220 protein-coding genes and 8 pseudogenes (1 of these 228 cut by a window edge) are annotated in these 222,631 nt (G+C 71.5%); 123 read left to right on the forward strand and 105 right to left on the reverse strand.

Features of this window, described 5'->3' with window-relative positions; genetic code table 11:
• Positions 1-558: 558 nt before the first annotated feature.
• From ACH34R_RS19795 to ACH34R_RS19810, 4 genes are all read right to left on the reverse strand, one after another.
• Positions 559-2,292, reverse strand: coding sequence for a hypothetical protein (locus tag ACH34R_RS19795; RefSeq protein WP_397562929.1), 1,734 nt, complete (start codon positions 2,290-2,292; stop codon positions 559-561).
• 156 nt (positions 2,293-2,448) lie between these two features.
• Positions 2,449-4,995 carry an NB-ARC domain-containing protein gene (locus tag ACH34R_RS19800; protein WP_397562930.1) on the reverse strand — a complete coding sequence of 849 codons (2,547 nt, stop codon included), beginning with the start codon at positions 4,993-4,995 and terminating at the stop codon, positions 2,449-2,451.
• Positions 4,996-5,436: 441 nt separating this feature from the next.
• Positions 5,437-5,592: a hypothetical protein gene (locus ACH34R_RS19805; protein WP_397562931.1), complete on the reverse strand. Its 156-nt coding sequence runs from the start codon at positions 5,590-5,592 to the stop codon at positions 5,437-5,439.
• The gene (locus ACH34R_RS19810) at positions 5,593-5,715 is read right to left on the reverse strand and encodes a hypothetical protein (protein WP_397562932.1); all 123 of its coding nucleotides are present in this window, start codon (positions 5,713-5,715) and stop codon (positions 5,593-5,595) included.
• A gap of 435 nt (positions 5,716-6,150) precedes the next feature.
• On the opposite strand from ACH34R_RS19810, the gene ACH34R_RS19815 reads away from it, so the two are divergent.
• The 20 genes from ACH34R_RS19815 to ACH34R_RS19910 all read left to right on the forward strand — a co-directional run bounded on the left by ACH34R_RS19815 (position 6,151) and on the right by ACH34R_RS19910 (position 28,647).
• Entirely contained in the window at positions 6,151-7,647 is a 1,497-nt protein-coding gene (locus tag ACH34R_RS19815) for an ABC transporter substrate-binding protein (protein WP_397562933.1), read from the forward strand.
• A 5-nt stretch (positions 7,648-7,652) separates the two neighbouring features.
• Positions 7,653-8,585 (forward strand): ABC transporter permease, encoded by a 933-nt coding sequence (locus tag ACH34R_RS19820; RefSeq protein ID WP_397562934.1) that lies wholly within the window; start codon positions 7,653-7,655, stop codon positions 8,583-8,585.
• Positions 8,582-10,429 (forward strand): dipeptide/oligopeptide/nickel ABC transporter permease/ATP-binding protein, encoded by a 1,848-nt coding sequence (locus ACH34R_RS19825; protein ID WP_397562935.1) that lies wholly within the window; start codon positions 8,582-8,584, stop codon positions 10,427-10,429. Before ACH34R_RS19820 ends, ACH34R_RS19825 begins: the two co-directional genes overlap by 4 nt.
• Positions 10,426-11,154 carry an ABC transporter ATP-binding protein gene (locus tag ACH34R_RS19830; protein ID WP_397562936.1) on the forward strand — a complete coding sequence of 243 codons (729 nt, stop codon included), beginning with the start codon at positions 10,426-10,428 and terminating at the stop codon, positions 11,152-11,154. The genes ACH34R_RS19825 and ACH34R_RS19830 overlap by 4 nt, the downstream gene beginning before the upstream one ends.
• Positions 11,151-12,365, forward strand: coding sequence for an acetyl-CoA C-acetyltransferase (locus ACH34R_RS19835; RefSeq protein WP_397562937.1), 1,215 nt, complete (start codon positions 11,151-11,153; stop codon positions 12,363-12,365). The genes ACH34R_RS19830 and ACH34R_RS19835 overlap by 4 nt, the downstream gene beginning before the upstream one ends.
• 85 nt (positions 12,366-12,450) lie before the next feature.
• A complete protein-coding gene (locus ACH34R_RS19840; RefSeq protein ID WP_397562938.1) occupies positions 12,451-13,116 on the forward strand; it encodes a TetR/AcrR family transcriptional regulator in 666 nt (221 codons plus the stop codon).
• 132 nt (positions 13,117-13,248) lie between these two features.
• A complete protein-coding gene (locus ACH34R_RS19845) occupies positions 13,249-15,345 on the forward strand; it encodes a hydantoinase/oxoprolinase family protein (protein WP_397562939.1) in 2,097 nt (698 codons plus the stop codon).
• Positions 15,346-15,359: 14 nt separating this feature from the next.
• Positions 15,360-17,636 (forward strand): hydantoinase B/oxoprolinase family protein, encoded by a 2,277-nt coding sequence (locus ACH34R_RS19850; protein ID WP_397562940.1) that lies wholly within the window; start codon positions 15,360-15,362, stop codon positions 17,634-17,636.
• A complete protein-coding gene (locus tag ACH34R_RS19855; RefSeq protein ID WP_397562941.1) occupies positions 17,633-19,291 on the forward strand; it encodes a (2,3-dihydroxybenzoyl)adenylate synthase in 1,659 nt (552 codons plus the stop codon). The genes ACH34R_RS19850 and ACH34R_RS19855 overlap by 4 nt, the downstream gene beginning before the upstream one ends.
• Positions 19,284-20,765: an AMP-binding protein gene (locus ACH34R_RS19860; protein ID WP_397562942.1), complete on the forward strand. Its 1,482-nt coding sequence runs from the start codon at positions 19,284-19,286 to the stop codon at positions 20,763-20,765. The genes ACH34R_RS19855 and ACH34R_RS19860 overlap by 8 nt, the downstream gene beginning before the upstream one ends.
• 5 nt (positions 20,766-20,770) lie before the next feature.
• Entirely contained in the window at positions 20,771-21,508 is a 738-nt protein-coding gene (locus tag ACH34R_RS19865) for a 3-hydroxyacyl-CoA dehydrogenase family protein (RefSeq protein WP_397562943.1), read from the forward strand.
• A gap of 22 nt (positions 21,509-21,530) precedes the next feature.
• On the forward strand, positions 21,531-22,100 hold the full coding sequence (locus ACH34R_RS19870) for a VOC family protein (protein ID WP_397562944.1): 570 nt from the start codon (positions 21,531-21,533) through the stop codon (positions 22,098-22,100).
• 1 nt (position 22,101) lies between these two features.
• Positions 22,102-22,350, forward strand: a complete 249-nt coding sequence (locus ACH34R_RS19875; RefSeq protein WP_397562945.1) for a hypothetical protein — start codon at positions 22,102-22,104, stop codon at positions 22,348-22,350.
• Positions 22,351-22,356: 6 nt separating this feature from the next.
• Complete coding sequence (locus ACH34R_RS19880) at positions 22,357-23,583, forward strand: hypothetical protein (protein ID WP_397562946.1); 1,227 nt, start codon at positions 22,357-22,359, stop codon at positions 23,581-23,583.
• Positions 23,584-23,594: 11 nt separating this feature from the next.
• Positions 23,595-24,494, forward strand: coding sequence for an SDR family NAD(P)-dependent oxidoreductase (locus tag ACH34R_RS19885; protein ID WP_397562947.1), 900 nt, complete (start codon positions 23,595-23,597; stop codon positions 24,492-24,494).
• A complete protein-coding gene (locus tag ACH34R_RS19890) occupies positions 24,491-25,723 on the forward strand; it encodes an amidohydrolase family protein (protein WP_397562948.1) in 1,233 nt (410 codons plus the stop codon). Before ACH34R_RS19885 ends, ACH34R_RS19890 begins: the two co-directional genes overlap by 4 nt.
• The gene (locus ACH34R_RS19895; protein ID WP_397562949.1) at positions 25,720-26,883 is read left to right on the forward strand and encodes an acetyl-CoA acetyltransferase; all 1,164 of its coding nucleotides are present in this window, start codon (positions 25,720-25,722) and stop codon (positions 26,881-26,883) included. The genes ACH34R_RS19890 and ACH34R_RS19895 overlap by 4 nt, the downstream gene beginning before the upstream one ends.
• On the forward strand, positions 26,880-27,299 hold the full coding sequence (locus ACH34R_RS19900) for a Zn-ribbon domain-containing OB-fold protein (RefSeq protein ID WP_397562950.1): 420 nt from the start codon (positions 26,880-26,882) through the stop codon (positions 27,297-27,299). Before ACH34R_RS19895 ends, ACH34R_RS19900 begins: the two co-directional genes overlap by 4 nt.
• Positions 27,296-27,901, forward strand: coding sequence for a GNAT family N-acetyltransferase (locus ACH34R_RS19905; RefSeq protein WP_397562951.1), 606 nt, complete (start codon positions 27,296-27,298; stop codon positions 27,899-27,901). The genes ACH34R_RS19900 and ACH34R_RS19905 overlap by 4 nt, the downstream gene beginning before the upstream one ends.
• A complete protein-coding gene (locus ACH34R_RS19910; protein WP_397562952.1) occupies positions 27,898-28,647 on the forward strand; it encodes an Asp/Glu racemase in 750 nt (249 codons plus the stop codon). Before ACH34R_RS19905 ends, ACH34R_RS19910 begins: the two co-directional genes overlap by 4 nt.
• A 46-nt stretch (positions 28,648-28,693) precedes the next feature.
• Here the strand turns inward: ACH34R_RS19910 and ACH34R_RS19915 are convergent, their stop codons facing one another.
• Both ACH34R_RS19915 and ACH34R_RS19920 read right to left on the reverse strand, forming a co-directional pair.
• Positions 28,694-30,499 (reverse strand): FAD-dependent monooxygenase, encoded by a 1,806-nt coding sequence (locus ACH34R_RS19915; protein ID WP_397562953.1) that lies wholly within the window; start codon positions 30,497-30,499, stop codon positions 28,694-28,696.
• Between the two features lie 203 nt (positions 30,500-30,702).
• A complete protein-coding gene (locus ACH34R_RS19920; RefSeq protein ID WP_397562954.1) occupies positions 30,703-30,975 on the reverse strand; it encodes a hypothetical protein in 273 nt (90 codons plus the stop codon).
• Between the two features lie 832 nt (positions 30,976-31,807).
• Here ACH34R_RS19920 and ACH34R_RS19925 point away from each other — a divergent pair.
• Complete coding sequence (locus ACH34R_RS19925; protein WP_397562955.1) at positions 31,808-32,572, forward strand: lysostaphin resistance A-like protein; 765 nt, start codon at positions 31,808-31,810, stop codon at positions 32,570-32,572.
• A 28-nt stretch (positions 32,573-32,600) separates the two neighbouring features.
• On the opposite strand, the gene ACH34R_RS19930 is transcribed toward ACH34R_RS19925, so the two are convergent.
• The 5 genes and pseudogenes from ACH34R_RS19930 to ACH34R_RS19950 form a co-directional block, all read right to left on the reverse strand.
• The gene (locus tag ACH34R_RS19930; protein WP_397562956.1) at positions 32,601-33,005 is read right to left on the reverse strand and encodes a hypothetical protein; all 405 of its coding nucleotides are present in this window, start codon (positions 33,003-33,005) and stop codon (positions 32,601-32,603) included.
• Between the two features lie 67 nt (positions 33,006-33,072).
• Positions 33,073-33,228, reverse strand: a pseudogene (locus ACH34R_RS19935) (IS5/IS1182 family transposase); the annotation flags it as partial.
• A gap of 127 nt (positions 33,229-33,355) precedes the next feature.
• Complete coding sequence (locus tag ACH34R_RS19940) at positions 33,356-33,964, reverse strand: hypothetical protein (RefSeq protein WP_397562957.1); 609 nt, start codon at positions 33,962-33,964, stop codon at positions 33,356-33,358.
• A gap of 764 nt (positions 33,965-34,728) precedes the next feature.
• The gene (locus ACH34R_RS19945) at positions 34,729-35,424 is read right to left on the reverse strand and encodes a hypothetical protein (RefSeq protein WP_397562958.1); all 696 of its coding nucleotides are present in this window, start codon (positions 35,422-35,424) and stop codon (positions 34,729-34,731) included.
• Positions 35,425-36,408: 984 nt separating this feature from the next.
• Positions 36,409-36,960, reverse strand: a complete 552-nt coding sequence (locus tag ACH34R_RS19950) for a TetR/AcrR family transcriptional regulator (protein WP_397562959.1) — start codon at positions 36,958-36,960, stop codon at positions 36,409-36,411.
• Between ACH34R_RS19950 and ACH34R_RS19955 the strand changes: the two genes are divergently transcribed.
• Positions 36,954-37,844 (forward strand): helix-turn-helix domain-containing protein, encoded by an 891-nt coding sequence (locus ACH34R_RS19955; protein ID WP_397562960.1) that lies wholly within the window; start codon positions 36,954-36,956, stop codon positions 37,842-37,844. The genes ACH34R_RS19950 and ACH34R_RS19955 overlap by 7 nt on opposite strands.
• Positions 37,845-37,987: 143 nt before the next feature.
• On the opposite strand, the gene ACH34R_RS19960 is transcribed toward ACH34R_RS19955, so the two are convergent.
• On the reverse strand, positions 37,988-38,236 hold the full coding sequence (locus tag ACH34R_RS19960; RefSeq protein WP_397562961.1) for a DUF397 domain-containing protein: 249 nt from the start codon (positions 38,234-38,236) through the stop codon (positions 37,988-37,990).
• 232 nt (positions 38,237-38,468) lie between these two features.
• Here ACH34R_RS19960 and ACH34R_RS19965 point away from each other — a divergent pair, with 232 nt between their 5' ends.
• The 7 genes and pseudogenes from ACH34R_RS19965 to ACH34R_RS19995 form a co-directional block, all read left to right on the forward strand.
• Positions 38,469-39,512, forward strand: coding sequence for a BTAD domain-containing putative transcriptional regulator (locus ACH34R_RS19965; RefSeq protein WP_397562962.1), 1,044 nt, complete (start codon positions 38,469-38,471; stop codon positions 39,510-39,512).
• 474 nt (positions 39,513-39,986) lie between these two features.
• A pseudogene (locus ACH34R_RS19970) lies at positions 39,987-40,862 on the forward strand (IS3 family transposase); the annotation flags it as partial.
• 234 nt (positions 40,863-41,096) lie between these two features.
• Positions 41,097-41,729: a TetR/AcrR family transcriptional regulator gene (locus tag ACH34R_RS19975; protein ID WP_397562963.1), complete on the forward strand. Its 633-nt coding sequence runs from the start codon at positions 41,097-41,099 to the stop codon at positions 41,727-41,729.
• Between the two features lie 59 nt (positions 41,730-41,788).
• Positions 41,789-43,255, forward strand: a complete 1,467-nt coding sequence (locus tag ACH34R_RS19980; RefSeq protein ID WP_397562964.1) for an MFS transporter — start codon at positions 41,789-41,791, stop codon at positions 43,253-43,255.
• Positions 43,256-43,592: 337 nt separating this feature from the next.
• Positions 43,593-44,084 carry an ABC transporter substrate-binding protein gene (locus ACH34R_RS19985; protein ID WP_397562965.1) on the forward strand — a complete coding sequence of 164 codons (492 nt, stop codon included), beginning with the start codon at positions 43,593-43,595 and terminating at the stop codon, positions 44,082-44,084.
• A gap of 74 nt (positions 44,085-44,158) precedes the next feature.
• A pseudogene (locus tag ACH34R_RS19990) lies at positions 44,159-44,740 on the forward strand (ATP-binding cassette domain-containing protein); the annotation flags it as partial.
• A gap of 14 nt (positions 44,741-44,754) precedes the next feature.
• Positions 44,755-44,994: pseudogene (locus ACH34R_RS19995) on the forward strand (siderophore-interacting protein); the annotation flags it as partial.
• 73 nt (positions 44,995-45,067) lie between these two features.
• Here the strand turns inward: ACH34R_RS19995 and ACH34R_RS20000 are convergent.
• Positions 45,068-45,874, reverse strand: a complete 807-nt coding sequence (locus ACH34R_RS20000; RefSeq protein ID WP_397563393.1) for a hypothetical protein — start codon at positions 45,872-45,874, stop codon at positions 45,068-45,070.
• A 405-nt stretch (positions 45,875-46,279) separates the two neighbouring features.
• Complete coding sequence (locus ACH34R_RS20005) at positions 46,280-46,528, reverse strand: helix-turn-helix domain-containing protein (protein WP_397563377.1); 249 nt, start codon at positions 46,526-46,528, stop codon at positions 46,280-46,282.
• Positions 46,529-46,856: 328 nt separating this feature from the next.
• On the opposite strand from ACH34R_RS20005, the gene ACH34R_RS20010 reads away from it, so the two are divergent.
• Positions 46,857-47,207 carry a hypothetical protein gene (locus ACH34R_RS20010; RefSeq protein WP_397562966.1) on the forward strand — a complete coding sequence of 117 codons (351 nt, stop codon included), beginning with the start codon at positions 46,857-46,859 and terminating at the stop codon, positions 47,205-47,207.
• Between the two features lie 115 nt (positions 47,208-47,322).
• Positions 47,323-47,448, forward strand: coding sequence for a hypothetical protein (locus ACH34R_RS20015; protein ID WP_397562967.1), 126 nt, complete (start codon positions 47,323-47,325; stop codon positions 47,446-47,448).
• Between the two features lie 334 nt (positions 47,449-47,782).
• Here ACH34R_RS20015 and ACH34R_RS20020 read toward each other — a convergent pair whose 3' ends face one another.
• Positions 47,783-48,721: a bacteriocin fulvocin C-related protein gene (locus ACH34R_RS20020; RefSeq protein ID WP_397562968.1), complete on the reverse strand. Its 939-nt coding sequence runs from the start codon at positions 48,719-48,721 to the stop codon at positions 47,783-47,785.
• Positions 48,722-49,201: 480 nt separating this feature from the next.
• Between ACH34R_RS20020 and ACH34R_RS20025 the strand changes: the two genes are divergently transcribed.
• The 6 genes from ACH34R_RS20025 to ACH34R_RS20050 all read left to right on the forward strand — a co-directional run bounded on the left by ACH34R_RS20025 (position 49,202) and on the right by ACH34R_RS20050 (position 54,350).
• A complete protein-coding gene (locus tag ACH34R_RS20025; RefSeq protein ID WP_397562969.1) occupies positions 49,202-49,846 on the forward strand; it encodes an RNA polymerase sigma factor in 645 nt (214 codons plus the stop codon).
• Positions 49,843-50,751, forward strand: coding sequence for a hypothetical protein (locus ACH34R_RS20030; protein ID WP_397562970.1), 909 nt, complete (start codon positions 49,843-49,845; stop codon positions 50,749-50,751). The genes ACH34R_RS20025 and ACH34R_RS20030 overlap by 4 nt, the downstream gene beginning before the upstream one ends.
• On the forward strand, positions 50,748-51,437 hold the full coding sequence (locus ACH34R_RS20035; RefSeq protein ID WP_397562971.1) for a hypothetical protein: 690 nt from the start codon (positions 50,748-50,750) through the stop codon (positions 51,435-51,437). The genes ACH34R_RS20030 and ACH34R_RS20035 overlap by 4 nt, the downstream gene beginning before the upstream one ends.
• The gene (locus ACH34R_RS20040) at positions 51,434-52,210 is read left to right on the forward strand and encodes a hypothetical protein (RefSeq protein WP_397562972.1); all 777 of its coding nucleotides are present in this window, start codon (positions 51,434-51,436) and stop codon (positions 52,208-52,210) included. Before ACH34R_RS20035 ends, ACH34R_RS20040 begins: the two co-directional genes overlap by 4 nt.
• 1 nt (position 52,211) lies before the next feature.
• Entirely contained in the window at positions 52,212-53,081 is an 870-nt protein-coding gene (locus tag ACH34R_RS20045; RefSeq protein ID WP_397562973.1) for an ABC transporter ATP-binding protein, read from the forward strand.
• 84 nt (positions 53,082-53,165) lie between these two features.
• Complete coding sequence (locus ACH34R_RS20050) at positions 53,166-54,350, forward strand: cytochrome P450 (RefSeq protein ID WP_397562974.1); 1,185 nt, start codon at positions 53,166-53,168, stop codon at positions 54,348-54,350.
• A gap of 18 nt (positions 54,351-54,368) precedes the next feature.
• Here the strand turns inward: ACH34R_RS20050 and ACH34R_RS20055 are convergent, their stop codons facing one another.
• The 11 genes from ACH34R_RS20055 to ACH34R_RS20105 form a co-directional block, all read right to left on the reverse strand.
• Positions 54,369-55,289: an HPP family protein gene (locus ACH34R_RS20055; RefSeq protein ID WP_397562975.1), complete on the reverse strand. Its 921-nt coding sequence runs from the start codon at positions 55,287-55,289 to the stop codon at positions 54,369-54,371.
• A gap of 4 nt (positions 55,290-55,293) precedes the next feature.
• Positions 55,294-56,007: a respiratory nitrate reductase subunit gamma gene (narI, locus tag ACH34R_RS20060; protein ID WP_397562976.1), complete on the reverse strand. Its 714-nt coding sequence runs from the start codon at positions 56,005-56,007 to the stop codon at positions 55,294-55,296.
• Entirely contained in the window at positions 56,004-56,621 is a 618-nt protein-coding gene (narJ, locus tag ACH34R_RS20065) for a nitrate reductase molybdenum cofactor assembly chaperone (RefSeq protein ID WP_397562977.1), read from the reverse strand. Before narJ ends, narI begins: the two co-directional genes overlap by 4 nt.
• Positions 56,621-58,222: a nitrate reductase subunit beta gene (gene narH / locus ACH34R_RS20070; RefSeq protein ID WP_397562978.1), complete on the reverse strand. Its 1,602-nt coding sequence runs from the start codon at positions 58,220-58,222 to the stop codon at positions 56,621-56,623. The genes narJ and narH overlap by 1 nt, the downstream gene beginning before the upstream one ends.
• Positions 58,222-61,926 carry a nitrate reductase subunit alpha gene (locus ACH34R_RS20075; protein WP_397562979.1) on the reverse strand — a complete coding sequence of 1,235 codons (3,705 nt, stop codon included), beginning with the start codon at positions 61,924-61,926 and terminating at the stop codon, positions 58,222-58,224. Before ACH34R_RS20075 ends, narH begins: the two co-directional genes overlap by 1 nt.
• Before the next feature lie 368 nt (positions 61,927-62,294).
• Positions 62,295-62,777: a MarR family winged helix-turn-helix transcriptional regulator gene (locus ACH34R_RS20080; RefSeq protein ID WP_397562980.1), complete on the reverse strand. Its 483-nt coding sequence runs from the start codon at positions 62,775-62,777 to the stop codon at positions 62,295-62,297.
• Positions 62,778-62,996: 219 nt separating this feature from the next.
• Positions 62,997-63,896, reverse strand: a complete 900-nt coding sequence (locus ACH34R_RS20085) for an ADP-ribosylglycohydrolase family protein (protein WP_397562981.1) — start codon at positions 63,894-63,896, stop codon at positions 62,997-62,999.
• A gap of 64 nt (positions 63,897-63,960) precedes the next feature.
• On the reverse strand, positions 63,961-64,335 hold the full coding sequence (locus ACH34R_RS20090) for a YciI family protein (protein ID WP_397562982.1): 375 nt from the start codon (positions 64,333-64,335) through the stop codon (positions 63,961-63,963).
• Positions 64,336-64,377: 42 nt separating this feature from the next.
• Complete coding sequence (locus tag ACH34R_RS20095; protein WP_397562983.1) at positions 64,378-65,337, reverse strand: N-acetylglucosamine kinase; 960 nt, start codon at positions 65,335-65,337, stop codon at positions 64,378-64,380.
• Positions 65,334-66,608, reverse strand: a complete 1,275-nt coding sequence (locus ACH34R_RS20100; RefSeq protein WP_397562984.1) for a 6-phospho-beta-glucosidase — start codon at positions 66,606-66,608, stop codon at positions 65,334-65,336. Before ACH34R_RS20100 ends, ACH34R_RS20095 begins: the two co-directional genes overlap by 4 nt.
• A 158-nt stretch (positions 66,609-66,766) precedes the next feature.
• A complete protein-coding gene (locus ACH34R_RS20105) occupies positions 66,767-67,966 on the reverse strand; it encodes an ROK family protein (protein WP_397562985.1) in 1,200 nt (399 codons plus the stop codon).
• 58 nt (positions 67,967-68,024) lie between these two features.
• Between ACH34R_RS20105 and ACH34R_RS20110 the strand changes: the two genes are divergently transcribed.
• The 8 genes from ACH34R_RS20110 (at position 68,025) to ACH34R_RS20145 (ending at position 78,140) form a co-directional block, all read left to right on the forward strand.
• The gene (locus ACH34R_RS20110; RefSeq protein WP_397562986.1) at positions 68,025-70,400 is read left to right on the forward strand and encodes a HelD family protein; all 2,376 of its coding nucleotides are present in this window, start codon (positions 68,025-68,027) and stop codon (positions 70,398-70,400) included.
• 1,037 nt (positions 70,401-71,437) lie between these two features.
• Positions 71,438-72,955: an apolipoprotein N-acyltransferase gene (gene lnt, locus ACH34R_RS20115; protein WP_397562987.1), complete on the forward strand. Its 1,518-nt coding sequence runs from the start codon at positions 71,438-71,440 to the stop codon at positions 72,953-72,955.
• Positions 72,955-73,698: a polyprenol monophosphomannose synthase gene (locus tag ACH34R_RS20120; RefSeq protein WP_397563378.1), complete on the forward strand. Its 744-nt coding sequence runs from the start codon at positions 72,955-72,957 to the stop codon at positions 73,696-73,698. The genes lnt and ACH34R_RS20120 overlap by 1 nt, the downstream gene beginning before the upstream one ends.
• A gap of 79 nt (positions 73,699-73,777) precedes the next feature.
• Positions 73,778-74,443, forward strand: a complete 666-nt coding sequence (locus ACH34R_RS20125; protein ID WP_397562988.1) for a HEAT repeat domain-containing protein — start codon at positions 73,778-73,780, stop codon at positions 74,441-74,443.
• Between the two features lie 6 nt (positions 74,444-74,449).
• Positions 74,450-75,475, forward strand: a complete 1,026-nt coding sequence (locus ACH34R_RS20130) for a MerR family transcriptional regulator (RefSeq protein ID WP_397562989.1) — start codon at positions 74,450-74,452, stop codon at positions 75,473-75,475.
• A gap of 323 nt (positions 75,476-75,798) precedes the next feature.
• Complete coding sequence (locus ACH34R_RS20135) at positions 75,799-76,392, forward strand: FxsA family protein (protein ID WP_397562990.1); 594 nt, start codon at positions 75,799-75,801, stop codon at positions 76,390-76,392.
• A 160-nt stretch (positions 76,393-76,552) separates the two neighbouring features.
• The gene (locus ACH34R_RS20140) at positions 76,553-77,263 is read left to right on the forward strand and encodes a TetR/AcrR family transcriptional regulator (RefSeq protein ID WP_397562991.1); all 711 of its coding nucleotides are present in this window, start codon (positions 76,553-76,555) and stop codon (positions 77,261-77,263) included.
• Between the two features lie 58 nt (positions 77,264-77,321).
• The gene (locus ACH34R_RS20145) at positions 77,322-78,140 is read left to right on the forward strand and encodes a MerR family transcriptional regulator (RefSeq protein WP_397562992.1); all 819 of its coding nucleotides are present in this window, start codon (positions 77,322-77,324) and stop codon (positions 78,138-78,140) included.
• A 109-nt stretch (positions 78,141-78,249) separates the two neighbouring features.
• Here ACH34R_RS20145 and ACH34R_RS20150 read toward each other — a convergent pair whose 3' ends face one another.
• The 8 genes from ACH34R_RS20150 to ACH34R_RS20185 form a co-directional block, all read right to left on the reverse strand.
• Positions 78,250-78,594 carry an RNA polymerase-binding protein RbpA gene (locus ACH34R_RS20150; protein ID WP_111171841.1) on the reverse strand — a complete coding sequence of 115 codons (345 nt, stop codon included), beginning with the start codon at positions 78,592-78,594 and terminating at the stop codon, positions 78,250-78,252.
• A 163-nt stretch (positions 78,595-78,757) separates the two neighbouring features.
• The gene (locus tag ACH34R_RS20155; protein ID WP_397562993.1) at positions 78,758-80,113 is read right to left on the reverse strand and encodes an MFS transporter; all 1,356 of its coding nucleotides are present in this window, start codon (positions 80,111-80,113) and stop codon (positions 78,758-78,760) included.
• Positions 80,114-80,191: 78 nt separating this feature from the next.
• Positions 80,192-80,992, reverse strand: coding sequence for a glycerophosphodiester phosphodiesterase (locus ACH34R_RS20160; protein ID WP_397562994.1), 801 nt, complete (start codon positions 80,990-80,992; stop codon positions 80,192-80,194).
• A 59-nt stretch (positions 80,993-81,051) separates the two neighbouring features.
• Positions 81,052-81,624 carry a TrmH family RNA methyltransferase gene (locus ACH34R_RS20165; protein WP_397562995.1) on the reverse strand — a complete coding sequence of 191 codons (573 nt, stop codon included), beginning with the start codon at positions 81,622-81,624 and terminating at the stop codon, positions 81,052-81,054.
• Complete coding sequence (locus ACH34R_RS20170) at positions 81,621-82,241, reverse strand: class I SAM-dependent methyltransferase (protein ID WP_397562996.1); 621 nt, start codon at positions 82,239-82,241, stop codon at positions 81,621-81,623. The genes ACH34R_RS20165 and ACH34R_RS20170 overlap by 4 nt, the downstream gene beginning before the upstream one ends.
• Positions 82,242-82,282: 41 nt before the next feature.
• Positions 82,283-83,230: a VWA domain-containing protein gene (locus tag ACH34R_RS20175; RefSeq protein ID WP_111171942.1), complete on the reverse strand. Its 948-nt coding sequence runs from the start codon at positions 83,228-83,230 to the stop codon at positions 82,283-82,285.
• Positions 83,227-84,192, reverse strand: a complete 966-nt coding sequence (locus tag ACH34R_RS20180; RefSeq protein WP_397562997.1) for a DUF58 domain-containing protein — start codon at positions 84,190-84,192, stop codon at positions 83,227-83,229. The genes ACH34R_RS20175 and ACH34R_RS20180 overlap by 4 nt, the downstream gene beginning before the upstream one ends.
• Positions 84,189-85,193: an AAA family ATPase gene (locus tag ACH34R_RS20185; RefSeq protein ID WP_397562998.1), complete on the reverse strand. Its 1,005-nt coding sequence runs from the start codon at positions 85,191-85,193 to the stop codon at positions 84,189-84,191. Before ACH34R_RS20185 ends, ACH34R_RS20180 begins: the two co-directional genes overlap by 4 nt.
• A 140-nt stretch (positions 85,194-85,333) precedes the next feature.
• Between ACH34R_RS20185 and ACH34R_RS20190 the strand changes: the two genes are divergently transcribed.
• Positions 85,334-86,098: a hypothetical protein gene (locus tag ACH34R_RS20190; protein ID WP_397562999.1), complete on the forward strand. Its 765-nt coding sequence runs from the start codon at positions 85,334-85,336 to the stop codon at positions 86,096-86,098.
• Positions 86,099-86,129: 31 nt separating this feature from the next.
• Here the strand turns inward: ACH34R_RS20190 and ACH34R_RS20195 are convergent, their stop codons facing one another.
• The gene (locus ACH34R_RS20195) at positions 86,130-86,870 is read right to left on the reverse strand and encodes a DeoR/GlpR family DNA-binding transcription regulator (protein ID WP_397563000.1); all 741 of its coding nucleotides are present in this window, start codon (positions 86,868-86,870) and stop codon (positions 86,130-86,132) included.
• A gap of 106 nt (positions 86,871-86,976) precedes the next feature.
• Between ACH34R_RS20195 and ACH34R_RS20200 the strand changes: the two genes are divergently transcribed.
• The 3 genes from ACH34R_RS20200 to ACH34R_RS20210 are packed head-to-tail and all read left to right on the forward strand — an operon-like array spanning position 86,977 to position 89,214.
• Positions 86,977-87,966: a helix-turn-helix transcriptional regulator gene (locus tag ACH34R_RS20200; RefSeq protein ID WP_397563001.1), complete on the forward strand. Its 990-nt coding sequence runs from the start codon at positions 86,977-86,979 to the stop codon at positions 87,964-87,966.
• A 40-nt stretch (positions 87,967-88,006) separates the two neighbouring features.
• Positions 88,007-88,642: a LysE family translocator gene (locus tag ACH34R_RS20205; RefSeq protein ID WP_397563002.1), complete on the forward strand. Its 636-nt coding sequence runs from the start codon at positions 88,007-88,009 to the stop codon at positions 88,640-88,642.
• Between the two features lie 35 nt (positions 88,643-88,677).
• Positions 88,678-89,214 carry an alpha/beta fold hydrolase gene (locus ACH34R_RS20210; RefSeq protein WP_397563003.1) on the forward strand — a complete coding sequence of 179 codons (537 nt, stop codon included), beginning with the start codon at positions 88,678-88,680 and terminating at the stop codon, positions 89,212-89,214.
• Positions 89,215-89,236: 22 nt separating this feature from the next.
• Here ACH34R_RS20210 and ACH34R_RS20215 read toward each other — a convergent pair whose 3' ends face one another.
• On the reverse strand, positions 89,237-89,725 hold the full coding sequence (locus ACH34R_RS20215; RefSeq protein WP_397563004.1) for a MarR family winged helix-turn-helix transcriptional regulator: 489 nt from the start codon (positions 89,723-89,725) through the stop codon (positions 89,237-89,239).
• Positions 89,726-89,876: 151 nt separating this feature from the next.
• Here ACH34R_RS20215 and ACH34R_RS20220 point away from each other — a divergent pair, with 151 nt between their 5' ends.
• From ACH34R_RS20220 to ACH34R_RS20230, 3 genes are all read left to right on the forward strand, one after another.
• Positions 89,877-93,122, forward strand: a complete 3,246-nt coding sequence (locus ACH34R_RS20220) for an efflux RND transporter permease subunit (protein WP_397563005.1) — start codon at positions 89,877-89,879, stop codon at positions 93,120-93,122.
• Between the two features lie 78 nt (positions 93,123-93,200).
• Positions 93,201-94,631: an adenylosuccinate lyase gene (purB, locus tag ACH34R_RS20225; protein WP_397563006.1), complete on the forward strand. Its 1,431-nt coding sequence runs from the start codon at positions 93,201-93,203 to the stop codon at positions 94,629-94,631.
• Positions 94,632-94,639: 8 nt separating this feature from the next.
• On the forward strand, positions 94,640-95,374 hold the full coding sequence (locus ACH34R_RS20230) for a GNAT family N-acetyltransferase (protein WP_397563007.1): 735 nt from the start codon (positions 94,640-94,642) through the stop codon (positions 95,372-95,374).
• Between the two features lie 13 nt (positions 95,375-95,387).
• Here ACH34R_RS20230 and ACH34R_RS20235 read toward each other — a convergent pair whose 3' ends face one another.
• Positions 95,388-96,149, reverse strand: a complete 762-nt coding sequence (locus ACH34R_RS20235; RefSeq protein ID WP_397563008.1) for a MerR family transcriptional regulator — start codon at positions 96,147-96,149, stop codon at positions 95,388-95,390.
• Between the two features lie 117 nt (positions 96,150-96,266).
• Between ACH34R_RS20235 and ACH34R_RS20240 the strand changes: the two genes are divergently transcribed.
• Together ACH34R_RS20240 and erm are read left to right on the forward strand one after the other, a co-directional pair.
• Positions 96,267-96,521 (forward strand): helix-turn-helix domain-containing protein, encoded by a 255-nt coding sequence (locus ACH34R_RS20240; RefSeq protein ID WP_397563009.1) that lies wholly within the window; start codon positions 96,267-96,269, stop codon positions 96,519-96,521.
• A gap of 325 nt (positions 96,522-96,846) precedes the next feature.
• Positions 96,847-97,643 (forward strand): annotated as a pseudogene (gene erm, locus ACH34R_RS20245) (ErmE/ErmH/ErmO/ErmR family 23S rRNA (adenine(2058)-N(6))-methyltransferase).
• A gap of 55 nt (positions 97,644-97,698) precedes the next feature.
• Here the strand turns inward: erm and ACH34R_RS20250 are convergent.
• Positions 97,699-100,266 carry an FG-GAP-like repeat-containing protein gene (locus ACH34R_RS20250; RefSeq protein WP_397563010.1) on the reverse strand — a complete coding sequence of 856 codons (2,568 nt, stop codon included), beginning with the start codon at positions 100,264-100,266 and terminating at the stop codon, positions 97,699-97,701.
• A gap of 453 nt (positions 100,267-100,719) precedes the next feature.
• Here ACH34R_RS20250 and ACH34R_RS20255 point away from each other — a divergent pair, with 453 nt between their 5' ends.
• Positions 100,720-101,190, forward strand: coding sequence for a hypothetical protein (locus ACH34R_RS20255; protein WP_397563011.1), 471 nt, complete (start codon positions 100,720-100,722; stop codon positions 101,188-101,190).
• A gap of 284 nt (positions 101,191-101,474) precedes the next feature.
• On the opposite strand, the gene ACH34R_RS20260 is transcribed toward ACH34R_RS20255, so the two are convergent.
• Together ACH34R_RS20260 and ACH34R_RS20265 are read right to left on the reverse strand one after the other, a co-directional pair.
• Positions 101,475-102,392: a cupin domain-containing protein gene (locus tag ACH34R_RS20260; protein ID WP_397563012.1), complete on the reverse strand. Its 918-nt coding sequence runs from the start codon at positions 102,390-102,392 to the stop codon at positions 101,475-101,477.
• Positions 102,393-102,415: 23 nt separating this feature from the next.
• Positions 102,416-103,354, reverse strand: a complete 939-nt coding sequence (locus ACH34R_RS20265; RefSeq protein WP_397563013.1) for a zinc-binding dehydrogenase — start codon at positions 103,352-103,354, stop codon at positions 102,416-102,418.
• 391 nt (positions 103,355-103,745) lie between these two features.
• Between ACH34R_RS20265 and ACH34R_RS20270 the strand changes: the two genes are divergently transcribed.
• Positions 103,746-104,828: a tyrosine-type recombinase/integrase gene (locus ACH34R_RS20270; protein ID WP_397563014.1), complete on the forward strand. Its 1,083-nt coding sequence runs from the start codon at positions 103,746-103,748 to the stop codon at positions 104,826-104,828.
• A 5-nt stretch (positions 104,829-104,833) separates the two neighbouring features.
• On the opposite strand, the gene ACH34R_RS20275 is transcribed toward ACH34R_RS20270, so the two are convergent.
• Both ACH34R_RS20275 and ACH34R_RS20280 read right to left on the reverse strand, forming a co-directional pair.
• Positions 104,834-105,184 (reverse strand): ArsR/SmtB family transcription factor, encoded by a 351-nt coding sequence (locus ACH34R_RS20275; protein ID WP_397563015.1) that lies wholly within the window; start codon positions 105,182-105,184, stop codon positions 104,834-104,836.
• 43 nt (positions 105,185-105,227) lie between these two features.
• The gene (locus ACH34R_RS20280; protein WP_397563016.1) at positions 105,228-106,292 is read right to left on the reverse strand and encodes an aminotransferase class V-fold PLP-dependent enzyme; all 1,065 of its coding nucleotides are present in this window, start codon (positions 106,290-106,292) and stop codon (positions 105,228-105,230) included.
• 122 nt (positions 106,293-106,414) lie between these two features.
• On the opposite strand from ACH34R_RS20280, the gene ACH34R_RS20285 reads away from it, so the two are divergent.
• On the forward strand, positions 106,415-107,428 hold the full coding sequence (locus tag ACH34R_RS20285) for a radical SAM protein (RefSeq protein WP_397563017.1): 1,014 nt from the start codon (positions 106,415-106,417) through the stop codon (positions 107,426-107,428).
• A gap of 49 nt (positions 107,429-107,477) precedes the next feature.
• Complete coding sequence (locus ACH34R_RS20290; protein WP_397563018.1) at positions 107,478-108,005, forward strand: GNAT family N-acetyltransferase; 528 nt, start codon at positions 107,478-107,480, stop codon at positions 108,003-108,005.
• A 21-nt stretch (positions 108,006-108,026) separates the two neighbouring features.
• Here ACH34R_RS20290 and ACH34R_RS20295 read toward each other — a convergent pair whose 3' ends face one another.
• The 3 genes from ACH34R_RS20295 to ACH34R_RS20305 all read right to left on the reverse strand — a co-directional run bounded on the left by ACH34R_RS20295 (position 108,027) and on the right by ACH34R_RS20305 (position 113,031).
• Positions 108,027-109,226 (reverse strand): Ig-like domain-containing protein, encoded by a 1,200-nt coding sequence (locus tag ACH34R_RS20295; protein ID WP_397563019.1) that lies wholly within the window; start codon positions 109,224-109,226, stop codon positions 108,027-108,029.
• A gap of 312 nt (positions 109,227-109,538) precedes the next feature.
• Entirely contained in the window at positions 109,539-111,761 is a 2,223-nt protein-coding gene (locus ACH34R_RS20300; protein ID WP_397563020.1) for an ATP-dependent RecD-like DNA helicase, read from the reverse strand.
• A gap of 79 nt (positions 111,762-111,840) precedes the next feature.
• Entirely contained in the window at positions 111,841-113,031 is a 1,191-nt protein-coding gene (locus ACH34R_RS20305) for an aminotransferase class V-fold PLP-dependent enzyme (RefSeq protein WP_397563021.1), read from the reverse strand.
• A 91-nt stretch (positions 113,032-113,122) separates the two neighbouring features.
• Here ACH34R_RS20305 and ACH34R_RS20310 point away from each other — a divergent pair, with 91 nt between their 5' ends.
• From ACH34R_RS20310 to ACH34R_RS20320, 3 genes are read left to right on the forward strand one after another with little or no spacing between them, the layout of a single operon-like run.
• Positions 113,123-113,458 (forward strand): ArsR/SmtB family transcription factor, encoded by a 336-nt coding sequence (locus ACH34R_RS20310; protein ID WP_397563022.1) that lies wholly within the window; start codon positions 113,123-113,125, stop codon positions 113,456-113,458.
• Positions 113,455-114,333: an SRPBCC family protein gene (locus ACH34R_RS20315; RefSeq protein ID WP_397563023.1), complete on the forward strand. Its 879-nt coding sequence runs from the start codon at positions 113,455-113,457 to the stop codon at positions 114,331-114,333. The genes ACH34R_RS20310 and ACH34R_RS20315 overlap by 4 nt, the downstream gene beginning before the upstream one ends.
• Positions 114,334-114,368: 35 nt before the next feature.
• Positions 114,369-115,109, forward strand: coding sequence for a PIG-L deacetylase family protein (locus ACH34R_RS20320; RefSeq protein WP_397563024.1), 741 nt, complete (start codon positions 114,369-114,371; stop codon positions 115,107-115,109).
• Between the two features lie 43 nt (positions 115,110-115,152).
• Here ACH34R_RS20320 and ACH34R_RS20325 read toward each other — a convergent pair whose 3' ends face one another.
• The 3 genes from ACH34R_RS20325 to ACH34R_RS20335 all read right to left on the reverse strand — a co-directional run bounded on the left by ACH34R_RS20325 (position 115,153) and on the right by ACH34R_RS20335 (position 117,777).
• Positions 115,153-115,533: a winged helix-turn-helix transcriptional regulator gene (locus ACH34R_RS20325; RefSeq protein ID WP_397563025.1), complete on the reverse strand. Its 381-nt coding sequence runs from the start codon at positions 115,531-115,533 to the stop codon at positions 115,153-115,155.
• Between the two features lie 277 nt (positions 115,534-115,810).
• Positions 115,811-117,013 (reverse strand): cytochrome P450, encoded by a 1,203-nt coding sequence (locus ACH34R_RS20330; RefSeq protein WP_397563026.1) that lies wholly within the window; start codon positions 117,011-117,013, stop codon positions 115,811-115,813.
• Positions 117,014-117,195: 182 nt separating this feature from the next.
• Positions 117,196-117,777: a TetR/AcrR family transcriptional regulator gene (locus ACH34R_RS20335; RefSeq protein WP_397563027.1), complete on the reverse strand. Its 582-nt coding sequence runs from the start codon at positions 117,775-117,777 to the stop codon at positions 117,196-117,198.
• 237 nt (positions 117,778-118,014) lie between these two features.
• Here ACH34R_RS20335 and ACH34R_RS20340 point away from each other — a divergent pair, with 237 nt between their 5' ends.
• The gene (locus ACH34R_RS20340) at positions 118,015-118,620 is read left to right on the forward strand and encodes a flavodoxin family protein (RefSeq protein ID WP_397563028.1); all 606 of its coding nucleotides are present in this window, start codon (positions 118,015-118,017) and stop codon (positions 118,618-118,620) included.
• 323 nt (positions 118,621-118,943) lie between these two features.
• On the opposite strand, the gene ACH34R_RS20345 is transcribed toward ACH34R_RS20340, so the two are convergent.
• Positions 118,944-120,050: a serine hydrolase domain-containing protein gene (locus tag ACH34R_RS20345; protein WP_397563029.1), complete on the reverse strand. Its 1,107-nt coding sequence runs from the start codon at positions 120,048-120,050 to the stop codon at positions 118,944-118,946.
• Positions 120,051-120,155: 105 nt separating this feature from the next.
• Here ACH34R_RS20345 and ACH34R_RS20350 point away from each other — a divergent pair, with 105 nt between their 5' ends.
• From ACH34R_RS20350 to ACH34R_RS20360, 3 genes are all read left to right on the forward strand, one after another.
• Positions 120,156-120,815, forward strand: a complete 660-nt coding sequence (locus ACH34R_RS20350) for a TetR/AcrR family transcriptional regulator (RefSeq protein WP_397563030.1) — start codon at positions 120,156-120,158, stop codon at positions 120,813-120,815.
• Positions 120,816-121,063: 248 nt separating this feature from the next.
• Positions 121,064-122,599: an MFS transporter gene (locus ACH34R_RS20355; RefSeq protein ID WP_397563031.1), complete on the forward strand. Its 1,536-nt coding sequence runs from the start codon at positions 121,064-121,066 to the stop codon at positions 122,597-122,599.
• A gap of 27 nt (positions 122,600-122,626) precedes the next feature.
• Entirely contained in the window at positions 122,627-123,232 is a 606-nt protein-coding gene (locus ACH34R_RS20360; protein WP_397563032.1) for a TetR/AcrR family transcriptional regulator, read from the forward strand.
• Positions 123,233-123,488: 256 nt separating this feature from the next.
• Here the strand turns inward: ACH34R_RS20360 and ACH34R_RS20365 are convergent, their stop codons facing one another.
• Positions 123,489-123,746: a hypothetical protein gene (locus ACH34R_RS20365; protein ID WP_397563033.1), complete on the reverse strand. Its 258-nt coding sequence runs from the start codon at positions 123,744-123,746 to the stop codon at positions 123,489-123,491.
• A gap of 116 nt (positions 123,747-123,862) precedes the next feature.
• Positions 123,863-125,095, reverse strand: coding sequence for a cytochrome P450 (locus tag ACH34R_RS20370; RefSeq protein ID WP_397563034.1), 1,233 nt, complete (start codon positions 125,093-125,095; stop codon positions 123,863-123,865).
• Positions 125,096-125,368: 273 nt separating this feature from the next.
• On the opposite strand from ACH34R_RS20370, the gene ACH34R_RS20375 reads away from it, so the two are divergent.
• From ACH34R_RS20375 to ACH34R_RS20390, 4 genes are all read left to right on the forward strand, one after another.
• The gene (locus tag ACH34R_RS20375; RefSeq protein ID WP_397563379.1) at positions 125,369-125,449 is read left to right on the forward strand and encodes a hypothetical protein; all 81 of its coding nucleotides are present in this window, start codon (positions 125,369-125,371) and stop codon (positions 125,447-125,449) included.
• Positions 125,443-125,595 carry a hypothetical protein gene (locus tag ACH34R_RS20380; RefSeq protein WP_397563035.1) on the forward strand — a complete coding sequence of 51 codons (153 nt, stop codon included), beginning with the start codon at positions 125,443-125,445 and terminating at the stop codon, positions 125,593-125,595. Before ACH34R_RS20375 ends, ACH34R_RS20380 begins: the two co-directional genes overlap by 7 nt.
• Before the next feature lie 493 nt (positions 125,596-126,088).
• On the forward strand, positions 126,089-126,772 hold the full coding sequence (locus tag ACH34R_RS20385) for a DsbA family protein (RefSeq protein WP_397563036.1): 684 nt from the start codon (positions 126,089-126,091) through the stop codon (positions 126,770-126,772).
• Complete coding sequence (locus ACH34R_RS20390; RefSeq protein ID WP_397563037.1) at positions 126,769-126,951, forward strand: hypothetical protein; 183 nt, start codon at positions 126,769-126,771, stop codon at positions 126,949-126,951. Before ACH34R_RS20385 ends, ACH34R_RS20390 begins: the two co-directional genes overlap by 4 nt.
• Before the next feature lie 17 nt (positions 126,952-126,968).
• Here ACH34R_RS20390 and ACH34R_RS20395 read toward each other — a convergent pair whose 3' ends face one another.
• Complete coding sequence (locus ACH34R_RS20395) at positions 126,969-127,391, reverse strand: winged helix-turn-helix transcriptional regulator (protein ID WP_397563038.1); 423 nt, start codon at positions 127,389-127,391, stop codon at positions 126,969-126,971.
• Positions 127,392-127,796: 405 nt separating this feature from the next.
• On the opposite strand from ACH34R_RS20395, the pseudogene ACH34R_RS20400 reads away from it, so the two are divergent.
• Positions 127,797-128,120 (forward strand): annotated as a pseudogene (locus ACH34R_RS20400) (FAD-dependent monooxygenase); the annotation flags it as partial.
• 180 nt (positions 128,121-128,300) lie between these two features.
• Here ACH34R_RS20400 and ACH34R_RS20405 read toward each other — a convergent pair.
• Positions 128,301-129,155: an alpha/beta fold hydrolase gene (locus tag ACH34R_RS20405; RefSeq protein WP_397563039.1), complete on the reverse strand. Its 855-nt coding sequence runs from the start codon at positions 129,153-129,155 to the stop codon at positions 128,301-128,303.
• Positions 129,148-129,741, reverse strand: coding sequence for a GNAT family N-acetyltransferase (locus ACH34R_RS20410; protein WP_397563040.1), 594 nt, complete (start codon positions 129,739-129,741; stop codon positions 129,148-129,150). Before ACH34R_RS20410 ends, ACH34R_RS20405 begins: the two co-directional genes overlap by 8 nt.
• Positions 129,742-129,838: 97 nt before the next feature.
• Here ACH34R_RS20410 and ACH34R_RS20415 point away from each other — a divergent pair, with 97 nt between their 5' ends.
• A complete protein-coding gene (locus tag ACH34R_RS20415; protein ID WP_397563041.1) occupies positions 129,839-130,723 on the forward strand; it encodes a TetR/AcrR family transcriptional regulator C-terminal domain-containing protein in 885 nt (294 codons plus the stop codon).
• A gap of 106 nt (positions 130,724-130,829) precedes the next feature.
• Here ACH34R_RS20415 and ACH34R_RS20420 read toward each other — a convergent pair whose 3' ends face one another.
• Genes ACH34R_RS20420 through ACH34R_RS20430 form a run of 3 tightly spaced genes read right to left on the reverse strand, consistent with a single transcriptional unit; the run spans position 130,830 to position 132,315 of the window.
• Positions 130,830-131,276, reverse strand: a complete 447-nt coding sequence (locus tag ACH34R_RS20420) for a nitroreductase family deazaflavin-dependent oxidoreductase (RefSeq protein ID WP_397563042.1) — start codon at positions 131,274-131,276, stop codon at positions 130,830-130,832.
• A complete protein-coding gene (locus ACH34R_RS20425; RefSeq protein ID WP_397563043.1) occupies positions 131,273-131,959 on the reverse strand; it encodes an alpha/beta fold hydrolase in 687 nt (228 codons plus the stop codon). Before ACH34R_RS20425 ends, ACH34R_RS20420 begins: the two co-directional genes overlap by 4 nt.
• Positions 131,959-132,315, reverse strand: a complete 357-nt coding sequence (locus ACH34R_RS20430) for a DUF4158 domain-containing protein (protein ID WP_397563044.1) — start codon at positions 132,313-132,315, stop codon at positions 131,959-131,961. Before ACH34R_RS20430 ends, ACH34R_RS20425 begins: the two co-directional genes overlap by 1 nt.
• Positions 132,316-132,575: 260 nt before the next feature.
• Between ACH34R_RS20430 and ACH34R_RS20435 the strand changes: the two genes are divergently transcribed.
• The 3 genes from ACH34R_RS20435 (at position 132,576) to ACH34R_RS20445 (ending at position 135,159) form a co-directional block, all read left to right on the forward strand.
• Positions 132,576-133,133 (forward strand): TetR/AcrR family transcriptional regulator, encoded by a 558-nt coding sequence (locus ACH34R_RS20435; RefSeq protein ID WP_397563045.1) that lies wholly within the window; start codon positions 132,576-132,578, stop codon positions 133,131-133,133.
• 68 nt (positions 133,134-133,201) lie between these two features.
• Complete coding sequence (locus ACH34R_RS20440) at positions 133,202-134,959, forward strand: alpha/beta fold hydrolase (RefSeq protein WP_397563046.1); 1,758 nt, start codon at positions 133,202-133,204, stop codon at positions 134,957-134,959.
• On the forward strand, positions 134,956-135,159 hold the full coding sequence (locus ACH34R_RS20445) for a hypothetical protein (RefSeq protein WP_397563047.1): 204 nt from the start codon (positions 134,956-134,958) through the stop codon (positions 135,157-135,159). Before ACH34R_RS20440 ends, ACH34R_RS20445 begins: the two co-directional genes overlap by 4 nt.
• Before the next feature lie 25 nt (positions 135,160-135,184).
• On the opposite strand, the gene ACH34R_RS20450 is transcribed toward ACH34R_RS20445, so the two are convergent.
• Positions 135,185-135,649, reverse strand: coding sequence for a tetratricopeptide repeat protein (locus tag ACH34R_RS20450; protein WP_397563048.1), 465 nt, complete (start codon positions 135,647-135,649; stop codon positions 135,185-135,187).
• 93 nt (positions 135,650-135,742) lie between these two features.
• Positions 135,743-136,093: a VOC family protein gene (locus ACH34R_RS20455; RefSeq protein WP_397563049.1), complete on the reverse strand. Its 351-nt coding sequence runs from the start codon at positions 136,091-136,093 to the stop codon at positions 135,743-135,745.
• 59 nt (positions 136,094-136,152) lie between these two features.
• On the opposite strand from ACH34R_RS20455, the gene ACH34R_RS20460 reads away from it, so the two are divergent.
• Complete coding sequence (locus tag ACH34R_RS20460; RefSeq protein WP_397563050.1) at positions 136,153-136,695, forward strand: TetR family transcriptional regulator; 543 nt, start codon at positions 136,153-136,155, stop codon at positions 136,693-136,695.
• A 19-nt stretch (positions 136,696-136,714) separates the two neighbouring features.
• On the opposite strand, the gene ACH34R_RS20465 is transcribed toward ACH34R_RS20460, so the two are convergent.
• From ACH34R_RS20465 to ACH34R_RS20490, 6 genes are all read right to left on the reverse strand, one after another.
• Entirely contained in the window at positions 136,715-137,623 is a 909-nt protein-coding gene (locus tag ACH34R_RS20465; RefSeq protein WP_397563051.1) for a 2-hydroxyacid dehydrogenase, read from the reverse strand.
• A gap of 5 nt (positions 137,624-137,628) precedes the next feature.
• Complete coding sequence (locus ACH34R_RS20470; protein ID WP_397563052.1) at positions 137,629-138,042, reverse strand: VOC family protein; 414 nt, start codon at positions 138,040-138,042, stop codon at positions 137,629-137,631.
• A gap of 114 nt (positions 138,043-138,156) precedes the next feature.
• Entirely contained in the window at positions 138,157-139,332 is a 1,176-nt protein-coding gene (locus ACH34R_RS20475; protein ID WP_397563380.1) for an ABC transporter permease, read from the reverse strand.
• Positions 139,333-139,355: 23 nt separating this feature from the next.
• Positions 139,356-140,078 (reverse strand): ABC transporter ATP-binding protein, encoded by a 723-nt coding sequence (locus ACH34R_RS20480; protein WP_397563053.1) that lies wholly within the window; start codon positions 140,076-140,078, stop codon positions 139,356-139,358.
• Complete coding sequence (locus tag ACH34R_RS20485; RefSeq protein ID WP_397563054.1) at positions 140,075-141,220, reverse strand: peptidoglycan-binding protein; 1,146 nt, start codon at positions 141,218-141,220, stop codon at positions 140,075-140,077. The genes ACH34R_RS20480 and ACH34R_RS20485 overlap by 4 nt, the downstream gene beginning before the upstream one ends.
• A complete protein-coding gene (locus ACH34R_RS20490; RefSeq protein ID WP_397563055.1) occupies positions 141,220-141,765 on the reverse strand; it encodes a hypothetical protein in 546 nt (181 codons plus the stop codon). Before ACH34R_RS20490 ends, ACH34R_RS20485 begins: the two co-directional genes overlap by 1 nt.
• Positions 141,766-141,958: 193 nt before the next feature.
• Between ACH34R_RS20490 and ACH34R_RS20495 the strand changes: the two genes are divergently transcribed.
• Both ACH34R_RS20495 and ACH34R_RS20500 read left to right on the forward strand, forming a co-directional pair.
• The gene (locus tag ACH34R_RS20495; RefSeq protein WP_111170948.1) at positions 141,959-142,615 is read left to right on the forward strand and encodes a response regulator transcription factor; all 657 of its coding nucleotides are present in this window, start codon (positions 141,959-141,961) and stop codon (positions 142,613-142,615) included.
• Complete coding sequence (locus ACH34R_RS20500) at positions 142,612-143,886, forward strand: sensor histidine kinase (RefSeq protein WP_397563056.1); 1,275 nt, start codon at positions 142,612-142,614, stop codon at positions 143,884-143,886. Before ACH34R_RS20495 ends, ACH34R_RS20500 begins: the two co-directional genes overlap by 4 nt.
• A gap of 13 nt (positions 143,887-143,899) precedes the next feature.
• Here ACH34R_RS20500 and ACH34R_RS20505 read toward each other — a convergent pair whose 3' ends face one another.
• Complete coding sequence (locus ACH34R_RS20505) at positions 143,900-144,394, reverse strand: DinB family protein (protein ID WP_397563057.1); 495 nt, start codon at positions 144,392-144,394, stop codon at positions 143,900-143,902.
• Between the two features lie 107 nt (positions 144,395-144,501).
• On the opposite strand from ACH34R_RS20505, the gene ACH34R_RS20510 reads away from it, so the two are divergent.
• Positions 144,502-145,308 (forward strand): SAM-dependent methyltransferase, encoded by an 807-nt coding sequence (locus ACH34R_RS20510; RefSeq protein ID WP_397563058.1) that lies wholly within the window; start codon positions 144,502-144,504, stop codon positions 145,306-145,308.
• On the opposite strand, the gene ACH34R_RS20515 is transcribed toward ACH34R_RS20510, so the two are convergent.
• Positions 145,305-145,877 carry a hypothetical protein gene (locus ACH34R_RS20515; protein ID WP_397563059.1) on the reverse strand — a complete coding sequence of 191 codons (573 nt, stop codon included), beginning with the start codon at positions 145,875-145,877 and terminating at the stop codon, positions 145,305-145,307. The two genes, ACH34R_RS20510 and ACH34R_RS20515, sit on opposite strands and share 4 nt — an antisense overlap.
• Positions 145,878-146,189: 312 nt before the next feature.
• On the opposite strand from ACH34R_RS20515, the gene ACH34R_RS20520 reads away from it, so the two are divergent.
• Complete coding sequence (locus tag ACH34R_RS20520) at positions 146,190-147,131, forward strand: Ppx/GppA phosphatase family protein (protein WP_397563060.1); 942 nt, start codon at positions 146,190-146,192, stop codon at positions 147,129-147,131.
• Between the two features lie 508 nt (positions 147,132-147,639).
• On the opposite strand, the gene ACH34R_RS20525 is transcribed toward ACH34R_RS20520, so the two are convergent.
• Both ACH34R_RS20525 and ACH34R_RS20530 read right to left on the reverse strand, forming a co-directional pair.
• Positions 147,640-148,332, reverse strand: coding sequence for a response regulator (locus tag ACH34R_RS20525; RefSeq protein WP_397563061.1), 693 nt, complete (start codon positions 148,330-148,332; stop codon positions 147,640-147,642).
• Positions 148,329-149,285, reverse strand: coding sequence for a sensor histidine kinase (locus ACH34R_RS20530; protein WP_397563062.1), 957 nt, complete (start codon positions 149,283-149,285; stop codon positions 148,329-148,331). The genes ACH34R_RS20525 and ACH34R_RS20530 overlap by 4 nt, the downstream gene beginning before the upstream one ends.
• Before the next feature lie 28 nt (positions 149,286-149,313).
• On the opposite strand from ACH34R_RS20530, the gene ACH34R_RS20535 reads away from it, so the two are divergent.
• Together ACH34R_RS20535 and ACH34R_RS20540 are read left to right on the forward strand one after the other, a co-directional pair.
• Entirely contained in the window at positions 149,314-150,021 is a 708-nt protein-coding gene (locus ACH34R_RS20535) for an ABC transporter ATP-binding protein (protein ID WP_397563063.1), read from the forward strand.
• Positions 150,018-152,327 carry an FtsX-like permease family protein gene (locus ACH34R_RS20540; protein ID WP_397563064.1) on the forward strand — a complete coding sequence of 770 codons (2,310 nt, stop codon included), beginning with the start codon at positions 150,018-150,020 and terminating at the stop codon, positions 152,325-152,327. The genes ACH34R_RS20535 and ACH34R_RS20540 overlap by 4 nt, the downstream gene beginning before the upstream one ends.
• A 10-nt stretch (positions 152,328-152,337) precedes the next feature.
• Here ACH34R_RS20540 and ACH34R_RS20545 read toward each other — a convergent pair whose 3' ends face one another.
• On the reverse strand, positions 152,338-153,717 hold the full coding sequence (locus ACH34R_RS20545; protein ID WP_397563065.1) for a carotenoid oxygenase family protein: 1,380 nt from the start codon (positions 153,715-153,717) through the stop codon (positions 152,338-152,340).
• Positions 153,718-153,945: 228 nt separating this feature from the next.
• Here ACH34R_RS20545 and ACH34R_RS20550 point away from each other — a divergent pair, with 228 nt between their 5' ends.
• From ACH34R_RS20550 to ACH34R_RS20560, 3 genes are all read left to right on the forward strand, one after another.
• Complete coding sequence (locus ACH34R_RS20550; protein WP_397563066.1) at positions 153,946-154,896, forward strand: TetR/AcrR family transcriptional regulator C-terminal domain-containing protein; 951 nt, start codon at positions 153,946-153,948, stop codon at positions 154,894-154,896.
• 104 nt (positions 154,897-155,000) lie between these two features.
• Entirely contained in the window at positions 155,001-156,191 is a 1,191-nt protein-coding gene (locus ACH34R_RS20555) for a 4-hydroxybenzoate 3-monooxygenase (protein WP_397563067.1), read from the forward strand.
• A gap of 94 nt (positions 156,192-156,285) precedes the next feature.
• Positions 156,286-156,903, forward strand: coding sequence for a dihydrofolate reductase family protein (locus ACH34R_RS20560; RefSeq protein ID WP_397563068.1), 618 nt, complete (start codon positions 156,286-156,288; stop codon positions 156,901-156,903).
• A gap of 16 nt (positions 156,904-156,919) precedes the next feature.
• Here the strand turns inward: ACH34R_RS20560 and ACH34R_RS20565 are convergent, their stop codons facing one another.
• The gene (locus tag ACH34R_RS20565; protein ID WP_397563069.1) at positions 156,920-157,357 is read right to left on the reverse strand and encodes a hypothetical protein; all 438 of its coding nucleotides are present in this window, start codon (positions 157,355-157,357) and stop codon (positions 156,920-156,922) included.
• A 387-nt stretch (positions 157,358-157,744) separates the two neighbouring features.
• On the opposite strand from ACH34R_RS20565, the gene ACH34R_RS20570 reads away from it, so the two are divergent.
• A complete protein-coding gene (locus ACH34R_RS20570; protein WP_397563070.1) occupies positions 157,745-159,160 on the forward strand; it encodes a ricin-type beta-trefoil lectin domain protein in 1,416 nt (471 codons plus the stop codon).
• A gap of 111 nt (positions 159,161-159,271) precedes the next feature.
• Here ACH34R_RS20570 and ACH34R_RS20575 read toward each other — a convergent pair whose 3' ends face one another.
• Positions 159,272-159,871: a TetR/AcrR family transcriptional regulator gene (locus ACH34R_RS20575; protein ID WP_397563071.1), complete on the reverse strand. Its 600-nt coding sequence runs from the start codon at positions 159,869-159,871 to the stop codon at positions 159,272-159,274.
• 71 nt (positions 159,872-159,942) lie between these two features.
• Between ACH34R_RS20575 and ACH34R_RS20580 the strand changes: the two genes are divergently transcribed.
• Positions 159,943-160,782 (forward strand): class I SAM-dependent methyltransferase, encoded by an 840-nt coding sequence (locus tag ACH34R_RS20580; protein ID WP_397563072.1) that lies wholly within the window; start codon positions 159,943-159,945, stop codon positions 160,780-160,782.
• 10 nt (positions 160,783-160,792) lie between these two features.
• Here ACH34R_RS20580 and ACH34R_RS20585 read toward each other — a convergent pair whose 3' ends face one another.
• A complete protein-coding gene (locus ACH34R_RS20585; RefSeq protein WP_397563073.1) occupies positions 160,793-161,473 on the reverse strand; it encodes a nuclear transport factor 2 family protein in 681 nt (226 codons plus the stop codon).
• Positions 161,474-161,603: 130 nt separating this feature from the next.
• Entirely contained in the window at positions 161,604-161,987 is a 384-nt protein-coding gene (locus tag ACH34R_RS20590) for a class I SAM-dependent methyltransferase (RefSeq protein ID WP_397563074.1), read from the reverse strand.
• Between the two features lie 273 nt (positions 161,988-162,260).
• Here ACH34R_RS20590 and ACH34R_RS20595 point away from each other — a divergent pair, with 273 nt between their 5' ends.
• Entirely contained in the window at positions 162,261-162,755 is a 495-nt protein-coding gene (locus ACH34R_RS20595) for a TetR/AcrR family transcriptional regulator (protein ID WP_397563075.1), read from the forward strand.
• Positions 162,756-162,790: 35 nt separating this feature from the next.
• Positions 162,791-163,534, forward strand: coding sequence for a DUF2306 domain-containing protein (locus ACH34R_RS20600; protein WP_397563076.1), 744 nt, complete (start codon positions 162,791-162,793; stop codon positions 163,532-163,534).
• A 294-nt stretch (positions 163,535-163,828) separates the two neighbouring features.
• Here ACH34R_RS20600 and ACH34R_RS20605 read toward each other — a convergent pair whose 3' ends face one another.
• Complete coding sequence (locus ACH34R_RS20605) at positions 163,829-164,485, reverse strand: TetR/AcrR family transcriptional regulator (RefSeq protein ID WP_397563077.1); 657 nt, start codon at positions 164,483-164,485, stop codon at positions 163,829-163,831.
• Positions 164,486-164,547: 62 nt separating this feature from the next.
• On the opposite strand from ACH34R_RS20605, the gene ACH34R_RS20610 reads away from it, so the two are divergent.
• Positions 164,548-165,165 carry a class I SAM-dependent methyltransferase gene (locus tag ACH34R_RS20610; RefSeq protein ID WP_397563078.1) on the forward strand — a complete coding sequence of 206 codons (618 nt, stop codon included), beginning with the start codon at positions 164,548-164,550 and terminating at the stop codon, positions 165,163-165,165.
• Here ACH34R_RS20610 and ACH34R_RS20615 read toward each other — a convergent pair.
• Positions 165,143-166,018: an alpha/beta fold hydrolase gene (locus ACH34R_RS20615; RefSeq protein WP_397563079.1), complete on the reverse strand. Its 876-nt coding sequence runs from the start codon at positions 166,016-166,018 to the stop codon at positions 165,143-165,145. The genes ACH34R_RS20610 and ACH34R_RS20615 overlap by 23 nt on opposite strands.
• A gap of 219 nt (positions 166,019-166,237) precedes the next feature.
• Here ACH34R_RS20615 and ACH34R_RS20620 point away from each other — a divergent pair, with 219 nt between their 5' ends.
• Positions 166,238-166,738, forward strand: coding sequence for a universal stress protein (locus ACH34R_RS20620; protein ID WP_397563080.1), 501 nt, complete (start codon positions 166,238-166,240; stop codon positions 166,736-166,738).
• Here the strand turns inward: ACH34R_RS20620 and ACH34R_RS20625 are convergent.
• The 3 genes from ACH34R_RS20625 to ACH34R_RS20635 all read right to left on the reverse strand — a co-directional run bounded on the left by ACH34R_RS20625 (position 166,711) and on the right by ACH34R_RS20635 (position 169,702).
• Entirely contained in the window at positions 166,711-168,540 is a 1,830-nt protein-coding gene (locus tag ACH34R_RS20625) for a trypsin-like peptidase domain-containing protein (protein ID WP_397563081.1), read from the reverse strand. The genes ACH34R_RS20620 and ACH34R_RS20625 overlap by 28 nt on opposite strands.
• Before the next feature lie 295 nt (positions 168,541-168,835).
• Positions 168,836-169,090 carry a TetR/AcrR family transcriptional regulator C-terminal domain-containing protein gene (locus ACH34R_RS20630; RefSeq protein WP_397563381.1) on the reverse strand — a complete coding sequence of 85 codons (255 nt, stop codon included), beginning with the start codon at positions 169,088-169,090 and terminating at the stop codon, positions 168,836-168,838.
• A gap of 36 nt (positions 169,091-169,126) precedes the next feature.
• Positions 169,127-169,702, reverse strand: coding sequence for a TetR/AcrR family transcriptional regulator (locus tag ACH34R_RS20635; protein ID WP_397563082.1), 576 nt, complete (start codon positions 169,700-169,702; stop codon positions 169,127-169,129).
• 71 nt (positions 169,703-169,773) lie between these two features.
• Here ACH34R_RS20635 and ACH34R_RS20640 point away from each other — a divergent pair, with 71 nt between their 5' ends.
• The 5 genes from ACH34R_RS20640 (at position 169,774) to ACH34R_RS20660 (ending at position 173,368) form a co-directional block, all read left to right on the forward strand.
• The gene (locus tag ACH34R_RS20640; protein ID WP_397563083.1) at positions 169,774-170,271 is read left to right on the forward strand and encodes an FBP domain-containing protein; all 498 of its coding nucleotides are present in this window, start codon (positions 169,774-169,776) and stop codon (positions 170,269-170,271) included.
• 105 nt (positions 170,272-170,376) lie between these two features.
• A complete protein-coding gene (locus ACH34R_RS20645) occupies positions 170,377-171,555 on the forward strand; it encodes a S1 family peptidase (protein ID WP_397563084.1) in 1,179 nt (392 codons plus the stop codon).
• A 71-nt stretch (positions 171,556-171,626) separates the two neighbouring features.
• A complete protein-coding gene (locus ACH34R_RS20650; protein WP_397563085.1) occupies positions 171,627-171,887 on the forward strand; it encodes an AbrB/MazE/SpoVT family DNA-binding domain-containing protein in 261 nt (86 codons plus the stop codon).
• Positions 171,884-172,933, forward strand: coding sequence for an alpha/beta fold hydrolase (locus ACH34R_RS20655; RefSeq protein WP_397563086.1), 1,050 nt, complete (start codon positions 171,884-171,886; stop codon positions 172,931-172,933). Before ACH34R_RS20650 ends, ACH34R_RS20655 begins: the two co-directional genes overlap by 4 nt.
• Positions 172,934-173,065: 132 nt before the next feature.
• Positions 173,066-173,368, forward strand: a complete 303-nt coding sequence (locus ACH34R_RS20660) for a hypothetical protein (protein ID WP_397563087.1) — start codon at positions 173,066-173,068, stop codon at positions 173,366-173,368.
• Between the two features lie 43 nt (positions 173,369-173,411).
• Here the strand turns inward: ACH34R_RS20660 and ACH34R_RS20665 are convergent, their stop codons facing one another.
• Positions 173,412-173,810 (reverse strand): hypothetical protein, encoded by a 399-nt coding sequence (locus tag ACH34R_RS20665; RefSeq protein WP_397563088.1) that lies wholly within the window; start codon positions 173,808-173,810, stop codon positions 173,412-173,414.
• Positions 173,807-174,187, reverse strand: a complete 381-nt coding sequence (locus ACH34R_RS20670; protein ID WP_397563089.1) for an SgcJ/EcaC family oxidoreductase — start codon at positions 174,185-174,187, stop codon at positions 173,807-173,809. The genes ACH34R_RS20665 and ACH34R_RS20670 overlap by 4 nt, the downstream gene beginning before the upstream one ends.
• 200 nt (positions 174,188-174,387) lie before the next feature.
• Between ACH34R_RS20670 and ACH34R_RS20675 the strand changes: the two genes are divergently transcribed.
• From ACH34R_RS20675 to ACH34R_RS20685, 3 genes are read left to right on the forward strand one after another with little or no spacing between them, the layout of a single operon-like run.
• Positions 174,388-175,923, forward strand: coding sequence for a DUF4158 domain-containing protein (locus tag ACH34R_RS20675; RefSeq protein WP_397563090.1), 1,536 nt, complete (start codon positions 174,388-174,390; stop codon positions 175,921-175,923).
• Positions 175,920-176,651: a Tn3 family transposase gene (locus tag ACH34R_RS20680; protein WP_397563091.1), complete on the forward strand. Its 732-nt coding sequence runs from the start codon at positions 175,920-175,922 to the stop codon at positions 176,649-176,651. The genes ACH34R_RS20675 and ACH34R_RS20680 overlap by 4 nt, the downstream gene beginning before the upstream one ends.
• Positions 176,608-177,162, forward strand: coding sequence for a Tn3 family transposase (locus ACH34R_RS20685; RefSeq protein WP_397563092.1), 555 nt, complete (start codon positions 176,608-176,610; stop codon positions 177,160-177,162). The genes ACH34R_RS20680 and ACH34R_RS20685 overlap by 44 nt, the downstream gene beginning before the upstream one ends.
• Positions 177,163-177,658: 496 nt before the next feature.
• On the opposite strand, the gene ACH34R_RS20690 is transcribed toward ACH34R_RS20685, so the two are convergent.
• Both ACH34R_RS20690 and ACH34R_RS20695 read right to left on the reverse strand, forming a co-directional pair.
• A complete protein-coding gene (locus ACH34R_RS20690; RefSeq protein ID WP_397563093.1) occupies positions 177,659-178,810 on the reverse strand; it encodes a nucleotide disphospho-sugar-binding domain-containing protein in 1,152 nt (383 codons plus the stop codon).
• Positions 178,811-178,922: 112 nt separating this feature from the next.
• Positions 178,923-179,861, reverse strand: coding sequence for an NAD-dependent epimerase/dehydratase family protein (locus tag ACH34R_RS20695; RefSeq protein WP_397563094.1), 939 nt, complete (start codon positions 179,859-179,861; stop codon positions 178,923-178,925).
• Between the two features lie 435 nt (positions 179,862-180,296).
• On the opposite strand from ACH34R_RS20695, the gene ACH34R_RS20700 reads away from it, so the two are divergent.
• Positions 180,297-180,863, forward strand: coding sequence for a recombinase family protein (locus tag ACH34R_RS20700; RefSeq protein ID WP_397563095.1), 567 nt, complete (start codon positions 180,297-180,299; stop codon positions 180,861-180,863).
• A gap of 58 nt (positions 180,864-180,921) precedes the next feature.
• Positions 180,922-181,509, forward strand: a complete 588-nt coding sequence (locus ACH34R_RS20705; RefSeq protein ID WP_397563096.1) for an NAD(P)-dependent oxidoreductase — start codon at positions 180,922-180,924, stop codon at positions 181,507-181,509.
• Between the two features lie 24 nt (positions 181,510-181,533).
• On the opposite strand, the gene ACH34R_RS20710 is transcribed toward ACH34R_RS20705, so the two are convergent.
• Genes ACH34R_RS20710 through ACH34R_RS20720 form a run of 3 tightly spaced genes read right to left on the reverse strand, consistent with a single transcriptional unit; the run spans position 181,534 to position 184,452 of the window.
• Positions 181,534-181,992 (reverse strand): DUF5990 family protein, encoded by a 459-nt coding sequence (locus ACH34R_RS20710; RefSeq protein WP_397563097.1) that lies wholly within the window; start codon positions 181,990-181,992, stop codon positions 181,534-181,536.
• A 35-nt stretch (positions 181,993-182,027) separates the two neighbouring features.
• Positions 182,028-183,470, reverse strand: a complete 1,443-nt coding sequence (gene proS, locus ACH34R_RS20715; protein WP_397563098.1) for a proline--tRNA ligase — start codon at positions 183,468-183,470, stop codon at positions 182,028-182,030.
• A gap of 55 nt (positions 183,471-183,525) precedes the next feature.
• Positions 183,526-184,452, reverse strand: a complete 927-nt coding sequence (locus ACH34R_RS20720; protein ID WP_397563099.1) for a LysR family transcriptional regulator — start codon at positions 184,450-184,452, stop codon at positions 183,526-183,528.
• Positions 184,453-184,590: 138 nt separating this feature from the next.
• Here ACH34R_RS20720 and ACH34R_RS20725 point away from each other — a divergent pair, with 138 nt between their 5' ends.
• Positions 184,591-185,334, forward strand: coding sequence for an SDR family oxidoreductase (locus ACH34R_RS20725; protein ID WP_397563100.1), 744 nt, complete (start codon positions 184,591-184,593; stop codon positions 185,332-185,334).
• On the opposite strand, the gene ACH34R_RS20730 is transcribed toward ACH34R_RS20725, so the two are convergent.
• Complete coding sequence (locus tag ACH34R_RS20730; RefSeq protein WP_397563101.1) at positions 185,283-185,909, reverse strand: TetR/AcrR family transcriptional regulator; 627 nt, start codon at positions 185,907-185,909, stop codon at positions 185,283-185,285. The genes ACH34R_RS20725 and ACH34R_RS20730 overlap by 52 nt on opposite strands.
• A gap of 119 nt (positions 185,910-186,028) precedes the next feature.
• Between ACH34R_RS20730 and ACH34R_RS20735 the strand changes: the two genes are divergently transcribed.
• Complete coding sequence (locus ACH34R_RS20735; RefSeq protein WP_397563102.1) at positions 186,029-187,066, forward strand: aldo/keto reductase; 1,038 nt, start codon at positions 186,029-186,031, stop codon at positions 187,064-187,066.
• A 7-nt stretch (positions 187,067-187,073) separates the two neighbouring features.
• On the opposite strand, the gene ACH34R_RS20740 is transcribed toward ACH34R_RS20735, so the two are convergent.
• Positions 187,074-188,444, reverse strand: a complete 1,371-nt coding sequence (locus ACH34R_RS20740) for an alpha/beta hydrolase domain-containing protein (RefSeq protein ID WP_397563103.1) — start codon at positions 188,442-188,444, stop codon at positions 187,074-187,076.
• A 96-nt stretch (positions 188,445-188,540) separates the two neighbouring features.
• Between ACH34R_RS20740 and ACH34R_RS20745 the strand changes: the two genes are divergently transcribed.
• The gene (locus ACH34R_RS20745) at positions 188,541-188,996 is read left to right on the forward strand and encodes a ClpX C4-type zinc finger protein (protein WP_397563104.1); all 456 of its coding nucleotides are present in this window, start codon (positions 188,541-188,543) and stop codon (positions 188,994-188,996) included.
• 10 nt (positions 188,997-189,006) lie between these two features.
• On the opposite strand, the gene ACH34R_RS20750 is transcribed toward ACH34R_RS20745, so the two are convergent.
• The 3 genes from ACH34R_RS20750 to ACH34R_RS20760 all read right to left on the reverse strand — a co-directional run bounded on the left by ACH34R_RS20750 (position 189,007) and on the right by ACH34R_RS20760 (position 192,153).
• Positions 189,007-190,224, reverse strand: coding sequence for a CynX/NimT family MFS transporter (locus tag ACH34R_RS20750; RefSeq protein WP_397563105.1), 1,218 nt, complete (start codon positions 190,222-190,224; stop codon positions 189,007-189,009).
• Positions 190,221-190,928: a FadR/GntR family transcriptional regulator gene (locus tag ACH34R_RS20755; RefSeq protein WP_397563106.1), complete on the reverse strand. Its 708-nt coding sequence runs from the start codon at positions 190,926-190,928 to the stop codon at positions 190,221-190,223. The genes ACH34R_RS20750 and ACH34R_RS20755 overlap by 4 nt, the downstream gene beginning before the upstream one ends.
• 67 nt (positions 190,929-190,995) lie before the next feature.
• A complete protein-coding gene (locus ACH34R_RS20760; protein ID WP_397563107.1) occupies positions 190,996-192,153 on the reverse strand; it encodes an erythromycin esterase family protein in 1,158 nt (385 codons plus the stop codon).
• A 90-nt stretch (positions 192,154-192,243) separates the two neighbouring features.
• On the opposite strand from ACH34R_RS20760, the gene ACH34R_RS20765 reads away from it, so the two are divergent.
• Entirely contained in the window at positions 192,244-192,927 is a 684-nt protein-coding gene (locus ACH34R_RS20765; protein ID WP_397563108.1) for a TioE family transcriptional regulator, read from the forward strand.
• 224 nt (positions 192,928-193,151) lie between these two features.
• Here ACH34R_RS20765 and ACH34R_RS20770 read toward each other — a convergent pair whose 3' ends face one another.
• On the reverse strand, positions 193,152-193,526 hold the full coding sequence (locus tag ACH34R_RS20770) for a nitroreductase family deazaflavin-dependent oxidoreductase (RefSeq protein WP_397563109.1): 375 nt from the start codon (positions 193,524-193,526) through the stop codon (positions 193,152-193,154).
• A gap of 98 nt (positions 193,527-193,624) precedes the next feature.
• Here ACH34R_RS20770 and ACH34R_RS20775 point away from each other — a divergent pair, with 98 nt between their 5' ends.
• Together ACH34R_RS20775 and ACH34R_RS20780 are read left to right on the forward strand one after the other, a co-directional pair.
• The gene (locus tag ACH34R_RS20775) at positions 193,625-194,302 is read left to right on the forward strand and encodes a TetR/AcrR family transcriptional regulator (RefSeq protein ID WP_397563110.1); all 678 of its coding nucleotides are present in this window, start codon (positions 193,625-193,627) and stop codon (positions 194,300-194,302) included.
• 124 nt (positions 194,303-194,426) lie between these two features.
• Positions 194,427-194,807, forward strand: a complete 381-nt coding sequence (locus ACH34R_RS20780; protein ID WP_397563111.1) for a hypothetical protein — start codon at positions 194,427-194,429, stop codon at positions 194,805-194,807.
• Positions 194,808-194,872: 65 nt separating this feature from the next.
• Here ACH34R_RS20780 and ACH34R_RS20785 read toward each other — a convergent pair whose 3' ends face one another.
• Complete coding sequence (locus tag ACH34R_RS20785) at positions 194,873-195,316, reverse strand: MarR family winged helix-turn-helix transcriptional regulator (protein WP_397563112.1); 444 nt, start codon at positions 195,314-195,316, stop codon at positions 194,873-194,875.
• Positions 195,317-195,403: 87 nt separating this feature from the next.
• Between ACH34R_RS20785 and ACH34R_RS20790 the strand changes: the two genes are divergently transcribed.
• From ACH34R_RS20790 to ACH34R_RS20800, 3 genes are read left to right on the forward strand one after another with little or no spacing between them, the layout of a single operon-like run.
• Positions 195,404-196,774: an MFS transporter gene (locus ACH34R_RS20790; protein ID WP_397563113.1), complete on the forward strand. Its 1,371-nt coding sequence runs from the start codon at positions 195,404-195,406 to the stop codon at positions 196,772-196,774.
• Positions 196,746-197,099: a PPOX class F420-dependent oxidoreductase gene (locus ACH34R_RS20795; protein ID WP_397563114.1), complete on the forward strand. Its 354-nt coding sequence runs from the start codon at positions 196,746-196,748 to the stop codon at positions 197,097-197,099. The genes ACH34R_RS20790 and ACH34R_RS20795 overlap by 29 nt, the downstream gene beginning before the upstream one ends.
• Complete coding sequence (locus ACH34R_RS20800) at positions 197,092-198,042, forward strand: LLM class flavin-dependent oxidoreductase (RefSeq protein ID WP_397563115.1); 951 nt, start codon at positions 197,092-197,094, stop codon at positions 198,040-198,042. Before ACH34R_RS20795 ends, ACH34R_RS20800 begins: the two co-directional genes overlap by 8 nt.
• A 62-nt stretch (positions 198,043-198,104) precedes the next feature.
• Here the strand turns inward: ACH34R_RS20800 and ACH34R_RS20805 are convergent, their stop codons facing one another.
• Together ACH34R_RS20805 and ACH34R_RS20810 are read right to left on the reverse strand one after the other, a co-directional pair.
• Positions 198,105-198,665 carry an AAA family ATPase gene (locus ACH34R_RS20805; protein ID WP_397563116.1) on the reverse strand — a complete coding sequence of 187 codons (561 nt, stop codon included), beginning with the start codon at positions 198,663-198,665 and terminating at the stop codon, positions 198,105-198,107.
• 157 nt (positions 198,666-198,822) lie between these two features.
• Positions 198,823-199,197: a 3-keto-5-aminohexanoate cleavage protein gene (locus tag ACH34R_RS20810; protein ID WP_397563117.1), complete on the reverse strand. Its 375-nt coding sequence runs from the start codon at positions 199,195-199,197 to the stop codon at positions 198,823-198,825.
• A gap of 227 nt (positions 199,198-199,424) precedes the next feature.
• Here ACH34R_RS20810 and ACH34R_RS20815 point away from each other — a divergent pair, with 227 nt between their 5' ends.
• Both ACH34R_RS20815 and ACH34R_RS20820 read left to right on the forward strand, forming a co-directional pair.
• Positions 199,425-201,044 (forward strand): SulP family inorganic anion transporter, encoded by a 1,620-nt coding sequence (locus tag ACH34R_RS20815; protein ID WP_397563118.1) that lies wholly within the window; start codon positions 199,425-199,427, stop codon positions 201,042-201,044.
• Entirely contained in the window at positions 201,037-201,711 is a 675-nt protein-coding gene (locus ACH34R_RS20820) for a GAP family protein (protein WP_397563119.1), read from the forward strand. The genes ACH34R_RS20815 and ACH34R_RS20820 overlap by 8 nt, the downstream gene beginning before the upstream one ends.
• 2 nt (positions 201,712-201,713) lie before the next feature.
• Here ACH34R_RS20820 and ACH34R_RS20825 read toward each other — a convergent pair whose 3' ends face one another.
• Positions 201,714-203,510, reverse strand: a complete 1,797-nt coding sequence (locus ACH34R_RS20825; RefSeq protein ID WP_397563120.1) for an alkyl/aryl-sulfatase — start codon at positions 203,508-203,510, stop codon at positions 201,714-201,716.
• Between the two features lie 287 nt (positions 203,511-203,797).
• Here ACH34R_RS20825 and ACH34R_RS20830 point away from each other — a divergent pair, with 287 nt between their 5' ends.
• The 3 genes from ACH34R_RS20830 to ACH34R_RS20840 all read left to right on the forward strand — a co-directional run bounded on the left by ACH34R_RS20830 (position 203,798) and on the right by ACH34R_RS20840 (position 206,261).
• Positions 203,798-203,971, forward strand: a complete 174-nt coding sequence (locus ACH34R_RS20830; RefSeq protein ID WP_397563121.1) for a hypothetical protein — start codon at positions 203,798-203,800, stop codon at positions 203,969-203,971.
• A 626-nt stretch (positions 203,972-204,597) separates the two neighbouring features.
• Positions 204,598-205,935 carry a hypothetical protein gene (locus ACH34R_RS20835; protein WP_397563122.1) on the forward strand — a complete coding sequence of 446 codons (1,338 nt, stop codon included), beginning with the start codon at positions 204,598-204,600 and terminating at the stop codon, positions 205,933-205,935.
• 23 nt (positions 205,936-205,958) lie between these two features.
• Positions 205,959-206,261, forward strand: coding sequence for a hypothetical protein (locus ACH34R_RS20840; protein ID WP_397563123.1), 303 nt, complete (start codon positions 205,959-205,961; stop codon positions 206,259-206,261).
• A 6-nt stretch (positions 206,262-206,267) separates the two neighbouring features.
• On the opposite strand, the gene ACH34R_RS20845 is transcribed toward ACH34R_RS20840, so the two are convergent.
• A complete protein-coding gene (locus ACH34R_RS20845; RefSeq protein ID WP_397563124.1) occupies positions 206,268-206,624 on the reverse strand; it encodes a hypothetical protein in 357 nt (118 codons plus the stop codon).
• Positions 206,625-207,011: 387 nt separating this feature from the next.
• Between ACH34R_RS20845 and ACH34R_RS20850 the strand changes: the two genes are divergently transcribed.
• From ACH34R_RS20850 to ACH34R_RS20860, 3 genes are all read left to right on the forward strand, one after another.
• On the forward strand, positions 207,012-207,638 hold the full coding sequence (locus ACH34R_RS20850) for a dihydrofolate reductase family protein (RefSeq protein WP_397563125.1): 627 nt from the start codon (positions 207,012-207,014) through the stop codon (positions 207,636-207,638).
• Positions 207,639-207,969: 331 nt separating this feature from the next.
• The gene (locus ACH34R_RS20855; protein ID WP_397563126.1) at positions 207,970-208,299 is read left to right on the forward strand and encodes a YciI family protein; all 330 of its coding nucleotides are present in this window, start codon (positions 207,970-207,972) and stop codon (positions 208,297-208,299) included.
• Positions 208,296-209,537 (forward strand): RNA polymerase sigma factor, encoded by a 1,242-nt coding sequence (locus tag ACH34R_RS20860; RefSeq protein WP_397563127.1) that lies wholly within the window; start codon positions 208,296-208,298, stop codon positions 209,535-209,537. Before ACH34R_RS20855 ends, ACH34R_RS20860 begins: the two co-directional genes overlap by 4 nt.
• Positions 209,538-209,607: 70 nt before the next feature.
• Here the strand turns inward: ACH34R_RS20860 and ACH34R_RS20865 are convergent, their stop codons facing one another.
• Positions 209,608-210,174: a recombinase family protein gene (locus ACH34R_RS20865; RefSeq protein ID WP_397563382.1), complete on the reverse strand. Its 567-nt coding sequence runs from the start codon at positions 210,172-210,174 to the stop codon at positions 209,608-209,610.
• 446 nt (positions 210,175-210,620) lie between these two features.
• Here ACH34R_RS20865 and ACH34R_RS20870 point away from each other — a divergent pair, with 446 nt between their 5' ends.
• Positions 210,621-210,863 (forward strand): hypothetical protein, encoded by a 243-nt coding sequence (locus ACH34R_RS20870; RefSeq protein ID WP_397563128.1) that lies wholly within the window; start codon positions 210,621-210,623, stop codon positions 210,861-210,863.
• A 139-nt stretch (positions 210,864-211,002) separates the two neighbouring features.
• Here the strand turns inward: ACH34R_RS20870 and ACH34R_RS20875 are convergent, their stop codons facing one another.
• From ACH34R_RS20875 to ACH34R_RS20885, 3 genes and pseudogenes are all read right to left on the reverse strand, one after another.
• A complete protein-coding gene (locus tag ACH34R_RS20875) occupies positions 211,003-211,212 on the reverse strand; it encodes a hypothetical protein (protein ID WP_397563129.1) in 210 nt (69 codons plus the stop codon).
• Positions 211,213-211,229: 17 nt separating this feature from the next.
• A complete protein-coding gene (locus tag ACH34R_RS20880) occupies positions 211,230-211,751 on the reverse strand; it encodes a VOC family protein (RefSeq protein WP_397563383.1) in 522 nt (173 codons plus the stop codon).
• 75 nt (positions 211,752-211,826) lie between these two features.
• Positions 211,827-211,949, reverse strand: a pseudogene (locus tag ACH34R_RS20885) (Tn3 family transposase); the annotation flags it as partial.
• Between the two features lie 361 nt (positions 211,950-212,310).
• Here ACH34R_RS20885 and ACH34R_RS20890 point away from each other — a divergent pair.
• The 3 genes from ACH34R_RS20890 to ACH34R_RS20900 all read left to right on the forward strand — a co-directional run bounded on the left by ACH34R_RS20890 (position 212,311) and on the right by ACH34R_RS20900 (position 215,162).
• Positions 212,311-213,390 carry a hypothetical protein gene (locus ACH34R_RS20890; RefSeq protein WP_397563130.1) on the forward strand — a complete coding sequence of 360 codons (1,080 nt, stop codon included), beginning with the start codon at positions 212,311-212,313 and terminating at the stop codon, positions 213,388-213,390.
• Between the two features lie 168 nt (positions 213,391-213,558).
• Positions 213,559-214,377: an alpha/beta fold hydrolase gene (locus tag ACH34R_RS20895; protein ID WP_397563131.1), complete on the forward strand. Its 819-nt coding sequence runs from the start codon at positions 213,559-213,561 to the stop codon at positions 214,375-214,377.
• Positions 214,374-215,162, forward strand: coding sequence for a MerR family transcriptional regulator (locus tag ACH34R_RS20900; RefSeq protein ID WP_397563132.1), 789 nt, complete (start codon positions 214,374-214,376; stop codon positions 215,160-215,162). Before ACH34R_RS20895 ends, ACH34R_RS20900 begins: the two co-directional genes overlap by 4 nt.
• On the opposite strand, the gene ACH34R_RS20905 is transcribed toward ACH34R_RS20900, so the two are convergent.
• Positions 215,115-216,116, reverse strand: a complete 1,002-nt coding sequence (locus ACH34R_RS20905; RefSeq protein ID WP_397563133.1) for a VOC family protein — start codon at positions 216,114-216,116, stop codon at positions 215,115-215,117. The two genes, ACH34R_RS20900 and ACH34R_RS20905, sit on opposite strands and share 48 nt — an antisense overlap.
• 82 nt (positions 216,117-216,198) lie before the next feature.
• On the opposite strand from ACH34R_RS20905, the gene ACH34R_RS20910 reads away from it, so the two are divergent.
• Together ACH34R_RS20910 and ACH34R_RS20915 are read left to right on the forward strand one after the other, a co-directional pair.
• Positions 216,199-216,777, forward strand: coding sequence for a TetR family transcriptional regulator (locus ACH34R_RS20910; RefSeq protein WP_397563134.1), 579 nt, complete (start codon positions 216,199-216,201; stop codon positions 216,775-216,777).
• 308 nt (positions 216,778-217,085) lie between these two features.
• Positions 217,086-220,211, forward strand: a pseudogene (locus tag ACH34R_RS20915) (Tn3 family transposase).
• Between the two features lie 135 nt (positions 220,212-220,346).
• Here ACH34R_RS20915 and ACH34R_RS20920 read toward each other — a convergent pair.
• The 3 genes from ACH34R_RS20920 to ACH34R_RS20930 all read right to left on the reverse strand — a co-directional run.
• Complete coding sequence (locus ACH34R_RS20920; RefSeq protein ID WP_397563135.1) at positions 220,347-221,063, reverse strand: tyrosine-type recombinase/integrase; 717 nt, start codon at positions 221,061-221,063, stop codon at positions 220,347-220,349.
• A gap of 3 nt (positions 221,064-221,066) precedes the next feature.
• Positions 221,067-221,282: a hypothetical protein gene (locus ACH34R_RS20925; protein WP_397563136.1), complete on the reverse strand. Its 216-nt coding sequence runs from the start codon at positions 221,280-221,282 to the stop codon at positions 221,067-221,069.
• Between the two features lie 165 nt (positions 221,283-221,447).
• Positions 221,448-222,631, reverse strand: the 3' portion of a protein-coding gene (locus ACH34R_RS20930) for an alpha/beta hydrolase family protein (protein WP_397563137.1). 4 nt of this gene lie beyond the right edge of the window; the window shows 1,184 of its 1,188 coding nt (coding positions 5-1,188); its start codon lies beyond the right edge, outside the window; its stop codon occupies positions 221,448-221,450.

Raw genomic sequence — 222,631 nt, forward strand, 5'->3', positions numbered from 1 at the left:
GTCTGGTACGCGGGGGCCGCCGCCTGCACCTGCGCATCCCCGCGCAATGGCCCTGGGCCCGCCCGATCATCACCGCCCTGGCACGCCTGCACGCCCTGCCGACGCCGATCTGACCACCACCCAACCGTCCCCGCGACGAGGAAAGGAAACCGCGGGCCTGTGGAACCCGCCCACCCGGCGCGACAGCCGGGCATCCACGCTGACCGCAGCGGGGCAATCGACCTCCAGCCGAATCCCTCAGCCGGCCAGCTCAAGGTCGAGAAAGATCGAGGTTAGAGGCGGACGATGAGTGCATGGGTACATTCGCGTTCGCAGGTCGGGTGTCCACGGCGACGATGCGGCAGAAGACGCAGTTCATGGCGAGCATGATCACAGCACGCCTGGCTTGCCTACGATTGCATCTGGGTTGTCGGTGAACCTGCTGGTCGGCAGGTTGAAGGTCGTTATGCCACGTAAGGCAAGTTCGCCCCTGCGGCGTCCGCACATGCCGGAGGCCTGGCGGCCGGCGGGATCCTTTTCTACCTGACCTGGAACCGCATGGTTATGCACTAGGTGCGATCATTCGTCGCCGCTGAGAAGCCCGGCAGTGTGCAGCAGAACAGTGAGTTGCCCTTCTGCGAGGGGTATCGATTCTGGCGCCCTCAAGGCTCCGTCGGCATGTGGGTGTAGCCCGAGCAGGGTCCCCTGGACAGGGAGAGATGGTTGCTGTAGCTCATTGATACGTCCGCGTAGTAAATCCTCCGCCGCGGTCAGGAGTTCGTTCCCCCACTCCTGTGCCGCGCGCTCGCCGGTTTCGACGGTCAGGTGGTCGTCGTTGCCTATGAGTACGCCGTCATCGGACAGCAGTTGGAGCATGTTCTCGAGTTCAGGCTGGCCATCGATCAATCGGAGCTGACGGGTGACCGGATCGTATAAGGCGGTCAGGCAATGTTCGCCCCGGCGCAGCAACGACTCCTCCATTCCGCCCTCCCATATCGATCGAATCAACTCGACCCAGCCAGCACCCGACAGCTTCACCGCCAGGTAATCCAGGACATCCTCTGAATGGTTATCGACGCCGTCGGCACCGTACATCTGCCGGTAGGTCTCCCCGGCCCAAGTACCGTCCCGGTCGGCCACGTCGGCAATGTCACCGGTGGTGGCGATCGACGTGAGCAGTTCGGCCGCTTCCAGAAAACCCCCCTCGGGGCAGCCGCCTCGGTGGCACCAGTCCTCCCCTGGACAGGAAAGGATCACTCGACGCACCGCGTCCACCGTGTCTGTACCGTCGGCGGCTCGGCGCGCCCAAAGCAGGTAACTATGCAGTGGGCTGGGGACACCGATCAGACCTTCCGTACTGTGCAGGGCTCCGCCGTACACGTACACGATCAGTCCGCTTCGGTCCTCGCTCGTCCAGCCGGCGACGGCCGCGCGGGCGACGGCCAGCGTACTCGAACCATCGCCGGGCTCCCATGCATCAAGCAGCCAACGGACGCTGTGCCGCCAGTCGCCGGCGGAAACGAGTGCGATATCCAGCATCTCGCTGTCGTGCTGGGTGTTGTCGGTGACCGGCAGCCCTCCTAGAGTCGCCGAGGTGGCAAGCAGTTCGCTCGCCACTCCCGGATCCTGTGCCGCCGCCCGCGACTGCGGTGGCTCGGTGGTCCACCAGCGGGTGTCCTCGGGAACCAGCGCCTCGTTGGCCTTCGCGTCGATCGGGACGGTGGTGGCGGGCCCGCGCTCACTGGTGACGCCCAGGACCGTGCACAGGGCCGCTTCCCATTCTCCGATCCCGCCGGGCATCATGGTCAAATCTGGCCGTTCCTCGTCCAGAGCCGGCAGCAGGACGGTCACGTCGCCAAGTTCAGCAAGGGCGGTGACCATCAGAGGCCGTGCGGGGCGGGTCTCCGTGTCGAACGAGTCGGTGCGTTGCCTCGGTATGGGTTTGCCGTTTCGGTCCACGCGCGGAATCCATGGTGGGCGGCGGTTCTGCCGCCGCCTGATCCGCTCTGCCTGGGCCAGCAATTCGCCCTTGGTCGGATATGAGCGGAGGGAGCCGTCGGCAGCCGGCCGGACGAGCCTTTCCAGCTCGGTTTTGCGAAGTTCCTCCGGATGCTCGGGTACGTTGATGAACAGCTCCGGTACGACCATCTGAGCGAATCGCGCATGCACCGCAGCAGCGAACTTCGCTGCGAAGTCCCCCTTGGTGGACTCGAATGCCTTCTTGACCGGTTCCAGATCAACCTCGTCCCCGAGCAGACTTTTCATCATCGAGAGCAGTATGTCGTTCTGGCTATACGCGCTGAACACGTCCACGACAATAGCGGTCTGAATCTAACGGGCAGGGCGGTTCCAGCGATCGAGCCGAGCTCCGTCGAGGCTCATGACGTCCCCCGGTTCGGCGAGTGGCGTCGATCACAGGTTCAGCCCGAGTCCCTCGTTGTGGGGCTCACTTGCCTGCCGAGGTCGCTTTCACGTTGCCCGACGTTCGCGGGACGGACCCGGCAGTTGCTGTACATCACCGCGGCTACTGTGCGTCTCCACTGGATCATCGATTGAAACCGCCTCGCTTCGCCAGTACGCGAGGTTGTCGCGGGTGGTCAGGGTGTGGGGGTGGTCGGGTCCCAGTACTCGAAGGCGATCGGTCAGCAGTTCGGCGGTGGCGATGGCGGCTCCGGTCGCACCTCCCGCCAAGCCCTGCCAGTGCGCTAGGTCGCTGCAGGTGGACAGGGTCTGGGGGTGGTCGGGTCCCAGTAGCCGAAGGCGATCGGCTAGCAGTTCGGTGAACGCGGCGGCGGCTCCGGTCGCATCTCCTGCCTCGCCTTGCCAGCGTGCGAGGTTGCTGCGGGTGCACAGGGTGTCGGGGTGGTCGGGTCCCAGTACCCGAAGGCAGTCCTCTAACAGTTCGGCGGTGGCGACGGCGGCTCCGGCCGCATCCCCCGCCCGGCCCCGCCAGTACTCCATGCTGCCGTGGGTCGACAGGGTGTCGATGTGATCGGGGCCGAACAGGTGGAGGGCGGTGGTGTGCAGGCGGGTGTATTCGTCGATGGCGGCCTGAACCTGTCCGGCTTCACCGAGACTGCGGGCGGCACGGTACAGGATCGGATGGGCCTCATTGTGCCACTGCCACAGGGCGGTACCGGTAGCGGAGGCCAGCGCTATGGTGTTGGCGCGGAGAACCGGCCCGGCTTGGTCGCGTTCGACCTGCGGCCATATATGATCAAGGGCGTTAGCGACGGCGTGCGCGGCCCCTACCATGGCAGTGGGGGTAAAGGATTCGCAGGTGGCGCGCTGGATGAGCTGGTGGACGCGTACCTCTTGCCAAGGCGAGGTGGGGTCATGGTCGATGAGACTGAACCGGTGCAACACCCGCAGTCCGTCCCGGGCGTCCTGCTCGACCACTGCCTCCCGCTTCCGGGCCTGGTATCGGGCGATGCCGCTGGAAGCGGTGGAGATCACGCCGGCGCGGCACTCGGCCAGATAATCCAGCGCGGGCCGGCTCACCAACGCGGTCTGCGGAATGCTGTTGGAATCCAGCAGGCTAGCGAGTTGCAGCAGCGGGCGGGCCAGCCCGGCAGGGTGCGCGGCATCGGCGCGCTGGATCGACAGCGACCAAGTCGCCGCAACGATGAGCTGATGGTCATCGGGCAGGCTGCTGGGTTCGGGCACCAGTTCGGCCAGTGTACGTCGGCGATCGGCCAGCCGGGCCCGATAGGTGGCCACCTCCAGGCCGGCGTCGATCAGGTAGGCCACCGCCTGGGCTAGCGCTAGTGGCAGATGCCCCAGATCGGCTGCGAGTCTATCGATCTGTTCGGCGTCGTCGATGCGGTGGTGGGCGGCGAGCTTGCCGGTCAGGTACGCCCGCGCCTCGGCGGGGGTGAACACGTCCACCTCGATCACTTGGCCGCGCCCGGCCAAAGCGGCATCCCGACGCCGGGTGGTCACCACAACCCGTCCCATCCCCCCGTCGTCGTGTCCAGCGGGAGGCCACAGGCCCTGCACATCGCCGGGGTCCTGCACATCGTCGAGCACCACCAGCCACGGCACGCTGGCATCGGGCAGCCAGGCCAGGAACCGCTCGGCTGCCACTGGCGCGCCCGCCGTCCCGTCGATCAGGCCGAGTTCGGCGGCGGCCTGGGCATAGGCAGCCACGATCTGGTCACGGGAGGAAGCGGCCACCCACACCAGTACCCGCACGTGTCCCTGCTGCCAGGCTGAGCGGGCATAGGCAGCGGCGAGCTGAGTCTTCCCGATCCCGCCCATCCCAATCAGCACCGCCACCTCCGCCCGGACCACGGATCCCGTCGAGACTTCCCGGGGGGATGCCGGGGTGTGGGTGTGCACCACCGTCCCCCCGCCGCCGATCTGGTTTGCCAACCGATCGGCGACCGCCCGTGACTGGAAGGAGCTCGCCGCCGATGGGATTACCCCCACCCGGCACCGTGCCTTCCGCCCGCTGGTGGGTGCGCCGAATTGAGCCAAGATCTCCTGGCTCTGGGCGATCAGCCTCGTCAGCTTGGCATCAAGCCCCCGATCTCGGTTGATGGAGGCCCGGTCGCGGCGGGAGGCGGCCAGCTCCGTCCACAGCGGCGTCAGCGGCCCACCCTCCATCGCATCCTGCATGACGCGGCGTAGGATCTGCTCGACCAGCCGGTCGGCCAGCACATCTGCATCGATGTGGTGGTAGGCCAAGAAGCCGCATCCGTCCAAGGCCTCGACCGGCTCGGCCAGCGGCGCCAGCCACGCCGCCACCATCGTCGCCGGATCGGCCATCGTCGCCGGATCGACGTCTAGCCGGTTTTCGAGCCGGTCAGCAACCGCGGCCCGAACCAGTTCACCCGTCGCCCCCTTAGAAGTGAGCAATGGGGTGAGGGCGGGCTCGACCGCGGCCCAGACTGCTTTGTTCAGTGCCGCCTGAACGGCCGATCCCGAGGTCGTCCGCATTAATCGGCGGCCTGCGCTTGCCCCGACTGTCTGCACCAGCGCGCCCAGTACGGCGTTGGCCAGGTCCAGCTCCATCCGCCCCATCCCCGGTGCGATCTCACCGCGAATCACTGAATCACCACCCAGCCTGGCACCCGGGCCGCCCTTGTGAGCGCAACTCTCTGAATAATGTCGAGTTTTGTGGAGACCGTTATACGCTTTGTTCATGGACGGTTTCGATCACGGATGCGCCTGAGAACCCCTTCTGTGAGGTGCGCTTTCGTGCTATGGCGGCGGTGGGCACACCGGTGACACATGGTGCGCTCATCATATGCGCGTATATCAGGCACCGATGTGGCACACGACGGCATGGCCTGCCAGGAAAACCGGATTAATCATGGATAGAACAGCATAAAATGATGCCCATATGGGCGGGCTCGGGACGGGCTGTCATGTGGGGCCGCTGGCTCTTACAGAAGCGGCACTGTCGCTGAGGTTCTGTGGGCTGCGGCGGTGAAACACCGCGGCCCGCGCTCGTCAAAGGGGCAGGGCCCGGCGGATGTCGGTGGTGTCGGCGTCGTCGTACCGCCACTCCAGGAGGCGGGTGACGTCGAACAGCCGCCTGTCGAGGACCCCAGAGGCGATCAGGGGCCGCGCGTCGGACGGGATCACGTACAGGTGGCCCTCGCGCACCTACTTCATGAAGCCCACCTGCCTGCTGGGGCCGGGCTCCACGCGGTACCCCTTGCCGACGACCACGACCACGACCACGACCACGACCACGACCACGACGCGGTCGCCGGTCATCAGGGTCACGCTGCTCGCCTTCCCGGCCGCCTCCCGCTGGGCGAGTGCGGGGGCGATGCCGATCGTTCCGGCGAGGAGGACGGCGACGAGTCCGGCGCCTGCGGTCGTGTACCGCCTCTTCGGCGCCGGCGGTGGATCACATTCGGGTCTTCGTGGGCTCGGGGCCGGTGGCCGAGGTGGCCCGAAGGCGCAGATGATCTTTTGCGTATGCAGATGATCTTTTGGGTATGCGGAGGGTCATACTTCGTTTAGCGAAGTATGGTCAAGATCGCCCGCCCTCGACTCGGTTGCGCGGACGAGGCTAGTGGGGGGTCGAAGCATTCACTCGCAGGTGGAGGTCGCGGGCTCGTCGGCGAAGCGGTTCCCGGTGCTGGGCGTTGACCGGTCTGACGTAGGCGTGCATTATTTGACGCATCTGTCGAGAAAAGGCGGTAGCCCATGACGATGGCTCGCAGTTCTCTCCATCCGCTCGGCATCCTGCTCGCCGTGGCGATCGCGCTCACGGCCTGCGCCGGACCCGGCGGCGGCATGCAGTCCAGCCGGGACCTGGTGGTGAGACTCAACTCCGACTGGGACTCCCTGGATCCCGCCAAGACCCGCACCACGTACGGCTACCAGCTCGTCACGACCCTCTACGACAGGCTCGTCACGGTCGCCGACGGCAAGGTGGTCCCCTATCTCGCCGAATCGTGGACGCAGACCCCCGACACCGTCAGGCTCACCCTGCGCCGAGGCGCCCGCTGCGCGAGCGGAACCGAGCTGACGCCCACCATGGTCGCGGCCTCCCTGCGCCGGCTCGGCGCCAAGGAGACCGCGGCGCCGTACGCGAGCCTGGTCTTCGGCGGCTCCGGCTACACGGTCACCGCCGATGACGCGGCGCGGACGGTCACGGTGCGGACCGGGCGGCCGTACAGCGACCTGCTGATGGGCCTGGCCCAGCCGATGGCCTCGATCATCTGCCCGGAGGGGCTGCGGGCCGCGGACACGCTGGCGGCGACCCCCGCGGGCAGCGGGCCGTACACGCTGGCGGCCTCGACCAGAGGCGCGAGCTACCGGCTGACCGCCCGCCCGGGATACACGTGGGGGCCGGAGCGCGAGGGAAGCTACCCGGACGCGGTCACCTTCAAGGTCGTCCAGAACGACAGCACGGCGGCGAACATGCTCGCCGCCGGCGACCTGGACGTGTCCTGGGTCGGCGGGCCGGATCTCGCGAGGGTACGGGCGAACCCGGCGGTGAAGCCGGTCAGCCAGCTCATCTACGGCTCCTTCATGCTGGTCTTCAACCAGGCGAAGGGCAGGCCGGGAGCCGACCCCGCGGTGCGCAGGGCGCTGGCGGGCGCGGTGAGCGCGCAGAGCTTCAACGAGGCGGCGTTCTTCGGCGAGGGAGAGCCGGCCGGCAGCGTGGTGAGCGAGGAGGTGCCCTGCCACCGCGTGGTGCGACCGCCCGCCGCGGCGGCGGCCACCGTGGACGTGGACCTCAAGCTGGTCGGCTCGACCGACTACGCCGCCGGGTACGAGTACGTGCTGGAGGCGCTGCGTAAGGCGGGCGCGTCCGTCCGGCTCCAGCTCGTGGAGCTGAACAGCTTCGCCGAGGTGATGTTCACCTCGGGCGACTGGGACGTCACCGTCTACCCGTTCACTCCGCTGGCCCCGAGCCTCGGCGCGCTCGGGATGTTCGTGACGGGAGCGGCGCCTCCGGACGGCGCGAACTTCGCGAGCATCGGCAACAAGGCGTTCGAGGCGTCGGTCGCCAAGGCGCAGGCCTCGCTGGGCGAAGAACGCTGCCGGCACTGGGGGGACGCGCAGCGGGCGATCGTCGAGAACGCGGACGTGGTCCCGCTGGTGCACAACAAGGCGTACTGGTTCGTGCGTGACGGCTTCGCCGCGGGCCTGGCCGGCGGCGGGACCATGGTGGACCCGCACGAACTCGCCCGGCGGTGACGGGCATGAGGATCCTGAGCCGCCTCGGCACCATGGCCGCTTTGCTCGCCGCCCTGCTGGTGGCCTCCTTCCTGCTGCTGCACCTGGTGCCGGGCGACCCGGCCGTGCGGATCGCCGGGCTCAACGCCACCCCGGAGCAGGTCGCCGCGGTACGGCACCGGCTCGGCCTGGACCTTCCCCTGCACCGGCAGTTCGCCGAGTACGTCACGGACGGCCTGCGCCTGGACTTCGGGCGCTCGTTCAGGACGGGCGAGCCGGTCACCGACGTCATCGGCGGCAGCCTCGGCGTGACACTGCGGCTCGCGGCCACGGGGATCACGGTGACGATGCTGACCGGTGTCGCGCTCGGGATCGCCATGGCCGCCCTCACGCGGGAGGGCCGCCGTCCCGGCGTCGAAACCGCCTTCACGACGGGCACCTCGCTCGTCGGCGCCGTCCCCGAGTACGTGACCGGGGCGGTGCTGGCGCTGGTGTTCGCGGTGGGGCTCGGCTGGCTGCCCGTCGCCGGGCTGGCCGATCCGGCCGGGCTCGTGCTACCGGCCGTCGCGGTCAGCCTGGCGCCCGTCTGCGTCCTGGCCCGGGTGATCAGGGTGGAGACGCTGGCCGTACTCGCCCACGACTACGTCCGCACGGCCCGCGCCAAACGCCTGCACCCCGTCATCGTTTACGGCAGGCACGTGCTGCCCAACGCGCTGACCTCGGCGCTGACCGTCGGTGGCCTGATCTTCGCCGGGCTGCTCGGCGGCGCCGTGGTGATCGAGAACGTCTTCGCCCTGCCCGGCCTCGGCTCCCAGCTCGTGCAGTCGGTGATGGCCAGGGACTACCCGGTGGTGCAGGTCGTGATCATGCTGCTGGGCGCGTCCATCGTCGTGGTCAACAGCTGTGTCGACGGGGCGTTGCGGCTGCTCGACCCGCGGACCAGGACGGTGTCCTCATGACCGCCGCGCTGCGGGCCTTCCGCTCCACCTCGGCCGGGCCGGTCGCCCTGGCCGTTCTGACCCTGCTCGCGGTCGTCGCCGTCGTCGCGCCGATCCTGTGGGGCGACAGGGCGACCGCGCTGAACCCGGCCACGGCCGTGCTGGGGCCGAGCGCCGAGCACTGGCTGGGGACCGACCGGCTGGGCCGCGACGTGCTCATCCGCACACTGGTCGCCACCCGTACCTCGCTGGGGCTCGGCCTACTGGCCGCCGCCGTGGCCGCGCTGGCCGGGCTGCTGCTCGGCGGTCTGGTGGCGGTGCTGAGCCGCCGGGCCAGGGAGGTGGGGCTGCGGGTGCTCGACGCCGTGCTGGCCTTCCCCGCCATCCTCGTCGCGATCATCGTCACCCTGATCCTGCCCGAGGGTACGGCGAGCGCGGCGGTGGCGGTCGGCGTGGCCGGCGCCCCCGCCGTGGCCCGCATCGTGGTCACGCTGGCGACCGCGGTCCTCGCCCGCGACTTCGTGGCCGCCGCCTGGGGGCTGGGGGTGGGTCGGCCGAGGATCCTCGTCCGGTATGTCCTGCCCAACATCGCCGACAGCCTCGCCGTGAGCCTGTCGGTCGTCGCCGGCGCCGCTCTGGTCGTGGTCTCCTCGCTGAGCTTCCTCGGCGTCGGCGTGCAGCCTCCGGCCTTCGACTGGGGCGGCATGCTGTCCCAGGGCGTCATGGACATGTACGTCACGCCGCTGGCCGCGCTCGCCCCGGCCGTCATGATCGCGCTCGCGGGGCTGGCGTTCGGGCTGGCGGGGGAGGCGATGGCCCGCGTGGCCAATCCGTCGGTCTGGACGGCGCGGCGGGCCGCGCGGCACCCGGCCCTGGCCGCAGGGACCGGCACAGAGAGCGACGCGCTGCTCGACGTCAAGGGGCTGACCGTCACCGCGGGGGCGGGACCGGAAGCCCCCGCCATCGTGTCCGGCGTCGATCTGCGGGTCGGCCGAGGCGAGATCGTCGGCCTGGTCGGGGAGTCGGGGTCGGGCAAGTCGATGACCATGCTCGCGGTGGCACGGCTGCTGCCGTACCCGGTGGAGTCCTTGGCGGACGCGCTGACGCTCGACGGGCACGACCTGCGGGCCGGCCCGGGGGAGCGGATCAGGCGGCTGCTCGGTACCCGCCTCGCGCTGGTCTTCCAGAACCCCGCCGCCTGCCTCAACCCCTCGCTCAGGCTGGAGACCCAGCTCACCGAGGTGCCGAGGACGCATCAGGGGATGAACCGGGCGCAGGCCCGGGAGCTGGCACTGGCGGGGCTCCGGCAGGTGCGCGTGCCCGAGCCGGAGCGGCGGCTGCGGCAGTACCCGCACGAGCTGTCCGGCGGGCAGCGCCAGAGGGCGACGATCGCGATGGCGCTGGCCGGCCGGGCGGGCCTGCTCCTCGCCGACGAGCCCACCACCGCCCTGGACAACACGCTGCGGCGCGCCGTCCTCAACCTGTTCCGCGAGGCCAACGCCGCGAGCGGCACCGCGATCGTGCTCGTCTCGCACGATCTGTCGGTCGTGCGGGGGCTGTGCGACAGGGTGGTCGTGATGTACGCGGGCCGCGTCGTGGAGGAGGGACCCACCCGCGAGGTGATCGCGCGTCCGCTGCACCCCTACACCCAGGCGCTGGTCGGCAGCACGCTGACCATGACGACCCCGCTCGACCGGCCGCTTCCAGCCCTCGACGGGCAGCCGCCCCGGCCGGGCGAGCGGCAGGAGGGCTGCGCGTTCGTCCCACGCTGCGCCAGGGCCGAGGACCGCTGCGCCAAGGAACGCCCGCCGCTGCGCGCGCACCCCGGCGCCCGGCGCACGGCCTGCTGGGCGGTGGAGGCGTGAACGGGCTGCGGCTGCGGGGCGTGACGATCAGGTACGGTGCCGGCCCGCGCGTCGTGTCGGACGTGGACCTGGACCTGCCCGACGGCGCCGCCGTCGGAGTGGTGGGCGAGTCGGGTTCGGGCAAGTCCACCCTCGCCAGATCCGTGGTGGGCATGGTGCCGCTGGCCGCGGGGGAGATCACCCGCGACGGGAGGCGGCTGCGGGCCCCCGGCCTGAGGCGCGTCCCCGACCCCGGCGTTCAGCTGGTCTTCCAGGACCCGCACGGATCACTGAACCCGCGGATGACCGTGGCGGCCACGCTGGCCGAGGCGGCCAGGCGGAGCGGATCGCCGGAGCGCCCCTCCCTGGAACGCGTCGGCCTCGCCGACGGCCTGCTCCGCCGCTACCCGCACGAGCTGTCCGGCGGCCAGCTCCAGCGCGTCGCCATCGCCAGGGCGCTGGCGGCCAAGCCGAAGCTGCTGATCCTCGACGAGGTCACCTCCGCGCTGGACGTCTCCGTCCAGGCGCTCATCCTCAACCTGCTCCGCGACCTGCGCGCCGACCTCGGCATCGGCTACCTGGTCATCGCCCACGACCTGCCCGTCGTGCGGTACCTGTGCGACACGGTCGCGGTGATGCACCGCGGCGAGTGCGTGGAGCAGGGGCCGTGCGCCGACGTGCTGCGCGCCCCGAGCCACCCGCACACCCGCGCACTGCTCGACGCGCTCAACGAGGAGTCACCATGAACGAACCGGTCATCGTCGCGAGCGCCCGCACCCCCATCGGCAGGGCGGGCAAGGGCTGCCTGCGCGACGTGCGGGCCGACGACCTGGCCGCGGCAGCCGTCTCGGCGGCCCTGGCCAAGGTGCCCGAGCTGGATCCGGCCGAGCTCGACGACCTGCTGCTCGGGTGCGGTAGCCCCGGCGGCGAGCAGGGCTGGAACCTGGCCCGCATGGTCGCCCTGCTGCTCGGCCTCGACACCCTGCCCGGCACCACGGTGACCAGGCACTGCGCCTCCAGCCTGCAGGCGGCCCGGATGGCCGCCCACGCGATCCGCGCGGGCGAGGGCGACGCCTTCGTCGTCGCGGGCGTCGAGGCGGCCAGCCGCCACCGATACGGCAGTGCCGAGAGCTCCGGCGACCCGAACCCGCTCTACGCCGGCGCGGCGCGCCGTACGGCGGGCCACGCGGAACGCGGCGACTTCGCCTGGACCGACCCCCGCGCGCTCGGCGAACGGCCGGACGCCTACCTGACGATGATCCAGACCGCCGAGTACGTGGCCCGCCTGCGCGGAGTCACCCGCGAGGCCATGGACGCGTTCGCGCTGCGCTCGCAGCTCCGGGCCGCGGAGGCCGCCGAGGCCGGATTCTGGGCCGCGGAGATCACCCCGGTCCCGCTGCCCGGCGGCGGCGTCGCCGACCGCGACGACGGCCCGCGCACCGGCGTGACCCTGGAGAGGCTGGCCGCGCTCAAGCCCGTGCTGCATCCCGCGGGCCGGATCACCGCGGGCAACGCCTGCCCGGTCAACGACGGCGCCGCCGCCCTGGTCATGATGAGCGACCGCCGCGCCCGCGAGCTGGGCGTGCCACCGCTCGGCCGCGTGGTGGCCACCGGGCTGTCCGCGCTCAGCCCGGAGGTCATGGGCCTCGGCCCGGTGGAGGCCGCGCGGCAGGCGCTGCGCCGGGCCGGGATGTCCGTCGGCGACGTGGACCTGGTGGAGCTGAACGAGGCGTTCGCCGCGCAGGCCATCCCATGCGCGGACGACCTCGGCGTGCCCCCCGACCGGCTGAACGTCCACGGCGGGGCCATCGCGATGGGTCACCCGCCGGGGATGACCGGCGCGCGGCTGATCGGCACCCTGCTGCACGGCCTGCGGGACTCCGGCGGCACGGTCGGCCTGGTGACGATGTGCGTCGGCGGCGGCCAGGGTATGGCGGCGATCGTGGAACGGTTGTAACCCCTGCCGTAAAGTATTGGACGGAGCCGTCGATCGAGCGGAAGGGGTCCGTCTGTTGGCCAGCACGAGCTCGCGCAAGGAACTCATGAGCAACACGGTGCTGGAGAAAGCCGCCGTGCTGTTCGCCGAGCGGGGTTTCGCCGGCACCAGCCTGCGCGACATCGCCGAGGCGATGGGGATGACCAGGCCGGCGCTCTACTACTACTTCAACAGCAAGGAGGCGCTGCTGCAGGAGCTGGTCAGGGGTGTCACGGGCAGCGGTTCGCAGGAGCTGCGCAGGCTGCGCGAGCGGACCGACATCGGTGCCGCGGAGAAGCTCAGGGTGGTGGTGTCCACGACCGTGGCCCGCATCGCGGAGAGCCCGCTGCGGTTCCGGTTGCTGGAGCGTAACGAGGCGGAACTGCCCGCGGAGATCCTCCGGGAGCATCACACCAGTAAGGGCCGCATTCTCGACGAACTCACGAAGATCATCGCCGATGGGGTGCGGTCCGGGGAGTTCCGGCCGGTCGACGAGCGGATCGCGGCGTTCTCGGTGATCGGCATGATCAACTGGATCGCCTGGTGGTACAAGCCTGACGGGCCGAGCACGCCCGAGGAGATCGCCCGCGAGATGTACGAGATGGCCTCGCGCGGTCTGGTCCGCGGCGCGGACCGGATGCCCGCGAGCGGCGTCAAAGGGGCGGTCGCGCTGCTGCGTGAAGACCTCACCCACCTGGAGCGGCTGGTCAGCGAGGGCGGATCGGCTTCCTGAGCCCTGTCCGATGAGGCCGTCACCTACGGGTGGCGGCCTCTGTCGCACCATTGACTTTGACGTATCCTTTGAATAGTTTTCCTTCGTGTCAGACATCTGATCGGCGGCCACCCGGCAGGAAGGCAGGCGGGCGTGACATTCGTGATCGGCCTGGACATCGGCGGAACGTTCACCGACGCCGTGGCGGTCGGCTCGGCCGGGACGCTGCACACGGCGAAGACCCCGTCCACACCGCCCGACTTCGAGCAGGGCTTCGACAACGCGCTCGAGGTGCTCGCCGCCCAGGCGGGCCTGACCGTGGAGGGCCTGCTCGCCGAGACCGGCCACGTGGCCCACGGCACCACCGTGGCGCTCAACGCGCTGGTCACCGGCCAGGTGGCGAAGGTGGGCTTCCTGACCACCAAGGGGCACGGCGACTCCATCGCCATCATGAACGTGGAAGGCCGCTACCTCGGGCTGTCCCCGCACGAGGCCCAGGACACGCTCAACACCCGCAAGCCCGCGCCGCTGGTCCCCCGCTCGCTCCGCCTCGAGGTCACCGAGCGCGTGGACAGGGACGGCTCGGTCGTCGTGCCGATGGACGAGCGGGAGGTCCGCGAGCACCTGCGCCACCTCGTCGCCGAAGGGGTGACCGCACTCGCGGTGAGCCTGCTCTGGTCGTTCAGGAACCCGGCGCACGAGCGGCGGATCAGGGAACTGGCCCACGAGGTCGCGCCCGGCCTCTACGTCACGCTCTCCAGCGAGCTGACCCCGCGGATCAGGGAGTTCGCCCGCGCCGCGACCACCATCATGAACGCCCAGGTCGGGCCCGCCCTGCGCGCCTACCTGGACCCGCTCGAAGGCAGGCTGCGCGACCGCGGCCTCACCGGCCCGCTGCTGGTCATGCAGGGCTCCGGCGGCACGGTGGCGGCCAGACGCGCCCCGGAGGTCGCCATCACGACCGTCGGCTCGGTGCTGACCGGCGGGGTGGTCGGCGCGGCCAGGCTGGCCCGGCTGCTCGGCCATCCCCACGTCGTCTCCACCGACGTCGGCGGCACCACCTTCCTGGTCGGGATGATCGTCGACGGCGTACCCGTCGCCAGCGCGGGGACGGTGCTCAACCAGCACCCCGTCAACACCCCGGCCCTGCGCGTGCACGCGATCGGGTCCGGCGGCGGCGCGATCGCCGCCGTCGACGCGGGCGGCAACCTGCGGGTCGGGCCGGGCAGCGCCGGGGCCAGGCCGGGCCCCGCCTGCTACGGCCGGGGCGGCACCGATCCCACCGTCACCGACGCCGACCTCGTCTGCGGCATACTCAACCCCGACTACTTCCTCGGCGGCACCCATCGCCTGTCCACCGACCTGGCCGCCAAGGCGCTGCTCGAACGGGTCGGCGTGCCGCTTGGCCTGGACGCCGAAGGCGCGGCGGCCGCGGTGGTCGCCGTCCAGAACGGCCAGACGGGCGACCTGGCCCGCAAGGTCGTCGTCGAGACCGGGCACGACCCGCGCGACTTCGTCGTCTACGCCTTCGGCGGCGCCGGCCCCATGCACAGCTTCGCCTACGCCGCCGAACTCGGCGCCGAACAGCTCGTCGTCCCGCTCGGCCCGACCGCCGGCGTGTTCTCCGCGTACGGCCTGGCCGCCAGCGGCGTCACCGTCTCCGCCGAACTCAGCGACCCCGCCCCCCTGCCCGTCGACCCCGCCCGCGTCCAGGCCAACTTCGACACCCTCGCCGCCCGCGTACGAACCGCCCTGGAAAGTCAGGGACTGGACTTCACCTCCGTCGTCCTGCGCAGGGAGGTCGACGCCCGCTACGGCCCGCAACTGGCCGAGGTGCTCACCCCGGTGCCGGACGGCCCCTTCGACGAGGCGTCCGTGGCCGCCATCGGCGACGCGTTCGAGACGGAGTACGTCCGCAGGTTCGGTCCCGGCACCGGCTACCGGGAGGCGGGCATCCACCTGGTCACCTACCGCGTGCACGGCGTCGGCACCCTGCCGGTGGAGCCCGTGCTCCCCGAACTCCCCAAGCCGGCCGGCAGCGCCGAGGACGCCCGCAAGGGCCGCCGCCGCGTCTTCCTCGACCTGACCAGAGGCTGGGAGGACACCGACGTCTACGACTACCTCGCGCTCGGCCCCGGCCACGTCATCACCGGCCCGGCCATCGTCGAGGTGCCCACCACCACCGTGGCGGTGCCCGCCGGAGCCGAAGGCCGGATCGACCGGTTCGGCAACCTCGCCATCCACCTCTGAGCCTGGAGGACACCGTGCCCTTCTCCGACCGGTTCGCCGGCCGCCCGGCGCCGCTCGACGAGCTGCGCCGCGCGATCTCGCCCGACCTGCGGCTGCACGCCGTGGACCAGTCGGCGGTCGAGGCCGTCGATCCACTCACCTACGAGGTCGTCCGGCACCGCATCTGGTCCATCACCGACGAGATGGGCGACACGCTCAAGCGCATGTCGGGCTCCACCTCGGTGACCGAGGTCAACGACTTCGACTTCACCATCGGCGACGAGCTCGGCCAGGAGGTCCAGGTCGGCCTCTTCAACACCGGCCTGGTCGCCGCCATGGATCTGGCCATCTACTGGACGCTGCGGCACCGCTCGGCCAACCCCGGCATCGCCGAGGGCGACATGTTCCTCTGCAACGACCCGTGGGTCGGCGGCGGCCTGCACCAGAACGACGTCGCCGTGCTCGCCCCGATCTTCCACGACGGGCTGCTGTTCGGCTGGTCCACGGCCATCTGCCACGTCGCCGACCTGGGCGGGGTCGCGCCGGGCTCGTTCTCGCCGACCGCGACCGATGTGTTCGCCGAGGCGGTGCCCACCCCGCCCATCAAGATCGTGCGGGGCGGCGTGATCCAGGATGACGTCGTGGACGCCTACCTGCGCAGGTCCCGGGTGCCGGAGATGGTCGGCCTCGACCTCCGGGCCAAGATCGGCGCGAACCGGCTGGCCACCGAGCGCATGCTCGGCCTGATCGGCCGATACGGCGCCGACCTGGTCAAGGCCGTGATGAAACGGATGATGGACGACGCCGAGCGGCGGCTCCGGGCCAAGCTCACGGCACTGCCCGACGGCACCTGGCATGCCGTCGGCACGCAGGAGCAGGCCCTGCTCGGCGACCGCGGCCTGTACACGATCGAGCTGCGGATGACCAAGGTCGGCGACCACCTGACCTTCGACTTCACCGGCACCGACCCCCAGCACGGAATGATCAACTGCCCGTACGCGGGGATGCGCGCCGGGGTCATGTTCGCCGTGCTCCCCATCCTGGCCGGTGACATCCCCTGGGCGGCGGGCGGCCTGATGCGCTGTTTCGACCTGATCAGCGAGGAAGGCACGATCAACAACGCCGCCTTCCCCGCCGCCGTCTCCAAAGCTCCCGTCGGCCCCGCCTGGGCCACCGCCAACCTGGTCGCCGAATGCCTGGGCAAGATGCTCGACACCACGGCCGAATCCAGGTCGAGGGTCCAGTCCGTCTGCGCGGGTACCTACGACGGATGCCTGCTGTCCGGCGTGGACGCCGAGGGCCGGCCGTTCCTCGGCGGCCTGGCGGACACCATGGCCTCGGGGTTCGGCGCGCAGCCGCACGCCGACGGCGTCGATACGGCGGGCCTGTTCGTCATTCCGATGGGCCGCGCGCCGGACGTGGAGATGACCGAGCTCACCCAGCCGCTGCTGTACCTGTGGCGGCGTGAGGAGCCCGACACCGGCGGCGCGGGGCGGCAGCGGGGCGGCCTCAGCGGCTCCGTCTGCGTGATCCCGCACGGCACGCGCGGCTCGATGACGGCCATGTTCACCGGTTCCGGCAAAGCGGCCTCGATGAGCCCGGGCCTGGCCGGAGGCTACCCCGGCGGCACCCAGACCGACCTGGTCGTGCACGCCTCCGGGGCGCGCGCCGCACTGGCCGCGGGGTGGATCCCCGCCACGGTCGGCGAGCTGGGCGGCGAGCACCGCCTGGTCCAGGCGCACGACGAGGTGCGGGTGGAGCCGGACGGCGTCATCGTCCTGCGCTGGGCGGCGGGCGGCGGCTACGGCGACCCGCTGCTGCGCGACCCGGCCGCGGTCGCCAGGGACGTCGCCGAGGGGAAGGTGTCCGACGAGGCCGCCCGCACCCTGTACGGCGTCGCCCCGGGCATCACCGGCAGCCTCCGCCACCTGATCAGGGAACGCCGCCGCGAGCACGCCACCGTGCCGCCCGAGCCGACACCGGTGAGGGCTACCGGCGGCGAGCGCCTCCCCTTGGACGACAACCTGCGGCTCGCGCCGGGGGAGGACGGCGGCAGTGTGGTCGTCTGCGCCCACTGCGACCACGCCCTCGGACGCTGGGGGGAAAACTACCTGGCGGGGCTGCCGCGCCGCACCGGGGCGACCGCCGAGGCGGGGCCCGCGAGCTGGCCGAGCCCGCACGACTATGTCGACGAACCCATCGAGTTCCGCCAGTTCTACTGCCCTGGCTGCTACACCGCGCTGCTCACCCAGGTCGTCCCCGCCGGGCGGCCGATCATCCTCGACCGCGCACCCGCCACGGAGATCGCATGACCGCCGACGTCGTTCCCTATCCCGACCACCTCGCCCGCGCCTACCGGGAGGCGGGGGCCTGGCGCCCGCACACCATCCCCGGCGAGCTGCGGCTGGCCGCCCGACGGTGGCCGGACACGCTCGCCGTGGTCACCGCGACCGAGCGGGTGACCTACCGCGAGCTCGACAGGCGCGCCGACCGGCTCGCGGTGGCGCTGCGGCGCCTCGGCCTCGCGCCCGGCGACCCCGTCGTCTTCCAACTGGCCAACGAGGCGCACACCGTGGTGGCCTACTACGGCGTGCTCCGCGCCGGGCTGGTGCCGATCTGTTCCCTCGCCCAGCACCGGGCCCGCGAGATCGGCTACCTGATCCGGCACACCGGCGCCCGCGCGCACCTGGTGGAGGCCGACTTCCGCGACTACGACCTGCCCGGCTTCGCCGCTGCCATGGCGGCCGAACACGAGAGCGTAACGGCCGTCGTGGTGTTCGGCGGGCCCGCGCGGGAGGGGCAGCACGCCTACGCCGACCTCGTCGCCGGCGTGGACGCCGACGTGGCCGCCGAAGAGGTCGGCACCTGGCCGGTCGATCCCGCCTCCGTCGCGGTCTTTCAGCTGTCCGGCGGTACGACCGGCGACCCGAAGGTGATCCCGAGACTGCACTGCGAGTACGCCTACAACGCCCGCGCCTGGGCCGAGCACTGGAACTGGGGCCCGGAAACCGTGGTCCTGCACGCCGGCCCGATGATGCACAACGCGGGCATCGTCGTGACCGTGCAGTCGGCGCACCTGACCGGCGCCACCGTCGTGCTCGTCCCGCGGATCGACGCCGAGGCGATCGCCGAGGCCGTCGCCCGCGAGCGCGTCACCGACACGATGATGGGCGTGGGCCTGCTGACCCGCCTCGCCGAGCACCCGCGACTCGGCCGCTTCGACTTCTCGTCGCTGCGCCGGGTGTTCTTCGCCCCGTCCATCCCCAGCGCCTGCGACCAGGCCGAGAAACTGCTCGGCTGCCGGGTGGTGCCGCTGTTCGGCGCGGGCGAGGGCATCTTCCTCACCGCGCCCGACGACGCCCCGGAACAGGCCCGCAAGGCCACCTGCGGCGCGCCCCTCTCGCCGCTGGACGAGGTGCGGTTGCTGAACCCGGGCACCGAGGAGGAGGTCGCGCCCGGCGAGATCGGCGAGCTCGTGGCGCGCGGGCCGTACACGATCCACGGCTACTACCGGGCGCCCGAGCGCAACCTGGCGGCCTTCACGAGCGACGGCTTCTACCGGACCGGTGACCTGGCCCGCGCCCACCTCGTCGAGGGCGTCACCTACTACTCCCACGAAGGGCGCATCACCGACAACATCAGCCGTGGCGGTGAGAAGATCCACGCCGACGAGCTGGAGGGCCTGCTGGCCGGGCATCCCGGTATCGCCGAGGTCGCCGTGGTCGGCATGCCGGACCGGCTGCTCGGCGAGCGTGTCTGCGCCTTCGTCCGCCCGGCCAAGGACCATGTTCCGACCGTCGCCGAGCTGGCGGACTTCCTGCTCGGACTGGGGCTGGCCAAGTTCAAGCTGCCCGAGCGGGTGGAGATCGTGGACGAGTTGCCGCGGACCAAGGTCGGCAAGGTGTCCAAGCGCGACCTGCGCGACCGCATCAACGCCCTCGTGAGCAGGGAGCAAGGCCATGGATGAGCCGGTCGGCTTCGGCACCCGCATCACCGAGATCGCCGCCAGGATCCCCGGCAGGCCCGCCGTCACCTTCGCCCCGGTGCGCGGCGAGGAGACGGTGCTGAGCTGGGCGGAGCTGGAGGCCCGGGCGAACCAGACGGCCAGGCTGCTGGCCGCCCACGGCGCGGGCCCGGGCCGGACGGTGATCGTGGCACTGCCCAACGAGCCCGCGCACCTGCTCGCCGCCATCGGCGCCTGGAAGCTCGGCGCGATGGCGGTCCCGCTCAAGCACTCCCTGTCACCCCGGGAACGCGCCGATCTGATCGGCCTGGTGGACCCGGCGGTGGTGGTGGCCGCGGACTGGGAGGTCCCTCCGCCCGCCGTACGGCTCGGCCCGGCCGACCTCGAAGCCGGGTCGGCCCTGGACGCCGGACCGCTGCCGCCGGTCGTGCCACATCCGGGGAAGGCCGTGGCCTCCGGCGGATCGACCGGCGGCGCCAAAGTCATCGTGGACCCCCGCCCCTGGGCGCACAGCCCGGGCAAGGCGCTCGGCATCGGCTCCGTCCAAGGGCTGCGCGCCGGGCAGACCCAACTGGTCGCCGGAGCGCTCTTCCACAACGCGCCGTTCTGCTGGGCGCATCTCGGGCTCTGCGAGGAGCACCACTTGGTGCTCACCGACCGGTTCGACGCCGCGCACGCCGTCGACCTCATCGAGCGGCACCGGGTGCAGTTCCTCTTCATGGCGCCGGTGATGATGCACCGCGTCATGCGCCTGCCCGGCCTCCCGGACCGGGACCTGTCGAGCATCGAGACCCTGTTCCACACCGCCGCACCCTGCCCCGCCTGGCTGAAGCGCGCCTGGATCGACCGCCTCGGCCCGGAACGCGTCATCGAACGCTTTGGCGCCTCCGAAGCGGTCGGCAACACCTTCATCACAGGGGCCGAGTGGCTGGCTCATCCCGGGAGCGTCGGCCGGGGCGAGCGCACCCACATCAGAATCCTCGGCGAGGACGGCCGCGACCTGCCTACCGGCGAGGTGGGGGAGATCTTCACCCGCTCCCTCGACGCCACCGGACCGACCTACGAGTACCTCGGCGCCCCGCCCGCCGACACCACCCCTGACGGCTACACCAGCGTCGGCGACTTCGGCCGCCTGGACGAGGAGGGCTACCTGTACCTCGCCGACCGCCGCTCCGACGTGATCAACAACGGTGGGGTCAACGTCTATCCGGCCGAGGTCGAAGCCGTCCTGTCCGAGCACCCCGCGGTCGCCGACGCCGCGGTGGTCGGCCTGCCCGACGCGGAGTACGGCCGGCGCGTCCACGCCGTCGTGCAGCCGACCGCCGGCCACCGCGTCACCGAGGCCGAACTCGTGGACTTCTGCCGGGCCCGCCTGTCGTCGGAGAAGGTCCCGCGCAGCGTCGAGTTCCGCGACCCGCTGCCCCGCGACGCCGCCGGAAAGCTGCGCCGACGGGGGCTCGTCCCCCATGAGGAGTGAGTGACATGAACCGCAAGACGATCGCGGTCACCGGAGGCGGCGTGATGGGCGCCCAGATCGCGCAGGTGCTCGCCGTACACGGGCACACCGTGCGGATCCACGACCTGGACGACCGCAGGCTGGCCGCCGCCCGCGAGCGGATCGTGGACGGGCGCTTCGGCCTGCGCGCCTCGGTCGCCAAGGGCAAGCTCACCGAACAGGAGTCCCAGGCCGCCGCGGACCGTCTCTCCTACACCACCGACCTGGCCGCCGCCTGCGACGGCGTGGACCTGGTCCAGGAGGCGGTGCCGGAGGACATGGGACTCAAGGTGCGGGTCTTCCGGCGGCTGGACGAGGTGAGCCCGCCGGGCGCGGTGCTGCTGTCGAACACCGCGGGGCTGCCGGTGTCGGCCCTGGCCTACGCGACCGACCGGCCCGCCCTGGTGTTCGGCTGGCACTGGTTCCAGCCGTGCGCCGTCATGCGCTGCGCCGAACTGGTCGTGCACGACCGGGTCGACCCGGAGGCGCTGGCCGCCGTCACGGCCGTGGCCGAGTCCTGCGGCCGCCGCCCCGTGGTCGTCCACGACCAGCCGCTCGCCTGGGGTTTCGTCGCCAACCGGATCAACGCGGCGGTCCGCCACGAGGCGGACCAGATCGTCGCCGAAGGGGTGGCGACCCCCGAGCAGGTCGACGCGATCATGCGGGACGCGCTCCGCTGGCCCATGGGGCCGTTCGAGATGCGGGGCGCCGCCGCGCTCGGCTGACCACGACTACAGGAGGTTGAGGATGCCAGGCTCACTGAGGACCAGAGGCGTCGACCACGCCGCGTACGTGACCGCCAGACCCGCAGAGACCATCCGCTTCTACCGCGACGTCATGGGGCTGCGCACCCCGCACGTGATCACCGCGAAGGGATGGGGGAGTAAGCCGCACCCCGACTTCGTGCACTTCTTCTTCGACATCGGCAACGGCGACCGGCTCGCCTTCTTCTACTACTTCGGCGTCCCCGAGGACCCCGGCGCCGCACGTCCCACCTACCACCTGGCCCTGCACGTGGAGACCCAGGAGGAACTGCTGGCCTGGCGCGCGCGCTTCGAACGGCTCGGTGTGCGGGTCATCGCCCAGATCGTCCACGAGACCATCGAGTCGATCTACGTACGCGACCCCAACGGGATGGTCCTCGAGATCACCAGGCCGCTGCGGGAGCTGTCCGAACGGGACGAGTTCGACGCCGAACTGTCCCTGGCGGCCCTCCTCGACACGCTCGAGGAGGACGACCCCACCTTGGAGACCTTCTGGCAGCGCAAGGCCGAACTCGTCGAGAAGGAACTCGCCAACGACCCCGAGGAGGACTGACATGACCGCCATCTACGTGCTGGACGTGCCCGAGTTCGCGCCCGTGGCCGAGGCGGCGACCGGCGAGGACCTCTCGCTCACCCGCCGCTCCGGCTACTTCAGGGTGAGCTCCCCGGGCCCCATCACCGTACGGCGCGCCGACACCGACCTGGTGGACGCCGTCTGGTTCAGCGCCCTGAGCGGCGGCTACGCCGGCGCGCTGGAACGCTTCGACGGGGACCTGATCAGAGTCGCCCCCGACGGGAGGTGAACCCGCGTGCGCACCCCCGCCGAGTTCAACGGCGACTGGTACCCGCGTGACCTGCCCCCCGGCGTCGAGGTCTCCTCCCACCTGCTGCCCACCGGCGACGGCGCGGCCACCCGGGGCTGGCTGTACACGCCCAGAGCCGCCACCGCCGTGGTCGCGGTCATGCACCCGCGGGCCGACGCCTCGCGCCACTACCTCATCCCCGACCTGCTCGAAGCCGGTCTCGCCGTCTGGGCGCAGACCGGCAGGGGCGGCGGCGGCGACCTGCGCCTGGTCCACGAGAGCGCGCTGCTCGACATCGCCGCGGGCCTGACGTTCCTGCGGAAGCGGGGATTCGGCGGAGTCGGCGCGCTCGGCAACTCCGGCGGCGCGAGCCTGTACACCTTCTACGTCCAGCAGTCCCTGCGAGACCCGGCCTCCAGGATCGCCCGCACCCCCGGTGGCCGCCCCTCGGGCCTGCCCGAGGCCGACCTCCCGCCCCTCGACGCCGTGGCCTACCTGGCCCCGCACCCCGGGCAGGGGGCGCTGCTCCTGGAGTGCATCGACCCCTCGGTGACCGACGAGGCCGACCCGCTGTCCGCCGACCCCGCGCTCGACCTCTTCGACCCGGCCAACGGCTTCGCCGCCCCACCGGCGAGCTCGGCGTACACGCCCGAGTTCGTCCAGCGGTACCGCGCCGCCCAGCGGGCCAGGGTGGCCAGGATCGACGCGGTCGCGCGGGCGCTCATCGACCGGCGGCTGGCCGCCCGTACCCGGTACAAGCGGTCGGGCGCGGACGCCGACCTGCGGGCGGCCACGCACATGCCGGTCGTCACCGTCCACCGAACCGACGCCGACCCGCGCACCGTCGACCTGTCCCTCGACCCCTCCGACCGGCGCTACGGCTCGGTCTTCGGGCCCAGACCGCACGTGGCCAACTACGGCCTGATCGGTTTCGGCAGGATGACCACGCCCGAGGCGTGGCTGTCCACCTGGTCCGGGCTGAGCAGCAACGCCGCGATGGCCGCCACCGCGCCGGAGATGACCCTGCCGTGCCTGCTGGTGGAGTACACCGGCGACAACTGCGTGTTCCCCGCCCAGATCCGCGCCGTCTACGACGCGCTCGGCTCCACCGACAAGACCCACCTGCGGGTGCGCGGCGACCACTTCGGCCGTGCCCTCGACGGCGACGGCCCCGAGGTGCCCGCCCGTGCCAGGACCGCCGTCGCCGCCTGGCTGCGCGACCGGCTCACATGAGAGGACTTCCAGTGCCACCACTGTCGGGTCGCGTCGCGATCGTCACCGGAGCGGGCCGGGGGCTCGGCCGGGCGCACGCCCTGCTGCTGGCCGAGCTCGGCGCCGCCGTCGTCGTCAACGACCTGGGCGGCGACGTGCACGGCGCCGGCCGCGACGCGGCCCCCGCCCGGCAGGTCGTGGACGAGATCCGCCGCGCGGGCGGGCACGCCGTCGCCAGCGGCCACGACGCCGCCGACTGGGCGCAGGCGGCCGAGCTCGTCGACCTCGCCGTCACCACCTTCGGCGACCTGCACGTCCTGGTCAACAACGCGGGAATCCTGCGCGACCGGACGCTGGCCAGGATGAGCGAGGCGGAGTGGGACGCGGTCGTCCGCGTCCACCTCAAGGGCCACGCCGCGCCCACCGCGCATGCCCTCGCGCACTGGCGCCGCCGGGCCAAGGAGGGCGACCCCGTCGCCGCCTCGGTGGTGCACACCACCTCCGTCGCCGCCTTCGCCGGCAACGTCGGCCAGGCCAACTACGGCGCGGCGAAGATGGCGCTGCTGGCCCTGTCCCGCTGCGTCTCACTCGAAGGTGGCGGGTACGGTGTGCGCTCCAACGCGGTCTCGCCGGGCGCGCGCACCCGCATCACCGCCGGAATCGACGGCGACCAGCCGCCCGCGGCCGGGTTCGACGCCGCCGACCCGGCGAACGTGTCCCCCCTGGTGGCCTGGCTCGCCCGCGCGGACTGCCCGGCCGACGGCCAGGTCTTCCACTGCTCGGGCGAGGAGATCCTGGTCGTGGACATGCCCAGGGTGAGCGCGCGGCTCAGCGGCCGGGGCCGCTGGACCATGGACGAGCTGGACGAGCGGCTGGCCCCACGGCTGCGCGTCCCGCCGGCGCTCGGAGACTTCCTCGGCGGTGCCGCGTGAGGACCCTCTACGCCGGCGCGGACGTCTTCGACGGGACCGGCGCCCCGCCCGCCACGGCCGACGTGGTCGTCGAGAACGGCCGCATCCTGGACGTCGGCCCGGGGCTGGACGGCGATGCCGCCGTGGACCTGACGGGCGCCACCCTGCTGCCCGGCCTCATCGACTGCCACGTCCACGTCACCGTCGACGGCATCGACACGCTGAAGCGGCTGGCCGCGCCGTACTCGCTGCGCTACTTCCAGACCGCCCGCAACCTCGGCGCGCTGCTGGACGCGGGCCTCACCACCGTCCGCGACGCGGGCGGCGCCGACCTCGGGGTCAAGGCGGCCGTGGACGGCGGCGTGGTGCGCGGCCCCCGGCTGCGGATCGCGATCACCATGCTCAGCCAGACCGGCGGCCACGCCGACCCCTGGCTCCCGTCGGGCGCCTGCACGCCGGCGCTGCCTGCCACTCCCGGCGTGCCGCCGCCCGTGGTGGACGGGGTGGACGAGATGCGCCGCAGGGTGCGGGAGCTGGTCCGGGCCGGCGCCGACTGGATCAAGGTGGCCGCGTCCGGCGGGGTGATGTCGCCGGGAACCGATCCGCGCCGCGCCCAGTTCACCCCCGACGAGCTCCGGACCGCCGTCGCCGAGGCGGCTGCGGCGGGACTCGGCGTCATGGCGCACGCCCAGGCCGGGCCTGGCATCCGCAACGCGATCACGGCCGGTGCCCGGTCGATCGAGCACGGCGTCTACCTGGACGACGACCTGATCGCGCTCATGCGCGAGCGGGGAACCGTCCTGGTGCCGACCCTGCTCGCTCCCCGCAGCGTTTTGGACGCCGCGGCGTCGGGAGCGGCGTTCAGCGAGCGGTCGCGCGCGAAGGTCGCCGAGATCATGGAGGCGCACGACGACTCCTTCCGCAGGGCGGTGGCCGCGGGCGTGCCCGTCGCCATGGGTACCGACGCGATCGGCTACCCGCACGGCCGCAACCTGGAGGAACTGGAGTTGATGCGCGCCGGCGGCATGAGCCCCCTCCAGGCGCTGCACGCCGCCACCGGCGCCGCCGCCGCGCTGCTCGGCCTCGCCGACGACCTGGGCACCATCGCTCCCGGCAGGCGCGCCGACCTGGTCGCCGTGCGCGGCGCGGCGACCGACCTCACCGGGCTGCGCGAGCGGATCCTCCTGGTCGTCAAAGACGGCCGGTCCGCCGCGGGCCTGTCCACCAGCGAAGAAAGAAGGAGCGCATGACCCGGAATGTCTGGGACAAGCGGGCCGTGCACATCGCCGGCGTCGCTGAAACCGCCCTTGGCGAGGTACGGGATCAGACCGAGTTGTCCATGTTCGCCGCCGCGGCCAGGGAGGCGCTCGGCGAGGCGGGGCTGACCCTGCGCGACGTCGACGGCGTGTTCGTCAACTACATGGGGGAGGAGGGCAGCGTCCAGGTCGCCGAGTACCTCGGCATCACCGCGCCCCGCTACGCCGACTCCACCGACCTCGGCGGCGCCGCGTTCGAGGCGTTCGTGCACCACGCGATGCTCGCCGTCGCCGAAGGCCGCTGCGAGGTCGCCCTGATCGGCTACGCCTCCCGCCAGCGCACCCGCCGTTTCCGCAACATGGCGGGCAGCCCCGTCGACGCCGACAGCCTGGCCGCCCAGTTCCAGTCGCCGTACGGCCTGCCCGCGCCGATCGGCCACTACGCCATGATGGCGGCCAGGCACATGCACGCCTACGGCACGACCCCCGAGCAGCTCGCCGAAGTGGCGGTCGCCGCCAGGGCGTGGGCGCGGCTGAACCCGAAGGCGTGGTCGCGCGACCCGCTCACCGTGGGACAGGCGCTGGCCGGCCGCATGATCTCCACCCCGCTCCGGCGGAGCGACTGCTGCCTGGTCACCGACGGCGGCGGGGCCATCGTGGTCACCACGGCCGAACGCGCCCGCGACGCGGCCAAACCGTCGGTACAGGTGATCGGCGCGGGTGAGAGCCACACCCACTGGCACCTCGCCAGCATGCCGGACCTGACCGTCACGGCGGGAGCGGTGTCCGGCCGGGAGGCCTTCGCCATGGCCGGCATCACCGCCGCCGACGTGGACGTGCTCCAGCCGTACGACTCCTTCACCATCACCGTGCTGCTGGCGCTGGAGGACCTGGGCTTCTGCGGCAAGGGGGAGGGCGGCCCGTTCGTCTCCGGCGGCCGTCTCGCTCCCGGCGGCGCGCTGCCCGCGATGACGTCGGGCGGCGGGCTGTCGTACAACCATCCGGGCGCCCTCGGCGCGCTGCTGCTGGTCGAGGCCGTACGGCAGTTGCGCGGTGAGGCCGGGGAGCGGCAGGTGCCGGACGCGCGGATCGCCGTCGCCCACGGGGTGGGCGGCTTCAACTCCACCGCCGCGACGGTGGTGCTCGCCCGATGACCACCAGCCGACCGGAGGAGTCCATGAGCCACGGCGACGCGATCACCGCGCCTTTCTGGGCCGGCGCGCGGGAAGGGCGGCTGCTCCTGCAGCGCTGCGCCCGCTGCGGAGCCCACCAGTTCTACCCCAGGCCGTTCTGCCTCGCCTGCGACCACGACACGCTGACGTGGGAGGCGGCGGCCGGCACCGGCGTCGTGTACTCCCGCACAGAGGTGCACGTCAAGGTGCGCGAGGACCTCGTTCCGCCATACACCGTGGCAGTCGTCGCCCTGGACGAGGGGCCGAGGCTGACCACCCTCATCGTGGACGGTGCCGGCGACCCCGGCGCCGGCTGTGAGATCGGCGACCCGGTCGAAGTCTTGTGGCGGGCGCGCGCCGACGCCCCGCCGCTCCCCGTATTCAAGAGATCCGCATGAGCCTGCCCACCGTCCGTCCCGTACGCCCGGGTGACGCTGCCCAGCTCGCCGTCACCATGGCCAGGGCCTTCGACGACTACGCCTACACCGTGTGGACCGTTCAGGCCGAGGGCAGGTTCGACCGGTTGCGCGGCCTCTACTCCCTCTTCGTGGCCGAGTTCGCGGCCGGTCACGGCGGCGTGTGGGTGACCGACGACTGCGCCGCCGTCGCCTCCTGGCTGCCGCCCGGCGTGACAGGCCCGGATGAGGCCTTCCAGGAGCGGCACGGCGCCGCGATCGCCGAACTGATGGGCGACAGGCTGCCGTTCGCCGCCGCGGCGGGCGAGATCACCGACCAGTACCGGCCCACGGAGCCGCACTGGTACCTGGCCTCGATGGCCACCCACCCCGACTGGCAGAACAGGGGGCTCGGCGCGAGCGTCCTGGCGCCCGCGCTGCGCCGCTGCGACCTCGACGGCGTCCCCGCCTTCACCGAGACCGCGTCGGAGGCCAACGTTCGGTTCTACCGGCGGGCGGGCTTCGAGGTGGTGGCCGAGAACGAACTGCCGGACGGCGGACCCCACCTGTGGTTCCTGCGCCGCCCGCCGGGTGCCGCGGGGTGAGCGCCCACCGCGTGGGCCTCGTGGTGCCCAGCTCCAACATCACCATGGAAGCGGAGATCCCGGAGCTGCTGCGGCGCAGGCGGGAGCGCTTCCCGGGGGAGACGTTCACCGTGCACGGCAGCCGGATGCGGATGCGCCACGTGACTCCCGAGGAGCTGCGCCGGATGGACGGCGAGAGCGACCGCTGCGTCACCGAGCTCGCCGACGCCAGGGTGGACGTCTACGTCTACGCCTGCCTGGTCGCGATCATGGCGGGCGGGGCCGGCTACCACGAGTCGGCGGAGCGGCGGCTGGCCGCCGTGGCCGAGGCCGCGCAGGGGGCGGCGCCGGTGGTCTCCAGCGCGGGCGCGCTGCTGGCGGGGCTGGAGGCGCTCGGCGCCCGGAACGTGGCGATGGTCACGCCGTACCTGCCGGAGCTCACCGGGCTGGTTCGCGCCTACCTGGAGGCGCACGGGGTGAGCGTGCGTGACGCGCTCAGTCTGGGGGTGGCCGACAACCTGGCGGTCGGCTGTCTGGATCCGGAGGCGCTGCTGGCCCACCATCGGCGGCTGGATCTGACCGGCTGTGACGCTCTGGTGCTCTCGGCGTGCGTGCAGATGCCCTCGCTGAGCGTCGTCCAGCGAGTGGAGGACGAGGTCGGGATTCCGGTGGTGACGGCGGCGACGGCGACGACGTACGTGCTGCTGCGGGCGCTCGGGCTCGCGCCTGTGGTGCCGGGCGCGGGCAGGTTGCTGGCGGACCGCTGATGAATCATGGGAAAGGGGGGCGCGGAAGCGCCCCCTTTTCCCATGCTCAGATCCCCGCGGGGACGATCGGCCAGCACTCGGCGAGGTCCACCTGACCGGCCACCACGGCGGTTCTGAGCCGCTCCGTGCCCGCCGAGCCGTCGCCTGCCAGGGTCGCGAGGCCGGTCCGGCCGCGGATCTCCTCGGCCAGCGCGGCCAGCGACAGGTCCGGCGGGCCGGGCGACTCCAGCCGGATGACGTCCACCCCCGACGCCCGGAAGGACTCGAGGTCCACGGCGAGCCCGGCCGGGACCGCGACGGCGCGCAGTGCCGTTCCGGCCGCGTCCGTCGCCGCCCTCAGGTCGGAGGGCGGCGAGCTGAACTCCACGTAGCCGAAGCCCGCCTGCGCCGCCGCCTTCGCGAGCGTGGAGTCGGGCGCGATCCTGACACCCGGCACCGCGTCGGTGCGCGCCGCGATGAACCTCGCCAGTTCCGCCCAGGCGTCCCAGTCGAGGCCGTCGGCCACCCCGTCGAGGTCGATCACGACCAGCCCGGCCCCGGCGAGGGCGAGGCCGCCGAAGCGGGCCAGATCCAGGTCGCGGGCATCAGCGGACCCGGCGGGCGCGGGTGGGCGGGTCACCACGACCCTGGTCGCCAGCCTGGTGCCGGCGATGGTGATCGGGGCGCACAGCGGATCGGCGCCCGAACGCGCCGCGGCGCTGCCCGCGAACCAGCCCGCCACCTCGCGGGCGAGGCGCGGGTCGGCGCCCCGCAGCCGGTCGTAGGACAGGGCGCCCGTGCGGGTGAGGTACTGGAAGGCGACCTGGTGCGGGTCGCCGTCCATCCGTTCGCCGAAGGTCTCCCACCAGGTCTGGCTGGCCGCGGCCCTGGACTGCAGGTGCTCTACCGGCGGGCGGCGCTCCGCCTCGTAGCGGGCGAACGCCTCGGGCGGGTCGGCCGCCGCGACCAGGTGGCGGACCAGGGACAGCGAGTCCTCCATGGCCATCGTGGTGCCCGAGCCGATGGAGAAGTGCGCGGTGTGCGCGGCGTCGCCGACCAGCACCACGTTGCGCGCGCTCCAGCGGTCGCACCGCACGTTGCGGAAGTTCGCCCACCGGGACCTGTTGCCCAGCAGCGGGCGCCCGCCGAGGTCGTCGCGGAAGAGCCTCTCCAGGTGGCGGATGCCGAGCAGGTCGCTCCCGTCGTCGTTCAGCGGCGGGTCCGCCTGGTCGAGCCCGGCGCGCCGCCAGGTGTCCTCGTCGGTCTCGACCAGGAAGGTGGCCAGGCCGGGGGCGTAGGGGTAGGCGTGCGAGGCCCACGCCCCGTGCTCGTCGGCGACCAGGCTGAACGTCATGCCCGCGAGGTCGATCTCGGCGCCCAGCCAGATGTACTTCGCCCGGCCCAGGCTCTCGGTCACGCCCAGCTCCTCGCCGAGGGCGGCGCGGGTGGCGCTGTTGGCGCCGTCCGCTCCGACGATCACGGTGGCGTCGATGGAGCGCACGTCGGCGGGCGTGCCGTACTTCAGCGTCACGCCCGCTTCGAGGGCCTGTTCGCGCAGGATGCGCAACAGTTCGGCGCGGCTGACGGCGAGCCCGCCGCGCGGGCCCCAGCGCAGGTCGGTGCCACGGTGGCGGAGCGACATCCCATGCCCGACCACCCCGGCCGCGAGGACGCGGCGGTGCGTGTCCGGGTCGCGCTCCGCGAGCTTGTCGAGGAGCCGGTCGGCCAGGCCGATGCCGAACCCGAAGGTCGCGTCGCAGATGTCGCGTTCGTAGACGGTGACGTGCCACGACTGATCGGCCCTGCGGAGCAGTCTGGCGAGGAACAGGCCGGCCGGGCCGCCGCCCAAACAGACCAGGGTGCGGTCACCCATGGAACTCCTAACTTTACGTCGAATATTCTACGTAAGCGTAAATCCTTGGGTGGCCGTGTGCAACCGCTCATCGGCGCTGCCGAGTTCAGGTCTTGGCGGGCTCCTTGGCGGTGGGCGTGCCTGCGCCTGGCCACGCGTATTGCGGTCCTGTCCGATCAACTCAGCCAGGCTGCCCTTGGTGACGGGGAGCGAGGACGGCTGGGCTACGCGGTGGCTTCGCCGCCACGAAAGAGGAGTTGGCTGCGGCCGAGCAGGTCGAGCACTTGGACGCCGCCGCGCTGGCACAGATCGCGGGGCAGCGGCTGGGCGCTAATGCGTTGTCTGACGTGGTGCTGCTCGCGGCGCTCGCGCGTCGCAGCGCCAAAGCGCTGGGAGCGCGCCCGCACGCTGCGGCGGTGGCGGGCAAGCAGCCGGCCGAGCTGGCTGAAGCGGCCGATATGCCCCTCCGGACGAGGTCTGGCAGCTCTGGCGCACATGGAGCCGCCGTCAGCTTCGCGACGGCAATCTGGATGCGGCCCAGCAGGAACATCTCGAAGAGGCTCTGGCTGCCCAACTCGCCGCCATGGCCTGAGCATCTCGCCGCTGGTCTTCGATCTCTGCTGACGTCAGGTCGTCTCTGGTGGTCTCCACAACCGGACGATGGTGGGCGCGTGAGGTGTGCTTGTGCGGTCACGGGCGAAGCGGAGGTGATGGCGCGCATGCCGACCCGGGGGAGAGCGCCCTGCTGGAATTTGTCCGCAGGACCCCCCGATCGTTGAGCAGAGGGTGTCCCTGTTCGTGGAGCGGCGGCCGGTAGGCGTACGCGCCCCGGTTCGGGCTGGCGCGTGGCTGCGGAGGGCAGCCTATCCGTCTACTTACACGCGTCCGGATCGCAGTTGGGTGCGGCGCGGCGGATGCCCCCTCTGGGCCGGCGACGTCGCCTTGATGTCGGGGGATCAGGTGGATGTGCAGGTGGTTGGGAGGCAGACCAAGTACGTCGGAAAGGGGCGGTCACCCGCTGCGCGTGACGGAGTTGTGGCCGTGGGTGCTGCTTCCTGCGCGCAGGTCGCGCAGGTCGGGGATGTGGTTGTAGAGCGTGCCCACCGAGACGCCGAGGAGCTTGGCGATCGAGTGTTCGGGGTTCGGGAGGCCGAGTTGATCAGTCGGCTCCAGAGCTCGCAGATGGCCCTGAACTCGATCCTCAACGCAGCCCTCTCATGGCCGGCCTTGTCGCGACATCGGGATCCACCATATTAAGCAACTTGAGTTGACAGTTGCGAAATTAGTCAACTACGGTTGCTCCACCGGATCCCCTCTTTGGAGCGACTCATGTCCCGACAGGCACAAACCTCCCGACTGCTGGCCGAACAGCACTCGCTGCCCCTCACGATCGCGCTCCACCTCGTCCCAGGCGTAGTGATCGTCGCCACCTACCTCCTGATCGCATCACCACTGGTAACAGCACTGAACTTTCCACCCCACCTCGGCTGGGTGGTGGCCATGTGCATCGGGCTCGCGCCGGTGCAACTCGGGTTCCTCCTGTACCTGGGCAAGCGGCAAACCGGCAGATTCACCTTGCGCGGAGTCATCGGCTACCGGGACAAACCGACACCCCGAGGGCCCCTGATCTTGCTTGTCATCGCCCTGATCGTGGGCGTCTACGCGGTCTCGATGGCGCTGACACCCGTGGACACCGCCGTCTACCAGGCACTCTCTTCCTGGATCCCCATCGAGAACAGCACTACTAGCTTCCTCAAGGGCTATTCGCGCTCCACGGTCATCACCACGTTGGCGGTGTCACTGGTCCTGACCGGCGTCATCCTGCCCGCCGTGGAAGAGTTCTACTTCCGGGGCTTCCTGCTCCCCCGCATGTCACGTCTCGGCGGCTGGGCGCCGGTCGCCAACGCGACCCTCTTCTCCCTCTACCATTTCTGGACGCCGTGGCAGTTCCTCTCCCGGGTCGGCTTCTTCCTGCCAACGATCTGGGTCACTTGGCGTAAGAAGGACCTCAGAATCTCGCTCTGGGTGCACTGCGCGGGGAACACCCTCCTTCAGGCCGCCACACTCACCGCGGTCGTGCTGGGCTTCGCCTGAGATTTCTGTGTACGGCGCGCCGGGCGCCTCAAGAAGCCCGCAACCGCCCCTCGACCTCCGCCATTCGGGTTTCGTCCCACTCGACGGCAGGATCCGGTTCGAGGCAGGCCAGGACCACCCCCGCAGCGGACGCCCCGCCCGGGCCACCACCGACCGGTGGGTACGCGACCCGGTCACCGCGGTCCCCCGCCTCGCGAGCTGCGTACCTACACCCGCGACCTGCAACGCTTCCACTTCGGATCTCGATGGGGGCGGCGTGGAACCACCAGTCGGCGAGTCCGGTGGTGTGGGCGTGTTGCCAGCGGGGGTCGTAGTGGTCCAGTGGGCCGGGGTTGTGGGCTTGGGCGCGGCGTTGGAGGAGGCGGGCGTGGGTGGTCTTGCCGACGTTGTCCGGCCCGCTGAGCGCCACGGTGATCTTGGGGGTTTGGCGCACGGCATGCACTTTCTGCCGATATGCGACTTCTGATCTTCAGATGGGTTGAAGGCTTCGATCCATAAGACGACTCGCGTAGATGGAGTCCGGCGAGGTCGCTTTCGGGGGTCTTGTCGAAGCGGAAGGCGAGGCCGCGCCACTGCTTGATCAGGTTGATGCAGCGTTCGGCGGTGTTGCGCAGCGTGCAGAGATCGGGATCATGGCTGACGGGCCGCCCGCCCGTGAGCTGGCGGCGTTGTGGGGCGGGGGGATGCGCCGGTGGATGTGGATGCGCTGATGGGGCGGATCGAGGCGGCTATTGAGGGAGCTGTGGCGCGGTCGGCCGGCCAAGTGATGCAATCTGCGGTCGATCACGTCACAAATGCTGGGTACTGGATGCCTGTCTCTGGCCAGGTTCGTGTTCGAGACGATCCAGTTCGCCTGACGGTCCACCCGGCAAGCCCGGGATGCCGGGGCGAAACGCCCCGGCATCCCGGAACTCGCGGACGATCTCGACGAACGCCAGGACAGCGGGATCGGTGGTGTCCCGCCGCCTCCCGCTCCGGCGTGATCCCGAGTTCGGCCGCCCGCTCGTGATCGAGCACCGGGCCGGCGCGGTTCAGCCACTCCCACGTGTCCACCACGGTGTCGGCCAGCGGGCGACACCTCAGCCCGGCCGCGCGGGCGCTAGCCGAGTCCACACGCCACGTGCCCGGGTACGGCCGCCACAGCGGCAGCTCCGTCCACTCGCGCACGCCCTGGCGGATCAGGAAGTCGTGCGGCACCCACTCCAGCACGGCCGAGGTACCGGTCACCTCGCGACAGACGTCGAGCAACGCGCCGAACGTCGAACTCCCGATGGGCGCCGCCAGGTTGAACGAGCCCGGTAGCCGTCGCTCGGCCGCATCGAGGGCGAACGCGGCGACATCGCGGACATCGATCGGCTGGATCGGCCAATCAGCGCCGCCGGGCGCGAGCACCGGGCCGCCAACGACCATACGGCGCAGCCACCAGGGGATGCGCCCGACGTACTCATGCGGACCGATGATCACACTCGGACGAAGGACGGTCGCGCGGTCGCCGAAGGCCGCGGTAACGGCCTGCTCACATCCGCCCTTCTCCCGGCCGTACGCGTCGGGTCCGGACTCGCCGGGCGGCCCGGATGGGGTGTAGGGCGGACCGGCGACCCGTCGGTCAGCGGCTCGGTGGGCCAGCCCTGGTAGACGTTCACGGTGGAGACGTATACGTATCGGCCCGTGTGGTCGGCCAGTGCGGTCGCAGAAGTCCTGACCATGGCGGGCGTCATTCCGCTGGTGTCGATCACTGCTTCGTATGGGCCGTGCCGGGCAAGATCGGCCATGTCCTGGGCGTTGCTCCGGTCGCCACGGATGGTGGTGGTACCCGGCACGTCACTGCTGGACTTGCCCCTATTGAGAGTGACCACCTGATGGCCGTCGCTGGAGGGCCTGTTCGACCAGAGCCCGGCCGAGGAACTATCCGCCTCCGAGGATCAGCAATCGCATGGCCTCGATCCTCGCCTATGAGATCCAGAGTGGGAAGGCATCAGAGGTGCCCCAGACGGGAGCGTCCAATTGTTGCCGTCACGCCCGAACCATGCCGCCGCCCGACGGACTCGACCAGGCCAGCATGCAGGAGTGGCCGCGGCAGAGCTGAAGGAGTGGTTTGTCACCTTGGCGTGCGAGCTCGACCGCGCGACGCCGGAACTCGGGAGGGGCTGCCCGCGTCAGTTATGCGTCTTTACCGTCACGACATCGTCCGCCGGCCCTGTGACCGTCAGCGGTATCCGTGTCCGGCCACTCAACCCGTCGCTGATCCTGGGAAACCTGGCTTCCAGTTCGGCAACGGCTGTGGCCTGTTCGTCCAATGTCGTCGGGTGGTCGAGGCCGCGCACAGCGTCCAGTACGGCGTCCACAACGGGTCGAAGCCCAACAGCCTGGCAGGTGAACCGTTGCGACCGCGCATCGTTCGTGTGGGTCAGGTGTAGCTCGACGGCCTCGTTCCGGTACCCCGCCGAAACGAACTCCTGCACGTCGCCATGTGCCAGCGTCAGCGGTGTCTCGAAGATCAGGTCGTGTTCCGGCAGTTCTAGCACAGCGCGTACCATCCCGTACCATCCGAGACGGTGCCCTTGGAGGAACAGATGGGCACCCGTGCGTCGGATCAGCTCTCCAAGGCCGTCGAGATCCGCCCGCATCTGGCTGGACAGACTCAGCAGGATTGCGGGCCTGCCACTTACCCCGACGTAGAGCGGCGAGTCGTACCTGTCCCACAGCAATTCGCTGTAAGAAAAGGTCTGAGTGTGTGTCCAGTGCTCGTCGGCCGGACGCTGCTGGCGTGCGTCCTTGGCGAACTGCTCCGTCTTGCTGGGCTCGGTGACCGGCGGCATGAGCGCCATGAGGTCGGAATCGGTGGTTCTCACTGAGCGCTTCCTGCCGAACCATCTCATTTGGGCATGGTATATCGGTGGCCTGGGGCCTGTCCCGGAATGTCGGTCGGTGAGCGGCGCCATCGCATGACGCCCGCAGGCCCCCTTGGCGATTGCCCTGAAGTCCGCGCGCTCGATTATTCGTACTTGAAGGTGAACGGGAAAACGACTACCCGAATCGGGCACGGTACGCGGCGGTCCCAATGCGGCGGTGCATGCGATTCTCGTTCGTCGAACGGTCGTTAGACGAACACCCGAAGACGCCTCAGCGATCACATTCCGCGGCCCCTTTCTGCCATACCAGGGGGCCGTCCGAGGTGGCGACGAGTATGGAGCGCGGCGACGAGCGCCCGCCCTCCTCACCGGCGTGGCCGGCGGCGGGTTCCTCGACGGGAAGACCGTGCGATCGCGCCCATTGACCGGCGGCCTGGCCGGAGGTGCCCATCGCCTCGCCGATCCGCCTCGCCCCGTCGGGCGGTCACCACGAGCTCACGGGTGACAAGGTTCAGTTCGGCGGCGAGCCAGCGGGCAGCGGCAAGCCGGGCCAGGGCCGGATCATCGGGAAGGCGCGGGTCCCGGCCGCCCGCTCGTGCAAGAAGCGGCGCAGGGCAGTCCGGACAGCCACCTGCGGTCAACAGGTTACGCGGCGAGGTGGCCAGCACCTATTGAAACCTGAGTTTCAGCACTTCAGACGCTATTCCTGGGCAGCACACAGCCTCGGTGGTGTCTTTCCGGCGTATTCCGGCCCTCTCCCTCTTGGTTTCGGCATCAATACGACGGTGCGCCCGCTCCGGGTGACGCAGGGCAGGAGAGCGGCCAGATCCGCCGCACGGGGCTGATGCAGGTCGACGGTTGCCCTGCTAGACGGGTGATCGTCGTCTCCGGAGGCGGCGACTCCCGAAGGAACTCCGCTACTCCGCTAGATGCTCCAAGGGATTGGTTGTCGGGCAGGACTCCCGTGTGGTCTTGGTCGGACGACTACGAGCTGGGCTCCTGTGCCGGCAGCCCGCGTAGCAGTACGCTGAGGAAGAGGTCGAAGCGGGGGGCGTCAGAGTCGATGTCGTGCCCCATCTGCCGGGCGCCGAGCCACTGCACGACGCCCATCCCGAAGATGTGCCAGCTCTGCTCGGCCATGTCGGCGGAGACTCCGGCGAGCCTGAACGCCGAGATGACGCGGTCGCGCAGCCGGCCGAAGGCGCGCGGGTTGTGGCGATGTGGCATCGCCACATGGACGGCGTAGCCCGGTACGGCGAGGAACTGGTCGTGCATCCTCCAGGCGAGGTCGGACAGCCATTCCCGCCAGGTGGCTGCGGTGGGCTCGGCCGTCGGCAGGATGCGCTCGACGACGACCTCGCCGACGAGGTCGAGGAGTTCGTCGCGGTTGCCGACCCAGCGGTAGAGGGCCGAGTGGGAGACGCCGAGCCGCTCCGCGATGTCGCGCATGGTCACGGTACGCAGGTCGCAGCCGAGCGCCGCCGCCACGATCTGCTCACGGCTCAGTCCCCGCGAGCAGCACGCCGGGGGTGCCACCCGCGCATATGGAGACCCGGGGGCGGCGGCAACGGCTGGCCGGCGAACTGCGCCGGCTACGCGAGATGTCCGGCCTGTCGGGGCGCCAGCTGGCCGCCCAGATCGGCATCAGCCAGTCCCGGGTCTCCCGGATCGAGTCGATGGCGGTACTGCCCACCGTGCCGGAGGTCACCGCCTGGGGGCGGGCGGTGGACGCTCCCGCCGACGCCCAGGCGGCGCTGCGGGAACTGACCACCGCCGCCTTCACCGAGGCCCACGCCTGGCGCACCCGTCACCCCGACTTCGGCCAGTTGCAAGACGAGGTCACCGAACGCGAAGCCAACGCCCGCACCATATGCAACTTCCAGCTCGCGGCCGTCCCCGCACTGCTGCAGACCGCCGAGTACACCCGCCACCTGCTCCCCCTGTGCGGCCTGCCCTACAGCGCCGATGAGGTGGCCGCCGCCGTCGCGGCCCGGCTGGAACGCCAGATGATCCTCTACACCGGCAAACGGCTGGAATTCCTGATCGGCGAGTCGGCACTGCGCTGGCGGCACGGACCCGCGCAGATCCTTCTGGTCCAGCTGGACCGCATCGCCAGCATCAGCACGCTGGAGAACGTCTCCATCGGTCTCATCCCGCACCGGCACCCCGTACCGGTGTTCGCCCCGCACGGCTTCGCCCTCTACCAGGGCAACGACGAGCACGACAGCGTGGTGCTGGTGGAAACCACCCACGCCGAGGTGTACGTCACCGACCCCGGCGACATCCGCCTCTACCACGACCGCTGGCAGCGCCTGTGCCAAGCGGCGCTGTCCGGCGACCAGGCCCGCAGCCTGCTCACCGAGATCAGCCGCGAGATCAGCCGTGAGATCAACGCACAGAGCCACGCGGAGCCCGGATGAGCCCACCGATCCCCCCTGCCCGGCCGGATCCGCACCCGGCATTGCATCCCGGCGACCGCCACGGCCGCCGGCCTGCCCACCCCCACGAGCGGGGCCGCCGGTGGGTGGCACGGCCATATGGCCGCACCACCCACCGGTCCCGGCTACGCCCCGCCGACGGCCAAGTGGTCGAACAGGCCGTCCCTGGCCCCGGCCAGGAACGCCGCCCACTCGGCGTGGGTGAAGCACAGCACCGGCCCGTCGGGCATCTTGGAGTCGCGCACCGCCACCCCGAGCCCGGTGCCGATCACCTCCACGCACTGACCGGGCTCACAGTAGGCGCTCTTGACCCAGGCGATCACACGCGGGCCGTTGCGCCGCTGGAGGCTCTGCTCGTTCATCGGCTCGTTCATCTCGGTCGTCCTTCCGCTGGGGGCAGGTCCTGTCCTGCCCGGCATTTGCCAGCATCGGCGGCCCTGGCAGGCCGGCTGGGCGACGTCCTGACCGGCGATCTGAGCAGACTCCTGGGAGGCGACCTGGCAGAGCACCGGGGAGCGGGCACAGGACTCCGGCGCGCGACCGGGCAGGCGATGACGCGCCCCCCGCGCGCCACGTGCCACACGGTAACGGGAGAAGGGAGCGGTGATGACGGTGCGGTACCAGACGTTGCAGTTCCAGTTGCTCGGCCCGGTCGCGGTGCACACCGGCGACGGGCGGCACATAGAGGTGGGCGAACGCATGCACCGCCTGCTGCTGGCCATCTTGCTGGCCGCCGGCGGCCGCCCGGCCGGCACCGATTGCCTCACCGCGGCCCTGTGGGACGATGCCCCGCCCACCGGCGCGGCCGCCCGCATCCACGCCCACGCCCGCGACCTACGCGCCCATCTGGCCGCCGCCGGCCCGGCAGGCAAAGGGCTACTGCCACGCAACGACGGCGCCGGCTACCGCATCACCATCCCCCGCGAGGCGGTGGGCGCCCACCGCTTCGGTGACGACGTCGCCGCCGGACAGCGGGCCCTGGCCGGCGGCGACCCCCAGGCCGGGGTCAGGCTGCTGCGCCGTGCCCTGGCGCTCTGGCACACCGGCGGCGGACACGGCGCCGGCGTGGAGGTTCCCGAGCCGGTGGCCGACCTGAAAGGACTGTGGGCCGAGGACTACCGGCGCGACCTGCTGGCCGAGTACCAGGCCGCCTGGCAGCTGTGCCTGACCACCGAGGTGGCCCTGGGCCGGCACGCGCCGCTCATCCCGGAACTACGCGCCTTGACCCGCGCCCGCCCCTTCGATGAGAACGCAGCCGCCACGCTGATGCGCGCCTGCTACCGCGCCGGACGGCAAGGCGAGGCGATGACCGCCTACCAGCAGCTCCGCGACCGGCTCGCCGAGGAATACGGCACCCCGCCGTGCCCGCAGCTGATCCGGTTGTATGACCAGATCCTGCACCACGATCCCGCCCTGGACACCCCTTCCCCGCCCAACGGAGCCGAAATGCCCCAGCACCCGAACCCCGCCGCCCCCGATCAGGCCGGCCCCCGCACCGCGGAGGGGGGTGCACGACAATGTCCGTGTCTTTCCCGGCGCTACCTCCGCGCCCCATGCCGGGCACGGCCACACGACCGGCCAAGACTCCCGACACGGTACCGGGCAGGGCGCTGCCCCGGACGGCGAAGCGCGCGTCGGCGGGCAGGATGACGAGCGGCGTGAGGGGGCATACGAGGGCCAGGCACCGCCCGGCCGCGACGGCGCCGCCCCGCGGTTCGGGCAGCCGCCGAACCTGCACATCGGCTCGCAGTGGAACTTCACCGGCGGAACCCCCCAGATCACCCATGCCGAACGCGACAGCCACATTCGCCACGACAAGCCCTGACCTCACCAGCCGGGCCAAGACATGACTGCCATGAGGGCGGCGGGCACGGCCCTGAACCCACCGTGATCGGCGAGAATACCGAGAAGCCCGTTCCGGAGACCGCCGCCACGGAAGAGGGTCCCCGGCCGGCGCCCTCCGCAGGCGGGTTGCGACGTTTGGCCGTCCTCCGGGGCGGCCAACGGTCGCAACGGTAAGGCCCATGGCTCCGGCACCAGCTCGTTCATGTGGGCTCCCGTCCAGTGCGAGCCGGCATTGCTCGGCCACCGCAGCTACGCCGTCGATCTGCCGCGCCATGGCCCCGACGCGCAGGCTGCCTTTTTCGCCCGGGAACTCGACCCCCGACCGCCCAGATAGTCGCCTTCATCGATGCTCATCGCGACGGGTTCGGCGTCGAGCCGATCTGCCAGACGCTCGAGCTGGCGCCCTCGACGTACTACGCGGCCAAGAGCCGGCCGCCGTCGGCCCGCGAGCAGCGAGACGAGCAGTTGACGGCCGAGATCCTGCGGCTGTGGAACGACAACTTCGAGGTGTACGGAGTGCGCAAGATGTGGAAGGCGCTCAACCGCCAGGGCGTGGCCGTGGCCCGCTGCACGGTTGCCCGACTGATGCGCCGGTCAGGACCGGCCGGCGCGGTCCGTGGCGATCACAAGCGCCGCACGACCATCGCCGAGCCGCTGTGCCCACGGCCGGCCGACCTGGTCGAACGGCACTTCGCCGCGCCGGCGCCGAACCGGCTGTGGGTGGCCGATTCGACCTACGTCCACACCTGGTCCGGGTTCGTCTATGCGGCGTTCGTCATCGACGTGTTCTCCCGGATGATCGTCGGCTGGCGACTGACCGACCATCTGCGTACCGACCTGCCGCTGGACGCTTTGGAGATGGCGATCTGGCGCCGCGGCGGCCGGCCTGAGGAGTTGGAAGGGCGGGTGCATCACTCCGATCGTGGCTGTCGGTACCTGTCGATTCGCTACACCGACCGGCTCGCCGAGGCCGGCGCGGTCAGCTCCGTGGGCTCACGCGGGGACGGCTACGACAATGCCCTTGCCGAGAGCACCATCGGGCTGTACAAGACTGAACTGATCCACCGCCGCGGCCCGTGGAAGGGCCTGGACGACGTCGAACTCGCCACCATGGAATGGCTCGACTGGTACAACAACCGCCGAATCCACAGCGCCTGTTAGGACCTTCACCCGCCGAATACGAAGCCTTCTACCGCGCAGAGATCAACTCAGCTACTCTCACCCCAGCCAGATGACCCGGTCTCCAGCAGACCCGGCGCGGTTCACTCTCTCTCATACTCCTCCTCCGTGTCCGCGCTCACCTGCAGCGAGGAACGGCGACCTCGGCTCGAACGTGATCGACCGCCGCTCTGGTCGGCTTGGCGAGATGGCCTCGCTAAAGTTGCGGGAGTGGCCATTCGGGGGAGTTCCAGCGGACGTCGCCGGTTCCTCACGCGGGAGGCCATCGTGGCCGCCGGGCGGCGGGTCGCCGAGTCCGAGGGCGTCGGCGGGCTCACCATCCGGCGGGTGGCCGCCGAGCTGGGCGCGGCGCCGATGGCGATCTACCGGTATGTCGAGGACAAGCACGGGCTGATCCTTGCGCTCCTGGAAGATGTGGCGAAAGGGCTGCCGCCGCTGCCCGCCGACGGCGAGGGTACACCTCAAGAGCGCATCGTGGTCGCGTTCGCCGAGGTTGACGCCTACCTCTCACAGCACGTGTGGGTCGTGGAGATCCTCCGCCAGGGCGAGTTGTTCGCGCCGCGCGCCGCCACGCTGTTCCTCTGGGTCCTGGACCGGTTCGGTGAGCTCGGTATGGACGACCGCCAGGCCACCGACGCGTACACCCAGTTGTGGTGGTACGTCCTTGGGCACCTGTGCTACCTGCCCGGTGCCACCCCCGAGCGGCGTGCCGCTCGCGAGGATCTGCTGGCCTCTTCGGTCGGTGACCCGGAACGGGCCCGTCAGGCCGTACGGGCCTTCGACCATGAGACGGCCTTCCTGAGCGGGCTCCGGGCCTTCGTGGACACCCTCGCGTCTCCCTGATCAGCCTCCTATGCCGACTCGTTACTTAGGCTTACCTAATTTCTGTGTACTTTGTACGCATGACTCGTTCTCCGAAGGCCGGACCGACCCTGGTCATCGTCTGCCTTGCCGCGGTCCTGCTCACCCTGGACATCACGATTGTCAACGTCGCCCTACCCGAGATCGCCGCGGAGCTGTCGGCCGGCTTGGACGGGCTGCAATGGGCCATCAACGGCTACACGCTCGCCTTCGCAGCCCTGCTCCTCACCGCCGGATCAGTCTCCGACCGCGTCGGCCGCCGTGCCATCTTCATCACGGGGGTCATCGTCTTCACCGCCGCCTCCGCGGCCTGCGGCACGGCCTGGCATCCGGCTGCCCTGGTCGCCTTTCGCATCGTGCAGGGGATGGGCGGCGCCATGATCATGGGCACCGCGATGGCCCTGATCGCCGGCGCCTACCCGGCCGGGCGCGCCCGGCAGAGCGCCATCGGCGCCTTTTCCGCCGCGGGCGGGGCCGCCGCCGGGCTCGGGCCGTTGGTAGGCGGCCTGCTGGTGGACACACTCGGCTGGCGCTGGATCTTCTGGATCAACGTGCCCGTGGGCCTGCTCGTACTGGCCGGGGCGCTGCTGCGGCTGCACGAGCCGGCCAGGCGGTCCGCCGCGGGCCGGATCGACATCCTCGGTGCCGTGCTGGCCATCGCCATGCTCTTCACACTCAACTACGCCCTGATCGCCGCTCCCGGCCAGGGATGGGGTTCGGCCCAGACGTTGACCATGCTCGTCGCCGGACTGGTACTGGCCGCCCTGTTCGCCGTGGTCCAGGTGCGCCGTTCCTACGCTGTGCTCGACGTCGGACTGTTCCGTATCCCCACGTTCATCGGCGTGATGCTGCTGACATTTCTGGCCAGGATCTGCAGCTTCGGCATCCTGCCGTACCTGATTTTGTGGTTGCAGGGGATGCTCGGCCACTCGCCACTGGAGACCGGGCTGCGACTGCTGGCCATGACCCTGCCCATCCTCCTCATCGCTCCGCTGGCCGGGCGGCTGGGGCAGAGGCTTCCCGCCTCCGGGCTGCTGGCGGCGGGGTTCGCATCGATAATGGTCGCCTTCCTGTTGATGGCCCGGGTAGGGCCGGACGGCGACTGGACCGTGGCGCTGCCGGGCCTCGTGCTACTCGGTGTCGGCGGAGCGCTGGCGTTCCCGCCGCTGATGGGCGTCGCGCTCGATGTCGTCCCGCAGGAAAAGGCCGGCATGGCCTCGGGGCTGTCCAACACCTTCTTCCCCCTCGGTACGGCCACCGGGGTGGCGGCCTTCGGCGCGATCTTCACCGCGCGGATCAGCGCCGAGCTGCCCGCTCAAGCCGGGCAACTGGCCGGCGGCCGGTTCGACCAGGTGAGCGGGCCCGCTCTGGAGACGGCGAGAAACGTCTTCACCGGGGCGCTCTCCACCACCTGCCTGGTGGCGTCCGCCGCCGGACTGGCCGGTGTGGCGATCTCGCTGCTGCTCATTCGCGCCCGGGATCTGGAGCCTGCGCGGGTGGCCGCATGACGCGGAGCGCTGAGGATTAGGGCAGGGGGCCTTGTTCTATGGGCCTTATCCCGCTTCTTTGATTAGAGCCTTACCTAAATAAGATCACGCTTGTCGTGCCACTACGGTGCACCTTCGAGGAAGGAGTCGTCCTTGGCGTGCAGTGAATCGCGTTTCAGGTGGTGACAGCCGCACAGGCCGCCCTCTTAGTCATCGCCCTCGCCACGCTCGCGGCATGCGGCGGTGGCCAGGGCTCGACCTCGGCCGAGGCGCCCGCGCCGCAACCGGGTACGGGTGCGTTTCCCGTGACCATCGAGCACTCCGGGGGCAGGACACGCATCGACAAGGCTTCGCCCGCGTGGTCGCCCTGAGTTCCGGCTGGGTGGACGCGACGTTGGAACTCGGCGTGGTACCCGTGGCGGCCAACCGGTGGAGCAGCACCGACGCCCCCTTCGCCCCCTGGAACGCGGACGTACTGAAGGAACCCACGACCACGCCCATCAACACGGTGGCGGACATCTCCGTGGAGGAGATCGCCAAACTCCGTCCCGACGTCATCTTCGGCTCCTATGCGGTCACCTCCAACAAGGGCCTGTACGCCGCGCTCAGCAAGATCGCCCCGACCATCGGCATCATCGGCAAGGACAACCAGGACGGCACCCTGGCAGGAGATCCTCCGTACCGTCGGCAAGGCCCTGGGCAAGGACGCCGCGGCCGAAGCCGCCGTCGCCAAGAGCGAGGCCCGGCTTTCGGGGGTGGCCGCCGAGTATCCCGGCCTTGGGGGCAAGACGGTGCAGTATGTGGTCCTGCGCCAGCCTGGCACCGTCATGGCGGGGGCCAGGCCCAATGACCATCTGGTGAAGTTCTTCCAGAGCATGGGGCTCCAGCCCGCCCCCGGGCTGCTGGCGCTGGCCGGGGGAGAGGGCGGTCGTGGTGGGCGCCACGGGCGCGGGCAAGTCCACACTGGCCAAGATCATGGCGGGGTTGTACGCCCACGGTCGCGGCCAGGTCCGCCACGATGGCGCCGACCTGGCCACGCTCGCCCCCGCCGAGCTGCGGCGGCGGGTTGTGCTCATCCCGCAGGACGTGCAGACCATGCGCGGCACGATCGCCGGCAACATCACGTTCGGCTCGCCCACGGACAGAGTCGCCGTGCTGGACGTGGTGTCCCTGCTCGGCCTGGAGGACTGGCTGAACGGCCTGCCCGATGGCCTGGGCACGCCCACGGGCGCGAGGGGCGCCCTGCTGTCGGCCGGGGAACGGCAGCTCATCGCCCTCATCCGGGCGGCGCTGCTCGATCCGGCCGTCCTCATTCTCGACGAGGCCACCGCCGGCGTGGACCCTGCGACCACCGCCCTCATCGAGAGCGCGCTCGAACGGCAGGCGAGCGATCGCATCCTCATCGTGATCGCCCACCGCCGAGCCACCATCGACCGCTTCACCCGGCGCGTCCGGCTGAGCCAGGGCCGGGCCGAACGGCACCCGATACGCGAGGAGTCGACATGAGTAGCGGCTTGTTCATGGCAGAGGTCGTGCGGATCAGCCGGGTGACCCCATTGATGATCAGAATCACGCTCGGCGGGGAAGGGCCGCACGGCTACCCGGCCGGCGGGGTCGCCGACGAGTACTTCAAGATCTTCTTTCCCGTGGAGGGACAGTCCGTGCCGGTGCCGCCCGAGGTCATGGACGGCCGCTGGGTCTACCCTGAGGGTGCCACGGAACCGGTGATGCGCAGCTACACCGTGCGCAGGTTCGATCCCGCGGCTGGCGAAGGAGGCACCGGCAGGGCGCGTACAGCCTCGCGTCCGGTGCCGTCGGCCGTCCCGCACGGCCTCAGAGCAGCCGTGTACGCATGGTCGTACACGGCGCGACCGGCAGGTCTTCGGACTCGCGGGCACACTCTTCGCGCCTACTGGCCCTCGCTTCCCACGCCCCAAGGATCTGCCGGCTTGCCTGGCCTTTGGGCTGCGAGCGGACGAGAACGCCAAAGCGCTCCACCCGTCGTGTCACGCTTTCCACATAGCGGTTTCGCAGTGTGGTGATGACCTGGGCGATCTCTCCTTCGGCGCCTTCCGGGTGCCCTTGTCTCCATCTGGCCGAGGCGAGGTCGAGCCGGGCGTGGCACAGCTTGCCGGTGCGGGCCTTGCCCGATGGCGCCTCGAGGTAACGGCGGATGGATTCCACGGCCGCTTCATGTGCCCATGTCAGCCGCTGCGGGCTACCGATCAGAAGATGAGAGCCGGCCTTCCAGTAGAGCTGCTTGGCCATCGGGAAATCGAAGAGGCCTTCCGGATTGTCGACAGGTGAGTCGATCTGGACGACACGCTCTCGTTGCTGATCTGTCCGGGCGAGTGCATCGTCGGCTTCCCGGGCATGCCCGAGCATCGCCAGAGCGCGAGCATGGACGGCGTGGGTGTACACGGCTGCGGTACCGCCTTCTGCTGACCAGTCGAGTACTGGCTGGACGAAGGCGACCGATTGATCAGGATGCCCATCCCAGAAAGCGATCAGCGCCTGCAACCCAGAAACCCAGATTCGTAGCCCTCTATGTTCGCTCAGATCGCCGAACTGCATCGCGGTGCGTGCGTGCCTGTACGCGGGCTGGACCTCGCCGAGATCGAAGGTCGCGTTGGCCAGCATGGCACAGCCACCCTGTGATCAGATAAAGGTCGCGGGTGTGGGACGGACGACGGGACTTCTTCGCCAGCGCGAAAGCGTGGTCCCGTAGGCCCGCGGCCTTCAAAAGCGAATCCATGGGAGGTGTGTAGGGGTAAGCGAGTGCGAGTTCACGCAGGTCTTTGCTGATTTCTTCTACCGTGAAAGGGCCGAAGGGAGTGCTGTCCACGTCTTCCCCAAGCCGAGCCGACTCGTACGCCAACATGGCCACGATAGCGGGCACATCCATGGCGCTGATAGGCCGTATCGGTGGTTCCTTCGCCGTCGAGTCGGTGTCTACCGAATCAGGAGCGAGGCCATGTGTGGCTGCTGTTAGGGGGCTCACCTGAGTGTTGGGCGCGGGTGTCGCTATCTTGTCTGGCTTCTCTCCTACGTCGGGCTCGGCGATCCGGCCGCCGCCCCTGGGGCGAGGCCGAGAGCCGTCCGTGCGCCGTCAGGCATCTCCAGGCCGTCCGCGATGCGCTCGAAGACCTCAAGTGTCTCGACTCGCGCGAAGCCATTTGCGATCTTACTGATCGCACTCTGGCTGTGGCCGGTGGCTGCGCCGATAGCCGTTTGGATCAGCCCGGCATATCGGCGTAGTAGTTGGAATAGCCGACCGATGTCACGGGATTTCAGTGCAGCATATGTGTCTGGGTGCTGTCAGACGTGATCAGGAACTTCGATTCCACCATGTTCCATAACATGTGCCCCTTCCTTCCGTGATGCCCTACTTGTGGCTCGTGGCCATGTGGACGCCACGTCGAAGTATATGGCGGCTACATATGGCTGCGGTCTGGAATATTCCTTTCGGATCGCCCATCATTCCCGGGTAGTGATTTTCCTCGTTGGAATCCGGAGTGTCACAAGGAGATCCTTCCCGGAAAACCGCAATCCCGGTGAATCCTGACAATGTGGTTGATGCCACCAAGCCGAATCTCTGCCTGCTCAGCGGTAGGGGCGTCTGATGGACACGTACATGCTCGCCTACCCCATGCGTCGGCCGTCGCGCACGGCCAATCCCGAGCAGGAAGAGACCGCCCGCCGGCTCGCCATCGCGCTCAAGGCGCGAGATATCCCTGCGGACATCCGTTACGAGACGGGCACGGTGCAGGTGTCGTTGTGCCCCGGACTGGTCGCGCTCGTTCAGGGCGATGGAATCTGGTGGCACAGCCCTCGGCTACTGCGGCCAGGTATCCCGCTGTACGTCCATCGCGGCACGGTGGCTGGGGCAGCCGAGGCGCTGGCCGGTGACTACGCGCTGCTGAACCCGGCCTCCGAGGCCATCGCGGAGGCGTGGCATGACGCTTGCGTTTAGTGTTTCTGTCCTCGGCTCTTCGGCCTCTCCTCTGCTCGTGGTCTGGGAGGTCGAGGCCGGCGACTACAGCCTCGGGGCGTTACCGACAGCCTCGCCTTGCAGGGCCCGAGGCCGGATGCGATACACGCGACTGTCGTTCATCAAGGTCGGCTACCTGTACGGGCCGACCATGGTCACCGCACACCGTAAGGACGGCGTCACCGTGCTCGTGTCCGGGGATGCCTGGGAGAGCATTCCATGATCGGGCGCGGCGGCGTGGCGCGGGCATGGGCGCCGCCGTGCCGTACGGCGGGCCGCCGGGGGCCCGCCCGGCGCGGGCAGTGACGAGCAGGCCTCTCTGCCCGCGCCACCCACCCCACCCTGAGACGCACGGCGGCCATCCACACCTTCCCAGGCCGCACCGCGCCGGGCGGGCGGGCGGCGTGCCCCGCAACGCAGCCCGCCCGCGCACTTCGCCCAGCTTGCAGGGATGTATGGCATACCTGAGTCCAACGTCACCCTCCCGCCGCATGGCCGGCCCTGCGGTGCGCCCCCCTGTAGTTCGGTGAGCGTTCGCCGATCTCGGGCGCGCCGCCTCAGCCGCAGTTGCCGTTGCAGCAGTAGCGCCACAGCGTGCCGCATCCGCTGGCGGTGCAGGTGCAGTAGCAGGAGGAGCAGTTCGCGCAGCCCCGGCAGGTGCTGCCGGTGGCGCACCAGTCGTCCAGGGTGGAGCAGCCGCAGGTGGCCGCCTCCGGTGGGCCGACCGGATCGGCCGGGCCCAGGGTGGCCAGCAGCGCCCGGGCCTCGTCCCTGCCGAACGCCTCGGTGGCGGCCTGCCGGAGCGCTGCGAGCCGGGCGTCCAGGGCGGGGTCCTCCCCGGCGGCGAAGACGGACTCCTGCGCGGCAGCGCTCATCGCATCCTCCAGTACGGCGCTTTGAGCGGCCGTCGGCGCCGGGTGCGCGGCGCGGTATTCGCGTAGGTGCGCCACCCAAAGGCGGCTGCGCTCGGCCGGGCCCAGTTCGTGGTAAACGGCCCGGCGGCGGGCCAGGTCGTGGCCGATGAAATCGGGGTACTCCCGGGGGAGACGGCCATTGTTCGCCCGCACCCATTCGGCCGCCCCGGCGGTTTCTGCGTGGGCGGGGGAGACCTTTCCGAAGACGAACAGCGCCGCCGCGCCCAGGCCGGTCAGGCGGAAGAACCGCCCTCTGCTCATGGCGCCGGCATCCGGCCGGCCGGCCGGCCCCGGGACGCCTTTGCGGAGGGCGCCCAGCGCTTTCAGAAAACGCAGTGTGGAGCGCGGCCCCAGCCGAAGGGCCAGCCGCAGCGCCATGGCGGGGCCCGTCCACGCGTGGACGGAGTCCGGGCGCACCCTGATCAGTGTTGGCGCGTCGGGGGCGGCGGCGCCGCGGGCCCGGGCCCGCCATCCGGCCACGTCGGGATGGCTCAGCGGCAGCACATGGACGCGGTGATCGCTGCTGTGCGCGATCTGGTCCGCCACTGAGCGGCACTGCCGGCAGGAGGCGTCGAACGCCATGACCCAATGCGTGTCCGGAGAACGCAAGACTGTCCTTTCCGAACGTCGGTTGTCGGCGGGCGGGACCTCCGTACGGCCGTGCGGGCATTCGCCCGCGGGCACGTGAATTCGGGCACGATGACATGGGTTGTCATAGCGTGCGTCTTGTGCCATTCGGAGTCCCTTTTGGTGGCTCTGTGATCGATTGATGATGCAACGGATGATCTGACGAGTCCAGTCCGAATTTAATGTGATCCACATCACAGTCGGCAGGGTGAAAGGAAAGTGGCGCTCCGTGATTTCCTGACCGCCGCCACCGTTTTCGGGTGGGCGGGTCCGGACAATTTCGCCGCTCCTTTTTCTATGGCGTTCTGCCGGCGATATGCTCGCCCCCGAATCGAATCGGGCCTGTCGTTATCGCCCGGGCGTTCTGCGGTGACCCGCCGCGATGAGATCCACGATCGGTGAACCTCGGCGCCGGTGGCCCGCTACATACCTGCGATGGACGGAAGAGCCGAGAAGATGCCGGGGTGGGCCGGGCGGATCGACCACCGGCCGCGGGTGCGGACGGCGCTGGTCCACGCCTCCGACGGGCAGTCCGCGCGGGCCGCGCACGCCCGCCGCGACGACCGTGCCGCCGCGAGTGACATCCGCGTGCTGGCCAGGATCGCCGACGGCGACGCCCGGGCACTGGCCGACCTTTACGAGCGGTATTCCGGCCCGCTGTTCGCCTTCCTGTATCGGCTCTGCGGCGACCGCGGAACGGCCGAGGAGATCCTCCAGGACACCGTGATGGCCGTGTGGCTCTCGGCGGCGAGCTACCGGCAGCGCTCCAGCGTCAGCACCTGGCTGTTCGGGGTGGCGCGCAGGCAGGCGCACAACCGGCTGCGCGGCATGCCGCCGCCGATCGCGGCCGAGCCGAGGGAGGGACCGGACCCGCTGCCCGGCCCGGAGGAACTGGCCGTCGGCGGCGACCAGGTGCAGTCCGCGCTGGCCCGGCTCCCGCTGCCGCATCGCGAGGTCGTCGTGTTGCTGCTGGTCCATGACCTGAGCCAGCGGGAGATCGCCGAAGTGCTGGGGATTCCGGTCGGCACCGTCAAAAGCCGCCTGCATCATGCCCGCGCGATCCTGAGGGGGCCCGCGTGAACGACTGGCCCGAGCTCGCGGGCATCCGCGACGGCATCCCGCAGCCGCCGGCGGCCTCCGACATGGTCCGCGCCGTCCTGCTGGCCTCGGCGCTGGCCCGCGGGTACGACGGCGACCCCGGCGAGCGGGCACCCGAATGCGGCGAGGTCCCGCCCGGCGCGCGGCCCTGCGCCGGCGAAAGGACCGGCGAACCGGCCGGTGAACGGATCGGCGGCACGATCGGCGAACGGATCGGCGACGGCTCGCGGGACCGGCCGCGCCGCGAGGGCCCCGCGCTGCGGCGGGCCTGGCGGCTGCTGGTCATGGAGGCCCGGCTGCTGTCCACCGCCGTCCTGCTGTCCTCCTTCCTGGTCGTGGCCGGGTGCGTGGCGGTCGCGCTGGTCAGGGTCGAGCTCACCGAGCTGCTACTCGGGCTGGCCGTGCCCCTGGTCACCGGGTTCGGTGTCGCCGGGCTGCACAGCCCGGACCGCGACCCGGCGTTCGAGCTGGTCAGGGCCACCCCCACGTCGCCACGGGTGATCCTTCTGGCCAGGGTGACCTGCCTGTTCGGCTTCGATCTGGCGGTGGCGCTGCTCGGCTCGGCGCTGCTGACCCTCATGGGCGCGGCGCCGCAGGGCCTGTGCGGCCTGGTCCTGGCCTGGCTCGGCCCGGCCGCGCTGCTGGCCGCGCTCAGCCTGCTGCTTTCGGTGTGGTGGCGGGCCGACGGCGCGATCGCGGTCGCCCTGGTGGTGTGGAGCCTGCCGATGCTCGCCCGCACCGGGCTTCCGGTACCGCCCGTCTTCGGGCGGGTGTGGGAGAACGTGCCGGTCACCTTGGGGCTGGCGGCGCTGTTCGCGGCGACCGCCGTGCTGCTGACCGGCAGGATCGAGCCGCTGCGCGTCCCCGGCGCCACGCGGTCGTCGTGAGGCCGATCGCGCTGTGGGCGCACGAGGCCCGGCGGGCCGGGCTGCCGGCGCTGCTCGGCCCGCTCGTACTGGTCGCCGCCATGCTGCTGCTGGCCGCCTTCGGCACGCGGATCGGCGCGGCGCAGGAGAACACCCGGTGGTTCCTGATGGGCGCGGCCGAGATGGGCCTGCCGCTGCTGACCGGGATCGCGGCGGCCACGCTGACCGGCCGCGACCGCGCCGCCGAACTACGGCTGACCTGCCCCTCGGCCTACCGCGTCGCCGTGGCGCGGCGCGTCGCGGTGGTGATGTGCTGGGCGGCGGTGTGCGCCGCCGGCTGCTCGGTGCTGCTGATGGCGACCGGCTGGTGGGACCCCGCGTTCACCGGCCCGGACGGGCAACTGGTGTGGCTGGCCCCGGCGGTGTGGACCACCGCCCTGGGGGCCTGCACCGCCGCGATGTTGCGCAGCGTCCCCGCCGCAACCACGCTGGTCGGCTTCCTGTGGACGTTCCAGCAGGTCTTCGCCGAGTTCCTGGTGGAGGATCGGGTGCTGCGGCATGTGTTCCTGTTCGCCACGACACGCGGGCCCGTCCCGGACTGGCCGGCCAACCGGCTGACGCTGCTGGCCACCGCGCTGCCGATGGGCCTGGCGGCCTGGGTACTGCTGGGCAGGCCCGAGCGGATCTTGCGAGGCGCCGCGGAATGACCGCCACGATGCGTTACGAATACCTGATGCAGGTCCGCCGCCCCACCTTGTGGCTGGTGTATCTGCTGGTCTTCGCGGTGACCGCCGCCACGCTGCCGTTCTGGTCGCTGGACCTGGGCGGGCGCGACCCCGGCGACCCGAGATCGGCGATGCTGAACGCGGCCGACATCCTCATCGCCGTGCTGCCCATGGTCTACGGCTGCATGATCGCCGACCGGCCGGGGCGGGACCGGGCGCTCGGCGTGGACGGGGTGCTGAACGCGATCCCGGCGGGGCGCACCGGGCGGCTGCTCGGCAAGTACCTCGGGGTGTGCGCCGCGACGGCCACGCCGTTCCTGGCGATCTTCCTGGGCCGTGCGGCGGGCTACGCCGTCATCGAGGGCGAGGCCGCCGCGCTCGGCTGGTCGCTGGTGGTCTTCCTGAGCGTCATCGCCCCCGGGCTGGCCTTCCTCGGGGCGCTCGCCTTCGCCGGGCCGCTGCTGGTCGCGCCGCTGCTGTTCCGGGTGCTGTTCGTGGCCTACTGGTTCTGGGGCAACCTCATCCCGGTCACCATGATGCCCACGCTGTCGCACACGGTGCTGTCGGCCACCGGCGAGTACGCCGTCCACGGCTGGTTCGAGGGCGGCTTCGGCCCCCGGCCGGAGGCGGCGCTCGACGTGCTGCGGCCCGAGGCCACCCCGCTGTCGGCCGCGCTGTGGGTGGGCGTGATGATCGTCCTGGCCGCGGCCATGCTCGTCCTGGTCCGCCTGCACGCCATCCGGAGTGAATCCTGACATGCGCATCCAGATCTCCAAGCTGACCAAGGTCTACCGGGGCAAGGTCCGCGCCATCGACGGGGTCGACCTGGACGTCCCGGTCGGCATGTACGGGCTGCTCGGCTCCAACGGCGCGGGCAAGACCACGCTGATGCGCATCCTGGCCGGGCTGCTCAAGCCCACCTCCGGCCGCGTCGTGCTCGGCGGGCACGACATCACCACGCCCGCCGGGCGCGTCGCCGTGCAGCGGACGCTCGGCTACCTCCCGCAGGACCTCGGCGTCTACCCCGACCTGACGGCCCGCCGCTTCCTGGACTACATCGCCCTGCTCAAGGGGCTGGACGCGCGGTCGGCGCGGCGGCGCAGGATCGGCGAACTCCTGGAGGTGGTCGCGCTGGGCGAGCACGCCGACAGAAAGCTCCGCGGCTTTTCCGGCGGGATGCTGCGCCGGGTCGGCATCGCCCAGGCGCTGCTGGCCGACCCGCGCCTGCTGATCGTCGACGAACCCACCACCGGCCTGGACCCCGAAGAGCGCATCCGGTTTCGCACCATGCTGTCCCAGCTCGCCGGTGACCGCACCGTCCTGCTCAGCACCCACATCGTCGAGGACGTGGCGCAGACCTGCCGTGACCTGGCGGTCCTGGCCAAGGGGCGGCTGGTCTTCCAGGGCGCGACGGGCGAGCTGGTCTCCCAGGCGGCCGGGCGGGTGTGGAACCTCACCACCAGCGGCCCCGCCCCCGCCGAGGGCCGGATCGTCGCCGCGGTGCCGGAGGGGGCCGGTACCCGCTACCGGCTGATCGCCGCCGCCGCGCCGCACCCGCACGCCGAGCCGGTGAGCCCCACCCTCGAAGACGGCTACCTCGCGCTGATGGAGGTGGCCCCCTGCTGAGGTCGCCGGTGCCCGGCGCGGCACGGCGACATAGTGTTCGTTACGTGTGAGTACGCGACCGCCGTCTCCCTTAGGGAGGAAGCCATGCACGCTCCCGCCCGGATGCCCTTCGACCAGCCCGGCCCGCTGCTGCCCCCGCCGCTGCTGCGCGGTATGCAGGCCGAAGGCCCGATCCACGCCATCACCACCGCGACCGGGGACCCGGCGTGGCTGGTGACCGGCTACCCCCAGGTACGCGCCCTGCTGGACGACGACCGTCTCGGCCGGGCCCACCCCGACCCCGAGCACGCCTCGCGCATGGGGCGGTCGGTGATGTTCGGTGGCCCGCAGGGCGACGTCGACACCGAGCGGGCCGATCACGAGCGGATGCGCTCGCTGCTGCGGCCGCACTTCTCCCCCGGACGCCTGCGCGCCCTGCGCGGCCGGGTCGAATCCCTCACCGACGCCCTGCTGGACGATCTGGCCGCCGCCGGCCCGCCCGCCGACCTGCAGGCCGCGCTCGCGCTGCCGCTGCCGATCGCGGTCATCTGCGAACTGCTGGGCGTGCCCTACACCGACCGGCCCCGCTTCCGCGCCTGGACCCAGGCCGCCGCCGACACCCGCGACCCGGACCGCTCCCGGCAGGGACACGCCGACCTGATCGCCTACGGCAGGAAGCTGGTGGCGCGCAAACGCGCCGAGGGCGACCCCGACGCCGACGTGATCTCCCGGCTGGCCGCCACCGACGGCGTCGGCGAGCAGGAGGCCGCGGAACTCGCGATGATCCTGCTGTTCGCCGGGCACGAGACCACCGTGGCGGCGCTCGGTCTCGGCGTGCTGTGGCTGCTGGCCGGCCCCGGGCAGTGGGAGCGGCTGGTGGCCGACCCGGCGGTCATCGACAGCGCCGTGGAGGAGGTACTGCGCGCGGCGCGCCTGGGCGGCAACGGCGGCATCCCCCGCTACGCGCGCACCGACCTGGACATCGCCGGCGCGCACGTCCGGGCCGGAGACCTCGTCCTGCTGGACACCGGCGCGGCCAACCACGACGGATCGATCTTCGACGACGCCGACCGTTTCGACGTGCTCCGCGACGGCCCCGCCCACCTCACCTTCGGCCAGGGGGCGCGGTACTGCATCGGCGCCCCGCTGGCCCGTATGGAGCTCAAGGCGGCGTTCACCGGCCTTTCCGCCCGTTTCCCCGGCCTGCGCCTGGCCGCCGACCCGGCGGGGCTGCGGGTGGAGCAGCATGTGCTGACCCGACCGCTGAGCGCGCTGCCGGTCACCTGGTGATCGCCCGGCCGCCGCGGTTCACCGCCGCGGGGCCGTCCTGAAGGTGGCCAGCAGGGAGGTCAGCCCGTCGGTGAACATCGCCACGGTGATGGCCGTGGCCTTCTCATCGCGGGTCAGGGCACGGAACTCGGCGGCCCACTGGTCCACGACGGAGGACCTGCCGTTGGGGCCGGGGCCGATCAGCGCGGCCCGCGCGGCGGCCAGCCGTACCGCCAGGCGGGCCTCGCGCTCGGGGTCGCCACGTCCGAGCAGGTGTACCGCGCGGGTCGCGGCCAGCGGCCACATCGTCGTGGTCATGGCCGCGACCAGCGCCTGCGCCGCCTCCCGGCAGGCCGCCTCGGCCACCGACCGGCGCGCGGGCGGCGCCGGTGGTGGCGCTGGTGGCGGCTGGGCTCCGCGGTGGGCCGGAGGGCGGGCCCACAGCGGATAGGGACGCCCGGACAGCCGGTTGATCGTGATGAGCACGCCGGTCGTGGTGGTGACGGCCGCCATCAAGATCGCCAACTGGGCGGGGGTGTGCAGGAAGCCCAGCGCGATGATCAGGGTCGTCGCGCCGCCGGGCGGGTGGGACACGTTGCCGAGCAGCATCCCGGCCGAGGTGAGCGCGAGCGCGATGACGACCGCGGCCACCCGGTGCCCGTCGGTGCGAGACAGGTCCGGCCCGGCCTCGGTGAGGCCGGTCGCGACCAGCGCGAGGTATCCGGCGCTCGCGCTGATCAGGTGCCCGGCCAGGGTGTTGCGCGGGCTGGCGGCGGGCGTCGCGGAGGCGGTCAGGGCCAGGTACACGGTCGGCCCCAGCGAGGGGAACACGAACGGCTGGCCGCTGACCCACGCCACCACGGCCGGCACGGCGATGCACACCCCGGCCTGCAGGCAGGTCAGGAGCGCGATCCGGCCGCGGGACCCGGCGGCGCGGATCGCCGGAGCGAGGGTGCCCACGCCGTCACCGGGCGGGGGGCCGTCCGCCGGCCGCGCGCTGCGCGCCGCCGCGGTGCCGGTAGACGAGGTAGGGGCGGGTCAGGTAGCCCAGCGGGGCGGCGAAGGCGTGCACCAGCCGGCTGAACGGCCACAGCGCGAACAGGGCCATCGCCAGCAGGCCGTGTACCTGGAAGGTCAGCGGGGCGTGGGCCATGGCCGGTACGTCGGGCTGGAGCAGGAACAGGCTGCGAAACCACACCGACACGCCGAGGCGGTAGTCATAGGCGCCGCTGGACCCGGTCAGGGTCGTCCAGAGCCCGGCCAGCAGCACGGCGGCCAGCACCGGGTAGACCACCCGGTCGCTGCGGCTGGTGGAGCGGCGGACCGCCCGGGTGCGCAGCCGCCGCCACAGCAGCACGGCCAGCCCCGACACGCAGGCCGCCCCGGCCAGGCCGCCCACGACCAGGGCGTTGAGGCGGTAGAAGGACTCGGGGATGTGCATGCGCACGGTCAGCGATTCGGGGACCAGCAGCCCGACGGCGTGCCCGGCGATCACGAACAGCAGCCCGTAGTGGAACAGCGGGCCGCCCACGGCCAGCAGCCGGCTCTCGTGGACCTGGCTGGAGCGGGTGGTCAGGCCGAAGCGGTCGTGGCGGAAGCGCCAGACGGTACCCGCCGCGAACACGGCGAGGACCAGGTACGGCAGGACGCCCCACACCGCGATCTCCAGGTGTCTCATGCGCGGGCTCCTTGTGCGGTGGGGCCGGGTGCCGCCGAGAAGGGGGCCAGCCCGACGCTTTCGGCGGGCGGCCCGTCCTCGGCGATGGCCTGGGCGAGGCGGCGCTGCTCGGCGGTCGGTTCGCCGAGGGTCTCGGTGACCGCGAACACCACGTCGGCGTAGTCGCTGCGGTGGGCGCGAAGCGCCGAGCCCAGCAGGTCCAGTCCGGCGCGGTGCCGGTGCAGCAGGGCGGTGCCGGGCTGCGGGCAGCGCGCGGCGAACTCCAGCATCAGCGGCAGGAAGTCGGGCAGCTCGCGCTCCTCGGGCCGCCATCCGCAGGACCGGTACAGGGCCTTGATGCGGGCCAGCGACATGCCGCGGCGGCGGGTGTCGCCGTCGATGTAGTAGGTCATGTGCAGGGTGCGGCGGCGGGTGCGGTCGAAGGTGGCCACGTAGCGGGTGCCCAGCTCCAGCGGGGACGCCTGCGCCGTGGCGGCGCAGAAGCGGCGCAGCGCCGCCGCGGCCTCGCCGGGCAGCGGCGCCAGCGCCGCGGCGACCAGGTCGCGGGTGTCCTCCCAGCCCTCGCCCGGGTAGCACAGCAGCAGGGACGCGGCCTGGTGCACGGCCGGGCCCATCACGCCTGCTCCCCGGGCCGCGGCGGGAACAGCCCGGCGGGTGTGCCCTGGCCGTCCCAGTTGAGCAGGTTGACCCGGCCGCGCAGCCGTTCGTCGGATTCGCCGTGGAAGGCGGCCACCGACCCGGCGGGGGCGGCGTGCTCCAGCATGCCGGGCCCGCCGGGGACGTCCAGGCTGCACCCGCCGGGGTCGGCCGAGTGCCCGGTGCCGCCTCCGTAGGCGGTGGGGATGACGTAGCGCTCGTCGTACTTGGCCAGCGCCAGCAGCCGGTACATGTCCTCGATCTGGGCGGCGGTCATGCCGACGTCCCCGGCGGCGCGGGGGTCGGGCTCCTCGCCCAGGTTGAGCGCGCGCATGTGCGAGCGCATCGCGGCGAGCCGCAGCAGGGCCGCCTCGACCGGTACCGTGTCACCGGCGGTGAACAGCTCGGCCAGGTAGGACAGCGGGATGCGCAGCGAGCGGACGGCGCCGAACAGGTTGGCCGCGTCCTCGCCGTCGTGGCCGGTCCCGGTGAGGGCGTCCACCACCGGAGACAGCGGTGGCACGTACCAGACCATCGGCATGGTCCGAAACTCCGGATGCAGCGGCAGGGCGACGCGGTAGCGGGTGATCAGGGCGTAGACCGGGGACCGGCGGGCGGCCAGCACCCACTCGTGCGGGATGCCGGACGCCTCGGCGGCGGCGGCCACCTGCGGGTCGGCGGGGTCGAGGAAGCAGCCGAGCTGGGCCGGGTACAGGTCGCGCTCGTCGGGCACGGCGGCGGCCCGCCCCACCCGGTCGGCGTCGTAGAGCATCACCCCGAGGTAGCGCAGCCGCCCCACGCACGTCTCCGAGCACACGGTGGGCTCCCCGGCCTCGATCCGCGGGTAGCACATCGTGCATTTCTCGGCCTTGCCGGTCTGGTGGTTGAAGTACACCTTCTTGTAGGGGCAGCCGGTGACGCACATCCGCCAGCCGCGGCAGCGGTCCTGGTCCACCAGCACGATGCCGTCCTCGAACCGCTTGTACATCGCGCCGGACGGGCAGGCCGCCACGCACGAGGGGTTGAGGCAGTGCTCGCAGATCCGCGGCAGATAGAACATGAACGAGTTTTCGTAGTCGAGTTTGACGTCCTGCGAAACCTTGCGCAGCACCGGGTCGCCCGCCAGGTGCTCGGGGCCGCCGCCCAGGTCGTCGTCCCAGTTCGGGCCCCAGGTGATGGCGGTGGGGCGGCCGTCGATCAGCGAGCGCGGCGGCGCGGTGGGCACGTCGTCGCCGAGCGGGGCGCTGGTGAGGTTCTCATAGTCGTAGGTCCACGGCTGGTAGTAGTCGTCGATCAGCGGCAGGTCGGGGTTGGCGAACAGGCGGGCCAGCCGCCGCGCCCTGCCGCCCGCGCGGGGCACCAGCCGTCCGTTGCGCAGCCGCCAGCCGCCCTTCCAGCGGTCCTGGTCCTCATAGCCGCGCGGGTAGCCCTGGCCGGGGCGGGTCTCGACGTTGTTGAACCACACGTACTCGGTGCCCGCCCGGTTGGTCCAGGTCTGTTTGCAGGTGACCGAGCAGGTGTGGCAGCCGATGCACTTGTCGAGGTTCATGACCATCGCGATCTGCGCCATCACGCGCATCAGTAGGTCACCTCCTGGGAACGGCGGCGGATCACGGTCACGGCGTCACGCTGGTTGCCGGTGGGCCCGTAGTAGTTGGGGGCGAAGGAGAACTGGCCGTATCCGCCGATCAGGTGAGTGGGTTTGACCAGGAGCTTGGTGAGCGCGTTGTGCACCCCGCCGCGGCGGCCGGTGGCCTGGCTGCGCGGGACGTTCACCAGGCGCTCCTGCACGTGGTACATGAAGACCGTGCCCGGCGGCATCCGGTGGGAGACCACCGCGCGGGCCACCACGACGCCGTTGGCGTTGACCGCCTCGATCCAGTCGTTGTCGGCGACGCCGATGGCCGCGGCGTCGGTGACGCTCATCCAGATGACCGGCCCGCCCCTGGCCAGGGTCTGCATGAGCAGGTTCTCCTGGTACTCCGAATGGATCGACCACTTGGAGTGCGGGGTGAGGTACCGCACGGTCACCGCGCGGCCCTCGGCCTGCGGGCCGGGCGCCGCCTCGCCGAGCGCGGCCATGTCCAGCGGCGGCCGGTAGATCGGCAACTGCTCGCCGTACTCGGCCATCCAGTCGTGGTCGAGGTAGAAGTGCTGGCGGCCGGTGAGAGTGTGCCACGGCTTGGCGTGCTCGGTGTTGATCGTGAATGGCGCGTAGCGGCGGCCCGGGGTCTCCTTGCCCGACCACTCGAAGCTGGCCCCGGCCGGCACCGGCCGGTCCTGGGTGTCGGAGAAGACCACCCGGCGCTCGCTGACCGAGGCGCCGAGTTCGGTGAGCCCGGAGCCGGGGCCGCAGCGTTCGGCGAGCGCGGCGAACCCGGCCGCCGCGACCCGGCCGTTGGTGGTGCCCGACAGGGCCAGGATCGCCTCGCACAGCTTGACGTCGGTGTCCAGCAACGGGCGCCCGGCGACCGGATCGTCCACCGCCCGCCCGCACCGGCCGGCCAGCCACGTGGTCTCCGGCCCCGCCTTGACGGTGACGCCCTTGACCACCATCCCGGCCTCCGCCGGAAGCGGACCGAGCGTGCCCAGCCTGGCGGCGACCGCCGTGTAGTCGCGTTCCACGACGCGTACGGCGGGCAGGTTGCGCCCGGGCCTGGGGTCGTGCCCGTCGCGCCAGTCCGGGACCGTGCCGCCCGGTTGCGCCGTCTCCTCCGGCGTGTCGTGCTGCAGGGCGGTGGCCACCAGGTCGAAGGCGGTGTCCAGGCGGCCGGCGGCCAGCTCGGAAAAGCGCGCGGCCAGCCCGTGGAAGATCTCGAAGTCGGTCCTGGCCTGCCAGGGCGGGCTGATCGCGGGGGAGAAGGCGTGCACGAACGGGTGCAGGTCGGTACTGGACAGGTCGTGTTTTTCGTACCAGGTGGCGGCGGGCAGCACCAGGTCGGCGAACAGGGTGGTGGAGGTCATCCGGAAGTCCAGCGCCACCAGCAGGTCGAGCTTGCCGCGGGGGGCGTCCTTTCGCCAGGTGACATCGCGCGGCCGGGCGTCCGGCGGGGCCTCCTCGGCGCTCGCGTTGTCCTGGGCGCCGAGCAGGTGGCGCAGGAAGTACTCGTTGCCCTTGGCCGAGGAGCCGATCAGGTTGGCCCGCCAGACCGTCAGCACCCGCGGCCAGTTCTCCGGCGCGTCGGGGTCCTCGCAGGCGAAGCCGAGCCGCCCGGCGGCGACCTCGCCGGCCACCCAGTCCGCGGCGTCGCGTCCGCTTTCCCGTGCCCGGCGGCCGAGGTCGAGCGGGTTGGCGGAGAAGGTCGGGTAGGAGGGCATCCAGCCGAGCCGGGCCGACTGCGCCACCAGGTCCACGGTGTGCCGCCCGGCGAACAGGCCGCTCCCCGTCGCTCCGGCCAGGGCCTCGGCCCCGAAGGACTCATAGCGCCACTGGCCGGTGTGCAGGTACCAGTACGGGGTGCCGGCCATCTGCCGTGAGGGGCGCACCCAGTCGGCGGCCGTGGCGACCTGCTGCCACCCGGCCAGCGGGCGTACCTTCTCCTGCCCCACGTAGTGCGCCCAGCCGCCGCCGTTGACGCCCTGGCAGCCGGTCAGCAGCAGCAGCGACAGGAACGACCGGTAGATGGTGTCGGAGTGGAACCAGTGGTTGGTGCCCGCCCCCATCACGATCATCGCCCGGCCGCCGGTCTTCTCCGCGGTGGTGGCGAACTCCCTGGCCAGGCGGGTCACCGTGGCGGCTGGCACGGAGGTGATCTGCTCCTGCCAGGCGGGGGTGCACGGCAGCGACGGGTCGTCGTAGCCGGTGGGCCATTGGCCGGGCAGGCCGGGGCGGGCCACGCCGTATTGGGCGAGCAGCAGGTCGAACACCGTGGTCACCGGCCGCCCGGCGATCCGGCGCACCGGGACGCCGCGGCGCACCACGCCGCCGGTGTCGAAACGCGGCATGACCACCTCGGCGTGCTCGCCGCCGTCGCGGTGCAGGGTGAGCAGCGGGTCGATGCCGTCCAGGGACAGGTTCCAGCGTCCGGCGCCCTCCGGGCTCCAGCGGTCGCCGAGCGTGCCGTTCGGGACGGCGGGCGCATCGGCGCGTGCGTCGATGAGCACCGGACGCCAGGCGGCGGCCTCGTCGGTCGTGCCGATGTCGAGGTCGGCGGCGGTGACGAACTTGCCGGCGGTGCAGGTGCCGTCCTCGCGCGGGGACAGCTCCACCAGGAACGGCAGGTCGGTGAAGCGCTTGACGTAGCCGGTGAAGTGGGGCACCGAGCGGCGCACGAAGAACTCCGTCAAGATCACGTGCCCCATGGCCATGGCCACCGCGCCGTCGGTGCCCGGATGCGGGTGCAGCCACTCGTCGGCGAACTTGCCCGCGTCGGAGTAGTCGGGCGAGACGACGACCACCTTCTGGCCGCGGTAGCGGGCCTCGGCCATCCAGTGGGCGTCGGGGGTGCGGGTGACCGGGACGTTGGAGCCCCACAGCATCAGGTAGGCCGCGTCCCACCAGTCGGCCGACTCCGGCACGTCGGTCTGGTCGCCGAACACTTGGGGGGAGGCGATCGGCAGGTCGGCGTACCAGTCGTAGAACGACAGCATCGGCGCGCCGATCAGTGACATGAACCTGGCGCCCACCGCGTGCGAGGCCATGGACATGGCAGGGATGGGGGAGAACCCGGCGATCCGGTCGGGCCCGTAGGTCTTGATGGTGTGGACGTGGGCGGCGGCGGCGATCTCCAGGGCCTCCTCCCACCCGATCCGCACCAGGCCGCCCTTGCCGCGGGCGCCCTGGTAGCGGGCGCGTTTGTCAGGGTCTGTGGTGATCTCGGCCCAGGCCGCCACGGGGTCGCCGAGCCGGGCCTTGGCCTCGCGGTACAGCTCGACCAGCACGCCCCTGGCGTGCGGGTAGCGGATCCGCGTGGGGGAGTAGGTGTACCAGGAGAACGCGGCCCCCCTCGGGCAGCCGCGCGGCTCGTACTCCGGCCGGTCCGGGCCGACGCTCGGATAGTCGGTCTGCTGGGTCTCCCAGGTGATCAGGCCGTCCTTGACGTAGACCTTCCAGGAGCACGATCCGGTGCAGTTGACCCCATGGGTGGAGCGCACCACCTTGTCATGGGCCCAGCGCTGCCGGTAGGGCGCGTCGTTGACGCTGTCGGTGTCGCCGTAAAGGGCCCGCAGGTCGGGCGTCGTCTCGCTGCGCCGTAGCAGCTTGCCCGCCTCCAGCAGCCGCTGCGCGGCGGCGTCGGCCGCCCGCTCGGCCAGCGCCCGGCTTCCATTCCCACGACCGAACATGTCGATGACCTTCCTGTGGCCCCCGATGGCCACGTGTCACGCGCGGCCACCGGGCCTGGCCTGGCCGGGCCGATGTCCGAAGTGAAGCTGATGTTGACATGTTGTGACGGCGCTCGTCGAAGAACGATTTCTACCATGCAACTGTTGACACAGGGAATCTGTTCACTGGCCGGGGCATTCATCTCAGCCCGAAATTCGGCTCCCGGATTTGCCGAAAAGCGCGCAGGTGGCGGCCCGGGTGGCCGTTCGCGCCGCCGTCGGTACGGCGAAAGGCCGATTTTCCGGCGCGAAATTCGGATGGCCCGTCATTCACTGATAATGCGGGCCATAATCGGAGTCATTCTGGTGTTCGGGATGAGCGGTGTGAATCAGGCGAACCGCTCGTCGTCCTGCCGGGACACCGCCTCGGTGAACTCCCGCAGGACGCGGGTGAGGTTGCGGCGTCCCTCCGGAGTCAGGTCGCGCAGTGCCAGGCCGATGCGCCGCCGCCGCGCCGAGCGCAGCCGTTCCAGCACGCGCAGTCCCCCGGCGGTCACCTCGATCCGGATCTCGCGCCTGCTGTGCGTGGCGGGGTAGCGGTTCAGCAGGCCGGAACCGGCCAGCCGGTCCACCATGCGCCCGGTCGCCGAGGGCGACATGCCGAGCTGGGCCGCCAGCCGGCTGAGGCTCAGCGGTCCGTGCCGGTCGGTCGCCAGCAGCAGCCGAAGCGCGGTCAGCGACAGATCCCCCATCTGCGCCACGGCGTCCAGCGTCACCTCCACCAGGACCAGGGACGCCTCTTCCACCATCCAGGCCGAGTCGTGTCCGGCGTCGTGCTCGGCGTCGTGCCCGCCGGACGGCACCGCGGTCACCCGCCTTCCCGGCGAGCAGGCCCGTTTCGTGAAGAACGATGGTCCGGCTTTGAACATTCGATGAATGCCTTCATGACTTCCTCGTGAAACTCTCGGGCCGGCCGGGCCGGGATTGCGGGCCGGGGCACGCCAGGATACGGCGCTCAAGGCGCCCGCCCAGGGGCGTCCGCGCCGCCCTTACCCTGCGTTGACGTTCCGGCGGCGGACGCGGCGGGGGTTTCAGCGCGGCGGGATCGCGTCCTCGCCTGTCAGGGCCCAGGCGGGCAACGGCTCGCAGCGCTCCAGCCACTCGGCGGGCGGCGCGCTGCGCGCCCCGAGGATGCCGCCGACGATCGCGCACGTGGTGTCGACGTCGCCGCCGGCCGTCGCGGTCGCCCAGAAGGCCCGCGCGTAGTCGTCGAGGTGGCGCGCGGCGGCCCACAGCGTGAACGGCACGGTGTCGCGGGCGGCGACCGTGTTGCCGTTGCCCAGGGCCCGGGCGGCGATCAGCGGGTCGCCGATGGTGAGCAGGGTGCGCGCCTGCGTGATGCCGTCGTGGAGTGCGCCCGGCGGCACGTGCTCCAAGACCCGGTCGATGAAGGGCCCCGGGCTGAGCGGGCCGTCTCCGGCGGCTATCGCGCCCGCCACGGCCACCGCGACCGCGCCGTCCACGGCCTCGGGATGGGTGTGGGTGACCTCGGCGGAGGCCCGGGCCTGCGCCGCGGCGATCAGCGGGTCGCCGGCGAACCACGCGCCGAGCGGGGCGACCCGCATGGCCGCGCCGTTGCCCCACGAGCCGCGGCCGTCGAACAGCCCGGCGGCCAGCTCGCGCCAGTCGCCGCCGTTTCGGACCAGGCGCAGCATCCGGCCGGTGGCCGGGCCGTAGCCACGGCCGAAGTCCTGGTGGGCGGCGAAGCGGGCGGCGAGCGTGTCCTGGTCGATGCCGCCGAGGTCGGCCAGGGTCCGGTAGATGGAGCAGGCCATCTCGGTGTCGTCGGTCCACTGCCAGGGCGCCGGGGGCAGGCTCTGGGTGAGCAGTGCCCCGCGGTTGTCAAGGACGAAGAACTGCGAGCCGAGCGCGTCGCCGAGGGCCAGGCCGTACAGGGAGGCCCGCGCGCGGGTCATGGGGTCGGTTGCCATCGGCGTCCATTGTGGCATCGATCACCCCGCCCCGCCCGGGGGCCGCGCCGCGCGTCCGCGGCCGTCAGCGCGGCGCGCCGAAGTCCTCCGGCCCGAAGATCCGCAGTACGTCGACCCGCCCCTCCCAGCCGGGCCACAGGTCGCGGTGCAGCGCCAGGAAACGTGACCCCCACTCGACCGCCTCGTCCTTGCCGGCGACCTGGTAGACGGCGTAGCCGGCCAGTTCGTCAACGTCGGGGAACGGGCCGTCGGCGACGCTCATGTGGCCGCCGGTGAGCTCGATCCTGGCGCCCTGCGCACTGGGGGCCAGCCCGCCGTTGTCGAGCAGCGCGCCGGATTTGGCGGCCTCCTCGCCCAGGGTGGCCTTGGCCCGCATCAGCTCGGCCGGCGGCGGGGTGTCCGGCTGGGCGGTGACGCGAAGGGTGATCATGTATCGCATAGCCCACTCTTTTACCGCATATCCGGGCGTGCCGGGCCCGGCTCAGCTATCCAGCGCGGAACGCACCCGGTCCTTGGCGGCCTGGGCCGCGCCGATCCGGTCCAGGCCGAGCAACGCGGCCCCGGCGATCGGCGGCACGTCCACCACCACGGTCTTGGCATGCGGCGCGCACCGCGCCAGCCCGGTCTCGATCAGGCCGGAAAGCAGCGGGTCGCGGGCGGTCAGCACGCCGCCGCCGAGCACCACCTCGGTGGGCGTGCCCAGCAGGTCCAGCCGCCGCATGGCCACCTCGGCGAGCACCACGACCTCCTGCGCCTGCCGTTCCACCAGCGACAGCGCGATCGCGTCGCCGTCGCGGGCGGCCAGCAGCAGCGGGCGGGCCAGTTCGGTGAGCCGGTCCGGCGGCAGGTCCCCGAAGTGCAGCGCGAGCGCCACGTCGGTGACGCTGGCCATGCCGAACCAGGTGCGGACCACCTCGGCCAGCACGGTCGCCGGGCCCCGGCCGTCCTCGGCCCGTACGGCGTGCCACAGGGTCTCCTCGCCCAGCCCGATCCCGCCGCCCCAGTCGCCGGTGAACTTGCCGAGCGCGGGGAACCTGGCCACCTCGCCGGTGGGGGACACGCCCACGGCGTTGACCCCCGCCCCGCAGGCCACCGCGACGCCCCACGGCCCCGAGGCCCCGGCGCGCAGCAGCGCGAAGGTGTCGTTGCCCACCACGACCTGCGGCGCCAGGCCGCGGTCCAGCATCTCCGCGCGCAGCGCCTCCTCCTCCACCGGAAGGTCGGCTCCGGCCAGGTAGGCGGCCACATGGTCGGCGTAGGGCGGCGGGCCGGGCAGCATCGCCGCCAGCGTGCGCCGTACCTGTTCCACCGCAGCCGCCACGCCGGTGCTCTGCGGCTGGAACCCCCCGCCCCGGCCCCGCGCGAGTACCGAGCCGTCCTCGCCGACCAGCGCCACGTCGGTCTTGCTGTTGCCGCCGTCGATGGCCAGCACGGTCCTCACGGCAGGCTCCCCCCGTCACCGGCCCACGGCAGATGATCGCGGCCGGCCTCGATGAGGCGTGCGGCCAGGTCGGCGGCCAGCGATGCCTGCCCGATCAGCGGATGGGCCAGCAGCGCGTCGGTCACCCGGTCCGCGCCGCCGCGCAGCGCCGCCTCGCGCGCCAGATCCTCATAGGCGGCCACGTGCGCGATCAGACCGGAAAGCAGCGGCGGGACCGGCTGCACCGGCACCGGGACGGCGCCCTGCGGCCCGACCTCCGCCGGTACCTCGATGACCGTCTCATCGGGCAGGAACGGCAGCGTGCCGGCGTTGCGGAGGTTGACCACCAGCCGCGCGGGAGCCTGGCCGAGCAGCGCGGCGATGAGATCCACGGCCGCCTCGGAGTAGAAGGCGCCGCCACGCCCGGCCAGCAGCTCGGGCTTGGTGTCGGCGGCCGGGTCGGCGTAGATCTCAAGGAGGCGGGATTCGATCTCGGCCACCGCGGCGGCCCGGGGAGGCGCCTCGCGCTGTTCGGCGACCACCGCATCGTGCTCGTAGAAGTAGCGCAGGTAGTAGGACGGCACCAGGCCCAGGCGGCGCAGCAACGCGGCGGGCAGTCCCACCGTGGCGGCGATCTCCTCGCCGTGCCGCTCCAGCAGGCCGGGAAGTTCCTCGCGGCCGTCCAGCAGCACCGACCGTTCCCAGGTCAGATGGTTGAGCCCGACATGGCCCAGGGAGATGCGGCCGGGGTCGGCGCCGAGCAGCGCGGCGAAGCGCCGCTGGAAGCCGATCGCCACGTTGCACAGGCCGATCGCGCGATGCCCGGCGTCCAGCAGCGCCCGGGTGACGATCCCGACGGGGTTGGTGAAATCGATGATCCAGGCGTCAGGGGCGGCCTTGGCGACGCGTTCGGCGATGTCCAAGACCACCGGGACGGTCCGCAGCGCCTTGGCCAGCCCGCCCGCGCCGGTGGTCTCCTGCCCCACGCAGCCGCAGGCCAGCGGCAGCGTCTCATCGACGTGCCTGGCGGCCTGCCCGCCGACGCGCAACTGGACCAGCACGGCCTGCGCGCCCGCCGCGCCCCGCGCCGGATCGGTGTCGGTGGTGATCCGCGCCGGGTGCCCCGCGCGGGCCAGCATCCGGGCGGACATGCCCGCCACCAGCGCGAGCCGGTGGGGATCGGGATCGATGAGGGCGATCTCGCCGATCGGCAGCGTCTCACGCAGCCGGGCGAACCCGTCGATCAGCTCCGGGGTGTACGTCGAGCCGCCCCCGATGACGGCCAGCTTCACCGGGTCGCTCCCGCCAGGGTCACGTCGCCTCCACACCCCATTCAGTTAAGAAACTTTCCTAATCCGAGGAAACTAGACAGCGAAAGGACCGCCGTCAAGACGACGGCGGTCCTCGCAACCAACCTGTGACTACGCGCGGGCCCCGGCGGGTGGCCGCCTCAGGACGGCGAACCGCCCGCGACCGCGCCGAAGACCTCCTCGCGGACCTTGTCCAGGCCCAGTTCCACGGCCCCGGCCAGCACCGGGTTGCCCTCCAGCGTGGACAGCAGCAACGGCGGCCGGGGCAGGGTGAGGGCGTGCAGCTCACGCTCGATCAGCGCGCGCAGCCGCTCACCGCCGGCCAGCAGCATGCCGCCGGTCAGCACCACGATCTCCGGATCGACCACGGCCACCACCGAGGCCAGCCCCACCGCCAGCCGGGAGGCCACCTCGCCCAGGCCGCGCGCGGCCCGCTCGTCGCCCTCCCCGGCCGCCCGGACCGCGCCCGCCACCGCCAGCGCCGGCGTCGCCCCGCGCACGCCGTGCGCGCGCAGCACCGACCGCACCGCCGGGCCGCCGCTGAGCGCCTGGAACCCGTGGATGGCGTGCCGCCCGGCCTCGCGCATAGTCGGCGCGCCGAGCGCCGGCATGTACCCGACCTCGCCCGCGCCGCCGGTCGCGCCCCGGTGCAGCCGCCCGCCGAGCACCAGCGCCGAACCGAGCCCCGAATCACCCCACAACAACACGAAGTCGTGATAGCCGCGCGCCACTCCGTGCCGCCGCTCGGCCAGCGCCACCAGATTGACGTCGTTCTCCACGTCCACCGGCAGCCCCAGCCCCTCACCGAGCGTGGCCAGCAGATCGGGAACATGCCACCCGGGGATGTGCGTCGCATACCCCAGCCGCCCGCTGCCCGGATCCAGCGCGCCCTGGATGCCGATCACCACCCGGCGCGGGGCGGGCGCGCCGGGCGCCGCCGCACGCGCGCCGCGCAGCGCCTCACGGACCTTGGCCACCACGTCGCCCCGCTCGCGCGGGGTGCTCAGCCGGTGCTCACCGACGACGGTGCCGGTGATGTCGGTGATCGCCGACTCGATCCGCGTATGGGTGACGTCCAGCGCCGCCACATAGCCCGCCGCCGGGTTGAGGCGGTACAGCTCCGCCGTACGGCCCGGCATGCCCTCCCGGACCCCGTCCAGCACCACCAGCCCGGCCGCGCTCAGCCTGGCCAGCATCTGGGAGGCGGTCGGCTTGGACAGCCCGGTGATCGCGCCGATCTCCGGGCGGGTCAGCGGGCCGCGTTCCAGCAGCGCCTTCAGCGCCGCCCGGTCGTTGATCGCCCGCAGCAGGCTGGGCGTGCCGGGAGCGGGCGCGGTCACCCGGTCACCTGCCGCACGCCGGACGCCGGCGCCTGCCCACCGTGAGAAAGTATTGGGGATGTCACAACCGACCCGCCATCTCGATGCGCGTGAACGCGAGCTTGCCAAGGAGCAAGCCTACGTCACCAGGCTGTACGACCGCCTCGACGCACTGCGGGAGCACACCCGGCGGCAACTCGACGGCGTGCTCGCCCAAGGCGGCGGCGGCACGATGCAGAACCGCTCCGAGCGCGACACCTTCGCCACGATGTACGCCGAGCGGCTGGCCCGCCTGTGGGCCGTGGAGCACGCGCTGTGCTTCGGCCGGATCGACCACGCCGAAGGCGCGAGCCCGGCACTGGAAGAACTCCCCGGCCAAGCGCCAGGCGAGGAGCAGGGCGAGGTCACGGGCTCGCTCTACATCGGCAGGATCGGCCTCGGCGACGGCGAACGGCGGCTGCTGATCGACTGGCGGGCCCCCGTCGCCCAGCCGTTCTACCGGGCCACCCCCGCCGCGCCGATGGGCATCACCCGCCGCAGGCACCTGCAGACCCGCGGCCGGCGCGTCGTCGGCATCGACGACGACCTGCTCGACGTGGACAACCTCACCGACGACGACGTGGCCACCCTCAACGGCGAGGCGGCGCTGCTGGCCTCGATCACCGCCGCCCGCACCGGCAGGATGCGCGACATCGTCGCCACCATCCAGGCCGAACAGGACCGCGTGATCCGCTCGGCCCTGGACGGCGTGCTGGTCGTACAGGGCGGGCCGGGCACCGGCAAGACCGTGGTCGCCCTGCACCGGGCCGCCTACCTGCTCTACACCCACAGGGAACGCCTGGCCAGGCGCGGCGTGCTGATCCTCGGCCCCAACCCGACGTTCCTGCGCTACATCGAGCAGGTGCTGCCCTCACTCGGCGAGACCGACGTGCTGCTGTCCACCGTCGGCGAGCTGTACCCCGGCGTACGCGCCACCGCCAAGGAGCCCGACGCGGTCGCCGCCGTCAAAGGCGACGCCAAACTGGCCAAGGTGATCGCCCGCGCTGTCGCCGACCGGCAGCGGGTGCCCAGAAAGCCGCTTTCCATCACCCTCGGGTCGCACACCCTCACCCTGGAGGCGCGCACCCTGGAGGCGGGGGCCGCCCGCGCGTCCCGCTCGCGCCGCCCGCACAACCAGGCCCGCGGGGTCTTCGTCAGGCACCTGCTCAACGCGCTGGCCCGGCAGTGGGCCAAGCGGCTCGGCAAGGGCGTGATCGACGATGAGGAACTGGCCGACCTGCGCGAGGAACTGCGCACCGAGCCCGCCGTGCGCTCCGCCCTGAACCGCATGTGGCCCTACCTCACCCCCCAGCAGCTCCTGATCGGCCTCTACACCTCCCCCGAACGGCTGGAGGCCGCGGCCGGCGGCCTGCTCTCCCGCGCCGAACGCGCCCTGCTGACCCGCGCCGCGCCCCGCGCGGGCGGCGGCTGGGAGTGGACCGAATCGGACGTCCCGCTGCTGGACGAGGCCGCCGAACTGCTCGGCGACATCGACGAGCACGTGCTGCGGGCCAGCGCCTGGATGGCCGAGGAGGAACGCGCCGCCGCGCAGGCGGCCCGCCGCGAGGAACAGGACCGCGAACTGGCCTACGCCAGGGAGGTGCTGGAGCTGACCGGCATGGCCGACGTTCTTGACGCCGAACGCCTCGCGGCCCGCCACCGCGAGGAGACCGACGACCTGACCACCGCCGAGCGGGCCGCCGCCGACCGCACCTGGGCGTTCGGGTACGTGATCGTCGATGAGGCGCAGGAACTGTCGCCGATGGCCTGGCGGGCGGTGATGCGCCGCTGCCCGGCCAAGGCGATGACCGTGGTCGGCGACATCGCCCAGACCGGTACCAGCGCCGGCCCCGCCTCCTGGGACGAGGTGCTTGCCCCCTACACCCAAGGTCGCCACCGGGTGGAGACGCTGAGCGTCAACTACCGCACGCCCGCCGAGCTGATGTCGGTCGCCGAGGGGGTCTTGACGCTCATCGGCCCCGGCCTTCGCGCGCCGCGCTCGGTACGCGAGAGCGGCGCGCCGCCGTGGCGGCAGCGGCTCGGCGACCTGGCCGAACTCGGCGCGCTCGCCGCGCAGGAGGCCGTCGCCGGCGGGCGGCTGGCGGTGCTCGCGCCCGCCGCGCTGGCCGCCGAGGTCGGCGCGGCCGTCACCGCCGCGGTGGCCGGCGCCGTCGCCGGCCCCGGCCCGGACGCCCTGGACGCGCCCGCCGCGGTACTGACCGTGGCCGACGCCAAGGGCCTGGAGTTCGACGCCGTGATCGTCGCCGAACCGGCGGCGATCCTGGCCGAGTCACCGCGCGGCGCCAGCGACCTGTACGTCGCGCTGACGCGCGCCACCCGGAGGCTCGGCGTGGTGCACACCGGCGACCTTCCGCCGGTCCTGTCGGCCTTGCCCGACCGCCCCGCCTTGCGATGACATGGCCCCCGTTGCCCGGTCGGCTTGACATGTCCAGGCTGCTAAAACTTGGCTTTCCCGCTGATCGGGGCACGGTTGACATCTGAGCTGAGGTCGGTAGTTTGCTGCGCAGTCCAGCACGGGACTGGCCGGTTGGCCGTCTTCGACATCGCCGGATCCTGCGCCCGTGACGGAGGGTGACTTCGTCCGTACAGCCAGGCGCAGGGCCGGTGATCCGTCGGGTCGGGGCACCCCATCCGGGCGGGGGGTTGGACCCGGGACGGGCCCGGACGCCCAGTAGACAACGGAATTCCGCGCTCGCCGCCGACGGGACGGATCCGGTCCGAAGGGTTTCCGGGCCCTCTTCCCGTTCCGTGCCTGGTCACGTACGCGCCGGGTGATCCTTGCGGCACCCGCCTGCCGGCGGGGATCACCCTGTGTGCGTGCCTGCCTTTGCCCGGCTCGCCCAGGTCAAGGGCGTCGCCCGGTGCCGCCGGTGCGGTAGCGTGCAGGGACTGGCATGCTCGGGTCTTCGCCTCGGGCCCTTCGCAGGGAGACCTTCCTCGGTGGTGCGAGACAACAAGGGCGTCCCGGCCGCCGCGCCGGACGCGAAGGGGCCGGCCACACCGGCCACCCCTCCGCCCGGCCCCACCCGGGCACCCACCCCGCATACCGGGGTGACCGGCCCCGGCGATGACCACACCTCTGCACCACAGACCGCCCCGGCCGGCCCCGCAGAGGCGTCCGCCCTCGGGGCCGGGTCCGATGATCCCGGCGGCGGCCGTGCCCACGGCCCCGGGGGTGTTCAGGCCGTGGACTCCGCGGAAACCTCCACCGTTCGGGCCGGGTCCGATGATTCCGGCGATGATCGCGCCGCCGCGCGCGAGCCCGTACTGCAGTCCGCCCCGGCCGGTTCCGGGCATGATCACGTTGCGGATCCCGTAGCGGCGTCCAGTTCGCGGGCCGGGTCTGATGCCGCCGGTGGTGGCCGTGTCGCCGGGGCCGGGCCGCGCGCTGGGGGGCCGGGGCCGGCTTCGCGGTGGGGGCTCGCCGGCCGGGTGGCCGCCGCGCTCGGCGGGGGCGTGTCGCTGTTCCTGGCCTTTCCTCCGATCGACGCGTGGTATCTCGCGCCGCTGGGCGTGGCGCTGCTGGCGCTGTCGGCGCGCGGGTGCCGGGCCCGCCGGGCGCTGTGGCTGGGCTACCTGGGCGGGGCGGCGTTCCTGCTGCCGTCGATGGCCTGGGTGATCACCATCGGCGTCGACGCCTGGCTCGGCCTGGTCGCCGTGGAGAGCCTGTTCTACGCCGCGCTCGCCGCGGGCGTCGCCGTGGTCGGCCGGCTGGCCTGGTGGCCGCTGTGGGCGGCGGCGCTGTGGGTCGCGGTGGAATGGGCGCGCGGGGTGTTCCCCTTCGGCGGATTCCCCTGGTCGCGGGTGGCCTTCAGCCAGGGGGAGTCGGCCTTCACCCGGTACGCCTCCCTCGGTGGCGCGCCGCTGGTGACCTTCGTGGTGGCGCTGTGCGGCGGGCTGCTGGCCGCCGCCGTACTGAAGGCCCGCTCACCTCGCGGGGGGCTCGTCCGGGCTCTCGCGCCGCCCCTGGCCGGCGCGCTGGTGCTGCCCGCCGCGGGCGCGTACGCGATCCCGCACCCCGCCGACGAGGGCCGGACGGTCAACATCGGCATCGTCCAGGGCAACGTGCCCGGACGCGGCATGTACCCGATGGGCGACGAACCCGCCGTGGTGCTGCGCAACCACAACGAGCAGATCCACGCGATGGCCCGCGCCGTGCGCGAGGGCCGGCTGCCCCGCCCCGACCTGGTCGTGCTGCCGGAGAACTCCACCGACATCGACCCCTACCGCGACGCCTACGCCCGCGCCTCCATCGACGCGGCGGTCAAGGACATCGGCGTGCCCGTCCTGGTGGGCGCGGTGGTGGCGATCGGCGACCGCGAGCGTGCCACCCGCAGCCTGGTGTGGGACCCGGTGACCGGGCCCGGCGCCTACTACGACAAGCAGCAGCTCGTCCCGTTCGGGGAGTTCACCCCGTTCAAGGAGATCGTGCTGGCCCTGTTCGAGCGGGCCAGGCTGGTGGGCCGCCAGTCGGTGGCCGGCACCCGCGACGGCGACCTGCGGATGGGGCCGGTGACGATCGGCGCGGTCAACTGCTACGAGGTGGCCTTCGACCGGGTGGTACGCGACACCGTCAGGGCGGGCGGCACCCCGCTGGCCGTGCAGACCAACAACGCGACCTACGCGCGCAGCAACCTTCCGCCGCAGCAACTGGCCATGTCCAAGCTGCGCGCGGTCGAGCACAACCGGGCCGTGGTGACCGCCGCCACGACCGGCATTTCGGCATATGTCACGCCAGACGGCGTGGTGGCCTGGCAGACCGGCGAACTCGTCGCCGACATGACCGTGGTGACCGTCCCGATTCGATCGCAATCCACCCTCGCCACCATGGTGGGGCCGGGTCCTGAGTGGGCATTGATACTCCTGGGGGCCTGCGCCGTCGGCGTGGCCCTCCTGCGCGCCAGGCGCGCCCCGCTCAGCAGCGAGCCGATGGGAGACGAGGGCCGATGATGGAGCAGTCCCCGGGCAGGGTTCTCGTCGTCGTCCCCACCTACAACGAACGGGACAACCTGCCGATGATCACCGCACGGCTGCGCGAGGCCGTGCCGGAGGCCCACCTGCTGGTCGCCGACGACGCCAGCCCCGACGGCACCGGGCAGGTCGCCGACGAACTGGCCGCGGCCGACCCCAACATCCACGTCCTGCACCGGCCCGCCAAGGAGGGCCTGGGCGCCGCCTACATCGCAGGGTTCCGCTGGGGCCTGGCCGAGGGCTTCGACGTACTGGTGGAAATGGACGCCGACGGCTCCCACCGCCCCGAGGAGCTGCCCAAACTGCTGCACGTCCTGGCCGACGGAGCGGACCTGGTGATCGGCTCGCGCTGGGTGCCCGGCGGCAAGGTCGTCAACTGGCCCTGGTCACGGGAGTTCCTGTCGCGCGGGGCCAACCTGTACACCCGGATGAGCCTCGGCGTGCCGGTCCGCGACGCCACCGCCGGGTTTCGCGCCTACCGGGCGGCCACCCTCCGCAAGATCGGCCTGGACGACGTGGAGTCACAGGGCTACTGCTTCCAGGTCGACCTGACCCTGCGCACCCTGCGGCACGGGCTGCGGGTGAGCGAGGTCCCGATCACCTTCGTCGAACGCACCGCCGGGTCCAGCAAGATGAGCCGGGCGGTCATCGCCGAGGCGCTGTGGCGGGTCACCGTGTGGGGCGTCACCGGCCTCCCCGGCCGCCTGCGCCGCCCTCGCTGACCTCGCCGTTCTCGTGCCGCGATCGGCTTGACCTTGACACCGTGACAAGCACTTCACTGTCGTCAAGGAGGTGGTCCCGATGACCCTGCCGGAACACGACACCGATACGCTCCGAGCCTTCCAGACCTCACAGGACGGCGGCCCGTCGATACGGCTGCGCGCGGCGCTGGCGGCCGGCACGACCCCCGACCCGCGGCTCATCGGCGAACTCGTCGAACGTTGCGCGATCGAGCCGGAGTTCTACGTACGCGACATGCTGACCTGGGCGCTCACCCGCCACCCGGCCGCACTGACGGTCCCCAGGCTCATCGCCGAACTCCGCTCCGAGCGCGCACAGGCCCGCAGCCAGGCGCTGCACACCCTGTCCAAGATCGGCGACCGGCGGGCGTGGCCGGCGATCACCCGGGCGCTGCTCACCGACGCCGACGAGGAGGTCGCGCGCACCGCCTGGCGCACGGCGGGCGCCCTCGTGCCCGAAGGCGAGGAACCCGAACTGGCCGCAGTACTGGCGACCCAGCTCGGGCGCGGCGCGCGCGAGACGCGGCTGAGCCTCAGCCGGGCGCTGGTCGCCCTCGGTACGGTGGTCATGCCGCTCCTGCGCGCCGCGACGGCCGATCCCGACCCTCGCGTACGCCGGCACGCGATCGCCACGGAACGGCTGCTTGAGGACCCGGACGCCGGATTCGAGTTCGCGATCGAGGAGGCCAGACGCGTCGTCGCCCTCGGCGGCGGCAAGGAGGAGTGATGGGCAGTGTTGATCGGTGATGTGGCACGGCGGTCCGGGGTCAGCGCCCGCATGCTCCGGCACTACGACTCCCTCGGCCTGGTACGGCCGACGGGCCGTACCGAGTCCGGCTACCGGGACTACTCCGGCGAGGACATCCGGCGGATCTTCCACATCGAGAGCCTGCGGTCGCTGGGCTTGTCGCTGCGGGAGGTCGGACGCGCCCTGGACGACCCCGGCTTCACCCCCGGCCAGCTCGTCGACGACCTCATCCGCCAGGCACAAGACCGCATCGCGGCCGAGAGGGAACTGCTCACCCGGCTGCGCCGGATCGGCGCCGCCGAACCCGCGGGCTGGCAGGACGTCCTGTCGATCGTCGCGCTCCTGCAGGGCCTGGGGGCCAGGAACGCCGGCAGGCGGCAGCGCGCGGCCCTGTCGGCCGCCGAGGTCGCGGTGCCGGTGGAGGCACTGGTCGAGGCGGCGCTGAGCGAGAGCGACCCGCACGTCGCCGGGGCCCTTCGATGGGCATTGGCGCAATCGGGCGAGGAGGGATCGGCGCTGCTGGCCGAGGGCCTGCGCGCACCGGCGGCCGAGGTGCGCAAACGCGCCGTCCAGGCCATCGCCGAACTTCCCGGCGGTACGGCGGGCGCGCTGTTGCGCGACGCCCTGGCCAACCCCGACGTCGTGGTCCGCAGGTATGCGGCGCTGGCGCTGGGGGCACGTGGCGCGGCCGACGTGGTCCCGGCGCTCCTGGACACGCTCATCGACATGATCGTCGAGGGGGTGAACGACGTCGACGCGGCCGACGCGCTGAGCGCGCTGGCCGCTCGCCCCGCCCCGGCGGATCAGATCGCCGCCCGGCTCCTCGCCCGCCTCGCCGGCGACGCCACCGAACCGGCCGCACGCGCACGGCTCACGCAGGCTCTCGCGGAAATCCCAGGGCCGGCGGCCTCCCGGGGCCTTGCGGAGCTGTCTCAAGACGCGGATCGTGCCGTCGCGCTCACCGCCGCCTACATTCTGCGAATGCGCGGCGTGGAGGGCGAAGGACTCTGAAGCCGGGGCGGAACGCCGGGGCGTCCCGGGGCCTTGCGGAGCCGTCTCAAGACGCGGGCGGATGCGCGTGCGGAGGGGGACCGGACAGGCGCGGGCGAAGGGCTCTGAAGCCGGGTGAACGCCGGGGTGTCGTGGGGGTTTGTGGAGCCGTCTCAAGACGCGGGCCGCGTCGTCGCGTTCACCGCCGCCTGCTTTGTGCGAATGCGACCGCAAGGGCCTGGGCGAAGGGGCTTGAGGGCGGGCGGAACGCCGGGGCGTTCCGGGGCGTTGGACATCATGTACCCACCACGCCGTCCGGCTTGCCCGTGTGATTGAGGTTCGACATGCGCCTGTTGATGCTCCTGGCCTTCTTGGCCGTCCCGGTCCTGGAGGTCTTGGTGCTGATCCAGGCCGGGCAGGTCATCGGCGGCTGGCCCACGGCCGGTCTGCTGCTGGCCGGTGCCGTCGCGGGCACCTGGCTGGTGCGCAGGGAGGGCCGCCGGGTGTGGCGGTCCCTGCAGGAGTCGCTGGGCGGCGGGCAGATGCCCGAGCGTGAGCTGGCCGACGCGGCGATCGTGGTGGCGGGCGGCACGCTGCTGCTCCTTCCGGGGTTCATCTCCGACGTGGTGGGCCTGGCCTGCGTACTGCCGCCCACCCGGCCGCTGGTGCGCCGGGTCGCGGCGTTGCTGTTCGCCCGCAGGATGCGCAGGCTGGCGGAGTCCTCGCCGCTCGGCGGGCCGCTGCCCGGCGGGGCCTCACCGTTCGGTGGCGGCCCCTTCGGCGCCCCGTTCGGCCCGGGACCACAGGCCGACGGGCCCGCCACCGGTACGGTCATCCGCGGCCAGGTCATCCACGACGACCCCGCCGACACCCCGCCCACCGGGTCCGCCGGGTCCGCCGACGCCCCCGTACCACGCCGCCGCGACCCCGGCGCCTGACCACCCCAAACCCGGCCGCACCGGCGGTACCAGAGCGGCGCGGGGTAGCTGAGCGGTGTTTTGGGACTGCTGCCGCGAACTAAGCCCGAGGCGGTCGACTCGCAGTTCGAGGTACCGGAGCGGCGTTTCGGCGCCGCTGCCGCGAACTAAGCTGGCGGGCATGGTCAAGCGTGAGGCGGGTGGGGTGTGGCTTCGGCCGGAGCGGCCGGTGCGTGAGGCGCCGATGACCCGTGAGCGGATCGTCGCCGAGGCGGTGGCCCTCCTGGACGCGGAGGGGGTCGCCGGTCTGACGATGCGCCGCCTGGCCGAGCGGCTGGGCACCGGCTCCACCACCCTGTACTGGCACGTCACCACCAAAGACGACGTGCTGGACCTCGCGCTGGACGCGGTGTTCGGCGAGGCCCGGCTGCCGTCCGCCGACGCCGGAGGATGGCGGGCCCGGGCCCGGGCGCTGATGGGGGAGTGGCGGGCCGCGATGCTGCGCCACCCGTGGACCTCCGCGCTGCTCGGCCGCCCGCTGATGGGCCCCAACGTGCTGGAACGCACCGAGTACCTGCACGCCACGCTGGCCGGGGCGGGGCTCACCGGCCCGGCCCTGACCGCCGCCGCCTACGGCCTGTCCCACTTCGTGATCGGCTCGGCGATGATGGAGGCGGCCTGGCAGAGCAGCGGTCAGAGCACCGATGAGGGGGCCGGGGCCGCCGATGCGGCCATCGCCGGGCACCTGCGCGAGCGCGCCGAGCGCTACCCGGTGCTGGCCGGGCAGGGCCATCCGGCCGCCACCGACTGGGACGCCTCCTTCGAGCGCGGCCTGGGCTACCTCCTCGACGGGATCGCCGCCGCCCTGCCCACCCCGCCGGACGCCCGGTGAGCCCGGCGCCCGCAGGAGTTGACTCTCACACCGTGTGAGACGGGAGCGTGAAGGCGTCATGTTCACCATCGGAGATTTCGCCACCATGGGCCGGGTCTCGATCCGGATGCTGCGGCACTACGACGCGATCGGGCTGCTGCGTCCGGCGCGCGTCGATCCGGCCAGCGGCTACCGCTACTACGAGGCCGGGCAACTGAAGCGGCTCAACCGCCTGGTCGCGTTGAAGGATCTCGGTTTCACCCTCGCCGAGGTGGCCAAGATCGTCGACGACGATGTCGGCACCGCCGAGTTGCGCGGCATGCTACGCCTGCGGCAGGCCCAGGTCGCCCAGCAGATCGCGGCCGACACCGCGCGCCTGGCCCGGATCGAGGCGAGACTCCGGATGATCGAAAAGGAAGGTGCCATGAGCACGAAGAGCGTCACCGTCAAGACGGTTCCGCCGGTCCGGATCGCCTGCTCGGCCGGGGTCGCCGAGAGCGGCAATCACGAGGACGTCGCCCCGGTCATCGGCGGCCTGTTCGGTGAGTTGTTCGGGGCGCTGGGACAGGCCCAGGTCACCCCGGCCGGGCCGGCCATGGCCACGTACGCGCCCGCGGACGGGGATCGGCTGACCGTCACCGCGGCCTGCCCGATCGCCGCCGACGCCACCGCCGGCCCGCTGGAGGTCAAGACCCTCGACGGGATCACCGCCGCGGCCTGCTACGTCCATCACGGCCCGATGGCCGCCATCGGCGAGGGCTACCAGGCCCTGGCCACCTGGATCGAGGACAACGGCCACCGCACCGACGGCACGGCCCGCGAGGTGTACCTGGTCTCACATCCGGAGCCTGAGGAGCGCTGGCAGACCGAACTCCAGATGCCGATCACCCAGGGCTAGCGCCGCACGCGAAACGGCGACGCCCCCGGCGCCGCGTTCCGCCGCGGGTGGCGGAAGGTGGGGCCGGGGGCGTCGCCGCTCTGGTATGGGGGCCTTCGGGTCGGGGACGTCAGGCGCTCTTGCGGCGCTGTGCGCGCAAGATGGCCAGCCGCTCGTTCAGCACCTCTTCGAGGTCTTCGATGGTGCGCCGCTCCAGCAGCATGTCCCAGTGGGTCCGCGGCGGCTTCAGCTTCTTGGTCTGGGGCAGCTCGCCGTCAACACGGACCGCGACCGCGCCGCAGCTTCGGCACTCCCACGTCGCGGGAATCTCGGCCTCGGCGGCGAGCGGTACGTCGAAGTGATGGCCCTTCGGGCAGGTGTAGGACACCTCCTGGCGCGGAGCCAGGTCGGTGTTGCGGTCGTTCTCGTAGCTCGTCGCGCCGAGTCGGGTACCGCGAAGCGCACGCTCGCCCATGTTTCAATGCCTCCTGAGGGCCCCATCTTGAGGGGTCTGTCTCCCACTGGCGTACAACGCTTGATACCGTGGATGGATTCCCATCCGCGGGGTGATCCAATCGCGCTTTTTGTCGCCGAAGCTCCCCGTCTTGGGCAACGTCCCCCTCCAGCGGGCCCACAGGCTAGATCCGCCGGGGCACCTCGTTTCCCGCCGCGCGGATCGCCTTGGGCAGATCGACCAGGGCCAGCAGCACCAATCCGAGCACGAAGAAGACCATCAAGAACAAGATCCCCAGCCGGTAGCTGCCGGTGAACTGCAGGGCCAGCCCCAAGGTGAAGGACCCCAGGAACGTCGAGCCCTTGTCGCTGATCTCGTACAGGCTGTAGTACTCCGCCTCCTTGCCGGCCGGGATGACGTGGGAGTACAGCGACCGTGACAGGGCCTGCGTGCCGCCCATCACGATCGCGATGGCGAACCCGAGCCCGAAGAACGGCAGCGCCGAGCCCTGCGGCAGGAAGTAGGCCACGGTCACCACGGCGGCCCAGCCGACCAGCGCCACCATCACCACCTTCTTGGCCCCGTAGACCCTGGCCAGGCGGCCCAGCAGCAGCGCCCCGCCGAACGCCACGAACTGCACCATCAAAATGGCGCCGATCCTGACCTCCTCGGGCAGTTTCAGCTCCTGGTCGGCGTAGGTGGCCGAAAACGAGATGACCGTCTGCACGCCGTCGTTGTAGATCAGATAGGCGACCAGGAACGCCAGCGTCAGCGGATAGCGGCGCAGTTCGCGGATGGTGCGGCCGAGCTGGCGGAAGCTGCGCCCGACGGCCTGGGCGGAGGTCTCACTGCCGGGGGTCAGCGCGCGGCGGTTGCGCAGCCGCAGCAGCGGGATGATCGTGAACCCGCCCCACCACACCCCGGCCGAGGCCAGCGCGATGCGGGCGGCGGTGCCGCCGGAAAGCCCCAGGGACTCGGCCTTGAGGAACAGCCCGAGGTGCACGGCGAGCAGCAGCCCGCCGCCCAGGTAGCCGAACCCCCAGCCCATCGCCGAGACCCGGTCGCGTTCGGCGGGGCCGGCGATCTCCGGCAGGAAGGAGTTGTAGATGACGAACGCGGCGGCGAACCCGACGTTGCCGAGCACGAACAGCGCCCCGCCGAGCAGGTAGCCGCCGCCGCCGACGAACCAGAAGCAGCCGGTGGCGCCAGCGCCCAGGTAGGCGAAGAGCGCCATCAGCTCCCGTTTGCGGCCGGTGTGGTCGGCCAGCGCCCCGGCGACGGGCATCACGATGATCTGGATGACGGCGGCCACGCCGACGACGAAGCTGTAGTAGGCGCTGGGGCGCACGTCGAAGCCGAGGACATCGACGTAGGGGCGGCCGGCGGCGGCGGTGCTCGCCAGCTCGGTCAGGTACGGGCCGAGGAACACGGTCAGCACGGTGGTCGGGAACGCCGAGTTCGCCCAGTCGTACCAGTACCAGCCGCGTTGCTCGCGTTTGCGGGCGGCGGGGGTCTCCTGCTGGGCGGCGGGGGCCGTCATGGATGCTCCTGGACGTCGGGGAGGGGGAGGGGGCGGGCCGGGGTCATGGCTCGGGTCATGGCTCGGGGTCGGGCTCTTTCAGGAGGGCGCTGGGGTGAGCGGGTGCCACATGCCGCGCGCCCGCAGCACCTGCCGCAGGCCGGTGATGTTGTCGGACATGATGCCGTCCACGCCGAGGTCGAGCAGTTGCTCCATGCGCGCCGGCTCGTTGATCGTCCACACGTGGACCTGCATGCCCAGGGCGTGCGCGGTGCGCACCAGGGCCCGGGTGGTGACGCGCAGCCCGCGAAACCCGACCGGCACCTGCACGCACGGCACCTGGGCGCGGGCCAGGCGGGTCAGCAGCCTGCCGTACCCGGAGGTGGCGGCGGCGGCGCGCAGCGCGGCCACCCCGCGGGGGCCCAGCGCCGAGCACACCTCGCGGCCGACGGCGGCGCGGGCGCGGCTGAGCCGTTCGTCGGAGAAGGAGGTCAGGCAGACGCGGTCGTGGGCCGCGGTGCGCCTGATCGCCTCGGCCAGCGGGCCGATCGCCCCGGCCTCCTTGACGTCGATGTTGAACCGGGCCCGCGGCCAACTGCCCAGCAGGTCCTCAAGGAGCGGGATCTCATCGACGCCGCCGACGCGCGCCTGGCGCACCATCCGGTAGGGGAGTTCGGCGATCCGGCCGGTGCGGTCGGTGACCCGGTCCAGGGTGTGGTCGTGGAAGGCGACCAGCACCCCGTCGGAGGTGGCGTGGGCGTCGGTCTCCAGGTAGGTGTAGCCGAGGTCCACGGCGCGGGCGAAGGCGGCGACGGTGTTCTCCCGGCCCTCGCCGGCCCCGCCGCGGTGGGCGAAGGCCAGCGGGGCGGGATGGTCGAGGAAGGGGAAGCGTCGCTGCACGTGCAGGAGTATGCCCGGTGCGGGGGCCCGGCGTCAGTCCGGGGAGGTGAACGTTGGGCTCATGGGCCGCCGGCCGCCTCGGGGCGGGCCCATTCGCGGCGGCGGGCCTCGGCCATGGCGATGGCGGCGGCGATCCCGACGTTGAAGGACCCGACGCGGCCGACCTGCGGGATGTAGCACACCGCGGCGGCGGCCTCCAGCAGCGCGGGGGAGCAGCCGTGGTCCTCCCCGCCCAGGGCCAGGCACACCGCGCCGCCGAGCGGGGCCTCGTGCAGCGGTACGGCATCGCCGCTCAGCTCGACGGCCACCACGGTGAAACCCGCCTCCCTGGCCGCCTGGACGGCCGAGAGGGTGGGCACGGGCTCCTCCCACGGCACCAGCCGGTCGGTGCCCAGGGCGGTCTTCTGCGCCTTTTGGGTGGTCGGTGGGGTGGCGTTGCCGGCCAGCCAGATCCGCTCGGCGCCGAACGCGGCGGCGGTGCGGAAGATGGTGCCGATGTTGAACGGGCTGGTGACCGATTCCAGGATGAGCGCCAGGCGGCCCTCGGTGGAGCGGCGCCAGGCGCGGTTGAGGCGCTTGACGTCGGTCGGGCGCAACTGCCTGCGGGTGTTCACCTGGACTCCGCCGTTCACCTGGACTCCACCTTGGCCTCCACTTTCAGTATCCGGTACGACGATCGGGACGCCACGCGGGTGACCGGGTGCCCCTGGCCGGCCAGCCAGCGCTGCAGGGAGTCCGAGCCGAGGTGCTTTTGCACCACCAGGTGCGCCGCGCCGCCGGGGGCGAGGCGGTCCAGCCAGCGGGTCAGCATCGCGTGCAGCGCGGGTTTGCCGATGCGGATGGCCGGATTGGACCAGATCGCAGCGAACCGTACATCGGGCGGAACCTCGTCGGCATGCATCGACCTTACTTTGTAAAGGCCGTGGGCCGTGGCATTCGCCGCGCACAGCTCCAGCGCCGACCGGTTCACATCCACCGCCCACACCGTCGCCTGCGGCGCACGCGTCGCCATGGTCAGCGCGATCGGGCCGTACCCGCAGCCCAGGTCCAGCAGGTCGCCCGTGGCGGGCGGCGGCGGCACGGTCTCCAGCAGCACCCGGGTGCCGGGGTCGATCCTGCCGGGGGAGAACATCCCGCCGCCCGTCGCCAGCCGCAGATGCAGGTCGGGCAGGACGAGCGTGACCGATCCCGTCGTGCCGGGCCGGGCCCCGCCTTCGGGCCGCTCGGAGAAGTAGTGCGCCACGGGCATCGACGTTACCAATGCCGGGGCACCACCCCCGCCCGCCGCTTTCAGGGCAGGCGGGAGCCGAACAGCAGCGACAGCGCCGCGACCAGCGCCCCGGCCAGCAGCGCGGCCAGCACGAACCACTGGCCGATCTCCTGGTGGACGGTCTTGTAGCCGAGGGAGGTGCCGATCTGCTCGTACACCTCGCGCAGCTCGGTGCCGGACTCTGCGGCGTAGGCCCGCCCGCCGGTGCCGTCCGACAGGGTCTGCAAGGTGGCCTTGTTGACCGGCACGTTGACCGCCCGCCCGTCGATCACCACGGTGCCCTCCTGGGTGCCGTAGGCGATGGTCGACACCGGCACCCGGGCCTGCACGGCCGCCTCGATGGCCTCGCTGACCGCGCGGCCGGAGGTGTTGTCGCCGTCGGACAACAGCACCAGCGCCGCCGGCGGCGGGTCGGTGGCGGCCCGCTGGTCGAAGGAACGGATGGAGTCCAGGGAGTTGAACACCGCCTCGCCGATGGCGGTCCCGGCCCGGGTGGACAGGTTGCCGATGGCGGTGATGACGCCCAGGTGGTCGGTGGTGGGGGAGACCACCACCGCGGCCGAGCGGGCAAAGGACACCAGGCCGACGTTGAACCGTTCGGGCAGGTCGCGCACGAACCGCTGGGCGGCGTCCTTGGCGGCGCTGATCCGGTCGGGGGTGACGTCGTCGGCCTCCATGGACAGGGAGATGTCCATGGCGATGATGATGGTGGCCCGGTCGCGGGGCACGCGCACCGCGTCGGCGGGACGGGCCACGGCCAGCACCAGCAGGGTCATCATGAGCAGGAACAACGCGGGCGCCAGGTGGCGGCGCCGGCCGGGCGCCGCCGGGGAGACCAGCGACAACAGCGGCAGGTTGGAAAACCGCACGGCGTGGCGGCGGCGGGCGAACTGCGCCGCCACATAGCCGCCGGCCAGCGGCACGAGCGCGGCCAGCAGCCACAGCCAGCCCGGTGACAGGAACGTCATGCGCCCCCCGCCTTCCCCGCCCGGCCCCCGGCGGCGGGGTGGCGGTGCGCCAGGTGGGTCATGCGCCGCTGGCGCAGCACGAACTGCGCGACGTCGACGACCCAGTCACGGTCGGTGCGCAGCACCAGGTGGGCCACCCCGCAGCGGCGCAGCGCCGCCGCGGTGGCCGCCCGCTGGGCGGCGGCGGCCCGCGCGTAGGATTCGCGGACCTTGCGGGTCAGGTGGACCTCGGCGGTGCGGCCGGTCTCCGGATCGGTGAGGGTGAGCACGCCGACCGGCGGGAGTTCCAGCTCCCGCGGGTCGATCACCTCCACGGCCAGCACCTGGTGGCGGGCGGCCAGCCGGCGGATCGGCCGCTCCCAGGGGCGTTCGGCGGCCGGGTCCAGCTCCGGCCGCTGGTCCAGGAAGTCGGACACGATCACCCGCATGCCGCGGCGGCGGCGGGCGGCCGACAGCACCTGCACGCCTTCGGCCAGGGTGACGGGGTCGGGCACCGGCCGGGCGCGGGGGGCGTCCATCAAGGAGTGCAGCAGGCCGTACAGGGCGGGCCGGCCGGCGCGGGCGGGGATGCGGTGCACGTGCCGCTCGTGCAGCACGTAGGCGCCGAACCGGTCGCCGATGCGCCCGGCCAAGAACCCGACGGCGCCGATGGCGGCGATGACCAGGTCGCGTTTTTCCATGGCGGCGGTGCCGAAGTCCATGCTGGGCGACAGGTCGGCCAGCGCCCAGGTCTCCAGTTCCCGGTCGGCGATCAGGTCGCGTACGTGCGGGACGGTGGTGCGGGCGGTGACGGCCCAGTCCATGCGCCGGACGTCGTCCTCGCCGGGCACATAGACGCGGCTGTCGCCGGTCTCGCTGCCCGGCCCCGGCAGCAGCCCCTGGTGGGAGCCGTGCAGCATGCCGTCCAGCCGCCGCACGATGGTCAGCTCCAGGCGGCGCAGCGCCTGTTCGGCGGCTCTCATCGCCGGCCCTGGTTCCACACCACCAGTGGCGGGGGCACGGCGGCGAGTATCTGGCGCACCACATCGTCGGGGGCCACGCCGTCGGCCAGCGCGTCGAAGGTGAGCATCAGCCGATGACCCATGACGTCCACCGCGACATCGCGGACGTCATCGGGCAGCAGGTAGTCACGCCCGCGTAGCAGCGCCAGCGCCCGCCCGGCGGCGACCAGCCCCAAGGTGGCGCGGGGACTGACACCGATCTCGATGGTGTCGGCCATCTCCGGGATGCCGTAGTCGCCCGGGACGCGGGTGGCCATCACCAGCCGCACCACGTAGTCGGCGACGAGCTGGTGGACCGACACCTGCTCGGCGAGGTCCTGCAGCGCGGCCAGCCGCGCCGGGTCCAGCACGGGCCGCGGCTCGGGCGGTTTGACGCTCATCCGGTGCAGGATCTCCAGCTCCTCGCGGGCATCGGGGTGCTCGACCCGCACCCGGAACAGGAACCGGTCGCGCTGCACCTCCGGCAGCGGGTACACCCCCTCGGACTCGATCGGGTTCTGGGTGGCCAGCACGATGAACGGGCGGGGCAGCGGGTGGGTGCGCCCGGCCAGGGTGACCTGCCGCTCGGCCATCACCTCCAGCAGCGCGGACTGGACCTTGGCCGGGGCGCGGTTGATCTCGTCGGCGAGCAGGAAGTTGACGAACACCGGGCCGAGTTCGACATCGAAGCTCTCGCTGGACGGGTGGTAGACGCGGGTGCCGACGATGTCGCTGGGCACCAGGTCGGGAGTGAACTGGATGCGGGCGAAGCTGCCGCCCACCACGGTGGACAAGGTCGCGGCGGCCAGGGTCTTGGCCACCCCCGGCACCCCTTCCAGCAGGCAGTGCCCGCGGGCGAGCAGCGCCACCAGCAGCCGCTCGACCATGTGCTCCTGGCCGACGATGACGCGCCTGACCTCGGCCAGGGCCTGGCGCAGCACCTCGGCGTCGGTGCCGCTGGGTACTTCTTCGGCGACGGTCATCTGCTGTGCGGCACGCGGGCCGGGCCGGTGGCGGGCCGGCCGGCGCGCGCCTCTCCTTTCGCTCGCGGGCGCGGAAGCTGCATGACGATTGTTATTCCACCAAACGGCGTGTTGAACGTGCCGCGAGGCGGTGTGCTTTCATGACTGGTGTGGCCAGTCCGCTGCAGTACGGCGATCCGCCCAGCCTAGGGCCGTTCGTGATCCAGGCCCGCCTGCGGGTGGGCCCGGCCGGGCTGGTCTACCTCGCCCAGGCCCCTGACGGGCGGGCGGTTTCGGTGGCGCTGCTGACCCGGGGGGCGGCCTTCGACGCGGCGGCGCGAGACCGGTTCGTCACCGCGATCAGGGAGGCCGCGCCGGAGCGGGGCGGGGTACGCGGCTGGGTGGCGCGGCGCTCGGCGCGCCGTACGGCGGTGCTGGACGCCTTCCCGCCGGTGGTGGCGATGGACGTGGGACAGGCGCCGTGGGTGGCCACCCCCTACCTTCCCGGGCGGCCGGGGGCCGAGCGGTTCCTTGAGCCGGTGCTGGTCAGCGGCATGCTGATCGGTGAGCGGCACGGGCCGGACTTCGTGCCGCACTGGATCTCCGACCGGGTTCCGGCGGTGCCCGCGCCGCCGCGGCCCAAGCCGCCGCCGATCGAGTCGCGGCGGGCGGTGCTGACGGCCGCCGCCGCGCTGGCGCTGATGCTGGCCCTGCTGTTCGTGGTGGGGTGGCTGGTGTTCGGCCGGGCCGATGATCAGGCGCGGCCGATGCGGCCGCTGCCGCCGACGATGTTCGTGCCGACCCCGCCGCCGGTGCCCACCACACCGATGCCGCGCGAGCCGACCCCCAGCCCCTCGCCCAGCGAGTCGCGGCCGGGCTCACCGGCGCCGGAAGGACGCCAGGACGGCCCGGGGGACGCGATCTGAGCCCGCCCCTTCGAGACCTCGGCAGGCCCGGCTAGGCGACGCGGACGGTGACGCCGGCGGCGGTCAGCGCCTCGCGCTGGCTCGCGGGGATGCCGTCGTCGGTGACCACCACGTCCAGCCGCTCCAGCGGGCACACCGTGCCGAACGCGGTGCGGCCGAACTTGCCGGAGTCGGCGGCGGCGATCACCCGCCGGGCGGCGGCGATGGCGGCCTGTTTGACGGCGACGCCGGGCAGGTCGTGGGCGGTCAGCCCGTGCTCGGGGGAAAGGCCGCAGCAGCCGATGACGGCGGTGTCGAAGCGCAGCGCGGCGATGGCCCGCTCGGTGAGCGGGCCGGTGAAGTCGAGCTCGCCGGGGCGGACCTCGCCGCCGGGCACCACCAGCCGCACCCGCGGCGCGCCGGCCAGCTCCGCCAGCGGCTGCACGGCCAGCGGCAGCACCGTCAGGCGCCGCTCGCGCAGCGCCCTGGCCACCTCCAGGGCGGTGGTGCCGCCGTCCAGCAGGACCGCCTCGCCGTCGGCGATCAGGGCGGCGACCTCGGCGCCGATGCGCCGCTTGGCCTCCACCGCCTCCCGCTCGCGGACCTGGAACGGCGGTTCCTCCCCGCGCAGCAGCAGGCTGATCGCGCCGCCGCGGACCCGGCGGGCGACGCCCTGGCGGGCCAGCTCGTCCAGGTCGCGGCGGATCGTCATCTCCGACACCCGGTGGCGCAGGGCGAGCTCGGCGACCGAGACGGTGTCGTTGACACGCAGCGCGTTGACGATCTCACGCACCCGATCGGCACCTTCCATGTGTTCATATGAACACACCGAGTGTTGGCCTGGCAAGCCGGCCCGCCCCGTCGCCAAGATCGGCCACCCGGTGCAGCAGACTGCGTTCATGCGTGCCGGTCGCCTGCTCTCGCTGTTGATGCTCCTGCAGACCAGGGGCCGGGTGACCGCGCCACAGATCGCCCGCGAGCTGGAGGTGTCGGTACGCACGGTGTACCGGGACGTGGAGGCCCTGTCGGCGGCGGGCGTACCGGTGTACGCCGACCGCGGCCCGGCCGGCGGATACCGGCTGCTGGACGGCTACCGCACCCGCCTGAACGGGCTGAGCCCGCAGGAGGCGGCCTCACTGTTCCTGGCGGCGCTGCCCGGCCCGGCCGCCGAACTGGGCCTGGCCGAGGAGGCGTCGGCGGCCGGGCTCAAACTGCTGGCGGCGCTGCCGCCCGAGCCGCGTTCACGCGCCTTCCGGATGCGCGAGCGCTTCCACCTGGAGGTCCCCGGCTGGTACCGGGGCACAGAAGAGGTGCCGCACCTGGCCGTGGTGTCGGAGGCGGTGTGGGAGGAGCGGCCCCTGCGGATCGGCTACCGGCGATGGGGGCAGCGCGAGGTGGAACGCCTCGTCCACCCCTACGGCCTGGTCCTGAAAGGCGGTACGTGGTACCTGGTGGCGGGCGTGGAGGAGGCGGTGCGCACGTACCGGATCTCGCGCATCCTGTCGGCGCAGGTCCTGCCGGGCACCTTCCAGCGGCCCGCCGGCTTCGACCTGACGGAGTACTGGCGGCGGTGGGCGGCCGACTTCCGGCAACGCATGTACACCGCCGAGGCACGGCTGCGGCTCGCGCCCGGCGCACACGACATGCTGCGGCTCACGCTGACCGCCGAACTGGTGGACGCGGCCCTGGCCGAGGCGGGCCCGCCGGACGCCGCCGGGTGGGTCACCGTGGTGGTGCCGGTGGAGTCGATCCGCCACGCGCGGTGGGTGCTGTTGCGGATGGGCGCGCAGATCGAGGTGCTGGACCCGCCGGAACTGCGGGCGGCGATGGAACGCGAGGTCGCCGGCATGGCCGCCGTGTACGGCCTGGCCGCCCCGCCCGGCGGGTAAACCCGTTGCGCCGCGCAGGGGCCCTCGCCACGATGACGCCATGCATATCGTGGCCTTCGCAGGGGCCTGCCTTCTGATCGCGATGACGCCCGGGGTGAGCACGGCGGTCATCTTGCGCCAGACGCTGCGCGCCGGGCCCTGGCGGGGCATGGCCGCCACGCTGGGCAACGAGACGGGTGTGCTGGCCTGGGCGCTGGCGGCGGCGTTCGGCCTGTCGGCGCTGGTGACGGCCTCACAGGTGGCCTATGACACGATGCGCATCGCCGGGGCGGTGGTGCTGGTGGCGATGGGCGCCCAATCGCTGTGGCAGGCCCGCCGCCCCGCCACCGAGCCCGCGGGGGGCGTGGAGGTCGCCGGGCCGGGCCTTTCCGGCGGCGGGTGGCGCGGCTCGTACCTGGCGGGGCTGGGCACCTGCCTGGCCAATCCGAAGGCGGCGGTGTTCGCGATGGCGTTCCTGCCGCAGTTCGTGCCCGCGGGCGCGGACGCGCCGGCGACGCTGACCGTGCTGGCGGTGGTGTGGGCGGCGGTCGACACGCTGTGGTACGCGATGGTGATCTGGCTGATCGGCCGGGTCCGGGCGGTGCTCGGGCGTCCGGCGGTGCGGCGGCGGCTGGAGCAGGCGTCCGGCGTGGTGCTGATCGGCCTGGGCGTGCGGCTGGCGGCCGAGAGCCGATGAGCGGGGGAGCCGGGGAGCGGGGGAGGGGGCTCAAGATGAGCGAGGTGTACTTCGAGGAGGCCGGTTCGGGAGACCCGGTCACCGTGCTGTTGCATTCCTCGACGGCCGACGGCCGGATGTGGGACCCGCTGTGGCCTGCCCTGGGGGCGCGTTCGCGGGTGATCCGCTTGGACTTTCGCGGTTATGGGCGCACGCCGTACGCCTCGCCGGTGCCCTACGCCGACTGCGGTGATGTGGCCGCGCTGCTGGTCGGGGCCTCCTACGGCGGGCAGGTGGCGCTGGAGGTGGCCACGGCGCATCCGGAGCTGGTCGGGAGCCTGGTGCTGCTGGACGCGGGGTGCGGCCTGCCCAAGACGCCCGATCTGCGGGCGTTCATCGCCGAGGAGGACCGCCTGCTGACGGCGGGGGAGGTGGAGGCCGCGGTGCGGCTGAACGTGGACACCTGGCTGGGGCCCGAGGCCGGCCCGGCTGGTGGAGCTGGAGTGGGCCGGTCACCTGCCGAGCATGGAGCGGCCTGCCGAGATCACCGACCTGATATTTACTTTGTAAAGCCGATCGGCTGGTGGGCTTGACCAAAGCCCAACGAACAACCCCTCAGCCAGGCGGCGAAGACGAATCGGCCTGTGCTTCTTCTTCGCGTAGCCGCCGCCCGGCCTCGTACATGCGGATGCCCACGAGGTCGAGCATGCGCAGGGTGTCCAGGTCCAGGTGGTCCAGGATGCGGCGCAGGCCGGCGAGGCCGGTGTCCTGGAGTTCTTCGATGAGGGCCTTGCCCTTGGGGGTCAGTTCGACGCGGCGGACGCGGCGGTCGGCGGGGTCTTCGTGGCGGCTGGCCAGGCCGTGGCGGACGAGGCGGTCGACGATGCCGCTGACGGTGGCCAGGCCGACGCCGAGGTGGCGGGCGAGGTCTTGACCGGAGGCCGAGCCGAGGGATGACAGCAGCACGGTGACCTGAAGCTGGCGCATTGTCAGATTCGAGGCGGATCCGGGCAGGAATCGGCTTCGGGCAATGTATCGCGCCAGCTCATGCTGGATGCGGGCGATCCGGTTGATCAGCACGTCGCGTTCGTCGATGTGTCTCACCTCTTGACTTCCTGAGAAGGCTATCAGGAACGAGGCATAGGGCTAAATATTTGCGCCAGGCAAAGTGTTAGTGTGGAGCAAAACTTCGCATGTCGCTCATTTTGCCCCGCTTACTCTGAGGGAGTTCGTTCCCGTGACCTTCCTGGCAAGGTTGAGCCTAGCCAACCGCAGCCTCGTCATACTGATCGCGGTCGTGCTCAGCGCCTTCGGCGCTTTCGCGATCACCGCGCTGAAGCAGCAGTTGCTGCCCTCGCTCGCCTTCCCAGGAGCGTTCGTCGTCGCCGCCTACCCCGGAGCGTCCCCGGAGATCGTCGAAGAACAGATCACCGAACCCATCGAGAACTCCTTCGACGGGATGGAAGGCGTCACCGAGATCACCTCCACCTCCCGCGAGGGCCTCGCCCAGATCCAGGTCGCCTTCGACTTCGGCGTCGACATCGACGCCGCCGTCGCCGACATGCAACAGGCGGTCTCGCGCATCGGCCCCAGCCTGCCCGACGACGTCGACCCCCAGGTCATCGCCGGCAACACCGACGACCTGCCGGTACTGGTACTGGCCGTGGCAGAAGACGGCGACCAGCGGGAAATGGCCGACAAACTCGACCGGCTCACCCTGCCCGAGATCCGCTCGGTGGAAGGGGTACGCGAAGCCGAGGTGACCGGCGCCCGCGAGGAGAACGTCGTCATCACCCCCGACGAGAAGAAACTGAAAAAGCACGGCCTGTCGCCGGCCGCGATCGGCGAGGCGCTGCGCGCCAACGGCAGCCCCGTCCCGGCGGGCAACCTGACCAAGGACGACAAGGCCCTGACCGTCCAGGTCGGCAACCGCATCGAGACCATCGAGGACCTGAAGAACCTGTACCTGGCCCCATCGGCCGCCCAGCTACAGCAGGCCCAGCAACAAGCCCAGCTCCAGGCCCAGCAGCAGGCCGCATCGCAGGCACAACGCCCCACCATGCCCGGGCAGGCCCCGCCGACGAAGGCCCCGCCCGCCCCCAAGCCCCCCAAGCCCGTCAAACTGGGCGAGGTCGCCGACGTGGAACGGCAGATCACCGAGGCCACCACACTGACCCGCACCGACGGCGAGCCCAGCCTCGGCGTATCGATCACCATGGCCCCCGACGGCAACGCCGTGGCCATCTCGCACGCCGTACGCGACAAGATCCCCGCCCTGATGACCGCCCTCGGCAACGTGCCCATCACCGTCGTGTTCGACCAGGCCCCCTACGTCGAACACGCCATCAAGGACCTCACCACCGAAGGACTGCTCGGCCTCGCCTTCGCCGTCCTGGTCATCTTGGTGTTCCTGCTGTCACTGCGTTCCACCATCGTCACCGCCGTGTCCATCCCGCTGTCGGTGGTCATCGCGCTCATCGCCCTGTGGGTCGGCGACTACTCCCTGAACATGCTCACCCTCGGCGCACTGACCATCGCCGTCGGCCGGGTCGTGGACGACTCCATCGTCGTCCTTGAGAACATCAAACGCCATCTGGCCTACGGCGAACCCAAACGCACCGCGCTGACCTCAGCGGTACGGGAGGTCAGCGGCGCCGTCACCGCCTCCACCTTGACGACCGTGGCGGTGTTCCTGCCGATCGCCGTCGTCGGCGGCATGGTCGGCGAACTGTTCGCCCCGTTCGCCATCACCGTCACCGTCGCGCTGCTGGCATCACTGGTGGTGTCCCTGACCGTCATCCCGGTACTGGCCTACTGGTTCCTCAAGGCGCCCACCGCCACCCCCGCCGAAATGCAGGCCATCCGCGAACGCGCCGAAGCCAAGGAACTACGCAGCCCCCTGCAGCGGGCCTACCTGCCGGTACTGCGCTTCGCGACCCGCCGCCGGCTGATCACCCTGCTCGCCGGGCTGGTCATCTTCGCCGGCACCATGGGCCTGGCCGGACGCCTGGAGACCAACTTCCTGTCCGCGGCCGGGCAGAACACCCTGTCGATCACCCAGCGGATGCCGACCGGCACCGACCTGGCCACCACCGACGCCGCCGCCAAAAAGGTCGAAGAGGTCCTGACCGGCATGCGGGGCGTGCGGTCCTATCAGGTCAACGTGGGCTCGGGCGGCAGAGTCATGGGCATGCCCGGCGGCGGCGGCATCGCCGACCGCTCCTCCTTCTCCATCACCTTGGAGGAGGACGCCGACAGCACAGCCGTACAGGACGAGATCCGCACCGCGGTGGCCGCCCTTTCGGGCGTGGGGGAGGTCACCATCAGCGAACAGGGCGGCGGCCCGGGCCTTTCCGCCAACGAGATGCAGGTCATCGTCCGCGCCCCGGACACCGACACACTGCGCCGCGCGGCCGAGACGGTCACCTCGGCCATGGCGGGCGTGCCCGGCCTGTCGGAGGTGACCTCCAACCTTGAGGCCGCCACCCGGCGGGTGGAGGTGCGCGTGGACCGCAAGGAGGCCGCCGAGCGGGGCCTGAGCGAGACGGCGATCGGCCAGGCCGTCGCCCAGGCGTTCCGCGGTGCGCCACTGGGGCGGCTCACGCTGGACGACCGCGCCGCCGACCTGGTACTGCGCGGCGATGACGCCCCCGGCTCGCTGTCACAGATCCGCGAGCTGGAACTGCCCACCGCGACCGGCGCCGTCGAACTGGACGACGTGGCGGAGGTCTCCGAGGTCGACGGCCCCACGCAGGTCACCCGGATCGACGGCGAGCGCAGCGCCACCGTGACCGGCCGCGCCACCGCCAGCGACCTGGGCAGTGTCACCACGGCGCTGACCGCCGAGCTGAACGGCCTGAACCTGCCCGCGGGCGCCGGTTGGAGCATCGGCGGCGTCAGCGCCGACCAGGAGGAGGCGTTCGCCGACCTGGGGGTGGCGTTGCTCGCGGCCATCGCCATCGTCTTCATGATCATGGTGGCGACGTTCCGCAGCTTCATCCAGCCGCTGATCCTGCTGGTGTCGGTGCCGTTCGCGGCGACCGGCGCACTCGGGCTGCTGCTGGCCACCGGCACCCCGCTGGGCGTCCCGGCGCTGATCGGGATGCTGATGCTGATCGGCATCGTCGTCACCAACGCGATCGTGCTGATCGACCTGGTCAACCAGTACCGGGCGCAGGGCATGGACGTGGTGGAGGCCGTGATGGAAGGCGGCAGGCGGCGACTGCGGCCGATCTTGATGACGGCCGTGGCGACCATCTGCGCCCTGATCCCGATGGCGCTGGGACTGACCGGCTCCGGCGGGTTCATCTCCCAGCCGCTGGCGATCGTGGTGATCGGCGGCCTGGTGTCCTCCACGCTGCTCACCCTCGTCCTGGTGCCGACCCTGTACACGATGGTCGAACGGACCAAGGAACGACTGCGGCGCAAGCCCGCGGGCGGGCAGCACGCCGCCGACTCCCGTCCCGGCGGCAAGGAACTGCAGGCCACCGCACCCAAGTGAGCCCGGCCCGGCCGGTGGGGACACCTGAGCGCCCCCACCGGCCGCCACCTTCGGGACCGGCCGATAAACTGCGGCGATGTGACCGACAAGCCGCACATCCCCAACGTCCTGGCCGCCCGCTACGCCTCGCCGGAGCTGACTCGCATCTGGTCCCCGCGGCACAAGGTGATCGCCGAGCGCCGGCTGTGGCTGGCGGTCCTCAAGGTGCAGGCCGACCTGGGGGTGGCGGTCCCGCAGACGGCGATCAGCGACTACGAGAAGGTCATCGACGACGTCGACACCGAGTCCATCGCCGCCCGCGAACGCCTGACCCGCCACGACGTCAAGGCCCGCATCGAGGAGTTCAACGCCCTGGCCGGGCATGAGCACATCCACAAGGGCATGACCTCGCGCGACCTGACCGAGAACGTCGAGCAACTGCAGATCCGCGACAGCCTGCTGCATGTGCGCGACCGGTGCGTGGCCGTCCTGGCCCGCCTGGCATCACTGGCCGCCGAGCACTCCGCGACCGTCATCACCGGCCGCTCCCACAACGTCCCCGCCCAGGCCACCACGTTGGGCAAACGCTTCGCGAACGCCGCGGAAGAACTGCTGGCCGCCTACGCCCGCCTGGACGGCCTGCTGGACCGCTACCCGCTGCGCGGCGTCAAAGGCCCCGTCGGCACCGCCCAGGACATGCTGGACCTGCTCGGCGGCGACCCCGAACGGCTCACCGAACTCGAAGACCGTGTCGCCGCCCACCTGGGCTTCACCCACCGGCTGGGCAGCGTCGGGCAGGTCTATCCGCGTTCCCTGGACTATGAGGTCCTCACCACGCTGGTGCAGCTCGCCGCCGCCCCCGCGAGCCTGGCCCTTTCGGTGCGGCTGATGGCCGGCAACGAACTGGTCACCGAGGGGTTCAAGGAGGGGCAGGTCGGGTCCTCGGCGATGCCGCACAAGATGAACACCCGCTCGTGTGAGCGGATCGGTGGCCTGGCCGTGGTGTTGCGGGGGTATGCGGCGATGAGCGGCGAACTGGCCGGCGGGCAGTGGAACGAAGGCGACGTCTCCTGCTCGGTGGTGCGGCGGGTGGCGCTGCCGGACGCGTTCTTCGCCTTCGACGGGCTGAGCGAGACCACCTTGACGGTACTGGCCGAGTTCGGCGCCTTCCCCGCGGTCATCGACACCGAACTGCGCCGCTACCTGCCGTTCCTGGCCACCACCAAGATGCTGATGGCCGCGGTACGCGCCGGGGTCGGCCGCGAGACCGCACACGAACTGATCAAGGAGCACGCGGTGGCCGCGGCGCTGGACATGCGCGCCCACGGCGGCGGCAACACCCTGCCCGCCCGCCTGGGCGCCGATGCCCGTTTCCCGCTGGACGAGGCGGCCATCACCGGCCTGCTGTCGGACGCCGCATCGTTCACCGGCGCCGCCCAGGCGCAGGTCGCCGACGTGGTGGCCCGCATCGGGCAGATCACCGCCCGCCACCCCGGCGCCGCCGCCTACACCCCGGCCGCCATCTTGTGATCGTCGAGGTGACCGCCCTGGCGGAGGTCCGCGCCGTCGCCGGCGATGACTCGCTGGTCATGTGGGCGGCCCAGCGGCTGGACGGCGGGGTGCGCGCGTTCCGGCTGGGCGATGCCGTGGCGGTGGCCAGCCCCGACCTGTGCCGCCGGGACCGGCTCGCGGTCGCCGGGCCCGCGGGGGCGGCGGCGCGGCTGGTGGCGCACACGCTGGGGGAGTGCGGGACCACCTACCGGCCGCTGGGCGGCGATGAGCTGATCACCCAGGTCGCCCGCCGTGTGACGGGGCTGCGGGTGGCGGCGCGGTTCGTGTGGATGGACACCACCACCCCGCCTCCGCCGGGTCCGCCGCCGGGCGGCGGGTACGGCGGCGCGGTGTGGTTACCGGCCGCCGCGGCCGGAGAGGTCGCCGCGCTGCTGGCGGATGCCAGCCCCGACGCCTACGCCGTGCCCGGCCTTCCCGGAGTCCGCGCCTGGGCCGGCATCCGCCACGGCCAGACCCTCGCCGCGGTCGCCGCCGACGCCTGGAGCGCCCCCACCGCGGGCCTGCTGGCCGGGGTGGCCACCGCCGTACCGGCCCGCGGCAGGGGACTGGGGGAGCGGGTGTGCCGCTTCGTCACCGAGCACCTGATCGCCGCGCACGGCCGCGCCTGCCTGATGGCCGACGGCTGGAACACCGCCGCCATCGCCCTGTACCGGCGGCTCGGCTACCGCCTGTACCAGGCCGCCGTCGCCGAGACCGGCTAGAACACGACACCGGCTAGCCCGCGGCGCGGTCGGCGTTGGCGGCGATCGCGTCCCGCACGTACGCGGCCAGACCCGGGGCCACCTGCTCGAAGTGCACGGCGAACCGCTCGTCGGCCATGTACATCTCGCCCAGCCCGCGGTGAACCTCATACCCGCAGTCATAGAACCAGCGGGTGATGTGCCCGCGATGCCGTTCGGCCAGATCCATCGCCGTCATGCCGCCGGGCGGCTCACCGGCGGCGAACGCGGCGGCCAGGCCCGCCACGATCTCCTCACCTTCCTGACGCAGCCGCAGCCAGTCCTGTTTGGTGTAGCCCGCCACCCGGCGCCGGCTTTCGGCGAACTCCTTCCCGCCGCCCCAGCGTTCCTCCGCCTCGGCCGCGTAGTCCTCGGGCCGGAACCGGCCGAACACCTCCAGCCGCTCGGCCGGTGAAAGATCGAATCCCATCGTTTGCGCCTCCATGGCCAGTTCGACGGCGGCGGCCATGTCCCGAAGCCGGGCGATGCGCCGCATCAGCAGCTCATGCTGCCGCCGCAGGTGTGTCATCCGGTCGGCGCCGGGCTGGTCCAAGATGGCCGCGATCTCTTCCAGGGCGAACCCCAGCTCGCGGTAGAACAGCACCTGTTCCAGCCGTTCGAGGTCGTGCCCGGTGTAGAGCCGATAGCCCGAGGCGGTCCGCTCACCGGGGGTGAGCAGCCCGATCTCGTCGTAGTGGTGCAGCGTGCGGACGGTGATGCCCGCCAGCCGCGCCACCTGCCCCACCGGCAGCCCCATCTCATCCCCTTCCGGCGCGCCGATATCGACCATGCTGCGGCCTGACGTTACGTGAGGGTCAAGCCCTCGAGCTCTCAAGCCGATGCGGGCGGCGGGCCGTCGTCTAGGATCGCTCACATGGTCCGCACCCCGCTCACCGAGCCAGAACGCGACCGAGGCCGTCAACTCGGCCTCCTGCTGCGCCAAGCCCGCGGCGACCGCAGCATGACCACCGTCGCCGCCGCCGCGGGCCTGTCCGCCGAAACCCTTCGCAAAATCGAAACCGGGCGCATTCCCACCCCCGCCTTCTTCACCGTCGCGGCCCTGGCCACCGCCCTCGGCATCTCCCTGGACACCCTGGCCGCCCTGTGCGCCGAACGACACGCCGCCTGACCGCAAAACCCTTTTGCGGGCCCGCCGCATCCCGCCTAGCATGAACCTCATGTGCTGCTACTGCGCCCTCACCCGCACCACCTGGCGGGTGGCGCAACTGGTCGCACGGCCGCGCGTCACCCGGGCCCTGGCCCGCTGAGGACGCGCCGCCCTCTCTTTCTCCCCTTTTGTCCGCCTCAGCGGCGGATTTCAGCCATGGCCACGCCCGGCCGCGCCCACGCGCGAACCGGGGGAGTGGCCGCCACCGCGCCGCGCCCCCAAAACAGCGTGCCCAGGGCCTCCGAGACCCACATTCACTCTCGGACCCGAAAGGGCGGGCACCACGATGGCGCGTACCCGCGCACACGATCATCGCCGCACCAGCGGTAACCGGCGCACCCTGTCCCAGAACTTCCTCACCGACCCCCATGAGATCGATCGCATCGTCCACGCCGCGCGCCTCCGGCCCGGCGGCCTCATCCTGGAACCCGGCCCGGGGGAGGGCGCCCTCACCCGAGCCCTGGCCCGCCACGCGGGCAAGGTCATCGCCTACGAACTCGACCCCCGCCTCGCCGCGCGCCTGGCCGCCCGTACCCGAGGCGAGGAACGCATCCAGATCATCAACGCCGACTTCGCCACCGCCACGGCCCCCACGGGCCGTTCGCGGTCGTCGGCAACATCCCTTACTCGGCCACCTCCCGCATCATCACCTGGTGCCTGCAAGCCCCGGGCCTCACCTCCGCCACTTTGGTCACCCAGCTGGAGTACGCCAGGAAACGCACCGGCGACTACGGCCGCTGGAGCAAGGTCACCGTCCAGGACTGGCCCCGCCACACCTGGCACCTGGCCGGCCGCATCGACCGCACCCGCTTCCGCCCCGTCCCCGCCGTCGACTCGGCGATCATCCGCATCCGCCGCCGCCCCACCGCCCTGCTCCCACCGCGGGCCATGCGCGACTACCGGCACCTGGTGGACCTCGGATTCAGCGGCGTCGGCGGCACCCTGCGGGCCTCCCTGCGCCGCCGCTTCCCCGCCCGCCACCTGGACGCGGCGTTCCGCAACGCCGGCGTACCCCCTTCGGCGGTGGTCGCCTTCGTCCACCCCGACCAGTGGATCACCCTGTTCGACGCCCTGCACGGCTGAGACCCGGCGCGTGGGGTCCGCTGGTCCGGTCGGTCCGGCGGACCCCAGGGGCTTCTCAGTTGTTGAAGTCCCCGCTGTAGACCTGGGTCCTGAGCGGAGCCCCCCACGTAGGACCCGTCCAGATCGACTGCGGCGCGCCGAAACCCGCCCGCGTGACCTGCCAGGTGATCAATTGGGCGGACCGGCTGTCACTGATGTGGAAACACGCCACATCCGAAAACCCGTCCCCGTTGAAGTCGCCGGACACGAAACCGCTGTTGACGGACAGGGGCCGATCGACGGCCGGCGCCTTGCACTGCGGCCCCTCCCACTGGATCTGCGGATTTGCAAAGCCCTGCTGCCCGAGCGATCTCCAGGTCAGCATCCGCACGTTCTGGGTGGCGTCCTGCGAGTTGTACGCCGCGGCGAAATCGAGCCGCCCATCACCATTGAAATCACCGCTGAAAACCTGCGTGCGATACGGGGAACCCCAGGTGGGGCCGGTCCACCTGACCTGCGGCGCCTCCAGCTTGAAGCCGTCCAGCCCGTCACCGGGCACCGACGCCCACGTCACCAACTGCGCGGCGCGGCTGTCCTGCACATGGAAACACGCCACATCGCTGCGGCGGTCGGCATTGAAGTCCCCGATCACGAACCGCGAATTGTCCGACAACGGCCGCGTGATGTCGGGAACCCGGCAGACCTGCCCGAAATACTTCCGCTTCGGGTACTCGAACCCACTGGCCGTCGCACGCCACACCCACAACGCCACATTCCGATCCCCGTCATGGTAGTTGTACGCTGCCGCCAGATCGGTACGCCCATCACCGTTGAAGTCCCCGGCCAACGCCTGAGTCCTGCCCGCCTCACCCCAATTGGCCGAAGACCACACCACCTGAGGCGCCTGGAAACCCGACGGCGTGGCAATCCACACCAGCAGGTGCATCGAATGATCGTCATTGATGCGGAAACAGGCCACATCAGTGCGGAAATCGGCGTTGAAATCACCCGAGACGAACTGACTGCCCGGAGACAGCCCCGCCGAAGGATCAGCGGGCCGGCACTCCTGGCCCTGCCACCGGACCCTCGGATAGTCCAGCCCCGAACCGTTCGACCTCCAGGTGTGCAGCGCGACGCCCTCCGCCTGGTCGCTGTAGTTGTAGGCCGTCCCGATGTCGGTACGGCCATCACTGGCGGCCGACGGCCGCAACCTGGTGGCGACGATGTCCTTGGCGATCTGGTCACCGATGATGCCACCGTCGTTGTCGTCCCATTCGAAATGAACCCCGAGATACACCCGGCTCCTGGCGTTCTCCTCAGCCGCCTGGCCGAACGTGGCGAAGCGCCGCGTGGGGAACGTACCGTCGGCCCTGCGCGCCGCCGGGTCCTCGGTGGTGGCCGTGAACGGGATGTCACGGCCACCGAAGAAGCCGAACATCGCCCCCGCCCAGGCGCCGCCGAACGTGGCATGACCCGACACCCACGCCGGGAAACACGGCGACAAAGGATCGCCGTTCCGGTCCCGCGACAGCGGCTCCCACGCCGAGTCGGCCTCGGTATCGGGGTTGCCGTCGGTCCCGGCCAGCCGGATCGCGGTCTGCGGCCGCCACAGATCGATCGCCGTCAAGTACTTACGATCCCACGCCGCGATGGCCGCATCCGCCATGGACAAACCCACCAGCGCGAACAACCGGGCATTCGCCACCAGCCCCAGGCTTTGATCCCTGGAGACGATACGCGTGTGCTCGAACAACTGACCGGGCGGCTTGTAGGTGCCGTCAAGGTCATTGGCCCAGAAGAAGGCGACCTCCTCCTCATCGCCGACACGCGTGGAACCCTCACGCGCGCCCTTCTCCTTCACATCCTTGAACGCCGCGGCGTAGGCAGGACTGGACAACGCCTCCTGGTAGGAGGTGAAGCCCTGCGGGAACCTCCGCAAGAACGGTTCCAGCGTCGGCACACCGAACGGCTGCACCCTGCCCCACCCCGGGGTCACCGCATCGGAAGGGGCATCGCAATTCGAAGATTCGGACAACTGCCAGGCACCCGGGGTCTGCTCGAAGGTGTAGGCCGCCGGATCGCCCGATCCGTCATCGGCACGCGCCTCCATGATCAGCTGCGCGACGCCCTGGCCGACACTCGCCGCCGCGGCCTGGCTCTCCGGCGGCGTGCCAGCGGAGAACCCGGCCAGCCGCGCGGTGAGCGCGCTGTCGAAATACCCGGCCTGAGCTGCGAAAACGGAGGTCAGCGTGTCGCGGGCGGCGTACCCGATGGCCCACTCCCGCGCGCTGCCGACGGCGGCGGCCGGATCGGCGGCGACGGTGCGCAGATACGGCTGGAAAGGCGGCTGGCCGTAGGGATTGGCGATCTTCTCGATCGACATGAGCGCATCGAAGATCGCCGTGTGCATCATCGCTCCCGCCCGGGCCAACGGCCCGGGCGCCCCCTTCGCCTGCCGGCGAAACGCCTCCTGCAGGACGCCGTTCCAGTACAGCACCGGATCGGTGTCCTCCTGAACGATATGCGCAGACGGTGACGGGGCCCTTTCTGCGTGCGACGGCGACCGGCCGGAAACCGTGGCGGTGGCGACCGCGAGCATCGCCACGAGCAGCACCCGGACGAGCCGCTGCGGAATCGTATCCAACTCACAACTCCCAGTGAGGCGGCGGGTAAAGCGCACTGAGATGGAATACAGCATGGGATGGGAATCGTGTCCAGGTCTGGAATGCCCGGCATGCGAAGTGCCACCTCAACACCGCCGCATTGGACGCCATCACCGGCTTTTCGGTACCCGAAAACCCTTTACCGATGGTAAGGGCGAATTGCCGCGAAGGCGGGGGAGGGCCGCCGGGCGGTCTTGCCGGAAGGCGTACGGCAGGCGCCGGCTCGAACACCACCTGCGCCCGGCCTCCGCCGGCGGGGCGACATGTACCTCGGAGCGGACTCAGGGTGCCCGGCGGTGGCGCAGGAGTGTCCGTCGGACGATCCCCGCCGGCCTGGCCGAGGAGGGGCCCGGCTCCGCGCTACTTGACATAATGTTCATTATCGAGCATTCGCGGAAGGGGTGAAAAGCGGCGGAACATCGTACGATCACACCGTGGCAGGACTCGGACCTACAGAACTGTTGATGCTCGGCGGCTTCCTCATCTTCGCCGTGCTCGTAGTGATCGGCGTCATCTCGCTGGCGCGCACCGCCGCCCGCAACAGAGGCGAGCACGTACCGCAGCCACCGCCGGCCCTGTCGTATGACCTGGAACGGCGTGTACGCGCGCTCACCGACGCCGGTCGCCTGCTCCACGCGATCAAATTGATCAGGCAGGAGACCACGCTGGGCCTGAAGGAGGCCAAACTGGCCGCCGAGGCGATCGCCGCCGGGCGGCCGCTGTCCGCTTCGCCCGGTCGCCCGGTGTCACCGCTGATCGGTACTCTGGCCGGGCGTGCCCGTGAGCTGAAGGCGTCCGGGCGTTTTGAGCAGGCGGTTCACCTGGTCCGGGGTGAGACCGGGATGGGTCAGGCCGAGGCGGCGGCGTTCGTGAACGCGCTTGAGCCGGAGGCGGATACCGCCTGACCTGGGAAAATATGCGATACCGGACAGAAGGTGGATTCTGTCTGGTATCAGAATGTGCTGAGTTTCATTCTATTCGGTGGTTTTCGCCGGACGGCAGGCCGGTCCGCGACGGGCGGCGAGGCGGTGGCCGAGTTCGCAGGCGATGACCTTGCCGGCGCGGCGGTGGCCTCCGCCGGAGGCCGCGCTCCCGGCTCGTGCTCACCACTCCCCTGCCCTGAGGGGTCTATGATCACCCGATCTCTCAGTGTGACCGATCAGGCGCTTGAAGTAGTGGGCTATCGCGATCACTTGCGAAGCCGGGAACGGTACTCGCCCGGGGGCATGCCCCGGGCACGCCGGAAGGCGCGGCTGAAAGCGTGCGGAGAGGCGTAGCCGACCGCGCCGGAGATCGACTCGACCGGCTCGTCGGTGTCGCGGAGCCGGACGGACGCCAGGTCCATGCGCCACTGCGTCACGTACGCGCCCGGTGTCTGTCCGAGGGCGGAGCGGAAATGCCTGGACAGTGTCGTGCGGGAGACCGCCGTCGCGGCGGCCAGGGACTCGGTGGTCCAGGGGTGTTCCGGTCGGGCGTGGACGCATTCCAGGGCGTCGCGTACGACCGGATCGCGCATCGCGCCCAGCCATGAGCCGGGCTGCTTGTCCGGGTTACGGGCCAGGCAGACGCGTACGAACTGGATGAGCAGTAGGTCGATGAGGCTGTTGAGGGCGGCGGTGGTGCCGATCTGCGGCTGGGCGAGCTCCGCGGTGAGAAGTTCGACGGTCTTTTTGAGCTGTGCGTTCTCCCGGCTCCTGACGTGCATCGGCCGGACGAGGGAGGTGAGCACCGGGGTGCTCACCTCCGGGTCCTGTTCATAGCGCAGGACGAGCACTTCGGTGTGCGCCGGCGTCGAGCCCAGGTGCAGGGCGCTGCCGTCGGTGATGGCCTGGGCCGCCGCCTTCCGGTCGCAGGGGCCCATTATGGTGTCGGGTCCGCCGGCTATCCCGTGGGCGGTGCCGGGCGAGAGCAGGACGGCGTCTCCTGCGTGTACCTCCAGGGGTTTCTCGCCCGGGACGTGGAGCCACATCGCGCCGTGGGCGACCACGTGCAGTGCCGCCGCCGGAGAGGAGTCCTTCCACATGCCCCAGGTTCCTCCGGCCTTGAGCACGACCCCGAGCGCTCCTCGCGCACCCGACACACGCAAGGCCTCGGCGAGTATGTCCATCGTTCCATTCTCGTGGGCGGGCGTCAGGCCACGTCAAGAACGATCTTTCCGTGCACTTTTCTTGCGAACAGTGCCTGGACGGCGGCGTGCACGTCCTGCCAGTCGCCTCGTAGTCCGACCGGTGCCGTGAGTCTTCCGGTGGCCATGAGGTCCAGCAGGTCCGTCAGGTCGGCGCTGGTCGGCGTTATGACGCCGGGCGTCACGAAGCCGGGCGTCAGGTCGCCGTAGGTGGTGATGCTGCGGGGTTCGCCGAAGCCGGACAAGGCCTCTGCTGGGAACGTGGTGTCCTGCCCGGAGGAGTAGCCGACCAGGTGGATGGTGCCGCCTTCGGCGAGGTGGCTCCATGCTTGGGCGACCAGCGGCCCGCCGACCGTGTCCAGGACGAGGTCGAAGTGGTGTTCGGTCTGGGCCAGGTCGGTGATGATCTTGTGGGCTCCGAGTTCGCGGAGTCCGGCGGCGCGGTCCGGTGAGCCCACGAGTGCGGTCACCCGGGCGCCTGCCAGTGCCGCGAGTTGGACGGCGAAGTGCCCCACTCCCCCGCTGGCGCCGGTGATCAGGACGTTGCGTGCCAGCAGGGAGCGCCTGCGCAGTACTCGAAGTGCGGTGATTCCGGCGATGCCGAGTGCGGCACTGTCGGCCAGATCCACGCCTTCGGGGACGGTGCCGAGTGAGGCGGGGCTGACCGCGGCCCGTTCTGCCCATGCGTGGGCGGCCATTCCGAGTGCGACGCGCGTGCCTTCGGGTGGTCCCGAGCCGTCGGATGCGGCGCGCAGTACGATGCCGGCCGCGTCGTGGCCGTGCACGACGCCGGTCGGCCATTTGCGCACGTAGTTCAGCTCTCCGAAGTTGAGGCCGATGTGTCGTATTTCGATCAGCGCCTGGTCGCTGGCCGGCATGGGCTCATCGACATCGGCGAACCGGACGGGTCCGGCTTCGCCGTGATCGACCACAAGGGCGCGCATGGGTGTGTTTCCTTCTCTCGTGGATGTGTCTGAACGCTTGGCGCTGTAGGGGGTGGAGTGCGTGGATGTCGCACTGCCACCTGTTTGAAACCCTACGCAGGGCCGGCTTGGCGACCAGTCCCGTGAGAGCCGATTAGTTGACGATCTGTGTCAGTGCTGCCGGTGTGGTGTCTTCGAGCAGGTCGCGTAGTTGTGACCGGGTGGTGATGGGTCCGGTTCGCCAGGAGGGGTGATCTCGGCTGGGAGCCCTATGACGCCGCTGGTCGATGACCGGGGGCGTCGCGCTCTCCCGCTCCCCCGTGTTGGCGGGGGTTGCGGAAATGTCGGCGGCGGCGGGTAGGTTGGCGATCACGTCGTCTGCTGTCGCCGGCTGGAAGGAATCGCCGAGATCATGCGGCCCGCTGCGTTGAACCGTCTGTCGGTCGCCGAGGCGGCCGATCGTTATGTGGAGCTGGTCCGGGCGCGGACGTTGACGGGTGGGTTGTCGCCGGCGACGGCGGAGGTCTATGCGCGGGATGTGGCGACGTTCGTGGAGCTGGCCGGCGGCGGGCGGGTGCTGGACGATCTGGACGGGGCCGATGTGGACGCGGTGTTGCTGGCGTTCGCGCGTAAGCCGGATGGGCGGCGCCCGGCCGCGGCGGTGGTGGAGCGGTCTGCGGGTGGGGCGGTGCAGAGCGCGGCCTCTCAGGCGCGGTTTCGGCGTTCGGTTTCGGCGTTGTTCAAGTATGCGGTGCTGGCGGGGTGGGTGCAGGTGGATCCGATGGCGTCGGTGACGGTGTCGGCGCGTCAGCGGGGCGGGTTGCGGGCCGAGCGGCGGGCGTTGACGCGGGAGCAGGCCACGGGGCTGATCGGCGCGGCGCGGGCCCTGGGGGCGGGTGAGAGCGCGGGGCCGGTGGCGGGGCGGGCGCGGCGGCGGGATCAGCGTATGGAGGTGCGTGACGCGCTGGTGGTGTTGCTGCTGGTGGCGGTGGGTCCGCGGGTGTCGGAGCTGGTGCGGGCCAATGTGGAGGATTTCTTCGTCAATGACGGGGTGCGTTATTGGCGGATTTTCGGTAAGGGGGGCCGGACGCGGGATGTGCCGTTGCCGGCGGATGTGGCGGTGGTGCTGGAGGGGTATCTGGGTGGTGAGCGGCGGCGGTGCGTGGGGGGCGGCTCCGGCGGTGGGGGCGGTGCGGGTGGGGCGTTGTTGTTGTCGTGGCGGGGCAGGCGGCTGGCGCGGGGTGATGTGCAGGCGGTGATCGATCGGGTGCAGCGGGGGGTGGAGGTGGCGCATCGGCGTACGGTGACTCCGCACGGGTTGCGGCATACGACGGCGACGCATCTGCTGGCCGATGCGGTGGACATGGACGCGGTGCGGCGGGTCTTGGGGCACAGTGATCTGTCGACGCTGGGGCGTTACCGTGATGAGCTGCCCGGGGAGCTTGAGGTGGCGATGCGGGCGCATCCGTTGTTGCGTGATCGGCGTGAGCGGTGAGGGGGCTAGTGCTCCCCTGTTTCGGTGGTGCGGCGGCGGTCGCGTTTGCCGCGGGCGATCTCGGTGGTGAGGGCGTCGAGGTGGGGGGCCCAGAAGCGGCGGAAGGCGGCGAGCCAGGTGTCGGCTTCGCGTAGGCCGGCCGCGTCGACGGTGTAGAGGCGGCGGGTGCCTTGGGGGCGGACGGTGGCGAAGCCGTTGTCGCGCAGGACGCGCAGGTGCTGGGAGACGCCGGGCTGGGAGATGCCGAATTCGCGCTGGATGGCGGTGGTGATCTCCCCGGCGGGGAGTTCGCCGTCGGTGAGGAGTTCGAGGATTCGGCGGCGGACGGGGTCTCCCAGGACGTCGAAGGCGTGCACGCCACCATCGTGTCAGGAACCACTTATATAAGTCAACGCTGATTTATGTGGGGTGGTGGCCGGTGAGGGCGGCCACGGCGCGGTCGACGTCGTCTTCGGTGGTGTAGAGGTGGAAGGAGGTGCGGATCCGGCCGGCGCGTACGGCGGTGCGTACCCCGGCCTCGGCCAGCCGTCGCAGTGCGGCGGCGTCCGCCGGGGCGGTGGCGATGGCGCCGCCGGTGGGCGCAAGGCCCAGGCCGGCGCAGAAGCGGGCGGCCAGCGCGGTGTCGTGGTCGTGGACGGCGGGCACGCCGATACGGCCGAGCAGTTCCAGGGTGACGGCGGCGCCGACCTGGCTGAACCACGCCGGGGACAGGTCGAAGGCTCGGGCGGCGGGGGCCAGGCGCAGCGGCGGCCCGTAGTAGGAGCCGCCGGGGTCGGAGCCGGCGTACCAGTTGGCGGCGATGGGGCGCATGTGCTCGCGGGCGCGGGGCGACAGGTAGGTGTAGGTGGCGCCGCGGGGGGCCATCAGCCATTTGTAGGCGGCGCAGGTCAATAGGTCGAAGCGGGTGGCCTGGACGGGCAGCCAGCCGCACGCCTGGGTGGCGTCGGTGACGGTGAGGGCGTCGTGGTCGCGGGCGGCGGTGAGGATGTCGGCGGTGGGCGCCGGGCGGCCGTCGGCCGATTGCACCAGGCTGAAGGCGACGACGTGGGTGCGGGGGGTGACGGCGTCGGCGAGGCGCTCCAGCGGGACGGTGCGCAGGCGGGTGCTGACGGCCCAGGGGAACAGGTTGGAGGTGAACTCCTCTTCGGGGACGAGGACCTCGGCGCCGGGGGGCAGGGCGGCGGCCAGGGCCGACAGTGCCTGGGAGACGGTGGCGCCGATGGCGATGTCGGCGGGCGGGGCGGCCACGAGGCGGGCGAAGGCGTCGCGGGCGCGGCCGGTGGCGGCGTCCCAGGCGGTCCAGTCGGTGTCGCCGCGTTGCCATTGGGCGATGACGCGCTGGAGTTCGGCGACGGCGGTGCGCGGCGGCAGGCCGTAGCTTGCGGTGTTGAGCCAGCCGGGCTGCGGGTCCCACAGGTCGCGCGCGGCGTGCAGGGGAAGGGGGTCGGGGGTGGGCGCGGTCATCGGCGGGTGCGGGCGTACGGCGGGTGCATCGGGACCTTCCGGGTGGGTGATCGATGCTTCCACGGTATCGGCCGGGGCGGCAGGCGCGTGGGAGTGGGCGAATCGCTTGCAACCGTAGTCGAATGCGTGTTCCACTTGACCTCATGGGTTGGGACGCGCTTTCGCTCATCGACCCCGGCGCCGCCCCCGCCGGTCCGCGGATGCCGCGCGGCGCGGTGGTGCGGGCCGGCCCGGAGGGCACGTGGCTGGCCGAGGTGCAGGCCCGGGTGGCGCTGGAGCGTTTGCCTGATGTGGCCGAGCCGGTCGAGGGGTGGGGGGTGAGCCCGTATCGGGGGTGTGCGGCGGCGTGCCGCTACTGTTCGGGGCGGGGCGCGCATCGCCGGCTGGGCCTGGATGCCGGGGAGGGTTTCGCGACGCAGATCGTGGTGCGGCCCAATCTGGTGCGGTTGTTGCGGGAGGAGCTGGCCGCGCCGGCGTGGCGGGGTGAGCCGGTCGCGGTCGGGGTGGGCGGTGACTGCTACCAGCCGGCCGAGGAGCGGTATCGGCTGATGCCGGGGTTGCTGGCGGCGTTTCGGGATGCGGGCAACCCGTTCACGGTGTACACCAAGCGGGCGCTGGTGGCGCGGGATGCGGAGTTGCTGGCCGAGGCGGCCGGCGCGGCGGGCGGCCGGGTGGCGGTGTCGATTGCGTTCGTCGATGAGCAGGTGCGGCGTGCGGTGGAGCCGGGCGCGCCGAGCGCGCAGCGGCGGCTGGAGCTGGTGTCGGAGCTGGTGTCGCGGGGGGTGCCGTGCGCGGTGACGATGGCGCCGATCCTGCCGTGCCTGACCGATGGCGCCGATCAGCTTCAGGCGACGATGCGGCGGATCGCGGCCAGCGGCGCCGGTGAGGTGTTGCCGCTGGTGTTGCGGCTGCCGCCGGGGACGCGCGAGTGGTTTTTCGGGTGGCTGGGCGAGCGGCACCCGCGGCTGGTGGGGCGGTATGAGGAGTTGTACGGCCAGGGCGCCGACGCCGATCCGGCCTATCGGGGGCGGATCATGGGGCAGGTGGGCCGGCTGGCGGCCGCGTTCGGGTTGCGTGGTGCCGGGCCGCTGGCCGGCGCGCCGCGTCCTCGCGCGCATCAGCTCGCGCTGGTGTAGCCCCGCTCCCCCGCTGGATCGGCGGGCGGGCGGCGCGTAGGATCCGGCGATGGAGATTCGCCATGGCGGGCTTGGGGACGTGCCGGCGGTGCTGGCGATGTTCGATCGCGCGGTGGCCTGGCTGGTGGGCCAGGGCCGCGTCGGGCAGTGGGGGCAGGAGCCGTTCTCCCGGCAGGCGGCCCGGGTGGAGACGGTGAGCGGGTGGGCCCGCGGTGGCGGCATGCGGATCGCGATGCTGGACGGGCGCCCGGCCGGGTGCATGGCGCTGGGCGCGGCGCTGGGTTATGTGCCGCCGGTGGAGGAGCCGGAGCTTTACGTCCAGGGGCTGGTGACCGATCGCCGGTTCGCCGGGCGGGGGGTGGGGGCGGCGCTGCTGGAGCGGGCGGTGGCCGAGGCGGTGCAGGCCGGGGCGGGGCTGGTGCGGGTCGACTGTTACGCCGGTGGCGATGGGCGGCTGGTGCGCTATTACGAGGGGCGGGGGTTCGTGCGCGCGGAGTCCTTTTCGGTGGGGGGCTGGCCCGGGCAGGTGCTGCAGCGCAGGGTGGGGCCGGGCGCGGCGGGCGGGCCGCGCCCGTGAACGGGCCGCGCCGGCGGCGGGTCAGGACAGGGCGCTGCCCTTCTTCCACTGCTTGAACGGCATCTGCCAATAGCCCCAGCCGTTGTTCCATTCCAGGTCCCGGCTGGTGCCCTTGACGATCACCACGTCGCCGCGCTGCATGGTGTCGTAGAACCATCTGGCCTGGTCGGGGCGGGCGTTGATGCAGCCGTGGCTGACGTTTTGGCGGCCTTGGGCCCAGACGTTGTCCTTGGCGTGGACGTACTCGCCGGAGTTGGAGATGCGCACCGCGTGATTGATCATCACGTCGTAGTACTCGGGGTCGCCCTTCTTGCGGCCGGGGGAGATCATCCGGACGGGGTTGGCCTTTTCCATGGTGAGGTGGACGCCGCTGGTGGTGGTGTATTCGCGGGTGGTGGCCTTGCCGGCGCTGATCAGCATCTTCTTGACGGTCTTGCCGTCACGTTTGACGATCATGGTCTTCTTGCGGGCGTCGACGGTGCTGATGACCTTGGCGCCGATCTTGATGGTCTTGGTGACGTCCTTGACGCCGTACATGTCGCGGGCGGCGCGGACGCCTTCCAGGTCGGCGGTGAAGGTGACCGTCTGGTGGGCGGGCCAGTACTTGGCGGTGCGGTAGATGATGCGGTTGTCGGCGAGCCACCGCCAGGCGCCCTGGACGGGCTTTTCGGCCTCGACCTTCAGGGCCTTTTCCACCGCGCGGCGGTCGCCGACGGACTGGTTGAAGGTGACGATGATGGGCGCTCCGACGCCGACCTTCTCGCCTTTGAGGCTGGGGGTGACGTCGGCGATGGTCAGTTCGCGGGCGGGTTTGAGGGTGGTGAAGGTGCTGGTGTGCTCGGCGGGGCCGCCGGGGCCTTGGGCGGTGGCGGTGACGGTGTAGGTGGTGGCGGGCTTGAGGGGGCCGCTGGAGACCCAGCGGGACTTGGCGGCGTCGAACTTTCCGTCGACCGGCTCCTGGTCGCCCTTGGCGGTGACGGTGACCTCCTGCAGGGCGCCGTCGGCGGCGGCGATGACGACGCGCTTTTCGGGGCGGACCTTCTTGGCGGCGTCGGCGGGGGTCACCGTGATGGTGGGCGGTGAGGCGGCGGCGGGTTTTTCCGCCGAGGCGGGGGCCGTGCCGGTGGCGGGGGTACCGGAGCAGGAGGCGGTCAGGAGGGCCGATGCCGCCACCGCCAGTCCTGCCAGCGGCCCCTTCCAGCGGCGGTCAACGTTGTGCACTGCTATCTCCCCCAGTACGGCAAAGACGGTCAACCCTAGCGGGGTATGACACTAGATCGGACATAATCACCTTGATCACCACATACATGGACACGCCCCGTATCCATTCTCCCCCAAGTCGCGGTAAGTTCCGCATCAAGCGAACGATCCCCACGTAGTAGACGTCTCAACTGTCACAAAAGTTCACAAGGGATCCGGATAAATGTGGGCGGACGCGGGGGTCTGCGGCGCGGTCAAGGGCAGGTCAGGACGGCGCCGGGGCGCAGGAGGGCGCGGCCGGGCGGGGGGCAGGCGCCGGAGGCGCGCCGAAGATCAGCGGGCCGGGGTCAGGCGGTGGGTCAGGCCGGTGTGGCGGCGGCCGGCGCCGCGGGTGCGGATCGCCTGGGCCAGCGCGCGGCGCGAGCCGACGATCACCACCAGGCGTTTGGCCCTGGTGACGGCCGTGTACAGCAGGTTGCGCTGCAACATCATCCACGCCGAGGTGGACAGCGGCACCACCACCGCGGGGTACTCGCTGCCCTGGGAGCGGTGGATGGACACCGCATAGGCGTGGGCGAGCTCGTCGAGCTCGTCGAAGGCGTACTCGACCTGCTCGTCCTCATCGGTCAGCACGGTCAGGGACTGGTCTTCGGGGCGGATGGCGGTGACCACGCCGACGGTGCCGTTGAACACCCCGGCGGTGCCCTTTTCGTAGTTGTTGCGAAGCTGGGTGACCTTGTCGCCGACGCGGAAGACGCGCCCGCCGTAGCGGCGTTCGGGCAGGCCCTCGCGCGCCGGGGTGACGGCCTCCTGCAGGGCCGCGTTCAGCGCCCCGGCGCCGGCCGCGCCGCGGTGCATGGGGGCCAGGACCTGCACGTCGCGGCGGGCGTCCAGGCCGAACTTGCGGGGGATGCGCCGGGCCACGACATCGACGGTCAGGGCGGCGATCTCCTCGGCGTCATCGCAGGGGAACAGGAAGAAGTCGTTCATGCCGGCCAGGGTGGGCGGCAGGCCGGTGTTGATGCGGTGGGCGTTGACGACGACGCCGGACTGCTGGGCCTGGCGGAAGATCTGGGTGAGCCGCACCCGGGGGATCTGCTCGGCGGCCAGCAGGTCGCGCAGGACCTCCCCGGCGCCGACGGAGGGAAGCTGGTCCACATCGCCCACCAGCAGCAGGTGGGCGCCGGGCGGGACGGCCTTGAGGAGCTTGTTGGCCAGCAGCAGGTCCAGCATGGACGCCTCGTCGACCACGACCAGGTCGGCGTCCAGCGGGTTGTCGCGGTCGAAGGTGGCATCGCCGCCGGGGCGCAGTTGCAGCAGGCGGTGGACGGTGGTGGCCTCGTGCCCGGTCAGCTCGGCCAGGCGTTTGGCGGCGCGGCCGGTGGGGGCGGCGAGGATGACCTTGGCCTTCTTGGCGCGGGCCAGGGTGACGATGGAGCGCACGGTGAAGGACTTGCCGCAGCCGGGGCCGCCGGTCAGGACGGCGACCTTGGCGGTCAGGGCCAGCCGTACGGCCTGGGCCTGCTCGGCGGCCAGGTCGTGGCCGGTGCGTTCGCGCAGCCAGGCCAGCGCGCGGTCCCAGTCGACGTGGGCGAAGCCGGGCATGCGGTCACCGCCGCCGCGCAGCAGCCCGGTCAGGGAGGCGGCCAGGGACAGTTCGGCGCGGTGGAAGGGCACCAGGTACACCGCCGGGACGCTGCCCTGCTCGGTGGGGACGTCCTCGCGGATGACGCCTTCTTCGGCCACCAGGTCGCCCAGGTGGGCGGCGACCTGGTCGGCGGGCACGCCGAGGATCTTGACGGCGTCGGTGACGAGGTTGGGGGCGGGCAGGTAGCAGTGGCCGTCGTCGGCGGCCTGGGACAGGGTGTAGCGAAGGCCGGCCTTGACGCGTTCGGGGCTGTCGTGCGGGATGCCGACGGCCTGGGCGATGGTGTCGGCGGTCTTGAAGCCGATCCCCCACACATCGTCGGCCAGCCGGTAGGGCTCGGTGCGGACCACGTCGATGGAGCGTTCGCCGTACTGCTTGAAGATGCGCACCGCGATCGAGGTGGACACCCCGACGCCCTGGAGGAACACCATCACCTCCTTGATGATCTTCTGTTCCTCCCAGGCGGCGGCGATCATCTTGGTGCGTTTGGGGCCCAGGCCGGGGACCTCGGCCAGGCGGGCGGGGTCCTTTTCGATGACGTCCAGGGTGTCGGTGCCGAAGTGGCCGACGATGCGTTCGGCCATCTTGGGGCCGATGCCCTTGATCAGGCCCGAGCCGAGGTAGCGCTGGATGCCCTGGATGGTGGCCGGCAGCACGGTGTGGTAGGACCAGACCTCGAACTGCCTGCCGTAGCGGGGGTGGGAGGTCCAGCGGCCCCTCAGCCGCAGCGACTCCCCCACCTGGGCGCCGAGCAGCGGGCCGACGACGGTCAGCAGGTCATCGCCGCCGCGTTCGGTGGCCATGCGGGCGATGGTGTAGCCGGTCTCCTCGTTGGCGTAGGTGACGCGTTCTAAGACCCCGGTGATGGTGGTGCCGGGGGGTTCTCCCGGCGGGGCCTGGTGTGCCATGCCCGGTATTAAACCAGCCGCCGCCGACGGCGGGCGGCGGCCGGGCGGATGGGCGGATGGGCGGGTGAGTCGGGCGGGGTCAGGGGCGGCGGGCGGCGATGCGGGCGATCAGGTCGGCCAGGCGGGCGGTCTCCTGCTCGGTGTTGTAGTGGTGCACCGAGGCGCGGATCGCGGCGGGCACGGGGTGGGCGTCCAGGCGGTGGTGGGCGATGTCGGTGACGCTGACGTTGACGTTGTGCCGGCGCAGTTCGCGTTTGACGTCGGCGGCCTGGTGGCCGTGCACGTCGAAGGTGACGATGCCGCAGCGGCGTTCGCCGCGGTCCAGGACGGTGATGCCGGGCAGGCCGGCCAGGTCGCGGCGAAGGCCGTCGGCGAGGGTCTGGATGCGGCGGCCGGTGGCGGCCAGGCCCACCGCGCCGGCGTAGTCGGCGGCCACGCCGAGGCCGATCTGGGCGGCGACGTTGCGTTCCCAGGTTTCGAAACGGCGGGCGTCGGGGCGGATGTCGTAGCGGCCGGGGGCGGTCCAGGTGGCGGCGTGCAGGTCCAGGAACGGCGGTTCCAGGCGGGTGATCAGGTCGCGGCGCACGTACAGGAAGCCGGTGCCGCGCGGGCCGCGCAGGAACTTGCGGCCGGTCGCCGAGAGCATGTCGCAGCCGATGTCGGCGACGTCGACGGGGAACTGCCCGATCGACTGGCAGGCGTCCAGCAGGAAGGTGACGCCGTACCGGCGGCACAGGGCGCCGATCCGCTCGGCGGGGTTGATGAGCCCGTTGTGGGTGGGGACGTGGTTGACGGCGACCAGGCGGACGCCTCCGCGGTCGAGTTCCGCGGCCAGGGCCGGCAGGGACATCTGGCCGTGTTCGTCGTCGGGTACGGCCTGGACGCGGGCGCCGGTGCGGCGGGCGATCTGGGCGAAGGCGATGCCGTTGCTGGCGTATTCGCTGGTGGTGGTGAGGATGCGCGCGCCGGGTGCGAAGGGGATGGAGTAGAAGGCCATGTCCCAGGCGCGGGTGGCGTTCTCGATGAGGGCGATCTCGTCGGGGGCCGCGCCGATGAGGGCGGCGATGGCGTCGTAGCTGCGGGCGATGGCCTTTTCGGCGTGTTCGGCGGCCTCGTATCCGCCGATGCGGGCCTCGAGTCGCAGGTGGGCGGTGACGGCGGCGGTGACCGGGCGCGGGGGCAGGGCCGCGCCGGCGTTGTTGAAGTGGGCGACGTGGGCGCAGCCGGGGGTGTCGGCGCGCAGGGCTTCGACGTCGATGCCTTCGCTCATGTCCTTCATGGTGCCGCAGGGGCGGCGGGGCGGCGGCCCCAGCACGGTACATGCAGTTGCAGGCATATAACCGTAGCGGTATGTTGAGGGGGTGTCCGTACCTTTCGACGTACTCGCCGAGCCGGCCCGGCGCCGCATCCTGGACCTGCTGCTGGAGCGCCCGCGCTCGGTCGGCGAGCTGACCGAGCGCCTGGCCCTCACCCAGCCCGGCACCTCCAAACACCTGCGGGTGCTGCGCGAGGCGGGGCTGGTGACGGTCCGCCGCGAGGCGCAGCGGCGCTGGTATGAGCTGCGCCCCGAACCGCTGGCCGAGATCGACGCGTGGCTGGCCCCCTACCGCAGGCTGTGGGCGGCGAGCCTGGACGCCCTGGAGGCCCACCTGGACTCCCAGGCCGATGAGATGACCGGACAGGAGGATGTGACGTGAGCGCGGAACAGACCTTGCGCACCGAGGAGGGCCGCAGCGTGCTGCGCATGCGGCGCAGGCTCGCCCACCCGCCGCACACGGTGTGGCAGGCCCTGATCGACCCCGCCCGGCTCGCCCGGTGGTTTCCGGCGGAGGTGGAACTGGACCTGCGGATCGGCGGCAAGGTGACCTTCGCCGGCGCCGGCGCCGGGGTGATCACCGAGCTGGACCCGCCGAAGGTGATCGCCTACACCTGGGAGGGGGAGAACCTGCGCTGGGAGGTGATCCCCGACGGGGAGCACAGCCTGCTGGTGTTCACCCACATCTTCGACGACCACTACGGCGCGGCCAGCTACGCCGCCGGATGGCAGGCGTGCGTGGCGGGCCTGGACGAGCTGCTGGCCGGGGTCGCGATCAGCGAGCCGGGGCGGATGCTGGACGCCCACGAGGCGCTGGTGGCGCAGTTCGGGCTGGACGCCGGGGTGATCGCCGACTCCCCCGCCGGGTGGCGGGTGCGGTTCGAGCGGCAGCTCACCCTGCCGGTCGGGCAGGTGTGGCAGATGCTGCTGCAGGGCGCGGAGCGGCCCGCGCCCGGCGATGGGCCGCCCGCGGCGTTCACCACCGGCGCGGTGCCGGCCGCCGAGGTCACCGAGGTGTGGGACGACGGCGGCGACGGCGGGGCGGCGCGGGCCGGGCTGGAGTACGCCTGGCGCTATGACGAGCGGCCCGCCGGGCGGGTCCGTTTCGAGCTGGCGCCCGGTACCGGCCACGGGGCGCGGCTGGTGCTGACCCAAAGCGGCCCGGCCGACCTGCCCGATGCCCGGCAGGTGGCGCTGGCGGCCTGGCGGGAGCACATCGCCGCGCTGGCCGCGCGGATCCGCCGCGCGGCGGGCTGAAACCCGCAAGGGGGGCGCGATAGGTTGGGCCTGTCATGAGCGATCACAGCGCGCGGCCGGCGCTGGAGCCGATGCCCGAAGACTGGCGCACGGCGCTGGCCATCGTCGCCCACCCCGATGACCTGGAGTACGGCACCGCCGCCGCCATCGCCGGCTGGACCGACGAGGGGCGCAGCGTGTCCTATCTGCTGGCCACCCGCGGCGAGGCGGGGATCGACACGATGGACCCGGCGCGGGCCGCGCCGGTGCGCGAGGGTGAGCAGCGGGCCGCCGCGGCCGTGGTCGGGGTGGAATCGGTGGAGTTCCTGGGGCTGGCCGATGGCGCCATCGAGTACGGGCCGGCGCTGCGCAGGGAGCTGGCGCTGGCGATCCGCCGCCACCGCCCCGAGCTGGTGATCACCGTCAACCATCATGACACCTGGCCCGGCGGGCGGGTGTGGAACACCCCTGATCACCGGGCGGTGGGGCGGGCCGCGCTGGACGCCGCCATCGATGCCGGCAACCGGTGGATCTTCCCCGAGCCGGGGCTCGCGCCGTGGGACGGCGTGCGGTGGGTGGCGGTGTCGGGCTCGCCGTATCCGACGCACGCGGTGGCGGCCGGGCCGGGGCTGGAGCGGGCGATCGCCTCGCTGGTGGAGCACCGCTCCTACATCGGGGCGCTGACCGGCCGCGACCCGCAGGAGTACGCCCGGGAGCTGCTGGGCGGGGCCGCGAAGGCCGAAGGGGCGATGTTCGGCGGGGTGGCGGCGGTGGCGTTCGAGCTGTTCACCCGCTGATCGCGGTCGCCGGGCAAACCGGTGGGCAAGCCGGTGGGCAGGGTCAGCGGGCGGCGTGTCCGGCGGCGGCTTCAGTGGCGGCTTCGGCGGCGGTGCGGGTGGCCTCGATGAACGACTTGTGCCTGGCGCCCCACTCCCCCAGCGGGGCGAGCGCCTGGTTGAGGGAAAGGCCCAGGTCGGTCAGGGAGTATTCGACCTTGGGCGGGACCTGGTGGTAGACCTCGCGGTGGACGACCTCGTCGGCCTCCAGTTCGCGAAGCTGCTGGATCAGCATCTTCTCGCTGACGCCGGGGACCTGCCGTTTCAGCTCGCCGAAGCGGTGCGGGGCGCCGTCACCGAGGGCCCACAAGATCAGCGCTTTCCATTTGCCGCCGACGACGTCGACGGCGGCGTCCAGCCCGCACAGGTACGGCTGTCTCGGCATGGCCCCATCCCCAGGTAGTACCGGCTTTTTGGTGAGTACCGGCGCAGGTGCCGGTACTCACCCAGCCTAATGGGCGGGCATCGCCGCCGGGCGGGATCACATCGACGCGATGGGCTTCGGGCGGCCGATCAGCGGCCGGCCATGATGGGGGCGGGCGCACCCAGGCCGCCCGGGGACCCTGCGGGGCGTACGTATGCGGGCGGTGAGGCTGATGCGCGCCATCGGCAACCTGTGCATCGGACACGACGGCGACCCCAGGCGCGGCGACAGCGGTGCTCTAGGCGTGGGTGCGTACCGGCAGCGCGGTCAGGCCGTGCATGAGCATCCCTTCGCGCCAGGTGAGCCGGTCCACCGGCACGGCCGGTTGGAGCAGGGGAAAGCGCCCCAGCAGTTGCCCGAAGGCGACCTCGCCTTCGACGCGGGCCAGCGGGGCGCCCAGGCAGTAGTGGATGCCGTGCCCGAAGGCCAGGTGCTGAGCGGGGTTCCTGGTGATGTCGAAGCGGTCCGCGTCGTCGTAGCGCCCGGCGTCGCGGTTGGCCGACAGCAGGCCGACGATGATGAGCTGCCCCGCGGGGATGTCCACCCCGCCGATCGTCACGGGCGCGGTGGTGTAACGGTAGGTGCCGGTGCTGACCGGCCCGTCGTAACGGAGGAACTCCTCGATGGCGCCGGGCAGGAGCGCGGGCTCGGCGCGCAGGCGGGCCATCTGGCCGGGGTGGGCGAACAAGGCGCGCATGCCGTTGCCGATCAGGTGGACCGTCGTCTCATGCCCGGCGACCAGAAGCAGCCAGGCGGTGCTCACCAGCTCGACGTCGTCGATCCGGCCGTCTTCGTCGTGGATCCGGACCATGGCGCTGATCAGGTCATCGGCCGGGGCGGCGCGTTTGGCCGCGCACAGGTCCGTCAGGTACGCCAGCGTTTCCTCCGCCGCGGCCACCACCTGCTGCGGGTCGTGGGCCGAGCCTTCGATGGTGGTGTTGGACAGGTGGATCATCCGCGGCCAATCGGCCTCGGGCACGCCGAGCAGTTCGCCGATCACCATCGCGGGCAGCGCGATCGCATAGTCCTTGAGCAGGTCGAACTCGGGTCCCAGCGGATCGAGCAGGCGCGCGCTGATCTGTTCGATGCGCGGGCGCAGGGCCCGGATCCTGCCTGCGGTGAAGGCTTTGACGGCGATGCGGCGCAGCCGCGTGTGATCGGGCGGGTCGGAGAACAGCATGGTGTCGGGGACGACCGCCGCCGCGCCGCTGCTGTCGCCGCCCTCCAGTTCGTTGGCCTTGAACACCTGGAGGTTGCCCGCGAAGGCCTTGCTGATGCGGGGGTCGGTCATCGCGGCCTTGACGTCCTCATAGCGGGTGATCAGCCAGATCTTGACCCCGCGGGAGGTGGCGGTCGGCGCCACCGGGCCTTGGCCTCTGAGCCGGGCGTAGACCTGGTGCGGGTCGCGCAGATAGTCCTGATCGAAAACGCTGGTGATCATCGCTCTCCTCCGGATCGGCCCTGTGCCGCGTCTTGCGGGTGCGGCCGTACGCGCCGCCCGGTCACCGCTCCCGGCCCCGGCCGCCACATACCGTAATCGAGTTCGATCAGGGCCTTGCTACGGTCATGGCCGGTGAGAAGCGACGCGGCCGGCGTCCGGGGACATGCCGCGACGGATCGGGATCAGGCCCGCAGCGCGTCCAGGGCGATGTCCAGGGCGAGTATCGACGCGCTGTGGTCGTCGGTGGCCTTGCCTCGCAGGGCTCCCCCCTCGAAGGTGTCGATCAGGAAGGCGGCCAGGTCACGGGCGGGGCGGACGGAGGAGATCTCGCCCGTGTGCTGGCCGCGTTCGATCAGCGTGGCCAGCGCGCAGGTCCATCCGTCGAAGCCCTCCTGCACGGCCGACCGCACCTCCTCGCCGGTGGTCGGTGAGTCGCTGGCCATGGTGACCAGCAGGCAGCCGTACCCGACGCCGGTGGCGCGGGTGCGCTCGGCCTGGACGGCGAAGTGGGCGCGGATCCGCTCCAGCGCCGTGTGCTCCCGGCCGCCACCGGCGTCGAGCATGCTGAAGTCCGTGGCATCGCAGTAGCGGCGCACGATCTCGGCGGCGAGTTCCTGCTTGCTCTGGAAGTGGTTGTAGAAGGACCCCTTGGGGACGCCCGCGGCGCTCGTGATGTCCTGCACGCTGGCGCCGTTGAACCCCTTGCGCCGGAACACCGACTCGGCGTACTCGACCAGTTTTTCCTTCACACTCGGGCGAGGCATACCAGGCAATATGACCGGTCTCCTTAAGTATGTCAAACGCGTGCTGCGCTGGGGCGATGAGGGCATGGAGCCCGCCGCCGATGCGCCGGCCGGGCCGCGGGGTCCCGGCTTGACTATACTAAGACGACCGGTCATATTAGCCGTTGGCGGGATGCTCCGGACGGCCGAAATCCAGCAAGGACCGGCCCAGGGCGTTTCCCCGCCGCGGCACCCGAACCACGAACCACAGGAGTTGACATGCCTGAACCCATCGCCCCCTCCGTCGCCGTCGCCTTCCACTCCGGCTACGGGCACACGGCGGTCCTCGCCGAAGCGGTCCGCCGCGGAGCGGTCGGCACCGGCGCCGGCGTGCCCTTCGTCGCGGTGGACACCATCACCGACGAGCAGTGGCGGCAACTGGACGACGCCGACGCCATCATCTTCGGCTCCCCCACCTACATGGGCAGCGCCACCGCCGCGTTCCACGCCTTCGCCGAGGCCACCAGCCGCCGCTTCGTGGAAGGCCGCTGGGCCGACAAGCTCGCGGCCGGCTTCACCAACTCCGCATCCAAGAACGGCGACAAGTTCAGCACCCTCGCCTTCTTCGTCACCTTCGCCGCCCAGCACCGCATGCTGTGGGTCAGCCTCGGCCTCGCCCCGGGCTGGAATTCCACGACCGGCTCCGAGAACGACCTCAACCGCCTCGGCTTGTGGACCGGCGCCGGAGCCCAGACCCCGCTGGACGGCGGCATCGACACGGTCCACACCGCCGACATCGCCACCGCCGAACACCTCGGCTCCCGCGTCGCCCGCCAGGCCGCCCTGCTGGTGGCCGGCCGCCGCGCCGCCTACGTCACCACCTGAACCGACCCCGGCGTCCGGCCTCGGCGTACCGGCACCGGCGATGAAGTCGATGGCGCGCCCCTCGGCGCACCGCGTCCGAGGGGCCGGCGATGGCCGGCCGCCGTCCCTCGGGCACGGGCAACGACAGGCCGTCGAACACCGTGCGGTCGCCATGCCGGAAGGCGACGGACTCCACCTCCAGGTCATGGCCCACCGGCTGGATCGTTCCGGTGCTTGCGGCAGCGGCTCGATGCGGACAACGGCGGCGAAGCTCCACCGGTAGGGGCGCAGTAGCCCTGCCATGGAGTGGCCCTGATCCCTCGCCGGCGCGAAGCCGGTTGTGGTCATCGCCGCATCGCCACGCGATAGAAGGCCGCCAGCGCGTCGTCGATGGGATGGGGCTGCGGCCTGCCCGTGGCGCCGAGCCTGTTCCACCTTTGCAGGTTCACCGCGACGGACATCTGCCGTTTGCCGTCAGCGCTGATCATGGAGAGCGTTCCACCGCCCCAGACCGTACCGCCGTGGCCCCAGAAGGTCCCGCCGCCAGGGCCCTCCATCGGGTGCAGGCCCAGGCCGTACTCGATCAGCTTGCTCTCCTGGGAGATGATGGAGACGGTGCGTCGCATCTGCGTCAGTGACGACCGGTTGACGATCTCGCCGGCGAACAGCAGGCCGTAGAAGCGGTTGAGGTCCGCGACGGTCGATGTCAGGGAAGCCGCCGGCCCTGCGTACGACATGTCGAAGACGCTGTAGTCGCGCGGTGGGTCGATCATGCCGAACCACGCCTCATAGAGCCGCGACTGCGGCCCGCTGACGTGCGGTCCAGCGGGAAACGCGGTGTCTGACAGCCCGGCGCGCTCGATGACGTTCCGGGTGATGCACTCTTCGGCCGTGGTGCCGGTCACCTGTTCCAGGAGTTGGCCGAGGAGCAGGTAGTTGGTGTTGGAGTACAGCCCGGGAGTACCGCCCGGGGGGCCTGCGGCAGGTGCGGTGACCCCCAGTTCGATCAGTTCGGTGGGGTCGAACCGTGTCAGCCGGTGGTCGTCCAGGCTTTGCGGCCCGGTGTCCGCAAGGGCGGGGAACGCCTTGAGGGAGGGGTAGGCGTAGGGGAGGTATTCGGCGAGGCCGCTGGTGTGGTTGATCAACATCCGGACCGTGATCGCGTCACCGCGTCCTCCGGGAACGAGCTTCGGCAGGTAGCGGCCGATCGGCGCGTCGAGACCGATCTGGCCGCTTTCGACCTGTTGCAGCACGGCGGCGGCGGTGAAGGTCTTGGTGACGCTGCCGACGCGGTGTCGCATGTCGGCGGTGATGGGGCGGCCGGTGGCCACGTCGGCGGTCCCGGCCGCGCCGCGCCAGACCTGGCCGCCGTGGCGGACTTCGGCGAACAGGCCCGGTATCCCGGCGCGGCGGACGTCCTCCATGGCGGTGTTCAGCTCGGCGGGATCCATGACATTCGTCCTTTCGTATTGCCCGGTGTGCCCACACCGACATTATGCACGCGGCGCGTGCAACAGCAAGTGCATAGGCTAGGCTGAGTCCGGCGAGAGGGTGAGATGACAGGCAGAAGACGCTGGTCGGCCGAGGAGATCCTGGAGACGGCGGCGGAGTTGCTGTGCACGGGCGACGCCGAGTCGTTCAGCGTGCGCAAGCTCGCCGCGGTGCTCGGCACCGACTCCTCCAGCCTCTACCGGCACTTCCGCAGCAAGACCGAACTGCTGCGCGCGGTCGCCGACCGGATCCTGGTGGCCGCCATGGACGGCTACCGCCCCGAGGGCGACTGGAAACAGCGCCTCACCGCGCTGGCCCTGCGCGTGCGTGAGGCATCCGGACGGCAGCCGCAGCTCGCCGCGGTCTGGGGACGCTACGCCTCAGGCGGCATCGGCTCCCGGCTGGTCATGGAGGAGACGCTGCAGGCGCTGCGCGCGTCGGGGCTGCCCGACGCGGAGATCCCGGCGCACTACCACCGGATCGCGGTCCTGATCGCGGCGTTGATCGCCTCTGAGGCGGGGATCAGCGCCCTCACCCCCGAAGAGCATGAACAGGGCATGGAGCTGTTCCGCGTCGCGGTCCTCGGCGCCGACCCCGAACGCTTCCCGGCCCTGGCTCACTTCGCCCGCGACGTCCGCCCGCTCGGGGCCGACCGCCGCGCCGCGTTCGAAGAGATCCTCGCCGCGCACCTGGCCCACATCGAGGCCGCGATCCCCCCGGGGTAGCCGGCCGGCCCGTCGCCGGCCACCGCCGTTCTCCCGCATGCCCGGGTGGCCCTTGAAGCCATGAGCCGGCAGGCGTGGGGGGCGAGTTCGTGGCCGGTGCCGTACTCGGCGGTCCCGGCCGTGCCTTGGGAGCCAGGCGGGCCTTGGCGGTGCCCCGGCTCGCAGGGGAAGCCCGATCCCGCCATGGCGGACCTGCGCTCACACATCAGATATTTGAACGATCGTACTAGTTGTACTATGGTTCAAATATGTGCCCGCAACGGAAAGATGTCACGACGCAGGCCGGGCCGCAGCGTGCCGGAGTGCGGGAATGGCTCGGCCTGGCACTGCTGGCGCTTCCTACCGCGCTGCTGGGGTTCGACGTCACGGTTTTGTACCTGGTGTCGCCGAGCATGGCCGCCGACCTGAATCCCACGGCCACCGAGACCCTGTGGATCATGGACGCCTACGGCTTCTTCATCGCCGGGTTCCTCATCACGATGGGAACCCTGGGAGACCGAATCGGCAGGCGGCGCCTGCTGATGATCGGCATCACCGCGTTCGCGGCCGTGTCGGTCCTGGCCGCGTTCGCGCCGAGCGCCGGCCTGCTGATCCTGGCGCGGGCGCTGCTCGGCGTCGCCGGCGCCACGCTCATGCCCTCAACGCTGTCCCTGATCAGCAACATGTTCGCCGACGTACGCCTGCGGGCCGTGGCCATCGGCGTGTGGGCCACCATGTTCTCCCTCGGCATGGCCGCCGGCCCGATGGTGGGCGGCGCCCTGGTCGACCGGTTCTGGTGGGGGGCGGCCTTCCTGCTGGCGGTGCCGGTGGCGGCCATCGTCCTGGCCGGGGCGCGCGTACTGCTGCCCGAGTACGCGGCGCCCGGCCAGGGCCGGATCGATCTCATCAGCGTCGCCCTGTCGCTGGCCGCCATCCTGCCGGTGGTCTACGCCGTCAAGCACCTCGCCGCACACGGCATCGACGCGCTGACGCCACTGCTCGCGCTGCTCGCCGCCGCGGCCGGGACCGCCTTCGTACGCAGGCAACTGCGGCTCGCCTCCCCCCTGCTGGACGTGACGCTGTTCGCCGACCGCGGCTTTTCCGCCGCCCTGGCGGTACTGCTGATCGGGCTCGTCGGCGTGGGCGGCACGATGTACCTGGTCACCCAGTTCCTGCAACTGGTCGAAGGACTGTCACCGGCCGAGGCCGGGCTGTGGATGGGGCCGCCGGCGCTGGCGATGTTCGCCGCCGCCATCGGCGCGCCGATCGTGGCCAGGCGCATCCGCCCGGGAACGGTCATGGCCGCGACACTGGGACTCTCCCTGATCGGCTACCTGCTCCTCGGCACGGCGGGCAGCGACGGCTGGGTGAGCGTCGTGAGCGGCTTCGCCTTCATCTACCTCGGCCTGGGGGCCATCGCGGCGCTGGGCACCGACATCGTCGTCGGAGCCGCGCCGGCGGCGAAGTCGGGATCGGCGGCGGCGATGTCGGAGACCGTGCAGGAACTCGGCCTGGCCGTGGGGGTCGCACTGCTGGGGAGCCTCACCACGGCCGTCTACCGTTCCCGGGCCCAGGCGCCGGAACAGGCCGCACCGGAGATCGCCCAGCGTGTCACCGACAGCCTCAGCGGGGCCTTGGCGCTGTCCGGCCGGGTCCCCGCGGGCACGATCCGCGATGCGCAGGCCGCGTTCACCACCGGCCTGAACATCGCCGCCCTCACCGCGGGCGCCGCGATCGTGGCGGTGAGCGCGTTGTGCCTGCTCATGCTCAGGCACATCCGCCCGATCGGGGAATCCGGGCCGTGATCGTCTAACCTGGTGACGGGAGGGCGCATGGGCGAGGACAAGACCGCGGACGGACGCAAGGCCAGAGGCGACAAGCGCCGGGCCGAGATCATCGAGGCCACCCTGGCGGTCATCCAGCGCGAGGGGGCGGCCGGAGTGACGCACCGCACCGTCGCCAAGGAGGCGGGCATCACCGTCAGCCTGAGCACGTACTACTTCGCCACCCTCGACGACCTGCTCGTCGGCGCCCTGACCAGCATCGCCGAGTCCTACACCGCGCGCATCCGCCACATCATCGACGAGCATGAGGACAAGCTGCGCGGCCTGGCCGAAATCGTCGCCGAATCCGCCGGCCCCGGCCGCGACCGCGCCCTGGCCGAACGCGAACTGTCCACCCTCGCCGCCCGGCGGCCCGCCCTGCGCCCCGTCGCCCGGCGATGGCGCGAGAACGTCGCCGAACTGGCCCGGCACTGCACCGACTCCCCCGAGGCCGTGGCCGCACTCGTCGCGACCTGCGACGGGCTCTGCGCCGCCATCCTGCTCGACAACGCCCCCGCCGACACCGGCTACGTGCACGACGTCCTGCGACAGGCGATCGGCGCCGCCCCCAGTACGGGGATCGGCCGGACCGGCCCGCTGCAGACCACGAGGTGAACGGCCCGGGAAACCGCCGCCCCCGCCACCGCGCCGCGCATCGAGCGGAAGGGGCCCGGTAACACCGAGGAACCTTCGGCCGGATATGGGCGCGACCTGCGCTTACCTCAGGTGAGGTGACCTCGCTGCGCCGACGTTGGTGCCTGCCCGGGCAGGGTCGCCGCCTTCGGCGAGCGCGCAGTCGAGGGGGGACCGGTCGATCAGATGATCCGGCCATCACCGATAGCGCCGGCCAGGTCGGCGTTGCCCTCGCACGTCAAAGCCCGCGCCCACGCGTCCGGCTGTTATGTGTTTCAGCCGCAACGGAATGAGCCAGCGCCTGCACATCTTTCATGTGCTGGTTGAACCTTTTCTTGACATCGCCTTCGTCCGTTGTCTGGGTGGTCCACTCGCGGCAGACACATGCACCGTACCAACCCTCGGTTCTGCTATCCGGATCGGGATGAATCTCTAGGAGATGTGCGTCGGGATCGATGAGCGGATCTTCCCAGTATGGCGGCCATTTGCTGCCCATGGAGATCACCTCCGTGAAAGAGGAGCTATGGAGTGCCCTTGGTGTTCTCTGTGGAATCGGTTTCGAGGTGTGATGTGACCGGCCTATCCGGCGGCGTCGAGCGATGAGGCTCGACATCATCGCCAGGTTACGGGCAGCTCGATGGGGCCGGTCACCGCATGGCCGAATTTTCGCGGGATCGATTCCGCCGCAATTGCCAACCTCAGCTCTGGCAAGTATTCCACTAACAGGCCGATGGCGATCACCACCGCTTCATGGCCGAGATGGCGGCCAACGCAGTAATGGATGCCGTGGCCGAATGACAGGTGCCCGCGCCCCTCGGTGGCACGAGTGAAGTCCAGCCGATCCGGGGTGTCGAACACCCGCCCATCATAATTGGCTGCATCCATCGAGGGGATGACCACGTCACCCGCCTTCAAGCACTCTCCCCCGGGGAGCCGGACATCATGCATGACGCGTCGGGGCATGCCATCAGCCGCACCATTGGAGAACATCCTCTCCAACTCGGTCACTGCACCGTTCAGCATCCCAGGGTGCTGCACCAGGTATTTGAATCCGCTTTCGTGTCCGAGATGGGCGCGGCTTAGCAGTACCTGCGTAAAAGTCCCGATATTCCCGGTTGTAGTTTCCCAGCCGCCGATGAGTAGGGCGATCGGCAGCATGATCACATGTTCGGGAGGGAAATCCTGGGCATGTGCTGCAATATGCGACAGCAGGTCGTCCGCGGGCTGTCGGCGCCGTTGCTCGATCAGTGTGCCGAGATACTCCGCCATAACGGCTCCTGACGCGCGCGCCTTCGCGCGTGTGGCATGCGATGTCGCGAGGAACGACGTGCTCGATTTGTAGAACGCCTCCCGGTCCGCTTCCGGTAAGCCGATCAGATCACATATTGCGTTTAAGGCAAAAGGCAGAGCGAAGCTCTTCATCAAATCGGCGGGGTCGCCTTGATCGACCATTTCCTTGAGGAATCTATCGCCTTGGCGAATAAGCTCGGGGCGTCGCCGGGCGACCGCACGCGCGGTGAACGACGAGCCGACGAGGCGCCGCAGCGCCGTGTGCCCGGGCGGATCCATGCCGAGGAGGGTCCCGGCCAGGCCTGGGACGTCGTCCACATCCAGGGCATGTTCCCGGGAGAATCGGGTGTCCTGGAGAACGAACCTCACATCGTCCCAGCGAGTGACCAAGAACGCGTGCCCGCAGGCCCGCTGAACCGCCACCACTCCGGTCGGCGTCTCTCGGATGTGGTGATACAGCGGATTGATGTCCAAGGGGGGCCGGTTGATGCCCTGCGCATCCTGATTAAGAGGGTGACGGATCTCTCTGATGTCCCAGGGTATATCCGACGTCATAATAACCATCCTCCACGAGGGTGCGGGTGAGGGCATCGGCCCGATGCGCAGCCATCCCGGTCAGGATCACCGTAGAACAGCGGTGATCAATCCTGCAGAGAGCGGCAGGTTAGAGATCTGTGATCGAGCGGTGTTAGAACAGTGGCATACGTCGGGACGCCCAGCAGATAACGGACAGTTGGTTGCATAAGCTGACAGAAGTCTGGAAAAGGTAGGTATGTGACGAGGCGTCGCACGTAGTTCTCGCCGGAGTTCAAGGAAGAAGCCATCCGCATGGTGCTGGAGGACGATCGGACGGTCACGTCAGTGGCGCGGGAATTCGAAATCAACACCGGCATCTTGGGCAATTGGTGATCCGGCGTCGGACGGCGAGCAGGCAGGACGGACGGCAGCCGATCTCGGGGCCGAAGCGTGCGCTGATCCGGGAGCTGGAGCGGCAGATGGCCGAGCTGCGGGAGAAGCCGACGTTCTCGAAACAGGCGGCGGCCGATCACCGATGACGCTCGCCAAGTACGAGCTGATCGACGCGGACAAGGCACACCATGCGATGCGCCTGGCTGGGAGTGCCCCGCTCAGGCTACGACGGATGACGCGACCGGCCGGGCCTCGGCCGCCGTGCAACGTCGAGTTGGCGTTGGAGGTTCTGGCCGCGGGTGGAGCGACGGGCGTAGCCGATACGGATCTCGCTGCGCTGGGCGGGGAAGGCGGCCAGCGGGCCGGCTGGTAGCCGCAAGGCGCGGGCCACGCCCGTCGTTCTCTCAGCAAACGGCGTTCGGGGGTCGTTGAACCACCAGAGGTGCTGAAGGAGTAGCCCGCTGTGCCCTCTGCCGGGCAGCGAGCGGCATGATCACCACTCGTGGTTTTCGGGTTCTTCGCGCGGCCAAGGTGTAGTGCCTGTCAGGCGGTGCCCACGTACTTGAAAGTGCCTTTTGTAAGCCTCCTTTTACTCACTCATGATGGTGTTACGCACTACTAGTGAGGTTAGGAAGGAAGATGGCTGAGCAGGTAACGCGACCCGAGGGGTCGCAGGTCGTCATCGAGGTGTGGGCCGACCTGGGCTGCCCTTGGTGCTACGTAGGAAAGCACCGGCTCCAGGCCGCGATCTCACAGCGCCCGGATGCGGATCGGTTCAAGATCATGATGCGATCCTTCGAGCTGGACCCGGAGGCGCCGCAGGAGCTGGAGAAGAATGAGGAGAGCTTCATCCGGACCCACGGCGGCACCGCCGCCAACGTCCTCCAGGCGGAGCGCCAGATGCAGGCCATGGCTCACAAGGAGGGGCTCGAATACTTTGTGGACCGCCTGAACGCCAGCACGTTCAACTTGCACCGCGTGGTGCAGTACGCAGGCGACCAGGGCCTCGGGTTCGAGTTCTTCTCCGACGTGCAGGACGGCTTCTTCGCGGGCACCCTCAACCCCTACGACTCGGACGCTCTGGCAGGCGTCGCGGAGTCGGTCGGGCTGGACGGGCAGCGAGTCCGCGAGATCCTCGCGGGCAACGAGTACGCCGACCGCGTGCGCGCCGACCGGACCGAGGGCCTGGAGCTAGGCGCCACCGGCGTCCCATTCGTTGTCCTCGACCGCCGGGTGGCCGCCCCGGGCGCCCAGAAGGTCCCTGTCTATGCCCGGTTGCTGGAGCAGGTGGCCGGGCCGGTGCCGGGTGAGCGTGTGTCATGAGCGGGGCGAGGGGCGGGCTTGAGATCGTGGCGGCCCCCGCCGGCGGGTGGTGCGAGCCCGATACCAGGGTGTGCCACATCGTCACCGCCGACGAGGCAGCGAGCGCTGAGGCGGACAACGAGGACGCCGCGGGCGAAATGCCAGGAGTGCCCGACGTGCCCGACGCTACGCGGCGATGAGCGCCACCGGCACCACCTCAGCCTGCCGGCGCGCTGACCGCGGCCTTGCCCCGGCCGACCCCGGTCAGCTCGCTGGCGGCCCGGTTGCCGGCGATCTCGCTGTGGTGGGTGGCGGCCCAACCGGCCATCGCCATCACCGCGTCGATCAGCGACCGGCCCAGCTTCGTCAGCTCGTACTCCACTCGCGGCGGGACCTCGGCGTACGCGGTCCGGGTGATCAGGCCGTCGCGCTCGAGATGCTTGAGCGTCTGGGTCAGCATCCGCTGGGAGATCCCTGGGATGCTCGCGTGCAGGTCGGAGTAGCGCAGCGAGCCGGCGCTCAGGGTGCTGATGGTCAACACCGTCCACTTGTCGCCGATGCGGTCGAGCACCTCACGGATGAAGGCGCTGTCCTTCGGCCATGCCTGGCACGGACCGGTGATCTGTCGCGCTGACGCCATCTCCATTCCCTCTCATTCGGGTGCAACCGCACTACCAGTATGTAACACCTACGGGGCGGTCACACCGATCCACGACCCCCGCCCGCTCTCGGAGCGTCGCCCAGTCCTTCCTCCAAGGCCGGGAGGGCAAGGTCGTTCACCGCGACCTCGCCGCCGCACGCGTCACACCTCAATTCAACGGAGAGTGATTCCTGTGAACGCACACGACACCATCGTGGTCGGCGCGGGCCCGGTCGGGCTGTGGATGGCGGCGGGCGACCGCTGGTCCTGGAACGGGCCGAGCAGCGCAGCCCGCACTCGAAGGCGCTGGCCGTCCACCCGCGCTCGATCGAGGTAGTGGCGATGCGCGGGCAGGAACAGGGCTTCCTCGACGGCGGACCGCCCGTGCCGGACGGGCACTTCGGCATGCTGCCCGCTCGCCTGGACTTCCGAGAGCTGGCCACGCCGGTTCCCGTTCATGCTCGCGCACCCGCAGCTGGGCCCTCGGGTGGTGATCCGGCGCGGGCACCAGGTGTCCAGGCTGAGCCAGGACGAACAGGGCGTGACACTGCGGGTCAGCGGGCCGGACGGCGAGTACGAGATCACCGCGGACACGTGGTCGGGGCGGACGGCGCGGGCAGCACCGTGCGCCAGGCGGCGGGCATCGACTTCCCCGGCACCGACTCGACCGTCTTCGGCTTCCTCGGCGACGTCGAGCCGGCCGACCCGCCGGAGCGGCCGTGCTTCTGGCACAACGAACACGGCGCGCTGATCGTGGCCCGATCCCCGGCGGGCGCTACCGCGTCACCGGGTACGCACCGTCAGCCCTCACCCCGCCCCTGGAGTCCCTTGGATCGGCGGGGGGACCTGACCGGCCGCGACGTCCTGTGGATGTGGGACGAGGGCGGGAGTCGCTCGCGCCGGTCTGACTCAGCGCCGGAGGAGCTCGTCGAAAATCTCCACCAGCTCCGGCCGGCCGAACGGCCCGACATGGGGCGCCGCGACACTCCGTACATCCGTCGGGTTGTCCGGGGTGAGCCGGTCGGCTTCCCGGATGAACCGGTCCTGCAACGCGAGGGGGATCAGCCGGTCCTGGGTGAAGCGCACGTAGGTGCGCGGGATCCGGCCCCAGGTGTCCGACTTGCCCGCCGCTTCGGCCATGGGGATGGTGGCGGTCTCGTCCGGTTCGAGGGCGTTGAGCATCCAGCGCGCCGCCTCGTCGGTGAAGTCGTCGGCGAGGCACTCCTTGATGCCGCGCATCGCGTCCGGGTCGGCCGTACGCCAGTTGATCCGGCTCACCCCCAAGGCGGCCGGGTCGGCGGCCATCGCCCGGACGACCTCGGGAAGAAGGCTGCCGGCGTTCTCCGGGGTGTCCAGGTAGGCGCTGAGGTTGGGCAGGTCAACGCAGCAGTACGCCGCCACGTACACCACCCGCTCCAGCAGGCCGGGGACGGCGTTGCCGACCCTGCTGACGGTGACGCCGCCCTGGCTGGCACCGGCCAGGATCACTGGGCCGAACCGGCGGACCCGGCGTACCACGCCCACGACCCGCTCGACGTAGTCGTCGATGGTGATCTTGGCGAGCGGCGACGGCTCGGTGGCCAGGCCCGCCAGGTCCTGCGGGGCCTGGTACGCGAGCGGGTAGTACGCCTCCTCGCCGTGTCCCGGCAGGTCGACGGCCACGCACCGGTGGCCGAGCAGGGTGAGCTCCCTGACCAGGCCGTTCCAGCAGTACGACGAGGTGTTGGTGCCGTGGATGAGCACCACGGTGGGCGATTCAGTCATTGATGTTCCTCTCTTCACCGGTGGGGGACGGCGGTCGCCACATCGGCCACAGGGGCGGGCCGTCGGCCACCTGGACCGGGGCTCCCAGGTCCTCGAACCCGTGCCGCAGGTACAGGGCCCGGCTCCGCGTCGAACTGGCCTCCAGGTACGCGCCGAGCCCGTCGGCGTCCGCCCGATCCAGCCGCTGCCGCAGCATCGCCGAGCCGAGCCCGGTGCCCCGCCGCTCGCCGGCCACGCCCATGCACGGCAGGTAGAGGTGCCGTGCGCCGGTGGGGTGCCGCCGGTTCAGCGCCTGGCTCAGTGCCCGCATCCGCGAACCGAAGGCCGCCCCGGTGTCCGGCTGGTCGTCGTGGAGCGTCTCGTCCGGGCCCAGCGTGAGCCAGATGGCGGCGCCCTCACCACCGTCCGTCAGGTACGCCTCGGCGGCGGGGTGGGTGAGCAGGAAACGGTAGAACACCGCCTGGAGACGACCACGTTCGCTCGGGTCGGGAAAGAGCCAGCACACGACGGGGTCGTCGGTGAACACCTCGACGAGGACGTCCACCACTGCCTGCGGCTCGGTTGCGTACGATGTATCAACTGCCATGGGTACACCGTATCGATAACTGTGTGGACGTGCGGGTTTAGGAGGATAAAGTGCACTAGTACGAAGCTGAGTGGACTAGTACATTAGGAGGCTGCCCATGGCGGCGGAACCGCCCTACCGGCGCATCGTCGCGGAGATCCGCAGCAGGATCCTGACCGGCGAGCTGCGGCCCGGCGAGCGGATGCCGTCCATCCGCCAGATCGCCCAGCGGTGGGGCGTGGCGATCGCGACCGCGACCCGGGTGATGGCGACCCTGCGCGACGAGGGCCTGGTCGAGGCCAAGGTGGGCTCCGGCACGGTGGTCAGCGGGCGGCAGCCCCGGGTGAGCGCGCCGAAGCGAACGCTGAACCGCGGGCACCTGCTCCGTACCGCCATCGCGATCGCCGACGTGGAGGGGCTCGACGCCGTCTCCATGCGGCGGCTCGCGGCGGAGCTCGGGTCGGGCCCGATGTCGCTGTACCGGCACGTGGCCACCAAGGACGAACTGGTCATCCAGATGGTCGACGAGGTCTTCGGCGAGCCGGAGCTGCCCGATCCGGGGCCTGACGGCTGGCGGGCCAAGCTCGAACTGATCGCCCGCCTGCAGTGGGAGCTGTCCCGGCGGCACCTGTGGCTGGCCAGAGCGATCTCGTTCACCCGCCCGCTGCTCGTGCCCAACATGATGGCCCACACCGAGTGGACCCTGCGCGCGCTCGACGGGCTCGGCCTGCCCATGGAGACCAGGATCCGGGAGGCGCTCACCCTGCACGGTCTGGTCATCACCGTCGCCTTGACCGTGGCAGAGGAGGCGGAGGCCGAACAGGAGACCGGGGTGACGCTCGACCGGTGGTGGCTGGCCCAGCGCGCGCGCGCCGACGAGCTTCTGCACAGTGGCCGCTTCCCGCAGCTGGCCGCGATCCCCCGGGAGACAGTGTCGGACCTGGACGGGCTGTTCGAGTACGGCCTGACCTGCCACCTGGACGGCTTCGCCGCACGGATTTAAGGGCCGGCCTACTTGCCTTACGTGCCTTACGTGCCTTCAAGCGGCTGACCGGCTACTTCGCTTGAGAACCCCTAGATAACGATCGGAGCGTGACTGTAGATCATCGTCAGCCGAGATATGGCATCGTCGCCCGCTCGATGATCACGATTGGGATCTGTCTGGACGTCTCTTTCTGGTAGCCGGTGTAGCGCGGCCATATCCCGGTCATCGTCTCCCACAGGCGCGGGCGCTCGTCCTCGGCCGCCGGGCGGGCCATCGCGTCGAACACCTCGGTCCCGACCTGCACCTTGACCTGCGGTTGAGCGAGCAGATTGTGGAACCAGAGCGGATGGTCGGCGGCGCCGCCGTTGGAGGTGACCACGAGGTATCGGTCGCCGTCGCGGCCGTAGATGAGGGCGGTACGCCGTGGTAGTCCTGAGCGGCGGCCGATCGTCGTGATCAGCAGGGTGGGGGCGCCGTGGAAAAGGTGACCGCGAGTGCCGCCGGACTCGGCGTAGTTCTTGACGTGCCTGGCCACCCACTTGGTCGGGCTGTCGATCGGCTCGTGGCTCATCGGGCCGCTCCGCCCACGCGGCGGTCGGCCCACTCGCGTGCCTGGGCGAACCAGTGGGGCGCGATGCGGTGGCCGTTGAGCACATGCCCGGTGCCGGGGACCACGACGGTCTCCAGCTTGGCGCGGGGGCTGTAGAAGGGGGCCTCCTGGTCGTGCAGCGCGGCGGAGGAGCGGGCTCCGGCCAGAAGCTTGTCATGCTCGCCGGTGACGATCAGTACGGGGGCCTGGATGTGCTTGTTGATCGAGGGCGGGGTGTAGGAGTCGCCGGGAGGGAAGACGTCCGTCGTCTTGGTGGCCTCGTCGGCGGCGATGACCTTGGAGTCGGCGTTGGGCCGGTGGTAGAACCAGGTGGCCCGCAGGCCGGGCCGGGTGGTGAGGTAGCCGTCGTCGAGCCCGTGCCCGGCGAAGCGGGGGTCGTCGGCGGCGCGGTAGATTCCCGCGCCCATCTGCTCGAAAGCGGCCTCGTTCGGGACGCTCGACTCGCCGGTCAGAATGACGCCGTCCACCTCCGCTGGATGTGCGGCGGCCACAGTGCGGGCGAGGGTCGAGCCCAGCGAGTGGCCGACCAGAACGACCTTGGCGAACCGGCCCCTGCCTAGACGGCCCTCGCGCAACTGCCGGATGGCCGTGCCGACCATCTTGGCCAAGATGAGCGCGCCGGGCCGGATCACCTTGGCCGCCATCAGGTACTCGCGCGCGCCAGGTTGAACAGCAGCGTGGGCGAGTCGTGCTCCATCGCCCGGTCCAGCAGGAACTGCTCCAGTTCCTGCATCGCCTGGCTGCCCGCGGGGGCGCTCTGCCACTCCAGATATTTGGCGATCAGGCCCAGATGGTCCGAGCGGGTCTGATCGCGCTTGCCGTACAGCCGCAGTGCCGCCGGGGCCACGCCCAGCCGGTCCACCGGGCCCCGCCCGCAGGGACTCACGAACATCGCGTCAGCCGCCGTCGGCGTGAAATACCGGATCAACTCATCTGCGCTGATCTCCGGGAACGAGCGCAGCTGCTCCAACTGCTCCTCGGAGAACATCTTCTCTGACAACGCACCACGCCACGTGCCGTACCGGACAAAACCGGAACGACCGTAGCGGCAGCGATCATCAGCCCGCCACCGGAGGTCAACTCGGCCGTTATCGCAGGTCAGGCGCTACTTCGTTGAAAATTTCTTCATTGCTACCGGGACCCCGTTCGGCATCGCATGTCCTCCCGGACCTCCGGCAAGGCCAGGAGAAACACGGTCTGTAATCATGGCTACCGATTGGTTCATTTGAAATAATATGTAGGCCGGTCTATTATCTCGCCATGGGGCAGAAGGGTGCCGAGACGCGGGATCGGCTGATGGACGCGGCGCAGGAGCTGATCGAGGCCGGGGGATATTCCGGTGCCGGGCTCAACCAGGTGATCGCGGTCAGTGGCGCGCCTCGCGGCTCGCTCTACTTCCACTTCCCCGGCGGCAAGGACCAGTTGGTCGGCGAGTCGATGCGGCGGGCCGGTCGGACGATCGGCGATGCCATGGAAGGGCTGGCCGGCTCCAGCGCGTCCGCGGCGGAGTTCGTTGAAGCGATGCTGTGGCACCTGGGCGACCGGTTGGAGGCGTCGGGCTGGCGCAAGGGGTGTCCGGTGGCCACCGTGGCACTCGAGATGGCCGCGGCCAGCGACCCGCTGCAGAAGGTCTGCTCGGAGGTCTACACCCAGTGGGAGGCGGCCCTGCGTGCGCGGCTGGACGGCCATGCGGACGCCGACGACCTCTCGGTCACGATCCTGGCCCTGATCGAGGGGGCGCTCCTGCTGGCCAGGGCGCACCGCAGCAGGCAGCCGCTGACGCGCGTCGCCCGCCAGATCACCGCCCTGCTCGGTTGAGACCGCCCGCCGTGACCGGCGGGGTCTTCTGAGCTCAAAATATGTAGACCGACCTATTTGGAGGTCATGTGGACGCGATCGTCTTCGGCGCGACCGGCTTCATCGGCCGTTCGCTGGTCGCCGAGCTGCTCGGCAGGGGCCGGCGGGTGGCGGCCGTCGTCCGCGACGACACCCTCACCCCCTGGCTGACCGGCCAGGGCGTCGACACCGGCGGGCTGGTCACCGTCGCCGCCGACATCACCCGGCCGCTCACCGGGTTGCCCGACGTACGCGAGGTCTACAACGCCGCCGCTCGCTACGCCTTCGGCCTTGAGGTGAAGGAGGCTCGGGCGGCCAACGTGACCGGGGCGCTCAATGTGCTCGAATGGGCCGCCACGTTGCCGAGGCTGCGGCGGCTGGTGCATCTCAGCGGTTACCGGGTGAGCGCGTCCAGCGGCCGGCCCGACTACGCCGGGCTGGGAGCGTACGAGGCGTCGAAACTCGAAGGAGATCTCGCGGTACGCGCTCGCGCCCGCGAGCTGGGCGTCCCGCTGACCATCGCCAACCCCAGCACCGTGATCGGGCCCGGTCAGTACATCGGCCTGGCCGCCCTCGTGGAGAACCTGTGGAACGGGCGGCTCCCCGCCCTGCCCGGCGGCCCTGACGTCTTCGTGCCGATCGTCACGATCGGCTACCTCGCGCGCTTCCTGGCAGAGATCCCCGCCTCGCCTCCAGGCGAGCACTACTGGGTGCTCGACGACACCACGCCCCTCCTGCCCGAACTGATCGGCACCATCGCCGACCACATGGGCGTGCGGGCACCCCGCCGTTCCGTTCCCGCCGCTCTCCTGCGGCGCCTGCCGCGCAAGCTCACCGGAGCCGACCCCGAGACGTTGTCGTTCCTATCGGCCGACCGTTACCCGACGGCCTCCGCCGCCGCCTTCGCCGCGACCGCCGGTCTGGAGATGCCCCCGGCCGCCGACGCCCTGCGCACCTGGGCCGACGACCTGGTGGCCACCCGCTTCGGTGCCGCGTCGCCCTGGATGCGGCCCTACGGCTTCCACCCCGTAGCGGGCACCCGAACCTGGGTGACCGGGGAGCGTCACCGGCCCGCTCACGTCCTGCTGCACGGGCTACCGATGAACGCCGACCTCTGGGCACCGCTCGCCGCCCGCCTCACCGGCCCCGTCCTGGCCCCGGACCTGCCCGGGCTGGGACGCTCGGCCCCCTCCTCCCGGCCGGTGCAGGAGTGGCTGGCCGACCTGATGCGCCCGGTGCGGACCCGGCCCGTGCTGGTCGCGCACTCGCTGGCCTGCGGTCCCGCGGTCCGCTTCGCCGCCGAGCACCCCGGACGCATCAGCAGGCTCGTACTCATCTGTCCGTCGTTCCTCCAGGCCCCCGGCTCACGGCTCACCCGCTCGCGTATCGCCGTGCCGGTGATGCGCCGCCTGTCCACCTCCCGCCTGGCCGGCAGGCTCGGCCTGCCGGAGGGACCAGAGGTGGCCGGCGCCGCAGCCGACCTGCGGCGTCCGGGGGTGGCGCGCCGGGTGGTCACCGCCCTGCGCACGGATCACGCCGAACGCGAGCGATCGCGGTCGCTACTGGCCCGGGTGAGCATCCCGGTCGAGATCATCGTGGGTGCGGCCGACCCGCTGGCCGTGGAGGCCGGCGACCCGGTGACCGAGATCGCCGGGGCCGGCCACTACCCGCAGCTCACCCACCCGGCACAGATCGCCCGCCACCTCGACGCGGCCCGCGACCCGATCGGCGGCCCGGGCGGACTCGTCGTCGGGGCGCGCCCACATGTGCGGTGCGATGGGCCGGACCAGGGGGCCGGGCCGAGTTGACGCGGCTGCGCCGGGCGTGGCGGCGGAGTCCGGCCAAGACGGTCAGGCACCACGCCTGCTCGGCCCGCGAACGGCGGCATGCCGCCGGCTCGTCCTTGAGCGTCTCGGCCTCGGCCGACATCGGCGGCACCTCACGGACCGTGCCGGTCTCGCCCGGCGGGCGGCTCGTTGAGGTCGGGGTCCTGCTCCGAGACGGCTGACCGTCCCCCTCGCCTGAGGGCACTGTCAGTCGGTCTCGCCCAGCCGTCCGGCGAGCCGATCCAGCCCGCCCTTGATGAGCAGGCCGTACCCGTCGTCGGCGAGTGCGCCGATCCCGGCCAGCGCCTGCCGGAGGTGGTCACGGGCGCGGGTGAGGTCGCCGAGCTTGCGGTAGCACTCCCCCAGGTTCAGGTGCAGCGACGGATACAGGCCGGCCACCGGGAGCGGCACCCCGGCCCGGGCCACCCGCTCATCGGTGATCTGGCCGGCGGCGGCGAGCGCCCGCAGGTCCCACACCAGCTCCTCGTGCACGTCGTCCTGGACATCGGCCATCGAATGGGCCAGGACGCAGACGTGCAGCGGGTCGCCATGCTCGCCGCCGATGTCCTCCCAGATCTGCGCGAACAGCTCGCGGGCGGCCACGCGCTGACCTCGGTGGTGGTTCAGCTCCACCCCCTGGCCGATCCGGGCCAGGATCGGATCGGCGGTCATCGGCGGCTCCTTCGGCGTCACGGGGCGATCATGATCAGCCTAAACCCCGTCCCCCGGCAGCCCGGCTTTGCGGCTTGTGCTCTCCTGCTCGCCCTACGGGGTGTTCTGCTCGGTGGACTGGTCCATGACATAGATCGTCGAACCGCCCGGGTCCTTGTAGACGGCCTGGAAGCCGCCGGGGATCTCCGAGGGCTCCTGGACCACGGCGAGCGCCTTCGGGCGGGTCGTGTGGAAGGCGTCGACGCTGTCGACGATGTACACCGGCCCGACCGGGGCGTTCGCGTCGTGGGAGTCGAGCATGAGCTGTACGCCCGTGCCCGGGATGGCCAGTGCGACGGTGGAGTCGCCTTCGCGCCACGCCTCGGTGAAACCGAGGCCGTCCCGGTAGAGCGAGAGCGATGCCTGCAGGTCAGAGGTAGGGATGAAGAGGAACTCGAGCTTCATGGGTGGCTTCCTTCCATACGTAACTGGATTTAGGGACAGCGTAACGGCATTATGTACGGATGCGCGAATGGATCCCCGTTTCGACCTCCCCCAAGGGCAGACTCGTACTCGCCGCGGTCAAGGAGTTCGGCGCGCGCCCCTTCGAGGAGGTGACGGTCGCCGAGCTCGCGGCGGCGGCCGAGGTCACCACGGGCGCGCTCTACCACCATTTCGGCAGCAAGCTCGGGCTGTACGCCTTCGTGCGGGACGACGTCGAACGACGCCTGCTGGATCGGATGGAAGGCGCGGTGGCGGCCACGGGAGCCGGCGCCGGCCGCTCGGCGGCGGTGACGTCGGCCATGCTGGTCGGGCTGGACTTCGCCGTACGCGAGAACTTCCTTCGCATCCTGGGAGACCCGCCCCCGGGCGCCGGCCCTGACCGGCTGGCCGAGATGCTCGCCCGCAGCGCCGTCCCGCCCGCGCCGCTGCTCGGCACGGTCCTGGCGGCGGCCTGGCGCGCGGCGCTGACCGCGATCGCCGGCGGCGCCCGGCCCGAAGACGCCCGCGCCGCGATCGCGGCCCTGCGGCTCCACGCGCCCGACGACGAACTAAGGGCCTTATGATCGCAGGACGGCCGGCGGGTCAGCGCGGGATCACGTTGAGCGGCGGGCGGCCGGTCAGGTGGCGCCGGGCCTGCTCGGCCAGCAGATCCTTGGCGGCCGGGACGAACGCGGCCGAACCGCCCGCCACATGCGGGGTGATCAGCACGCCGGGGGCCGACCACAGCCGATGGCCGGGCGGCAGCGGCTCGGGGTCGGTGACGTCGAGCGCGGCGCGCAGCCGCCCGGTGCTCACCTCGCGGGTCAGGGCCGCGGTGTCCAGGGTGGTACCGCGGCCGATGTTGACCACCAGGGCGTCATCGGGCAGCGCGGCCAGGTGGCCGGCGCCGATCAGGTGCCGGGTGGCGGGCGTGTCGGGCAGCACGGCCACCAGGATGTCGGCGGCGGGCAGCAGCGCGGGCAGGTCGGCGGCGGCGTGGACCTGCTCGGCGGGGCGGGCCCGGCGGGCCACGCGCACGGTGTGGGCGCGGCAGGCCCGCAGCCGCACCTCCAGCGCGGCGCCGATCGAGCCGTAGCCGGCCGGCACCACCCGCGACCCGGCCAAGGAGCGGGTACGGCGCGGCGCCCAGCGGTGATCGCGCTGGTCGGCGCTCCAGCGGGGGATGTCGCGCTGGGCGGCCAGGATGAGGGCCAGGGCGTGCTCGGCGGCGCTGTCGTCGTGCAGACCGCGCCCGCCGCACAGCACCACGCCGGGCGGCAGCAGCGGCAGCAGTTTCTCCACGCCCGCGCTGAGGGTCTGCACCACGCGCAGCGCGGGCATGGCGGCGATCGCCCGGCGCGGGGCCTCGCCCTTGGCGTAGGGCATGGCGTAGAAGGTGACGGCGGCAAGATCGGGCGGCGGCGGGCCGTCGCCGTCCCAGACGCCGATGTCGGCGCCGGGGAACTCGGCGCGGATCTGCTCGGCCACATCCAGGTAGGGCAGCAGCAGCACCGGCCTCAGCCCCGGGAGCTGATCTGCTGCACGGCCCACCGGTTGCCGTCGGGGTCGGCGAAGTGGATGAAACCGGCGTTGTCGAGGTCATCGCCGGGGCGGGCAGGGCGAAAGCCGGTGGGGCCGGCGTACTGGACCTCGCCGACGTCCACGCCGCGCGCGGCCAGATGCTCGCGGGCCGCGCGGACGTCGGCGACGACCAGTTGCAGGCCCTGCAGGGTGCCGGGCGTCATCGGGGTCAGACCGGAACCGATCACGATCGAGCAGGCCGAGCCGGGCGGGGTGAGCTGGACCACGCGGGTGCCGCCGGACCCGGCGACGTCGTGGTCGCAGGTGAAGCCCGCCTGCTCAGTGTAGAAGGTCTTGGCGCGCTCCACGTCCGACACCGGGACGACCACGACTTCGAGGGTCCAGTTCACCGATCCACCCATTTTCATAACCGAACGGATTAATAACTGTTCGGTTTTTTATCGAGGCGGGGCGGGCGGTGTCAAGTGTGCCGGGGCGGGGACGCCCGCCCCGGCGGTCAGCGGTCAGCGGGCGGCCAGGGCCTCGGTCGGCGACAGCCGCGAGGCGCGGATCGCCGGATACAGCCCGGCCAGGCTGCCGATGGCCAAGGTCGCGGCCAGCCCGCCGGCCACCGCCCAGCCCGGCACCACCACCGGCAGCCCCGCCGGCAGGGCGTAACCGGCGGTGACCACCGCCCCCAGCGCCGCCCCCGCCAGCCCGCCCAGCGCCGACAGCAGCAGCGACTCGGTCAGGAACTGCGTGCGCACCTGGCCGCGGGTGGCCCCCAGGGAGCGGCGCAGGCCGATCTCGCCACGCCGTTCCAGCACCGAGATGACCATGGTGTTGGCCACGCCGACCCCGCCGACCAGCAGCGCCACCGCGCCCAGCCCCAGCAGCAGCCCGGTGAAGGCCGCGTCGGCGGCCTGCTTGGCGGCAAGCGCGTCGGAGGGACGGGAGACCTCGACCTCGTTGGGGGCCTGCGGGTTGGCGGTCGCGCCCAGTACCGCGCGCACCGCCTCGACCTGGGAGGCCCGCGAGCGGGTGTAGACGGTGGTGGCATGGCCGTCGAAACCGAGTTCGCGCTCCGCGGCGGTCCAGCCGACCAGCGCGGCGGTGTCCAGTTCAGGGGCCAGCGCCGCGGGCCGCAAGATGCCGATCACGGTGAACCACCGCCCGCCGATCAGGACCTGCACCTCGGGCCCGGCCCGGCCGATGCCGAGCCGTTCGGCGGCCAGCGCCCCGAGCACGGTCGCCGGATAGGCGCCGGTGGCGTCGTTGAGCCAGGCGCCGCTCGCCACCTGCCCCCCGATCGCGGTGAGCAGGTTGGTACGCGCCGCATAGGCGGCCAGCCCGTTGGTCTGCACCGGGGGGATCTTCCCCGTCCGGTACACCTTGGCCTGCCCGACCATGCCGATCGCCGAGACGACCTGGACCGGGGCGATCCGCCCCACCATGGCCTCGGCCTGCAGCGGCAGTTCGGCCTGGGCGCCGGTGAAGGTGGTGCCCGGGGCGACGGTGAGCAGGTTGGTGCCCAGCGAGGCCAGCGTCCGGTCCAGTTCGGCGCGCGAGGAGGAGGTGATGCCGACCACCGCGACCATGGCGGCGATGCCGATGGCGATGCCCAGCGCCGACAGCAGGGCCCGGGTGGGGCGGGTGCGCAACCCCGCCGCGCCGACCTTCAGCACATCGCCGGGCCACATCCGCGCCGGGCGCGGCGCGCGGCTCACCGGCCGGCCTCCGCGGCCAGGCCCGCAGGATGCCCCGGATCGGCCAGGGCGCCGGGATGGGCGGAATCGGAGATCATGCGGCCGTCGCGCATCTGGATCCGGCGGGGCAGGGCGGCGGCGATCTCCCGGTCGTGCGTGATGATCACCACGGTGGTGCCGGCGGCGTGCAGGCCGCGCAGCAGGTCCATCACCGCCGCCCCGGAGGCCGAGTCCAGGTTGCCGGTCGGCTCATCGGCCAGCAGCAACGGCGGCTCACCGGCCACCGCGCGCGCCACCGCGACCCGCTGGCGTTCCCCGCCCGACATCTGGTGCGGCTTGTGGTCCATCCGGTGGGCCAGCCCGACCCGGCGCAGCGCCGCGGCGGCGCGGCGGCGGCGTTCCGCGGCGCGCAGCCCGCAGTACAACAGCCCGTCGGCGACGTTGTCCAGCGCCGTGGTGCCGGGCGCCAGATGGAACTGCTGGAAGACGAACCCGATCCGCCCCGCCCGCAGCGCCGACAACCCGGCGTCGGACAGGTCGGCGACGTCGTGGCCGTCGATGCGCACCGTGCCGGAGGTGGGCCGGTCCAAGGTGCCCAGCACGTTGAGCATGGTGGACTTACCCGACCCCGAGGGGCCCACGATGGCCACCAGTTCCCCGCGCCCGATGCGCAGGCTCACCCCGGCAAGGGCCGCGACCCCGCCCGGGTAGACCTTGGTGACGTCGGTGAGGGCGATCATTTGGGCATCCCCACGATCGTGCCCTCGGCGACGCCCTCGCCGGAGACCTCCACCCGGCCGGCGGCGAACAGGCCGGTGCGCACCGGCACATGGCGGGAGGTGCCGCCGGAGACGACCTCCAGCCCGAAACCGCCTTCGGCCAGCGCGACCAGCGCGGCCACCGGAACGGTCAGCACGTCCTTGCGGCGCCCGGCGGTGAAGGCGACGTCCACCGCGGCCAGCGCGTAGTCCTCGGTGGCCCGCTGGGCCTTCTTGCCGGGCAGCGCGACGCTCACCTCCACGCTGGTGGCCGGTTCGGCGTCCTGGCCGGAGCCGGGGGTGATGACGGTGGAGACCTCGGTGATGCGGCCGGTGACGGTCCGCTCGTCGGGGAGGGTGATGGTGACCTTGCCGCCCTTTTCGGCCAGCCGCTGGTCGGCGGGGTCCAGCCGGACGGTGACGGCCCTGGCGGTGCCGGTATAGGAAAGGATCTTGCCGCCGGGGCGGGCCGGTTCGCCTTCACCGGCCTGCACGGCCTCCACCCGTACCGGGCCGGGAGCGAAGACGACCTGGCCGAGTTCGACGACGCCGGTCTCGGGCAGGCCCAGGTCTTCCTGCCAGTCCCGTACGGCCTCGGCGGTGTCGTAGGTGAACTCGTCGTCGGCGGTGAACCCGTCATAGCCGAGCGCGTCGAGGTTCTTTTCCAGCTGGCGCACGTCCCGGCCCTCGATGCCGGGCTCCAGCCGGCGGTAGGCGGGCAGCGAGCCGTACAGCAGCGTCACCGGCGCGTCGTCCACCCTGAACAGCGGCTTGCCGCGGCCGATGCGGTCACCGGTGCCGGGCAGGCGGGTGAGGGTACCGGCGGTGCGGGCGCTGACCGTGGTGGCCGGGCCGTAGCCGAGTTCCCCGTCGGCGGTGGTGGTGTCGGTGAGGGTCTGCCGGGTGACCTCGGCGGTGGCCGGCGGCAACGGCGGCGGCGTGCCGCCCTTGCCGGGCGCGCCGGGGGCCTCCAGCGTGAGCGCGGCGGCGGTGGCCCCACCGGCGGCGGCGACCACGACCACGGCCGCGATCACCACCCGCCGGCCCCGCCGCCCCCGCGGGCGAGGACGTTCCTCATCCTCGGCCGGGGAGCCCGGGTGGTCGGTGACGGTGCCGTGCCCCATCAGCTTCCACCGGTCCCTGCTCCGCTACGGCCGGGCCCCGGCATGATGTCCTGGCAGGCCTTCTGGGCGGCCTCCAGGTCGGGGTCCTTGGCGACCTCGCCGGTGATCATGATGCCGCGCTGACCGGGCTTGGGGTCGGGAAAGGCCTCGACGCCTTTCTCGCGCATGCACGCCGCGAACGCCCGGCCGCGTTCTTCGGCCTCAGGGTCGGGCGCGCCGGTGGCGTTGGCCTGCGGGTTGTACTGCCGGCAGGCCTCCATCGCCTTGTCGGTCTTGGCCTTGTCGCCCTGGGTGAACTTCAGCCGGATGCCCTGGCCGGGCTTGGGGTCCTCCATGTCCACGCCGTTTTCGCGCATGCACTGCGCGAACTTCACGCCCATCTCATCGGGGCTCAGGCTGGGGCCGGTGCTCGCGCCGGCGGAGCCGTTCCCGGCGCCGGCCACGCCGGGCCCTTCGGCGTCCCCGCCCGCGCACCCGCCGAGCAACAGGGCCATGGCCAGGGCAAGCGGCGCCGCCGCGAACGCGCCGCGGATCGACCTGCGCATCTGCTCGCCTCCTCGCTGATCTTGGCCGGTGGTTCCGGCCGGTCGCCAGCCGATGCAACAGCAGGCGGTGTTTCCCCGGCGTTTCCTCCGCCGGCCTACCGGGGCGGGGCGGGCTCGCTAACGGAAACCACACGCGCGGTGGGCGACCATGGTCGCCGTGGACGCCGGTGGGCGCGCCGGGGAAAGGACTTTCATGCGGGTGCTGGTGGTGGAGGACGAGCCGCAGCTCGCCCGGGCGATCGCCGAATGGCTGCGGCAGGAGACCCACGCGGTGGACATCGCCCACGACGGGGCCGCCGCGCAGGAACGGCTCGCCGTCAACGACTACGACGTGCTGGTACTGGATCGCGACCTGCCCGCCGTGCACGGCGACCAGGTGTGCGCCGACCTGGTGGCCACCGGCGCGGAGACACGGGTGCTGATGCTCACCGCCGCCGCCGAGATCACCGACCGGGTGGCGGGGCTGTCACTGGGCGCCGACGACTACCTGGCCAAGCCGTTCGCGTTCGCCGAACTGGCCGCGCGGGTGCAGGCCCTGGGGCGGCGCTCACGCCCGGCCGCGCCGCCGGTGCTGCGCCGCTCGGGCATCACCTTGGACCCGGCCAGGCGCGAGGTGTTCCGCGGCGAGCGGTACGTGCCGCTGTCGAAGAAGGAGTTCGCGGTACTGGCCGAACTGCTGCGCGCCCAGGGCGCGGCCATCTCCGCCGAGCACCTGCTGGAAAAGGCGTGGGACGAGTACGCCGACCCGTTCACCGGCGCGGTCCGCCTGACGGTGTTCAAGCTGCGGCGCAAACTCGGCGACCCGCCGGTGGTGCAGACCGTCACCGGCGTGGGATACCGGATCCCATGAGAGCGGCCCGGCGGCGGCCACGCCGCATCACCTTGCAGGCCCGGCTGACCCTGATCTACGGCGGGCTGTTCTTCCTGGCCGGGCTGGTGCTGCTGGGCACCACGTACGCGTTGTTCAGCCAGCAGATCACCCGGACCGGGGCCAAGGTGCTGGCCCGCACCGAGCTACCGCCCGGCGCCGTGGCCGGCAAGAACACCGGAAAGGACCAGGCCTGGCGGGTGACGGTCAACGGCGTGCCGATGGACCCGCGCGTGGCCGAGCAGTGGATGAAGGACCAGCAGGACACGCTGCACCGGGCGGCGACCACATCGATGCTCGCCTTCGGCGCGCCGGCGCTGCTGGTGGTCGGCGGCGCGGCGGCCGGGTTCGGCTGGCTGGTGGCCGGGCGGGTCCTGGCGCCGCTGCACCGGGTGACCGACACCGCCCGGCGGATCGCCGCCGCCCCGGCCGCCGACCGCGGCCTGCACGAGCGGATCGCGCTGGAGGGCCCCGATGACGAGGTCAAGGGCCTGGCCGACGCCTTCGACACGATGGTGGAACGGCTGGACCGCTCCTTCGACGGGCAGCGCCGGTTCGTCGCCAACGCCTCCCACGAACTGCGCACCCCGCTGACGCTGGGCCGGGCGCTGGTGGAACTGGCCATGCACCGCCAGGCGGCCTGTGAACACGTCGCGACGCTCGGCGAGGACCTACTGAAGATCAATTCGCGGCATGAGCGGCTGATCACCGGGCTTTTGGTGCTGGCCGGCTCGGAGCGGGAGATCGTCGAGCGGCTGCCGGTGGACCTGGCCGACGTGGTCGGCCATGTGGCCGCGCAGATCGAGGTGGAGGCCAAGGAGGCCGGGGTCAGCGTGGAGGAACGGGCGGGCGAGGCGCCGACCGCGGGCGACGCGCTGCTGCTGGAACGACTCGTCCACAACCTGGTGGAAAACGGCATCCGGCACAACCGGCCCGGCGGCGGGTGGGTGCGGGTGGCCAGCCGCACCCGCGGGGACGGCCTGGTGGAGGTGGAGGTCAGCAACACCGGCCCGGTGGTGCCGGCCTATGAGGTGCCCTCGCTGTTCGAGCCGTTTCGCCGGCTGCCCGGCGATCGGGTGGTCACCGCCAAGGGCGCCGGGCTGGGCCTGTCGATCGTGCGGTCGGTGGCCCGCGCCCACGACGGTGATGCCATGGTGCGGCCCCGCCCGGGCGGCGGGCTGATCGTCACGGTGACGTTGCCGCTCTCACCGCACGGGCCAGGCGCTGAGGGCGAGGCCGAGGGCGGGGGGTGAAAAAGGGCCCGGGTCACTCGCCGGTGACGCCGTCGAGGCGTTCGCGCAGCAGGTCGGCGTGACCGTTGTGCCGGGCGTACTCTTCGATCATGTGGACCAGGACCCACCGGTGGGAGACCTGCCGGCCGTGCCGCCTGCCCTTGCCCAGCGCGTCCAGCGGCAGCGCCGCCGACAGGGCGCGGGCCTGGTCGATCTCGGCCTGCCAGATGGCGAACGCCTCCTCGGGCGAGGCGTCGGCGGCCTCGTCGAAGTCGTCGTCACCGGGGTGCAGCGGCGGGACGTCCTGGCCGTCCAGCACGATGCGGAACCAGGCCCGCTCCACATGGGCCATGTGCCGCACCAGGCCGAGCAGCGACAGGCTCGACGGCGGCGCCGATCGTTCGGCCAGGCGATGCGGCGGCAGGCCCGCGCACTTGACGGCGAGGGTCTGGCGGTGCCACTCCAGCCAGGAGTCGAGCATGGCGCGCTCGTCGTTGACGAAAGGCGGACTGATCCGGGGGTCGCTCATGATCTCAACATGGTAATGGGGGCGGGCCATGGCGCCCGCCCGGAAGGCAGGAGCAACGCCACGGGCGGTGGCCCGCGGCGACCACCAGCGAAAGGCAGGACCCTCTGATGTCGGACGCCCCCCAGCACGACCGGCCCGGCCCGGACCTGCAGACCGACCGGCCGCACCCGGCGCGGGTCTATGACCACATCATCGGCGGCACCGAGAACTTCGCCGCCGACCGGCAGACCGCCGCCACCGCACTGCGGACCTGGCCGGGCCTGCGCACCTCGATGCTGGCCAACCGGGCCTGCATGCACCGCATGGCCCGCCACCTGGCCGGCCTGGGGCTGCGGCAGTTCCTCGACATCGGCGCCGGCATCCCCTCCTCCCCCAACCTGCACGAGGTGGTCCAGCAGTCCGCGCCCGAGGCGCGGGTCGTCTACGTGGACAACGATCCGATCGTTTTGGCCCATGCCCGCCCGCTGCTGACCGGCGCGCCGCAGGGCCGCACCGCCTACATCCAGGCCGACATGCGCTCCCCCGCCGGGCTGTGGGCCGACCCCGCGCTGCACCGGACACTGGACCTGTCGCAGCCGGTGGCGCTCATGGTGATCGCGATGCTGCAGTTCGTGGAGGACGCCCACGGCCTGGTGGAGGCGCTGCTCGCACCGCTGGCCCCGGGCAGCCACCTGGCCCTCACCATCCCCACCGCCGACCTGGCCCCCGAGTCACGGCGGCTGGCCGAGGACTACACCCGCGGCGGCATCCCGATGTACCTGCGCGGCCACGCCGAGGTGGAACGCCTGTTCACCGGCCTGGACCTGCTGGAGCCCGGTGTCGTCCCGATGCCCCGCTGGCACCCCGCCCCCGGCGAGCCGCCGCTGCCCGACACCGCCACCAACATGTACGCCGCGGCCGCCCGCAAACCCTAGTGGCGGGGCCGGGGGCGGGGCCACATCGCGTGGAGCCGGTCGGCGGTGTGACGGTAGGCCGCCTCCTGCGCCGGCGTCAGCGTCACATCGGCGCCGGGGCCCGCGGCGGCCAGGCGTTCGCGCAGCACGATCGACTCGGCGGTGTCGGCCAGGTCCAGCAGCCCGCTGAAACGGGCCGCGGCCGCCGCCAGGTCGCCCGCGGGCGGGCCGCCCGGCGGCAGTGCCGCGTGTACCGGGCCATCACCCGCGCCCAGCACGGCGGCCGCCGCCGACAACGTCACCACGTCCACCGGGTCGATGTCGACCAGCCGCAGCGGGACGTGCTCGACCCGCCCGCCCGCGCCGTACAGCCGGCCCGCGGCAGGTCCGCCCTGGGTGGGGGCCACCGCCCGCCACAGCCGCCGCAGCGCGCCGAGCGCCGCACCGGCCGCCAGCGGCCCCGGCAGCACCGTCCCGCGGCGTTCGGCCGCGCGCAGGGACAGTAGCGCGCGTTCCAGCATGGCCGCCGCGCGGGCCAGATCCTCGCCCAGATCCGGCACCAGCACGACGCGAAAACCCGGGCCGTTCACCTCAGTGCCCCGCCCCGCCGCCGGGGCCGGGGAACGGACCGCGCCACGACGGTCACGGCGGTGTGCGTCACGGACATGACGATACGCCGGTGCGGTCATCGCCGTCCCGCCCTTCCACAACGGAAGAAGCCCGGCGAACCGCCGCTATTTCGCGGACACCGAAATATTCAACTATTTCGTAAAGGTCGGCCGGTAATGCGCGCACTGTTCTCCGAAACTCATTACCAATGCGTGAACTCCAGGTGTCCGCGGCGGTCAGGTCGCCCCGAATCCGGGAAGTGTCAAATGGGCCGAAGCGAAGGAGAAACGCCGATGCGGCGCACCGCAGTGCTCGACGTGGGCGCGCACAGCGCCGCGCTGACCGTGGTGCGCCGCCCCCCGCGCGCCGCCCGGCCACCCCGGACGCGCGACCCGGCCGACCCCGGCCTGTGGGAGATCGTGGCCACCCGCAAGGTACGGCTCAAGCTGCACCGCATGCTCACCGACGACGACCGGCTGAGCGACCGCGGCGTGGCCAGCGTCCAGCGGGCGGTGGCCCGCGCCCTCAAGGCGGCCCCCGCGCGCCGCCCCCCGCTCGCGTTCGCCACCTCGGTGATCCGCGACGCCCCCAACCGCGAGGAGATCATCGCCAGGGTGGCCGCCGCCACCGGCACCCGGCTGCGGGTCCTGCCCGCCCTGGAGGAGGCCAGGCTCGCCTACGTCGCCGCCCGCCGCTGGAGCGGCGCCACCGACCGGCCGCTGCTGGTACTGGACATCGGCGGCGGCACCGTCGAGATCGCCTACGGCACCGGCCATCAGCCGCTGCTGGCCATGTGCCTGCCGCTGGGCGCCCGCCAGGTCACCCGCCGCTGGCTGCCCGAGGGCACCGCGCCCGCCCACCGCCTGCGCCAGGTGCGCGAGGACCTGCGCCGCGCCCTGGCCGAACCACCCGGCCTGCCCGCCGCCGCCCCCGGCACCCGCGTACTGGCCTGCTCCAAGACCTTCGCCCAGCTCGCCCGCCTTGCCCGCACCGGCGACGGCACCCGCCTGGACCTGCCCGGGCTGCGCGCCTCGGCCGACCTGCTGGCCGCCACCGAGGTCTCCCGCCGCGGCGAACTGCCCGGCATCAGCCGCCACCGCGCCGAGCAGTCGCTGGCCGGCGCCCTGGTCGCCGAGGCCCTCATGGACGCCTGCCAGGCCCGCGAGGTCGAGATCTGCCCCTGGTCGACCCGGGAAGGGCTGCTGCTGGAACACCTCGGCCTGCACCACCCGTAGACCCCCGCCGCGCGCGGCGGGCCGGGGAAAGGGCGTGGGCGCAGAAAACCGAAATTGTCATGGCTGGTATTCCAGCGATTCAGATGTATGGCTTTCTCGGTAGTTGTCCTGGTGCTGTTCGCCGTGAATGTCCGGAGATGCCACAGTCGTCATCCAGCGACGGCTCAGCCATTTACGCAGATCTGCGCCGCACCTTCGTCCTGCCGCCCGCCCAACACCCCCTGCGGGAGCGCGTGCTGCAGCCCCGCCCAAGCGTGCATCTCGATAGGGGGGATAGGCGTCTGCGTGTGAGGCCGAAGTGATCCGTTGGGGCCTGGCCGGCTGGCTGGGCGGGCACCCCGACCGGGTATGGGCGCACGTGCATCCCCTCACCGACGGCCCCAGACGGCTCCCGTGGCCTTCCGGGCCAACCGCCACCCGAGGCCGCCCCAGAGAACCGATCCGCATCCCCGGCGGCGAGGAACGGGCCGCGCAACCGCACGCGCCTGTACGACATCGGGGCCGGGGGTTAGACGGGGCCGCCCGGGCGGACCAGCCCGGTCTCATAGGCCACCACCACCGCCTGGGCACGGTCCCGCAGCCCCAGCTTGCCGAAGATCCGCTTCACGTGGGTCTTGACGGTGGCCTCGCTGAGCGTCAGCGTCGCGGCCAGCTCGGCGTTGGACAATCCCCGGCCCACCAGTGTCAATACCTCCACCTCCCGCGGGGTCAGGGCGGCCAGGTCGGGATGGGCTCCCGCGGCGGTGCCCGGCAGCCGGTCGCCGCGGGCGAACCGCTCCACCAGCCGCCGGGTGATGGAAGGCGCCAGCAGCGCGTCGCCGGTGCCGACCAGCCGTACGGCGGCCGCCAGATGCTCGGCCGTCACGTCCTTGACCAGGAACCCGCTCGCGCCCAGCGACAGCGCCGCATAGACGTAACGGTCCAGGTCGAAGGTGGTCAGCATGATCACCCGGCAGTCCGGCAGTTCCGCCAGGACCAGCCGCGCCGCCTGCAGGCCGTCCATGACGGGCATGCGGATGTCCATCAGCACCACATCCGGGCGCAGCCGCCGCGCCGCCGCCACCGCCTCGGCCCCGTCGGCGGCCTCCCCGGCGACCTCGATGCCGCGCGTCGTCAAGATCAGCCGAAAGCCGCTGCGGACCAGGGCCTGGTCATCGGCGATGAGGACCCGCGGCGAGGCCGGTGACAGGGGCCGGTTCACGGCCGCTCCAGCGGGATGCGCGCCCGCACCCGGTAGCCGCCGCCGAGCCGCCGCCGGGCGTCCAGGTCACCGCCGTACAGCGCGACGCGTTCGCGCAGCCCCAGCAGCCCGCGCCCGGCGCCGTCGCGGCGCGCGGGCGCATCGGTCCCCGCCTGGCCGTTCAGCACGCTCGGCCCGCCGTTGAGTACCTCCACCCGCAGGAAACGGCCGGCGTAGCGGATCGTGACCTGCGCCGGGGCGCCCTGGCCGTGTTTGAGCGCATTGGTCAGGGCCTCCTGCACGATCCGGTAGGCGGTCACCTCGATGCCGGCCGGCAACGGGCGCGGCTCACCGGAGATCCGCACCTCCACCGGCATCCCGGCGAACGCGATCCGGTCGACCAGCGGCCCCAGGTCGCCCAGGCCCGGCTGCGGGGACAGATCGTCCCAGGCGTCGCCGTCGCCGTCGTCGTCGCCGTCCTGGGCGGGCGCGAGCAGGCCCAGCAGGTGCCGCAGCTCGGTCAGCGCGCCGCGGCCCGCGCACTCCACCGCCGCCAGGGCCGACATCGCCTCGGCGGGAACCGCGGCGTGCGCCGACAGCACCTCCCGCGCCGCCGACGCCTGCACCACCATCAGGCTCACGTTGTGGCTGACGATGTCGTGCAGCTCCCGGGCGATCCGCGCGCGCTCGGCCTCCACCGCGGCGCGGGCCGCACCGGCCCGCTCGCGTTCCAGCAGCCGGCCGCGTTCCTCCAGCGCCCGCCGGTGGCGGCGCCGCGCACGCGCCAGCCCCGCCCCCAGCCACCCCGCCACGGCGCACGCCGCCAGGGCGCACGCCGCCCAGACCGGCCCCGCATCCCACACCGCTCCACTGTCCCAGACCGGCCCGCGATGACGCATCGACCCTGCGGGGCATCGCCGTACCTCCGCGGGATGACCGCCGCCCGCGCCCACCCCCGCGGGCGGATGCGCCATGCGCCTGAGCCGCCCTAGCGTTCGGGGGGTGAGCGAGGCAGAAAAGTCCGGGCAGGTCCTGGTGGACCTGGCCGGCGTCCGTAAGGAGTACGGCCGGGCGGTCGCGCTGGACGGCGTCACCCTGCAGATCCGCGCGGGTGAGGCCGCCGCGGTGATGGGCCCCTCGGGCTGCGGCAAGTCGACACTGCTGAACATGATCGCCGGGCTGGACCGCCCCACCGCGGGCACGGTCACCGTCGCCGGGCACGACCTGGGCCGCCTGGGTGAGAGCGCCCTGGCGCTGTTCCGCCGCCGGCACATCGGCATGATCTTCCAGTTCTTCAACCTCATCGACGACCTGCCCGCCCTGGACAACGTCGCCCTGGCCGCGCAGCTCACCGGCACCCCGGCGCGCACCGCCCGCGCCCGCGCGCTGGACCTGCTCGGCGAACTGGGCGTCGCCGACCGCAAGGACGCCTACCCCGCCACGCTGAGCGGCGGCGAACGCCAGCGCGTCGGCGTGGCCCGCGCCCTGATGAACCGCCCGGCGCTGCTGCTGGCCGACGAGCCCACCGGCGCGCTGGACAGCCGCTCCGGCGAACAGGTGATGGACCTGCTCATCGACCTCAACCAGATCGGCCAGACGCTGCTGATCGTCACCCACGACCTTGAGCTGGCCACCCGCTGCGCGGGCCGGCTGATCGAGTTCGCCGACGGGCGGGTCGCCGGGCAGGGCGCGGCCGGGGCCGGCCGATGAGCGCGGTGTGGCGTACCGCGCGCGCCGCCGTCGCCCGGCGGCGGGTGCAGACCGCGCTGATCGGGCTGGTCGTGTTGTGCTGCACCGCCACGGCCGTACTCGCGCTCGGGCTGCTGGACGCCGCCACCACCCCATTCGACCGGGCCTTCGAACACCAGCGCGGCGCACATGTGGTGGCCTCCTTCGACGCCGCCAAGGCCGATCCGGGCGTGCTGACCCGCACCGCGGCCCGGCCCGGCGTGCAGGCCGCCGCCGGGCCCTTCGGGCAGGTCGTCGCCGACTTCCCGCGCACCACCGACATCCCCGAGGCCGAAGGGCCGCTGACCATCGCCGGCCGCCCCGGGCCCGGCGGCCCCGTCGATCGGGTGCCCGTCCTGTACGGGCGGTGGGCCCGTGCGCCCGGCGAGATCGTGCTGAACCTGCCCGCCGCCGACGGCCCGCGCCGGCCCCAGGCGCTGGGCGCCCGGCTGACCGCGCCCGGCCTGCCGCCGCTGACCGTGGTCGGCCTGGCCTCCAGCATGAGCCGCTCGGCCGACGCCTGGGTGACGCCCGCGCAGATGGCCGCGCTGCGCCCGCGCGCCGTGCAGATGCTCTACCGGTTCGAGGGGGCCGCGACCGGGCCCGAACTGCGCGCGGCGATGGCCGCGGTGAGCGATGGCCTGCCCGCCGGGGCGCTCACCTCCGCGGCGACCCACCTGGCGCTGCGCCAGGCGTTCGCCGACCTCGCCGCCGCCTACCTGCCGCTGCTGACGGTGTTCGGCGTGCTGGCGCTGCTGGTCGCCGTGCTCATCGTGGCAGGCGTGGTCAGCGGGGCGGTGGTGTCCGGGCTGCGGCACATCGGCGTGCTCAAGGCCCTCGGGTTCACCCCCGGGCAGGTGGTGGCGGTGTACCTGACGATGGTGTCGGTGCCGGCGGCCGTCGGCGCGGCCCTGGGCGCGGCGGCCGGGGCCGCGCTGGCCGGGCCCGTGCTGCGGGCCGCCTTCCAGGGGGTGGACGCCGGGGTGGCCGAGATCGGGTTCGGCGGCTGGGTACCCGGGGTGTGCCTGGCGGGGATGCCGCTGCTGGTCGCGGCTGCCGCGCTGGTACCGGCGCTGCGCGCGCGGCGGCTTTCGGCCGCGGCGGCGATCAGCGCCGGCAGCGCCCCCCGGCCCGGCCGCGGGCTGCGCGTCCAGCGGGCCCTGGGCGGGGCGCGGCTGCCGCGCGCGGTCAGCCTCGGGCTGGGCCTGCCGTTCGCGCGGCCCGGCCGTACCGCGATGACCATGGCCGCCATCGTCGTGGGCCTGACCAGCGTCACGCTCACCACCGGGCTGGGCGCCACGATGGCCGCGTTCGCCGCCGCGGACCGGCCCCCCGCCGGGCAGGTCGGGGTGCGCGCCGGGGAGGCCGCCTTCGGCGAGAACGCCCCCCGCCTGGACGACCGGCGCATCGAGGCGCTGCTGCGTTTCCTGCCGGGCGCCCGGCAGGTCACCGCGAAGGTGTTCCGGCAGGTGCGCCTGGCCGGGCAGGCCCGGCGCGGCGACATCAACTTCCAGCGCGGCGACACCTCACCGCTGGCCGCGCAGGTCGTCCAGGGACGCTGGTTCGACGGCCCCGGCCAGATCGTCGCCCCGCCGGCGTTCCTGTCCCAGCGCGGGCTCGCCGTCGGCGACCGGATCACCCTGCTGCTGAACGGCCGCCGGGCCGAGGCGATGATCGTCGGCAGGCTGATGAGCGGCGACGCCCGCTTCGCGTGGGCATCCTGGGACACCCTGACCGCCCTGGACCCCCGAGCGAGCGCCGACACCTACGAGGTACGGCTGGCCGCCGGCGTAGACCCCCGCCGCTACGCCGACGCGGTCAAGGCCGCCGACCCCGGCCTGCACCCGTCCTTCAGCCTGGAGACGGGCACCACCGCGGCGACCGTCGTCGGCGTGGCGGGAGTGTTCACCGCCCTGCTGATCGCCGTGGCCGCCCTGGGGGTGTTCAACACCGTGCTGCTCACCACCCGCGAACGCCGCCGCGACCTCGGCGTGCTCAAGTCGATCGGGATGACCCCGCGCCAGGTCACGGTGATGACGGTGACGTCGGTGGCGGCCCAGGGCGCGGCCGGCGCGCTGATCGCGATCCCCGCCGGGATGCTCGCCCACCGGCTGATCGTGGACAACGTGGGGATCGTGGAGTTCCCCGACGCGATGAAGGACGTCTTCCAGCCCTCCCACCTGGCCGCTCTGGCGCTGGCGGGCGTGGTGATCGCGGTGCTGGGCGCGCTGGCCCCGGCCCGCTCGGCGGCCCGGCTCACCGTCGCGGCGGTGCTGCACGGCGAGTGAACGCGGGGCCTCAGGCGTCGGGGATCCAGTTGCCGTGATAGCCCAGCGGCACCCGCACCGGCAGGTGGACCCGCGCCAGCGGCGGCGCGGCGAAGTCCTGGGCCGACAGCACCACCAGGTCGGTGGCCCCGCGCTCGGGGGCGGCGACGTAGGCCATCAAGAAGCCCTCGTCCTCCCCGCCGCCGCCGTCCGGGTCGGGCACGAACACCGCCTCGCTGACGGCCTCCTCGCGGGCGAAGCCGTGTATCTGCGCCGCGCCGGTCTCCAGGTCGTGCTTGATCAGGGCGTTGGTGAACGCCTCGTCGGGGTGCGGCCCGTCGGCGGTGAACGGCATGCCGTACAGGGGGGTGATCGCCGAATAGCCGTAGCGGTGGGGCAGCGAGGCGAAGGCGTCGTTCACCCGGGGGAAGTCCTGGGCACGGTCATCGATCCGCCGCCGCCGCACCCGGCCGCCGGCCAGGTCGACGCTCCAGCGTTCCGGCACCGGGACGATCGCCCCCGGGTCGCTGACGTCCAGCGGCCCATCGGCCACGATCAGGTCCATCGTGATCGTCCGGCCGTCGTCGTAGGCGTTGAGGGTGTGGCTGACGTACAGCGGATCGGCCGGCAGCCAGCGCACCGGCCCGCTGGAGCGGGGCAGCACGCCGATCCGCGCCGGATGCTCCCGGTCCCAGGCGAACTGCCCGGCCGCCATGGAGAACCGCAGCGGGATGTCGAACAGCACGACGTGGTTCTGCGACAACGCGAAGTCGTGCAGGAACGGCATCTCCCCCGGCATCGGCACATCGGTCACCGAGGTCACCGTGCCCGCCGGGTCGGTGACGACGTGCTGCGCGAACGACCGCCCGATCACGTACGCCACGGAGTGCAGGTCCCCGGTGCGCGGGTCCACCTTGGAATGGGAGTTGGCGCTTGAACCCTGCGCTGTGCCGCCGAGTGCGCACGGGCCGATCGTGTCCAGCTCATAGCCCAGCTCGTGGGGCGGCGTGCCGCCTTCCACCAGGGCGAACGTACGGCCGGCGTGCCCGATCACCTGGACGTTGGGCGAGATCGGCAGAACGGGCGGCTGCGGTTCGCCGCGCCGCAGCCGCTCCAGCGCCGCGCCGACCTCCGCCGAGCGCACCCAGCGGTTGCGGTACCACTCGGCGCGGCCGTCGCGGATGCGCACGCCGTGGACCATGCCGGCGCCAAGGCCCCAAAAGTGCACGGAAGGGTCCTCAACGCCGAGCGGGTTGGGGCCCATCCGCAGGTAGCGCCCGCGAAGGCCGTCCGGCAGGTGGCCGCTCACCGGCAGGTCGTAGGCGGTGACCTCCTCCTGCACCGGGGCGAACGGCCCTTGCAGATAGCGGCGGCGGTGCGCGGGCATCGCGCCGACCTCGATCATCGTCATCACGCTCCTGTCCGTCCCCGCAGGGGGACTTCGGTACGGTGTACGAGCGTGACGCTACAGCGTACGAAGCAACCGGCCAGGGCTGCGAGGGTGATCAGGCGGGCGTGTACTAGCACAGAAGGCGGGTTCGACCAGGCCGATCCCGGCCGCGAGCAGCGGCGCCGGCCGTGACGCCGCGCCCAGAAGCGGCCGCCTGGTGTACTAGGACAGAAAATGGGAGGGCGAAGCATGGAACGACCCGGCGGCGGCCCGCCGTACCTGCGGATCGTGACCGAGATCAAACGGCAGGTCCAGGCCGGTGAGCTGCGCGCGGGCGACCGCGTCCCCTCCACCCGGCAGGCCGCCGCGCAGTGGGGCGTGGCCGCCGCCACCGCCGCCAAGGCGCTGGAGGCCCTGCGCCGCGAAGGGGTGGTGGTGGCCATCCCCCGCGTCGGCACCGTCGTGGCCGACACCGCGCCCCGTGCGCCCCGCCCCGCGCCGCCCGGGCCCCCGGCGGCCGGCGGCAAGGACCGCGAACGCGTAGTGCGCGCGGCCATCGCCATCGCCGACACTGCCGGGATGGAGGCGGTGTCCATGCGCGGCGTGGCGACCGCGCTCGACATCCCCACCATGTCGCTGTACCGGCACGTACGCGGCAAGGAGGAACTGGCCGCGCTGATGGCCGACACCGCGTTCGGCGAACTGCGACTGCCCGCCGTACTGCCGCCCGGCTGGCGCGCCCGGCTGGAACTGGTGGCGCGCCTGCAGTGGCGGCTGTACGGCAGGCACCCCTGGCTGCCCCGCCTGGTCTCCCTCACCCACCCCCAGCCGCTGCCCAACCTGGTCAGGCTCGGCGAACGGGTGCTGGGCGTGCTGGCCGACCTGGGGCTGGAGTACCGCCAGGCCATGCTGGTGTGGTGGACGGTGGCCAACTACGTGCGGGGCACGGCCATCAACATGGAACAACAGGCCGAATCCGAACAGCACACCGGGCTTTCCGCCGCCGAGTGGCACCTCGCCCACCGGTCGGTGTTCCGCGCCGCGCTGCCCTCCGGCCGGCTGCCCCCACCACCGCCCCGCGGCGAGCCGGCCCCCGGCGAGACGAGTTTCGACCTGACCGAGTTCTTCGAGTTCGGACTGCGCCTGACCTTGGACGGCATCGCCGTGCTGGTCGGCAGATCCCGAAGATCCGATCACTGAGATCCGGTCCCCGCGCAAGGCGTCATAGGCTTGTGGCGCGGCGGACCCGCCACCCCCCCGGCCGGGGCCGCCCGCCCCCCGTCACCCAGCCGAAGGGGCCGTTCATGCCGAACGACACCGCCATCCGCGAGGCCACCACCGTCGTCGTCATCGGAGCCGGCCCCGCCGGCCTGACCCTGGCCAACCTGCTGCGGCTGGCCGGAGTGGGCTGCGTGGTGCTGGAACGGCACGGCAGAGCCCACGTGGAGAGCCGCCAGCGCGCCGGAGTCCTGGACTACCACGGCGCCCGCGTCTTCGAAGAGTGGGGGCTGGCCGGGGAGATCCTGGCCGGGATGCCCGGCGACGGCTCCCTGGAGATCCGCGTGGACGGCGAGCCGCGGCTCCTGGACGTCGCCGCGCTGTCCGGCGGCAGGACCGGCGCCCTGATCCCGCAGCAGATCCTCATCGGCAGACTCCTGAACGCCCACCAGAAAGCGGGCGCAGACGTGCGCTTCGCCGCCGACGGCGTCGCCCTGCACGACATCGCCGGGCCCGAGCCGAAGGTCACCTACCGCGACCCCGACGGGGCCCTGCACGAGATCACCTGCGCCTACATCGCCGGATGCGACGGCGCGCACGGCGCCAGCCGGGCAGCCGTACCCGCCGACGCCCTGACCACCTACTCCTACGACCACGGCATCGGCTGGTTCACGATCCTCGCCGACGTCCCCCCGCCGCGCCATCCGCTCATGGCGATCAGCTCCCACGGCTTCGCCGCCCACTTCGCGCGCGGCCCCAAGGCCAGCCGCTTCTACCTGCAGTGCGACCCCGGCGCCGACCCGGCCCAATGGGGCGAGGAGCGGCTGTGGACCCAGTTGCGCCTGCGGCTGGGCGATGACGACCTGCCCGCCGGGACGATCACCGACAAGACCGTCGTGGACATGCGCAGCTTCGTCGCCGACCCGATGCGCCACGGCAGGCTGTTCCTGGCCGGCGACGCCGCGCACATCATCACCCCGATGGGCGGCAAGGGGATGAACCTCGCCATCGCCGACGCCGACGTCCTGGCCCGCGCGCTGCGCGCCGCCGTGCACGACCACGACGACACCGGCCTTGAGGCGTATTCCGAGACCTGCCTCAAACGGGTGTGGAACAACCAGGAGTACTCCCGCTGGCTGACCGAGATGACCCACGAGGCGGGGGACGAGTCGCTGGCCGGGCCGTTCCGCCACCGCCTGGCCCGGGCGCGGCTGGAGCGGCTGTTCACCTCCGAGGCGGCCGCCCGCGCCCTGGTCGATCTCATGGCGGGCGGCTGACCTCCCGCGACCCGGCGGGCAGGGCGGAAGGATGCCTTAAGCGAACCGTAAGGGCGGCCGGGCAGGCTGAGGGAACACCGAACGGACGGGGGGCGTGCCGGGCCATTCCGGCACCGCGTTCCCGGCCACGAGAAAGGACGGCACGCCCGTGCGCACGCTCATACTTCAGGCCCAGGTCACCATCGACGGCCACATGGCCGGTCCCGAAGGCGAGATGGACTGGCTGACCACCTCATGGAGCGCCGACGTCGGCGAGTACATCGAGGCGGCCACCAAGTCGGTCGACTGCATCGTGCTGGGCCGCACCCTGGCCGAGGGGTTCATCCCGGCCTGGGCCGGACGTCCCGAAGGCGAGACCGACCAGACCATCGACTGGATGAACGACACCCCCAAGATCGTGATCTCCAACACGCTGACCGAGTCGCCGTGGGACAACGCCGTCGTGGCCGGCGGCGACCTCGCCGAGACGATCGGCCGGCTGAAGGCGCAGCCGGGCGGCGACATCATCGTCTACGGCGGGGCCACCTTGGTGTCCAGCCTGATCGCCGCCGAACTCATCGACGACCTGCGGCTGTTCGTCAACCCCACCGCGATCGGCGCCGGGCTGCCCGTGTTCGGCGCCGACGCCAGGCGGCTGCGCTTCGACCTGCGCGGCGCGCGGCCGTTCGAGTGCGGGATCACCGCGCTGCACTACACGCCGCGGCGCGCCTAGCCCGCCCGCGGGGCGCTCAGGTCGCCGGCAGCGCGGTGGCCAGCAGGACCACCCCGAGCGAGCCGATCAGCGAGGCGACCGCGAACGCCCGCGCCGTACGCGGACGTCCCGCGCCCACCGCCCAGCCGTGCAGCGCCGCCGCCGCCATCACCACACAGAACAGCGCCAGCTTGGTCGCCAGTATCCGGCCATAGCCGGGCTCGGCCAGCGACGCCCAGGTCAGGCCCTTGTGCCAGGCGATGCCCACACCGGTCAAGACCTGCAACGGCAACAGCACCACCGCCGTCACCAGCCCGAACCGGCGCCCCACCGCGTTCAGCATCCGGGCGCGCACCTGGTCGTCCAGGAGCCGGCGGGCCTGCGGGAGCACTACCAGTGAGACCGTGAGCTGCCCGCCGACCCACAGCGCCGCCGACAGCACGTGCAAGAACCGCACCACCGCCCACCAGGTCACCGCATCTCCCGCACCGCGTCGTCCACCGCCGATTCCATCGGTCCCGCCCGGAGTCTGCCACCCCCGCCCGCCGCCCGTACGCGCGGGGCGCTCCGTCCCGCGCCCGGAAAACGCCCCGTGGCCAGGAAATGGGCAGGGAACGGACTGCCGTTTGGTCAGTGCGGTGCCGGAGGGTGTGCCTGACACATGATCTTCATCGGCGTGCAGCCGGTGAAGAAGGTTTTCTTTCCGCAACCCTTACGGCAAAGGACCGACATGCGACTGGCCACGTTAACCGGAGCGGTGGCACTGGCCGCCGGTATCGCCTTCACATCGATTCCCGCGTACGCGTCCCCCACTCCCTCCCCTTCTCCTTCCGCCTCCTCCGCCCGCGCCCAGGGCGATGGCATGCTGCAGGCGCTGCAGCGTGACCTGCGCCTCACCGCGGAGCAGGTCCGTGTCCGCCAGGCCCACGAGGCCACCGCGGCGACGCTGGAACGGCGGCTGCGCGAGCGCCTGGGCGAGCGGATCGGCGGCACCTGGTACGACGCGGGCAAAGAGCGGCTGAGCGTGGGCGTGCTGAACGACAAGGACGCCAAGGCGGTCCGTGACGCGGGCGCCACCCCCGTGCCCGTCCGGCACAGCGAAAAGCGGCTCGCCGCCACCAAGGAGACCTTGGACCGCGCCGCCAAGGCCGCCGACGACAAGATCTACGGCTGGCACGTGGACGTGCCGGCCAACGCCGTGCTGGTCTCGGCCGCCGACCAGGCCGCCGGCGAGCGGTTCGTGCGGGCCGCCGGTCTGACGGCCGGCGAGGAGGTACGCATCACCCAAGGCCGGGCGTTCAAGCCGGTCGGCGACATCCGCGGCGGCGACGCGTTCTTCAGCCCCACCGACACCCCAGGCATCTACACTGCCTGCTCGGTGGGCTTCTCGGTGGACAACGGCGGATTCATCACCGCCGGCCACTGCGGCAAGGCCGGCGCCATCACCAAGGGCCACGACTGGTCCGACCAGGGCGTCTTCGCCGGATCGACCTTCCCCGGCGGCGACTACGCCTGGGTGATGCTCTACCAGGGCACCAAGTGGGCGACCCGCCCGTGGGTCAACGACTACAACGGCAACAACGTCAAGGTCGCCGGTTCACAGGAGGCCCCGATCGGCTCCTCGATCTGCCGCTCCGGGCGCACCACCCACTGGCGCTGTGGCGTCGTGCAGGCCAAGGACGTCACCGCCCACTACTCCGACACCGCGATCGTCGAAGGACTCACCAAGACCTCCGCCTGCGCCGAGCCCGGCGACTCCGGCGGCTCGTTCATCTCCGACGACGAGGCCCAGGGCGTGACCTCCGGCGGCGCGGGCGGCTGCTCCGATGGCGGCATCTCCCTGTTCCAGCCGATCAACCCGATCCTGCACACCTACGACCTGACGCTGACCACGACCAAGCGCTCGGGCTCGATCGTCGGCTGGCAGGACAAGTGCATCGACGTGCCGGACTCCGACGGCGTGGAGGGGCAGCGCCCCTGGCTGTGGGACTGCAACAACACCGGCGCCCAGCTTTGGAACTTCCACCGGGACGGCACCATCCGCAACTTCGCCCTTTGCCTGGACACCGCCGGGGGATCCACCGCCGTCGGCGCCGCCGTCCAGTTGTCGCGCTGCGGCGGCGCGGCCTCCCAGAAGTTCAGCCTCACCACGGCCGGCGCCCTGGTCAACACCAACTCCGGCAAGTGCGTTCAGGTCGTCGGCGCAGGCGGGCTGAGCAGCAGGTTCGAGCTGGGCACCTGCAACGGCAGCGCCCACCAGAAGTGGCGCAAGGTCTGACCCGGCCACCGGTACGGCCCGCCGCCTGAGGCGATCGGGCCGTGCGCGCCGCCCGGGGCGTTTCTTGGCCGCCCCGGGCGGCGCACGCCGTTGTGGGCCAGGGGCCGGCGGTCACAGCAGGCGGCGCTGCACCACATCGGCGATGACCGTGGTCACGACCTTCTCCACGGCCTCCGGCTGCGGCTGCTCGCCGGTACGGTCGGCGAACAGCAGGTGCCCGGCCCCGATCAGCGACAGTGCCAGGGAATCGACGTCGGCGTCGGCCGCGATGCGGCCCATCGCCCGCTCTTCGGCCAGGTAGGCGGCGAGCATGGCGGTGGCCTCGGCCAGTACCGGCACACCACGGGGCCGGTCGCGGCGCAGCCGGGCGCGCAGCTCGTCCCGGGAGATGATCAGGCCGACGATCGCCACCGCCACCGAGCCGAACAGGTCGATCAGCACGCCGCTGAGATTGCCCGCCACCGTGCCGTGCCCCGCCGAGGAGCGCAGCGCGGGCGCGCGGGCCTCGACGCGGGCCACGCGGTCCAAGACGAGTTCGGCCAGGAAGGCGTCGAAGTCGGCGAAGTGCCGGTGCAGCACACCCTTGGCGACGCCCGCCTCGGTGGTGACCGCCCGGCTGGTCAGCGCGTTCGGCCCGTCGCGGAGCAGGACGCGCTCGGCGGCGTCGAACAACTGCGCGCGCACGTCCCGGATGGCCACCCCTGTCGGCACCGTACATCCCTCTTTCGCCTGCGAAGCCCCGCCTGATTGACGAGTGGGCAAGTGCCCACTATGGTGGGCGCATGCCCACTATATCTTCTCCGGGTTCCCCCTCCCCTGGCATCGAACCCCACAAGGCCCGCGCGATGGCCGAGTCGTTCGGCATCGACGCCGAACGCTACGACCGCACCCGCCTGCGCTATCCCGGCGCCCTGGTGGAGCGGATCGTCGCCACCGCCCCCGGCCCCGACGTGCTCGACCTCGGCTGCGGCACCGGCATCGCCGCCCGCCAGCTCACCGAAGCCGGTTGCCGGGTGCTCGGCGTCGAGCCCGACGCGCGGATGGCCGACTTCGCCCGCAGCACCGGAATCCGGTCCGAGGTGGCCACCTTCGAGGAGTGGGACCCGGCCGGCCGCGACTTCGACGCGGTCATCGCCGCGACGGCCTGGCACTGGATCGACCCCATCGCCGGCGCGGCCAAGGCGGCGCGGGTACTGCGGCCGGGCGGGCTGCTCACCGCCTTCTGGAACGTGTTCCAGATGCCGCCCGACGTAATGGACGCCTTCGCCGGCTCCTACCGGCAGGCCGTGCCCGACTCCCCGATCGACCTCCAGGCCATGGCCGGCCCGGCCGCCGACACCTACGACTCGATGATCGGCAAGGCCACCGGCGGCATCGGCCGCACCGGCGCGTTCGGCGAGGTGGAGCAGTGGCGCTTCGAATGGGAGTGGCACTACACCAAGGAGACCTGGCTGGACCAGATGCCCACCTCCGGAGTGCTCACCCGGCTCTCACCGGACCAACTGGCGCCGATGCTGGACAGCGTCGGCGCCGCCATCGACCGGCTGGGCGGCGGCTTCACGATGCCGTACGTGACGATGGCCTTCGCCTGCCGGCGCAACGACGCCGCCCCCACCGGCTGAGCCGGCCGCTTCACGACCCGGCCGGGGCCGGCCATCGGGCGGGCTCGCCGAAGATCGCGCGAAACCCGCGGGCGGTGTCGGCGTACTCGCGGACCCGGTGGATCAGCTCGCCCCGCATTTCCAGGACGAAACAGTGATCGTTGGCGTAGTGCCCGCCATCGGGCAGCGTCGCGGTCATGGCCGCCTCCACGACCACCCGCTCACCCGCGACGTGAATCCCGTGGAAGGCGACCGAGACATCACGCGCGTACAGCCGCGGGAAGTCCTCGGTGAAGAAACGCACGATCGCCGCCCTGCCCACCATGTGATCGGTGGCCTTCAGCGCCACGGCGGTGGCATTGCCCGGGGGCGAGAGCCATTCGGCGTCCTCGGTGAAGAGCGCGGAGATCCGCTCGGAGTCGTTGCCGGCGAGCGCCGAAAAGGCGTCGTACACGATGCTGTGGCTCATGCCCCCACTGTCACCGCCGCACCGCGCCTGGGTCTTGGACGAATGTCGGGACCGACCGGCGATCAGCGCGCCGGGCGGGCCAGAATCCGCCGGGCCGCCGGGCGCCCTGGCGAGGAAGCCGGCGCGCAGCGCGGCCACGTACTTCTCGCCGCGCGCCAGCACAAGGGCGCGCGGCGGCCCGCCGGTGGCCATGGCGGTCCAGAAAGTCCTCCGCTCCGGGATGGCAGCTCGGGTGGCGGACATCCTCGTTTCGATCGACGATCGCGCCGGCCGGCCGCAGCGCCGGCGGTACGCGCTTCGCGGGACGCCTCCTGGCTGACGGCGTCCAGCAGCGCGAACGGCCCGCCGGACTCGGTCCGGTCCGGCCGGCACATCACCGGCAGTACCCGGCCAGAGCGGCGACCGGATCGGGAAGTCGCTGGAGCCCGAACACCGACACCACGGCCGCCGCCGCGCCCGGCCGGCGGGCGGTGAGGTCGGGGGCGTCCGTGGCCTGCCCGCGGCGCGCTCGCCCGGCCATCTCGGCGGAAAGATCGATACCGACGATCTCGCGGCCGGGGTGATCCGCGGCGAGCACCGGCAACTCGGGGAAGGTACCGCAGCAGGGGACCAGGATGGGGCCCGGCGGTAAGGACGCACCCCGCAGCGCGCTCACGGCGGTCGCGCCCCAGGGGGCGAAGCGGGGAACGAAGTAGCGCTCATAGCCCTCCGCGGCCTCGTCCCAGCTCCCGGCCGGCAGGGCGGCGCGGTCAATCACCGCCCACGGGAATCGCGCATCCGCTCGGTGAGGGCGGCACCCGGCCGCGGCGGTCCACGGCATGGCCGAACTTTGTGTTCGCGGCCCGCTGCAAGGATTGCCTCGCCAGGAGACCGACCGCCTCGCCGGCCAGGCGATGGACACCCTCATCGCGGGCCTGACCGGTGACGTGCGCGGGTGAGCCGCCACCATAGGCGAAGGCACACCCGGGGCGTGCGCGCCGAGGCGAGGGCGGCTTGACCCGGCAGTGATAGTGAGTGTTTACTATCTTGCGTGACGGCGAAACGGCGCCCGAGGGTGGGCGCGCGGCAGCGGCGCGAGGAGGTCATCGAGGCCGCCCTCGTGGAGTTCTCCCGCAAGGGCCTGCGCGGCGGCTCGACGATCGCCATCGCTCGCCGGGCCGGTCTGTCCCACGCCGGCCTGTTCCGGCTGTTCCCCACCAAGAAGAAGCTGTTCCTGGCCGTGCTCACCCGGGTGTTCGAGAAGATCGAGCGGGAGCTGCCGGCCGTGGAGGACATCTGGGCGGTGCCGATCGCGCGGCGCGAGCCGCTGCTCATGCTGTTGCAGGGGTACGCGGCGAGCGACGAGCCCGACGTCCGCGACCTGATGCACCGCGCGACCCGGGCGCTTTTCGAGCGGGTCGAGGCGATGCCGGGCGTGGGCACGGACAAGGCGCGCATCTTCGCCGCCGCCGGGGCCCTGCACATCCTGGGCTCGGCGATGGGGTCGCCGCGTCCGCACCGGCCATCTGATCTTTTTTTTCACTAAAGATAGTGATCACTCACTAGCATTAAGGATCGAAAATGACCACGACCTCGCTTTCCCGGACCGCCCGTCGCCGCTGGTGGTGGGCCCTGTGGGGCCTGATGGCCGTGCTCGCGGTCGGCATCGCCGCCTACGCGGTGCCGCCGTACCTGACCGGCGACCCCGCCGACAGCGCGCTGCCGCTCCGCCCGGACGTGGCCCTGCACTACCTGTCCCTGGTGGTGCACGCCGTACCGGGCGGCCTGGTACTGATCATCGGCCCGCTTCAGTTCATGACGAGACTGCGCGTCAGCAATCCCAAGGTGCACCGGGTTCTCGGCCGGATCTACATGATCTCGATCGTGGCCGGCTCCATCGCGGCGATCGTGGCCGCCACCTACTCGCTGGACGGTTTCCCCTCCCAGGTCGCGTTCTACCTGCTCACGGCCGCGTGGCTGTACACGGTGGGCAAGGCGTACCAGGCCATCCGCCGCGGCGAGGTGCAACTGCACCGGATCTGGATGATCCGCAACTACGCCCTGACCTTCGCCGCCGTGACGCTGCGGATCTATCTGATCATCGGCATGGCGGTGCGCGCATCGGTCCCCGAGCTGGCCTTCGAGGACGTCTACACCACCAGCGTGTGGGCCTCCATCCTGATCAACGCGGTCGTGGCCGAGTACTTCATCATCCACCGCACCCTGATGCCGCTGGCCCGCCGCCGGCAGCGCCACGACTCGGCCCCCGCCGCGCAGAACATCGAAGAGGACGCCGCGCCGATCCACGCCGAGAAGAAGGGCTGACGCTGACCCGCGCGCCCGGCGAACCGCCTGTCACACACTCCGGTGCGGCAGGCGGTTCCGATCAGCAGCAGCCGGTGCTCGCCTCGGCCGCGGGCCCGCACACGCACGGCGCGGCGGCGGCCATGGGATCGCCGAGCGTGTCGGCGTCGGCCTTGGTCACGTACAACCCCCCACGGCTCGGCGATGGCGTCGGCCTTGCATGGGTCCGGGCCCCCTAGGCCGAGGGCCTGGATCTTGCGGGGCCGCACCGCCGGGTCGTACAGGGGCCGGAGCAGCACGCGTTCCAGATGCTGATCAGTCGCGTGTGATCTCCGGCGCGGGGCCGGTGCAGAGCTGGGTGTGCAAGGTGGTGTACGCCCAGTCCTCCCATGCCTCGGGTGACCAGCCCCGGTCGCGGACGAAGATCAGGTAGAGCTCGGGGCTGAGCAGGCCGAACAGCAGGTCGGCCGCCTTGGCGGCGGTGACCTCCGGGCGGGCGCCGGGCTTGCCGGTCAGGGCCTGGGCCGCAGCGAGGTGCACGGTGTGGCGCGGGTCCTGGCCGCCGGGCCACTGCGCGGCGATCTCGGGGTCGGTGGCCGCCGCGGACGCGATCAGCGGCATGATCGGCGCGACCCGGCCGAGGACCTCGCAGACACCGCGGACGTGCGCGCGCAACTGCCCGGCCGCGGTGGGGGCGGCGCACGCGGCGCGGAACCACTCGCGGTCCATGGTGGCGACCGGCTCGGTGTCACCGGCGATGGAGGTGTCCACGACGTCCTTGAACAACGTGCGCTTGTTGCCGAAGACGAAATAGATGGTCTGCACGGCCACACCCGCCCGGTCCGCGACCTCCTGCAGACTCGTCGCCCCGTACCCCTGCGCGACGAACAGCTCCCGCGCCGCACCGATGACCTTCTCGCGGGTGCGGCGCGAGCGTTCGGCCCGTTTGCCCGGCCGCTTGACGATGTCCATTCCAAGAGCCTATATCTAGAGTCCATCACTAGAGTTCGACTCTAGTAACTCTTGGAGGACCGATGAACACCGACCAGTCCCGCATGGAACGCGATCAGGAAGAGGCCGTCCGCCGCGAGCTGGAGGGCTACTACCGCACCGGCCGGCCCCCGTGGGACACCGGCGTGACGCCGCCCGAACTGATCACCCTGGTGGAAGGCCCCGGCGCGCCGCCGCCCGGCAGCGCTCTGGAACTCGGCTGCGGCACCGGCACCAACGCCGTCTACCTGGCCCGGCACGGCTGGCAGGTCACCGCCGTCGACCTGGTCGAGCGCGCGATCGACCAGGCCCGGGCCAAGGCCGAGGCGGCCGGTGCGGCAGTACGGCTGACGTGCGGCGACGCCACCCGGCTCGATGACCTGGACGCGCCCGGCCCCTACGATCTGTTCTTCGATCTGAGCTGCTACTGCGGCATTCCGCCGCACCGCAGAGACGCCTATGCCGCCGGCCTCACCGCGCGCGCCGCGCCCGGCGCGCGGCTGCTGATGTTCGGCTACGGTCCCGAGGCGTTCGATGACCCCATCTCCGGCGTCACCGCCGGTGAACTGCGCGCGAGGTTCACCGGCTGGGAACTGGCCGACGTCACCCCGGGCACCAACGCGGTGCCCACCTTCTGGTTCACCCTGCGCCGACGTCCGTGATGAAGGACGCCATCAGCGCGGCGCACTCCTGCGCGTGGGTCTCGAGCAGAAAGTGGCCGCCGTCGTAGACGTGCATCTCGATCCGGTCGAGCGCCCGCGCGTAGGCCATGATCTCGGCCAGGTCGAAGAACGCGTCGTGACGGCCCCACAGCAGCAGGCACGGCGGCCGGTGGGTCCGGTGGTAGTCGGCCAGCTCGCCGAAGCGGGCGACATGCTGGGCATAGTCACAGAACAACCGGAACTGTGCCTCGATGTCGCCCGGCCGCGACATCCGCGCCCAGTCCAGGTGCCAGGTCTCGGGCGGGTGCAGGACGCGCAGCCGCTCCGGCAGCCCGCTGAGGTACTGCGCGCGGGTGCCCTCGAAGTCGAGCCATTCGGGCAGCCGGGCGCGGTTGGCCGGCGAGGGGTCGGCCCAGTAGGCTCGCGCGCTGTCCCACTGGGCGCCAAGTCCCTCCTCGTGGGCGTTGCCGTTCTGCACGATGAGGCCGAGGATGCGCTCCGGATGCCGGGTGGCCAGGTGATAGCCGACCGGGGCGCCGAAGTCGTGCAGGTAGACGAAGAACTCCCGCACGCCGATCCGGTCCAGGAACGCCCCGACGGTGTCGGCCAGGCCGGCGAAGGTGTAGTCGTAGGAATCGACGCCCGGCGCGGCGGAGAACCCGAAGCCCGGCAGGTCGGGGGCGATGACCCGGCCCACCTCGGCCAGCGGCGCCAGGACGTGCCGGAAGGTGTGCGAAGAACTCGGGAAGCCGTGCAGCAACAGCAGGCAGGGCCTGTCCGCCGTGCCGGCCTCCCGGTAGAAGATCTCGACCCCGCCGATGTCCAGGCTGCGATGGCGGGGCTTGTCGCTCATCCGCATCCTCCAGACACTACAGAGAGTGACCGTCTTTCGCCCGCTCCTGCGGGACGGCGTGCCTGGATCTGCTGGGCCGGGCGCGGAAGATCGTGGTGACCAAGGACGAGACCTGCCTTTTCTTGCCCATTAAGCCCGATATCCCGCGAATCGGGTAGGAGGTGACCGGGCGCCGAACCGGCCGGCGTCCGCCTGCCTCGACGATCGGGAGCGTGCCGGATGACTCCTTGCGACCAGTGGCTGGTGGTCGGATTCGACCGGCACCCGGCTGCCCGGACCGCCCTGGAGACGGCCGCGTCCCTGGCCCTGCGGCTGCCCGCCCGCCTGCTGGTGGCGCACGTCCTGGATCTGGACGACTACCCGCTCGACCCTGATGCCGCCGACTGGGAGGCGGCCGCCGGGCAGGCCGTCGCCGCCGAACGCGCCCAGGCCGCCGACCTGCTCACCGGCCACCCGCTGCCCTGGACGTTCCAGGTCGAACACGGCGAACCCGCCCCACGGCTGCTGGACCTGGCGGCCCGGCACGACGCCCTGATGATCGTCATCGGGGCCGCCCGGCACGAACTGGGCGCGCACCTGCTGACCGGCTCGGTCGCCAGGCACCTCACCCAGCACGCCGACCGGCCGGTGCTGCTGGTCCCCGCGGCCGGCCCAGGGACCAGCGGGCCCCCGGACCGGCCGCGGAACGGCGGTCAGGGCGCGTCGTACCCCAGGGAGTAGGCGCCGCCGCCGCTGTAGGAGTGCAGCCGGTAGCGGTAGTAACCGGCCCCGCCCGTGTAGGTCAGGTTCTCATCCGCGCCCGAGGCGGTGGACTGGGCCACCGCGCTCCACGCCGAGCCGTTCCACTTTTCCAGGTACAGGTCGAAGTCGGCTGAGTCCGGCCCGTCCAGGCAGGCGCGGTGCGCGCCCGAGACCGTCGTCTGGAAGTAGCGGCCGTCCGGCTGGTACTGCGTCTGCGTGGCCGTCAGCGACCCGGTCCTGGTGGTCTCGAAACCCTGGCAGCCCGAGACCGTGCCCACGTTGAGGGTGTAGCCGGTGGTGCGGGTGACGGTGGGGCCGGCCGCGTTGACGGTGATCGGATAGGTGCCGGCCGGCGTCCGGGCAGAGGTGACGATCGTCATGGTGGACGCCGTGCCGGACGGGATCACCGGAGGATCGAAGGCCGCGGTCGCCCCCTCGGGCAGCCCGCTCGTGCTCAGCGTGAAGTTCTCCACCTTGCCGCCGCCGGTCACGGTGGCGACCCGGGCGGTGACCGAGCCGCCGGGCTGGGCGCTCCCTTCCTGCGGGCTGACCGCGACCGAGTAGTCGTCGCCGCCGGTGGGCGGGGTGTTGTCGATCAGCCCGGCGATCTCGTTGTAGACCAGCGTGATCCGGGTGCCCCAGTTCGGGCAGCCGCCGAGGTGGTGCAGCGCGATCACCTTGTGGCTGGAGGCGGCGAGCACCGGCGAGCCGGAATTGCCGCCCGAGGTGTCGCACCGGTAGCCGGTGTTGACCCCCGACGAGGCCACGTCGATCTTGCAGGTGGCCCCGCCCTGGGTGTCCTCGTACAGCGACAGCCGCTTGGGCTTGATGTCACCGTGGCCGGGGATGTAGATGCGCTCACCGGCCACCGGCTCGCGCGGTTCGAGGTACAGCGTCCCGTACTGCTGGATGGCGGCCGGATCGCTCACGCTGAACAGCGTGTAGTCCAGCGCGTTGAGCGCGCTGGTCTTGATGAACTGCCCCGGGCCCACCTTGGTGCCGGTCTGCGTGTCGGAGCCGCCGCAGGTCGCGCACTGGCGGCCGAAGACGAACTCGCTGGCCCGCAGGTCCGCCTCACTTTCCATGCAGTGGTGGTTGGTCAGCAGCCGGTTGGTGTTGCCGACCCGCCACACCGTGCAGGAGCCGAGCCCGTTGAGGAGCTGCTGGCCGACGGCCTGACTGCGGGCGAACTCGACCGGGTGGCTGTCGCGGTAGCAGACCACGTCGCGGCGGGCGTCGGTACCGCACACCGACAGCGTCCGTGACCGCTCGGCCTGCTCCGCGGCGGTGAAGCCGCGCCAGTACCGGTCGATCCGCGCCCCGTACCCCAGCCGGGCCGCGCCGGGCCGCTGGACGCGCGCGTGCAAGGTGATCACCGCGGTGTCACCGTCGATCGACAGCGCGGCGAACCCACGCCGGCCGTGCTCGGTGTGGTCCGAGCCGCCGGCGTTGGCGCCGCGCGTGGGGTCGCCGTAGTAGGTGTGCACCTCGCGCCGCGCCGGGTCGCTCACCGTGACACGGTCACCCGGCAGCAGCCGTAACGCCGCGAAGTGCACCTTCACATAGCTCGCGCCCCGCTCGTGGATCCGCGTGCTCCAGGTGCGACCGGCGGCGCCGTAGCGCAGGGCGATGTCGCCGTCGCGGGCCTCGCCGACCGGATCGGCCGGATTCTCCTGCGGGACCGGCTGGGTGACTGCGGACGCCTGCGGCATCAGGGGCGGCACGGCGGCCAGGAAGAGCGCCGACAGCAGCGCCGTGAGGAATCGTCGTCGATGTCTCATGGTGGGGGGACCTCCACGGGGCGGGCCGCCGGTGCGCAGGTCGTGCGCGTGACGGCTGGGGGGTGGGCGGAGGAGACGCGGGCCGGGGGCCGCTAGGGATCGGTCCCGGGGCGGCGGCCTGCCAGGCCGCGTCCGGCCGCGCTGTCACCGAAGGCGGACGCCGGGCGGCCGGCATGGGTGGGCCTTCCGACCGGCGTCGCCGAGCAGCGCATGCGCCAACGGTAAACCCGGCGGACATCGGTAGCGATATCCGTAGGATGTACCGATTTCCTGCAGATTCTGGAGTCGGCGACGGTCAGCGCGGCCCGTTCTCGCGGTCGTCCGTCGAGGGCCCGGCCGGTGCGGGCAGGCCGGCGGCGATGCGGTCCAGGACGCGCTCCAGCCCGTACCGGAACCGCTCATCGGGGCTCAGATGCGGCCCGCGCGCCTGATTCACCATCTTGCTGAAGATCGGGTACTCCCCGCTGTCCAGCAACTGCCGGATGCGCGGATAGCCGCGCGCCAGCCACTCCTCCTCGCTGAGCCCGCTGCGGCGGACCTCCTGGGCCAGTCCGCCACGCCTGGCGCTGAGCCGCCGAGGGCGCGGTCAGTCCGAGGGCCAGTTGGACAACGTGGCATCGAGGGCGTCCAGGATCTTCGACCACGAGGCGCCGGTGTCGCGAAGATGGGCGGAGTGCGCGAACGCCTGTGCCGTCTCCAGGCTCACGAACCCGTGAAAGACGCTGCCCAGCAGCCGGATCGCGTCGATGTGCCCGGACTCGGGGATGCGGTAACCATGCAGGATCGCCCGGGTCATCTCCACGTGCCGCCCCCCGGCGCTGGCCGCCGCGGTCTCGGGATCGAGGCTGAACCTGGTGGCGGCGTAGCGCCCGGGATGGCTTTTGGCGTAGTCCCGGTAGGCGTTGGCGAAGGCCACCAGGGCGTCCTTGCCCGAGCGCCCGGCCAGCGCGGCGCCGGCCTGGTCGGCGAGCTCGGCCAGCGCGAACAACGCCACCTTCGCCCGCAGGTCCCGCATGCTCGTGATGTGGGAGTACAGGCTGCCCTCCTTGACGCCGAAGCTGCGCGCCAGCGCCGTGACCGTCACGTTCTCAAAGCCGATCTCGTCGGCCAGATCCGCCGCCACCTGCGTCAGGCGTTCGACGGTCACCCCCGCGCGGGCCATGGTCGTCCTCCTCAAAGCTAAGTCGCTTATCAATTTGCATAATAGCCTTAGCTTTGATTAGCCTCTCACTCATGAGGGAGATCACAGAGAGTGACATCCGCAGATCCTTCGTCAACTGCTCCAAGGGCGAGGCCCGGCGGCTCGGCCTGCCCGACGACCTCGCCGACCGGCCGTGGGCGGATCTCGACTTCCTCGGCTGGCGCGATCCGGGCGCGCCCGGCCGGGCCTACCTGGTCGCCGAGCGCGGCGACCTGCTGATCGGCGTGGCGCTGCGGGCGACCTCCGGCGGCGCGCGCGGCTTCACCGCGCGCAGCATGTGCTCGCTGTGCCTGACCACGCGCACCGGCGGCGGCGTGGCGCTGATGGCCGCCGGTCGCGTCCGCGAGGCCGGGCGTCAGGGCGACACCGTCGGCCAGTACCTCTGCGGCGACCTCGACTGCTCGCTGTACCTGAGGGGCAAGAAGGAGACCGTGGGCAGCGGGGACCTGACGGAGACCCTGCCGGTGGAGCAGAAGATCGCCCGCCTGCGCGCCAACCTGGACGCATTCCTGGACAAGATCACCCGGTGACCTCGCGGGCGGGGCTTCGCATATCGCGGCGGGATGACTTCATTGGTAGGTCCACGCCCGCGCCGCCCGCCGTACCGTGGCGGCACCGCCATGTGAGGAGTCGCCATGCGCAGGAACCGTACTGCCGCGGCGGGCCTGGTGCTCGCCGCGGGCGCGCTCATACTCTCCGCCACTCCCGTCCAGGCACGGCCGGCCCCGCCCGCCCAGCCGCCTGGGCAGATCGAATCGATGCAGCGTGACCTGGGCCTGACCGCCGACCAGGCCGTCCGGCGGCTGGCCGCCGAACGGCGGGCGGCCGACCTGGCGCCCGTGCTGCGCACCCGCCTGGCCGACCGTTTCGGCGGCTCCTGGGTGGACGAGACCGGCGCGCTGGTGGTCGCCACCGCCGACGCCGCCGACGTCCGTGCCCTCGCCGCGGCGGGCGCGCGGCCGGTCGTGGTGAGCCGGTCCATGGCCACCCTGGAGGCGATCGTCGGCGTGCTCAACCGGGCCCCGCGCCCCGGCCCGGAGATCCGCGGCTGGCACGTGGACGTGCGGTCCAACAGCGTCGTCGTACTGGCCGCGGACACGGCCGCAGGGAAGGCGTTCGCACGGAGCGGTGGCGTGGACCGTACCGCCGTACGGATCGAGACAACCGCCGAACGGCCCGTGCCATACTCCGAGGTCCGCGGCGGTGACGGGATCCTGATCGGCTCCAAACGCTGCCTGCTCGGTTTCACGGTGCGCCGCCAGCAGACGCAAGGGTTCGTCGCCGCGGGCCACTGCGGCAAGGCCGGTGACCCGGTCTACTCCTTCCCCGCGCTGAACGGCGCGGGTGACGCTGCCTCCCGGGAGCCCATCGGCGTGGTGGAAGCCGCCTCCTATCCCGGCGACGACTACATGTGGGTGTCCCTCGATCCCAAGCTGAAGGCGGTCGGCGTGGTCGGCCGCCAGTGGCCGACTCCTGTCGCCGGCTCCACCGAGGCGCCGCCGGGCTCACTGATCTGTAGGTACGGCTCCACCACCACCTTTCACTGCGGCAACGTCCAGCAGCTCAACGCCACCGTCAACTACCCCGAAGGCACGGTCACCGGCCTGACCCGCACCAACGTCTGTGCCGAACCGGGCGACTCCGGAGGGCCGTTCATGACCAACGGGCAAGCCCAGGGTTTCATGTCGGGCGGCACCGGCAACTGCCGCACCGGCGGGACGACCTACTTCCAGCCGGTCAATGAGGCGCTGGCCGCCTATGGGCTCACCCTGATCACCGCCGTCTCCCCACCCGGAGCCGCCTCCGGTCGATGACCACCCCGTCCCCAAGGTGTGAAAAGTAGGAAAAGTAGGTACAGTGTCCCTAGTTGGCGAAGGAGGGGCACATGGCCGGAAAGATGATCGAGGGGCCGGACGGCCGCTACATCGTGGGGACGGTGAAGATCGGAGAAAAGGGACAGATCGTCATCCCGAAGGACGCGCGAGACCTGCTCGACCTCCAGCCGGGTGACACCCTGCTGGTGCTCGTGGACCGCGACCAGGGCATCGCGCTCGTGGACAACGAGCGATTCCGGCACTTCGCCACCGGGGTGCTCGCCGCCGAGGAAAGGCCCGCCACCGGCGAAGGCCGGGAGGCGGGCCGATGACCGCCTACCGCAACCCCTTCGAAGGGCAGCGCGAACCACTGACGCCCGAGCTGGTCAAGGCCGGGTTCCGGCAGGAGTCCGCCGAGTTCGGCGGAGTGCTCGTCAACTACGTCCGCGGCCCGGAGGCAGGCGTCCCGCTACTGCTCGTCCCCGGCCAGATGAGCCTGTGGAGCAGCTATCGCAAGGTCCTGCCCGACCTCGCGCGGCGCTTCACCGTCTACGCCGTCGATGTGCGCGGGCACGGCAACTCCTCCTGGACGCCGGGCGACTACTCCTGGCACTCGGCGGGGACCGACCTCGCGCACTTCCTGCGCGAGGTCATCGGCGGGCCCGCGATCGTCAGCGGAAACTCCTCCGGCGGCGTCCTCGCGCTGTGGTGCGCCGCCAACGTCCCCGACCACGTCTCGGCGATCGTGCTGGAGGATCCGCCGATCTTCTCCACCGAGTGGCCCCGCTTCCGAGACCGGGACCGGTGGGTGTACGGCAGCCTCGAATACGCCGTGCGGGCGTTCGGCGACATCGAGAGCCGGCGGCCGGCCGACATCTACCGCCAGGAGATCCCGATCGGCGAGGACAAGATCATCCGGATGCCGGATCGTTTCGTCGACCTCCTGGACCGGCTGGTCACCCGGTACCAGCGGCGGCACCCCGGCCGCCCGGCGAGCCTGGGGGTGCGCTGGCTGCCGAGGTCCCTGGACGAGATGATCCGCGCGGTGTCGATGTTCGACCCCGACTTCGCCAGGGCGTTCGTCGACGGCCGCTTCTACGGCGACTTCTCCCCCGAGGCCGCGCTGCGGCGGACGACCTGCCCGGTCCTGCTGCTGCACGCCAACTGGCAGCGGTTCGAGAAGCACGGGCTGGTCGGTGCCATGGACGACGACGACGCCCGCCGGGTGCGCGCACTGGCCCCGCAGACCGTCTACCGGCGGATCGACGCCAAACACGTCGCTCACGATGACAAACCCGAGGTGTTCACCACCGCCGTGACCGAGTTCGCGGAAGAGCTCATCAACTCGGGAGCCATCGAAGGCGCCAGGCGCCGCTGAGCCACGCCCACGCGCCACCTGATCGCGGTAGCGTGCGGATATGTCGCGTCCCCGCCCATCGGAGGTGATCACGGTGCACCCGGTCTTGTGACGGCCCCATCCCGGGGTGTCACGGAGCCGAAAGGTGACCGTATGAGCAAGACCGACAAGACCCGTCCCGCCTGGGTGCGGATGGCCGACCGGCCGCTGGTGACCTGCGTGCCCGTACATGATCACCGGGACGGCGTCTGCACGCTGCCCGACGAGATCACGGCGTGGAGCGCGTCTCTGAGCCACCGCCCGAGCGGTTGCTACTGGAGCGCCACCGCCTACGCCTACTGTCTGTTCGGTTATGGCACCGGTGGGCGGGAGTGGTACCACCTGCGGCGCGAGGACCGCCGCCGCAGCCGTCACGAGGCCCGCCGCCGGTTGCGCGCCTGGCGCGACGACGACTGAGCCCTTGGCTCCGGGCGGCGCACACCGCCCGGAGCCGCCGGGTTCAGGCCGGGTGCGTGGCACGCCCCAGCCGCCGCCCCACCCGGGCGAGCCTTCCCATCAGGCCCGCCCGCGTGCTCTCGGCGAAACCGATGAACAGGCGGTTGGCCAGCGGTACCCCCCAGCGTCCCCATCGGGCCACGTTGAAGACGCGGTGGACGAGCAGCGTGCCCCGCGGATGCGGTTCGACGCTCCACTCGCCCCGGTACCACCAGCCGCCCTGGAACGCGATGGTGTGACCGGTCACCTCCACCGTCGAGGTGTGGCCGGGGGCGTCCTGGACGGAGAACCGGCCCTCGCGCCTGCCGCCGGGCAGCAGCTCCTCGGTCAGGGCCTGCCACGCCTCGCCGACCGGGGCCTCGATGATCCCGGCCGCCTCGGCGATCAGCTTCTTCTTCGTCATGACGCCACCCGGGTGTTCTGGAACGAGGCGAAGCGCCATCCCCCGGGGGTGCGCACGGCGGTCAAGGAGACGATCGACGTGCGGAGATCGCCTGCCAGCGTGGTACCGCCCACGGAGATCACCAGCATCGCCCCGTCGCCCAGCGGCCTGATCGTCGCCTCGCCGCCGCCCGCGGCCATGGTGGAGCCCTTGAGCGGTCCGTCGAAGAGCCGGCGATGCACGGTCTCGATGATCTCTCGTCCCTTGCCGTGCCTGCCGTCGAAGGAGATGTAGTCGGCGTCCTCGGTGAACAGGGCGGCGTAGGCGGTGGCATCACCGGCGTTCCACGCCTCGGCGAGGCGGGTGAGCAGGGCGGTGATCTCTCCGTGGTTTGACATGGTGCGAACTCCTCCTTCAGGGTGATGTGTCTTACTATAGTGCAAGCTGCAATATGGAAGGGGACATCATCATGCGGATCTTGGGGTGCCGTTAACCGATGTGTCATGGGCCGCCAAACTCCGAAGATCCCTAGCCTGACCTTCTGTAATGCCGAAGCGGCTGGCGCGGATCAATGGGTATGGAACGTCCGCCGCTTGGCATGGATGAACTCATCGAGCACTGGAATGTGCTGAGCGATGAGGTCGGCCTGGTCAGTGCGAAGCAGGAGGGCACTCGTCTGGCCTTCGCGCTGTTGCTGAAGTACATCACGCAGCATGGGCGGTTCCCGCGGGGGCGGGCGGAGTTCCCTGACGAGGTGGTCGACTACGTCGCGAAGCAGACCAAGACGTCGGCCAGCAGCTTGGGCCTGTACGACTGGTCAGGCCGGACGATCGAGCGTCACCGTGGTGAGATCCGCGATCACCTCGGCTTCCGGGAGTGCTCGGTCGCCGACGCCGACAAGCTGACCGACTGGCTGGCCGTGAACGTCGCGCACGCCGAGCGACAGGCCGACCGGGTCCGCGAAGAACTGCTCAAGCAGTGTCGTCAGGAGCGGATCGAGCCGCCCTCGCCGGGGCGGGTCACTCGGATCGTACGGTCAGCACTGCACAACGCGGAGCAAACCTGGTTTCACCGGATCGCCGCGAGGCTGGACGCGGAGACGGTGACCCGGGTGCTCGCCCTGGTGGCCGCCGACAACACCGCGGTGGAGACCGAGGAGAGCGATGACGATCTGGACGAGGATGAGGGCTCGGTCCTGTCGCTGATCAAGGCGATGCCGGGCAACGTGAGCCTGGATTCGATGCTGACGGAGATCCGCAAGCTGAACGCGATCCGGGCCATCGAACTGCCAGCCGGGTTGTTCGCCGACGTGGCACCCAAGGTGCTGGGCGGGTGGCGTTTCCGCGCTGCGGTGGAGTCACCTTCACACCTGCGCCGGCGGGCCCGCAATGCGCCGGAGGCCACGATCACCCTGCTGGCCGCGCTGCTGGTCGAGCGGGAGCGGGAGGTCACCGACGCGTTGGTCGACCTGCTCATCGCCACGGTGCACCGGGTGGGCGCACGCGCCGAGCGCAAGGTCACCGAGGAGCTCATCAACGCCTTCAAGCGGGTCTCAGGCAAGGAGAACCACCTGTTCACCATCGCCGACGCCTCGCTGGCCACGCCGGACGGCACGGTGCGCGACGTGGTCTTCCCCGCGGTGCGGGGCGGCGAGCAGACGCTGCGCGAGCTGGTGCACGAGTTCAAGACCAAGGGGCCGGTCTACCGGCGCACCGTGCAGACCACGCTGAAGGCCTCCTACACCAACCACTACCGGCGCGGCCTGATCGAACTACTGGAGGTGCTGGAGTTCCGCTCCAACAACACCGCCCACCAGCCCGTCATCGACGCGCTCAAGCTGGTCCAGCGCTACGCCAAGGCCGGCAACACCACAAGGACTGGGCCGACCTGGTCTATCGCACCGACACCCGCGACCGCCGGCGGGTATCGCGCATGGTGTACGAGGTGGCCACCTTCCAGACCCTGCGGGAGCAGCTGCGCTGCAAGGAGATCTGGGTCGTCGGCGCCGACCGGTGGCGCAACCCGGACGAGGACCTGCCCACCGACTTTGAGGCCCGCCGCGCCGAGCACTACCGCGAGCTGCGCAAACCCCTGGACCCGACCGAGTTCTGTGACAGCCTGCGCGAGGAGATGACCAGCGCCCTGGCGACGCTGAACGACGCACTGCCCTCCCTGGGCTGGGTAGAGATCAGCGACCGCAAGGCCGGGGCGATCAAGCTGACACCGATCGAGGCCGCCCCCGAGCCGCGCAACTTGCGCCGGATCAAAAACGAGGTCGCCCGACGGTGGAGCGCCGTCCCCCTGATCGACATCCTCAAAGAGGCGATCCTGCGCACCGGCTGCCTGGCAAAAGTGACCGCAGCCACCGGCACCGGCCACATGAGTCCTGAGGTGCTGGCTGAGCGGCTCATGCTGGTCATCTACGCCTACGGCACCAACTGCGGCATCCGGCAGATGATCTCCGGCGCGCACGCCCACAGCGAAGAGGACCTGCGCTACGTGCGCCGTCGCTACCTGACCCCGGAGGTGGCCCGCACCATCGCGGTCGAGATCGCCAACGCCACCTTCGCCGCCCGCGACACCGGCCTGTGGGGGCAGGGCTCCACCGCGGTCGCCTCCGACTCCACCCACTTCCGCTCCTGGGATCAGAACCTGTTCACCGAGTGGCACTCCCGCTACGGCGGCCGGGGAATCCTCGTGTACTGGCACGTCGAACGCGGGTCGGTGGTCGTGCACTCACAGACGCTCAAGGCGTCGGCTTCGGAGGTGGCGGCCATGGTGGAGGGTGCCATCCGGCACCGGGAACCTGGCGCCGGCGATGACCCGGCCGGTCCGCTGGGACATCATCGCCAAGAACTATGACCAGGTCGTCAAGTACGCCACCGCGATCCGCACCCGCACCGCCTCGACCGAAGCCATCTTGTCGCGCTTCACCCGCACCGCCTCGCATCCGGCCTACCAGGCGATGCTGGAGATCGGCCGGGCGGCGCGCACCACGTTCGTCGCCCGCTACTTATACGACCGCGACCTGCAGCGAGAGATCGAGGAAGGGCTGAACGTGGTCGAGGCGTGCAACCGTGCCAACTCGGTGATCTGCTACGGCCGCGGCGGCGAGATCTCCACCAACCGGCGCGATGAGGTGGAGATGACGGCCCTGTGTCTTCGGATCTTGCAAGCCTCGCTCGTCATGGTGAATGTCCTGATGATTCAAGACGTACTCGCCGATCCCGAATGGGCCGCGCTGCGCACTCTGCTCGACCGGCGCGGCCTAACCCCGCTGTTCTGGCTCCATGTCCGCCTATACGGCGAGGTACGCCTCGATCTGAATGCCCGGCTGAGCATCGGCGCTCTCGGTTCACTCGGCGGCGCATGATTAGTGTGCCAGGGCACCTAGGCTCATCTGAGGTGTCGAGAAAGTGTCAGGTTTTCGCTGCGGCGTCGGCGAGACAGGCGTTCGTGGTCGCGGCTACCGTGAAGGGCAGCGGCCGACGCGCCGGCCCGCTTCCGAGCCTGAACTCCCACGCAGCCCGGCGAAGAGGACAAGGTCCTCAAAGGATCGCTGGCCTCCCAGGACGGCCTCCGCTACGCGCTGCTCATCTCGGTGGCCGCCGGGGTGGCCGAGATGACGATCTCCGCATTCCTGCCCCGGCGCAGGCCGTCCCGTCCGGGCGGCGATCCCGAGCAGCTGGTGAGACGCCCGCCCGGCGTACAGGCGCCGCGTCGCCCAGGCCTTCGCCCGCGAGCTGCTCTCCGACGGCGCCGACGCGGTCGGATACCTGTCCAAGGACCCCGGAGCCGTTCACCGGCGGTCCGGCGCCGCGAGCGGACCGCCGGTGAACGTGCCGGCGGCACCCGGGGGACCTCGTCCTTCAGGCGACGGCCAGCTTCTCCAGGTCGGCGAGGAGGTCACCGGGTGTAGGCAGCAGGGCGTTCTCGCCGCGGAGCCGGATGGCGGCCGTGTCGTACGCGGGGTCGCCGAGCACGGTGGCGGCGGCGCGCTCGATGGCGGCTGCGTCGGCCTGACGGTAGTCCACGCTCACCGCGGCGCCCGCACCGCCCAGTCGTTCGGCGTAGTGGTACTCGTCGGCGTGCGACGGCACTATGATCATGGGTACGGCCGACGCCAGCGCCGTCATCATCGTGCCCGCGCCACCTCCGTTGACCACGGCGTCACAGGTGGGCAGCAGCAGGTTCAGCGGCATCGACTCGACGACCCGCACCCCGGGCGGAACCTCGCCCAGCAGGGCCCGCTGGCTCGGCGTGATCGCGGCCACCACCTCGACGGGCAGGCGCCGCAGGGCCGCGACGGCCATCTCCAGGCCGTGCAGGGTGCCGGTGCGCTGGGCGAACATGTGCCCCCAGGTGACGCACACCCGGGGACGCTCGACGGGCCGGAGCAGCCACGACGGCATGACGCCCGGCCCGTTGTAGGGCACGTAGCGGATGTCCTTCCTGGGCAGCTCGCCCCGCTCCGCCAGGCTGGGCGGGCACGGGGCCACCGTGAGGTCGCCGAGCGGGTCCACGCCCGCCAGGCCGTACCGCGACCACAACTCTTCCAGGAACGGCCCGTCGAAGTCGCGGCGCCCGTAGGTGGTGTCCAGACCCCACAGGTGCCGCACGGCGGGCACTCCCAGGCGGCGGGCGGCGATGAGCCCCGCGTAGGCGCGTGCCTCGAAGACGACCAGGTCGGGGCGCCAGCTCTCGGCGAAGGCGATGAGGTCGTCGGCGGCCGCGGCCGCGATGCCGGAGAACATTCCGATGGCGCGGGTCAGGCGCAGCCGCTGGTGCTCCTCTGCGGTCATGTCCTCCCGCGGGCCGAGGTCGTGGCCCTGCCAGAAGGTGCGCAGGTCGACGTCCTGTCCCACGGCGAGCGCCGGCAGCCCCGACTGGGTCACGGTGGCGGTGAAACCGGGCTCGCAGGCCACCCGCACCTCGTGTCCCGCGGCGCGGAGCGCCCAGGCGAGGGGGACGGTCGGGTGGAAGTGGGCCGCCGCTGCGATGGTGGTGAAGAGTATGCGCATGGGAGCGACCGTGCGCAGGGCCGATAGAGAGCCCGTGGAGGCCCGATGGAGAGCCCGTGGAGGCCCGATGGAGAGCCCGGGGGGAGAGCGTGGAGCCCGTGGGGGTCGTTGATCAGGCGTTCGAGTGCGACGGCAGCACGCCGGCGGGCGCGCCCGCGGCCTCCCACATGGCCCGCACCGACTCCAGGTGAGTGCGGCGTGGCCGCCAGCCGAGCAGGCGCGTCGCATGCGCGATGTCCACCTGGGTCCAGTCGCCGCCCCTGGCCTGGACGGCGCCCGCGCGCTCGCGTACCGACTCCGGTGACCGTCCCGCCGCGGCCAGGAGGTCCTCGACGAGGGTGCGGATGTTGATCGCCTGGCCGCTCCCGACGTTGATGAGCGGGTCGGCGGCGCGGTCGGCCGTCACCTTCACCACGAGGTCGGCGACGTCCCTGACGTCGACGAAGTCGCGCCATGCGTCCACGATCGTCAGGTCGAGCTCCGCACCGTCGCGCAGCTTGCCGACGAGGCCGCCGAGGAAGCTGGCCTCGGCCGGGTGCGGGCCGTAGACGTTGGCCACCCTCAGCACCACGGCGTCGAGCTCTCCGGCACGGACCGCGTCGAGGATGCGGCGGGAGCCGGCCAGCTTCGTGCGCGCGTAGACGCTCTGCGGCGCGGGGCGCAGCTCCTCCGTGATGATCAGCCCGTGCGGCGTCGGGCCGTACTCGTGCACGCTGCCCACGTGCACCAGACGAGCCGGGCCCGGCAGCATCATCATGGCCTCGATGAGCTGATCGACGAGCCGGACGTAGGTGCGGTGCATCTCCTCGTCGCCCGCGACCCAGCCGCCGGTGGCGTTGACGACCGCCTCCACGCCCTCACCGGCCAGCACCTTCGCCAGCTCCCCACCGGAGAGCGCGGCGACGTCCAGCGGCAGGAACCGGTACGCGCCCAGATGGGCGGCGCGGCGGCGGGCCACCGCCACCAGCGGCCGCCCCTGGCGGGCGAAGGCGGCGCACACCTGCCGCCCCACGCAGCCGCTCGCGCCCAGCACCGCCACACGTCCGGTCACAGAACCTTCGTTGAAAGAACCCATGGCCCGACGCTCGCCCCAGCATGACGACGGCCCGTCGAGCGTCGCTGGACCGGGCCCGCCGGCCCGCTCCAGCGATGCTCGAGCCGCACACGGGCGGCCAGGCCCTCTGCCTGTCCGGCGACCGACGCGTGCGTGAAGCGACGTGAAATGCCCGGACACGTGGGAAGAGTGGGCCCGCACCACCTTGACCGCCCAACTCTGCGCCAACCCTGGCTAAGCGGACGGACGTCATCCTCCAGCCCGCAATGCTGGTGACTAACCACCTGGCCGACACCCAAACCGGGCCCTATGCCGACCAGATCACCCCGGCCACCCAAGCCCCGGGGGCCGGTAGGCCGACCACGACAAACAGAACTCCGACCCCGTGCCGACTACGCCCTATCCAGGGTCTTCTTTGGCTGGCGGGGCACAGTGTCGCCCTTCAGATGCCCGTACACGGGCGAGCGCGGCACCCCGAACAAGTCCGCCAAGAAGTCCGCCAAGAACGCCGAACGCGAGGAACTGGAGAAGGCGCTGGACTACCTGCGCCCAGGCGACACCCTCGTGGTGCCCTCGTTGGATCGGCTGGGCCGCTCCCTGCAAGACCTCATCTCCATCGTGGCCGGGCTGCGCAAGCGCGGCGTCGGCTTCCGCTCGCTGCACGAGGCGCTGGACACCACCACCACCGGCGGCCGACTCGTCTTCCACGTCTTCGCCGCGCTCGCCGAGTTCATCCGCGAGCTCATCGTGGAAGGCACCCACGAGGGGCTGGCTGCCGCCCGCGCCCGCGGGCAACGCCTGGGACGTCCGCCGGCGATGACCGCAGAGCAGATCCGGCATGCCCGCGACCTGCTCACCCGGCCGGAGAACACCGTCTCCTCCGTCGCCCGACTGCTCGGCGTCAGCCGCTCGACCATCTACAAATACGTCCCCGAACTCGCGACAGGTCGTGCCGTCGAACCGCCAACGGCGCGAGCCGAACTCGAAGCGGGAAGCTGAGCTACCAGGTCAGGGCCTATATGGCGGCTGGTGCCACGTCGGTTAACGGCACCCCATCTTGGTCATCGGCTCGACCGGCCGGACCGGCAGGCACGTACTGGCCCAGGGCGTCGAACGCGGGCACCAGATCACCGCCTTCGTCCGCCGGCCGGACGGGCTCACCGACCGCACGGGCCTGACCGGCGTACACCAGGGCGACGCGCACGACCCGGCGGCCCTGAACACCGCCCGCAAGGGGCAGGACGCCGTCATCGCCGCCGTCGGTGGCAGCCGGATCGCGAGCGCCCTCATCACCGCGATGCGCGACACCGGCGTGCGGCGAGTGGTGATGACGAGCAGCCGCTCGGTACCGGCCACCCGCCCCCGCCTCGCGGTCACCCTGGCCTGGCTGATCTTCCGCGCGGCCTACGCGGACCTCGCGCACGCCGAGGGCATGTTGCAGGTCAACGGGCTGGACTGGACCATCGCACGGGGCACCATGCTCAACGACAAACCGCCGGCCGGACGCGTGCACATCGACTTCGAGGCCAACGCCACCGGCGGCGCGGCACAGCTCTCCCGGGCCGACTACGCGATGGCGCTGCTCGACGGCGTCAACGACCCCGGCATGATCGGCAAGGCCATGGGCATCTGCGGCCCCAAATAGCCGGGGATAGCCGCAGGCGGCGGGTCAGGCCGTGGCCGCCGACCACCGGACGAGCGGCGGGCGGACCGCCGCGCACAGTGGATGCCCCGCGCCGTCGGTCAGGCCCAGCCGCGCGACCAGCAGTCCCGTCCGCACCGCGGCCTCCAGCGCGTCCGCGGGAACGGCGTCGAAGCACAACTTCGCCCGCCGGAACATCGAGAACACCCCGTTCTCGTCCACCGCGCCCCACGACAGGTACACGAACCGGCCGCCGGGCGGCCCCTGCACGTACGGGCCGCGAAGATCCCAGCCGCCCTCCCGGGCCGTGGCGGTGGCCTCAAGCTCCCAGGTGGCCGCGGGCGCGTCACCGCGATGCAGCCCCAGCAGTTCGCCGGGGCGTGCCCGCCGCTGCACCCCCACATGGACATTGCGATACCCGGGAAACCCCGGCGCCTGAGGGCAGTCGCGGCCGGGCAGGTCGGATGCCTCGATGCGGATCAGCACCCTGTCATCCTCGCATCACGGGCCCGGCCGCCCGGTCAGTAGGCGCGGCCGAAGAGCACCCGCTTGCCGTAGGCGGCGGGCGCGCCGCAGTGTACGCACGAACCGGACTCCGGCTCGCCGTCCAGCGGGATGCACCGCGGCGTCGCCGCGGTCTTGGCCTTGATCTCGTCCTCACACGCGGCCTCGCCGCAGTGCAGCGCCGACGCCCAGCCGGTGGCGACCGCCTGGGAGAACGCCTCCCAGGTGTCGGCCCGGCTGGTGTGCGAGTCGCGAAAAGCGGTGGCCCGCTCCAGCAGGAACGCATGGAAATCGGCCAGCACACCGGGCATCAGCTCGGGCACCGACGCCAGCGGAACCGGCTGCTTGCCCTCCTCGCCGAGGCGCTTGACCATGACCGCGGTGCCCGACTCCAGGTCGCGGGGCCCGAGTTCGAGACGGACCGGCACGCCGCGCAGCTCCCAGTCGTTGAACCGGAAACCGGGGGAAAGCTGGGCGCGGTCATCGACATGGGCGCGGACACCGGCGGCCTTGAGCCGCCCGGCCAGCTCACGCGCCGCGGACAGGGTGTGCTCGCCCTGCTCGCCGCGGCCGATGGGGACGATCACGACCTGGTGGGGCGCGAGCATGGGCGGCAGCACCAGCCCCTTGTCGTCGCCGTGGGTCATGATCACGCCGCCGAGCATGCGGGTGGACATGCCCCAGGAGGTGGTGTGGCACAGTTCGAGCCGACCGGCCTCGGAGGTGTACTGGATCTCGAAGGCCTTGGCGAAGTTGGTGCCCATGTAGTGGGAGGTCCCGGCCTGCAGGGCCTTGCCGTCGCGCATCATGCCCTCGATGGTGAAGGTCCGCACGGCCCCGGCGAACCGTTCACCGGGGGTCTTCTCCCCCGGCACCACCGGAATGGCCGCGATGTCCCGGGCCACCTCGGCGTAGATGTCGAGCGCGAGCATGGTCTCGCGCATGGCGTCGGCCTCGTCGGCGTGCGCGGTGTGGCCTTCCTGCCACAGGAACTCCGTGGTACGCAGGAACATCCTGGGCCGCAGCTCCCAGCGCACCACGTTGGCCCACTGGTTGAGCAGCAGCGGCAGATCCCGGTGGGAGGAGATCCACTTGGCCATCATCTCGCCGATGATGGTCTCGGAGGTGGGCCGGACCACCAGCGGCTCGTCGAGTTCCTTGCCGCCCGCGTGGGTGACGACGGCCAGCTCGGGCGAGAAGCCCTCGACGTGCTCGGCCTCCCGGCGCAGGTAGCTTTCCGGGATGAGCAGCGGGAAGTAGGCGTTCTCGTGGCCGGTGTCCTTGATGCGCCGGTCGAGCTCGGCCTGGAGCAGCTCCCACAGGCGGTAGCCGTAAGGTCGGATGATCATGGTGCCCTTGGCCGGGCCGCGGTCCACCAACTGCGCCTTGGCGACCAGCTCGTTGTACCAGGCCGAAAAGTCCTCGCTCTGAGGGGTCACACCGCGTTCATCACGTGCCATGCAGGGAGAATAGCGCGGATCCGGCACCCCGGATCCCCGGTCGCCCGCCCCGGCGCTACGCCGCGCGGGTGAGGAACCGCCCCGCCGACTCGCGGAAGTGGACGACCAGCGGGTCACGGTCGCCGGCCCGGGTGATGACCGCCACCTGACAGGGCGGGGCGTCGTCGATGGGGATCACGGCGAGGTCGTCGCGCAGCGTCCCGCGCCGGTCGCCGGCGGGCAGCACGGCGACGGCCGCGCCGTCGGCGATGAGTTCGAGCTTGTCCTCGAAGGTGTCGACGACCAGGGGACCCAGCGGTGCCGGCCGGCCGCCGGGCCGGGGTTCGAGCCGCCAGAAACCGCTCCACGCGGCGGTGGCCCCGGTACACGGCACCAGGGCTTCGCCCGCGAAGTCCTCCGGGGTGATCGATTCTTTCCCGGCGAGCCGGTGGGTGGCCGGGACGACGAGCACCCGGGGCTCGTCGTAGAGGGCGGTCACCCGCAGCCCGTCGGCCGCGAACGGCAGCGGCGTCCGGGCGACCAGCGCGTCGACCCGCCGGTCGGCGAGGGCGCGGGCGTCGTTCCAGTCCAGGTGGCGGGTGCGGACGTGGGCGTCGGGGTGGCGGCGGCGCAGCTCGCGCACGGCCGGGGTGATGACCAGGTCCTCGACGTACCCGATGGTGATCGCGCGCGGGGGCGCGGCCGAGCGGGCGGCCTGCGCCGCCTGCCCGGCGGTGTGCAACAACGCCTGCGCCCGCGGCAGGAAGGCCGCGCCCGCCGCGGTGAGCCGGCTGCCCGAAGGGGTGCGGTCGAGCAGCCGCACCCCGAGCACGCGCTCCAGGCGCTGGATCTGGCGGCTCAGCGAGGGCTGCGCGAGGTGCAGCGCCTGGGCGGCGCGGGCGAAGTTGAGGTGCTCGGCGACGACCGTGAAGTAGCGCACCAGCCGCAGGTCGAGATCCGGGGCGGGGCCGGCCGATGGGGCGGAAGGGGCTGCGTCGGGCACCCCACCAGCCTAGCCGTTATGCGATTTGTGCATGACGGGGTGCGGAACAGGTCTTAGACGCCCAGGTCAGAGCGCTGTTGACTCGAAGTCGTCCGGCCGGGGCCGACCCGCCGGGTTTCGCGAAGAAGGGGATCAGCCATGGGCGAGTACGACGGCAAGCGGGTCGTGATCACCGGAGGGAGCAGCGGGTTCGGCCTGGCCATCGCGCAGGCGCTCGTGACCGGCGGGGCACGCGTTCTGATCACCGGGCGCGGCCAGGCCGCCCTGGACGCCGCCCGCGACCAGCTCGGCGCGAGCGCGCTGGCGGTCCGCAGCGATACGGCGTCGCTCCCCGACATCGATGCGCTGGCCGACCGGGTGAAGGCCGAGTTCGGCACGATCGACGCCCTGTTCGCCAATGCCGGCGTCAACGGTTTCGCGCCGTTCGAGGCGACGAGTGAGGAGCTTTACGACCGGCTGCTCGCCGTCAACGCCAAGGGCCCGTACTTCACGGTGCAACGGCTCGCCCCGGTGCTCGCCGAAGGCGGCGGCGTGGTGCTCACCACCTCGGTGGCCGGCGTGCTGGGCCTTCCGGCGCTCAGCGCCTACGCCGCGAGCAAGGCCGCGCTGCGCTCGATGGCCCGCAGCCTGGCCAGGGAACTGCTGCCGAGGAAGATCCGCGTCAACGCGATCAGCCCCGGCCCGATCGATTCGGGGATCTTGGAGAAGTCGATGCCCAGAGAGGCGGCCGATCAGGTGAAGGCGCAGATGGCCGCGGAAAATCCAATGCTGCGCATGGGCACCTCCGCCGAGATCGCCAAGGCCGCGCTGTTCCTGGCGTTCGACGCCACCTACACCACCGGCGCCGAACTGGCGGTGGACGGCGGCGGCTCCCAGCTCTGACGCCCCGCCGCGGCGGCAGGGCGCAGGCCGTCGAACGCCGCCCGCAGGATCGGCTCGACGTAGCCGCGGTCGCCGTGGATCGAGGCGATGGCGATGATCATGTCGGTGATCTGCTCAAGGGTGAGGTCGTCGCGGACCTCGCGAGTCCGCTGCGCGGCGGTGAGCAGCGGCCGGGCAGCCGCGAGCACCCGGGGACGGCTCTCGCTGAAGACCGGGTTGTCGCTGCCGGCCTGGGCCAGCAACTCCGAGGCGATGTCGTGCTTGCCGGTGAAGAAGTCGTAGAACCGGTACAGCCAGGACACGAGCACGGCCCCTGGCGTCTCCCCCTCCGCGGTGCCGGCGGCGGCGCAGACGGCGTTGACCTCGTCGAGGTAGAGGGCCTCCAGCAGGTCCCGGCGGCCGGGGAAGTTGCGGTAGAGGGTCGCCATGCCGACCCCGGCCCGCCGGGAGATCTCGGCCATGGACACCTGCGCACCGGATTCGGCGAACGCGGTGCGGGCGGCGGTGAGGATCTTGTCGCGGTTGCGTTCGGCGTCGGCGCGTCTGGTGTGCGCGGGCGGCTGGTCCGAGGACATCGTTTCCTAAGTGGATAGGTTATCCGGTACGCTGAAACGGATAGCTTATCCGCTTCCGTGCGAAGCCTGATTCTACCCGTCTGCCGCGACCTCGGTCGCGGTGAGGTGAGGAGCCCTCCATGGACCACCGCCCGCTGGGACGCACCGGCGTCTCGGTCAGCCCGCTGTGCCTGGGCGCGATGATGTTCGGCGCCTTCGGCAACGCCGACCACGACGACGCGATCAAGATCGTTCATCGCGCGCTCGACGCCGGGATCAACTTCATCGACACCGCCGACGTCTACTCCGGCGGAGAGTCGGAGGAGATCGTCGGCAAGGCGCTCGCCGGCGGACGGCGCGAGGACGTCGTGCTCGCCACCAAGGTCGGCCTGCCGCTCGGCGATGACCCCAACCGGCGCGGGACCTCGCGGCGGTGGATCACCGAGGCGGTCGAGGGCTCGCTGCGCCGGCTGGGCACCGACCGGATCGACCTTTACCAGGTCCATCGCCTGGACGCGTCCGTCGATGTCGATGAGACGCTGGGCGTGCTGTCTGATTTGGTACGGGCCGGGAAGGTCCGGATGTTCGGCGCGTCCAGCGTGCCCGCGTCCCAGATAGCCGAGGCGCACTGGACCGCCGAGCGCCGTGGCCGCGAACGCTTCCGTACCGAGCAGCCGCCGTACTCTCTGCTCGTGCGCGCCGCCGAGTTCGACGTGCTGCCGACCTCCCGGCGGCACGGAATGGGCGTGCTGACCTACAGCCCGCTGGCCGGCGGCTGGCTGACCGGCCGCTACCGCAAGGGCCGGGAGATCGCCGGGCCGGGCTCGGCGGCCAGGCTGCGCCGCTTTCCCGCCGCCTACGACGCCACCGCCCCGGCGAACGCCGCGAAGCTCGACGCCGCCGACGCCCTCGGAGCGCTCGCCGACGAGGCCGGGATGACGCTGGTGCAGATGGCGATCGCGTTCGTCCTCCGCCACCCGGCGGTGACCTCCGCGATCGTCGGCCCGCGCACCATGGAGCACCTGGAGTCCTACCTGGCGGCCGACGGCGTCGAGCTGCCCGGCGACGTGCTCGACCGCATCGACGAGATCGTGCCTCCCGGGCACACGATCAACGTCGCCGACAACATGTGGCACACCGCCACCTCCGCCCTGGAGGCCGCGTCCCGCCGCCGGTAGCGCCCCCTCACCCGGCGGGGCGGTACGCGGCGGCGGCCAGGGCCTTGATCTCCTCGCCGTCGGCCGCCAGCAGGAAGCCTCCGGCGATCGCGGCGTCGGTGGCCGCGCCGAAGACCGCCAGGTAGTCATCGGCGCCGCCCGGGTAGAGCCGGGCCAGGGTGTCGGCGGTGAAGGGAACGGTCTGGCCGAAGAGCCTTTCGATCAGGCCGTCGTTGGGGCTGATCCCGGTCAGCACGGCGGCCGGCGCCTCCATCCACGGGGTGCGGACGCCGCCGAGCGCGTTGCCGAGGTCGTCGCGGCGCAGGTCGGGCGGCGACCCGGGCCGGGCATCCAGGGGCGCGGCGTGCGGCGGGGGCGGGCCGCCCGCCGCCCAGCGGGCCAGCCGGTGGACGGCGGCGTTGGCCACGTAGTGGTGCTGTGGCGCGGCGTTGACGGTGTGCCCGACGTCCATGCCGATGGCGCGCTCGCGGGGCGCGAGCGCCGCCGCCAGCCGGGCCGGGTCCATACGCGTCATGTCGTTGGCGGCGGCGACATCGACGTACGTGTCGATGTGGGCCGCCCCGGCGATCTCCCAGACCCGCAGCCGCGGCCCGTCGGGACGCCTGGCCGACAGGTAGTCCAGCGTGATGACCTCGGTCTCGGTGAGCAGCGCCAGTACCGGGACCCGCGGGTCGTCACGGAACGGCACCGGCCGGGGGTCGAACCGCAGCGGGTCGGGCAGCGTGAGCGGTGCCGCGGCGCCCATCCGGCTGTGGATCAGGTAGCCGTCGTAGACGCCGGCGACGGGGTCGATCGCGTTGATATAGGTGGACAGCCGGTGGGCGGCCAGCGACACCCCGGCGGCGATCAGTCGTGCGCCCGGGAACAGGCCCGCGACGGCCTGCCCCGCCTGGGAGAAGACGTCATAGGAATGATCGTCGCCGGGGTGATCCAGGGCGGCGTACCGGTCGGGGTCCCAGGCTTTGAGCCCGCCCGGCGCGGCTCCCTCAGGCGGCAGCGCGCTGCCGGTCACCCCGGCGCACTGCGCCGAGACGCCGGCCCAGGCGTATCCGCCGCGCACCAGCTCGCTATGGGTGTAGAGCCATTCCACCCCGGCGTCCATGAAGCCGGAGACGTTGAACCACTCCACGACGACGGTGCCGTTGAAGCGTTCCGGTGCCTCGGGGACCCGGGTGAGGATGCGGGTGGTGTAGGGGGCGTGGGCGCGCACGCCGATCCCGCCCGGTTCGGCGTGGTCTGCGTGGTAGGCGGCGGCGGTACCGCTGAGCAGGTACTCCCGCTCGGTGTAGCCGTCCGGTAGCGCGGCCGTGCGGCTGGCGTCGAAGGGGCTGCCGCGGCCACCGTCACAGGGGCGCAGGTCAGGGTAGGGGGCGTCCATGGGGGCCGTCCTCTCAGGAGATCGTCGCCGTCAGCCTGCCCTTGACAAGCGATCTATGTCAAGCTCGGGCTGACAGCCGTATGGGATGATCGCCCCGTGACGCGAAGCAGACGTACTCGCCCCGTGGGATCGGCCGAGACCCTGATGACCCACTGTTCGTTCTGCGGCACGCCGTACGCCGAGGCCGGCCGGGTGGTCGCGGGCCCCGGGGTCTACATCTGCGACGCCTGCGTGGAACTGTGCCGGCAGGTCATCGCCGACACCCCGCCCCGGCCGGACGGCGCCCCGCCACGGGTGCACCGCGGCCCCGACCCCCGTACCGACGAATACCTCACCAGCATGTCCGACGCGGACATGCTGGCCATGCTCCCCCGCCAGGCCCGCACGGTGGACCAGGCCGAGCGCGACCTGCGCGCCTGGGTGCGGCTGCTGCGTGATCGCGGAGTGACATGGGCCAGGATCGGCGAGGCCCTGGGAGTGACCCGCCAGGCGGCCTGGGACCGGTTCGCCGCCGACGTCGCCGACGTCGCCGGCGGCGACCAGGCCGACTGAGCGGGCGGCTTCAGGAGGAGTGCGGGTCCTTGATCTGCACGTCGCGGCCCGCGCCGAATCCGGCCGCCACCATGGGCACGCAGAGGCAGATCACCACGATCAGCGGGACCGTCCAGCCGCCGGTGCGGTCGTGCAGGATGCCCAGGAGCAGCGGCCCGGCCGCGGCCACCAGGTAGCCGATCGACTGGGCCATGCCCGCCAGCGCGGGCGCCTGCGCGGTGCTGCCCGCGCGGTGGCTCTGGAAGGTCAGGGCCAGGACCAGGCAGGCGCCGCCGCCCAGGCCGAGCAGTACGCACGACAGCAGAGCCAGCTCCGGGGAGACGAGCAGGACGACGAAGCCCGCGGCGTTCGACGCCGAGGCGGCCACGGCGGCCCACCGCTGGTCGTGGCGACCCCGGGTCAGCAGCGGCAGGAAGCCGCTGGAGACCAGGCCGACCACCTGGTAGAAGAACAGCATCCACCCGGCCTCGGCGGCGGAGACGCCCTGATGGACCAGGATGCTCGGCAGCCACGCGATGGTCACGTAGAAGGCGAGCGACTGAAGCCCCATGAACAGGCTGACCTGCCAGGCCAGCCACGATCGCCAGGGGGTCGCGCCGCGCGGCCCGGCCGGTCCGGCCTGCGCGGTGTCGCCCCGCAGGCGGGGGATCCAGACGGCCAGGGCCAGCACGATCAGTACCGCGCCCCAGGCCAGCGAGGTACGCCAGCCGCCGGGCAGCACCTGCGCCAGCGGCACCGAGACACCGGAGGAGACCGCCGCCACCAGTCCCATCACCGTCACGTACACAGCGCTGACCGCTCCGATGCGGGGCCCGGGCACGCTGCGCCGGATCACCGCGGGCAGCAGGACGTTTCCGCAGGCGATCGCCGCCGACAGGACCACGGTGCCGATGAACAGGAAGGCCACCGAGGGAAGTGATCTCAGTACGGTGCCCGCGGCCAGGACGATCAGCGACAGTACGAGCAGGCGCGAGGTCCCCAGCCGGTGCGAGATCCGCCCGACCAGCGGGGACGTCGCGGCGAAGGTCAGCAGCGGCAGCGTGGTGAGCAGGCCGCCCCACTGCGGCGATAGGCCACTGCCCTGCTCGATGGCGGGCAGAAGCGGGCCCACTCCGGTGAGCGTGGCCCGCAGGTTGGCCGCCACGAGGACGACCGCGACGATGAGCCCGAGCGAGACCGCACGGCCTTCGGCCTTCGTCTCGTCCCGCACGGAGGCTTCGGCGCTCATTCGCCCGCCCCGGCCGGGGTCCGGGTGGCGGAGCGGCGCGTGACCCGCACCACCGAGGACGCGATGTGCCGGGCGGCGACCTCGTCACCGGCCTCGATGGCGTCCACCAGCCGGACGTGCAGGCGGGCGTGCTCGGCGGCGGCCTCGGGGTCCCAGGGCACCGCCCTGAGCGTCGCCGTCAGGGCGGTGCCGAGGTAGGCGTACACCTCGGCGAGCAGCCCGTTGCCACCGGCGTTGACCACCTCGCGGTGGAACTCGCCGTCCGCAGCGGCGAGCGCCGCCATCTCCCCTGCGCGGTTGGCCTCCTCCACGGCGGCCAGCAGCCGCCGCAGCACGCCCACCTTGCTCTCGGAACGGCGCGCCGCGGCCAGCCCGGCCGCGTACTCCTCCAGGATCGCCCGGAGCTCGAAGATCTCCTCCTCCCGGGCCGCGCTCGCGCGCCGGACCAGCACGGACTCCAGCTCGCTCGCCGCCCGCACATAGGTTCCGTCGCCGACCCGGGCCTCAAGCAGGCCCAGGTGCACCAGGGCGCGCAGCGCTTCGCGGACGGTGTTGCGGCTGACCTTGAGCTGCTCGACCAGAACGTGTTCCGGCGGGATCCGGGTGCCCACCGGCCACCGGCCGGACTCGATGTGGGCCCGCAGGCTGTTGACCAACTGGGCGGACATGGTCGCCGACCGATGCGGCGCCTCCAGACCTTCCATGCGATTCCTCCAAATGTTGGACATTAGTATTGACCGGCATATGGCCATATGTCCAACCTGGAGGGGGTTATCGCTGCGGGGTGGCCTTCCGGAGGAAGACGATGCCGTCGATCGCGCCGAGGTGAGCGGGGTCGAGCGGGAAATAGGCGAAATCCTGGGATACGCGCGGGGCGGGTTCGGTGACGGCCTCGGCCAGGCGGCGGGCGTCGATGAGAGCGTGGTCCCATGGGAGGGCGGACAGGACGCCCTCGACGGTGTCCGGGGGCGGGGCGTCGTCGCCGGCCGTACCGAAGGCCGTGGCCAGGAAGGCGTACCGGTCACCGAGGCGCGTCGCGGTGATCGCCCCCGCGCTCCACCACTCCAGCGACTGCTCGCCGAACGCCATGGAACTCTCGGCGCGCTGCAGGTGGAGGTTGTGGGCGAAGATCAGGGCCGGGCCGTGCTCGGCGATGGCACCCAGGTTGGCGGCCATCATCGCGTCCCGCAGGGCCGACAGCCGGGGCCACCGCGCCGGGGAGTCGTCGGCCAGCCAGTAGTGGTACCGCAGCAGGCCGGTGGCGGTGCGCCCGTACAGTTCGGCCCGCTCCCGGTCCTTCGCGCTCAGGCGCGGCGCCTGCGTGTCGAGCAGCGCCACCAGATCGTCGGCGATCAGCCGCAGCCGCTCGGCCTCGGCGGACCGGCCGATCGACTGGGCCGGGTCCATGGCCGTGGCCTCGTTGGACCACCGCTCGTCCGGGCCGAGCAGCGCATCAAGGGTCTCCATGCTGGCGGGAAGCGGGCCGTCCAGGAGCGCGTGCAGGGCGGTGAGCGCCTGGCGCGGGCTCTCGGCCCAGTACTCCAGCGGGCCGTCGAAACCGAAGAACCTCAGCTTCTCCTCGTGTTCCTCGTTGTAGGCGCGCATCCAGCGCACGAGGTCGCGGTTGGCCGGGAAGGCGCCGAAGTCGTGGCTGAAGCCGCGTTCCATCGCCTCGTCGAGCGTGCCGGCGCCCGTCGTGATGTGGTCGTCCACCACGAGGCCCCGCAGGCAGTCGCTCTCGATGGTGAAGGACCGGTAGCCCTCGTGCTCGACGAGGTACCGGAAGAGTTCGTTGCGCAGTTCGCCCAGTTCCCCCACGAAGTGCCTGGCCTCGCCCAGCCCGAGCAGCAGGGGCTTGGCGGGCAGCGACCGCAGGAACGCGGAAAGGCCCGCGCCGTCCAGCGGACGGGCCGTGTCGATGACATCCATGCCCTCAACGGTATCGCTGGACTTTCGGTGTAAACTTTGCCGCGAACATGCCCGTTCACCTGCGAGAAACCTTCAATCGGTGATGCACCCATGAGGCCGGTGGACCTGGCGCGCGAGCACGGTCTGTCCACCCAGGCGATCAGAAACTACGAGGACGCCGGCGTGCTGCCCGCCGCCGCACGCACCGTCCACGGCTATCGCACCTACACGCCGCTGCACGCGCAGGCGCTGCGCGCGTTCCTCGCCCTCCTGCCGGGGCACGGCCACCAGACGGCGACGTCGATCATGCAGGCGGTCAACCGGGGCGCCGCCGAGGACGCGCTCCGGCTCATCGACGAGAGCCACGGCCGCCTTCTCGACGACCGCCGCACCCTCCAGGCCGTCGAAGCCGCGCTCCGCGACCTGGCGCCGGTGCCGCAGGAGCGCCGCGAGACGTTCATCGGCCCGCTGGCCAAGCGGCTCGGCCTGCGCCCCGCCACCTTGCGCAAATGGGAGAAGGCCGGATTGGTCCGGCCGCGCCGCGACCCGCAGACGGGATATCGGGTCTACAGCGCGGCCGACGTACGGGACGTGCGGCTGGCCCACCAGCTCAGGCGGGGCGGCTACCTGCTGGAGCAGATCGCCCCGCTGATCGCCCAGGTCCGCGCCGCCGGAGGCGTCGCCCCGCTGGAGTCGGCCCTGAACGACTGGCACGCCCGCCTGTCCGCGCGGGGCCGCGCCATGCTCAAGGGCGCCGCCGACCTGGACGCGTACCTCGGCGTCCTCCGGCCCTGAGCCCGGAAGCACCGGTCAGCCGCCCTGGCGGTTCCCCGCCCACACCGCGCTCCCATCCCGCCCCGCGGTGATCGAGAAGCACAAGGCCGGCAGGCCCGCAGGTCAGCACCCAGAACGGCAGCACCGGCCAGCCGGGGGATCGGCTGATGAGGATCGTCGAAGGCGTCCTGGACCGGCACCGCTCCCCCATGGCGGCATCCGAGGCGACCGCGGACTGATCGCCGTCAGCCGGCCGCCAGGTCCATGCGCAGGAACTCGGTGATGCGCAGCAGTTTCGGCGGACGTGTCACCCCATCGGGCAGGGCCCGGAACGCCTCGGCCGCCCCGACCAGGCGTGGAGCGGCGAGTTCCAGGTCCTTGCCGTCGACCCGGAGCCGCGCACCGCCGGCCGCCAGGACGTTGCGCACCCAGTCCGAGCCCGATCCGTACACCAGGATGAACAGGTAGCCGCCATCGACGGGGTGCGCGTCCAGCGGCGTACGGTACGTCGCGCCGGAGACGCGGCCCACGTGAACCAGCACCGGCCACTTGCCACTCGCGACCGCGCGCGGGTTGAACACCCGCTTGTTCACCTGCCCCCACCACTTGGGCATCGGCATCAGGGCCTCCTTGTTCCGCACTCGCGCTGGTAAGCTTACGCTTGTAAGGTTGTCTTACATGTGTAAGCTTGTCAACCCGTACGTCCTCTGGAGCCGACATGTCACCAGCCCCGCAGTCGTCACGGCGACCGCTCAGCACCGCCCGGGTGCTGGAGGCCGCCATCCGGGTCGCGGACCGCGGCGGCGCGGAGGCGATCACCATGCGGCGGGTGGCGCAGGAGCTCGGCGTGGAGGCGATGTCCCTCTACCACCACGTACCGAACAAGGACGCCATCCTCGACGGCGTCATCGACATGGTGTTCGCGGCGATCGCACTGCCCTGCGCCGACTGCGACGACTGGCGCGACGCGATCCGCACCCGCGCCCATTCCGCGCGCGCGGTCCTGTCGCAGCACAGTTGGGCCCTCGGCCTCATGGACTCCCGCCGCGACCCGGGTCCGGCCACGCTACGCCACCACGATGCCGTCCTCGGTGTGCTCCGGAGGGCGGGGTTCACTCTGCCGATGGCGGCGCACGCCGTCTCGCTCATCGACAGCTACGTCGGCGGCTTCGTCCTGCAGGAGGCGAACCTGCCGATCACGACGCCCGAGGACGTCGAGGAGGTGGCCGGCGGCATCCTGGCGCACCTGCCTGCGGACGACCTGCCGTACCTCACCGAGATGATCGCCGACCATGGCCTGCGGCCGGGCTATGACCACACCAGCGAGTTCGGCTACGGCCTGGACCTGATCCTGGACGCGCTCGAAGCGCGCCGCCGGGAACCCTTGAGGCGATGATCGCCGAGGCGGATTTCAGGGCGGGCCGAGCACGTCCACCGTCATCGCCGCCGCCCTGGAGACCGAACCCGACCCGGTTCCGGCCACGCCCGAAGACGCGATCCGCGTCGTCGCGCTGGGGCTGGTGATCGCCCGCCTGACCGTGCCCGCCATCGCCGGCCCCACGGCCGGCCGGATCGGCGACGTGGCCGAGCTGACCGACGCCGCCGTCGCCACGGCGACCGTCCTGGCCGTGGCGGTGGCGGTGTCGTCGACGCTGCGTCCCACGCTGCGGGCCGTGCGTACGGCGACCGTCACGGCGCTGACCGCCACCGCGCAGCGGCACCGCCCCTGGCTCACCGCGCTGTCCGCGCTGCTGCCCACGCCGAACGCCTGGTCACCGGCCAGAACCCGGCCTCCGACCGCGGCGTCGCGCAAGCGGTCGTCGAGGCATTGCCGCGCGTCTCCGCGGCTCGAAGTGAAGCGCGGCTGGGCCGGCAGTCGGGCGTACTCCACCGGTGTCTGATGAGTGGACAGGCTGTCCAGGAAGGCGGCGGCGCGGTGGTGGGACGGCGGCTGTGCGAAACAAGATCATGACCGGGGTACGGGTATGCGGGGAACGGGGTGTGGGGTGCGGACGATGTTCGCCACCACGCATTCCAGGCGCTCGCGATCGTCAGGGGCGATCTCCCCGATCAGCTCCTCGACCTGCGCGGTGACCATGCGGTGTGCCGCGTGGGCGATCTCCCTGCCCTGCCCGGTCAGCTCGATGCCGCAAGCGCGGCGGTCACGCTGGTCGCGGATCCGGACCACCACGCCGCGCCGTTCGGCCCGATCGACGAGCCCGGTCATGCTGGATTTCTCCAGCCCCAGCGCCCGGCTCATCTCGGTCATGCCCGTCGAGCCGCCCAGCAGCATGCACAGCAGTTGGATCTGCTGCGGAGTCAGCTCGAATTCCTTGCTGACCTCGGCGTAGACCCGGCTCACCAGATGTGCGAGCCGTACCAGCGCGGTGGCCAGCCTGGTGTCTTCCATGCCCGCATCCTAATTGACGGTAGTTGGTATTGCGAACTAATGTGCTTCGCGCTGCGAACTATACGTATAACGAACTAGGGCAGGTCAGTGAAGAGTGCCAACGCGACGTTGTTCGCCCTTGTCACCTCGGTCTTCAGCTACGCGCTCATGCAGACGATGGTCGTCCCCGCGGTCGGCCTGCTGCAGCGCGAACTCGACACCACGCCCGGCTGGGCCTCGTGGATCATCAGCGGGTTCCTGCTGTCCAGCGCCGTGCTGACCCCGCTGCTCGGCCGGATGGGCGACCTGTACGGCAAGCGCCGGGTGTTGCTCGCCGTACTGATCACCTATCTCGCCGGTATGGCCGGGGCCACGGCCGCCCAGGACATCGGGCAACTGATCGCGGCCAGAGTCGTCCAGGGTGCGGCGCTCGCGCTGGTGCCGCTGTCCATGGCCATCCTGCGCGAGACGATGCCGCGCGAGCGGATGACGTTCGCGTTCGGGCTGATCTCCGGGATCGTCGGCGCGGGTGCCGGCGCGGGTCTGGTGGTCGGCGGGCTGCTCGCCGACCACCTGTCATGGCGCTGGCTGTTCGGGCTCGGCGCGCTGCTCGCCCTGGTCAGCCTGCTGCTGGTGGCCCGATCCGTACCGGCGAGCACGCACACCGCGCAAGGCAGGCTCGACTTCCCCGGCGCCGTCCTGCTCGGTACCGGCCTGGTCGCCCTGCTGCTGGCACTCACCCAGGGCCGGGGCTGGACCGCGGTCGTGCTCGGGGTGGCCGCGCCGGCCTTGTTCGTCGTCCTGCTCCTGGTTGAGCGGCGCAGGGACGACGCGTTGATCGATGTGGCCGAGCTGGCCGACCGGCCGATGCTGGCCACGCACGCTCTGGCGTTCCTCTTCGGCGCAGCGTCGTACTTCTTCTACCTGGCCCTGCCCGCGTACGCCCAGCTCGAACCGGGACCGGCCGGGATCGGCTTCGGTGCGACGGTCACCGTGTCCGGCCTGCTAATGCTGCCCGGAGCGCTGATCCTGCTGCCCACGGGCACGGCGGTGGGCAGGTTGGCCGAGCGGTTCGGCCCGCGCTGGCCGGCGGTCCTCGGGTTCGCGGTGGCCGTCGCGGGTTCCGCACTGCTCGCCCTGGCCCACGCCTCGATGTGGGAGCACCTGATCTTCTACACCGTGGTGGGCGCGGGATCGGGCCTGGTCATGGCCTCGCTGCCGAAGCTGATCGGCGACCTGGTCCCGCTCACCAGGACCGGCGTGGCCAACGGGCTCAACAACATCGCCCGCACGGTCGGCGGCGTCGTGGGCAGCGGCCTGGCCACCGCCGTACTGAACAGCGGCTACACCGACGCGGCCTTCACCACTCTGTTCTGGCTGGCCGCCGCGACCAGCATGCTCGGCGTCGCGGTCGCCCCCTTCGCCGTACGGAACGCCCACGGGAGGGAACATGAGCGTGTTCAGCAAGCAAGAGCTTGACTACCTGACCGGCGAACGGCCTCTGGCGCACAAACTGGGCCGGTTGGCCACGATCGGCACGGACGGCATGCCGCATGTCGTGCCGGTGGGCTGGTCGCTCGGCCCGGACGCCGAGACCGTCCACGTCAACGGGCGCGACAACGCCGCGTCGAAGAAGTTCCGCGACGTGGCCGCGTCCGGGGTCGCGGCACTGGTGATCGACGACGTGCTGCCACCGTGGCTGCCACGCGGCGTCGAGATCCGCGGCCGCGCGACGACCGTGGGCGACACGATCGTCATTCACCCGACCCGGGTGGTGAGCTGGGGGATGGAGATCCATGACTGACTACGGACACGACCTGCTGTTCAGCGCCAACCTCATCCCGTCGAGCGAGCATCCCGACACGGTGGTGGCACTGGCCGAGCTCGCCGAGCAGGCCGGCCTCGACCTGGTGACCTTCCAGGACCACCCCTATCAGCCGACGTTCCTGGACACCTGGACGCTGCTCAGCTACGTGGCCGCGCGGACCAGCACGATCCGGCTGGCGGGCAACGTGCATCCGCTGCCGCTGCGGCCACCGGCCATGCTGGCGCAGAGCGCGGCCAGTCTCGACCTGCTCAGCGGCGGGCGGTTCGAACTCGCCCTGGGCGCCGGCGGTTTCCAGGACGCGATCGCGGCCATGGGCGGGCCACGCCGTGCCCCCGGCCAGGCGGTCGCCGCACTTGAGGAGGCCATCGCGATCATCCGGGCCGTGTGGGACCCGCCTGGCGAGGTGTTCTTCGAGGGCGAGCACTACCAGGTCACCGGGATGAGGCGCGGACCGCGCCCCGCCCACGAGATCGGCGTCTGGGTGGGCGGTTACCGGCCGCGGATGCTGGAACTGATCGGCCGTGCCGCGGACGGCTGGCTGCCCTCGCTGCCCCACCTGGGCGAACTCGACGCGCTTAGGCGCGGCAACGCCGTCATCGATGAGGCCGCCGAACGCACCGGCCGCAAGCCTTCCGACATCAGGCGGCTGCTCAACCTGGGCGAGGAACTGCCGGCCGAGCAACTGGCCGAGGTGGCACTGGTCCACGGGACCAGCGGGTTCACACTCATGACCATGGACCCGGGCCGGATCAGGCGGTTCGGCGAGGAGGTGGCACCCGCCGTACGCGAGCTCGTGGCAAAGGAGCGGGCACCGGATGTCCCCCGACTGGGCCTTGATTTGTTCCAGGGCGGGCCGGTCATCCAAGATGGAACCACTGGCACAGAGCCCTTAACGATCACAGAGCGTCGCAGCCCATGACCACGAGGGCCTGTGCCCGCCTGGCTGCCGGGTTATTCCACACCGCCGATCTGCGCGAGCTCCTAGAGGATGGCGCTGGTGGTGGGCTGGGTGACGAAGGCAGCGATGTCGCCAATGCCGGGCTGGTAGCCGTCACTGGTGTCGACTGTGAGTAGCGGGACATCCATCCGGATATCGACGAAGTCATCCAGGGAGTGGCGGCCCGCGGCGATGGCGTCGAGGAGATCTTGATCGGCGTGCGCGGCGCGGTGGGGATCGAGACCCGCGCGGGCGGTGGCCGCCTCGATGGTGCAGCGGATGATCCGCAGGTCGGCGTGGGTGGTGAGTGGTCGCAGGTGGGGTGTCCAGAGCCGGTCCTGGAAGGCGGCCTCGGCCACCGTGGTGACCCCCGACCTCACCAAGGTCTCAAGGACGCCGAAGAAGGCGCGAAGGGCGGAGAGGTTGAGGGGGTCGTCTCCGCCTGCCTGGTATCCAGGATCGGCCAAGACCATGCCCTGCTTGATCTCGTCACGGATCACTGCCGGGCAACCGACCTCGCGGGCGATCCTGTGGGCGAGGGTGGTCTTGCCTGTTCGGGGCGGGCCGCTGACGACGGCCAGCACCGGCTTTCCGGTGGTGGTCATATCGGATCCTCCCCCATCTCGCAGTTCACGCCCGAGGTATGTGGCCATGTGCCCTGGTGGGCGACGCCTGCCTGCCGGTTCCTCGCTGTCGTCCGAACCGTCCAACACAGCGGCCGGGTGTGCGTTCATGGCCACGGCCACGGCGCGGCTCACCGCGTCATCCGGTACGGCGCGCGGCCTCGCGGACGAGGGCGGCGTTGCCGGACGCCGGCCGGCCGTCGGGGCCGAGCAGGGTGTCCTCCAGGCCGATCCTGGTCGCGAGGTTCCGGCGGCCGGCTTCTGTGACGAGCGGCCAGGCCGCCGCTCCCTCGCCGTGCAACAGCCGGGCGCCCGGTACGGCCAGTTCGTCCAGCCGGGCGAGGACGGCCGCCGCGCGGGAGAGAGCCGCAGCGGCGGGCAGGTCGATCATCTCGACGAGAACGCGCACCATTTGCCCGGCCAGGCCGGACCGGGCCAGCGCCACGGCATCGCCCGGTGACCACACTCCCGCTTCGACCAGCTCGGCCCAGCCGGGAACGGTGGACCAGCGCATCCGCAGCCTCCCCTGCCACGCCGGAGCCAGGGGAAGCCTGCGAGATCGTCAAGCATCATCCCAGGTCAACAGGGGTACGGTTAGTAACCGTTGGGGTGTGGCGCGCATGGGGTTCGTGGGGGGCTTGCTGCCTTGACGTTGTCTGTGGCGATCGGCCTGGTCCCGGTCATGGCAGTGAAGGTCGTGCTGCTGGTCCTGCTCGGCGAAGGACTGGGCGGGCTGCCAGCGTGACCTGGTTCGCCGCCGGCATGCGAGGGCCGCTGAGGTGGCCCCAGGAGATCACCGCAGGCGTCACGCTGGCGGCGCTGGCCATCCCGCTCAACATCGGCTACGCCCAGATCGCCGGGCTGCCGCCGGTCGCCGGCCTGTACGCGGCCATCGTCCCGATGCTGATGTTCGCGCTGCTGTGCTCCTCGCGCCAGCTGGTGGCCAGCCCCGACGCGCCCATCGCCGCGCTCATCGCGTCCCTCCTGGTCGCGATCGCCGCCCGGCCGGGCAGCCCTCAGTACGTCGAGCTGGCCTACGCCCAGGCGCTCGTCTGCGCGGTGGTGTTCCTGCTGTTCTACGCCTTCAAGCTGGGCTTCCTGGCGAACTTCCTGTCCGAGCCGGTCCTGGTCGGCTTCATCGCCGGGCTGGCGGTGGAGATCCTGACCAGCCAGGCCGAGAAGATCCTCGGCATCCACACCACCGCCGAGCGGTTCTTCCCCGAACTGTGGGAGATCATCACCCAGATCCCGCGAGCGCACCCGTGGAGCGTCGTCATCGGGGTCGCGACCATGCTGGCGGTCGTCGCGCTGCGCCGGCTTGCCCCCGCGCTGCCGGGCCCGCTGATCGCACTGGTGGCCGCCACGGCGGTGGTGGCCTGGGCCGGGCTCGACACCCAAGGCGTGTCGGTCCTCGGCCACGTCCCCTCCGGACTGCCGGTCCCGCACTGGCCGTCCATCACCCTGGGCCAGTGGGCCGCGCTCATCCCCGGCGCCATCGCCATCTGCGCCGTCACCCTGGCCGACGGCCTGCTCACCGCCCGCCGCTACGCCGAACAACATCACTACCGGCTCGACGCCGACACCGAGTTGCGCGCCTTCGGCCTGGCCAACATCGCCGCCGGGCTCACCCAGTCGATGACCATCGGCTCCAGCGCCTCGCGCACCGCCGCCATGGACGCCGCCGGCTCCCGCTCCCAGATTCCCAGCGCGCTCTGCGCGATCGTGGTCGCCGTCCTGGTCGGCCTCTTCTCCGGCGTGCTGGCCTACCTGCCCAACACCGCCCTGGCCGCGATCGTCGCCGTCGCCGTCGTCCGGCTCATCGACGTGCGCAAACTGGCCGGGCTGTGGCGGCTGCGCCGCTCGGAGTTCTGGATCGCCGTGGTCTGCCTGCTCGGTGTGCCCGTGCTCGGCTCGCTGACCGCCGTCATCATCGCCTTCCTGTTGTCGGCCGTCGATGTGGTACGGCGCGCCTCCCGGCCCAGTACCGCCACCCTCGCACCAGGCGACCACGGCCGCTACATCCGCGGCCCCGCCGGCGGCGCGCTGGTCGTGTACCGCTTTGAGAGCCAGCTCTTCTTCGCCAACGCCGGCACCTTCAAGAGCGAGATCATCCACCTGGCCGCCCAGGGGGCACAGTGGATCGTCCTGGACGCCGAGGCCATCACCGACGTCGACACCACCGGCGCGGCGGCCCTGCGCGAAACCGCCGACGCGCTCCGCGAACGCGGTGTCACCTTCGTCGTCTCCCGCGCCACCACGCCCTTGCGCCACCTGCTGGCCCACTACGGCCTGACCGACCTCGTCCACTACGACTCCAACGAGGCCGCGGCCGCCGCCTACCAGGAGGAAGATCATGGGTGAGGCGTTCGCCGACATGCTGCCCTACACGGTGGGCCTGATCGTCTCCCCGTTTCCGGTCGTGGCCGTCATCGCCCTGCTGATCAGCGCGAACGGCCGCGCCAAGGCCCTGCTGTTCGAGACCACCTGGCTGATCATGAGCTGGGTCGTGCTGGTCGTTCTCATCATGCTGCTGGGCGCCGTCGGCGCCACCGGACATGACAGACCGATCTGGGTGGCCTGGCTCGCCCTGGTCATCGGCGTGCTCCTGCTGGCGATGGCCTTCGCCGGCATCCGCCGGGCCGCCCACCGCAGACAGGGCAAGGCCCCTGAGGTGCCTCGCTGGATCGCCGCGATGGACACGATGACGACTCCCAAGATCATCGGGGTGGCGGGGCTGCTCACCGTGGCCAACCCAGTCAACCTCGCCTCCCTGGCCGGGGGCGCCCTCGCCGTCGCCCACGAGCCCCTGCCCCTCGGCCGGCGGCTCATCCTTGCCGCGGTGTTCGTCGTCATCGGCAGCATCGGCGTGCTCGCCCCCTACGCCACCGCGCTCAGCGCAGGCGGAGACCGGCGGCTCCAGCGGATGCGCGGCTGGCTGGTCCAGCACAACGGCGCCCTCACCCTGCTGCTGATCCTGGTCTTCGCCCTGCTGTTCCTCGCCAAGGGCCTGCGCGCCCTGCTCTCCTAGGGTTACGGCGTCACGATGGCGAATGCGGGATCCGGGTCTTCCAGGACGGTGATCAGGCGGCCCAGAAAGTCCATGTCGCCCTCGTGCTCAATGCCGTCGGCCGACTGGCCGGTGAGCAGACCGAGCAACTGCTGCTTGGTGAGCGTGAGCGTCAGGTCCACCGGGCGTGGCGGCGGGTCGGCCTGGTGGATGAGGGCGCCGTTGGACAGCGTGGTGCGGTGGCGCTGGTCCAGGTCCGTCAAGTGCCAGTCGATGGCCAGGCTCTCGTTCCACGCCTTGGGGCCGTCGACGCGGATGGCCAGGGAGTCGAAGACCTGCTCGATGGTCAGGGCCGCGATCATCTCGGGTGAGGTGGTGTCGAGGTTGGCGGGTACCACGTCACCGGTCAACTCCAGCGCGCCGACCAGGTAGAAGTTGCGCCAGGTGCCGTTCTCGGCACCCTGGCCGAGCCGGGTGTACACCTCGGCAAGCATCTCGCGCGCCTGCCGGTCGTGCTCATCGGCGAAGACCGCGTGATTGAGCAGCGACGCGGCAAACCGCAGATCGCCGTCGTCGATGTAGCGGCGGGCATGGTCCAGTACGGCATCGCGCCCGCCCATGCACGCGAGGTACCGGCGGGCCAGCTCGACCGGCGGATGCTCCCACAGGTGGGCCGGGTTGCCGTCGAACCAGCCGAGGTAGCGCTGGTAGACGGCCTTGACGTTGTGGCTGACCGAACCGTAGTAGCCGTGGGTGTGCCAGGCCTGTTCCAGGGCGGGCGGCATCCGGATGGCCTCGGCGATCTCGGCGCCGGTCATGCCCTGGTTCAGCATCCGCAGCGTCTGGTCGTGGATGTAGGCGTACAGGTCGCGCTGCTGGGTCAGGAAGGTCACCAGTTCGTCCTCGCCCCAGGTCGGCCAGTGGTGCGAGGCGAAGACCACGTCGGCCTGGCCGGCGAACAGGGTGATCGCCTCGGTCAGGTAGCGCGACCAGATGCGGGCGTCGCGGACCACGGCTCCGCGCAGGGTGAGGATGTTGTGCAGGTTGTGGGTGGCGTTCTCGGCCATGCACAGCGCCCGGCGGGCGGGGATGAGGAAGTTCATCTCCGCCGGGGCCTCGGTGCCCGGGGTGAGCTGGAAGATGATCTGCACCCCGTCGATGGTCTCCTGCTGCCCGGTGCGGGTGATGTCCCGGGTGGGCGGGATGAGGGAGATCGTCCCGGTCGAGGTGGTCAGGCCGAGGCCGGTACCGATCTGCCCCTGCGGCGACCGGGGCAGGGCCGGGCCGTACATGTACGTGGCCCGGCGGTTCATCGCGGTGCCCGCGTAGACGTTCTCGCTGACGGCGTGCTCCATGAACCCGGCCGGGGCCAGGATCGGCACGTCGCCGTCGGTGACGCCACGTACCCCGCCGAAGTGGTCGGCGTGCGAGTGCGTGTAGATCACCGCCATGACCGGCCGCTTCCCCCGATGCTCCCGGTAGAGCCCCAGCCCGGCCGCCGCGCACTCGACCGACAGCAGCGGATCGACCACGATGACGCCGTCGTCGCCCTCGATCAACGTCATGTTCGACAGGTCCAGGCCGCGCACCTGGTAGATGCCGCCGGTCACCTCGTACAGGCCCTGCCGGGCGCACAACTGCCCCTGCCGCCACAGGCTGGGATGCGCGGTGTCCGGGCACTCCCCCGCAAGAAACCCGTAAGAGTCGCTGTCCCACACGACACGGCCGCCGGCCGTGACCACCGCGGGATCGAGCGCGGCCACGAATCCACGGTCGGCGGCCTCGAAGTCCGCCCGATCACCAAAGGGAAGATCTGCCATAATTCCGGCCTTCCCGCCGGCGGCCCCGGCCCGCCACCACCAGGCGCTACCCTCACCCGCCCGTGACCATGTCTTTGACAGCGTCAGCGAGGCCGCGCAAAAGCGCACCACCCCGCGGCCTACGACAGGCCGGGCTATCGCCACCTGGAGTTCGACATCCCCCCGCCGCTCGGCCCAAGCTGACGTTCGCGGCCTGCTGATCACGGCGATCCGCAACAAGGAGTCCGGGCCCCAGGACTTGGCGCCGCCGCTCCCGGCCCCGCATCGAACACAAGGGGCGGCTGCTCATGCTGACCGACGCCCCCGGCGTCATCGGCTGTGAGGGCCCGAAGTCCTCGATGGCCCAAGGCAGTGGCCGGCCCGGGGACGGCCGGCTCCAACTGCTCCAGGTCCATTGCCCGGCTGAGAACCCCGCGCACGAGACAGGCTCCGACCGCCGGATCCAGCCGGGCGAGCAGTGATCGTCGCCACCGCGCCGCCGAAGGCCCGAGCCTGCCCTGATGTCAGCCCGATGCCGGACCAAAGCGCCCTTCGGTCCGGCATCGGACACCGTGGCGGCCAGGACAGGATCAACTCCCCTTGAGGGGACCCGGCTCGCGGGTGAAGCTGGTGAAGGACGTTCCCCCGGCAGGGTGGCCGAGTCCCGGCAGTGAGGTCGCCGCTCTGTCCCATCACCGGCGGAAGGCGGAACCGGCGATGAAGGCCCCGCTCGTCTCCTGCGCATCGCAGCACGCCAAGCCGGACCAGGCACTCTATCCCGATGCGCCGAACCTGGAAGGTCCGGAAACCGGGAAAGCCGCGTGGGGTGCGCCCGCCGGCGGGGCGTCCCAGGGCCGGGGCGTGGCCATCGCCCTGCTGGGGCCGGGCGAGGTGCCCCCGGATGGGGCGAAGATCACCATCGCTGGGGCCGCGCCGCTGCCGGCACCCTGTGCACCAACCGGGAGGCGTGTGCCCTTTCGCGGCCCCTGCCGGGTGCAGACGGCAACGCCGGACGTGCCGGCGTGTGGATGACCGAGAACCCATCCGCCGTTCCGGGGCGGTGGAAATCCGATGCCGGCGGCTCTGGCCGCTGGGAAGGGAGCTTGCGATGTCGTTACCGTCACAACAGAGCGGTCACCTGCGTGCGGCTGCTTCGTCCGACCCGCCGCCGGACGAGATCACGATCAACGGCGAGAAGGCGGAGGTGATCTCCCGGGGCTCTGGGTTCGTCACGATCGCCTCGAACGCCGGGCAGATCGAGATCTCGGTCGAGACGCACTGGTGGGGTTTCACGATCCACCTCAACCAGCCCGCGGTGGACGTGCTCACCGAGGTCGTGGGCGCGATCATGGATGTCGTCTGCAAGATCTTCCCGAAGGAGTTCGCCTGGACGATCGAACTGGTGGTCAAGATCAAGACGGCCTGGATCAAGGCGGTGGCCAGCGGTGAGGGGTGCAAGGTCATCTCGCCGTGGGTGGTGCCACTGATGCTCGTCCCCAGGGACGAGGTCCCTAAAGACGACACACGGCTGTGGTGGGCGGTTTATCAGAGCGGCTCGGGATGGGGCGAGGACTCCATCGTCGATGACAATGTCCGATCGAACCACGGGCCGGCCGCCACCATCCACGGCGACCGGATCTACGTCGCCTACGCTGCCGACACCGACGAAACGGGCATGGACCAGGCGCCGATGTACTGGACGTGCTACACCCCCGACAACGGATGGGCCGAACACCAGAGGCTGGGCGACGCCTACAGCTTCGACGCTCCGTCACTGGCATCCTTCAACGGCAAGCTGTACTGCGTGCACAGGGGCGCCGACGATGGGCACGGCGGGCAGGACGACCGCACCTACTACACCACACTGAACGACAACGGCAGCTGGTCCAGCCGAGTTCCGTGCGGTACCGCGACCACCACGTCGAACGTGACCTCGGTGGTGTACGGAGGGCGGCTGTACCGGTTCGTCGCCGACTATCACAACAAGATCACCGTCAGTTCCACCGCCGACGGCCACACCTGGACGTCGGACTCCGAGGTCGGCGACTTGCACGGTGACGTCCCCCCGGCCGTGGTGGTCTACCACGACCAGATCCACATGGTCGATTACGACTGGGGCGACCAACTGCGCCACTGGACCTCCAGCGACGGCTCGAACTGGCACCAGGTGGCCACCATCCCCTTCCGAACCATCGCCAGCCCCGCCCTCGTCGTCTACGACGGCAAAATCCACATGGTGCTCCGCGGCAGCGGCGAAGACCTCTCCCTCTACATGAACATCTACGACGGCACCTCCTGGGGTACCACCCAGAAACTGCCCGACCACGAAAGCGAGGACGTACCCGCCCCGGTCAACTACATCGCCCCCAACGCCGACGAGGCCACCGACCCTCAGGCCGACACCGTCCAGATCCTGCTCATCCACCGTGGCCGAGGCCGCCACTGAACCGTCACGATCGCAGGATCGGGGTGCCAGAGGAGGACTTCGCCGCGCTGATCGCCGGACTGGCCGCCTTCCGCAACGATCGACTGGACCGCCAACCCTCCGATCGCGCGCCGGCCAAGGCCGCCGGGGTGCGGCCGACGACGATCGGAAACTGGCTGGGCGGTGAGCAGTTCCCTCAGGCGATCGATCCGCTGCTGGAGTTGGTACGGGCCGTGCGGGCGCACGCCGCCAGGGCCGGGCTGGCCGGGTCCCCGGCGCTGGCGCACCTGGCCGATGAACAGCGGCCTCGGGGAACATCGGTACAGCGGTTAACGCTAAGCCGGTGATCTTGGTCAGGCCGGGGCTTCGTAGGCGCTGACGCGGTTCGCGTACTCGCGGCGGGCCTTGCGCTGGGCCGGGACCGCCGCGGTGCCGTCGGGGGGCTGGCAGAGGTCGAGGAGTCGCCGGTGGATCGCGGGGACGGCGGTGACGCGCAGGGGGTGGCCCTGGCCGCGCCGTACGGTCACGCCCTGGTCGAGTGCGGCGCGCTCGGCGGGCTCCAGCGCGGCGGCACGGAGGAAGTCGGCGACCTTGCCCGGCATGTCGAGGACGACCGGCAGTTCTTCTTCCTCGATGCGTTCGATCGCGATGTGATCGCGCAGTCCCGGGCTGATTCGCACCGCTGGTCGCGGGGGCCTGCTGGATTTCACCCTGTCAGCTCCTTCGGTATCCACCTTCCGGTATCCGGCAGCTCCTCGAAACTGGCGAGCCGGGCGCCGCGCCTGACGCAGCACCGGATTCCGGTCGCCGGCGCAACACCCATCAGCAACGGCCAGCTCCTCGGCCGGTCTTGTCGACGTGCGGCCCGCGTGGGGCGCTGGTGACCTGGTGGTCGGCAACACTGAGCGGGCCACAGGCCCGACAGTGCGGCGGTCATTTCCCGGAACCACCTGGCTGTCGGGTCGCTCACAACCGGCGCGTACCGGAAGATCTTCGAAAGAAATCCGGGCGGCGGTGTCGGATCGGGGTGGTGGTGTTCGTGGCATGGGTGAGAGGCCGCCCACGAGGGGCCGCCCAAGGAGGAGGGAACCGCGATCATGAAACTGACGACTATCACGCACGTCACTGTCGATGGCGTGATGCAGGGACTCGGCGGGCCGGACGAGGACCGCACGGGCGGATTCGAGCGGGGCGGCTGGGCCTTGCCGCTGTTCGACGACGAGGTTCAGACGTTCCTCGGCCAGGCCTTCCAGCGCGCCGACGGGTTCCTGTTCGGCCGGCGGACCTACCAGATCTTCGAACGCTCGTGGGGAACCGGCTCCTGGGGGGCAGAGCAGGGCAACAACCCGATCTCAGTGGCAGTGAACACGCGGCCCAAGTACGTGGCATCGACCACGCTCACCGACCCGCAATGGGCGGACACGACCGTCCTGTCCGGTGACATCGCGGCCGCCATCGGCGAGCTGAAGACCAAGCCGTCCGGTGAGCTGCAGGTGCACGGCAGCGGCAACCTGGTCCGCTGGCTGCTGGACAACCAGCTGGTCGACGAGATCACCCTGCTCACCTATCCCGTGGTCGTCGGCCAGGGCACACGGCTGTTCCCCGCCACCGGCCCGGACACAGCACTGGACCTGGTCGACTCGCGAGCCACCTCGAATGGCGTGACGATCCAGGTCTACCGGCCCAGCGGGCGCCCGCAGTACGCGACCGCCACCACGACCTAAGTGGCGCAGTCAGCGAGAGTCAATCATGGATGGGTGCGGGTTGCAGCGTGGACAGCTGGGGCCTGGTAGCCGGGCCCTTCGACCCATCGCCGCGAGCGCCGTCCCTGCTCCGTCAGTCGAGGGCAGGGACGGCGTTCTTCACATCCGGGGTCCAGGCTGCGAATCATCGGACGGGATACCGTCGCTATCGGGCCGCATGGTCACAACTGGCATACCAGAACGTCCTCGAAAGACGTCCAGGAGGCGGTGTCGGATCGGGGCAGCGGTGTTCGTGGCAAAGGAGAGACGCCGCCCACCAGGGACGCCCCACCCACAGGAGATGATCCATACGATGCAATACCTGGTATCCGTGATCGACGACAAGACCGGCTCCGCCACCCTGGCCGAGATGGCGGCCATCTACGCCTACAACGACCGGCTTCAGGCCGAGGGCCACTGGGTCTTCGCCGGCGGCCTCGCCTCGCCCGAGGCGGCCACCGTCATCGACAACCGCGATGGCGAGGCGATGTTCACCGACGGGCCCTTCCTGGAGTCCAAGGAGTACATGGCCGGCTTCTGGATCATCGAGGCCCCCGACCTCGACGCGGCGCTCAAGCTCGCCGTCGACGGGTCCAAGCACTGCAACCGGAAAGTCGAGGTGCGGCCGTTCCTGGGCGAGTGAGCGGGGTCGACGTCCGGGAGACGATCACCCAAGCGCACAAGGAGGAGTGGTCGCGGGTGGTCGCCGCCCTGACCAGGCGTTTCGGTGACCTCGACATCGCCGAGGAGGCGGCGGCCGAGGCGTTCGCGACCGCCGTCCAGCGGTGGCCGGCCGACGGCGTGCCGCCCAATCCCGGCGGCTGGCTGACCACCACCGCCAACCGCAAGGCCATCGATCGGATCCGGCGCGAGAGCAGGCGCGACGACAAGCACAAGGAGGCTCGGATGGTGTACGACGACGACCTACCGGAGCCTGTCGGCGCCATCGACGACGACCGGCTCCGGCTGATCTTCACCTGCTGTCACCCGGCGCTGGCGATGGAAACCCGTGTGGCGCTGACGCTGCGCATGGTCGGCGGTCTGACCGTGCCCGAGATCGCCCGCGCCTTCCTGGTGGCCGAGACCGCCATGGGGCAGCGGATCACCCGCGCGAAGGCCAAGATCAAGGCGGCGTGCATCCCCTACCGGGTACCGTCTGCCGAGGATCTCCCGCGGCGCGTCCCCGGGGTGCTCGCCGTCCTGTTCCTGGTGTTCAACGAGGGCTACCTGGCGACCGGCCTCGACACCGATCCGGTACGTCCCGGCCTGACCGCCGAGGCGATCCGGCTGGCCCGCCTGGTCCGTGCCCTGATGCCGGCCGACGGTGAGGTGGCCGGGCTGCTGGCGCTGATGCTGCTCATCGAGGCCCGCCGCCCGGCCCGGGTCTCGACCAGCGGTGAACTGGTCGCCCTCGATGAGCAGGATCGTGGGGCCTGGGACGCGGCGCTGATCGCCGAGGGCCACCGGCTGGTGCGCGAACGCCTCGCCGCTGCCGCCGCCGGGGAGGCTCCGGGCCGCTACCAGATCCTCGCAGCGATCAACGCCGTGCACACCTCCGCCCGCGACATCCGCGACACCGACTGGTCACAGGTCCTCGCCCTCTACGACCAGCTCGTCCGCCTCGACCCTTCACCGATCGTCGCCCTCAACCGGGCCATCGCCCTCGCCGAGCTCGACGGCCCGCAGGTGGCACTGGCGGCCGTCGACCGCCTTGAGGACAAGTTGGCCGGCTATCACGCCTACCACGCCACCCGCGCCGACCTGCTGCGCCGGCTGGGCCAAAGCCGGCAGGCACGCGCGGCCTACGACAAAGCCATCGAGCTGGCGGGCAACACCGCCGAAATCGCCTACCTGGCACGCCGCCGCGACCAGCTGATGTAGTGCCCGCCGCCCGTGCATGCGTGGAGATGGCACCCCGGCAGTCGACGAGAAGCGCTTGCCTCCCGCTCCACTACGGCGTGGCGGGGCCAGCCGTCCTCATGGGCCCGGGACTCCTATAGCTACGGCGAGCCGCAAGGTGGGTGGTGATCCGTGGTCTACCTAGGGTCTTCTGCGCCGTGGATGATGCGGTGGATGGTGGAGCGGCCGACGCTGTATTCGGTGGCGAGGTCGGCGAGGGAGACTTCGCTTTTGGCGTAGCGGCGACGGATGGATCGTCGGCGGGTGCGGGGAGCTTGGGCTGCTTGCCCTTGAGCTTGCCGTTCTTCTTGGCCAGGGCCATGCCTTCGCGGGTGCGCTGGTGCCCGATGTTGGCTTCGAACTCGGCGACCATGGCGAGGGTCTGCAGGAACAGTCGGCCGAAAGGGTCGCTCCAGTCGTGGATGGTTGCGCCGACGCCGAACAGGACACCCCGGCCGGACAGCCCAGTGAGGATCTCGTTGGCCTCGGCCATGTTGCGGGCGAACCGGTCGAACTTGGTGACGGTGAACACCGACCCGTCCCAGACGGCGGCGAGGGCCTGGTCGAGGCCGGCGCGGTTGCGGCGGGTGGTGCCGGAGAAGCCGCGGTCGATGTAAATGCGGTCGGCGGGGACGCCGAGCGCGCCCCCCTCACCGGAACGAAGTCCGGAACACCTTTACGGAACACCCTGACCTGGGGCTCGATCCCGAACACCCGGTGTTCCGTTGGAGGATCCCCAAGCGGAACAACCCAATCATGATCGTTCTCAGCGCCAACCGCTGTTCCTGGATTCCTCAACCCCGGTTCCCGGCCGGGCAGGCCGAGCAGTCCGCCGAACCCGTCCCGGGCTCGGCATCCGGATCGGTATGCCCATCGCCGCGATGCTCTGGAAGGCGTGCGAACGCTGCCGCCGGCACATCAAGGCCAACAAGTGGGCGGACCTGGCCCGCGAGTGCGGATACCCGGAAGGCAGCAACGGGTCCCTGGCCTGGGAAGGCTTCCGGGTCGCGCGGCTCCCCGGCCCCCGGCTGCGCCTGGCCGCTGGTGCCGCACAAGCTGCCCACCGTGCACAAGCACGTCCGCGACGCCTGGGAGCAGGGGAAGCTCGCCTTCGCCGACCACGTCCGCGAGCGCCTGGAGCGTGCCGCGCTGCTCGTGGAGCTCGACGGGCACCTGTACGTGCGCTGCGGCCAGGACGGCGACGACACCTGGCTTGTCGAGAACGTCGGCCAGGAGATCGTGGCGCCGTTCAGCTTCCACCTGGAGGGCCGCAGCGTCCGCCTCACCTTGCTCCCCGCCCAGCTGTAGCCCCTCGTTCGGTTGACGACGGACTGTCCCGCCGGGGCCGCTGATGGAAGACTGCGGGCCGTGTCTGGGTTCGCGAGAGATCCGAAGTACTACGGTTCTCCAGACACTCAGATGCGTCTCACCTACTGGTGCCGTCGTTTCAGGAGCCTGTGCGCGAGGGTGGCCACGGGAGTTTGGGCGCGTTCTTCGTCGTACACATGACGATGTGCGACCCGTTCCAGGTGAAGGCGATCGGTACGTTGCGCGGGGTTCCGTCCTTGGCGACATAGGCCAGGCGGGTCACGTCATGGGCCAGCAGCTCCTGGCTGATCGGGTGGTTCAGAACGTCGATGATCTCGTTCGGCTGCATGGTTCGATTTCTCCTTCTCAGCGCAGTTGCTCGGCCAGTCCGACGATGATGCCCTCCGGGCCGCGGATGTAGCAGAGCAGATGGCTGTCCTCGAACCGGGCGATCTCGCCGACGAGTTCGGCGCCGTGAGGGCGCAGGCGGGCAACGGTGTCCTCGAGGTCGTCGACGGCGAACATGACGCGGTGCGTGCCCAGAATGTTGTGCGGCCGGTTGCGCGGCCCGGCGCTGATCACCGCGGGGCTGCGGTACTTCGCCAGCTCGAGCCGGCTGTGACCGTCCGGGGTCCGGACCATCGCGATGTCACAGCGGACGCCGTCGAGTCCGGTGCACTGGTCGGCGAAGAGGCCCTCGACCTCCGCCCTGCCCTCCAGCTCCATACCGAGTTCCACGAAGAACGCGATGGCGGCATCCATGTCCTCGACGACGATGCCGACGTTGTCCATCCGCTGAATCGCCATGCTGGTTTCTCCTTCTTCCTCGTGCGGCCGGTGGTGGCCGCTGATGTCCCTGGGACGGAGCCGGTGGCGCGTTCTCGACATCTTCAGACCGCCGAACTCCGAAAAATCTGGATCGCGCCTCAGCACCGCTACAGCAGACCCGCGAGCCAGGCGCCACCACCGAGGGTGAGTGCCGCGCTTGCCGTGGCAGACGTCCCTCGCGAGCTTGTGGCGCGACTCCTGCACGGTGAGCTGGCGGTTCATCTGCCGGCGGTAGGTGTCGTCGACCGGGTCGACCATCCGCAGCACCTGCTCGGCCTCGGCAGGTGCCCAGGCGCAGCGCCGTCCCGTACTTGATCATCTGGTCGTACTGGCGGCCGATGGGCCCCCGTCGGTCGGTGGTCTCGTTTCGACAGCGCCCTCCCTCCCCTGATCAACTTTCGGGAATTGACATTCTCGTTGGTTGAGCCGCCGATACCGCGACGCAACAGATCTCCTTTTTTGAATTTGAATTTCTGGAAAATCAAGCTGCTACGCTACCGATGTGACCACGAAGACCAGTGGCGGTGCGCGGCCGTGTAAGCACTGTGGTGCGGTGATCGAGCAGCGGCATGGACGAGGCCGGCCGCGGGAGTACTGTCCGCAGAATGACTGCCAGGCCGTGGCGAAGCGGGAGCGGGAGTTGCGGCGCGCCACCCCCGGGCTGGAAGGGACCCTGGCCAGGGTCGAGGATCTCTACGACCGCATGGAGAAGGGGCTGGCCGCGGCGATCACCCCGCTGGCGGAGGTCTTGGCGCAGGAGTTGAGCCCGGCCGGGGTGGAGGCCAAGGTCAGTGCGATCCATGCGGAGGCGCACACCCGGGTGGCCATCGCCCGCACCGAGCGAGAGCAGGCGTTCGAGCAGGTACGGCTGGCCCGCGAGGCCACCGAGCACGCGCGGCGGGAGCGTGCGGCGATGCGGGAAAGCGAACTACGGGCCCTCGCCGACCGGGACGCGGCGCTCGCCGACGCCGAGACCGCGCGTGAGCAGGCGCTGGCCGCGCTCCGCGAGGCCGCCACGACCGAACGCCGTGCCAAGCAGGCCGCGCAGGAGGCCGAACGCCGAGCCGATCAGGCGGAGCGGGCGCGCGACGCGGCACGACGGGAGATGGCCGAGAAGGTCGAGACCGCCGAGCGCGTACGCGACGAGATCGCCAGAGAGATGGCCGAGCGCGTGGAGGCCGCCCGCGCCGAGGCGCGGCAGGCGACGGAGGAGTCCGCGCAGGCCGCCGATGAGGTACGGCTGGCCCACGCGGAGCGTGACGCGGCCCGTGACGACGCGCTCACCGCCCGGCAGACCGCGCAGGACGCCGAGCGGGCCACCGCCGCCGCCCGCGCCCAGGCCCAGGCCGCCGAGGCCGAACGCGACAGGGCGGTCTCCCGGGCGGAGGCGGCCGAGCAGGGGCGCGCCGAGGCGCTGTCGGAGGCGGCGGAGTGCCGGGCGCAGACCGTACAGGCCAGAGAGCACGCGGCCCTTGACCAGCGGCGTGCGGCGGAGGCGGAACAGGCACGCGCCTCGGCCGCGGCCGAGGCCGAACGGCTCACCATGGACCTGGCCCTGGAACGCGCCCGCGTCGCAGACCTGCGCGGCGAGCTGGCAAGGGTCCGCGCCGAAGCCGACGCGCTACGCGAACGCGCCGTGGCCGCCGAACTCCGCGCCACCACCCCTGAGCAGCCCGGCCCCACCCCCGACGGTCGCTGATGCGCACTCAGCGCGCCAGCTAGGGAATGGTCATGGTGCGTGGAGCGGCATTCGACAGCGCTCTTCGGCTGGGTGCGGGCCAGTACCGCCGACCGTAGTCAGGGCGCGGGGTCGCATGCTCGCTTTGGGTTGCGTCCGTGCTGGGTTTGACCTTGACCTTAGGTCAGGGTGGACGCTGAACGAGTGACCGACTTCAACTCCTCCTGGGCCGGCATGGTGCCGGTCGACGACACCGCGCTGGCCGTGACCGACACCGGCGGGCCCGGCCGCCCCGTGATCTATCTCAATGGCCAGTTCGCCAGTCAGGCGTACTGGCGGCACGTCATCGCCGATCTCGGCCGCGACTACCGGCACATCACCTATGACATGCGGGCCCGCGGACGATCAAAGCGTTCGGCCGCGGCCGCTTCGTTCGAGACGCACGTCGGTGACATCGACGTCGTCCTTGCGGCCAGGGGCGTGAGCCAGGCGATCGTGGTCGGCTGGTCCTACGGCGCGGCGGTCGCGGTGCACTGGGCCGGCCGGAATCCGGACCGCGTCGTGGGAGTGGTGCCCGTGGACGGCGCCTACCCGCACGACTATCCCGACGCTCCCCCGGAGCGGGTCCGGCGGTTTTGGCGCCGGGCGCGTTTCATGCTGCCGGTGATCGCCAGGCTGGGCATGGCCGCGAAGATGTCCGCCGAGCAGCATGCCCAGAGCAACATCGAACTCATCGAGATCAGCGCCGCCCTCGACCCGGTCCTGGACGGTTTGACCTGCCCGGTCCGGTACGTGGTCGCCACGGGCGCCAACCTCGGAGGCGGCCATGATGAAATGGAAAGCGCGCGTGCCACCCTCACTCCGGTGCTCGCCCGCAACCCGAACATCAAGAGCACGAAGGTCGCCGGCAACCACAGCAAGATCTTGCGCAAGGACTTCCGGGCGATCGCGGACGCGGTCCGCGGGCTCCCGGACATCCCACGATCACGAGGTCGGCAGAGCATATGACGGATGGCGTCACGATCGGCCAGGCGGCGGCGTTCGCCGGTATCACGGTGAAGGCCATCCGGCACTACCACCAGCACCGGCTGATCGACGAACCCCGGCGCGACGGTTCCGGCTACCGGCGTTACGGATCGGCCGAGTTGCTGCGGCTGGTCCAGATCCGGACGCTGGCCGCCGCCGGCGTACCGCTGGCCGAGATCCGGGCGATACTCGACGCCGATCCCGACCGGTTCGCCGCCGCGCTCGTCGATGTCGAACGACGCCTCACCGAGCGGATCGACGATCTGATCGCGCGGCGTGGGACGCTGCGCCGGCTCGCCACCGGCGACCGGGCCCTGCTGCCCGATCGCGCTCTGGCCCTCCTGGACAGGGCCCCCGATCTCGGCTTCACCCCGGACGATGTGACGATGGCCCGGGAGGGCCTGGTACTGATCAAGGCCCTGGTGCCGGAGGGCTTTGACGACTACGTTGGCCGGATCGAGCGCGCCCTCGACGATCCTCGGTACATGTCCCTGGTCAGGCGCATGTGGCGTGCCGCCGATTGGGAGCCGGACGACCCCCGCATCGAAGAACTCGCCTCGGCCATCGCCGACCACTTCCGTGCCCATCCCGCCCTGCTGCCCATCCCGGCCGGACTCCGGGCCCGCGCCGACAGTGCGATCCGGTACAGCCTGCTCGCCCACCACGGGCAGGAGCAGAAGCCGGCCTGGACCCGGCTGACCACGTTGATCGAGGCGCGTCTACGTTCGGCGGGCATCGACATCGCGGACCAGACTCCCCTTGACTGAGCCGTCCTGGCGGAAGATGATCGCGACACCCAGCCCCGCGCCGGCGGGCACGAACATCTCCCCGGGGCCGGTCCGGGTGACCGGCACGTCGTTGCCGCGCAGGAGCTTTTCGGTGGCGGAAAGGTCGCGTACGGACACCGCGTACGCGACGAACGCCGGCAGGGCCGCCGGGCGCTCCCCGGGCAGCAGGCCGGCGAGCGCCGATGCGGTCACGACGGTGACATCGGCCCCGTCGAAACGCGTCGCCCGGCCATCTCGCGCCGGGCCGAAGTAGCTTCCGTAGCGGCGCTCCACCTCGGGAAGCGCCGTGTCGGCCACGCACAGCACGCATTCGACCAGCCCCGTCGAGCCGTTGGGGTGGTCTGTGTGTTCCTGGGGTGCGTTGACCGGTGTGTTCTCGGCGAACCCGATCCTGCCTTCCGGCACGCGCCCTGCCGACCGGCCGGGGCCGGAGATCTCCAGGTAGCGGGCAGGTTCCATCGTGGTCCCCTGGGCGGTCTCGATGGGCCGCTGGATGTCGTGTACGCCACCATGGCCGACCCCCTCGGCCGTCAGCCGCGCGGCCACGCGGTCGATGTCGGGCGTGTCGGCGATCATTATGTGCACGCCCTGGAAGCGCTCCAGAAAGGACGTGATGTTGGCCGCGGTCGCGCGGATGGCGGCCCGGAGCCCGGCGGCCTTGTCGGCGGGCACCCGCAACGGGATCGGGCGCGCGCCGCCGGGCGCACGGCCGGTGTCACCGATGACCGCCACCAGTTCGACGAAGCCGTGCGGGAAGTACACATGGGCGTTGACCACCCCGAACGGCTCGGCAGGGCCTCCCGGTGCCGCCGGCATGACGGGATAGGTGGGGGCGGCGACGGTGAATCCGAGCCGCCGGTACCGCTCCATCGCCTGGTCCATGTCGCGCACGATGTGGCCGACGTGGTGCAGGCCGTTGGTGTCATGGCCCATGGCGGGACCTCCGGGTGATTGTGAGAACTTACTATCTTTTGAGAGTAAACCATCATTTGGGAGTGCGCAGTAGGATTCTTCCGTGGCTGAGATCGGACTACGCGAGCGCAAGAAGGCCAGGACCAGGGAGACGATCCTGCGCGAGGCGTTCAGGCTCTTCCGGGAGCGCGGCTACCACGCCACCACCGTCGAGCAGATAGCCGAAGCCGCCGAGATCTCCCCCGCCACCTTCTTTCGCTACTTCCCGACAAAGGAGGATCTGGTCACCCTCGACCGCTTTCCGCCGTTGGTCGAGGCGCTGGCCTCCCAGCCGCCGGGCGCCCCGGTCACCGTGCTGCGCGGCGCGTTCCGCGCGGCGTTCGCCGCCCTGTCCGCCGAAGAGATCGCGGCGGGGCACGCGCGGGAGGTGTTCGCGGCCACCGTGCCCGAACTGCTGGTCGCCAACCTGCGCAGAAGTCCCGGCCTGATCGGCGAGGTCTGCGCCATCGTGGCGGACCGGGCCGGATGCGCGGGGGACGACCCGCGTGTCCGGAACGCGGTGGGGGCCGTCTTCGGCGTGGTGGCCATGGTGTGGGCCCAGTGGGCGGGGAATTCCGGCCTGGACGGTCCGGTCGAGATCGACAAGGCGCTCGCGCACCTGGAGTCGGGCCTGGGCCTGTAGACGGGGGTGGACCTGCAGTGGAACCGTTTCGTACGGTAAGGGCTTTCCCGCAGGCCAGAAGCGGACGCCTGACGGGGCGGTCAGGGCCGTTAGCGTACGTTCCCGTTCCGGCGCAGCTCGCTTGTGATCATGATTTCGGGGTGGATCGGCTGATGGGGTGACGCCTGGTGACTGTGATCTTCGTGTCCGGAAGTCCTCAGTAACGGACAAGATCGAACGTAGGCGATCAACACGAACGCGTGAACCCTAAGTAACGGTCCGATCGCTTACCGTCCGGCTTGTGACTCTTGGGTTCTATGGTGCGGGCTATGCCGGTCGAGTTCCTCAGTGATCAGGAAGCAGCTGCGTATGGCAGCTACGGCGCCTCGGTGTCGCAGGCAGATCTTGAGTCGTTCTTCTACCTCGACGACGCCGATCGCCGGCTGATGGTGAAGGCGAAGCTGAGGGGTGATCACAACCGCCTTGGATTCAGCATCCAGCTCACCAGCGTGCGTCATCTCGGCCGGTTCCTGAGCGATCCGCTGCAGGGGGTGCCGACCGAGGTCATCGACTTCCTGGCCGGGCAACTCGGGGTGGCCGACCCTTCGTGCATCAAGCGGTACGCCCGGCGCGAGCCCACCCATCGTGAGCATGCCGGGACGATCCAGGAAGCGCTGGGCCTGAGGGACTTCACCGCGGCAGAGGCCGACCTGTCCGAGTACGTGGCCCGGCGGGCGTGGATCACCGGGGACGGGCCCAAAGCGATCTTCTTCGACGCGCTGCGGTGGCTGCGCGAGCAGCAGGTGCTGCTGCCGGGACTGTCGCGGCTGGCCCGGCTGGTGGCGCGCGAGCGGGAGGCGGCGACCCGGCGGCTGTGGGAGGCGCTGTGTGCGGCATTGAGCGAGCAGCAGCGCCGTGAGCTGGACGCGCTGCTGGTGGTGCCGGCGGGGAGGCGGATCTCCCAGTTGGAGGAATGGCGGACCGGTCCGGCGCGGGCCTCGGGCCCGCAGATGGTCAAGGCGCTCAGCCGGGTCGCTGAGATCATCGCCTCGGGCCTGTCACGCGTGGAGCTGGATGTCACGGTGACGCCGCGGCGGCTGGCCGAGCTGGCCCGGTACGGGATGGGCGCCGATGTGGCCCAGCTCAAGCGGCACCGCGACAGCCGGCGGCTGGCCACGCTGGTGGCGACGGTGACGCAGTTGGAGGCCACCGCCACCGACGACGCCCTGGAGCTGCTGGAGCTGCTGTGGACGACCGAGCTGGCCGGCAAGGCCCGGACCGAGGCCGACAAGGGGGTCATCAAGAAGCATCCGCGGCTGGCCAAGGCCTCGGCGGTGCTGGCGGTGGTGGCCCAGGTGCTGCTGGAGGCCCGGACGTGGGGGGAGGAGGACCAGGTCCGGGTTGCGGAGGTGTGGGAGGCGATCGAGGCGCGGATCGCCCGCGAGCAGGTACGGGCCGCGGTGGCCACCGTGACCGGGATGCTGCCGCCGCCCGAGGCGGCGCCCGAGGGCGACTGGCGGGCCGAGCTGGCCAAGAGGGCCTCCACTGCGGTGGGGCTGTGCCGGACGCTCACGGCCACGATCACCTTCGGCGCGAACGCCCGAGGCGCGCCGGTGCTGGCGGCGATGATCGCGCTGGGTGAGCAACTGGGCACCGAGGCGCGCTGGAGCGTCAAGAACCCGCGCATCCACCCGCACGTGGTGACCGGCCCGTGGAAGCACCTGGTGTTCGGCCATCCGGCCCGCACCGACGGGTCGGTGGAGCGGGGCGCCTACCTTTTCTGCCTGCTGGAGCAGTTCTGCCGGCATCTGAAACACCGCGACATCTACGCCGAGGCCTCCACCCGTTACCGCGACCCGCAGGCCCGGCTGCTGGACGCGGCGGTGTGGGAGGCGGTCAAGACCGACGTGCTGACCACCTTGGACCTGCCCGAGGATCCCGACGCGCTGTTAGCCGCCCACGCCACCGCCCTGGATGGAGCCCTGCGCTACGTCGGCAGTCGCCTGGTGGCCAACACCGACGTGCGGGTGGACGGACAGGGGAAGATCCACCTCACGAGCGACAAGGCGATCAAGGAGCCGCCGTCGCTGATCGATCTGCGCAAGCGGGTGGCGGCCATGCTGCCCCGCATCGACATCGGGGACCAGGTCCTGGAGGTGATGGGCTGGGTGCCGCAGTTCCTTCCCTCGCTGACCGCCCTGTCCGGCGGGACGAGCCGGATGGCGGACCTGAACGTCACCGTGGCGGCCTGCCTGACCAGCCAAGCCCTCAACATCGGATACGGGCCGGTCTCCAGCCCCGGCGTGCCCGCGCTGGACCGGCGCCGGATCGGGCACGCCGGCCGCACCTACCTGCGCGCCGCCGCCTACACCACCGCCAACCCGCACCTGATCGAGGCCCAAGCCGCCATCGGCTTTGCCCAGGCGCTGGGCGGCGGGATGGTCGCCGCGATCGACGGCATGCGCTTCGTCGTACCCGTCCCCTCCCTGATGGCCAAACCCAACCGCAAATTCTTTGGCCCGAAACGCGGCATGACGTTCCTGAACATGATCAATGATCAATGATCAATGATCAATGATCAAGCGTTCGGCATCGCGCATAAAATCGTCGCGGGCACCGACCGGGACTGCCTGCACGCCATCGACTTGTTCTTCGGCTTCGGCGCGGCCGAGTTGCCGGAAGTCCTCGTCACCGATACCGGATCCTATTCGGATCTGGTGTTTGGAATCGCGCATCTGCTGGGCGTGGACTATCGGCCGGCGCTGGCTGACCTGCCCGACCAGAAAGGGTGGCGCGCCGATAACGGGGCCGACTACGGCCCGTTGAACACGTTCGCCAGGGGAAAGTTGGACCTGGGCAAGGTGCGGCGACACTGGGGGGAGATCCTCCGGTTGATCGCCACCATCTACACCAGCAAAGTTAGCGCGTCTGACGTGGTCAGAGCGCTGCAGCGAGACGGGCACCCCACCGCCCTTGGTGAGGCGATCGCGACCTACGGCCGCCTCTTCAAAACCCTCCACATCCTATCGGTCATCGACAGTGAACCTTATCGGCGCGGCATCAAAGGCATGCGCAACCTCCAGGAAGGGCGCCACGCACTAGCGGAGAAGATATTTCACGGCCGCCGCCGTGAAGTGTTCCAGCGATACCGGGAAGGCATGGAGGACCAGCTGGGCGCTTTAGGTATCGTTTTGAATTGCGTGGTTCTGTGGAATACGGTCTACATTGACGCCGCGTTGAACACGTTACGCGCCCAAGGATATCCCGTGCGGGATGAAGACGTCGCCCGCCTCAGCCCTTTCATGCGGAAACACATCAACGTCCACGGGAAATACTCCTTCACCGCGGTGGATCCCGCCGACCCCGCCAATGGCGCCGTCGCAACCCGGCAGCTGCGTGACCCCGACGCCCGCGACGAAGACGAGGAGGACTTCGATGAGGACGACTCCTGGTAGAGGTACTGGTGAGGTCGCCTATTCAGCTGTCGCGAGTTGTCGTCGCACTCGGGCCTGATGGCAGGTCCAGCCGAGATACGGGGAAATCCGGCCGTGAGTCGATCTTGACGGCCGTTTCCGCAGGCAAGCGCACAGTCAGCAATCAACCGTGATCAACTTGAGGGCATCTTCCTTGTCCTTGTCGGACGGCAAGCTGTAGCGGCGGGTGGTTTCCAGGCGGGCGTGGCCAAGAATCTCAGCGACCAGAACCAAGTCGGTTTTGCCGCGGACCAGTGTGGTGGCGAGCGTGTGGCGCAGGACGTGCGCTGTGGTGGGATCGTCCAGCCCGGCCGTCTGGGCGATCTCGGCGATGATGCCGCCGGCGGCGCGGGCGGTCAGCCGTCCGCCTTTGGCGTTGAGGAACAAGGCTCGGCTATCGCCGGCGTGGGGCCAGTTGGGGCGTTCGTCAAGCCAGAGCTGCAACTCGCTGCGGAGTTTGGGGTGGATGTCGACCTCGCGGAACTTGCCGCCCTTTCCGTACAGGCGCAGCTTGCCCTTGCGGGCCGACATCTGGACGTCGCCGACGTCGAGCCGGGCGACCTCGCTGATGCGGGCGCCGGCGTAGTACGGGATCAGCGCGATGCACCGGCCCCGGGGCGACAGATGCGCCTCCACGGCGCGCAGCCAGCGGATGCGGGCGCGCTCGGCCAGCGCGCGCGGCGCGCTCTTGGGCAGGTCTTCGCGGCCGACGTCGGCCTTGCCCAGACCCCGGCGGACGTGGAAGTCGTCCAGCGCGGTGAGGACGGAGTTGACGTAGACGCGGCTGCGCCTGGCCGGGCCGTCGCGCAGCAGCCACATGCGGTAGTCGCGCACAGCCTAGTCCCGTGCCTGCCGATCGGCGAGGGGATCGGCGGAGTAGGTGGCGGCGTGGTCGGCGAGCCAGGACAGGAACATGCGCACGCGGGAGCGGTAGGTGCGCCGGGTTTCGGCCGACAGCGGCGCGCGCTCCAGCGCCGTGGCGTACTCACCAAGGACGGTCTCGTAGCCGGGCAGCAGCCGGGTCGGCCGGGCGCCCGGACGACGCTTCGTCATCTCGGAAGCGGATCCGGACTCCTGAAGAGATCCGGATTGCGCAATCTCGGAAGCCACACCTGGGAGTGTACTTCCGAGATGACGTCAATCTCGGAAGTACGGCGGATTCGTCCGGCGATTAATGCAGTGGGGCTCGTAGTCCGGGAATGATCACGCAGTGCGGGATCACGGGTTGTGGAAGGTGACTTCGGGGTTGGCCGGAGTGGGGGCGTCGAGCAGGGGTTGTTTCGTGCCCTTGAGGTGCTGGTCGAAGAAGGCCGCGACGTAGGAGCGGGTGAGCGCTATCCCGCGTTCGGCGGCGATGGTGTCGGGGGACGGCGTGCCGATTTTGCTCTTCGGGATGGCCAAGTCGGTGAAACTGTCGTGCTCGGCTTGGGCGACGGTGAGCCAGCGCTTCCATCCGTGCAGAGCCTGCCAGGTGTTGTCCCAGGTGTGGTCCTTGCTGGGGCTGTGGTCACTCTGGCTCCCCATCAGCAGGAAGGGACGCTTGCCGAGGCCGGTGGCGGGGAGGGTCGCGTTGATGGTGCCGTCGAGGTTGATCCCGGCCTTGACCCGTGTGTCGGTCAGCATGGTGGCGGAGGCGGCGTCGCCGCCGAGTGAGTGGCCGGCCATGCCGATGCGCTGGGGATTGATCAGGTTGGCGCGTTTCCAGGCTGGGTGGCGGCCGGTCAGCCGGTCCAGGACGAAGGAGATGTCCTTGGCGCGGTTCTTGGTGATGGTGGCCTTGCCGCCCTCGGGGGGTTTGGTCTGGTCGCATAGGGGTGCGCAGGTGAGCAGGCCGACGCCGGGGAAGGTTGTGCCAGAGGATTCGTAGGCGTGGTCGACCGCCGCGACGACGTAGCCGCGGCTGGCCAGGTCCTCGGCGAGAGAGGTGAGGCTGGCGCGGGGCAGGCCGAGGCCGGGTGAGAGGACCACCAGCGGGTGGCGGCCGTTCTTGGGGCGTGTGCCGGTGTGGGCGTAGGTGCGGATACCGCTGATGATCTTAGCGGGCAGGTTGGTGCCAGGAGCCTTGCGTTGCAGGAAGGACGCGGCCTCTTCGAGGGTCATGTAGGAGGCTGGGTCGCCGGCGGCGGAGCGGGCGGGATAGTACATCGAGACCATGAGCCGGCGTGGCCCTGATTCCGGTACCCAGGGGTCCTTGCGGCTCTTGTCGACCAGGTACAGGATGTCGCGGCCGACCGGATCGGGACCGGTGGGGCGAGGCAGTTCCAGCCGGAGGGCGGCCGGCGACGTGGTGGCGGCGGGGCTGGGTTGCGTGGCCGACCCGGTCGTCGTGGCGCAGGCGGTGGCGGACAGGGTGAGGCAGACCGTCAGCGGAACGGCCAGCAGGCGCGGGGACATCAGAGTGT

This window comes from Spongiactinospora sp. 9N601 (assembly GCF_044326295.1).
Lineage (GTDB): Bacteria > Actinomycetota > Actinomycetes > Streptosporangiales > Streptosporangiaceae > Spongiactinospora > Spongiactinospora gelatinilytica.

Coding starts and splice junctions, on each gene's coding strand:
- ACH34R_RS20830 (WP_397563121.1), top strand. CDS start 203,798: ATGCTGACCGACGCCCCCGGCGTCATCGGCTGTGAGGGCCCGAAGTCC.
- ACH34R_RS20735 (WP_397563102.1), top strand. CDS start 186,029: ATGGACCACCGCCCGCTGGGACGCACCGGCGTCTCGGTCAGCCCGCTG.
- ACH34R_RS20810 (WP_397563117.1), bottom strand. CDS start 199,197: ATGCGCTGGTCCACCGTTCCCGGCTGGGCCGAGCTGGTCGAAGCGGGA.
- ACH34R_RS19895 (WP_397562949.1), top strand. CDS start 25,720: ATGACCCGGAATGTCTGGGACAAGCGGGCCGTGCACATCGCCGGCGTC.
- ACH34R_RS20180 (WP_397562997.1), bottom strand. CDS start 84,192: ATGAGAGCCGCCGAACAGGCGCTGCGCCGCCTGGAGCTGACCATCGTG.
- ACH34R_RS20140 (WP_397562991.1), top strand. CDS start 76,553: ATGGTCAAGCGTGAGGCGGGTGGGGTGTGGCTTCGGCCGGAGCGGCCG.
- ACH34R_RS20485 (WP_397563054.1), bottom strand. CDS start 141,220: ATGGGGCACGGCACCGTCACCGACCACCCGGGCTCCCCGGCCGAGGAT.
- ACH34R_RS20875 (WP_397563129.1), bottom strand. CDS start 211,212: ATGCAGCCGAACGAGATCATCGACGTTCTGAACCACCCGATCAGCCAG.
- ACH34R_RS20625 (WP_397563081.1), bottom strand. CDS start 168,540: ATGAGACATCGACGACGATTCCTCACGGCGCTGCTGTCGGCGCTCTTC.
- ACH34R_RS20385 (WP_397563036.1), top strand. CDS start 126,089: ATGGCTGAGCAGGTAACGCGACCCGAGGGGTCGCAGGTCGTCATCGAG.
- ACH34R_RS20775 (WP_397563110.1), top strand. CDS start 193,625: ATGTCACCAGCCCCGCAGTCGTCACGGCGACCGCTCAGCACCGCCCGG.
- ACH34R_RS20345 (WP_397563029.1), bottom strand. CDS start 120,050: ATGGATCCCGCCGAGCTGAACACCGCCATGGAGGACGTCCGCCGCGCC.
- ACH34R_RS20555 (WP_397563067.1), top strand. CDS start 155,001: ATGCCGAACGACACCGCCATCCGCGAGGCCACCACCGTCGTCGTCATC.
- ACH34R_RS20155 (WP_397562993.1), bottom strand. CDS start 80,113: ATGACGGCCCCCGCCGCCCAGCAGGAGACCCCCGCCGCCCGCAAACGC.
- ACH34R_RS20905 (WP_397563133.1), bottom strand. CDS start 216,116: ATGGGCCATGACACCAACGGCCTGCACCACGTCGGCCACATCGTGCGC.
- ACH34R_RS20420 (WP_397563042.1), bottom strand. CDS start 131,276: ATGAGCCACGAGCCGATCGACAGCCCGACCAAGTGGGTGGCCAGGCAC.
- ACH34R_RS20690 (WP_397563093.1), bottom strand. CDS start 178,810: ATGCGCATACTCTTCACCACCATCGCAGCGGCGGCCCACTTCCACCCG.
- ACH34R_RS20280 (WP_397563016.1), bottom strand. CDS start 106,292: ATGACCGCGCCCACCCCCGACCCCCTTCCCCTGCACGCCGCGCGCGAC.
- ACH34R_RS20495 (WP_111170948.1), top strand. CDS start 141,959: ATGCGGGTGCTGGTGGTGGAGGACGAGCCGCAGCTCGCCCGGGCGATC.
- ACH34R_RS20505 (WP_397563057.1), bottom strand. CDS start 144,394: ATGAGCGACCCCCGGATCAGTCCGCCTTTCGTCAACGACGAGCGCGCC.
- ACH34R_RS20090 (WP_397562982.1), bottom strand. CDS start 64,335: ATGCGATACATGATCACCCTTCGCGTCACCGCCCAGCCGGACACCCCG.
- ACH34R_RS19905 (WP_397562951.1), top strand. CDS start 27,296: ATGAGCCTGCCCACCGTCCGTCCCGTACGCCCGGGTGACGCTGCCCAG.
- ACH34R_RS20040 (WP_397562972.1), top strand. CDS start 51,434: ATGACCGCCACGATGCGTTACGAATACCTGATGCAGGTCCGCCGCCCC.
- ACH34R_RS20620 (WP_397563080.1), top strand. CDS start 166,238: ATGACTCCTTGCGACCAGTGGCTGGTGGTCGGATTCGACCGGCACCCG.
- ACH34R_RS20900 (WP_397563132.1), top strand. CDS start 214,374: ATGACGGATGGCGTCACGATCGGCCAGGCGGCGGCGTTCGCCGGTATC.
- ACH34R_RS20490 (WP_397563055.1), bottom strand. CDS start 141,765: ATGCGCAGGTCGATCCGCGGCGCGTTCGCGGCGGCGCCGCTTGCCCTG.
- ACH34R_RS20190 (WP_397562999.1), top strand. CDS start 85,334: ATGACTGGTGTGGCCAGTCCGCTGCAGTACGGCGATCCGCCCAGCCTA.
- ACH34R_RS20570 (WP_397563070.1), top strand. CDS start 157,745: ATGCTGCAGGCGCTGCAGCGTGACCTGCGCCTCACCGCGGAGCAGGTC.
- ACH34R_RS20365 (WP_397563033.1), bottom strand. CDS start 123,746: ATGGGCAGCAAATGGCCGCCATACTGGGAAGATCCGCTCATCGATCCC.
- ACH34R_RS20520 (WP_397563060.1), top strand. CDS start 146,190: ATGCGGCGCACCGCAGTGCTCGACGTGGGCGCGCACAGCGCCGCGCTG.
- ACH34R_RS20610 (WP_397563078.1), top strand. CDS start 164,548: ATGAACACCGACCAGTCCCGCATGGAACGCGATCAGGAAGAGGCCGTC.
- ACH34R_RS20025 (WP_397562969.1), top strand. CDS start 49,202: ATGGACGGAAGAGCCGAGAAGATGCCGGGGTGGGCCGGGCGGATCGAC.
- ACH34R_RS20770 (WP_397563109.1), bottom strand. CDS start 193,526: ATGCCGATGCCCAAGTGGTGGGGGCAGGTGAACAAGCGGGTGTTCAAC.
- ACH34R_RS20480 (WP_397563053.1), bottom strand. CDS start 140,078: ATGATCGCCCTCACCGACGTCACCAAGGTCTACCCGGGCGGGGTCGCG.
- ACH34R_RS20145 (WP_397562992.1), top strand. CDS start 77,322: ATGTTCACCATCGGAGATTTCGCCACCATGGGCCGGGTCTCGATCCGG.
- ACH34R_RS20405 (WP_397563039.1), bottom strand. CDS start 129,155: ATGACTGAATCGCCCACCGTGGTGCTCATCCACGGCACCAACACCTCG.
- ACH34R_RS19875 (WP_397562945.1), top strand. CDS start 22,102: ATGACCGCCATCTACGTGCTGGACGTGCCCGAGTTCGCGCCCGTGGCC.
- ACH34R_RS19825 (WP_397562935.1), top strand. CDS start 8,582: ATGACCGCCGCGCTGCGGGCCTTCCGCTCCACCTCGGCCGGGCCGGTC.
- ACH34R_RS20150 (WP_111171841.1), bottom strand. CDS start 78,594: ATGGGCGAGCGTGCGCTTCGCGGTACCCGACTCGGCGCGACGAGCTAC.
- ACH34R_RS20585 (WP_397563073.1), bottom strand. CDS start 161,473: ATGTCCGCCACCCGAGCTGCCATCCCGGAGCGGAGGACTTTCTGGACC.
- ACH34R_RS20650 (WP_397563085.1), top strand. CDS start 171,627: ATGGCCGGAAAGATGATCGAGGGGCCGGACGGCCGCTACATCGTGGGG.
- ACH34R_RS20605 (WP_397563077.1), bottom strand. CDS start 164,485: ATGGACATCGTCAAGCGGCCGGGCAAACGGGCCGAACGCTCGCGCCGC.
- ACH34R_RS20325 (WP_397563025.1), bottom strand. CDS start 115,533: ATGCCGAGACAGCCGTACCTGTGCGGGCTGGACGCCGCCGTCGACGTC.
- ACH34R_RS20880 (WP_397563383.1), bottom strand. CDS start 211,751: ATGTCGAGAACGCGCCACCGGCTCCGTCCCAGGGACATCAGCGGCCAC.
- ACH34R_RS20510 (WP_397563058.1), top strand. CDS start 144,502: ATGTCGGACGCCCCCCAGCACGACCGGCCCGGCCCGGACCTGCAGACC.
- ACH34R_RS19835 (WP_397562937.1), top strand. CDS start 11,151: ATGAACGAACCGGTCATCGTCGCGAGCGCCCGCACCCCCATCGGCAGG.
- ACH34R_RS20825 (WP_397563120.1), bottom strand. CDS start 203,510: ATGGCAGATCTTCCCTTTGGTGATCGGGCGGACTTCGAGGCCGCCGAC.
- ACH34R_RS20265 (WP_397563013.1), bottom strand. CDS start 103,354: ATGCGCGCCCTTGTGGTCGATCACGGCGAAGCCGGACCCGTCCGGTTC.
- ACH34R_RS19980 (WP_397562964.1), top strand. CDS start 41,789: ATGACTCGTTCTCCGAAGGCCGGACCGACCCTGGTCATCGTCTGCCTT.
- ACH34R_RS20340 (WP_397563028.1), top strand. CDS start 118,015: ATGCCTGAACCCATCGCCCCCTCCGTCGCCGTCGCCTTCCACTCCGGC.
- ACH34R_RS20205 (WP_397563002.1), top strand. CDS start 88,007: ATGCATATCGTGGCCTTCGCAGGGGCCTGCCTTCTGATCGCGATGACG.
- ACH34R_RS20760 (WP_397563107.1), bottom strand. CDS start 192,153: ATGGATGTCATCGACACGGCCCGTCCGCTGGACGGCGCGGGCCTTTCC.
- ACH34R_RS20455 (WP_397563049.1), bottom strand. CDS start 136,093: ATGAAGCTCGAGTTCCTCTTCATCCCTACCTCTGACCTGCAGGCATCG.
- ACH34R_RS20855 (WP_397563126.1), top strand. CDS start 207,970: ATGCAATACCTGGTATCCGTGATCGACGACAAGACCGGCTCCGCCACC.
- ACH34R_RS20320 (WP_397563024.1), top strand. CDS start 114,369: ATGAGCGATCACAGCGCGCGGCCGGCGCTGGAGCCGATGCCCGAAGAC.
- ACH34R_RS19865 (WP_397562943.1), top strand. CDS start 20,771: ATGAACCGCAAGACGATCGCGGTCACCGGAGGCGGCGTGATGGGCGCC.
- ACH34R_RS20075 (WP_397562979.1), bottom strand. CDS start 61,926: ATGTTCGGTCGTGGGAATGGAAGCCGGGCGCTGGCCGAGCGGGCGGCC.
- ACH34R_RS20135 (WP_397562990.1), top strand. CDS start 75,799: ATGCGCCTGTTGATGCTCCTGGCCTTCTTGGCCGTCCCGGTCCTGGAG.
- ACH34R_RS19840 (WP_397562938.1), top strand. CDS start 12,451: ATGAGCAACACGGTGCTGGAGAAAGCCGCCGTGCTGTTCGCCGAGCGG.
- ACH34R_RS20675 (WP_397563090.1), top strand. CDS start 174,388: ATGGATGAACTCATCGAGCACTGGAATGTGCTGAGCGATGAGGTCGGC.
- ACH34R_RS20045 (WP_397562973.1), top strand. CDS start 52,212: ATGCGCATCCAGATCTCCAAGCTGACCAAGGTCTACCGGGGCAAGGTC.
- ACH34R_RS20435 (WP_397563045.1), top strand. CDS start 132,576: ATGGGGCAGAAGGGTGCCGAGACGCGGGATCGGCTGATGGACGCGGCG.
- ACH34R_RS20615 (WP_397563079.1), bottom strand. CDS start 166,018: ATGAGCGACAAGCCCCGCCATCGCAGCCTGGACATCGGCGGGGTCGAG.
- ACH34R_RS19920 (WP_397562954.1), bottom strand. CDS start 30,975: ATGTGCGCCAGAGCTGCCAGACCTCGTCCGGAGGGGCATATCGGCCGC.
- ACH34R_RS20360 (WP_397563032.1), top strand. CDS start 122,627: ATGGGCGAGGACAAGACCGCGGACGGACGCAAGGCCAGAGGCGACAAG.
- ACH34R_RS20635 (WP_397563082.1), bottom strand. CDS start 169,702: ATGGCCCGCGCGGGGGTGACCGTCGAACGCCTGACGCAGGTGGCGGCG.
- ACH34R_RS19960 (WP_397562961.1), bottom strand. CDS start 38,236: ATGAACGAGCCGATGAACGAGCAGAGCCTCCAGCGGCGCAACGGCCCG.
- ACH34R_RS20785 (WP_397563112.1), bottom strand. CDS start 195,316: ATGGAAGACACCAGGCTGGCCACCGCGCTGGTACGGCTCGCACATCTG.
- ACH34R_RS20210 (WP_397563003.1), top strand. CDS start 88,678: ATGAGCGAGGTGTACTTCGAGGAGGCCGGTTCGGGAGACCCGGTCACC.
- ACH34R_RS20670 (WP_397563089.1), bottom strand. CDS start 174,187: ATGTCAAACCACGGAGAGATCACCGCCCTGCTCACCCGCCTCGCCGAG.
- ACH34R_RS20330 (WP_397563026.1), bottom strand. CDS start 117,013: ATGATCACCAGCGTTTTCGATCAGGACTATCTGCGCGACCCGCACCAG.
- ACH34R_RS20240 (WP_397563009.1), top strand. CDS start 96,267: ATGGTCCGCACCCCGCTCACCGAGCCAGAACGCGACCGAGGCCGTCAA.
- ACH34R_RS19815 (WP_397562933.1), top strand. CDS start 6,151: ATGGCTCGCAGTTCTCTCCATCCGCTCGGCATCCTGCTCGCCGTGGCG.
- ACH34R_RS20550 (WP_397563066.1), top strand. CDS start 153,946: ATGGAACGACCCGGCGGCGGCCCGCCGTACCTGCGGATCGTGACCGAG.
- ACH34R_RS20285 (WP_397563017.1), top strand. CDS start 106,415: ATGCGTGTTCCACTTGACCTCATGGGTTGGGACGCGCTTTCGCTCATC.
- ACH34R_RS19965 (WP_397562962.1), top strand. CDS start 38,469: ATGACGGTGCGGTACCAGACGTTGCAGTTCCAGTTGCTCGGCCCGGTC.
- ACH34R_RS20395 (WP_397563038.1), bottom strand. CDS start 127,391: ATGGCGTCAGCGCGACAGATCACCGGTCCGTGCCAGGCATGGCCGAAG.
- ACH34R_RS19900 (WP_397562950.1), top strand. CDS start 26,880: ATGACCACCAGCCGACCGGAGGAGTCCATGAGCCACGGCGACGCGATC.
- ACH34R_RS20500 (WP_397563056.1), top strand. CDS start 142,612: ATGAGAGCGGCCCGGCGGCGGCCACGCCGCATCACCTTGCAGGCCCGG.
- ACH34R_RS20725 (WP_397563100.1), top strand. CDS start 184,591: ATGGGCGAGTACGACGGCAAGCGGGTCGTGATCACCGGAGGGAGCAGC.
- ACH34R_RS20765 (WP_397563108.1), top strand. CDS start 192,244: ATGAGGCCGGTGGACCTGGCGCGCGAGCACGGTCTGTCCACCCAGGCG.
- ACH34R_RS20355 (WP_397563031.1), top strand. CDS start 121,064: ATGTGCCCGCAACGGAAAGATGTCACGACGCAGGCCGGGCCGCAGCGT.
- ACH34R_RS20660 (WP_397563087.1), top strand. CDS start 173,066: ATGAGCAAGACCGACAAGACCCGTCCCGCCTGGGTGCGGATGGCCGAC.
- ACH34R_RS20640 (WP_397563083.1), top strand. CDS start 169,774: ATGAGGGAGATCACAGAGAGTGACATCCGCAGATCCTTCGTCAACTGC.
- ACH34R_RS20410 (WP_397563040.1), bottom strand. CDS start 129,741: ATGGCAGTTGATACATCGTACGCAACCGAGCCGCAGGCAGTGGTGGAC.
- ACH34R_RS20680 (WP_397563091.1), top strand. CDS start 175,920: ATGACCAGCGCCCTGGCGACGCTGAACGACGCACTGCCCTCCCTGGGC.
- ACH34R_RS20850 (WP_397563125.1), top strand. CDS start 207,012: ATGAAACTGACGACTATCACGCACGTCACTGTCGATGGCGTGATGCAG.
- ACH34R_RS20805 (WP_397563116.1), bottom strand. CDS start 198,665: ATGACCACCACCGGAAAGCCGGTGCTGGCCGTCGTCAGCGGCCCGCCC.
- ACH34R_RS20015 (WP_397562967.1), top strand. CDS start 47,323: ATGCGATACACGCGACTGTCGTTCATCAAGGTCGGCTACCTGTACGGG.
- ACH34R_RS20305 (WP_397563021.1), bottom strand. CDS start 113,031: ATGAGCGAAGGCATCGACGTCGAAGCCCTGCGCGCCGACACCCCCGGC.
- ACH34R_RS20600 (WP_397563076.1), top strand. CDS start 162,791: ATGACCACGACCTCGCTTTCCCGGACCGCCCGTCGCCGCTGGTGGTGG.
- ACH34R_RS20290 (WP_397563018.1), top strand. CDS start 107,478: ATGGAGATTCGCCATGGCGGGCTTGGGGACGTGCCGGCGGTGCTGGCG.
- ACH34R_RS20350 (WP_397563030.1), top strand. CDS start 120,156: ATGACAGGCAGAAGACGCTGGTCGGCCGAGGAGATCCTGGAGACGGCG.
- proS (WP_397563098.1), bottom strand. CDS start 183,470: ATGGCACGTGATGAACGCGGTGTGACCCCTCAGAGCGAGGACTTTTCG.
- ACH34R_RS20755 (WP_397563106.1), bottom strand. CDS start 190,928: ATGGAAGGTCTGGAGGCGCCGCATCGGTCGGCGACCATGTCCGCCCAG.
- narH (WP_397562978.1), bottom strand. CDS start 58,222: ATGCGCGTGATGGCGCAGATCGCGATGGTCATGAACCTCGACAAGTGC.
- ACH34R_RS20460 (WP_397563050.1), top strand. CDS start 136,153: ATGCGCGAATGGATCCCCGTTTCGACCTCCCCCAAGGGCAGACTCGTA.
- ACH34R_RS20370 (WP_397563034.1), bottom strand. CDS start 125,095: ATGACGTCGGATATACCCTGGGACATCAGAGAGATCCGTCACCCTCTT.
- narI (WP_397562976.1), bottom strand. CDS start 56,007: ATGAGACACCTGGAGATCGCGGTGTGGGGCGTCCTGCCGTACCTGGTC.
- ACH34R_RS20645 (WP_397563084.1), top strand. CDS start 170,377: ATGCGCAGGAACCGTACTGCCGCGGCGGGCCTGGTGCTCGCCGCGGGC.
- ACH34R_RS20750 (WP_397563105.1), bottom strand. CDS start 190,224: ATGAGCGCCGAAGCCTCCGTGCGGGACGAGACGAAGGCCGAAGGCCGT.
- ACH34R_RS20835 (WP_397563122.1), top strand. CDS start 204,598: ATGTCGTTACCGTCACAACAGAGCGGTCACCTGCGTGCGGCTGCTTCG.
- ACH34R_RS20450 (WP_397563048.1), bottom strand. CDS start 135,649: ATGACCGCCGATCCGATCCTGGCCCGGATCGGCCAGGGGGTGGAGCTG.
- ACH34R_RS20475 (WP_397563380.1), bottom strand. CDS start 139,332: ATGTGGCCCGGCGATGTGCTGAAGGTCGGCGCGGCGGGGTTGCGCACC.
- ACH34R_RS20235 (WP_397563008.1), bottom strand. CDS start 96,149: ATGGGGCTGCCGGTGGGGCAGGTGGCGCGGCTGGCGGGCATCACCGTC.
- ACH34R_RS19860 (WP_397562942.1), top strand. CDS start 19,284: ATGGATGAGCCGGTCGGCTTCGGCACCCGCATCACCGAGATCGCCGCC.
- ACH34R_RS20085 (WP_397562981.1), bottom strand. CDS start 63,896: ATGGCAACCGACCCCATGACCCGCGCGCGGGCCTCCCTGTACGGCCTG.
- ACH34R_RS20730 (WP_397563101.1), bottom strand. CDS start 185,909: ATGTCCTCGGACCAGCCGCCCGCGCACACCAGACGCGCCGACGCCGAA.
- ACH34R_RS20010 (WP_397562966.1), top strand. CDS start 46,857: ATGGACACGTACATGCTCGCCTACCCCATGCGTCGGCCGTCGCGCACG.
- ACH34R_RS19800 (WP_397562930.1), bottom strand. CDS start 4,995: ATGGAGCTGGACCTGGCCAACGCCGTACTGGGCGCGCTGGTGCAGACA.
- ACH34R_RS20530 (WP_397563062.1), bottom strand. CDS start 149,285: ATGGCGCATCCGCCCGCGGGGGTGGGCGCGGGCGGCGGTCATCCCGCG.
- ACH34R_RS20335 (WP_397563027.1), bottom strand. CDS start 117,777: ATGCCTCGCCCGAGTGTGAAGGAAAAACTGGTCGAGTACGCCGAGTCG.
- ACH34R_RS20175 (WP_111171942.1), bottom strand. CDS start 83,230: ATGACGTTCCTGTCACCGGGCTGGCTGTGGCTGCTGGCCGCGCTCGTG.
- ACH34R_RS20540 (WP_397563064.1), top strand. CDS start 150,018: ATGAGCGCGGTGTGGCGTACCGCGCGCGCCGCCGTCGCCCGGCGGCGG.
- ACH34R_RS20375 (WP_397563379.1), top strand. CDS start 125,369: ATGGTGCTGGAGGACGATCGGACGGTCACGTCAGTGGCGCGGGAATTC.
- ACH34R_RS20545 (WP_397563065.1), bottom strand. CDS start 153,717: ATGACGATGATCGAGGTCGGCGCGATGCCCGCGCACCGCCGCCGCTAT.
- ACH34R_RS20665 (WP_397563088.1), bottom strand. CDS start 173,810: ATGACGAAGAAGAAGCTGATCGCCGAGGCGGCCGGGATCATCGAGGCC.
- ACH34R_RS20020 (WP_397562968.1), bottom strand. CDS start 48,721: ATGGCGTTCGACGCCTCCTGCCGGCAGTGCCGCTCAGTGGCGGACCAG.
- ACH34R_RS19870 (WP_397562944.1), top strand. CDS start 21,531: ATGCCAGGCTCACTGAGGACCAGAGGCGTCGACCACGCCGCGTACGTG.
- ACH34R_RS20300 (WP_397563020.1), bottom strand. CDS start 111,761: ATGGCACACCAGGCCCCGCCGGGAGAACCCCCCGGCACCACCATCACC.
- ACH34R_RS20110 (WP_397562986.1), top strand. CDS start 68,025: ATGTCACAACCGACCCGCCATCTCGATGCGCGTGAACGCGAGCTTGCC.
- ACH34R_RS20415 (WP_397563041.1), top strand. CDS start 129,839: ATGGCGGCGGAACCGCCCTACCGGCGCATCGTCGCGGAGATCCGCAGC.
- ACH34R_RS20685 (WP_397563092.1), top strand. CDS start 176,608: ATGACCCGGCCGGTCCGCTGGGACATCATCGCCAAGAACTATGACCAG.
- ACH34R_RS20800 (WP_397563115.1), top strand. CDS start 197,092: ATGACTGACTACGGACACGACCTGCTGTTCAGCGCCAACCTCATCCCG.
- ACH34R_RS20125 (WP_397562988.1), top strand. CDS start 73,778: ATGACCCTGCCGGAACACGACACCGATACGCTCCGAGCCTTCCAGACC.
- narJ (WP_397562977.1), bottom strand. CDS start 56,621: ATGGGCCCGGCCGTGCACCAGGCCGCGTCCCTGCTGCTGTGCTACCCG.
- ACH34R_RS20390 (WP_397563037.1), top strand. CDS start 126,769: ATGAGCGGGGCGAGGGGCGGGCTTGAGATCGTGGCGGCCCCCGCCGGC.
- ACH34R_RS20120 (WP_397563378.1), top strand. CDS start 72,955: ATGGAGCAGTCCCCGGGCAGGGTTCTCGTCGTCGTCCCCACCTACAAC.
- ACH34R_RS20170 (WP_397562996.1), bottom strand. CDS start 82,241: ATGCCCGTGGCGCACTACTTCTCCGAGCGGCCCGAAGGCGGGGCCCGG.
- ACH34R_RS20425 (WP_397563043.1), bottom strand. CDS start 131,959: ATGGCGGCCAAGGTGATCCGGCCCGGCGCGCTCATCTTGGCCAAGATG.
- ACH34R_RS19855 (WP_397562941.1), top strand. CDS start 17,633: ATGACCGCCGACGTCGTTCCCTATCCCGACCACCTCGCCCGCGCCTAC.
- ACH34R_RS20740 (WP_397563103.1), bottom strand. CDS start 188,444: ATGGACGCCCCCTACCCTGACCTGCGCCCCTGTGACGGTGGCCGCGGC.
- ACH34R_RS20000 (WP_397563393.1), bottom strand. CDS start 45,874: ATGCTGGCCAACGCGACCTTCGATCTCGGCGAGGTCCAGCCCGCGTAC.
- ACH34R_RS20655 (WP_397563086.1), top strand. CDS start 171,884: ATGACCGCCTACCGCAACCCCTTCGAAGGGCAGCGCGAACCACTGACG.
- ACH34R_RS20050 (WP_397562974.1), top strand. CDS start 53,166: ATGCACGCTCCCGCCCGGATGCCCTTCGACCAGCCCGGCCCGCTGCTG.
- ACH34R_RS20925 (WP_397563136.1), bottom strand. CDS start 221,282: ATGACGAAGCGTCGTCCGGGCGCCCGGCCGACCCGGCTGCTGCCCGGC.
- ACH34R_RS20260 (WP_397563012.1), bottom strand. CDS start 102,392: ATGGACATACTCGCCGAGGCCTTGCGTGTGTCGGGTGCGCGAGGAGCG.
- ACH34R_RS20200 (WP_397563001.1), top strand. CDS start 86,977: ATGCGTGCCGGTCGCCTGCTCTCGCTGTTGATGCTCCTGCAGACCAGG.
- ACH34R_RS20185 (WP_397562998.1), bottom strand. CDS start 85,193: ATGACCGTCGCCGAAGAAGTACCCAGCGGCACCGACGCCGAGGTGCTG.
- ACH34R_RS19925 (WP_397562955.1), top strand. CDS start 31,808: ATGTCCCGACAGGCACAAACCTCCCGACTGCTGGCCGAACAGCACTCG.
- ACH34R_RS19820 (WP_397562934.1), top strand. CDS start 7,653: ATGAGGATCCTGAGCCGCCTCGGCACCATGGCCGCTTTGCTCGCCGCC.
- ACH34R_RS19915 (WP_397562953.1), bottom strand. CDS start 30,499: ATGGGTGACCGCACCCTGGTCTGTTTGGGCGGCGGCCCGGCCGGCCTG.
- ACH34R_RS20795 (WP_397563114.1), top strand. CDS start 196,746: ATGAGCGTGTTCAGCAAGCAAGAGCTTGACTACCTGACCGGCGAACGG.
- ACH34R_RS20270 (WP_397563014.1), top strand. CDS start 103,746: ATGCGGCCCGCTGCGTTGAACCGTCTGTCGGTCGCCGAGGCGGCCGAT.
- ACH34R_RS20820 (WP_397563119.1), top strand. CDS start 201,037: ATGGGTGAGGCGTTCGCCGACATGCTGCCCTACACGGTGGGCCTGATC.
- ACH34R_RS20580 (WP_397563072.1), top strand. CDS start 159,943: ATGCCCACTATATCTTCTCCGGGTTCCCCCTCCCCTGGCATCGAACCC.